Here is a 228,090-nt window from a genome sequence, read left to right on the forward strand (position 1 = left end):
TCTGCGCGACCGCTACGAGGCGCACCACCGCGTGTCCATCACGGACTCCGCGCTGGTCTCCGCGGCCACGCTCGCCGACCGGTACATCAACGACCGGTTCCTTCCGGACAAGGCGATCGACCTGATCGACGAGGCCGGCGCACGGCTCCGCATCCGTCGCATGACGGCGCCGCCGGAGCTGAAGGAGCTCGACGAGAACATCTCCGAGGCGCGCCGCGAGAAGGAGTCGGCGATCGACGAGCAGGACTTCGAGAAGGCCGCCGGCCTGCGTGACAAGGAGAAGCAGCTCACGCAGCTCCGCGCGGACAAGGAGAAGGCCTGGAAGTCGGGTGACCTCGACACGGTCGCAGAGGTCGACGACGAGCTGATCGCCGAGGTGCTGGCGATGTCCACCGGCATCCCGGTCGTCAAGCTCACCGAGGAGGAGTCCAGCCGCCTGCTCCACATGGAGGACGAGCTGCACAAGCGGGTCGTCGGCCAGGAGACCGCCATCAAGGCGCTGTCGCAGGCCATCCGCCGTACGCGGGCCGGCCTCAAGGACCCGAAGCGCCCCGGTGGCTCGTTCATCTTCGCCGGCCCCACGGGTGTCGGTAAGACCGAGCTCGCCAAGGCGCTCGCGGAGTTCCTGTTCGGTGACGAGGACGCGCTCATCCAGCTCGACATGTCCGAGTTCTCGGAGAAGCACACGGTCTCGCGGCTGTTCGGCTCCCCGCCCGGATACGTCGGCTACGACGAGGGTGGCCAGCTCACCGAGAAGGTGCGTCGCAAGCCGTTCTCCGTGGTCCTGTTCGACGAGGTGGAGAAGGCGCACGCCGACATCTTCAACTCGCTGCTGCAGGTGCTCGAGGACGGCCGCCTCACCGACTCGCAGGGTCGAGTGGTCGACTTCAAGAACACGGTGATCATCATGACCACCAACCTCGGCACGCGGGACATCGCCAAGGGCGTCCAGACCGGCTTCAACTCCGGCGGCGACCTGGTGACCTCCTACGAGCGGATGAAGGCGAAGGTCAACGAGGAGCTCAAGCAGCACTTCCGGCCGGAGTTCCTCAACCGTGTCGACGACACGGTCGTGTTCCCGCAGCTCTCGCAGGACGAGATCATCCAGATCGTCGACCTCGAGATCGCGAAGCTCGACCGCCGTATGCGCGACCGGGACATGGGCCTCGAGCTCACGACCGCCGCCAAGCACCTGCTGGCCGAGAAGGGCTACGACCCGGTCCTCGGTGCCCGTCCGCTCAAGCGGGCGATCCAGCGGGAGATCGAGGACTCGCTGTCCGAGAAGATCCTGTTCGGCGAGCTCACCGCAGGCCAGCTGGTGATCATCGACGGCGTCGGCGAGGGCATCCTCGGCGAGTTCACGTTCCGGGGTGTGGAGCGCGACGAGCGTCGTCGTCCGACCACCGCAGAGCCGCAGTCGGTGCCCGCGGGCGCCGGGCTGGTGCCGCGCGACCTGCCGCCGTCGGGCCAGATGGCGGCCGGCGGGGCGTGATCGCCCGGTAGTTCTCCGGATCGAGCCCCAAGGCCCGGTCACCCTGAACAGGGGTGGCCGGGCCTTCGGCATGCCCGCTCGATCCCTCCTGCCCCGCTGAGTGCTGGATATTCGCCCTGTCCGGGCTCTGTAGGGGGCGAATATCCAGCACTCACGGAAGGGTGAGGCTTGCCGGGAGGAGGGGCGGGAGGACGTCGCGGAGGGCCGCGACACGTTCGGCGCGCGCAGCACCGCGCAGCCGTTCCACCGGGGCGGTGATACTGACCGCCGCGACCGCGCGTCCGGCGCGCACCAGCGGGACGGCGATGCAGGCGATGCCCGCCTCGTTCTCCTCGGTCTCGCCGGCGATCCCACTGCTCCGCGTGTCGTCCAGCACGGCACGCAGCCGCGTCGCGCTCGTGTCGTCGCCGGCGTACCGCGTGAGCGCCGCGTCGTCGAGGTCCTGGACCGACAGGAGCGCGCGGCCGAGCGCCGTCGTCGCGGCGGTCCGCCGTCGCCCGACCGCGGACCACACGCGCACCGCGCGCTGCGGCTCGACCTTGTCGAGGTAGACCACCTCACGCCCCGCGAGCACGCCGAGGTGCACCAGCTCGGCGGTCTTCTCGCTCAGCGCCGCCAGGGCGGGGTGCAGCAGGGCGGGCAGGTTCTCCTCGGCCAGGTAGGTGCTCCCGAGGGCCAGCGCGGCCGGGCCCAGGCGATAGGCGCCGTCGGGCGTCTGCTCGGCGTAGCCGCGGTGGCGCAGTGCGGCGAGCGTGCGGTGCAGGGTCGGCTTGCTGACGCCCACCGCCTGGGCCAGTGTCGCGAGCGGTGCGCCCGCGGCGCCGAAGCCGGCGAGCGTGTCGAGCGCGAGCAGCGCCTTGTCGACGCTCCCGAGCGGGCTGGCATCCATGGGGCTCCCTCACGTAGCATGCGTTTCGCAGTGAACAACAGCCGTTCACCATAGCGAAACACTAGTTCATGAAGGAGTTCCATGTCATCCGCGGACAGCACAGTCCTCGAGACCCTCGCCGCCCATCGGCTCGTGCCGGTGGTCGTGGTCGACGGCGCCGACGAGGGCGCCCGCCTGGCCGACGCGCTCGTCGCGGGCGGCCTCCCCGTCGCCGAGATCACGCTGCGCCTCGCGGGCGGCATCGACGCCATCCGCGCGGTCGCGAAGAACCAGCCCGACGTCGTGGTCGGTGCGGGCACCGTGACCACCACCCAGCAGGTCGACGACGTCGTGGACGCCGGCGCCCGCTACATCGTGTCCCCGGGACTGTCCGCCGCCGTCGTGCGGCGGGCCCAGGAGCACGGCATCCCCGTGCTGCCCGGCGTGGCCACTCCGTCCGAGATCATGGCGGCGCTCGACCTCGGGATCGACGTCGTCAAGCTGTTCCCCGCCTCCGTGGTCGGCGGGCCGGCCGCGATCAAGGCGTTCTCCGCGCCGTTCCCCGGTCTGCGCTTCGTGCCGACGGGCGGCGTCAGCGCCGCCAACCTCGCCGAGTACCTGACGCTGAAGCCGGTGCTCGCCGTCGGCGGCTCGTGGATGGTCGACCGGAAGCTCGTCACCGCCGGCGACTGGGACGAGATCACGACCCGCACGCGGGACGCCGTCGCGCTCGCCGCCCAGATCGACTCCGAGGAGAACAACCGATGACCTCGCTCAACGTCCGCCCCGCCGCCGAGAGCGCCTACGACGTCGTCGCCCTCGGCGAGGTGATGCTCCGCCTCGACCCGGGGAGCCGCCGGATCCGCACGGCCCGCAGCTTCGACGTCTGGGAGGGCGGCGGCGAGTACAACGTGGCCCGCGGCCTGCGCCGCTGCTTCGGCCTGCGCGGCGCGATCGTCACGGCCCTCGCCGACAACGAGATCGGTCGGCTCGTCGAGGACTTCATGCTCACCGGCGGCCTCGACACGCAGTACGTGCAGTGGGTGCCGTACGACGGCATCGGGCGCACGGTCCGCAACGGCCTCAACTTCACCGAGCGCGGGTTCGGCGCGCGCGGCGCCGTCGGCGTCAGCGACCGCGGCAACACCGCCATCGCACAGATGCGGCCCGACGACGTGGACTGGGACGCCCTCTTCTCCCGCGGCGTGCGCTGGCTGCACACGGGCGGCATCTTCGCGGCGCTCTCCGAGAGCAGCGCCGACGTCGCCGAGGCCGCGATGGCCGCCGCCCGCCGCCACGGCACGATCGTGTCGTACGACCTGAACTTCCGGCCCTCGCTGTGGAAGGGCATCGGGGGCGAGGAGCGCGCCCGGGAGGTCAACCGGCGCCTGGCCCAGCACGTCGACGTGATGATCGGCAACGAGGAGGACTTCACGGCCTCGCTCGGCTTCGAGGTCGAGGGCGTCGACGAGAACCTCACCGACCTGGACACCGGCGCGTTCCGCGCGATGATCGAGACGGCGTCGGAGGCGTACCCGAACTTCCAGGTGATCGCCACGACGCTGCGCGGGGTGCGGTCGGCGTCGCGCAACGACTGGGGCGCGATCGCGTGGTCGCGCAAGGAGGGCTTCGCCGAGGCCACGCACCGGGCGGACCTGGAGATCTTCGACCGGGTCGGCGGCGGTGACTCCTTCGCGTCCGGTCTGGCCTACGGTCTCATGGAGCTGGGCTCGCTCCAGGAGGCCGTCGAGTACGGTGCCGCGCACGGCGCACTGGCCATGACCACCCCCGGTGACACCACCATGGTGACCCTCGCAGAGGTCGCGAAGCTGGCCGGTGGAGGAAGTGCCCGCGTACAGCGCTGACCTGCCCATTTGGTGCAAGGATTGGCGGCATGTCGTCCAAGAGCATCCTGTTCATCGGTGGAAGCGGAATCATCAGCCACGCCTCGGTGGCCCGGGCCACCCGGCTCGGGCACCGGGTGACGGTGCTCAACAGAGGCAGATCCTCGGCGCGCCAGCTTCCGGCGGGCGTGGAGACCCTCGTCGCCGACGCGAACGATGCGCAGGGAGTGTCCGCGGCGCTGGGTGATCGGGAGTTCGACGTCGTCGCGCAGTTCCGCGCCTTCAGCCCTGAGCACGTGGCGCGCGACGTCGCGCAGTTCGCCGGGCGGACCGGGCAGTACGTGTTCATCTCGTCCGCGTCGGCGTACCAGACGCCGCCGGCGCGGCTGCCGGTCAGGGAGTCCACACCGCTGCGGAACCCGTTCTGGCAGTACTCGCGGGACAAGATCGCGTGCGAGGACGTGCTGGTGCGGGAGTACCGCGAGAACGGGTTCCCGATGACGATCGTGCGACCGTCGCACACGTACGACCGCACGCTGCTGCCGACGTCGGGCGGCTGGACCGACGTGGCCCGGATGCGCGCCGGGAAGCCCGTGGTGGTCCACGGCGACGGCGCCTCGCTGTGGACGCTGACGCACACCGAGGACTTCGCCGTGGGGTTCGTGGGCCTGCTCGGCCATCCGCTCGCCGTGGGGGAGTCCTTCCACATCACGGGCACGCACGCCCCCACGTGGGACCAGATCTACACCTGGCTCGCCGAGGCGGCGGGTGTGCCGAACCCCGACCTGGTGCACGTCGCGTCCGAGACGATCGCCCGCGTGCTCCCGGACCTGGGTCCGGGCCTGGTGGGCGACAAGGCGCACTCGATGGTCTTCGACATCTCGAAGGTGCGGACGCTCGTGCCGGAGTTCGGCACCACCATCACCTACGACGTCGGCGCCACGGAGCAGATGTCCTGGTACGACGCCAACCCCCAGGCGCAGGTGGTGGACGCCGAGCTGGACTCCGCGTTCGACCGGCTCGCGGAGCACGCGCGCTCGATCTGACCCTGGTCAGGCCGGCGGGGCTGTCGACTCCCGCACCACCAGCTCGGTCGAGAGGTTCAGCCGACGCACCTTCGGCGACCTGCCGCGCGCTGTGTCGAGCAGGATCTGGGTGGCGGCCGCTCCCATCTCACGGAGCGGCTGCCGCACGGTCGTGAGCGGCGGGCCGACCCAGGAGGCCAGGGGCAGATCGTCGTAGCCCACCACCGACAGGTCTTCGGGCACACGCAGGCCGAGCTGGTGCGCGGCACGGAGCAGGCCGAGGGCCTGCATGTCGGAGCCGGCGAACACCGCCGTCGGGCGGTCCGGCTGGGACAGCAGCTCCAGGCCGTGGCTGAAGCCGGTCTCGACGTAGAAGTTGCCCTGCCGCACGAGCGCGGGGTCGACGACGGCGCCCACCTCCTCGTGCGCCGAGCGGAACCCGTCCGCCCGGGCCCGGCTGCAGAGCATGTCCCACGGCCCGGTGATCATGGCGATGCGCCGGTGGCCCAGGGCCAGCAGGTGCCGGGTGGCCGCCAGCCCGCCGTTCCAGTTGTCGGAACCCACGGAGGCGACGTCGGCCGGTGGCTCCCCGTCGGTGTCGATGACCACGTAGGGGATGCCGCGCCGGTCGAGCTGCTGGTGCTGCCCCTCGGACAGGTTCGCGGCGACGAGCAGCACGCCCAGGGGCGGGCGGGCGATGGTCGTGTCGAGCCACCGGGCCGGCGGGCGGTGCTCGCCGCCCAGCTCGGACAGGATCACGCTGGTACGGGACTCGGCGGCCGCGTCCTCGACTCCGCGGATGATCTCCATGGACCATCCGGAGCCCAGCCGGTGGAAGACCAGGTCGATCAGGGCGGTGCCCGCCGGTGCGGTCGCGGGGCGCCGGCGCCGGTACTGGTGCTTCTCCAGCGCTGCCTCGACGCGGTCGCGGGTGGCGGGGGCGACGTCGGCCCTGCCGTTGAGCACCTTCGAGACGGTGGGTACCGACAGGCCGAGCTCGCTCGCGATCGACGCGATGGTGGGACCGGGCCGTACGTCCGTCATTGCGCAGGCCTTTCGGTCTGGTCTCAGAAACTTTCGATGCCGACGGTACACCAGCGCCGAGCCATACCGCACGGAAGCTGGGCGTGATCACATCGTGACAGTGCCAGCCGTGGGCTGCTCTTGACGATATGACGGCAACCATCCTAATGTCCCAGCCAGTGACTCTCGGTAAAGCCGCCGATAGTTTCGAAAACGTTCCACGAAGACGTGGCGCCCTCCTGGTGGGGGTCCGGCACGGCGAGGTGACCGGAGGACTTGATGGCACGAGGTACTGGGACGGTCGACGCCGTTCCCCGGACCGGTGACGGGCTGCCGGGCCCCGGGGCGGGTGGCGCCGCCGGTGGTGCGGGGCCCAGGCCGCCGCAGCAGCTCCGCAACAACGAGACCTGGCGCGTGTCCCTGCGCCGGCACTGGCGCCTGTACACGTTCGTGGTCCTGCCGGTCATCTTCCTTCTGGTGTTCCGCTACGTGCCCATGATCGGCAACGTCATCGCGTTCCGTCGGTACCGGCCGGGCGGCTCGATGTTCGGCGACGAGTGGGTGGGCCTCTACTACTTCCAGATGTTCATCGGCAGCAAGCCGTTCTGGGACGTCTTCTGGAACACGGTGATCCTCGGCGGGCTCACCCTGGCGATCTGCTTCCCGCTGCCGATCATCCTGGCGCTCTTGCTGAACGAGCTGCGGTCGAGGCTGTTCAAGCGCGTGGTGCAGACCGTCACCTACCTACCGCACTTCATGTCGATAGTGATCGTGGCCGGCATGGTCTTCCAGCTCACGGCCATCAACGGCACCATCAACCAGATCATCGAGGGGTTCGGCGGCGAGGCGATCCCGTTCATGCAGCGGGCCGACTGGTTCCGCACGATCTACCTGACCTCCGAGGTGTGGCAGACCGTCGGCTGGGGCACGATCCTCTACCTCGCCGCGCTGACCACCATCGACGACCAGCTCTACGAGGCGTCCCGGATCGACGGCGCCAACCGCTGGCAGCAGACCTGGCACATCACACTGCCCGGCATCCGGCCCACGATGATGGTGCTCCTCATCCTGAACATCGGCAGCTTCATGGCCGTCGGGTTCGAGAAGGTCCTGCTGCTGTACAACCCCCTGACGTACGACACGGCCGACGTGCTCTCCACGTACCTGTACCGGGTGGGGATCGGCGAGGGCGGCAACTACTCGTTCGCCGCCGCGATCGGCCTGTTCGAGGCACTGATCGGCGTCGCACTGGTCGTCACGGCCAACCAGATCTCGAAGCGAGCGGTGGGAGCCTCCTTGTGGTGACGACGGACACCGGGGTGACGACGAACACCCCCGACATCACGGCGGTCAGCCGCGCCACGATCACGGTCAAGGACACGCCCGGCTACCGGGCGTTCCGGATGGTCAACGGGCTCGTGCTGGTGGTCATCACGTTCCTCACGCTGTACCCCTTCCTCAACATGGTGGCGAAGGCGTTCAGCTCCCAGGCCTACATCGCCGCCGGCCAGGTCAACCTGTGGCCGCGCGGGTTCAACCTGACCACGTTCGCGAGCGTGATGGGCGACGAGATCTTCTGGGTCAACTACCGCAACACGTTCGTGTACACGCTGCTCGCCACGGCCATCGCGATGGCCCTGACCACCACCTTCGCGTACGCGCTGTCCAAGCCGTACCTGAAGGGCCGGGGCGTCCTGATCGGCCTGGCCATGGTGACCATGCTGTACGCGGGCGGCCTGATCCCGAACTACCTGCTCATCGATGCCCTCGGGTTCAAGAACACGATGTGGGCGATCGTCGTGCCGGGCGCGATCAACGTCTTCAACCTGCTGGTCATGAAGTCGTTCTTCGACAACTTTCCCAAGGACCTCGAGGAAGCCGCCGAGATCGACGGCATGTCGCAGTTCGGCGTGTTCTTCCGCATCGTGCTCCCGCTGTCCAAGGCGGTCATCGCCACGATGACCCTCTTCTACGCGGTCCAGTTCTGGAACTCGTGGTTCCAGGCGTACCTGTACCTGAACGACCGCGACATGTACCCGGTGACGCTCTACCTCCGCAACCTGCTCGCCGCGGCGACGTCCACGACGGACCTCGGCAGCGACACCGTGCAGATCCAGGCGAACGTCCAGTCCGTGGCGATGCTGCTCACGGTCCTGCCGATCGTCTGCGTGTACCCGTTCATCCAGAAGTACTTCGTGTCCGGCGTGATGCTCGGCTCCGTCAAGGGCTGAGCAAACAACCTGAAGGAGAACCATGAGGATCACCCGCAGAAGGGCTGTCGCCAGCCTCGCTGCGTCGGCCCTGGTCGTCACGCTCAGTGCGTGCTCGACCAGTGGCGGCGGCGACGAGGAGTCCGGTGACATCGACATGGAGTCGCAGGTCGGCTACATGGAGGACTTCGAGGTCGGCACCACGTTCAAGGCGACGGAGCCCGTCGACTTCAGCCTGCTGTACCGCGACCACCCCGACTACCCGTTCAAGGAGGACTGGCCGATCGTCCAGCACCTCAAGAACAACCAGAACGTCGAGTTCGAGTACGTCAACGTGCCGCTCGCCGACCTGGCGACACGGCGCTCCGTCCTCATCAGCTCGGGGGACGCACCCGACATCATGCCCTCCATCTACGCGGGCGAGGAGACGCAGTTCCGGAACGCCCTGCTGCCGATCTCGGACTACGTGGAGCACATGCCCAACTTCCTCGACAAGATCGAGAAGTGGGGGCTCGAGGCCGAGGTCGAGCAGCTGCGCCAGGAGGACGGCAAGTACTACATCCTGCCGGGCATCCACGAGATCGCGAAGCCGCAGTACTCCGTCGCGGTCCGCACCGACCTGTGGGAGAAGGCCGGGATCACCGAGGACCCCGAGACCTGGGACGAGTTCAAGGAGCAGCTCGCGGCCGTCAAGGAGGCCAACCCGGACATCGACTACCCGTTCAGCGACAAGTGGTCGATCAACAGCCCGATGGAGCAGACGCTCAACGCCGCCGCCCCCAACTTCGGGACCTCCGCCGGCACCGGCTTCATCAACGGCCTGTGGTGGGACGAGGAGGCCGGCGAGTTCACCTACGCCGGGGCCACCGACGGCTACCGCGACCTGGTGACGTACTTCGCGTCGCTCGTCGAGGAAGGCCTGATGGACCCCGAGTCCGTCACCCAGGAGATGGAGCAGGGCGAGCAGAAGTTCGCGTCCGGCAGCGTCGCCGCCATCAGCTCGAACGACCAGGAGCTGGTCAAGTACCGCGACAACTTCGAGCAGCTCGGCGACGAGGACGCCGAGGTGCGCCAGATCGTGGTGCCCGCCGGCCCCTACGGCAGCTACCTCGCCGCGGGCTCGCGTCGCGAGTCGGGCATCGTGTTCGGCGCCGAGGCGGCGAAGGACGCCGACTTCCTCGCGATGCTGCAGTTCGTCGACTGGCTGTACTACTCGGACGAGGGCCTGGAGTTCTCCAAGTGGGGCGTCGAGGGCGAGACGTTCGAGTGGGACGGCGACAAGCGGGTCCTGGGGGAGGACATCGACGTGAACGGGCTCAACCCCGGCGCGCCCAAGGAGCTCCGCAAGGACTTCGGCTTCCACAACGGCGTCTGGATGCTGGCCCACGGGTCCACCGAGGAGCTGGACAAGTCGATGCTGCGCGACGAGGTCGTCGAGTTCCTCGACGGCATGAACGCGAAGGAGGAGCTGCCCCTGCCGCCGGCCATCACGTACGACGAGATGGAGCAGGAGCAGGCGACGCTCTACCAGACGAACCTGCAGGACACCGTCTACCAGAACACCGCGCAGTTCATCGTCGGCGAGCGACCGCTCAGCGAGTGGGACGACTACGTCGCCGAGCTCGAGGCGGCGAACATGGCCGAGTACGTCGAGCTGGCCAACGGCGCAGTCGCCGGCGGCGAGTGACCGTCACCTGACCCTGACCCAGGCGTGCGGGCCGTCGTCGGCGACCCGCACGCCTGCCCACGCCCGAACCACCGAGGAGACTCGTGCCCCGCACCATCGTGCCGACCGAGGCCGCCGGAACACTGAGCGACGCCTGGCGCACCTGCGTCGGCACGGGCCGGTTCGGTCTCGCGCTGCGCAAGGACTACCAGGACTCCCTGGCCCTGGTGCAGCGCGAGATCGGCTTCCGGTACGTCCGGGGCCATGGCCTCCTGCACGACGACGTCGCCGTCCACCGGCCGTACGACGCCGGTGGGCACCGCGGCACCGCCTACGTGTTCACCTACGTGGACCAGGTGGTCGACGCCTACCTGGAGCTCGGGATCAAGCCGTTCCTCGAGCTCGGGTTCATGCCCAGCGAGCTCGCGTCCGGCGACCAGACGGTGTTCTGGTGGCTGGGCAACGTCACCCCGCCCCGGGACCACGCCGAGTGGGCGAGCCTGGTGCGGGCACTCCTGCGGCACCTCGTCGACCGGTACGGCCTCGACGAGGTACGCACCTGGCCCGTCGAGGTGTGGAACGAACCCAACCTGCCCCAGTTCTGGAAGGACGCCGACCAGGCGGCCTACTTCCAGCTCTACGAGACGTCCGTCCGGGCCGTGCAGGACGTCGACGCGACGCTCCAGGTGGGTGGCCCCGCCCTCTCCCCGGGAGCGGACGACTGGTGGGAGCCCTTCGCGGAGTTCGTCACCGCGCGCGACCTGCCGGCCGACTTCCTCTCCGTGCACGCCTACAGCTCCGGGCCCGCCCAGCACGTGCCGTTCGGCGTCTACCAGACGTTCCAGCGGCCCCAGCACCTGCTCGACCAGTTCGCCAGGCCGCGCAAGGTCCTCGCCGGGACGGCGCTCGCGGACCGGCCGCTGCACGTCACCGAGTTCAACACGAGCTACCGCCCCGACAACCCGGTGCACGACACGGCGTACAGCGCCGCCTACCTCGCCCCGGTGCTCGCGGAGGGCGGCGAGCACGCGGACTCGTTCTCCTACTGGACGTTCAGCGACGTCTTCGAGGAGGCGGGTGTGCCGGCGTCGTTCTTCCACGGCGGGTTCGGGATGCTGGCCCACCGGCAGGTGCGCAAGCCGACCTTCCACCTGTACGCCTTCATGGCGCGGATGGGGCCGGAGATCCTCGCCCGCGGGGTCGACCACCTGGTGACCCGGCACCCCGCGACCGGTCAGGTGACGGTGCTCGCCTGGCAGCCGGTGGGCGGCACGGACGACCCACCGGAACCGGACCGGCACGAGCTACGGCTGAGCATCCCGGTCGCCCCCACCTCTCACCAGGCCTCGACAAGCCCGGCGGCCGGGGGAAGGGTGTTCACCATGCGCTACGACGTCGACGAGACCGCCGGCAACGCGTGGGCGGCCTGGCGCGAGATGGGGCGGCCCGCGTCGCCGTCGGGCAGACAGCTGGACGTGCTGCACGAGGCGAGCGAGCCCGCGCGTCGAGCGCACTCGCTACCGGTCGACGACGGCGGCCGGGTGGATCTCGACCTGACGATCGGGCGGCACGGCGTCACGCTGGTGACCGTCGACGCCGTACGCGACGAGACCCCGTCCTGGCTCGACGACTCCCGGATCCTGGGCCGTGGCTGAGCGCCGGGAGTTCGGCGACGGGCCCTTGGGCCGGGCCGCGAACGCGATCTACTGGTATCTCGTGGTCGAGCTGCTGCTCGTGCTGACCTCCTTGCCGGGCCTGGTCGCGCTGGCCCTGCTGGACCGGTCGCCGGGCAACGTCCCCTTCGTCGTGCTGTGCCTGCTGCCGCTGGGCCCGGCGGCCTCGGCCGGGCTGTTCGCGCTGCGCGACCGGGCCACCTCCGACGCGCTGACCCCGGCATCCTCCTTCTGGCGGGGGTACCGCCTGAACTGGGCCGACATCCTCCGGGTGTGGACTCCTGCGCTCGTGGTGCTCGGCATCCTGGCGTTCTCGCTGGCGAACCTCGGTGCGTCGGGGGTGCCCGCGTGGTATGCGCCAGCCCTTCTCGTCATCGGCGCGGGACTGCTCCTGTGGACGGTGAACGTGCTGGTGATCGTCTCGTTCTTCGGCTTCCGGGCACGAGACTCGGCACGGCTCGCCGCCCACTACCTCGCGGCACGTCCGCTGGTCACGCTGGGAAACCTCTCCTTGCTCGTGCTCGCGGGGGGAGTGGTCGTGCTGACCACCGAGGTGCTGTTCGGCCTGGTCGCGGTGGTGTGGCTCGCCTTCGTGCTGCGCAACGCGGCCCCTCTGCTGGCCGATGTCGAGGAGCGGTTCACCGGCGGGTCCTGACCCGCACGGCACAGGTGCAACATTGTCCGATCTGTGGCACGTGCGCCACAGTGAGCGCATGGCGATCAAGCAGGGGGACCCGGCACGACTGACCTATCGCTATCTGCGGATAGCGATAGTGGCGGGGGTGCTGGTGCTGTTCGTGTCGTTGACGATGCAGATAGCCGCCGACCACGGGAGGCTCGACTCCGGCGAGGAGTGGTGGCACGCGTCGATCAGCGCGTACTTCTACTCGCCTGTGCAGAGCATCTTCGTGGGCACGCTGGTGGGTATCGGCACGTGCCTGATCGCGATCAAGGGCAGGCACGGGGCCGAGGAGGTGCTGCTCAACTTCGCGGGCATGTTCGCGGTCGCCGTCGCGCTGATCCCTACACCGCTCGACGCCGCGATGTGCAGCGACGAGCCGTACTGCCTCGACGTGCCGGAGCGGGTGGGCAACAACGTGGGCACGCTGCTCCTCGTCGGCGGCCTGGTCCTGGTGCTGGCGACCTGGCCGCGGCGACGTGACCTGGGCGGACGCGCGGGCTGGGACCTCTGGCTCACGTGGCTGACCTGGGCCGGGACGGGCGGGTGGCTGCTGGTGTGGCCCGCGAGCTTCCTGGAGTCGGCGCACTACACGGCGGCGGTCCTGCTGTTCGCCTGCCTGGTGGCCGTCGCCTGGATCAACGGCTCGGACCATGCGGTCACGGCCCAGGCGCTCGAGCGGCTGCGTGGCATGTCCGCCCGGGCGTACCGGGTCTGGTACCGCTGGATCGCGGGGGTCATGGCCGTCGTGATGGTGGTGGGCCTGGCCGTCATGGTGGTCCTCGACCGGTTCCTGCCGGACCTGTTCCCGCAGACGCTGTTCGTGGTCGAGACGGCGATGATGCTGATCTTCGCGCTCTTCTGGGCGCTGCAGACGATCGAGTACTGGGACATCGGCCTGCCGGCGGGCGCCGGGGTGGAGGACGCGAAGGCGCCCGGCGATACGCCGCTGTAGGGGCGGGTGCGAGTGGGACGTAGCCGCCGTACGGTCGAGAGGCGGTGGCGTGGTCGTCCCTACGGTCGCGCCGCCGCACCATCCAGCCGGAGGGAGCCCATCATGAGCGAGAACGAGAACTACCGGACCGACGACGCACCCGTGCCGCAGGCCAATCCCGGACCGCGCGTCGACCCGGTCTCCGCTGACGACGTCCAGGGCAGCACCAATCCCGGACCGCGCGACGTGCCGGGGCAGGACGACGACCTCGACCGCACGACCGAGGACCCGGCAGGAGAGAGGGCGATCCCCGGCGAGTATCCGAAGGACGACCCCGACCTGGACGGCGAGGAGCGGTTCGACGCGGGCTGATGTCCGGGGTCGGTCCTTCGAGCTCGCTCGGCGGATACCGTCGTGCCATGGTCATGCGCTCGATCATCCTGTTCATCGCCGCCGCCCTGTTCGAGATCGGTGGCGCCTGGCTGGTGTGGCAGGGCGTGCGCGAGCACCGGGGCTGGCTGTGGATCGGTGCCGGAGTGATCGCGCTGGGCCTGTACGGCTTCTTCGCGACCCTTCAGCCCGACGCCAGCTTCGGCCGCATCCTGGCGGCCTACGGCGGCGTCTTCGTGGCCGGCTCCCTGGTCTGGGGCATGGTCGTCGACGGCTTTCGCCCTGACCGGTGGGACGTCACCGGGGCGCTGATCTGCCTGGTCGGCGTCGCCGTGATCATGTACGGACCGCGCGCGGCGACGGGTGGCTAGACGCAAATGCCACATCGCCCTGAGCAGTGCTGCCCGGACGGCCGGATCAGGTGAGACGGTTCTCGTCCGGTGCGAGCGGCGCACGCCAAGCCGCGAGCATCTGGGCGATCTTCGCGACGTCACGCTGTGATCCGTCTGCTACGGCCATGACCACCTCGTAGGCGTCGTCGAGCGGTGGGTCGAAGTAGAAGCCGTTCACTTCGTAGAAGGTTGCGACGGCGATCAGTCCGAGGCGCTTGTTCCCGTCGATCAGCGCGTGGTTGTTAACTGTGGAATCGAGCAGTGCGGCAGCTTTGAGGTCGATCGTGGGGTACGCCTCGACGCCCATCATTGAAGATGCGGGACGGGTGACAGCGGAATCGAGCAGGCCTGGGTCGCGGACCTCAACGGCGCGACCGAGGAACTGGTCCGCGATCCAGAGCAGCTCGGATGCGGTCAGGTATCGGAAACTCATGCGGACGCTACTTGAGCCGGTCGAGGACCGGACCGAAGCGGTCGACGGCGCGCTGAACGACGTCCTCGAAGTGCGCGCGCTCATCGACGAACACGCGGATGGCCTCGCGCGCGGCCTCTTGCTTCGAAATCCCCAGCCGCTCGGCAGTGGCTGTGAGCGCGCGGTCCTCTTCTTCAGTCAGGCGGAGTGTCATAGCCATTAGTGTGACTCCTCTGGAGTTATTGCGCATCCTGAACTGGGATTATCTGGCTAAGGTATCACCTTGATACCTTAGCCAGATGGGCCAAGGTATCAAGGTGATACCAGGCTCCGCCTCCGGGCCGCCTCACCACGGCTAATAGATCGTGCGCCCCCGCTCGTCCGGGACGCCCGACTTCCGCAGGAAGTAGGTGTTCACCTGGTCGCGCCACTCGGTGGCGGAGCGGAGCTGCTCCGCGAACCGGTCCGCGACGCGCTCGGAGAGCCGCGCGTCCACGAGCTTCGAGACCGCCGACCACGCGCGGATCATCGCCTCGACCCGTTCGACGCCCTCGAAGTGGGTGTCGTAGACGTGCTGGATCACGGTCTTCCCGCTGTGCAGCACGTGCGAGTACGGGACGTGGTGGAAGAACAGCAGCAGCTCGTCCGGACAGGTGGACAGCGACTCGTAGGTCTCCCGCCAGGGCGACGGGTACTGGCTCGCGTAGCCGGTGCCGGTCCGCGCGGTCCGGTCGACGCCGATCCCGTCGCGGTCCGCGAAGTGGTAGGTGCCCCACGGGGTGTACTCGTACCCGTCGACGTCAGGGCCGTAGTGGTGGCCGGGGCGCACCATGAAGCCCACGCCGAGCGGTGCCGTGTACTGCTCGTACGTCTCCCAGGACCGGTCGAGCACCGCGTGCACAGCCTGCCCGAGGGCGTCGGGCGCACCCGGGAAGGTGAGGCCCACCCACTCGTCGAGCACCGTGGCCGGGTCCAGGGTCGGGTCCCAGCACAGCCGTCCGTACGCGTAGAGGTTGGCCTGGGCGAACGGGTGCCCGGTCCAGAACTCGTCGTCGCCGACGTTCGAGACGGCGGCGAAGCCGCCGGCGGGCTTGTGCCACGTGCCGGTGCCCGGGTCCTCGGCGGCCTTGCCGCGGCCGGTCGCGAGGTCCGCGACCGTGGGGGAACCGCCGTCGACTCCGGGCCGGTCCCAGAACCGGAACCGGAGGATCTGGCTCCATTGCGGGCCGAGGTAGACGGCGTGCCGCTGCTGGCCCGTGTACTCCTGGGTGACCTGCAGCTCCAGGGCGATCCGGGTACGGGGCATCGCGGCAAGGACCGGCGAGACCGGCTCCCGTACCTGGAAGTCGAGCGGTCCGTACTTGACCTGCACGATCACGTTGTCCGAGAAGGTGCCGTCGAGCGGCTGGAAGTGGTCGAAGGCGGCGCGGGCCCGGTCGGTGGACCGGTCGCGCCAGTCCTGCCTGTGGTCGTAGACGAACGCCCGCCAGTGGATCAGGCCGTCGTACGGCTCGACGGCCGCGGCCAGCATGTTCGCGCCGTCGGCATGTGTGCGCCCGTAGGCGAACGGGCCGGGCTGGCCCTCGGAGTCGGCCTTGACGACGAACCCGCCGAAGTCCGGGATCGCGTCCCACACCCGTGCCGCCGCGCGGACCCACCAGTGCGCCACGCCCGGGTCCAGCGGGTCCGAGGTGGTGAGCCCGCCGAGCACGATGGGCGAGGCGAACGAGACGGACAGGTGTACCCGGATGCCCCAGCGCCGAAAGACGGCGGCGATCCGGACGACGTCGCCCAGGTCGTCGGTCAGCAGGCGTGCCTCGCGCGTGTGCACGTTGACGTTGTTGATCGCTACCCGGTTGATCCCGACGGCGGCCAGCAGCCGGGCGTACTGCTCGACGCGCGACAGGTCGGCGCGGACGAAACCGTTGTCGTAGAAGATGGAACCGCCGGAGTAGCCACGTTCCACCTGGCCCATGACGGGGTGCGCGTCAACGTTGTCCCAGTGGTCGAGCATCCGCAGGTCGGTCGCGGGGGCGTGCGTCTCGTCGGTGTCCGGCCCGTCGAACGCCGCCTCGCCCAGGCGCACCACGTGGAACAGGCCGTGCAGCAGCCCGGCGTCGGTCTCCGCCTGCACGACGACGGCGCCCGCCTCCCGCGTGAACCGGAAGCTCTCGTCGGTCGAGTGGTCGTGCGACGAGGAGTCGAAGTGCGCGAGCGTCAGCACCAGCTCGGCGTCGGACACGCCGTCGCCCACCTCGAGGCGCGAGAACGCACCGCCGAACCGCGTGGTCGCGGCGGCCACCTCCTCCGCGACCGTTCCCGCGAGGACGCCGTCACCGGCCACCACCACGCGGCGGCTGCCGATCGCGGCGAACGCGTCGTCGGGCAGCCAGGCCGGATGGGGCACGGAGCGCTGAGTATCACCGGTCATGGATCGTCCCGTCCGTCTTGCGGTTGATATGCAGATATGTGGGGGCGTGCTTGAACTGTGCCTCAGCGAACTGGTCCAGGTCCACCCCGGACCGGGGCCCACCCGAGGACGTGGCGGACTCGGCGCCCGGCGAGCGACGCACTTCGAGGTCTAGGTTTCTCCTTTCTGAAACGTTTCAGAAAGGAGAAACCTAGACCTCGAAGAGCGCGGGTCTCGACCTGCGGCGGCAGGGTCAGCGGGGCGCGTAGGCCTGCTTCGGCAGGTGGTAGGCCAGGTCTGCCGCGGTGTCCACCGCCTCGTCCAGGTCGAGGCGGTGCTCCGCCACCAGTCGGGCCAGGTAGCCGGCGTCGACCCTCCGGGCCAGGTCGTGGCGGGCGGGGATCGAGCAGAAGGCGCGGGTGTCGTCGACGAAGCCCGACATGTTGGAGAACCCCGCGGTCTCCGTCGCCGCCTCCCGGAACCGGCGCATCGCGTCGGGGGCGTCCAGGAACCACCAGGGCGCGCCGAGCCGGAGCGCCGGGTACACGCCCGCCAGCGGCGCCAGCTCGCGCGAGTACACGTCCTCGTCGACGGTGAACGCGATCATCCGGAAGTTCGCCGAGTTGCCGAACGCCTCCAGGACCGGCCGCAGGCCGTGCGCGAACTCGGTGACGACGGGGATGTCGTACCCCTTGTCGGGCCCGAACGTGGCGGCGACGGCGGGGTCGTGGTCCCGGAGCACGCCGGGGTGGAACTGCATGACCAGGCCGTCCTCCACGGACATCGCCGCCATCTGGAACAGCATGTGCGCGGAGAACGCCGACTCCTCCGCCGTGCTGATCCCCGACCCGGCGGAGCCGCCCCGCAGCGCCTTCTCGAACAGGCTGCTCGCGACGTCGTCGGGCAGCGGGGTCGTGTCGGCGCCGAGGTGGCCGTGGTCGGTGGCGAGGCCGCCGGCCGCGACGAAGGCGGCGCGGCGCTCACGGAGCGCCGCCAGATAGCCGGCGTAGGTGTCGGTGGCGATGCCCGATGCCGTGGCGAGCCGCTCCAGGTCGCCCTGCCAGGTCGCCCGGGCGGGGTGCAGCAGCGGGTCGGGGCGGAAGGTGGGGAGCACCCGGCCCGGCAGGTCGGCGGAGAGGCGGGCGTGCTCCTCGAGCGTGCTCCAGGCGGGGTCGGTGGTGCCGATGATCTCGATGCCGAACCGGTCGAGGAGGGCACGCGGCCGGAAGGTCGGGTCGGCGAGGGTCTCGGCGATCTGGTCGTAGATCTGGTCGGCGGTCTCGGCGGACGGCCGCACCGTCACACCGAAGATCTCGACGAGCTCGTGCTCCATCCAGTACCGCGTGGGCGTACCGCGGAAGTGCTTCCAGCCCGCGCAGAAGCGCCGGAAGATCTCGCGCGGGTCGGACTCGAAGCCCGGCCCGTCGACCGGCCCCACACCCAGCTCCGGGAGCCGGGCACCCTGCGAGACGAGCATCCGCGTCAGGTAGTGGTCGGGCACCACGAGGAGCTGCGCCGGGTCCGGGAACGGTTCGTCGTCGGCGAAGGCCGTGACGTCGACATGGCCGTGCATCGACACGATCGGGAGGTCCTGCACCGCCTCGTAGATCTCGCGCGCGATCGGTCGCGTCACGGGGTCGGCGGGCAGCGCTCGGTCGGGATGCAGGGTCCATGCGGTCATTCGTGTGCTCCTGGCGTCATTGCCGGGCCGGTCGGGCGGCCGGACGGAGGGTGGTGCGAACGTTTGCACTCTAACCTAGGGTATGGTGCAAACGTTTGCAGTGTCGCAACGGTCACAAGGAGGTGCCATGGTCACGGTGCACGACGTCGCTCGCGCCGCCGGAGTCTCGATCTCCACCGTGTCGCGGGCCCTCTCCAACCCCGAACGGGTGGCCGCGGAGACCCTCGAACGTGTGACACGGGTCGCCGCGGAACTCGGCTACCGGCCCAACCAGGCGGCGAGCGGCCTGCGGATGGGGCGTACGCACGCCGTCGGCCTGCTGGTGCCCGACCTGGAGAACCCCTACTTCGCCACCGTGACCAAAGCCGTGCAGGCACGTGCTCGCGCGGAGGGTTACGAGGTATTCGTCGCCGACTCCGACGAGGACCCGGACGTCGAGGCCGAGCTGATCGGCGCGCTCGCCGCCCGGACGGACGGCCTGCTGGTCGCCTCGCCGCGGTCGGGTGACGCGGAGCTGCGCGCGGCGCTCGTGGGTGTGACGGCGGTCCTGGCCAGCCGGGAGCTGACCGGTGGCTCCGGCTCCGAGTCCCCGGAGATCCCGTGCGTCTCGGTGGACGACGCCGACGGCGTCGCCCAGGTGCTCGGGCACCTGTACGCGCTCGGGCACCGGAAGGTGGGCGTCGCGGCGGGGCCGTCGTCGTCCTGGTCCGGAGGCCGCCGCGTCGCCGGGCTGAAGGCCGCCGCCGAGCAGCGGGACGTCGAGCTGGTGGAGCTCGGTGGCTTCCAGCCGTACTTCGCCGGCGGCACCCAGGCCGCCGACTACGCCCTGGCGAGCGGCGTGACCGCCGTCGTCGCGTTCAACGACCTCATGGCGCTCGGGATCCTGGACCGGCTCCGGCACCGCGGCGTCGACGTACCGGGCGAGATGTCCGTGGTGGGGTTCGACGACGTCCAGCTCGCCACCCTCGTCTCGCCCGCGCTCACGACGGTGCACGCACCGCTCGCCCGCCTGGGCCGCCGCGCCGTCGACCTGCTGCTGGCGCGCCTGCGCGGCGGGACGTCCACCAGCTCACAGCTCCCCGTGGAGCTCACTATTCGCGGGTCCACAGGACCCGTACCTGCCGGGCCGGTCAACTGACGCCCGTCCCGGCGACAAACCCTGGGCGAAGGAGCCCGAGAGAGAGGAAGGCACCATGCGCACCTCGAAGAAGGCTGTGGCGCTCGCCGGCGTCGCGGCACTGACCCTGCTGACCGCCTGCGCCCCGCCCGCGCCCTCCGGCGGCGAGAGCGGCGGAGCCGTCACCGACGCGGCGGACGTCCCCGACACTCCCTCCGAGCCCGTGACGCTGAACATCCTCGACGTCGCGGGCAACCAGCGGCTCACCGAGGGCATGGTCGACGAGTTCGTCGAGAACAACCCCGACGTCATCGAGTCGGTCACCTGGGAGACGGGTGGCGCGCCTGACGTCACGGGCATCGTCAAGCCGCAGGTCGACAGCGGCAACCTGTCCATCGACGTCGTGTTCACCGGCAACGACGGGCTGGCCGCCGGCATCAGCCAGGACCTGTGGCTCCCGGTGGTGGAGGACTACGGCGACCGCGTGTCGAACCAGGAGAACTACCTGGAGCCCGCCGCGAAGATGCAGGAGCTCGCCCAGGGCTTCGGCGTGGTGACGACGTACTACCCGTCGGGGCCGCTGCTCCAGTACGACCCGGACGTCGTCGACGCGCCGCCCGCGTCCCCGGAGGAGCTGCTGGAGTGGGCGGAGGCCAACCCCGGCAAGTTCGGGTACGCCCGCCCCGCGAACTCCGGTCCCGGACGCACCTTCCTCATGGGCCTGCCGTACATCCTGGGGGACTCGGACCCGAGCGACCCCGAGAACGGCTGGGACAAGACCTGGGCGTACCTCAAGGAGCTCGGCGAGTACGTCGACACCTACCCGACGGGCACTGGCCAGGTCATCACCAACCTGGCCGACGGCACCTGGTCCATGGTCCCGACCACCACCGGCTGGGAGATCGCGCCGCGCGCCGAGGGCCAGCTCCCGAACAAGCTGCAGGCCGCCGCGTTCGACGACTTCACCTGGGTGACCGACGCGCACTACGCGGCCATCCCGAAGGGGCAGAGCGCGGACAAGATCAGCGCGATCATGCTCCTGCTGCAGGACATGCTCACGCCCGAGCAGAACGCCAAGGCGTACGACGCCGGCTACTTCTACCCCGGCCCGGCCGTCGAGGGCGCCACGCTGGACCTCGCGCCGCAGGAGTCGCAGGACGTCATCGAGGAGTTCGGCCGGCCCTTGTTCGACGAGCTCATCGAATCGCAGGACGCCGTCGTGCCGCTCGACGCCGAGTCGATGGTCAAGGCGTTCGACATCTGGGACCGCGAGGTCGGCGGCGGCAAGGTGGAGGAGGAGTCCTGAGTGAGTGACTTCGATTCCCTGGAGCTGCGCGGTGTCGGACGGCGGTTCGGCGGGGTGGACGCGCTGTCCGACCTGAACCTGACGATCAGGTCCGGCGAGTTCGTCGCCCTGCTCGGGCCGTCGGGCTGCGGCAAGTCGACGGCGCTGAACTGCCTCGCCGGCCTGCTCCCGCTGACGCACGGCGAGATCCTGCTCGACGGCAAGCGCATCGACACCCTGCCGCCCGAGCGTCGCGGGTTCGGGATGGTCTTCCAGTCCTACGCGCTGTTCCCGCACCTGACCGTGGAGAAGAACGTCGCGTTCGGCCTGCAGATGCAGGGGCGGCCGCGGGCCGAGATCGACTCGCGGGTGCGCGAGGCGATCAAGCTCGTCAAGCTCGGCGAGCACGCGAAGAAGCTGCCGGGCCAGCTCTCGGGCGGGCAGCAGCAGCGCGTCGCGATCGCCCGCGCGGTGGTGCTCGAACCGTCGCTGGTGCTCATGGACGAGCCCCTGTCGAACCTGGACGCGAAGCTGCGCCTCGACATGCGCACGGAGATCCGGCGTCTGCACCAGTCGCTGGGACTCACGACCATCTACGTGACGCACGATCAGGAGGAGGCGCTGTCCCTGGCCGACCGCCTGGTCGTCATGCGGGAGGGGCGCGTGCAGCAGGTGGGCACGCCCGACGAGCTCTACGAGAGCCCGACGAGCTGGTACGTCGCGGACTTCATGGGGTACCGGAACATCCTCACCGCGACGGTCGTCTCGGCGTCCGGCGGCGAGGTGGTGGTCGCCCTTCCCGGGACGGCCGACGGCGGGGTACAGCTCACGGGGCGTGCGGTCGGCGTCCTGAGCGCGGGGGACCAGGTGCGGGTGGCGATCCGGCCGGAGGACTTCGTGGTCTCGGTGGTCGAGCCTGTCGAGGTCTCGACGGACTCGACCAACGGGGGCGCCGTTCCCGGCACCGTCGCCGTGGTCGAGTACCACGGCCGCGAGCACGCCGTCGGGGTGCAGACCGGCGACACGATGCTGCACGCCCGGACGCCGTCGGCCCCGCAGGTCGGCAGCTCCGTCCGGCTGACGGCGCCGGTCGAGCGGGTGCTGGTGTTCCCCGAGTCGCTGGACGCCGTCGCGCCGGTGGAGGTGGCGGCATGAGCTTGGGCGGGGGCGGCGGGCCGCGGGCGGGGCGGGCCACCGCGAGCCTGCGGCACCGCCTGGCCGAGCGGGGCGTCGACCCGACCCTGCTCCTGCTGGTGCCCGGCCTCGTCGTGGCGGTCGCGCTGTTCGTGTACCCGTTCTCGTACGGGATCGGGCTCACCGTCCAGCCCACCGCGGCGATGCAGGAGCAGTGGGGCGGCGGCATCTTCGCGAACTACGTGGCGTTCTTCCGCGACCCGTTCGTGTTCGACTCCGTCGGTATCACCATGCGGTTGGCGCTTCCCGCCGCGCTCTTCAACGTGCTGGCGTCCGTGCCGGTCGCGATGGTGCTGCGGCACCGGTTCCGCGGCAAGCGGCTGCTGACGTCGCTGCTCGTGCTTCCCATCACGCTCGGCACGGTGCTCACCGCGCAGGGGCTGCTGATCTTCGCGGGGCGCCAGGGCTGGATCAACCGGACGCTGCTCGAGATCGGCCTGATCGACGAGCCGCTCAGGCTGGTGAACAACTACCTGGGCGTCATGTTCTCCCTGGTCATCACCGGCTTCCCGTTCGCGTTCCTGCTCATCTCGTCGTACCTGTCGGGCATCGACCCGTCGCTGGAACGCGCGGCCAAGACGCTCGGCGCGGGCTGGTGGCAGCGGTTCCGGCGGATCATCCTGCCGCTGCTGGCGCCGGGCCTCGCGACCACCTTCGTGCTGACTTTCGTGCTCGCGTTCTCCGTGTTCCCGTCCGCGCGGCTCGTCGGTGACGCCATGGGCGAGACCCGGGTCATGTCGCTCATGGCGTTCCGGGCGTTCGGCGAGCAGAACGACTACGCGATGGCGTCCACCATCGCGCTGATGATGGGCGCGGTCGAGCTGATCGTCGTGGTGGCCGTGCTGGGCCTGCGGTCGCTGCTGTACCGAGGGACCACCGGAGGGAAGGGCTGATGGCCACCGCAACGCTCGAGCGGCCGATCGCAGCCAGGCCGTCCACCTGGTTCGTCTGGGCAGGCATGACCGCGTTCGGGGTGTTCCTGCTGGGCATCCTTCTCGCGGTCGTCGTCGACTCGTTCGGGCGGCAGTGGTTCGACACCTGGCTGCCCGAGGGCCTGACCACCGAGCGCTACACCGAGGCCTGGGACCGGTTCGCGCTGGGCGAGGTCGTCGGCGTCACGGTCGGCGTGGCGGCGCTCGTCGTCGTCATCTCCGTCGCCGTGGGCGTGCCCGCCGCGTACGTGCTCGCCCGCCGCGACTTCCCGGGCAAGCGCGCGATCATGCTGCTGTTCCTGCTGCCGGTGCTCATGCCGCCCATCACCTACGGCATCCCGCTCGCGACGGTCATGTACTCCTTCGGGCTCGGGCGCACGCTGACCGCCGTCGTGCTGGTCAACCTCGTCCCGTCCGTGCCGTTCGTGATCCTGACCATGACGCCGTTCATCGAGCAGATCAACCCGGCCATAGAGTCCGCGGCCCGGATGTGCGGAGCGCGGACCAGGCAGGTGTTCACCCGGGTCCTCGCCCCGCTGCTCGTGCCCGGTATCCTCGCCGCGGCGATCCTCGTGCTCGTCCGGACCGTCGGACTGTTCGAGCTGACGTTCCTCGTGTCCGGCCCCGGTTCGGACACACTCGTCGTGGCGATCTACCGTGGCATGACATCCGCCGGCGGTGGTGAGGCGAGACAGCTCATCTCGGCCATGTCGGTGATCTATACAGCGACCATGCTCGTCATGCTCGTGGCCGCCTTGCGGTTCGTGAACCCGACGCAGCTCGTAGCACAGGTTAAGGAGACACGCGATGACTGACGACCGCCTGCACCGGGACAACGTCCCCGTGGGCATCGACGCGCCGGTGATGCCGACGGCGGTGGGTATCGTCCACCTCGGCATCGGGGCGTTCCACCGGGCACACCAGGCCGTCTACACCGAACGCGCGGCGATCGCCACGGGCGACACCTCGTGGGGGATCCTCGGCGTGACCCAGCGGTCGGCGACCGTCCGCGACCAGCTCCGCCCGCAGGGCGGCGTGTACGCGGTGCTGACGGCGGGCGAGCAGGAGTCCTCCGTCGAGCTGATCGGCTCGGTCGTCGACGTCGCCTACCCCGCGGAGGAGACCGAGCGAGTGCTGGCGGCGCTCGCGGCGCCGTCCTCCCACGTCGTCACGCTGACGATCACGGAGAAGGGGTACGCCAGGACGCCGGACGGGGTGCTCGACCTGGATGCGGTGGCCGGCGACCTGGAGGCGCTGCGGGCCGGCGCGCGGGGGGAGTCGCCGGTGCGCCCGGCGACGTCGGCGATCGGCCTCCTGGTCCGCGGCCTCGCGGCACGCGCGGGATCCGGCGTACCGATCACCGTGCTGACCTGCGACAACATGGTGGACAACGGCCGTGTGCTCGAGCGTCTGGTGCGACAGGCCGTGGACGCGGGCCTGCCCGGGGCGGAGGGCGACGTGCTGCGCGGGTTCCTGGACGCGCACGTCACGTTCCCGTGCTCGATGGTCGACCGGATAGTGCCCGCGACGACGCCGGAGCAGCGCGACCACGTCGAGGAGGCGCTGGGTGCGCGGGACGAGGGGCTGGTCGTCGGTGAGCCGTTCGCGCAGTGGGTGATCGAGGACCGGTTCGCCGGCCCGCGCCCCGCCTGGGAGGCTGCCGGCGCGACCCTGACCAAGGACGTCGCGCCGTTCGAGCAGGCCAAGCTGCGGCTGCTGAACGGGACGCACTCCCTGGTCGCGTACTCCGGGTGGCTCGCGGGACACACGACGATCGCGGCGGCGATGGCTGATCCGGCGATCGCCGAGCGCGCCCGGCAGTACCTCTTCGAGGACGCGCTGCCGACGCTCACGCCGCCCGAGGGCCTGGACCTGCGCCAGTACGGCGAGCAGATCCTCGCGCGGTTCGCCAACCCGCACACCGGGCACACGACGGCGCAGGTGGCGATGGACGGCACGCAGAAGATCCCGTACCGGTGGGGCGGCGTCCTTGGCGACGCGCTGGCCGCCGGCCGGGAGCCGCGCGGGGTGGCGTTCGCGCTGGCCGCCTGGGCGGAGTTCGTCCGACGTCGGACGCTCTCCGGCGAGGGCGTCGACGACCCGCGCGCCGAGGAGCTTGCCGCTGTGGTCAACGCCTTCGAGGTGCCGGGCGGCTCCGACGGGCTGGGCGACGTCGAGGGACTGGCCGGTGCCGAGGAGGACGTGCGGGCCCTGCTCGGCCTCCCGGGCCTCCTCCCGGAAACAACCCCGGACACCTTCCTGGACACGGTGGCAGAAGAGATCGAGTCGGTCCGCTGAACCCTCCCCGTTGAGTGCGGGATATTCGCCCTTCCAGCCCGGCTGTAGGGGCGAATATCACGCACTCAACAGGGGCTGGTACGGTCGGGTTTGGGCGGTGAAACGATTCACCTCGTTGAGGACGGAGAGACATGAGAGTCACGATCCTGGGTACGGGTGCCATCGCCGGGACCCATGCGGAAGCGATCGCAGCGCTGTCGCAGCACGGGGTGGACGCCGTCCTGGCGCACGCCCTCGACATCGACCCGGCCCGGGCCGAGGCCTTCGCCCGGAAGTACGGCGTCGCCGGGCACGGCACCGACCTGGACGCCGTCCTCGCCGAGACCGACGTGCTGCACGTGTGCACCCCGCCGGGCGCTCACGTGGACGCGGCGGTCGCCGCGCTCAAGGCCGGCGTGCACGTGGTCGTGGAGAAGCCGGCAACGCTCTCGCTCGCGGAGATCGACCAGATCGCGGAGGCCGAGGCGGCCTCCACCGCGACGTTCACCCAGGTGGTCCAGCACCGGTTCGGGCACGGCCTGCGCCAGCTGCGGCGGCTGCTCGACGACGGTGCGCTGGGTCGCCCGCTCGTCGCGACGTGCGACACCCTGTGGTTCCGCGCGCCCGAGTACTTCGAGGTGCCGTGGCGCGGACGGTGGGACACCGAGGGCGGCGGGCCCACGATGGGCCACGGCATCCACCAGTTCGACCTGCTGCTTGCGGTCCTCGGACCCTGGTCCGAGGTGACGGCGATGGCCGGCCGGCTCGCCCGGCAGGTGGACACCGAGGACGTGTCGATGGCGATCGTGCGCTTCGCCAACGGTGCGATGGCGACGATCACCAACTCCCTGCTGTCCCCGCGGGAGACGTCCGAACTGCGGTTCGACACGGAGGCGGCGACCATCGAGCTGTCGCACCTGTACGGGTACGACGACGCCGACTGGGCGTTCACGCCCGCGAAGGACCGGGCCGACGTCGGGCAGCTGTGGCAGCCGGACCCCGCGGCCCTGCCCTCCGGGCACCTTGCCCAGTTCCTGCCGACCTACCGGGCCTTCGCCGCGGGCGAGGCGCCGCCAGTGACCTTGGCCGACACGCGCGGCACGCTCGAGCTGGTCGCCGCCATCTACCGGTCGGCGTTCACCGGCGTGGTGGTCCGGGCCGGCGAGATCGAGCCGGGCGACCCGTTCCACGCGTCCATGCGCGGTACCGGACCGGCGTGGGCTCCGGTGAAGGACACGGCCTGACGGCCCGGCTCCGCTGTGCCGCCGCGCCACCGTCGACCGTAGGCCCGGTCGCCTCCGGCGCGCGAGCGTAGGTCCGGTCGCTGTACGGCCGCTCACGCGGCGACCCTGCCTGCGCTCATCCGTTCCGGCGACCCGGCCTACGGTCGGGTGCTGATGGGTTGTATCGGTGCACTTCGTTACGAATTCCTGACCTGAAGCCCTGGACAACGCTTCCCGGAGCGGTATTGTATCGATTCAGTCGGCCGTCGAGGACGCAGCCGGCGTGCCAACAGCAGTACGAGCAAGGAGGCTCACGTGGTTCGCACACGCACCACCACCGGTAAGGCCGCCGTCCACGCAACGGCTATCGCGGCGGTCGCCGCGCTCACCCTCTCGGCGTGCGGGGGAGGCGGCAACGCCGCTACCTCGGCCGAGGCCGCGCCCGTCGCCACCGACCGGGACATCGAGCTGTCCCTCGTCTGGTGGGGTGACGACGATCGCGCGAACCGCTACGAGGAAGCGGTGAAGCTGTTCGAGGAGAAGTACCCGAACATCGACGTCCAGCCCCAGTTCCAGGCCTGGGACGACTACTGGACCGCCCGCACCACCGAGGCGGCCGGTCAGACCCTCCCCGACGTCTTCCAGATGGACCTCGCGTACATCCACCAGTACGCGTCGAACAACCAGCTGCTCGACCTGTCGAGCCAGGTCGGCGTCAACCTGGAGACCGCCGGCTACGACGAGACGCTGCTCGGCTCCGGTTCGGTCAACGGCGGCCAGTTCGGCATCCCGACGAGCACCAACACGCTCGGCATGTTCTACCACCAGGACCTCTTGGACGAGCTCGGCATCGAGCCGCCAGCGGAGGGCCTGACCTGGGACGAGTACGACGCCTGGCTCCGCGAGGTCAGCGAGGCCGGGGCCGGCCAGGACCCGCAGATCTACGGCGGCACGGACTACACCGGCGCCCTCTGGCTCTTCATCCAGTGGCTGGTCCAGCAGGGCAAGGCCCCGTTCGCGGAGGACGGCTCGCCGGCCTTCGAGAAGGCGGACCTCGTCGCGTGGGTCGAGCGCTCCCAGCCGCTGCGTGACGACAAGGTGTTCTTCCCGATCGAGCGCGCCAAGCAGGTCGAGCCGCTCGGCGGGATGCAGGTCGGCCAGGCGGCCACCGAGATCACCTGGGACAACATGCTGGCCGGTTACGCGGCAGGCGCGGGCACGGAGAACCTCGGCATCCTGCCGGTGCCCACGGGCGCCGACGGCTCCCAGCAGTTCTGGAAGCCGTCGATGCTGCTGTCGTCGTCGGCCAACACGGACGAGCCGGACGCCGCGGCCGCGCTCATCGACTTCCTGGTGAACGACCCCGAGGTCGGCACGATCTTCGGTACGTCCAAGGGCGTGCCCGCCGTACCGGCCCAGAAGGAAGCGATGGAGCTGGCCGAGGGCTCGATCGACTCGAAGATCGTCACCTACGAGGAAGAGGTGACCGACCGGGTCACGGCCGAGACCCCGCTCCCGGCAGAGGGCTACGGCGTGGTCGAGGCCGAGTTCAAGCGGCTGGGCGAGGAGCTCGCCTACGGCAACATCAACGCGGAGGAGTTCGCCGACCAGTGGTTCCAGAGCGCCGAAGCGAACCTCGGCGGGGAATGACCATGTCGGCTACCACTACCGAGCGCGGCCAGGCGGCCGGGCGCGGCAGCGCGCGGGGGACGACGGCGACGTCGGCCCCCGCGCGGGGCGGCGCCGGCCGGTCGCCGCGCAGGCGGGCCGACATCCGCGCCGGCTACGCGTTCCTGTCCCCGTGGCTCCTGGGGTTCGGGCTGCTGACCGCCGGCCCGATGCTGATGTCGCTGTACCTCGCGTTCACCGACTACAACCTGTTCCAGGCGCCGCAGTTCGTCGGTATCGAGAACTTCACCACGCTGTTCGCCGACCCGCGGTTCCTCAAGTCCGCGCAGGTCACCACCATCTACGTGCTGGTGGGCGTGCCGGTGAAGCTCGCTGCGGCACTCGCGGTGGCGCTGCTGCTGAACGCGAAGCACCGCGGCCAGGGCGCGTACCGCTCGATGTTCTACGCGCCGTCGCTCATCGGGGCCAGCGTCTCCGTGGCGATCGTGTGGCGTGCGATGTTCATCGACGACGGCATCGCCGACCAGGTCCAGCAGTTCTTCGGGCTGCCCGGCGGTGGCTGGGTGGGCGATCCCGACATGACCATGCCGATGATGATCCTGCTGGCGGTGTGGCAGTTCGGCGCCCCCATGGTGATCTTCCTGGCGGGGCTCAAGCAGATCCCGGGCGAGCTGCTCGAGGCGGCAGAGGTCGACGGCGCGGGGCCGATACGGCGGTTCGTCTCGGTGACCATCCCCCTGCTGTCCCCGGTGCTGTTCTTCAACCTGCTGCTCGAGACCATCGGCGCGTTCCAGGTGTTCAGCTCGGCCTTCATCATCTCCGGCGGTACCGGCGGTCCCGCCGACTCGACGCTGTTCTACACGTTCTACCTCTACATCAAGGGTTTCACGGAGTTCCGGATGGGGTACGCCTCGGCGATGGCCTGGGTGCTCGTGCTCGTCGTCGGGATCATCACCGCCGTCCTGTTCCGCACCTCGCGTGCGTGGGTCCACTACACGGGAGACGTGCGATGACCGAGACCAGCTACCCGAACCCGAACCCCACCGCGCTGGGCGGCGGGACCGCTCTGCGCGCGGACCGGGACCACTCGTCGTCGAGCAGGGCACGCCAGCGGCGGCGCATCCGCTCCGTGGTGTTCCACGTGGCCGTGCTCGCGATCGCTGTGGTGATCCTGTACCCCGGCGTGTGGATGTTGATGAGCACGTTCAAGCCGACCGGCGACATCGTCGGCAACGTGAACCTGTGGCCGGAGACATGGACGCTCGACAACTACGTCTCGGCGCTCAGCGGGATCGGCGGGATCTCGTTCTGGACCTTCGTCCTCAACTCGCTGATCCTCGCGGTCGGCTCCGTGGTCGGCGTGGTCCTGTCGGCGACCGTCTCGGCCTACGCGTTCGCCCGGATCAGCTTCCCGGGGCGCGGGGTGTACTTCGCGATCATGATCGGCACGATGCTGCTGCCGTTCCACGTGGTGATCATCCCGCAGTACATCCTGTTCAACTCCATGGGCATGGTGAACACGTTCCTGCCGCTGCTGGCGCCCAAGTTCCTGGCCACCGAGGCGTTCTTCGTGTTCCTCATGGTGCAGTTCCTGCGCGGGCTGCCCCGTGAGCTCGACGAGGCGGCGCGCATCGACGGCTGCGGACACTGGGGCATCTTCCGGCTCGTGCTGCTCCCGCTGATGCGGCCGGCGGTGATCACCAGCTCGATCTTCGCCTTCATCTGGTCGTGGAACGACTTCCTCGGGCCGCTGCTCTACCTCAAGCAGCCCGACACCTACCCGCTGCCCATCGCGCTGCGGATGTACGTGGACCAGACGTCGGTCTCCGACTACGGCGCGCAGATGGCCATGGCCGTGCTCGCGCTCCTGCCGGTGCTGCTGTTCTTCGTGCTGTTCCAGCGGTACCTCGTCGACGGGGTCGCGACGCAGGGCCTCAAGGGCTGAGCCGGGTGGACGCCGACGGACGAGAGGACGAGGCCGCCGCACAGCCGGCAGGCGGGCAGCGCGTGGCCGGCGAGAGCCGGTTCGCGCTGCTCGGGGAGACGCTGCTGACCGGGCTGCTCGTGCTGGTCGGCAGCCTCCCCGTGGTGACGCTCCCGGCGGCGCTCGCGGCCGGCTCCGCGCACCTGCGGCGCCACCTCGGCGGTTACGACACGTCGGTCCGGACGTTCGCGCGGGACTGGCTGGCCGCCGCGCGCAGCCTCTGGGCGCTGGGCGCGCTCCTGCCGCTCGCCGCGGGTGCGGTCGTGGTGAACACCGGGCTGACGGCGTCGGGTGCGCTGCCCGGGGCGTCCGTCGTCCGCTGGGTGACGTGGGGGGTCGCGGCGTGCGCGGCGGTGGTGCTGGTGCGCGCCGCGGCCGCCTGGTCCGACGACGAGCCAGCGCCGGGCTCACCCGGTGCATCACCCGGTACGGGATCTGGGTACCGGCCGGGGCTCGTCGCGGGCCCCGGTGGTGTGTGGGTGCTGGTGTCCCGGGGGGCCGTGCGCGCCCGGGACGACCTGTCGGGGTCCGCCCTGGTGCTCGCGGCCCTGGTGATGTGCGTGGTGCTCGTCTGGATGTTGACGCCGCTCGTCCTGGTGACGGGCGGTCTGCTGAGCCTGGCGGCGGTCGCCGTCGAGACGCGACGTGTGCGGCGTCGCGCGCTCGACTGACGCCGTCCAGCTATCCGTGAGATCGAGAATTCAGAGAGGAATTCGAACATGATCGCGAGACGAATCCAGAGCAGGGCTGTCCTGGCGGTGGCCCTCTGCCTCGGACTGAGCGGGGTGGGCGTCGCTGCGTCCGCCCAGACCGCTCAGACCGCTCAGACCGGCCAGAATGCCGTCCTGACCGGCGACCAGGGTGACCTGGGTGCCGAGCGCGGCCGGCCGGGGCAGGGGTCCGGGACCGAGCGGCTCGACCGCGGCCTCGTCGCGGCGTCCACCAGCGAGGGCGTCTTCCTGAGCTGGCGGCTGCTCGCGCCCGAGGTCACCGGTCATACCTCCGCCGGGCTCAAGAGCCCGGACTTCGCGGTGTACCGCGACGGCAGGCGTGTCGCGAAGGTGTCGGGCTCGACCAACTATGTCGACCCGGCGGGCACCGCCGGCTCCAGGTACCGGGTAGTTCCACTGAGCGGGCAGTATGCGGGCCGGTCGGCGTCGGCCACCGTGTGGGGCGACGGGCACCTCGACATCCCCCTGAACAAGCCGGCCGACGGCGTCACGCCCGCCGGCGAGGCGTACACGTACCGCGCGAACGACGCGTCCGTCGCGGACCTCGACGGCGACGACGAGTACGAGATCGTCGTGAAGTGGGACCCGTCCAACTCCAAGGACGTGTCCCAGGTCGGGTACACGGGCAACGTCTACCTCGACGCCTACGAGCTCGACGGCACACAGCTCTGGCGCATCGACCTCGGCGTCAACATCCGCGCGGGCGCGCACTACACGCAGTTCCCCGTCTACGACTTCGACGGTGACGGCCGCGCCGAGCTGATGGTCAAGACCGCCCCGGGCACGCACATGACCACGTACCGCAACGGCCGGCCGGCCGGGGAGAGGTACATCGGCATCCCCCGGGACGACCGGGCGGACGGCGTGACCCACGCCGACGACTACCGGATGTCGGCCGGCGACTACTACGAGCACCTCGTGGAGATGTTCCGCGGCTGGTCGACGCGGCCTGAGGTGACCAGCGGGGAGTGGCCCGCCACGCTCGAAGAGGCGTGGGGCATCGACGCCCGGTGGTCCTACCCGTTGTCCGACGCCGACGCGCGTGCCGCCGCCGACCACTTCATCGATGTCTTCGCACCCGCCCGTTCGACGCGGAACCAGCTGCGCGGGTTCGAGGGCTTCGTGGTGAGCGGGCCGGAGTACCTCACGGTCTTCGACGGCCGCAGCGGCAAGCCCATGGAGACCGTCGACTACGAGCCGGGGCGCACCGACGACGGTCTGCTCTGGGGCGACTACGCGATGGCCCGCATCGAACCCGGGAACCGGGTCGACCGGTTCCTGTCGGGCGTCGCCTACCTGTCCGAGGGCCGGCCCAGCGCGATCTTCGCGCGCGGCTACTACACGCGCTCCACGATCGCGGCCTACGACTGGAACGGCAGGCACCTGACCAAGCGCTGGCTCGCCGACTCCGGCTGGGCGCCGATGTCGAACCCGTTCAACGACAGCCCGCACGGGGTGCCGGGCACCTCGCCGGAGTGGGGCAGCATCACGACGCAGGGCTTCCACTCCCTGTCCGTGGCCGACGTCGACGCCGACGGCAAGCAGGAGATCATCTACGGTTCGGCGACGCTCGACGACGACGGGTCGCTGCTCTACTCGTCGTTCGACACGCTGCCCGAGGGGTCCGCGAACCCCGGCGCGCGCGCCGGGCTGGGCCACGGTGACGCCATGCACGTGACCGACATCGACCCGGCACGGCCCGGGCTCGAGATCTGGACCGCGCACGAGGGCGGACCCTGGGCGCCGTACGGCTCCGCGCTGCGCGACGCCGCGACCGGTGAGGTGCTGTTCGGCCAGTACTCGGGCCGGGACACCGGCCGGGCGATGATCGGCGACGTCCGCTCGGACGTCCCCGGCGTCGAGGTCTGGGCGTCCATGCCGGACGGCACCCTCGGGTCGGGCACGCTGAGCGCCACGGGTGCGCAGCTGTCGACGACGACCATGGGCACCAACCAGTCGGTGCGCTGGGCCGGAGACGGAACCACGCAGATCATCGGGGGTGCGGAGGCACAGACGCCGACGATCACCGACTGGTCGCGCGGCGTCATGAAGACCCTGGACGGGACGCTGACGAACAACGGCACCAAGGGCACGCCGTCCCTCGTGGCCGACGTGCTCGGCGACTGGCGTGAGGAGGTGCTGGTGCGGACGACCGACTCCAGCGCGCTCCGGCTGTACACGACCACCGAGCCGACGGACATCGCCCTGTACACGCTGATGCAGGACCGGCAGTACCGCGTCGAGGTGGCGCGTCAGCAGACGACGTACAACCAGCCGTCGTACCCGGGCTTCTACCTGGCCTCGGACACCGACTGGTCCACGGTCCCGATCCCGGGCCGCGGCTGACCCCTCGACAGGCTCGACCACACTCGCTGGTCGAGCCTGTCGAGACCCGGTGACGCCGCGTTGGTCGAGTCTGTCGAGACCTGGTGACCATGCGGGGTATCCCGCCCGACCCGAGTGACAGCCCGCGAAGCCGTGGAGTAGCGTCGGTCGTCACGACCTGCCCCGACCCGATTGGACGACCATGTTCGCGCTTTCGCCGTACGACCTGATCTGGTCAGCTGGTGCGCTGGTGGCCGTCGCGCTGACCCTCGCCGCGCTCGTCGTCTGGTTCAGGACGCGCTGGGAGCGGACCGGGGAGGCCGTCCTGACGCTGCTCGTCATCGTCGTCGTGCCGCTCCTCGGGCCCGCGGCGTTCCTCGCGTCCCGGGGCCGGCGCCAGGTTCCGGTGAGGGTCCGCTCGTCGGATCAGTCGAGCTGACCATGCAGTTGCTGCCAAGGTAGGCCGGCCGCTGGCAGCAGGTGCATGGTCGTTCCGCGTCTTGCGGTTACCTCGCCGACGCGGAGCTGGAGCCCCGCACCACCAGCGTGGGCTGGAACATCACGTGCTCTGCCTCCGCACCGGGGCCGTTGAGCAGGAGGTCCGCGGCGCGGGCGCCGAGCTCGTGCGTCGGCTGGCGGATCGAGGTGAGCGGTGTGGACAGCTCGGCGGCGAACGCGACGTCGTCGTAACCCACCACCGCCATGTCGGCGGGGACCGCGATGTTCTCCGTGCGGAGCGTGCGCAGCACGCCCAGCGCGACCAGGTCGTTCACGCAGAAGACGGCGGTTGGTCGCTCGCCCGACTCCAGGAGCCTGCGGATCGCTGCCTCGCCGCCCTCGGCGTTGAGGGTGGTCACGGTGATCTCCTGGAGCGCGGACGCCGGGTCGAGCCCAGCGGCGGCGAGCTCCTTGACCACGCCTTCGTGCCGGTCGGCACACTGCCTGATCGTGTGCGGCCCGTTGAGGAAGACGATCCGGGTGTGGCCCTCGTCCAGGAGGTGGCGCGCTGCGAGCTCGCCCCCGCGGACGTCGTCGACGGCCACCGACGAGATGCTCGGGTCCGATGACGGACGGTCCAGCAGCACGACGCCGGTGCCACGGCGGCGGATCGCGAGCAGGTGCTCGATGTCGTCGGTCGCCGGGACGACCATGACGCCCTGCACGCCGTGCTCCTCGAACAGGCGGAGGTAGCGCTGCTCGCGTTCGGGGTCGTCGTCGGACGACGCCACCATGAGCGTGAAGTCGTCGCGGTCCAGGCGCTCCTCGATGCCCCGTGCGACGTCGGTGAAGAACGGGTTGGCGATGTCCAGGACGATCGCGCCGATGGTCGTGATGGTTCCGGCCCGGAGCTGCCGGGCGGACCCGTTACGGACGAAGCTGAGCTCCTCGATCGCGGCCTCGACCCGTTCGCGGGTACCGGGCAGCACGCGTTCGGGTCGGTTGAGGACGTTCGAGACCGTGCCGACGGATACGCCGGCGACGCGGGCGACGTCGGCGATGGATGCTCGGCGGTGAGCGGCCTGCTGGGTCATGGAGAGCCTCCTTGCTTCGGGCTACATTATGAACCGTTTCACGAAGAACCGGAGGGCCGGACATGTCGAGCAACACCGCTGGTGCACGCGTCTGTTTCACGTCCCGGGTGCGAGCAGACCGTATCCCGGAGTACCGGGCGGCACACGCCGCCGTCTGGCCGGAGATGTTGGAGGCTCTCCGGGACACCGGCTGGCGCGACTATCACCTGTTCCTGCGCAACGACGGCCTGCTCGTCGGGTTCCTGGAGACCGACGACTACGAGGCGGCGCAGCGGGGCATGGCCGCGACCGAGGTCAACGCACGCTGGCAGGCGGCGATGTCGGGGTTCTTCGTCGACGACGGCAACCCCGACGACGGGTTCGTGCTGCTGGACGAGGTCTTCCACCTGGAGGGCCAGCTGGCGGCGCTGGCCGCGGCACCTGACGCACAGGGGGAGTGACCTCGCACGCAGGGTGTGTTCCCGAAGTAGAGCGCCTGTCCGCCCTGCGCCGGGTATCCGGCGTCGGGCGGACAGGCGCGCCACTTCGGCAACACACCCCGGGGTCGGCCTAGTTGGTGCCGCCCTCGCGCTCGCTGAGCGCGTCGGGGTCCGTGATCCTCGTGGGCTCGGGACGGTTGAACGCCCAGGTGACGAACCACAGGACGACGCCGATGAGCAGCAGCCAGCCCGCGATCTGGTACTGGAGCGGATCGCGCCCGGTCCAGGGCCCGACGAAGAACGCGCAGAGCAGCGCCCCGAGGATCGGCAGGAGGGTCGGGGCCACGAAGTGCTTCCGGTCCACGATGTTGCTCCGCAGCTTGAGCACCGCGACATTGACTATGGTGAACACGGCGAGCAGCAGGAGCGACGTCGTGCCGCCGAGCGCTGCGATGACGCCGTTCTCCGCCTGCAGCGTCACGAGCACGATGAGCCCGAGCGCGATGACGGTGGTGAACACGATCGCCGCGGTGGGCGTCTGCCGCCGCGGGGAGACCCGCCCGAGGAACGGTGGCAGCACCCTCTGCTTGGCCATGCCGTACAGGAGACGCGACGCCATCAGCATGTTGATCAGCGCCGAGTTCGCCACGGCGAAGATCGTGATGAACGGGAAGATGGAACCGATGGGGAAGCCGGGCAGGGCCCGCTCGACGACCAGCGTGAGCGGTGTGTCGCTCGCGCCGAGCTCGCCCACCGGAACGATCGCCACGGTGAAGATCGCGACCAGCACGTAGATGACGCCGGTGATGCCGATGCCGGCGATCATCATGCGCGGGAAGTTCTTCACCGGGTCGTGCGTCTCCTCGGCCATGTTGACCGCGTCCTCGAACCCGACCATCGCGAAGAACGCGAGGGCCGTCGCGGCGGTCACGGCGAGGAATGCGCTCTTGTCGCCAGGGCTCTCGAACACCATCACCCGGCTGAAGTCGGCCTTGCCGCCGAACGCCGCGAAGATCCCGACAAGGATGATGAACAGCAGGCCGGAGAGCTCGACGAGCGTGAGCACGATGTTGGCCTTCACGGACTCGCCGACGCCGCGCAGGTTCACGGCGGCGACCAGCGCCATGAAGACGAGGGCGACGGCGACCACTGTCCACGTGCTGGATCCCTCGATGCCGAAGCCCGCGAGCAGGTTGGAGCCCACGGCCCGGGCGGCGGTGGACGCCGAGGTGATGCCCGAGCACATCACCGTGAAGCACACGATGAACGTGAGGAAGTGGACCCCGAACGCCTTGTGCGTGTACAGGGCGGCGCCGGCCGCCTGCGGGTACTTGGTCACCAGCTCCAGGTAGGAGAACGCGGTGATGAGGGCGATGAGGAACGCGACGATGAACGGCGCCCAGGCCGCGCCGCCGACCTCTGCCGCGACCTGCCCGGTGAGTGCGTAGACACCGGTGCCGAGGATGTCGCCGACGATGAAGAGGAGGAGGAGCTTCGGCCCCATGACGCGCTTGAGCTCTGTGGGCTCCTCGCCGGGGGGCGCGTGTTCCTCGGCAGCTGGCTGGGTCATTCCGGTCACCTCCGTCTGAGGCGGTGCAACCTCGGGCCGCCTCCACGTGCTGTGGGCAGCGATCGCCCCTGGTCGGTCAAGAGTTCCGTAAGTGAAAGCGCACGGCAACGGACGCGCCGGAACTTCTTGACGCTCTGACCTGGCGGGTCTATCTTCCGAGTACTTGTTTGAACGATTCAACGCTTCAGCATCAGACCAAGCATCAGACCAGCGGTCATCGTCGACCGCCCGCACAGCTCGACGGAGAGATATGCCGAACGCCGCACCCACGCTGCGTCTGGAAGGGGTCGCCAAGTCCTTCGGGCCGGTGGCAGCGCTCCGCTCCGGCACCCTGGTGGTCCAGCCGGGCAGCATCCACGCCCTCGTCGGAGAGAACGGCGCGGGCAAGTCCACGCTGGTCAAGATCGTGGGCGGGGTGCACCGCCGGGACGCGGGCACCGTCGAGCTCGACGGCGAGCCCGTCGACTTCGCCGGTCCCGCCGAGGCCAAGGCCGCAGGCGTCGCCGTCATCCATCAGGAGCCCGCGAGCTTCCCTGACCTGACCGTCACGGAGAACATCTTCCTGGGCCGCGAGCCGCTCGGCAGGTTCCGCCGGATCGACCGGCGCGCGATGCGCGAGGGTACCCGGAACCTGTTCCGGGACCTCGGCGTCGACCTGGATCCCGACCGTCCCGCCGAGGGGCTCTCCATCGCGGACCAGCAGATCGTCGAGATCGCCAAGGCGATCTCCCTGGACGCCCGCCTCCTCGTCATGGACGAGCCGACGGCGGCGCTGAGCGCGGTCGAGGTGCGCCGCCTGTTCGCGGTCGCCCGTGGGCTGCGCGACGCCGGCCGCGCAGTCGTGTTCATCTCGCACCGCCTCGACGAGGTGGCCGACCTCTGCGACACCGTGACCGTCATGCGCGACGGCGAGCACGTCTCCACGGACGCCGTCGCCGACGTCACGCCCGACGAGCTCGTACGCCGCATGGTGGGCCGCGACGTGGCCGAGCTCTACCCGAAGGTGCCGAGCACCGCCGGCGAGGTGGTGCTGCGGGTGGAAGGCCTGGAGTCGACGGGCACCTTCCACGACGTGTCCTTCGAGGTGCGGGCCGGCGAGATCGTCGGCCTGGCGGGGCTCGTCGGGGCCGGGCGCAGCGAGATCGCGCGCGCGGTGTTCGGCGTCGACCGGTACTCCGTCGGCAGCGTCACCGTGGGCGGCCGACCGCTCCGACCGGGTAACCCGGCGGCAGCCATCGCCGCGGGGCTCGCCCTGGTCCCCGAGGACCGGCGGCTGCAGGGCCTGGTCACGGAGTCGTCGGTCGGGCGCAACGTGTCCTCCGTCATGAGGCGCCGCCTGGCCCGGCTGGGCATCCTGGGGCCCTCCGCCGAGGCCCGGCTCGCGCGCGACTGGTCCGGCCGGCTCGAGGTGAAGGCCGGGGCGCTGGACGCGCTCGCCACCACCATGAGCGGCGGCAACCAGCAGAAGGTGGTCCTGGCGAAGTGGCTGGCCACCGGGCCGAAGGTGCTCATCGTCGACGAGCCCACCCGCGGGATCGACGTCGGTACCAAGGCCGAGGTGCACCGGCTGCTGTCCACCCTGGCCGCCGAGGGGCTGGCCGTCCTGATGATCTCGTCCGAGCTGCCGGAGGTACTGGGCATGGCCGACCGTGTGCTCGTGGTGCGCGAGGGGCGCATCGCCGCCGAGCTCAGCCGTGCGGAGGCGACGCCCGAGGCGGTGATGCGCGCGGCCACGCCGGGCGCCACCCCTAGCGGTGTCGAGACCAGCGGCGTCGAGACCGGTGGCGCCAAGACCGAGGGGGCGGCATGAGGAACGTCCTGCGCCGCCGCGAGGCGGGCATCGCCCTCGCCCTGCTGGTGGTGATCGGCGTGACCACCGCTATCCAGCCGGGCTTCCTGCTCAGCGCGGGCGGCTGGCGCGACCTGCTGCTCACGCCCGCGATCCTCGTGGTGCTCGCCGTCGGACAGGCGGTGGTGGTCATCACGCGCAACGTGGACCTCTCGGTCGGGTCCGTGCTGGGCCTCACGGCGTACCTGACGGGTCGCCTGTTCATCGAGGCGCCTGACCTGCCGATCGTCGTGGTCACGCTCGCCGCCGTCGCGGTCGGTGCGCTGCTCGGTCTGGTCAACGGCTCGATCGTCGCGTTCGCCCGGGTGCCCGCCCTCGTCATCACGCTCGGCACCCTGTACGTCTACCGCGGTGTGACCCTCACCTGGGCCGGCAGCGACCGGATCGACGCGGGCGACATGCCGCGCGCCTTCCTCGGCCTGGGCACGCAGCAGGTGCTGGGCGTCCCGGTGCTGACCATCGTCGCGGCGGTCGTGCTCGCCGGGGTGGGCTACTACATGTACACCTCACGCGGCGGCCGGCAGCTCTACGCCATCGGCTCCGACCCCGACGCCGCGGCTCTCCAGGGCCTGCCCGTCCGACGCCGCCTGCTCGGCGCGTTCGCACTCGGCGGTGCCCTCGCCGGGCTGGCCGGGGTGATGTTCGCCGCCCGGTACGGGACGGTCTCCTCGGGTGCGGGCACCGGTATGGAGCTGCAGGTGGTCGGCGCCGTCGTCGTGGGCGGCGTCGCGATCTTCGGGGGCAGCGGGACCGTGGCGGGCGCCGCCCTCGGCGCGATGCTGCTCCTCACCATCAACCGGGCGCTGCCCGTCGTGGGCATCCCCGACTTCTGGCAGCGCGCGGTGGTGGGCGCGCTCATCATCGGCGCCATCGCGCTGGACAGGGTGCTCGCCAACCGCCGCTCGCGCCGTCTGGCCGCCGAGCGAGATACCGGACCCGACGACCGTATGGACGGTCGCCAGGGCGACAGGGAGGAGGCGGCCGCATGAGAACCCACGCCCGCCCGTGGCTGCAGCGTGCGCTGCTCACCCGGGAGATGCTCACCATCGCGATCCTGGCGGTGGCCTGGATCGTCGCCACCGCGGTGGTGCGGAACTTCGACGGCCCGCTCACCATCACCTACCTGGTGCTCGACCTCGCCCCCGTGCTGCTCATCGCCCTCCCGATGACGCTCATCATCGCCACCGGGGAGATCGACCTGTCGGTCGCGTCGGTGGTCGGCCTCTCCAGCGTCACGTTCGGGCTGCTCTACCAGGCAGGGCTCGGCCTCTGGGTCGCGCTGCTGATCTCGGTGCTGCTCGGCGCGGTGTGCGGCGCGATCAACGGCGCCCTGGTCGCGTACGCGGGCCTGCCGTCGCTGGCCGTCACCATCGGCTCGCTCGCCCTCTACCGCGGCCTGGCCGTCGGCCTGCTCGGCACGACGGCGGTCACCGGCTTCCCCGAGTCCTGGACCGACGGCGCCACGGCGAAGCTGGGGGAGTCGCCCTACCCGGTCATCACCCTCGGGCTGCTCCTCGTGATCGCGATCTTCGCCGTGCTGCTGCACGCGACACCGTTCGGGCGGAACGTGCTGGACATCGGCCGCAGCAGCGAGGCCGCCCGGTTCTCCGGCGTCGACGTCAAGCGGACCCTGCTGATCCTGTTCGTGCTGTCCGGGGCGGTGTCGGCGCTCGCGGGCGTCTACTACACGCTGCGCTACGGCAGCGCGCGCGGCGACAACGCGACGGGCATGGAGCTGCAGGTGGTCGCCGCCGTGCTGCTCGGCGGGGTGTCGATCTTCGGCGGGCGCGGCGCGATCCACGGGGTGGTCGCGGGCGTCCTGCTCATCGGGGTGCTCGGCAGCGCGCTGCGCCTGGAGAGCGTGACGGTCAACGTCATCAACATAGTGATCGGCACGGCGCTGGTTGTTTCCGTGGTCGCTCCGCGCATCGCGGGCGGCCTGAGAGTCCGGCGGCGGAGCGCCGTCGGGCAACGAACGTAGGGAGACGGACGATGAAGTTCACATCTGTGCTCGCGGCCGGCACGACCGCCGTGCTGGCGCTGGGCCTGACCGCATGTGGTTCGAGCGACGGCGGGGGCGGCGGTGGTGACGACTCGGTGACGATCACCGTGCTGCCCAAGAACCTGGGCAACCCGTACTTCGAGGCGTCGACGGCGGGCGCGCAGGAGGCGGCGGAGGAGCTGGGCGCCACGGTCGACGAGGTCGGGCCGGACGCGGCGTCGCCCGACGCCCAGGTGCCGTTCATCAACACCGCGGCACAGCAGGGAGTCAGCGCCCTGGTGGTCTCGGCCAACGATCCGACGGCGATCGGCGACGCGCTGGAGGAGGCGCGGTCGGCGGGCACCAAGGTGGTCACGTTCGACTCGGACACCGAGCCGCAGTTCCGGGACCTGTTCGTCAACCAGGCCTCGCCCGAGGGCATCGCCGACAAGCAGCTCGAGCTGGTCGCGGACCAGATCGGCGGCGAGGGCGAGATCGCGATCCTGTCGGCGTCGGCCAACGCGACCAACCAGAACGCCTGGATCGCGCTCATGGAGGAGAAGCTGGCCTCCGACTACCCGGACATCGAGCTGGTCGAGACCGTCTACGGCGACGACGACGACCAGACCTCGTTCGACAAGACCGCCGCGCTGCTGCAGTCGCACCCCGACCTCAAGGGCATCGTCTCGCCCACCACGGTCGGGATCGCCGCGGCGGCGCGTTACGTGTCGACGTCGGACGCCAAGGGCCGTGTGGCCGTCACCGGTCTCGGCACGCCCGACCAGATGCGCGAGTACGTCGAGGACGGCACCGTCGAGGCGTTCGCGCTGTGGAACCCGACCGACCTCGGCTACCTGGCGACGCAGGCCGCGGCGGCCCTTGCGGCGGGCGACATCACGGGCGAGGAGGGCGACACCTTCACCGCGGGGCGCCTGGGCGAGTTCACCGTCGGGGCGGACGGCGAGGTGCTGCTCGGCGAGCCGTACGTGTTCGACGAGAGCAACATCGCGGACTTCGACTTCTAGGTCGCGGAGGGTTCGCGTGGTCGGTAGGACGTCAGGTGATCGGCAGCTCGGACTGCCGATCACCTGACGTTCTGCCGACCGGGGAGCCACACGGCACCTTGACCGCGCGGCGGCGGCGGTTTAGGGTTCGAGTGAATCGTTTCAAGACGATCGTTTCAAGATGGTGCACGAGGAAGTGCGCGGAGAGGAAGGACGCCATGGCGGCATCCACACGAACCGAGGCGGCCAGGTCCGCGCTCCGGCAGCAGACGATCGAGCTGCCGTCGTGGGCGTTCGGCAACTCGGGGACGAGGTTCAAGGTCTTCGGCCAGCCGGGCGTGCCGCGTGACCCGTTCGAGAAGCTGGCCGACGCCGCGCAGGTGCACCGGTACACCGGCGTCGCCCCGCGGGTCAGCCTGCACATCCCCTGGGACCTCGTCGACGACTTCGGGGTCCTCGCCCGGCACGCCGAGGACCTGGGCGTGCGGATCGGCATGATCAACTCGAACGTCTTCCAGGACGACGACTTCATGCTGGGCTCCCTCGCCCACCCCGACCCCCGGGTGCGGGCCAAGGCGGTGGACCACCACAAGCAGTGCATCGACGTCATGCGGGCGACGGGCTCCAAGGACCTCAAGGTCTGGCTCTCCGACGGCCTCAACTACCCGGGCCAGGACTCGATCCGGGCCCGGCAGGACCGGATCGCCGAGTCCCTCGCCGAGATCTACGCGGCGCTCGACGACGACCAGCACATGGTTCTCGAGTACAAGTTCTTCGAGCCCGCGTTCTACATCTCCGACGTCCCGGACTGGGGCACGTCCCTGCTGCACGTGGTGGCCCTGGGCGACCGCGCGAAGGTGGTGCTCGACACCGGCCACCACGCGCCCGGCACCAACATCGAGTTCATCGTGGCGCAGCTCCTGCGCCAGGGTCGCCTCGGAGCCTTCGACTTCAACAGCCGCTTCTATGCCGACGACGACCTCATGGTCGGCGCCGCTGACCCGTTCCAGCTGTTCCGGATCATGCACGAGATCGTTTTAGCCGGCGCCCACGCGCCGGACAGCGGCGTCAACTTCATGCTCGACCAGTGCCACAACATCGAGCCGAAGATCCCGGCGCAGATCCGCTCGGTCATGAACGTCCAGGAGGCGACGGCGAAGGCCCTGCTCGTCGACGTCGAGGCGCTCACAGCTGCCCAGCTCTCGGGTGACGTGCTCGGCGCGCACGCCGTACTCATGGACGCCTACGACACCGACGTTCGCCCCCTCGTCGCCGAGGTGCGCGAGGAGATGGGCCTCGACCCGAACCCCAGGGCCGCCTTCGCGGCATCCGGGTACGCCGAGAAGGTCGCCGCCGAGCGAGTCGGAGGCGCCCAGGCCGGATGGGGCGCGTGAGCGGCACCGTCGGGGACCGCGTGCTGGACGGCCCGCACGGTGACCTGCGGGTGCGGGTCTACGAGCCGCCGACCGGTACCGACCGGGTGGCCGGTCTGGTGTGGGCGCACGGTGGTGCGTTCATGTACGGCGACCTCGACATGCCCGAGGCCGACTGGGTGGCGCGGATGCTCGCCGACGTCGGCGTGGTGGTCGTGAGCGTCGACTACCGGCTCGCGCCGGATCTCGACTACCGGGATCCGGCCGGTTCCCCGGCACCCGACGGGGTGCGGTTCCCCGTCGCGTCCGAGGAGGTCACGTTCGCCTTCGCCTGGGCGCGGGACGCCGGTCTCGGCGTCGGGTCAGAACAGTGGTCGCTGGGCGGGGCGAGCGCCGGCGGCAACCTGGCTGCCGGTGCGTCGCTCCGCCTGCGCGACGCGGGCGGGCCGCAGCCGCGGTCGGTGGTGCTGGCCTACCCCGTGGCGCACTACGAGCTGCCCGCCCCGAGCCCCGAGCTGGCCGAGAAGATCGCCGCGCTGCCGCCCGACCGGGACTTCCCGCCCGAGGCGATGCGCGCTATGGGCGCCAACTACCTCGGCGACAGCGACCTGCCGATCTCCCCGTACGCCCACCCCGGAGGGCAGGACCTGCGCGGGCTGCCGCCCACGTTCGTCGTCACGTCCGACCACGACGCGCTGCGGTCCTCGGGCGAGGCGTACTGCGCGGAGCTCGCCGCGGCCGGCGTCGACGTGCTGCTCGTCCGGGAGGACAGCACCTATCACGGACACCTCAACGAGCCCGGCACCGCCGGTGCCGCGCGCAGCATCGCGCGCATCGCGGTCTGGCTCACCGCCGACGGGCTCGTCGGCACACCGCACGAAGCACCGCACCACCACGACGTCACGCCCCCGCCGGCCGAGCTCGCCGGGACCTCGGTCTCGGCGACCGCGACCGATGCGGTGCACCCCACCGAGACGGAAGCAGCAGCCCGATGACGAACCAGACTGCCGACGTGACAGGCAACCCGACGGTCACCTCGCTCGTCGCCCGCTCGAACCGGCTGGGCGCCGACCCCCGCAACACCAACTACGCGGGCGGCAACACGTCCGCGAAGGGGACCGCCACCGACCCCGTGACGGGTGAGCCCGTCGAGCTGCTGTGGGTCAAGGGCTCCGGCGGGGACCTCGGCACGCTGCAGCCCCAGGGCCTGGCCGTGCTGCAGCTGGACCGGATGCGCGCGCTCGTCGACGTGTACCCGGGCCTGGACCACGAGGACGAGATGGTCGCCGCGTTCGACTACTGCCTGCACGGCAAGGGCGGCGCGGCGCCGTCGATCGACACCGCGATGCACGGCCTGGTCGACGCCGCCCACGTGGACCACCTGCACCCCGACTCCGGCATCGCGGTGGCCGCGGCTGCCGACGGCGAGGCGCTGACCCGCGAGATCTTCGGCGACGAGGTCGTCTGGGTGCCGTGGCGTCGCCCCGGCTTCCAGCTCGGCCTCGACATCGCGGCGATCAAGGCGGCGAACCCGCAGGCCATCGGCTGCGTCCTGGGCGGGCACGGCATCACCGCCTGGGGCGACACCTCGGACGAGGCGGAGGAGCGGTCGCTCGGGATCATCCGGCGCGCCGAGGCGTTCATCGAGTCGCGGACAGCGGCCCTCGCGGCCGACGGTACGCACGCGTTCGGCGCCGTCCGCCCCGGCTACGAGCCCCTGCCCGACGCCGAGCGGCGCGCCCGGGCGGCGGCCCTCGCCCCGGTGATCCGCGGCATCGCGTCAGCGGACGCGCCGCAGGTGGGCCACTTCACCGACTCCGACGTCGTGCTGGACCTCCTCGCGCGGGAGCGGCTGCTGCCGCTCGCCGGGCTCGGCACCTCGTGCCCCGACCACTTCCTCCGCACCAAGGTGAAGCCGCTGGTGGTGGACGTCCCGACGTCGGCCACCGTGGAGGAGACGGTCACCGCGCTCCGGGCCGCGCACGAGGCGTACCGCGCGGACTACGCGGCGTACTACGAGCGGGGTGCCGCCGCGGCGCGGGCACGCGGCGAGGAGTCGCCCGCGATGCGCGGAGCCGACCCGGCGATCGTGCTGGTGCCGGGCGTGGGCATGTTCTCGTACGGGCGCAACAAGCAGACGGCGCGCGTGGCCGGCGAGTTCTACGTCAACGCGATCAACGTGATGCGCGGCGCCGAGACGATCTCGACCTACGCGCCCATCGCCGAGGACGAGAAGTTCCGCATCGAGTACTGGGCACTTGAGGAGGCGAAGCTGCGGCGCATGCCCGCGCCGAAGCCGCTGGCGACGCGGGTCGCACTGGTGACCGGGGCGGCGTCGGGCATCGGCAAGGCGATCGCGCAGCGGCTCGCCGCCGAGGGCGCGTGCGTGGTCGTCGCGGACCTGGACCTTGCCAAGGCGACCGCCGCGGCGGCAGAGCTGGGCTCGGCGGACGTCGCGATCGGTGTCGCCATGGACGTGTCGTCCGAGGACGCCGTGCAGGCCGGGATCCGGGAGGCGGTGCTCGCGTTCGGCGGCGTCGACCTCGTGGTGAACAACGCGGGCCTGTCCCTGTCGCGGTCCCTGTTCGACACGACGGTGGCCGACTGGGACCTGCAGCACAACGTCATGGCGAAGGGCTCGTTCCTGGTTTCACGTGAAGCGGCGCGCGTGCTCGTGGACCAGGGGCTGGGTGGCGACATCGTCTACATCTCCTCGAAGAACTCCGTTTTCGCTGGGCCGAACAACATCGCGTACTCCGCGACCAAGGCCGACCAGGCGCACCAGGTGCGGCTGCTCGCCGCGGAGCTGGGCGAGCACGGCATCCGCGTGAACGGCGTGAACCCGGACGGTGTGGTGCGCGGGTCGGGCATCTTCGCGTCCGGCTGGGGGGCCAACCGGGCGGCGGTCTACGGGGTGCCGGAGGAGAAGCTCGGCGAGTTCTACGCGCAGCGCACGCTGCTCAAGCGCGAGGTGCTGCCCGAGAACGTGGCGTCCGCCGTGTTCGCGCTGTGCACCTCGGACTTCTCGCACACGACAGGCCTGCACGTACCCGTCGACGCGGGCGTCTCAGCGGCGTTCCTGCGGTGAGTACTTCGCCGGCCGGGGAGGCCTCCGGCTTCGTCGCGATCGACCTCGGCGCGACCAGCGGCCGGGTGATGCTCGGCGTGGTGGACGGCCGACGGGTCGAGCTCGTCGAGTGCGGGCGGTTCCCCAACGGCCCTGTGTCCGACGAGCGCGGCGAGCTCCGCTGGGACGTGCGCGCGCTGTGGCGCGGGATCCTCGACGGGCTGCGGTCCGCGGGCGACGTCGCGCGTGAACGGGGCGTCGAGATCCGCGGGATCGGCGTCGACTCGTGGGCGGTCGACTACGGGCTGCTCGACGGCGCCGGCGAGCTGGTGGCGAACCCGCACTGCTACCGGGACGCGCGCACCGACGGGGTGGCCGACGAGGTGTACCGACAGATCTCGTTCGCGGACCACTACGCCGTCAACGGGTTGCAGCATCTGCCGTTCACCACGGAGTTCCAGCTGGTCGCGGGGGGCTCGGCCAGCGACGACGACTGGGCGCGCGTGGAGAAGCTGCTGCTGATTCCCGATCTGGTCGCCTACTGGCTCACCGGGCGGCAGGTCGCGGAGGTGACCAACGCGTCGACCACCGGGCTGCTCGACGCCCGCACACGCGACTGGTCGGCCGACCTCCTGGACCGGCTCGCCGCAGCACGTCCCGGGCTCGCCGGGCTCCGCGGCCGGCTGCCGGAGCTCGTCGAGCCCGGCGCCGCCGTCGGGCACCTGCTGCCCGCGGTACGGGAGGCGACGGGGCTGGGCGACGTGCTCGTGCTCGCGGTGGCCTCGCACGACACGGCCTCCGCCGTCGCGGCGGCCCCGCTCGGGGCCTCGGCGGCGTACATCTCGTCGGGGACGTGGTCGCTCGTCGGGCTGGAGCTGCCGGCTCCCGTGCTCACCGAGGCGAGCCGCGCCGCGAACTTCACCAACGAGCTCGGGCTCGACGGCACGGTCCGGTACCTGCGCAACGTCATGGGGCTGTGGGTGCTCGACGAGTGCGTCCGGGCCTGGGCGGCAGCTGACGGCGCGCCCGTCGACCTGCCGGGCCTGCTCGCCGCGGCCGAGGCCGAGCCCGGCGGGCGCTGCCTCGTGGACGTCGACGGCGACGAGTTCCTCGCGCCCGGCGACATGCCCCGCCGGGTGTCCGACGCCGTCGCCCGCCTCGGCGTGGAACTCCATCTGGACACGGTCAGTACGCGGCCGGCCCTGGTCCGCGTGATCCTCGACAGTCTCGCCGCCGCGTCGGCGCGGGCGATCTCCGAGGCATCTGCCCTGGCAGGCGTGGTTGTGGACGCCGTGCACGTGGTCGGCGGCGGGTCGCAGAACGAGCTGTTGTGCCGGCTCACCGCCGAGGCGACGGGGCTGCCCGTGATCGCGGGACCGGTCGAGGCGACGGCGCTCGGGAACGTGCTCGTGCAGGCGCGCGCGGTCGGCGTCGTTTCGGGCGATCTGACGGCCCTCCGCGACGTGGTCCGCGCCAGCGCGCGCCTACGCCGCTACGCCCCCGCCCCGCAAAACTAGCCGCCGATCCGGCTCCCTTCCCGACCCGTTGAGTGCTGGGTATTTGTGCGCCGCGCCGCTCCTACGGCGCAAATACCCAGCACTCAACGCCTTACTCGTGGGCTGCGCTCGACGCGCGCACGATCAGGCGCGGGCTCAGCTCTATGCGGTGTACGGGGCGGTCCGCCCCGGTCACCGCGTCGCCGCCGTCGCTGCCCGGCGACGCCGCAGCATCCGCCTGGGCAGCAAGGCGCCGCAACAGGAGCTCCAGCGCGCCCGCGCCGATCGCCGCCTTGGGCGGCCGCACCGCGGTGAGCGGCGGATCGGCCAGGCCTGCGACCTCGTCGTCGTACGCGATCACCGCGAGGTCTGCGGGCACCCGCACGCCGCGCTCCTGTGCCTGCTCGACGAGCGAGATCGCCTCCCGGTCGGAGTGCACGATGAGCGCCGTCGCTCCGGTCTCCGCGCACCTGTCCAGCACGGAGGCGGCCTCGTCGGTCCAGCCGGCGTCGAACATCGGCACGGTCTCCAGGTCGAGCACCACGTCGAGGCCCAGCTCGTCCGCCACCGCGAGAAAACCGCGCCGCACGGCGGCCGAGGTCGGGCTGGTCCGCGACGTCACCAGTCCCACCCGGCGGTGCCCCCGCTCCGCGATGTGCCGCGTGGCCACGCCGGAACCGAGCGCGTGGTCGGTGGCGACCGACTCCAGCGGCTCGCGGTACGGGCCGGTCGCCAGCCGCCGCTCCATCAGCACCACCGGGACGTTCAGGCCGGCCAGCCACTCGCCGAGCTCGGCGGCTTCGGGCCCGTCGACGGGCGGCGCCACGAGGAGGCCGTCCACGCCCGGTCCGCCGTCCTCCCCGACGAGCGCGGCCACCTGGCGCCGCACCTGGTCGACCTCGTACGACGCGCCGCGCAGGATCAGCCGCACCTCTCCGCGCGCAGCGTCCCGCGCGCCGCGGATCACCTCGGGCCAGTAGTACTCGATGGAGGGCACGACCATGCCTATGGTCAGCTGGTCGACGCGACCGTCGGATGCCTGATCGGGCTGGGGGATGCCGGTGCTCGCGCCCGTGCGAGCACCGAGGCCCGCGCTGCGGGCCGGGATCCGGGCGCCGCCGTGCACCTTCTCCAGCGTGCCGTCCGCGACGAGCAGGGCGAGGTCGCGGCGCACGGTCACGGGCGTCACGCCGAGCACGCGCGACAGGTCGCTCACGCGCGCCGAACCGGTCACCCGCACTCGCGCGATGAGGCGCGCCCGACGTTCGCTGGGGAGCGGCGCTTCCTCCGTCATGCAACCTCCTGCGGTACGGACCCGGTGGGTCTCATCGTTACTCGGAACGTGCCGGACGGCGCCTCGGTACGTGCGGTCAGCCGCAACCGGGTCAGACGTTCGCCCCAGACGGCCGACAGCTCGGGATCGTCCAGCTCGCGCACGTCCAGCTCGGCGTCGACGGCATCAGGATCCCAGGTCAGGGAGAGTACGCGTGCCGTCACCAGTCCGCTGTCCGGGGTGAACCGGACCTGTGCGCGGCCGGGCGTGAGCGAGACGTCGCCGGCCAGGAGCCAGTGCCAGGCGGTCGAGCCGGCGGCGGGCGCCGGGGTGTGCGGGGCCGAGAACGTCCAGGAGTCCTCGACGGTCACCGTCTCGGCGTCCGGATCCAGCGTGGTCTCGCGCCACCAGTGCTCCAGCCCGTCCACCGGATAGGCCCCGCCAAGATCCAGCCGGGCGTGCCAGGTCCCCGCGGGCGACTCGTCGACCCCGACCTCGAAGTCGCGCGCGGCGAACTGCTCGCCGGGAGCCTGCTCCACCCCGCGGATCCGCGGGACGTTGTGCCAGTCGCCCCGGACCATCCACAGGTCGTACCGGTCCGGTCCGAAGGTGCCGGCGCGGTACGTGGGCTTGCCGGCGTCGACCACCACGGGTACGCCGTCGAGCGCCACGATGACCGAGCCCACGTCCACGTGGTTGTGGTTCTCGTCGTTGTGCCCGCCCTTGACCGACACCGCGAGGCCCCGTGCGGACCCGGGTGCCGAGCGGGCCACGGCGACCCCTGTCGAGGGGAAGTGCGCCCGCCCGACCAGGGGCGGAGCGGCGGTCGGTGCCTGGGCCCACGCGGCGTCGGAGAGCATCCGGACCGCCCGGGGGAGGGAGGCGCGCTCGTCGAACAGGCCGCCCGGCAGCCCACGACGGGCGGCCGCGTGCCGGGCGGCGTCGTCGTCGCCCACGCGCAGCGCCCAGGCGTGCACGACGTTCCACGGCCAGGTCGCGAGCGGGCGCGCGACGCTGTCGGCCACGTTGACGTACCAGTCGCCGCCGAGATGCATCGCGTGCGGGAAGGCGACGGTCGCGTGGATACGGTCCAGTGCTGCCGGCTCCGGCTCGATCCCGGCGAACCGGAGCAGGTCCTGCGCCTCCAGCGCGCGGGCGGCGCCCTGCCACCAGTAGCTGTAGCCCTCGTCCACCCCGCCGTCGGCGGGCAGCGACGCCCAGTAGGCGGCTATGCCCTCCGCGACGAGCGCGGTGACGGCCCGGCGCCGGTCCGGGTCCTCCTCCAGCGCGAGGTTGGCCGCCAGCACGTTCCCCTGGATCCATGGGCTCCAGTTCATGATCGGGTGGTCGACGCCGAGCCACCACCAGTCGCGGCGCTCGGTGAAGGGCCGCAGCACCCGGGCCTGGGTCTCCTGCCGGATCCGCCACCGCACGCCGGGAGCGCGCTCGTCGAGCACCGGGCCGAGCAGGTGGTCGATCCACGCGAGCTGGGCGGCGACCTCGCCCGCCCCGAGGTCGAGGTACGGCTCGGTGACGGTGGGTGTGACCCGGCCGAACCGGGTGTTCGTGTCGTCGTGGGCCGCCCAGCACCAGGACGACTGCTCGCACAGCAGCAGGACTCCGTCGACGACCTCGTCGACACGGTCCGTGCGTGGGTCGAGCAGCACCGCCAGCGTGGCGCGGGTGAGGCGCGCGTGCCGGGCTGCGACGTTCGCCTCGTAGACCGTGCGGTCGCCGTCGCGGAAGAACCGGGCGTACTGCGAGGCGAGGGTCTGCGGCCAGGGGGTGCCGCGCTCGGCGTCCGCCGTCGCCTCCGTGGGCACGAGGGCCTCGACGACGCGGTCGGACGCCCAGAAGTCCCGGTCGGTGACGTCGGGAGCAGGCAGCAGCGCTGCTGTCATGTGCTGTCCTCCAGTGATCGAAAATGATCGTAGAGGATTTCTCCGCAGAGGGCCAGGGGCTTGCCAAGCCGGTGTGGCGTGGGCTTCAATGAGCCATCGTCCGATCGTAGTTGATCGGAACTGTTCGGCTGGATGATCAGGCGAACGTGAACTCGATGGGGAGGAGAGCGGTGGTGCGGCGACCTGAGGTCCTGCTCGTCATGGACGACCGAGCGCGGAAGATGCAGTTCGGTCCGGAGGAGGAAACCCGGCTGCGCGAGCTCGCACGGCTCGGCGAGCCCGTACGTGTCACCGCCTACGACACGCCAGAGGCCAAGGAACGGCTGGCGGACGTCGAGGTGCTCCTCACGTCGTGGGGTGCTCCCCGGATCACGGCGGAGGTCCTCGACCTCGCGCCGAACCTGCGCGCGGTGCTGCACTGTGCGGGCACGGTCCGGCCGCTGGTGTCCGACGCCGTCTGGGAGCGCGGGCTGCTCGTCACCAACGCCGTCGCGGAGAACGCGCTGCCGGTCGCCGAGTTCACGGTGGCCGCGATCTTCATGGCGGGCAAGAAGGCGCCGTTCCTCGCGAACATCGCCCGTACGCGGCGCGCCGACTGGTCCTACCTGGGCGAGCACGAGGTCCTGTCCAACCGGGACCGGGTGGTCGGGATCGTCGGCTTCTCCCGGACCGGGCGCCAGGTGGTGGCGCGGCTGACCGTGCAGGGCTCCGGCCCCGAGACGCGCGAGCTCCTCGTCGCGGACCCGTTCGCGGACCCCGCCGACGTGGCCGAGGCCGGTGCGCGGCTGGTGTCGCTCGACGAACTGCTGGCCGCGTCCGACATCGTCTCCCTGCACGTCCCCGAGCTGCCCTCGACGCGCAAGCTGATCGGCGCGCGCGAGCTGGCGCTGATGCCGGACGGCGCAACCCTGATCAACACCGCGCGCGGTGCCGTCGTGGACACCGCGGCGCTGGAGCGCGAGTGCGCGACCGGCCGCATCTACGCGATGCTCGACGTCACGGAGCCGGAGCCGCTGCCGGCGGAGTCCGTGCTGTACGACCTGCCCAACGTCATGATCACGCCGCACATCGCCGGGTCGCTCGGCACGGAGACACGGCGGATGACCGCCGCCGCGCTCGACGAGCTCGAGCGGTACGCGCGGGGTGACTCCCCGCGGAGCGCCGTGACCCGCGCCGACATGGAGTTCGTCGCATGAGCCACCACGTCCCCACCATGCAGACCGGGCCCGAGGCCCGCGCCTGGCTCACGGCCTACGCCGACCGGCTCCTGGCCGGGGTCCGGCCGTACGCCTCGCCGAGCGGGTCGCTCATCACGCTGCCCGGCAGGCCCGGCGGATACGGCACCGCCGTCGACGGCCTCGAGGGGTTCGCGCGCACGTTCCTGCTGGCCGGCTTCCGGCTCGCGGGCGAGGACGGGGCGGACCCGACGGGCCTCGCCGAGCGGTACGCGGCAGGGCTGGCGGCCGGCACCGACCCCGCACATCCCGAGCGCTGGACGCGGCCCGAGGAGCACGGCCAGGCCAAGGTCGAGGCGGCATCGCTCGCCCTGATCCTCGACATGACGCGGCCCTGGATCTGGGACCGACTGTCGCCCGACGTGCAGGAACGGACCGTCGAGTACCTCGCGTCCGTCGTCGGCGACCCCGACTACCCGGACAACAACTGGGTGTGGTTCCGGATCGTCGTCGAGACATTCCTGCGGTCGGTCGGCGGCCCGTTCTCGGCCGACGACATGGTGCACGACCTCGCGGCGCACGACCGGTTCCGCCGTCCCGGTGGCTGGTTCGCCGACGGTCCCGAGCGGAGCTTCGACCACTACGCGGGCTGGGCCCTGCACCTGTACCCGGCCCTGTGGGAGCGGATGACGGGTGCGACCGAGGTCGCATCGGCGGCGGGCGACGACCTGACGACCCGGTCGGCAGCCGACCGCGAGCACCTGGCGCGCTACCTCGACGACGCGCTGGCCCTCGTCGGGTCGGACGGCGGTCCGCTCGTCCAGGGCCGCAGCCTCACCTACCGCTTCGCGGCCGCCGCGCCGTTCTGGGCCGGCGCCTTCGCCGGAGTCGGTCGCCCCGGACAGATCAGGGAGGCGGCGACGCGGATCGTGCGGCACTTCGCCGAGCACGACGTGCCGGGACCTGACGGCCTGCTCACCCTCGGCTGGCACGGCCCGTGGCGGCCCATCGCGCAGCGGTACAGCGGTCCTGGATCGCCCTACTGGGCGAGCAAGGGCCTGCTCGGCCTGGCACTCCCGGCGTCCCACGAGGTGTGGACCGCCGCCCCCGAACCGCTCCCCGTGGACGCCGGCGACGTGCTCGCGATCGCCGCCGCGCCCGGCTGGGCGATCAGCGCCACGCGCGACGACGGCATCGTCCGCGTGATCAACCACGGCACCGACCACGCGGTGCCGGGGGCCGACGTCGGCGACTCGCCCCTCTACGCGCGGCTCGGCTACTCGACGGCGACCTCGCCGCTGCTCGACGCCGAGGCGTGGGACTCACCCCTGGACCAGTCGGTGGTGCTGCTCGACGCCGAAGGTCTGGCGACGCACCGCACGGGTTTCGAGACCGGACCGCTGGTCGAGCCCGTCGAGACGGCAGCCGTGCTGTCCTCGACGGCCGTGGCCCACTGGGTCGAAGCCGACCCGACCGTCCCCGACCACGGCTCCGGCCGACCGGGCACCGCGACGTCTGCGGGCCGGATCACCACGGTGTCCCTGGTCCGCGGCGCCTGGGAGGTGCGTCTGGTGCGCGTCTCTGCGCTCTCGCAGGCAGAGGCGATCGAGACCACCAAGGCCACTGCGCTGCGGATCGGCGGCTGGGCCGCCGGTCCGGGGCTCGTCTCCACGGTGGTTCCCCTGCTGGGCGACGTCGCACCGGTGTGCGGCGAGACGACTTCCGACGACTCCACCCCGCTGGCCGGCCCGGCAGTGACCCCCTGGTCGCGGTACGCGCCGGTCCCGGACGGGTGGGTGGCCGTCGGCATCTACCTGGCGCGCACGCCCGCCATCGGGCAGCCGCGCCTCGAGCTCACCGCCGGACAGGCCGCCGTGACCTGGCCGGACGGGGAACAGACCACGGCAACCCTGCCCTGACCACACACGCCGCTCCCGACAACCGCCAGCAAGGCGTCCTGGGAGCGGAATTACTCGAAGGAGAGTAGGAATGAACCGCAAGCTCATGAGCGCGGTCGGCGTTGCCGCCGCCGCGTCGCTGGCCCTGACCGGGTGCGGCGCCGAGTCCGAGCCCGAGGCCGCCGAAGGCCCCGTCACCATCACCCTGGCCGGCTGGGACTTCGCGTCCACGCCGGAGTTCCAGACCCTGGCGGACGCCTACGGCGAGGCGAACCCGGACGTCACCGTGGAGCTCAAGGAGTACCCGGCGGGCGAGGACTACGACACGGCGCTCACCGCCGACCTGTCGGCCGGCGCGGCGCCGGACGTCTTCATCGTGAAGAACCTGAAGAACTACGTGACGTTCCAGGAGGGCGGCACGCTCCTCGACATCTCGGACGTGGCGGCAGAGCTCGACCCGGCGACGGGTGGCCTCGAACCGATGGCCGTCGACGGCGCGACGTTCGCGGTGCCCTACCGCCAGGACACGTGGCTGCTCTACTACAACAAGGCCATGTTCGAGCAGGCCGGCGTCGACCTGCCCGACGGCTCCTGGACCTGGGACGACTACGCCGCCGCGGCGGCAGAGCTGACCGAGGGCCTCGACGAGAAGCAGGTCACCGGTACCTACCTGCACAGCTGGCAGTCCACCGTGCAGGGCTTCGCGCTCGCGCAGACCCAGGGCGCCTCCATCGACGGCGGCGACTTCTCGTACCTCGCGCCGTACTACGAGCGTGAGCTCGCGCTGCAGGACGCCGGCTCGCAGCCGTCCTACGCCACGGTCACCACGAACGAGCTGACCTACCAGGCGCAGTTCGGCACCCAGAAGGCAGCGATGATGCCGATGGGCTCGTGGTACATCGGCACGCTGGTGGCCGAGCAGGCCTCGGGTGCGGCCAACACGTTCGAGTGGGGCATCGCGCCCATCCCGCAGTTCGACGAGTCGACGACCGGCACGGAGAACACGCCGGTCAGCTTCGGTGACCCGACGACGATGGGCATCAACGCCGGGATCGACGAGTCGAAGATCGCTACCGCGAAGGACTTCCTGAAGTTCGCAGCGGGCCCCGAGGGCGCCGCCGCGCTCGCCGAGATCGGCATCACGCCGGCGCTGATCGACGAAGCGGTCGCGGACGCGATCTTCTCGCTGGAGGGTGTGCCCCAGGACGAGCTGTCCCGTTTCGCCTACACCACGCACGAGACCCTGCCGGAGAACCCGGTGGGTCAGAACACGGCAGCCATCCAGACGATCCTGGGTGAGATGCACTCGGCGGTCATGTCCGAGTCCACCCCGGTGGACGAGGCCATCACGGAGGCCGAGGAACGCGTGGCCAACGAGGTCGGCTAACCCCTCCTTGGTTGTGGGCGCGATCGTCGCGCCGGACGCATGGTCGCAACGATCGCGCCCACAACCAAGGGCCGGCCCTGTGTGGGGCCCCGGAACATCGGCACTTCAGAGGAGATATTCCCCATGACGACACCGGTCGTCGGCAACCAGCGAACCCTCGGGTTCTCGCAGCCGGAGCCCTCGCGGCAGCTCAGAGCGCCGCGTACGTCGCTGAAGGTGCGCAACGCGCTGATCGGCTGGACGTTCATCCTGCCGAACTTTCTCGGCTTCGCGGTGCTCACCCTGACGCCGGTGTTCACCCTGTTCTACATGTCCCTGACGGACTGGAACATCTTCGGGACCGCGCAGTGGGTCGGCCTCGACAACTTCACGCGGCTCGTGGGCGACAAGAGCTTCCACATCGCGCTCGGCAACACCTTCTACTACGCCGCGCTGCACATCCCGATCACCATCGTCGTGTCGCTCGCCCTCGCGCTGCTGCTCAACCAGAAGCTGCGTGGCGCCGCGTTCTTCCGCACGGTGGCCTTCTTCCCCTACATCACGTCGATCGTCGCGGTCGCCGTGGTGTGGAACATGCTGTTCAGCCCCGAGTTCGGTCCGATCAACCAGTTCCTGAGCCTGTTCACCGACGGCGACGTGCCCGGCTGGACGGTTTCCAAGGACTGGGCGATGCCCGCCGTGATCATCGTGGGCACCTGGAAGGACATGGGCTACTACATGCTCCTCTTCCTGGCCGGCCTGCAGACCGTGCCGACCGAGCTGCACGAGGCAGCCCGGATCGACGGCGCCGGCGCCTGGCAGCGGTTCTGGAACGTCACCCTGCCCTGCCTGCGACCCACGATGTTCTTCGTGACCGTCATGGTCACCATCCAGAGCCTGAAGGTCTTCGACCTGATCCTCGTCATGACCGACGGCGGGCCGGGCCAGGCGACCCTCGTGCTCAGCCAGTACATCTTCCAGAAGGGCTTCGAGCAGTTCGACTTCGGGTACGCCTCGGCCATCGCCGTCGTCCTGTTCCTCATCTGCATCCTCGTGACCGTGGTGCAGTTCCTCTACAACAAGCGGAGGGATGCCTGATGGCCGCCCGTACGTCCGCGGCCCAGAGGTCCGGCCGCATCCTGCTCTACGTGGTGATGATCATCGCCGCGGCGGGCATCATGCTGCCGTTCGCCTGGATGGTGATCTCGTCACTGAAGCTCAACAACCAGGTGTTCACGGCACCGGTGCAGTGGATCCCGGATCCCGTGCAGTGGCGCAACTACGTCGACATCTGGGTCAAGGCCGACATGGTCACGTGGGTACGCAACACCCTCGTGGTGTCGGTCGCCGTGACGTTCCTGCAGGTGCTGACCGGCAGCTTTGCCGCCTATGGCTTCGCCAAGATGCGCTTCCCCGGCCGGGACGTGCTGTTCCTGCTGTACATCGGGACCATCGCGGTGCCGTGGCAGTCGTACATGATCCCGCAGTTCCAGATGCTCTCGGGCTGGGGCCTCAACAACACCCTGTGGGCGATCATGCTGCTGCAGGCGTTCGGCGCTTTTGGCGTGTTCCTGATGAAGCAGTACTACGAGTCCATCCCCGACTCGCTGTCGGAGGCGGCGCGGATCGACGGGCTCTCCGAGTACGGCATCTGGTGGCGCATCATCATGCCGCTGTCCGTGCCGGCCCTGGCGTCGCTGACGATCATCACGTTCGTCCAGACCTGGAACGACTACCTCGGTCCTCTCATCTACCTGCGCGAGCGCCCGCTGTGGACCATCCAGCTCGGCCTGCAGTCGTTCATCGGGGAGTACAACGCCGAGCACGCGCTGATCATGACGGGCTCGGTGCTGTCGGTGCTGCCGATCGCGCTCATCTTCCTCTTCGGCCAGCGCTACTTCATCCAGGGGATCGCGACGACGGGCGTGAAGGGGTGACCACAATGGACACCGTGGGGGCGGGGGCCGGCGCCGCGGGAACGCGCCGTCGGCAGCTCATCGGGCCGGAGACGTACGAGATGGTGTTCGGCACCGTCTACACGGGGCTGATGACGAACCTGCTCCTGGCGATCGCGTGCCTGCCCCTCGTGGTGCTGGTCGCGGCGACCGACCCCACCGCGACCTGGCCGTACATCGCCCTGGCGGCGCCGCTGCTCGGCCCGGCACTTGCCGCGGCCTTCGCGGTGTTCGGCGCCTTCAGCTCCGACGGGTCGACGGCGGTGGTGCGCACCTTCGCGCGCGCCTGGCGCCGACACCTGCGCCGTGGCCTCGCGATCGGGGCGCTCGCGACGGGCGCCGTCGTCGTGGTCGCCGTCGACGTGGCCTTCTTCTGGGGCCGCACCCTCGGAGCGCTGGTGATCCCCGTGCTGGTCACCCTCGCTGTCGGGGCGGTACTGACCGCGGTCCTCGCCCTGGCCGCCGTGCCCGACACGGTCGGCGCCCGCCTGCGCGACGTACTCCTCGCGGCCCTCGTGCTCGGCAGCCGGCGCTGGTACCTCTCGGCGGGCGTCCTGCTCGTGCTCGGGCTGCTGCTGTCCGTCCTGGCGGTGCGCCCGGTCGTGGGCCTCGGCTTCGCGGCGGCACCGCTCCTGTACGCGGTATGGGGCATCTGCCGCTTCACGCTCCGGCCCCAACCCCCTCGTTGAGTGCTGGGTATTTGTTGGGAGACGGGCGTCTGCTCAACAAATACCCAGCATTCAACAGGCTAGAGGTGCGGAGCCACGTGCTTCTCGTAGCGGGTCAGCACCGTCGCTGCCGTCTGCCACGTCGGGCGGTCCCAGATCTCCTCGTTGAAGATCTCGGTCTCTACGTCACCCTCGTAACCCGCGTCGCGGACCCAGCCCGTGATCGTCGCGAAGTCGATGTACCCGTCGCCGACGTGCCCGCGCGAGTTCAGCGGCTCCGCCGCGAGCGGCAGCACCCAGTCGCACACCTGGTACGACGCGATGCGGTCCTCCCGGCCCGCCCGGGCGATCGACTTCCTGAGCGAGGGGTCCCACCACACGTGGTACGTGTCGACCACGACGCCGACCTCGGACGCCGCGAACGGCGCCGCCAGGTCCAGCGCCTGGGCGAGGGTGGAGATCACCGCCCGGTCGGCCGCGAAGATCGGGTGCAGCGGCTCGAGCACGATCCGCACGCCGTGCTCGGCCGCGAACGGCACCAGGTCGGCGATCCGGTCGGCAACGCGGCCGCGCGTGGCGACGAGGTCGCGGTCCACGCCGGACGTCGGGGCACCGCCCGGCGTCGACCCGACGAGCCCGCCGACGACGAAGACCAGCTCCGAGGTGCCGATCGTCGCGGCCTCCTCGATCGCCAGCTTGTTGTCGTCGAGCGCGGCGCGGATCCCGGCGTCGTCGGCGGCGGTGAGGAACCCGCCGCGGCACAGGGACGACGCGCGCAGCCCGGCGTCGGCGATGATGCGGGCCGCCTGCGGCGCGCCGACGTCCTGCACCAGGTTGCGCCACGGCCCGACCGCTCCGAAGCCCGCGGTGGCCGCCGCCTCGCACGCCTCGGCGAGGGACGCGTGCTTGACGGTCGCGGTGTTCAGCGAGGCGCGGCTCATGCGGTCACCCCGTACGTCGTCAGGAGGGCCCGGAGCCGTGCGGCGGCCAGCGGCGGGTCGAGGAGCATGCCGCAACCGTCGGCCAGGCGGGCCAGCTCGACGAGATGGCGCAGCGACCGGCCGGAGTGCAGCCCGCCCACCAGGGAGAACCCGGGCTGGAACCCGTTGAGCCAGGACAGGAAAGCGATCCCGGTCTTGTAGTAGTACGTGGGCGCGGCGAAGATGTGCCGGCCCAGCGCCTCGGTCGAGGCCAGGATCTTGTGCCCGCCCTCGGTATCACCGGCGTCGAACGCCTGCAGTGCCGTCGAGGCGGCGGGGTAGATCGCGGCGAAGATGCCGAGCAGCGCGTCGGAGTGACCCTGCTCGTCGCCCGCGATGAGCTCGGGGTAGTTGAAGTCGTCACCGGTGTACAGCCGGACGTCGGAGGCGCCCGACGACAGCTCGGCCAGCGAACGGCGCAGGCCCACCTCGTGGTTCGCGTCGAGCAGGGACACCTTGACGCCGTCGATCCGCGGCTGGTGCGCCCGGATCAGGTCGAGGAACGTCGCCGTGGCATCGTCCACGGAGTCCGAGCCCCAGTAGCCGGCCAGCGCCGGGTCGAACATGGTGCCCAGCCAGTGCAGGATCACCGGCTGCTCGGCGTCGGCGAGGACCGCGTCGTACACGAGGGCGTAGTCCTCGGGCCCGCGGGCGACCTTCGCCAGCGCACGTGAGGCCATGACGATGACCTGCGCCCCGGCGTCCTGTACCAGGTGGAGCTGCTCGAGGTACGCGTCGGCCACCGCGGCCAGGCCCGCGTTGCCGGGCTCCAGCCCGGCGACGACGTCGGGCGTGAGCTGGTCGGTGCCGGCACCGCAGGCGACGCGCGCGCCCACGGAGGCGGCCTCGGCCGCCGAACGCCGCACGAGCTCCTGGGTCGCTGCCCAGTCCAGTCCCATGCCGCGCTGCGCGGTGTCCATCGCGTCGGCGACGCCCAGACCGTGCTCCCAGATGCGGTGCCGGTAGGCGAGCGTGGAGTCCCAGTCGACGACGGCGGGCGCGCCCGGGACGTTCTCCGCCCCGACCTGCGGTACCACGTGGGCCGCCGCGAAGGCGATGCGGGACTCGATGGGGCGCGACGGCTTCGTCCAGGGGCCGGGAGCGCTCAGCTCGACGGTCTCCGAACCGGTGACCCGGCCGTCGCCGTCGAACACGGGGAACGCGACTGTCGGGGCGCTCACAGTGTGATCTCCGGGATGTCGAGCCGGCGGCCCTCCGCGGACGACTGCAGGCCGAGCTCGGCGAGCTGCACGCCGCGGGCCGCCGACAGCAGGTCGTAGCGGTGCGGGCGCCCGGCGACGACGTCGCGCAGGAACTCCTCCCACTGCAGCTTGAAGCCGTTGTCGAGGTCGGCGTTCGCGGGCACGTCGAGCCACTGGTCGCGGAACGGCTCGGTGACCGGCAGGTCCGGGTTCCACACGGGCTTGGGCGTGTGCGAGCGGTGCTGGGCGCGGCACTCGCGCAGGCCGGCGACGGCGGAGCCGTGCGTGCCGTCCACCTGGAACTCGACGAGCTCGTCGCGGAACACGCGCACGGCCCAGGACGAGTTGATCTGCGCGACGACGTCGTCCCCGTCCGGGGTGGTGACGTCGAAGATGCCGTACGCGGCGTCGTCGGCGGTGGCGGCGTACTCCTTGCCGGACTCGTCCCAGCGGGTCGGGATGTGCGTGACCGTCTTGGCCGTCACCGTCCTGACCTGCCCGAGGATGCCCTCCAGCACGTAGTTCCAGTGGCAGAACATGTCGGTGGTCATGCCACCGCCGTCCTCCTTGCGGTAGTTCCAGGAGGGCCGCTGGGCGGCCTGCGAGTCGCCCTCGAACACCCAGTAGCCGAACTCGCCGCGCAGCGAGAGGATGCGGCCGAAGAAGCCCTCGTCCACGAGGCGGCGCAGCTTCACGAGGCCCGGCAGGTACAGCTTGTCGTGCACGACGCCGACGGTCACGCCGGTCTCCGCCTGGAGCCGCGCGAGCTCGATCGCCTCGGCGAGAGTCTCCGCCGTCGGCTTCTCGGTGTAGACGTGCTTGCCCTGCCGCATCGCCTTGGACAGCGTCGCGGGGCGCAGGTTCGTCATGGCGGCGTCGAACACGATGTCGGCGTCACCGATCGCCGTGTCCAGGTCGGTGGTCCAGTGCTCCACGTCGTGCAGCGTGGCGAGCTCCTTGAGCTTGTCCGCGTTGCGGCCCACCAGCACGGGCTCGACCTGGACCCGCGAACCGTCGGGGAGCGTGACGCCACCCTGGTCGCGGATCGGCAGGATCGAGCGCACGAGGTGCTGGCGGTAACCCATGCGGCCGGTGACGCCGTTCATGGCGATGCGAAGTGTGGTCACGGGCGGGACTCCATCGTCGTGGCTTGGGAATGCGCTTTCCCGGAAAGCGTAGCGCACGACTCGCGGTGAGTACATGCGCCCTCAGCGTGCGGTTCGGCCGACCGTCCCCGGCGTGGAGTCGCGGAGGACCACCTCGCCGCGCACCGGTGCGGGCGTCTCGTCCTTGCGGCCGAGCGCCAGCGCGGTCGCCGCCTCGCTGATCTCGTCCAGGGGGATGCGCACGGTCGTGAGCCTGGGGGACACGTCGCGCAGGGTGTGGATGTCGTCGTACCCGGCCACGGCGACGTCGTCCGGCACGCGCAGGCCCGCGTCGCGGACGGCGGCCATGGCGCCCACGGCCATGACGTCGTTGACCGCGAACACCACCTCCGGTGTCTCCGCGGCCACAGCCTCGGCGGACGCCGCCCGCCCGAGCAGCGCCGTCATCGCCTCGTGGCCGCCGTCCCTCGTGAAGCTGCCGCGCACGACGTCGCGGTCGGGTACCGGGCAGCCCAGCTCGACGAGCGCGCTCAGGAAACCGCTCGTCCGGTCGGCAGCGGTGCGCAGCCCGGGCGGTCCCGCCAGCACCCCGAACCGGCGATACCCGATCTGGTGCAGCGCCCGCGCGAGATCGCCCGCGCCCCCCGCGTTGTCGATCTCCACCACGGGCAGCCCGCCCACGGCCTGCCCGATCGTCGCTACGCCGCCCCCGGCCTGCTGGAACGTGGTCAGCGCCTGTTCCAGCGCGCCGGCCTCGCGCTGCAGCCGGTCCACGACCTCCGCCGGGTGCGTCCCCGGCAGGGCCTCGGGCGGCACCCTGCGGCTACCGGCGAGGATGATCGCGCGGGACCGCTGCCGCCGGGCGAGCTCGACGAAGGCGAGCTCCCGTTCGGGGTTGTGCTCCGTGGAGGACAGCGTGACGATCAGGCCCTCGCGCTCGGCGGCGCGGGCGACGCCGGCCGCGATGGTCGAGAAGTACGGGTCGGCGATGTCGTGCACGACGAGCCCGAGCGCCGACGTCCGGCCGCGGGCCATGGCCTGCGCGCTCGGGTCCGGCGAGTAGTCGAGCCGGCGTGCCGTCTCCAGGACACGCTCGCGCAGGTCCGCGCGGACGCTGCGGGTGGCGCTCCCGTTGATGGCGCGCGACGCCGTGGCTAGTGAGACGCCGGCCTCTCGGGCGACCTGGCTCAGGGTGACGGGGGCGTCGGACATGAGGTCATCTTGCCGTGTCCGACGCCCCTGTGGTCATCGGGTCAGACGCGGAGCGGCTTCAAGGCTGCTTCGCGGTGGGTGCGTTCGATGATCGTCGAGTAGCCGGCGATCATGCGGATGTGGCTGAAGCGGGGGCGGACGGCGGTCCGGGCCGACTCCAGCTCCTCGCGCCGGGCGGCGGCCTCGATCCAGGTCGCGGCGATCTCGGCGGGGTCGAACGACGTCACGAAACCTATGCGGTCCACTATCGACGGCGCGTCGCCCACAGGGGTCGTGACCGGTACCGCCCCGCACATCGAGCCCTCGATCAGGCACAGGGGCGCGGCCTCACCGAACGTCGAGGTGAGCGCGACGACGTCCGCCGTCGCGTAGATGAGCTCCATGTCGTGCCGCACACCCAGCAGGTCCACATGGGCCAGCAGGTCGGGCCGGTCGCCGAAGATACGGGCGAGGTCGGCCTGCAGTGCCGGGTTGGCCGACGTCATCCCGGCACCACACATCAGCACGTGGCCATCGGGCTCGAGCTCGAGGAACGTGCGGGCCGACCGGAGGAAGAGCTCGGGGTTCTTCATCTCGTCGTACCGCGCGGCGTAGACGACCACCGTCGCGTCGCTCGGCACCCCTGCCGCACCTCGCAGGGCCAGCCGGCGCGCGCCCTGGACCGGGCGGAACCGGGCGAGGTTGATGCCGTTCGGCACCACGCGGAGCAGGTCGGCGGGTACGCCGGCCTCGCGGTACGCGTCCCGCGTCGACTCCGCACAGCAGACGACGGCGGCGAGCCGGCCGCGGTCCGCCGCGGTCAGCAGGTCGTCGAGGGCGTCGCCCTGGTGCTCGGGGTCCGACCGGTGCAGGCACGCGATGACGGGACGGTTCGGGAACGCGTCCTGGTTCACGAGCCGGAGCGGCTGCTCCTTGAGCGACAGCACCACGTGCGAGCTCTCGGCCTGGCGCACGGCGGCCGCCAGCTCCGTCTCCGTGAAGGTACGCGGGTCGTGGCCCGCGTCGGTGCTCCGGCCCAGTGAACCGATCCGGACGCCCGCGGCGCGCAGAGCGCGGTACCGGGGGTCGTCCTCCATGCGCTGGAGGGTGGCCTCACGCCTGACCTCGTGGTGCAGGCTCAGCACAGAATGCTGCTGACGACCGCCCTGATGCAGACCGGCGACCACCGTCGAGTGCAGGACACGAGCCCCGCCACTGAAGAAGCCCTCGTACAGCGAGAGCACACGCAAGCTGTTGCGCTGGATCACAGACACCACCTCCTGCGCCCAGGGTGAGGCCTGAGCATGTGGGGTACGTGGCAATTCGGTTACGCGAGGATTACGTGTTCGAGGACTTTTGCACAAGGAGGTTGCGGATGTCCTTCTCCGCCTGGGCGGGTGAAGTCTCCCGGCAGCCCAGCGCGACCCACCGCTCGATCATCGCAGGCTCGGCACGCAGCAGCGAGGTTCCGCGGCGCAGCAGCGTGCCCAGCGGTTTGCGGGCCTCGGCGACGTCCCGCAGGAACCGGAACCAGAAGGTGACCAGCCGCGGCCGGGACAGGCAGATGGCGTCCGCGAGCAGGCCTTCGGCGCGGCAGACGTCGACCAGCTGCGCCGCGAAGATGCCCTCCGCGAGGACGAGCGGCGAGTCGCCGATGTCGAGCCGGCGGATGCCCGTCCGGCGCGACGTCGGGATGTCGTACACCGGGACGTCGGCGCGGCCCTCGGTCACGAGCTCGTGCAGCGCGGCGAGCGCACCCTTGCCGTCCCAGGTCTCGGGGCTGTCCCAGTCCACGCTGCCGTACCGCTGCGGCAGGCCGGGATGGTCGATGTCCAGGTAGAAGTCGTCGAGCTGCACCACCGGCAGCCCGAGGCGCTGCGTGAGCGACGTCTTGCCCGACCCCGAGGGTCCGGTCAGCAGCACCACGCGTGCCCGGGGACGCCGGGCACCCGGCGGGAGGTCGAAGAGGGTGGGCTCGGGCGCTGGGTCGGTCACGAGAGGCAATTCTCCCGCACACGGCCCGCTGCGCGCGCCGTCGGTCGCGGGCGCGAACACTTTCGTGTGCTCGCGGCGATACAGGGGTGACAGTGGGTGCGGCGAGGCGAAGGAGAAGCGATATGAGACACGTTCGTACCGGGCCGACGGCGGGACGGCCGACGTGAGCGCGGAGACGGTCCCGCGGCTGAGCACATGGGCCGGCGCCACGGTCCCGATCGGCGTGGTGACTGCTCCGCAGATCATGACCGACGCCGCGGTGATCGCCGCCGCCGACCAGGACTCCGAGCGGTTCGCGATGCTCTACGACAGGTACGCGGCCGGTCTGTACCGGTACGCCTACCGGCGCGTCGGGGGCGAGCACGCCGAGGACGTGGTGGCGGAGACCTTCGCCGTGGCGTTCCGACGCCGGAACACGTACGACCGCTCGCGGCCGGACGCCCGGCCCTGGCTCTACGGGATCGCCACCAAGGAGATCGCGCGGTGGCACCGGTCGGAGGAGGCGCGGCTGCGGGCCTGGGCCCGCTCCGACGTCGGACACACCGAGGAATCGCCGGCGGACCGGGTGGCCGAGCGCGTGAGCGCGAGCGCCGCACGACCGGAGCTGGCAGAGGCACTGCGACAGCTCGCCCCGGGCGACCGGGACGTGCTGCTCCTGGAGGCCTGGGGCGACCTCACCCAGGAACAGATAGCGCAGACGCTGGGCATCCGGCCGGGTACCGCCCGGTCGCGGCTGCACCGCGCACGACGACGGGTACGAGCCGCGCTCGGCGCGGGCGCGACGGACGAGCTGGAGGCGGGACGATGACCGACGAGATGACGATGCTGCGAGACGCCGGGACGGAGCTGGACCCGCCGGGCGGGGCGCCCGCGGCGCTGCGCGAGCGAGTGGTTGCCGGGTTCGTGCCCGACGGCGGCGCGGCGGGTGCCCCTGGCGCCACGTCGCGGGCTGCGGTCGGCGACGTGATCCGGATGCGCAGGCCGGGCCGGCGGCTCGCCCTGGTTGGCGGGGTAGCGGCGTCCCTGGCGGCAGCACTGGTGATCGCGCCGAGCCTCGGGCTGGGCGGGTCGGGCGAGGGTGAGGAGGCGGGCCTGCCGATCAGCGCCGCAGCAGCGGCGGTGCTGCAGGAGGCGGCGGCGGTCGAGGCGGAACGCGAGCCGTGGGCTCCGCGGCCGGACCAGTTCGTGTACCGGAACGTCGTCGAGACGCTTGATGTGACGGCGGAGCCCCTGGAGGCCGGGCACGTCGAGAGCTGGCGGTCGGTCGACGGCCAGCACGCTGGGCTGAGCAAGGGCTGGACCGTGCAGGGCGAGGATCCGGTTTCGTCCCCGCTCGAGCCGTGCGCCGAAGGCACCGAGGAGTGGTGCGTGAACGTGCCGGCCATTCCGGCCGACATCCCGGTGGATGGAGACCCCGACGTGATGCTGCGGTACCTCCGGGATACCGCGGGGCCGCCGCCGGAGGACGTTCCGGAGCCGCTGCCCGACAGCGCGACGTTCGTGCGAGCGGCGGACCTCCTGGCGATCGGCAGCCTGCCGCCCCAGGCGCGGAGCGCGCTCTTCGAGGCGGTCGCGCTGATCCCGGAGGTGACGGTCACGGGCGACGCCATCGACGCGGCCGGCCGGCCGGGCGTGGCGGTCGGGCTCACGTACGCCGGCGGCGACCGGGACGAGCTCATCTTCGACCGCGAGACGAACGAGTTCCTGGGCGGCCGCCAGGTCCGGTCGCCGGACGAGCTCGCGGACCGCGCGGGGTGGGCGCTCCTGGAGTCCGGTGTGGTGGACAAGGTGGGCCAGAAGCCCTGAGCCCTCCGCGGGTGATCGGTAGAAGGTCAGGTGATCGGCAGCTCAGACTGCCGATCACCTGACTTCTTGCCGATCACCCGCCCAGTTGCGGCCCGCCGCGCTGATAGCGGCCCGGCGTGGTGCGCAGGAGGCGGCGGAAGTGCCTCGTGAGGTGCGCCTGGTCGTGGAACCCGGTGGCGACGGCGACGTCGGCCGCGGGCTCCCCGGCCAGGAGCCGACGGCGGGCCATGTCGAGCCGCCGTCCGACCAGGTACCGGTGGGGCGGGAGGCCGAGCTCCCGGGTGAACGCGCGCACCAGGTGCGGCACCGTGACGCCGAGCTCGGCGGCGACCTCGGCCAGCCGGACCGGCCGCGTGGGGTCGGCGTCGAGCAGGTCGCGGGCCCTCCTCGCGGTAGTGGTGGTGTCGGGTTCGCGCGGCGGCGTCGGCCGGCCGGAGAGGTGCCAGGCCAGACCCTCCGTGACCAGGGCGAGCAGGCTCTCGGCCGCGAGGTCCTCGCGCACGGTGAGTGCTCGGTCCAGGCCGACGAAGCGGGCGCGGAGCGTGTCGTCGAGCACGAGCGGCGCGTCGACGGCGCGGCCGACCAGGCCGTCGTCGAGCACCCTGGGCTCCAGGTAGAGCACGCGCTTGCGGAAGCCGGCGGCGGTCACCGACCGCCCGTCGTGCACGACTCCGGGCGGGAGCACGGTGACCCCGGTGTGCTCGGCCGCGTGCTCCTGCCCGTCCAGGCCGTAGCCGATCAGGCCGCGATCGACGATCAGCACGGTCCAGGTGTCGTGGGTGTGGGCCGGGTAGGCGTGCTCGTGCCAGGCGGCGTGGAGCACCTCGGCGATGCCGGGGAGCCCCGGCCGCCAGGCGCGCACGACATCCGGACTCATGATCAAGAACGTACAAGATCCGCGGGGCCGGACGACCGCAGTGTGAGCGGTATGACCTTCGAACAAGCCAAGATCGTGATCGTGCTGCGGGACGACCTGCTGGGCTGGCAGGAGAACAACGTGACCGCCTTCCTGTCCAGCGCCGTGACCGCCGCCTACCCGGAGCTCGTGGGGGAGGCGTACCGCGACGCGGACGGCGGCGAGTACCTCGCGATGCTCGGCACCCCGGTCATGGTCATGGTGGCCGACGGCGACCAGCTCGCCACGATCCGTGAGCGCGCCGCCACGCGGGGGCTCCGGATCGGCGTCTACACGGCGGACCTGTTCGCGACGGGGAACGACGTCGACAACCGGGCCGCCGTCGCGAGCGTCGCCACCGAGAAGCTCGACCTGGTCGGGGTCGCGGTGGCGGGTGAGCGGCGCGTCGTGGACAAGGTGGTCAAGGGCGCAAAGCTGCACCCCTGACGCCCGTCAGGACACCAGCACCACGTGGAGGGTGCGGGGGCCGTGGACGCCCTCCACGCGTTCCAGCTCGATGTCGCTCGTCGCGCTCGGGCCGCTGATCCAGGTCAGCGGGCGGCCGGGCGCGGCGCCGAGCAGCCGCACCGCCTCGGGGACGGTCTGCACCACCTGGTCGGTCCGGACCACGCACACGTGCACGTCGGGGACCAGGGAGATCGCGCGCCGGCCCTGGTCGGGCTCGCCGTCCAGCACTATGGTGCCGGTCTCGGCGACGGCGACCCGGGCGGCGGTGATCACGGCGTCCACCCCGTCCAGCTCGGCCGCCGACAGGGGCGCGTCCCGCGAGTCGCTCCGCACGTCGGCGTCGTCGATGGCGGACAGCCAGGCACTGTCCAGCCCGTGGGGCACGACGACGCCGCGCCGCTCGGCGGGCCGGGGCGCGGCCAGCCGAGCCAGCAGCGGCGGGAGCTCCGCGGGCGTCGCCCGGTGCACCTCGGCCTTGTAGTCCACCAGCCGGTCGATCAGCAGCTCCAGCACGACGTCGGACCCCGGGGCGTGCTCGCCGGCGGACCGGTACTCGCGGGGTACCACCGTGGGGGCCGCCGTCGTCTCGTCCGAGCCCAGCGCAGCCCGGATGCGCGACAGGATCTCGCCCTTGGCGTCGGTCATCGCCCGTCCTCTCGTGCGTCCCACCAGTCGTGGAACGTCTGCTTCGGCGGTTCCGGGAGGTCCCGCGACCGGGTCCACAGCGAGCCGGGGAACGGCAGCCGCCGGATCACGCCGTTGCGGGAGATCGCGCGCAGCAGCCGGGGGACCCGGGCCGCGCGGCGGAACCGTCCGCCGTCCGCCATCGCGAAGGACGCCGCCTTCATCGCGGCCTTCCAGACCCGGTCAGCGGTCTCGGGCGCCGCCCCCGACAGGGCCACCTCGCGGGCGCGCAGCTCCACGAGGATCGACGGGATGTCGATCTTGACGGGGCACACCTCGTAGCAGGCGCCGCACAGCGTGGACGCGTACGGCAGGTCCGACTTCTCACCAGTGAGCTGCGGCGTGAGGATCGCGCCGATCGGGCCCGGGTAGACCGAGCCGTAGGCGTGGCCGCCCACCCGCTCGTACACGGGGCAGACGTTGAGGCACGCCGAGCAGCGGATGCAGTGCAGCGCCGAGCGCCCCGCCTCGTCGGCGAGCACCTTGGTACGGCCGTTGTCGAGCAGCACCAGGTGGAACTCCTGCGGTCCGTCGCCCGGGGTGACGCCTGTCCACATCGACGTGTACGGGTTCATCCGCTCGCCCGTCGAGGATCGCGGCAGCAGCTGCAGGAACACCTCGAGATCGTCGAACGTGGGGATCAGCTTCTCGATCCCCATCACGGTGATCAGGGTCTCGGGCATCGTCAGGCACATGCGGCCGTTGCCCTCGGACTCCACGACGGCGAGCGTCCCGGTGTCCGCGACGGCGAAGTTGGCGCCGCTGATCGCCACCTTCGCGGAGAGGAACTTGCGCCGCAGGTGCGCACGGGCCGCCATGGCGAGTTCGCGGGGCACGTCGGTCAGGTCGGGCGGGGCGTCCGCCATCCGCTCCAGGAAGATGTCGCGGATCTCCGTGCGGTTGCGGTGGATGGCCGGCACCAGGATGTGCGAAGGCATGTCGTCGGCGAGCTGCACGATCAGTTCCGCGAGGTCGGTCTCGACCGCCGCGATGCCCTCCTCGGCGAGCGCCTCGTTGAGCCCGATCTCCTGGGTGGCCATGGACTTGACCTTGACCACCTCGTCGGTGTCCTTGGCGCGCACCAGGTCAGCGACTATCCGGTTGGCCTCCGCGGCGTCCCGCGCCCAGTGCACCACCCCGCCGCGCGCGGTCACGTTGCGTTCGAGCTCCTCGAGCAGCTCCGGCAGCCGTGCCATGACGTCGGTCTTCACCGCTGACCCGGCGTCCCGCAGCGCCTCCCAGTCGGGCACCTCGCCGACCACGCGGGCCCGCTTGGTCCGGATGGTCGACGTCGCCTTGCCCAGGTTGCGCCGCAGCTGGCCGTTGTCGAGCGCTGCCTTCGCGGCGTCGGGGAACGAGGCGCCCCAGTGCAGCGGGTCCTCCGGACGCCCGACGCCGGACAGGGTCCCGGGCGCGGCGTCCGGGCTCGGACCGCGGCTGTCGCGCGCGGAGGGCATACCGAGGAACGTGCTCATCGGGCCACCTCCTGCTGGGGGCGGCCCGCGTCCGGCTGCCCCGGGACCACGGGCGACTCCCGCGTGGAGGCGAGGATCTCCGCCAGGTGCATGGGCCGCACGCCCGTGCCGCCGCGCGAGAGGCCGCCGCCGATATGCATCAGGCACGACCAGTCGCCCGCGGTGAGCACCTCGGCGCCCGTGTCGACCACCGTGGCGACCTTGTCCTGGAGCATCGCCGCGGACGTGTCCGCGTTCTTCAGCGAGAACGTCCCGCCGAACCCGCAGCAGCCCTCGGCCTCCGCGAGCGGGGCGAGCTCCAGCCCCTCGACCGCCCGCAGGAGCCGCTCGGGCTTGTCGCCCACGCCGAGCATCCGCAGCGAGTGGCACGTGGGGTGGTAGGTGACCCGGTGGGGGAAGTAGGCCCCGACGTCGGTCACGCCGAGCACGTCGACCAGCAGTTCGGACAGCTCGTACGTACGCTCGGCGACGGCGCTCGCGGCCCGCGCCTCCGAGTGCAGCCCGGCGCGCTCCAGGACCATCGACTGCTGGTGCCGGATCGACCCCGTGCACGACCCGGACGGCACGACGACGGCGTCCCACTCGCCGTCGGCCACGGGGGCGAACGTGCGCACGTGGTTCTGGACCACCGGGACGGCCTCGGCGAGGTAGCCGGTGTTGACGTGCATCTGGCCGCAGCATGCCTGACCTGCCGGGAACACCACCTCGTGGCCCAGCCGCTCCAGCAGCGTGACGACGGCCCTCGGGGCCTGCGGGAACATGGCGTCGGCGATGCAGGTGGCAGCCAGGGCGATGCGCATGGGCACTCTCCTTCGAGGTCTTACCTCACCATAGCCCACTGTGGACAGACCACAGAAGTACAATCGCCCGGTGAGAACCCACGAGCGCGTCCTGGCCCAGATCGAGACAGGCCTGGCCGCCGGCAAGTGGTCGATCGGTGAACGGCTCCCGGCGGAGCGGGCGCTCGCGGAGGAGCTGGGGGTGTCCCGCCCGTCCGTGCGCGAGGCGATCCGCATCCTCGAGGCGATGGGGATCGTGCGCACCGCCGTCGGCTCGGGCCCCAGCGCGGGGGCCACCCTGATCGACCGTCCCGCGGCGGGCCTCGGCGCGGCGGTCCGGCTGCACGTGGCGTCGGGCACGCTGCCCGTGTCCGACGTCGTCCGCACGCGCGTGCTGCTGGAGGCCGGCGCCGTGCGCGACGCGGCCGAGCGAGCGAGCGACGACGCCGCGCTGGCGCGGGCGCGTGAGCACGTCGAGGCGATGGCGGACCCCGCTCTCGACGCCACCGCCTTCCTGGAGCACGACCAGGACTTCCACATCGAGCTGGCCCGCCTGGGCGGGAACCAGCTCGTCGAGGCCATCCTGAGCGGTATGCGGGCCGCCGTCGCCTCGTATGTGGCGGCGGGCGCGGAGGCCGTCGAGGAATGGCCCAGGACGGCCGCACGCCTCTGCGCGGAGCACCGCGCGATCCTGGACGCCGTCACGCGGCACGAGGCCGCCGAAGCCGAACGCCTCATGCGCTCCCACATCGAGACCTACTACCGCGAGACGGGCCTGGGCGAGCGCTGACCTGTCAGACGCCCGACGACGTGTCAGATGCACAGGTCACCCGGGTGACCTATGCGTCTGACACGTCAGCGAGCGTCTGACACGTGCTCGGGCGTGGTCGCCTGCACCACGGTGCGGCACGGGTCGTCGTCCGGGCCCGTACCCGTGGCGGCGCGCTCCAGGAGATGGCGGAGCAGCAGGCGCTGCTCCGGCTCGAGCCCGGAGAGGAGCTCCTCCTCCGCGGCGGCGACGCGGGCCTGCATCGCGGCGAGCACCTCGAGGCCCTTGTCCGTGGCGACGATGCGCCGCGCGCGCCGGTCGGCCGGGTCTAGCTGCCGCTCGACGAGCCCGCAGCCCTCGAACGCGTCCAGCAGGTAGGTCATCACTGTGCGGTCGATGCCCAGGGTGGCGGCGAGCGCCGCCTGGCTCGGCAGGTTGCCGTGCACCACTGCCGTGAGCAGCTGGTAGCCGCGCGTGCCCTGCGGCAGGTCGTCGGCCGCGGCGTCGACCCGGGCGCTCCAGTCGCGCAGGAGCGCGGCGAGCGACCAGCCGAACAGGGAGTGCTGGTCCGTGCGGGTCTCGGTGGGCGTGGTGCTCATGCCCCCCATCCTACGGGAAATGTGCGGTCTCTCAGAAGAGTTGTTGCTAATATCATCTTTTGAACAGACGATCGGCCGCGAGATGCGGCGGACGAGGCGACACGAGGGACATCGCACGCATGACCGACTACGGGCACGAGCTGCTCTTCGGCACGTTCATCACCCCTACCAACAGCGACCCGCAGGCGCCCGTCCGGCTGGCGCAGCTCTCCGAGCAGCTGGGCCTCGACCTGGTCACCTTCCAGGACCACCCGTACCAGCCGTCGTTCCTCGACACGTGGACCCTGATGTCCTGGGTCGCCGCGCAGACCGAGCGCATCCACATCTCCGGGAACGTGCTCAACCTGGGTATGCGCCAGCCGGCCCTCGTGGCCCGCTCGGCCGCGAGCCTCGACCTGCTCAGCGGCGGCCGGTTCGACATGGGCGTGGGCGCGGGCGGCTTCTGGGACGCGATGGCGGCGATGGGCGCGACGCGCCGCACGCCCGCCGAGTCCGTGGACGCCCTCGAAGAGGGCATCGAGATCATGCGCGGTATCTGGGACGCGACCAACCGCACCCCGCTGCGCGTGCCCGGGCAGTTCCACCGGGTCGACGGCGCCAAGCGCGGCCCCGCTCCCGCGCACGACATCCCGATCTGGCTCGGCGCGTACAAGAAGCGGATGCTCCGCCTCACCGGTGCGAAGGCCGACGGCTGGCTGCCCTCCCTGCCCTACTTCAAGGAGGGTGACCTCGCCCGGGGCAACGCGACCATCGACGAGGCCGCCCAGGAGGCCGGGCGCTCGCCGAGCGAGATCCGCCGCCTGCTGAACCTGGGTGGGGCTATCACCGACCGCTCGTCGGGCCCGCTGCAGGGTCCGGCCGACCAGTGGGTCGAGGAGCTCACGCTCCTGGCGCTGGAGGACGGCGTCAGCGGGTTCATCGTCATGGGTGACGACCCGGACCAGATCCGGGCGTTCGCGCAGGACGTGGTCCCGGCGGTGCGGGAGGCCGTGGCGGCGGAGCGCCGGTCGGCCGGCACGGTACCGGCGTCCGCCCGCCGCGGCGCGGTGGCGCTGACCGCGCGACGGCAGGGGATCGACTACGACTCGCTCCCGCCGGAGCTGGCGGCGCGGGCGGTGGAGCCGGGCGACCGCGAGTACGAGGCGGTGCGGCACAACTACCTGCGCTCCGGCGCTCCGGGCCTCGTGCTGCGGCCGCAGGGGGTGGACGAGGTCGCCGCGGGCCTGGCCTGGGTGCAGAAGCAGGGCGTCGAGTTCGCCGTCCGCTCGGCCGGGCACGGGATCTCCGGCCGGTCCACGAACGACGGTGGCGTGGTGCTCAGCATGCGGGGCATGCGGACGGTAGAGGTGGTCGACGAGGCCACGCGCCGCGTGCGGATCGGCGCGGGGGCCACCTGGGGCGAGGTGGCGGCGGCGCTCGCGCCGCGCGGCTGGGCCATCACGTCGGGCGACTACGGCGGCGTGGGCGTCGGCGGGCTCGGCACCACCGGCGGCATCGGGTTCCTGGGCCGGCTGCAGGGCCTGACGATCGACCACGTGGTCGCGGCCGAGGTGGTCACTGCCGACGGCCGCGTGCTGCACGCCTCCCGCGACGAGCACCCCGACCTGTTCTGGGCGCTGCGTGGCGCCGGCGGGAACATGGGCGTCGTGACCTGGCTGGAGATCGAGGCCGGCGCCGTCGGAGACGTCGTCTTCTCCCAGATGACGCTCGACGCGACCGACACCGCGGGGCTCCTCGAGAAGTGGGGCGCCGCCGTCGAGGCGGCCCCGCGCGGGCTGACGTCGAACATCATCATCGCTCCCGGGCGCGGCGGTCAGTCGCCGATGGCGCAGCTCATGACCGTGTTCGCGGCAGAGGGAGCCGACGCCGACCCGGACGAGGCGATAGCCCAGCTGGAGCTGCTCGCCGAGGCCGGGCCGCTGCTCGGGCATCAGGCGCAGCTCGTGCCCTACTCGGGCGTGGTGCGCCAGGAAGATGCCCACCACTCGGGCGGCGGTGACCCGTCGGCCCGGTCGGGTCTGCTCACGCATCTCGACCAGTCCACGAGCCGGGCGATCGAGCGTCTGCTGGGTTCGCGGGAGTCGTATTTCATGGCGGTCCGGGCCACGGGCGGCGCGACGAACGACGTCGCACCCGACGCCACGGCCTACGCGCACCGGCACCAGAACTTCAACCTCTCGGCGCTCGGATCGAGCCAGGACCGGCTCAACCAGGCGTGGGACACCGAGATCGGGCCCGTGATGGAGGGCTCGTACCTCTCCTTCGACACCGACAGCCGGCCCGAACGGCTGCTGGAGGCGTTCCCGGAGCCCACGTTCTCCCGGCTGCGCACGGTCAAGGCCACGTACGACCCGTCGAACGTGTTCCGGACCAACTTCCCGATCCCGCCGACGGAGTAGCCCCCTTGGCACGGCGGCTGTGGATAACCTCGCGTGGGTGTCAGTGGAGCCCCGTAGGTTCGACAGCGTCCGGAACGGCCGGACACAGACACCACGATCACCGCAGGGGTACGCATGAACCTTGTCGCCGCCTCGCGCCTGGCGCGCGAGCTGATGGACCAGCACGGCCTGAAGGCCTGGACCTTCGAGTTCGACGACGCCGTCCGGCGCGCCGGGATGTGCAGCTACGGCAAGAGGCGCATCAGCCTCTCCGCGCCGCTCACCCGCATCCATGACGAGCGGGAGGTGCGGGACACGATCCTGCACGAGGTGGCGCACGCGCTCGCGGGTCCGAAGGCGAAGCACGGGCCGGCCTGGCGCGAGGTGGCGGTGCGGATCGGGTGCTCGGGCCGGCGGTGCGTCGACCCGTCAGCGCCGTCCATCGACGGTCCATGGGTCGGGGCGTGCCCGGCCGGCCACCGGACGACGCGGTTCCGCCGCCCGCCGGGCATCATGTCCTGTCGGTCGTGCCGTCCGCGGTTCGACCTGGCCAACCTGGTCGCGTGGACGTACAAGGGCCGCAACGCGGCGATGGGTGAGCGGTACGACGCCCAGCTGCGCGGCGCGCTCCGCGAGGTGGGCGAGACGGTGGAGACAGGGCCGGGGGCCGAGGAGCGCGTGGTGCGGGCTGCCCGGGAGCGGGTCCCGGGCCTGGCCGTGGAGCCGTTCGACCTGAGCGCGTTACGTTGATCCCATGGCTACGTCGCCCGTCATCGCACTCCCGCCCGGCGCTGCCGGCTCCCGCATCATCGGTCTCGGTCACCACCAGCCACCGAGGACGCTCACGAACGATGACATCGCCGGCCTGGTGGAGACCAACGACGAGTGGATCCGGTCGCGTACCGGCATCGTCACCCGCCACGTAGCGGCCGACGACGTCACCGTCGCGGACATGGCCACCGCCGCCGCCGAGCACGCGCTCGCCGACGCAGGTGTGACGGCGGACGAGGTCGACCTGGTGATCGTCGCGACGGCGACCAACGACGACCGCTCGCCCAACACCGCCGGGCGGGTCGCGTACGCGTTGCACACCGGGGTCCAGCCGGGGGCCTCGACGCCGGAGGGCGAGGAGGCGCCGGACCTGCGGAACGTCGTGGGTCCGGCGGCCATCGACATCAACGTGGCGTGCTCGGGTTTCGCGCACGGGATCGGCCTGGCCGACCAGGCGATCCGCACGGGGTCGGCGCGCACGGCCCTGGTGATCGGCTCCGAGAAGCTGACCGCGTACACCGACTGGACCGACCGTTCGACGTGCATCCTCACGGCCGACGGCGCGGGCGCCGCGGTGCTGCGGGCCGCTGACGTACCCGCCGTCGGACCGGTGGTGTGGGGCTCGGAGCCGGAGCTCACGCCCGCGGTGCGCATCGAGGCGCCGGAGGTCAAGTTCCAGCAGGACGGCCGGGCGGTCTTCAAGTGGGCGATCACACGCGCCGCCGACCGGGCACGAGAGGTCGTGGCCCGGGCCGGGCTGAGCCTCGACGACATCGAGGTGCTGGTCGCGCACCAGGCCAACCTGCGGATCATCGAGCCGCTGGCCAAGGCGCTCGGGATGGAGGGCAAGGTCGTGGTCACGGACATCACGGAGTCGGGCAACACGTCGGCGGCGTCGATCCCGCTGGGCCTGTCCAAGTGGTGGCATGCGGGCAGGATCCCGGCGGGTGTGCCCGCTCTGCTGTTCGGGTTCGGTGGCGGGTTCGCGTGGGCCGGCCAGGTGGTGCTGACGCCCGAACGGTGAGTCCGGACGGCGGGCCGGAGGGCATGGACAGCGCTTTCCCAGCGCCGTATCGTTTCAGTCCCATCCCTCCCACCCGACGTCGACGACGACCGAAGGAGCTCTTCACCGATGCCCGAGCCGACCACTGAGCCCACCATCGAGCCGACCACCGAGCCCATCACCGGTCCGACACAGGAGCCCGTGCCGCCGGCGGGCCCGCTGCCCGAGGGGCGCCGCCGCTACGCCGTGGTCGGAACGGGGCACCGCGCGTCCATGTACATCAACGCACTGATCGGCACGCACGCGCCGGACGGAGAGATCGTCGCCTGGGTCGAGCCCAACCCGGTGCGCGCAGCGGTGTACGAGGCGCGTGTGGCGGCCGCGCTCGGGGGCATCCGGCCCGTGTACGCGCCGGACGACCTCGAGAAGGCGATCGCCGAGCAGTCGGTCGACCGCGTGATCGTCACCTCGATCGACCGCACGCACGGTGATCTGGTGGCGCGCGCGCTGCGGGCCGGCGCCGACGTCGTCGTGGAGAAGCCCCTCGCGGCCCACCCCGACCAGGCTCGCCAGATCGTGGATGCCGTCGCCGAGACGGGGCGCGACCTCGTCACGACGTTCAACTACCGCTACTCGCCCCGCAACAGCGCGCTGCGCCAGGTCATCGCGAGCGGCGAGATCGGTCGCGTGCTGTCGGTGCACTTCGACTGGGCCCTCGACACGGTGCACGGCGCCGACTACTTCCGGCGCTGGCACCGCGAGAAGATCAACAACGGTGGCCTGCTGGTGCACAAGTCGAGCCACCACTTCGACCTGGTCAACTGGTGGATCGACGGTGTGCCGCAGCGCGTGTTCGCCACCGGCGGCCGGCGCTTCTACGGCGACGACGGTGCGCACGAGGCCGGCTACGAGCCCACCGACGCCGAGCGCGCGCTGAACGAGCGCGGCATCGACCCGTGGCAGCTCTCCGTGGAGAAGAACGAATGGCTGTCCGCGCTGTACGGGTCCGAGGCTCAGGCGGTCGACGGTTACGTGCGCAACCGGTCGGTGTTCGACGAGGGGATCACCACCGAGGACACGCTGGGGCTCGTCGTCGAGTACGAGGGCGGCGCCCTGCTGACCTACTCGCTCACCGCGCACGCGCCCTGGGAGGGCTACCGCGTGGTGGTCAACGGCACGCGCGGCCGGGCGGAGCTCGAGGTCGTCGAGCGTGGTTCGGTGGAGTTCGGCGAGAACGACGCGGCGATCCTCGACCCGAGCGCGACGGAGGTGTTCGCCACGGACCCGGTACGGCCGATCGGCGAGCGGCTCGTCGTGCAGCGGCACTGGGAGCGCGCCGAGGAGCGTCCCATCGTGCGCGGGGGCGGCGGGCACGGCGGGGGCGACGCCCTGCTCCTGGCCAGCGTGTTCGCGCCGCCGGCGGAGCCGGACCCGCTGGGCCGGGTCGCGGGGTACGTCGACGGCGTGCGCGCGTCGTCGGTGGGGTACGCGGGCAACCGCTCGCTGGAGACGGGTGACCCGGTCCGCACAGCGGACCTCGATCTGGGCGTCTGACCCAAGCTCCGCGAAGTAGAGCGCGTGTCCGGACACACGCTCTACTTCGCGGAGCTGGCGGGGTTACCTCGGCAGGTCGGAGTCCAGGACGCCCGCGCCCGCGAACGTCGTGACCACCCACGGGACCGCCGCCGCAGGCAGCGGCCGGTACCGGTACGCGTCGGACGGCGCCCAGCGGGCCTCCTCGGCGAGCGGGGTCGCCGCCGTCGCGTTGTACGCCGCCAGCAGGTCCGCCCGCCGCCCGTTCAGCAGGGTGCCCGACTCGCTGATCATCGTGCCGCCCCACCCGGCGATCACCTTCGCCGGGCTCGACCCGCGCGCCAGCGAGACCGCGTTGTTCTCGACGACGAGGCTCGACTCCTTGCCCGCGCCCCAGTAGTACTGGAACACGTCAGCGTCCTGTCGTCGGGTCTGCCGGTAGTAGTTGTTGTAGACGTGCACGTCGCCGAACCGGACACGCGGCGCGCGCTGCCCGATGTCCTGCCAGTAGTTGTGGTGCAGCGTCACGCGGTGCTGCCCGCGGTCCTGGAGGCGCGAGTCGGACGAGCCGATCAGCATCGTCTTGTCGTGGTTCAGGAACCTGTTGTACGACACCGTCACCAGGTCGGAGCCGTGCGTGATGTCGAGCAGGCCGTCGTGCACCTCGAACGGCCGCCCGAAGACCACGGGAAGCGACTCGACGGGGTGCGCGCCGTCGTCGAACGTGGAGTGGTCCACCCACACGCTGGTCGACGTCCACAGCGACACGTTGTCGTAGGCCGAGTTCCAGTTGCCGGCGTCGCCGTCGTCCGGGCTCCACTGCGGGAAGCAGTCGTAGCCGTCGGAGAACCGCATGTTCCGGAGGATGACGTTGTGCGCGTCCCGGACCCGGACGTTCGCCCCGGAGATCTGGGCGTCGTCACCCACGCCGACTATCGTCACGTTCGAGCCGACGTGCTGCTGCGTCTGGGCCGCCTGCACGCTCGCGGCCCTGACTCGCGCCTCCTCCAGCGGGCCGGACGGGTCGGTCCAGCCCCACGGCCCGGACGGGTCGTAGTGCGCGATGTAGTCGTCCATCGAGAACGGCTCGCCGGTGTCCCCGACAGTCACCTGCGCGGCGAAGTCCTCGCAGGCCAGCCGGGTTCCGTCCGCCGCGGTGAAGGCATCCACCTCGCCCGTGACGTACACGATCCGCGGGACCTGGTTGGTGCGGGCGTCGGTCTGGCTGCCGCCCGCCCGGCCGGCGAGCGCGTCCCGCAGCTCCTGCCAGGTGTCCACCTCGTAGACCTCGGTCGGTGCGGCCGCCGCGCCGCCCGTTGTGGGCGTGGCCTGCCGCTCCACGCCCTCGGGGAACGTGGGGCCGGACCAGGCGGCCCACCCGTCGTCGGCCCCGATGGTCTCGCGTCCCAGGTCAGCGTGGTGTCCGCGCCCCGGGTGTCCGCCCGAGGCATGGCCGACGGCGGTCGCCGTCCCTACGGTGGGGCTCGCCGCGGCCGGCTGCCCGACGGCGACCAGCGCGCCGGCCATGCCGACGGTGAGCGCCAGGGGCAGCACGAACGAACGGGTGAGAGGGCTGCCGGCCGGCAGCGCGAGGGCGTTCCCCGATGTCGGGCCGACGGCGCGGCGCGGGTGCGGGGATGGTCGTGTTCGCATGTGACTCCTTCGTCCATGACACCGGCCGCCCGCCATGGGAAACCGGTTTCTCACACGATGTCAGCCAGCCCGCTCCACCACAAGACCCGAAGATCAGGACGTGCGGGATTCACCCGGCAGCACGGCCCCCGTGGCGGCCGCGGTCACCCGGTGAGCGCGCCGACGGTCACCAGGACGGGTACGCACAGCGCCGTCGTCCAGACCGTCGCGCGGGCCGCGACGCCGTCGAACACCCCGTACCGGGTGGCGTACGTCGTGACGTTCACCGCGGTGGGCAGCGCGGCCATGGTGACGACGAGCGCAAGGGCCGCCGGGTCGAGCCCCACGGCGTTACCGACGACCCATGCCACGAGCGGGTGCAGGACGTTGCGTACCAGGACGGCGAGAGCGACCACCGCTTGCACGAGCAGCCGGTCGCGGCCCGTCCACCAGGGGGTCGACACCGGAGCCGTCGGTGCCGCGTCCGTGCCTGCCGCGTCCGTGCCTGCCGCGTCCGTGCCTGCCGCGTCAGTGCCTGCCGCCGGCGTGAGCGGCGGCATCGGCACCGCGAGCGTCATGCCGAACGTGAGCAGGCCGAGGGGTGGTGCCGCCGCGCCGATCAGGTCGAAGGGGATCAGGGCGACCTCGGGCAGCCGCGCCCCGGTCAGCTCGCTCACCACCGCGACCAGCAGCCCGGCGAGCGTGCCCACCGTTATGGGGTTCCGGACGGCCGCGAGCAGCACGCGGACCACCGACGTCCAGCCGGACCGCGCTGTGGTCCGGCGCGCACCGGCTCCCGCGTTCCCCGGCGCACCGGCCCCCGAGCGATCGAGCACCGCGAGCGTCAGCGGCGCCAGCACGAGCAGCTGGAAGAGCAGGGTGGGCACCACGGCGAGCGCGTCGTCGAACAGGTAGACCGCGAGCGGGATGCCGATGTTGCCGCCGTTGACGTAGACGGCGGCGAGCGTCGTCACGGCGGTCGGGCCTGCCGGGAGCCGCAGCACCCACCGGGCCACCGCCGCCGTGAACAGGGCGAGCGCCGCGGTGGTGGCCCAGGTGACGGCGGCCCCGCGCGAGACGACGTGCGCGAGGTCGGTGCCGGCCAGCGTGCTGAACATCAGCGCCGGGGCGCAGATCGTGAACGACAGCGTCGCCAGGATCGCGCGCGCTCCCGCGCCGTCTGAAGCCCCGTCGCCGGGGACGTCCCGGCTGGTGCTGCGGGTGATCCGATGGCCGGCGAGCAGGCCCCGCCGCTGGATCACCCAGCCGAGCGCGACCACGCAGCCCATGGAGACGATGGCAGTCAGGACGGACAACACACGAGCACCCTCCCATGTTCGGGCGGGTCAGCTCCCGGCTGTCCAGGGGGCGCCGAGCTCCGTGAACGTGCGCTGCTCGCGTGCGGCCCGGTCGCACCACTCGGCGATGTCGTGCACCACCGGATGCCGGGCGTCGCCCTCCGGGTTGCCCTGCGTGCCGCTGATGCCGGGAGCTGCGGCGAGCCCGTCCACCCAGTCCACGTACGCGTCGCCGATGGGCGCCGGGTCGGGGGCGGTCCGCACCGACTCGAGCACCCGCATGAAAGCGCCGGTGTCCCGCACGTCGCACAGGAGCCGTTCCCCGGTGCGGGCCCGGAGGAGGTTCTCCAGCAGGTCCGTCCGGCCGTACTGCTTCTCCGCGACGACGCGCCCGGTGCGCAGCCGCACCACGTCGTGCTCGTACTCGAGCTCGATCTCGCCCTCGGTCCCCAGCACCAGGACACGGGCGGGGGTGCGCTCCGCCGCGCAGAGCGTGAGGCCGAACCCGTACCGCGTCCCGTCCGTGCCGACGGCCCGCAGGGACGACGTGTCGTCGGCCTCGATCGGGTTGGCTCGCCAGAGGTCGGTGTTCACGTAGGCGATGTCCGTGCTGTTCCGGGCGCCGCCGACCCACAGGGCGGTCGCCACGGCGTGCGCGAGCGGGTTGGTCACCACGCCGTCGACCACCTCGCGACCACCCATGCGGCGCCGCCCCGCCCAGGGCGCGCGCGCCCAGTACGCGGCGGTCCGGACCCAGGTCCCGATCGCGCCGATCCCGGTCACCTGACCCACCTCGCCGCGCGCGATCATGTCGACGACGGCGGGCAGCGCGTGCGACCCGAAGGTCTGGAACCCGACCTGGCAGAGCCGTCCGGTCCGCTCCGCGACGGCCACGAGCTCGGCGTGCTCGGCGAGCGACGCGGTGGTCGGCTTCTCGAGCAGAACGTCGATGCCCGCCTCCATCGCCGCGCGCGCGAGCGGCAGGTGCGTGTGGATGGGCGTGGAGAGCACCACTATGTCGGGCAGCGCGTCGGCGTCCGCCGACAGCAGGTCACCCAGGTTCGCGAACCACGACGCCGGGGCGTTGTCGGGCTCCCGCGGGTCGACGACGGCGCTCAGCCGCGCCAGCCCCCTGGCCTCGAGGTCCGCGACCCTCCGGAGGTGGGAGCTGCCGTGGCCGTGGATGCCGACGACCGCGATCTTCGGCAGGCTCACCGTTCGCCTCCGTCGGTCAGGTGGGCCGCGAGCGCGGCGGCGGCCGAGCTCGTGAGCTCCGTGTCGAGCAGGACGGCGACCAGGTCGAGCTGCACGGAGCCCCCCGCGGGGACGAGCAGCGGCGAGTCCCAGGCGAGCGCAGGGCAGGCGCCGGGGTACTCGGCACTGCGCAGGAACCACGGCCGGACCTGACCTGGCTGCACCAGCAGGAGCGTCGTGGACCGGCCGCCGTGCCGCTGCACGAACGACACCCACGGCGACGAGCTGCCGTGCGCGCGGTTCTCACCGGCGCCGCCCGCGGACATGACGGACGTGCTCTCGGCGAGGGGCAGGCGCCAGAACAGGCCGCCGTAGCCCGCACCCGGCCTGCCGTTGGTCGCGGGCGAACGGATCTCCAGGGGGCCGTGGTCTGCGTGCAGCGTGGAGCGCCAGTCGAGCACCCAGCCCGGCGCGGCGGGGGACCCGGGGATCTGGGGGAGCAGACGCGCGGTGATGCGGCGCTCCTCGCGCAGCTGCGGTTCGCCGTGCTCGTCGGACCACAGCACGTCCTCGACCAGGACCTCGCCGGCCTCGGCGCCCGTACCGGCCGGGCGGGCGGTGGGCGAGGGCTCGAGGCGGATGCCCTCCGACGTCTGGCTGCCGTGGTTCTTGAGCAGCGTCGGGCCGACGTCCTCGATGAAGGTGCGGCCGCCCCAGTGGCTGGTCCCGTTCACGTCGGGCACCGCGATGCCGACGCCGTAGTGGTGCCGGTGGTCGACGGGGCTCACCTCGGTGAGCGGCACGCCCGCCAGGGTGTGCACGGGGTGCAGGTAGGGACGCCGGGCATGCACCTTCGGCATCCGGTCGCCCGCGTCGCGCCGGACCAGCTCCAGTCCGTCTCCGCAGGTCAGCATGACCGCGTCGGTGTCGGGATCGGCGGGTACGGACCAGGTGGGGGCGGCCGTGGGTGGCACGGTGGGGATCTCCTCCCGCTGCGCGCGGGCGACGTCGTCGTCCGTGATGTGCACGCGTTCCGGGCCCTGCGGGACGGGCCCGGTGCTCCCGCGCACCTCCAGGCTGGGCGTGAATCGAGCAGAGCTTGCGGGGTGGGCATCGTCGTCGATCACGGCGTGCAGCTCCCTCCAGGCGTGTCGGCCGAGCTCGGCCTGCGGCACCGCGACCGTCGTCAGCGCGGGTGTGGCGTAGCGGGACAGTTCTATGTCGTCGAAGCCGGCCACCGAGATGTCGGCGGGTACGGCCACTCCTGCCTCGTTCAGGCCTGCGAGCAGGCCGAACGCGACGAGGTCGTTGAAGGCCACCGCTGCGGTGGCGCGGGTGGCGAGGACAGCGGGAGCCGCGGCGTGGCCTGCCTGGATGTCCGGTCCTGCGGGCAGGTCGAGGATCTCGAGGTCCGCGTGCTGGTTCCGGGCGCGGGCGAGACCGGCGCGGCGCAGCTCGTCGGAGGCGCTGCGCACCGGGCCGCCGAGGTAGACGATGCGGCGGTGGCCCAGTGCCACCAGGTGCTCGACCACCTGGAGGGCGGCGTCCTCGTAGTCCACGACCAGGCTGGGCGCCGCCCCGCCGGTCTCCCGGTTGACGAGGACAACCGGTTCGACGTCGGCGATGAGCGCGCTCAGCTCGGCGTCCCCGATGCGTGGCGACACGAGCACCAGGGCGTCGCAGCGCATGCGAGCCTCCAGCGCGATGGCGCCTTCCTGCTGGTCGTCCTCGACCGTGTCCGCGACGAGCACGCGGTAGCCGTCCTCGGCCGCCCCGTCCATGACGCCGCGCAGGATCTGCTGGAACACCGGATTACCGAGGTCGGGCACCACGAGGGCCACGGTCTGGGTGCGGCCGAGCGCGAGGCTCCGCGCCGCGTTGCTGGGCCGGTAGCTCAGCCCCGCCGCTGCCACCCGCACGCGTTCCGCGATGGTCGCGTCGACGGTGCTCCGCCCGTTCATCACGCGCGAGACGGTCGCCCGTGACACGCCGGCCGCCGTCGCGACATCCCCGATCGTGGCCGTGACACGGCGCTGACCTGTGCGCTGACCGGCGCCGCGTGCGCTGCCGCTGACCATCTGCTCTCCGTCCGTAACCCTCGTCCGACCGATGCGGTGGGGCGTCCTGAGCCTTCTTCGGCGCGGCGCTCCTGCTACCGGTTTCCCGATGTGACGGTACACCATGGGAAACCGGTTCCTCGTGTGGTACGTTCCTCCACCAGAGACCGGTTTCTCACCGAAGAGGCCGGGGATCGACGATGATCCGGGAGGACAATCCGATGCACCACCCGAACCGCGAGCCCGGACCCTGGCGGTCCGAGCCCCCGTCCAGCTGCGCGGGGGTGAGCACGTGTCAGTGATCCAGGAGCTCTCGCAGAGCAAGAAGACCGTGAGCCCGCGCAGGAAGGGCGACGGCCGCTGGGCGCTGTTCTTCCTCGCGCCCTGGTTCGTGGGGCTCGCGCTCATCACGGCCGGACCCATGGGCGCGTCCCTGTACCTGTCTTTCACGGACTACGACCTGCTCTCGGCGCCCGAGTGGGTGGGCTTCGAGAACTACACCCGGATGTTCGAGGACCCGCGCTTCGTCAACTCCCTCGGCGTGACGTTCACCTACGTGTTCGTCTCGGTGCCGCTGCAGCTCGCCGCGGCCCTGGGCCTGGCACTGCTGCTCGACAAGGGCATGCGCGGACTCGCCCTCTACCGCTCCGTCTACTACCTGCCCTCCTTGCTCGGCGGGTCGGTGGCCATCGCCATCCTGTGGCGTCAGATCTTCGGCGCGGACGGCCTGGTCAACCAGGTGCTGGCGCTCTTCGGCGTACAGGGCCAGGGCTGGGTCTCGCACCCGGACTACGCGCTCGGCACCCTCATGGCGCTCAACGTCTGGACGTTCGGCGCTCCCATGGTGATCTTCCTGGCCGGCCTGCGGCAGATCCCGGCGATGTACTACGAGGCGGCCTCGATCGACGGTGCCTCGAAGTGGAGGCAGTTCCGGTCGGTCACGCTCCCGCTGCTGACGCCGATCATCTTCTTCAACCTCGTGCTGCAGCTCATCGAGGCGTTCCAGTCCTTCACCAGGGCGTTCGTGGTGAGCGGCGGCAACGGCGGCCCGTCCGACTCGACGCTGCTCTACACGCTGTACCTCTACCTCAAGGGGTTCGGGTCGCTCGACATGGGCTACGCGTCAGCGATGGCCTGGTTCCTGCTGCTGATCATCGGCGGCATGACGGTAGTCAACTTCCTCGCCTCCAAGTACTGGGTCTTCTACGATGACTGACGCCTCGACGTCCATAAAGACCGTGCCGACGGCCGCGCTACCGCCGTCCGACAGCGACGTGCCTCCCGGTACCGAGGACCGCCGTCCACCCACCCGCCCTCGCGGCCGGCAGGTACGAGCCCAGGTGGGCAGCGTGCTGAAGCACGTGGGCCTGATCGCCTTCGGCTTCGTGATGCTGTACCCGCTGCTCTGGATGGTGGCCAGCTCGTTCAAGCCGAACGCGCTGATCTTCCGCGAGCCGGGACTCATCCCCACCGACATCGACCTGTCCAACTACACGGACGGGTGGAACGCGCTGCTGCACCCGTTCAGCCACTACCTGATCAACTCGGCGATCGTGGTCCTCGGGTCGGTGCTCGGCAACCTGCTCGCCTGCTCGCTGGCGGCCTACGCGTTCGCGCGGCTGGAGTTCCGGGGCAAGAAGCTCTGGTTCGCCGTCATGCTCATGTCGATCATGCTGCCGATCCACGTGGTGATCGTCCCGCAGTACGTGCTGTTCTCCCAGCTGGAATGGATCAACACGTTCCTGCCGCTGATCGTGCCGAAGCTGCTGGCCACCGACGCGTTCTTCATCTTCCTGATGGTCCAGTTCTTCCGCGGGATCCCGCGCGAGCTGGACGAGGCGGCGACGCTCGACGGCGCCAATCACCTGCGCATCTACCTGCAGCTCATGCTGCCGCTGTCGATGCCGGCCCTCGCCACCACGGCCATCTTCACGTTCATCTGGACCTGGAACGACTTCTTCAGCCAGCTGATCTTCCTGACCCGGCCCGAGATGTACACGGTGCCGATCGCCCTGCGCACCTTCGTCGACTCCACGGGCAACAGCTCGTGGGGATCGCTCTTCGCGATGTCGATCGTGTCGCTCATACCCGTCTTCATCGCCTTCCTTTTCGGACAGAAATACCTGGTCAAGGGCATAGCGACCACAGGCATCAAGTAGCAGTCCAGCAGCTCTGCCCACGATCCGACAACGACGTCAACGTCACCGAAGGAGAAATTCATGAGCACCACCGGCAACGGACTACGAACGAGGCGCGGCAGGCGTCTCGCAGGCTCGGCCGCAGGTATCGCGGCCGTGGCCCTGACCCTCGCGGCATGCGGGGGCGGCGACTCGGGCATCGGCGGGGGAGGCGACGACGACCCGCCGGCCGCCGCCGAGGAGTGCCCCTGCGAGATCCGGTTCGCGTGGTGGGGTTCCGACACCCGCCACGAGTCCACGCAGCAGATCATCGACGCCTTCGAGGCGGAGAACCCCGACATCACGGTGGTCCCCGACTTCACCGACTGGGACGGCTACTGGGACAAGCTGGCCACCACGGTGGCCGCGGGCGACACCCCGGACGTCATCACGCAGGAGGAGCGCTACATCTCCGACTACTCCACCAAGAACGTGCTCGCGGACATGAGTGCGCTGGACATCGATACGTCCAAGGTGGACGACAGCGTCCTGGCCGGCGGTCAGATCGAGGGTGCGCAGTACGGCATCCCGACCGGCATCAACGCGTACGCCTTCGTCGCCGACCCAGAGATCTTCGCCGACGCAGGCGTCGAGGTGCCGGACGACACCACCTGGACCTGGGAGGACTACGTCACCACGGCGAACGCGGTCTCGGAGGGCGCGGGCGACGGCGTCTGGGGCACGCAGGACTACGGCTTCAACGAGGCGGGCCTCAACGTGATGGCGCGTCAGCGCGGCGAGACGCTGTTCACCCCGGAGGGTGAGCTCGGCGTCTCCGAGCAGACCATCGCGGACTTCTTCCAGGTGTCGCTCGACCTGATGGAGGGTGGCGGTCAGCCCGACGCCGCCCGCACCGTCGAGTACCAGGCGGCCGGCCCCGAGGGCGGTCTGCTCGGTACCAACCAGGGCGCCATGGGCGTCTGGTGGACCAACCAGCTGGGCGCGCTGTCGGACTCGTCCGGTCACGAGCTCGAGCTGCTGCGGCTGCCAGGCGAGTCCGAGGGCGAGCGCACCGGCATGTACTACAAGCCGGCGATGTTCTACTCGATCTCCGCTGACACCGAGTACCCGGAGTCCTCGGCGAAGTTCGTCGACTTCCTCCTGAACTCCGAGGAAGCCGCGAAGATCATGCTGACCGACCGTGGTCTGCCGGCGAACACCGAGGTGCGCGAGTCGATCCTCGGCGACCTGTCGCCCACCGACCAGAAGGTCGCCGACTTCATGGCGGAGATCGAGGGCGAGATCGTCGACACCCCGCCCGTGCCGCCGCACGGTTCCGCGGAGCTCGCGGACATCATGGAGCGCGTCAACACCGAGGTGCTCTTCGAGCGCATCACCCCGGACGAGGCCGCGACGCAGCTGATCGAAGAGGTCAACGCGGCCATAGCCGACTGACCCTGTTCCGTTGAGTGCGGGATATTCGCCCCTTCCGAGCCTCGGAAGGGGCGAATATCCCGCACTCAACGTGTCGGGTGGGTGGGTCGGTAGGATGAAACGGTTCAACATGGAGGGTGGCAACGGTGTCCGAGGTCGATCTGCTCGTTCTTCGCGAGGGTGATGACGTCGCCGTCGCCACTCGTGACCTTAGGCCGGGTGACCAGGCCAACGCCCCGGGGACGGGCCCGGTCGCCGTCGGGCAGCTGGTGCCGCGGGGCCACAAGATCGCGCTGCGTGCGGTGCCCGCAGGCACTGAGGTGCACAAGTACGGGCAGGTCATCGGGGTTGCGACCGCCGACATCGCCCCGGGCGACCACGTGCACTCGCACAACCTCGGCTTCGAGGAGGGCACGCGCGAGGCGCCTCTGGGCGGCACCCGTACGGACCTTCCCGTGCCCGACGGCGCCCGCCCCACCTTCCGCGGTTTCCGGCGGGCGAACGGGCGGGTCGGTACCCGTAACTTCGTCGCGATCCTGACCAGCGTGAACTGCTCCGCCTCGACGGCGAAGATGATCGCCGACCAGTTCAGCGGCGCGGTGCTCGACGAGTTCGAGAACGTCGACGGCGTCATCGCGCTGACCCACACCTCGGGCTGCGGCCTGGTGCCGGACTCGGAGGGCGGGCAGATCCTGCTGCGCACCCTGCGCGGGTACGCGGCCCACCCGAACGTCGCGGGCCTGCTGGTGCTGGGCCTGGGCTGCGAGATGGTGCCGGGGGCCGCGCTGTCGGCTCGCTCGGGCCAGGTCGCCGACCTGGGGATGCCCACCGTCGGTCCGCCCGACGACGCGAAGCAGGGGCTGCTCGCGGCCATCCCGGACGACACCGTCGTGCGTTCGCTGACCATCCAGGAGGCGGGGGGCGTGCGGGCCTCTGTCCGCGCGGGCGTTGCTGCCGTCCGCGAGATGCTGCCGCTGGTCAACGCGCGCGAGCGGGTCGAGTGCGACGTCTCGGAGCTGGTGCTCGCCCTCAACTGCGGCGGGTCCGACGGCTACTCCGGCATCACGGCGAACCCCGCGCTGGGCTGGGCCTCGGACCGGCTGGTCGCCTACGGGGCGACGTCGGTCCTCGCGGAGACCCCCGAGGTGTACGGCGCCGAGCACCTGCTGACCGCCCGGGCGGTGAAGCCCGAGGTGGCGCAGCGCCTGCTGGACCGCATCGACTGGTGGCGGGGCTATGTCGCGGCGGGCGGCGGCACGCTGGACAACAACCCGTCTCCGGGCAACAAGGCCGGCGGGCTCACGACGATCCTGGAGAAGTCGCTCGGCGCGGTCGCCAAGGGCGGCCAGGCCGACCTCGGAGCCGTCTACGAGTACGCCGAGCCGATCACCGAACGCGGGTTCGGCTTCATGGACACCCCCGGCTACGACCCCGTGTCGGTGACGGGCCTGGTCGCGGGCGGCGCCAACGTCGTCGTCTTCACCACGGGCCGTGGTTCGGTCTTCGGGTGCCGTCCGGCGCCGTCCATCAAGGTGGCGACCAACACCCCCATGTACTCGGTGATGTCCGAGGACATGGACATCAATGCGGGGGTGGTCGTGGACGGCACCGCGACCGTCGCCGACGTCGGCCGGCAGATCTTCGACCGGATCCTGGCCGTGGCGTCGGGGGAGCAGACCGTCAGCGAGGAGCTGGAGATCGGCGCAGAGGAGTTCATCCCGTGGCACATGGGCGCCGTCACGTGAGCGACTGACCTCGCCGACTCTGCCGGCCGGCCGCCGGGGGCGCGCGACTACGCTCGTGGTCATGGACATATTGGTGATGCTGGTGGTCGTCCTGCTGGTCCTGAACTGGATCTCGGCGAGCGGGCACCGGAGGACGCAGCAGCGCGCGCTGGACAAGCTCCAGACCAAGCTCGACCTCGTCATGGCGCAGCTGGGCGTCGTCGTGCCGGAGCCGGAGGGGATCGCCGACGTCGACGCGCTGATCCGTGCCGACCGCAAGGTCGAGGCGGTCAAGCGCTACCGGGAGATCACGGGCGACGGCCTGGTCGAGGCCAAGACCGCGGTCGACCGCCGCGAGCAGAGCCTGGGCTGAGCCGGCCAGAGATGACCATGCACTTGCTGCCAGGATCCAACTCCACCTGGCAGCAAGTGCATGGTCGTTTCGGCCACTCGGTTCGACCTCTCGGCTAGGGGTAGCTCACCACCTTGGCCGGGATCGTCTCCGTTCCCGCCGCGCGGGGGCCGACGCCGTTGATGACGTGCTCGTACGTGCCCACCCCGCCGAGCGACACGGTGAGCAGCGAGTGCATCCGCACGCCCGGCGTCCGCGGCACCTCGAAGCCGTTGTCCGAGGTGATGGAGGCGTCCGACGTGAACACGCAGTAGGAGCCCAGGCCCCAGGCCTCGTGCTGGGTCACGCCGTCGGCGACCTTGTACGCCGCCCAGCCCCTGATGCCGTCGTGGTTCCAGGCCGCCTGGTTCGGCGGGTCGTACGGCAGCTCGTTCTGGTAGAAGATCGTGCGGCCGCGCTCCCCGTTCCACAGGGTGTTGTACTCCTGGTAGTGCTCGACGAAGAGGCCGTACCCGTCCACGTCGTCGCCGTTGACCACCAGGCCGTTGTCGGCCGTGTTGATGTTCCAGCCGATGCCTTCGCCGTGGTCACCGCGCCAGGACCAGATGTGGTCGATGACCGTGTCGTCCGCGTTCACGACGATCGCCTGGTCCACCCGCCCGACGTGCGCCCCGCCGACCCGGACGAACACGTCGTGCAGCGAGATCGGGTCGTCCGCGTGGTCCGCCGTTGACCCCTCCGTGCCGACCGTGAGCATCGACGGCGACTCGGTGGCGCCGGCGTCGAACAGCACGCTCGCGATCCGGACGCCGTCCACGTCGGCCACCCGCATCGCCGTCTGCCCGGCCGTCGGCACGATCGTGGCGTACCCGAGCCCGAGCACGACGGTGTCGGCACGGTCCACCTCGATCGTCCCGGTGGTCTCGTAGATCCCGGGCGTGAGCAGCAGGTTCAGGCCCTGGTCGAGTGCCTGGTTGATCCGCGCCGCCGAGTCGCCCGGGCGGGCCACGTAGAACTCGTCGAGCGGGATCGAGGTGCCCGCCGTCGTCCCGCCGTCCCACGTCGCGCCGCGCGTCCCCGACCGGGCCGACGGCACGAACACCGCGTAGTCCTCGCCGTCGAGGTAGAGGTACGGCTTCTCGCGGATGGTCCCGGTGGTGTCCAGGGTGGTCACGGCGGGCTCGGGGAACGACGTCGGCGGCGCGTTCTCCACACCGGAGAACACCATGTTCCACAGCGTGCCCGCCCAGCCGCCCGTGAGCGTCGAGTCGCGGGTGTACCACTGCTGCTGGGTCCAGGCGCGGACCTCGCCGTCGACCACGGAGTCGGCGATGAAGCCGCCCGACGCCCACCCGTACCGGGACGAGTGCAGCATCAGGTTGCCCTTGACGTGCACGCGGCGCATCGGCGCCGCCTGCGACACGGCCCACCGCATGTCGCCGCCGGTCGGCGTGACGGCGAGGTTCTCGACGGAACGCCAGAAGTTCTGCGTGGCGTTGCCCTCGAACCACTCGGCGTCGGCCCAGACGCCGCCCGTGATGTTCACGTCGTCCGGATCGGTCCCCAGGCCGGAGATCGAGGTGTGGAAACCGGCGTTGACGTGCACCGGATAGGTGCCGGGCTCGAACAGGAACTGATGCCGCCCGTCGCCGAACTGGTCGGACTCCTGCTGGTCGTACACCGCGTCCACCGCGGCCTGGACCTGGCTCGTCGGAGTGTCCGGGCCGAAGACGTGCACGTTCGGCCCGAGGTCACCGCCGCCGGGGATCGGGTCGCCGGGTGCGCTGCCGCCGTCGTCCGTGAGCACCTTGAGCTCCCACAGCGAGTAGCCGTAGCCGGTGCCCCGTTCCGTACCGGTGACCCGCACGTACCGGCCGGTCCCCGTGACGTCGAAGCCCTGCGAGCCGCCGGTGCCGTCGGTGACGGTCCGGAGCGTCCGCCACGTCGTGCCGTCGTCGGAGGCCTCGATCCGGAAGTCCCTGCCGTACGCCGTCTCCCAGGAGAGCTCGACGCGGCACAGGTCCTGGACCGTGCCGAGGTCGACCCGGATCCACTGCGGGTCGGCGGCCGCGCTGCTCCACCGGGTGCCCGGGTCGCCGTCGACGGCCATGGCCGGGCCGAAGGGCCCTTCGGTGGACGACGCCGTGGCCGGCCTCCCGAGCGCGGCGTTCGTGGTGCACGCCGCCGCGGCGTCCGCCCGCGCCTCCTCCGCCCGCACCGGAGCGGGAGCCGACACCGGGGCCGCGACCGCCGTCAGCGGCGCGGCGACGCAGGCCGCCGCGACCGCGACCGCGAGCCAGGTCCGTCGTCCGCGCTGGTGTGCCTGGGTCATGAGCGCACCTCCTCGCGCGCGGCGGGCTCGGGCACGAGCTCGTAGTTCTCGTCGAGCACGGTGCCGCGGTGCGGCTTGTAGAGGTCGTAGCCGCGCGGGTTGCACTGGAGACCACCGTTGATGCACTGCTCCACGAGGCGGCGGAGCACCTCGGGGTCCCAGGCGTTGACGAAGTCGTAGTGCCAGGACTGGTCGGACCCGCTCACCAGCGCGACGTCGGACATGTCACCGCTGACCGGCCAGGCGATCTTGAACTCGAGCATCGGTACCGCCACGGGATGGCTGAGCGGGCACTGGCCCGAGACCGGGTACGCCATGTGCGTGCCGTGGCCCATGTGGGCGGACTCCTCCGGGGTCAGGTGGATCCCGTCCCAGCAGCTCGGGGCCTGGTACCGGATGTTCAGCTGGGTGCCCGCGGGGCAGTTCGCCGGGATCTCCCAGCTCTTGGAGATGTCGCCGCACTCCCAGCCCTCGACGGCGCCCGGTGCGGTCCGGAACTCGTCGACCGTCGCCATCATGTCGCCCGTCACGAACTGGAGGCCCTCCGGGAACGGCACGACGTCGGTGTAGTCGTCGATACCCGACTTGTAGTAGACGGTCATGGGGATGTTCGGCTCGACGGGGACGCCGCCCTCCGTCAGGGCCGGGAACCAGTAGGCCGACTTGTCCTGCGGCACCGTGCACGTGCTCGCCGGGTTCGCGAGCAGGCTCGCCGGCGTGGTGAAGGCGTCCGTCGACCGGTTGCCGATGAACGTGTGCAGGTGCGACCGGCCGGGCTGGTTGGGGTAGACGATCGAGTCGTCCGGCCGGAAGTGCGAGAACGTGCAGTTCGCCTGGAACTCGTGGTGCGTCACCTCGTCGCCGGGGAAGGGAGGCGGGTCCTCGGGGCCGCCCGCGTCGCCGTCGCCGAACACCTGGAACTCGATCAGGGAGTAGCCGTACCCGGTACCGCGGGCCGTGCCGACGAGCTGGACGTAGCGACCCGTGGCCGTGACGTCGTACACCTCGGTGCCGCCCGTCCCGGAGGACTCGGTGACGACGGTGCTCCACGCGTCGCCGTCGGCGGAGACCTGGAGCCGGAACGCCGCGCCGTACGCGGCCTCCCACTCCAGGGCGATGTGGTCGAGGGCGTACGAGCGGCCCAGGTCGATCCGGATCCACTCGTCGTCCGTCTGGGCGCTGGCCCAGCGGGTGCCGCGGTCGCCGTCGACCGCGAACCGCGGGCCGAGGCCCCCGGACTCCGAGCTCGAGGCCGCCGTGAGCGCGCCCTGCGAGAGGAGCGTGTTCGGCTCGGCGACGGCGGTGACGGCGCCGACGGTCCCGGCCGCGCTCAGGGTCGAGGCGAGCAGTACCGTGGCGAGAGCGCCGGCCAGGACGCGAGGTCCGAGGCGGCTGGGTGTGCGGAGTGCTGTGCGCATGGTTCCTCCTTCACTGCTGGTTTGGCTGTTGACGTCTTCGCTGTGTCACCGCTGGTAGATGCCGACCTCGTACAGGGAGTAGCCCCATTCGGTGCCGCGCTCGGTGAGGTTGAGGCGCACGTACCGGCCGGTCCCGGAGACGTCGATGCTGTCGACGCCGCCGTTGCCGCCCGTGACCGTCCGGATCGTGTTCCAGGTGCTGCCGTCGTTCGAGGTCTGGATCTCGTACGACTTGCCGTAGGCCGTCTCCCAGACGAGCTGCAGGTGGTCGAACGACTGCACCGACCCCAGGTCCACCCGGTACCAGGCGGACGGCCCCCACTCGCTGGCCCAGCGCGTGGCCGGGTCCCCGTCGACCGCGCGGCCGGGCGTCCAGTCGCCGTTCCACGGGTCGAAGCTCGACGCCGTCGCCGTCTTGCCCCGGGCGATGTTCGTCCCGTCGACCTGCGGTGCGACGACGCGGAACGACCTGGTCTCCACACCCACGTTGCCCTCGCCGTCCTCGGCGAACACGTAGACCTTCCAGACGCCGAGCATCTCCGGCGCCGTGACCCGGAATGTGCCGGGTGCCGTCTGCGTGAACTGCGCCTGCGCGATGCCGCCCGCGTCGTTGATGTACTTGCTGTTCAGCATCACGTTCGGCGTGATCGGGTCGCCGTCGGGGTCCGTCACGTCGACGGAGACCGTGAACTGCTCGCCGGCCTCCACCGCGGTCGAGCCGGGGACGCTCATGCCGGAGATGCGGGGCGGCGTGTTCATCGCGGAGGTGTCGACACCCCAGGCCCGCGCGATCGAGTAGTAGCCGAGACGCTTGTTGTCGCCGGGCAGGATGTTGAACCACACGCCCCCGAAGTCGCCCTCGATGCCGTAGTGGAAGAACGTCGCGCCCAGCGAGACGCCCTCGTGCTCCCGCAGGCACCGCCACGAGTCCACGTACGCAGCGCCCTTCTCGAGGTCGGTCGGCTCCTCCGGGACGCCGTTCGCGTCGTCCGGCACCTCCCACTCGCCGGCCGCACCACCCTCGGTCAGCAGGTAGGGACGGTCGTAGCCGCCCGTCTCCCAGGCCTCGCGGATGTTGCACACGTCGCCGTAGGCGTTGATCGACAGCAGGTCGAGGTCCGGGGCGTTGCGCTCGATGTACGGCCAGGCGCCCGCCCACGCGTCGGTGTTCGTGGTCGGGTGGTTCGGGTCCGCCTGGTGCACGGCGACGCTCACCTCGTTGACGAAGGCCGCGTAGGCGTTGCGGATCTGCTCCAGCTCCGTGCCGGAGTAGCAGTTCTGCAGGCCCAGGATCGCCTCGTTGCCGATGTTCCACATGAGCACGCCGGGATGGTTCTTGTACGTCTCGACCCAGTTGAGGATGTCGGCCTTGGTCTCGGACTTGTACGCGCTGTCGCTGCGGTAGTCGATGCAGCCGCCGGAGCCGGGGCCACCGCCGGGCAGGAGCCAGAACCCCATCACCACGCGCACATCGTGCGCCGCGGCGGAGTCGAGCAGCTGGCGGGTGTCCGCCCCGGTGCCCCAGGTGCGGATCGTGTTGGCGCCCATCTCGACGAGCGGCGGCATGTAGTGGTCGGCCGCGCTGAACGACGGGCCCCACGTGAAGCCGCGCACGGTGTAGGGCCGGTCGTCGACCTGCAGGTCCCAGGCGCCGTTTCCGCCCACCACCTCGACCTTGCTCGGCCCGGAGTCGCGCACGGGCACGTTCGGGTGGCCCGGGTCCACGTAGTTCGGGTCACCGGGGTCACCTGGATCGCCCGGGTCGGACCCGCCGGCCTCGCCGAACACGCGCAGCTCCCACAGCGAGTTGCCGTAACCGCCCGACCGGGCAGTGGACAGCAGCCGCACGTGGCGGGCCGTCCCGTCGACGTCGAACGTGTCGGTACCGCCGTCGCCCGAGCTGGTCGAGTACACGGTGGACCAGGACGAGCCGTCGGTGGAGGTCTGGAACTGGTACGTCGTCGAGTACGCCGACTCCCAGACCAGCTCGACGTGATCGAGGTCGGCGGACCTACCCAGGTCGACCCGGATCCACTGCGGGTCGCTGAACTCGCTCGCCCAGCGGGTGGTCAGGTCGCCGTCGACGGCGGCGCTCGCAGGTGTGTAGTCCGAGTTCTCCTCGGAGGACGCGGTAGCGGTCTTGCCCTGCGACAGCAGGACCGGTTCGGCGTGTGCCGAGGTCGCGGGCACGACGAGCGCCGTCGCCGCGAGCAGGCCGGTCGTCAGGGCGGCGGCCCCGGCGCGTAGGCCGCGCCTGAGGCGGGCCGCCGGTGCGCCGGGGGATCCGGTGGTGATCATGGGTCTTCCTCTCCGTCCGCTCGTCGGCCAGGTGCGGGGCCGGGGCGGGGTCGTCGTTGAGCCTGCCTTCGCGTCGCTCCGGTGCGATGCGAGTTGGGAGAGCGCTCTTACAACGCCCATCCTTGACCCGGTCTTGGCGAGGCGTCAAGGGTCGGGAGGTTGTGCTTCCGACCATCTTTCACAACTTTTTCGGGGTTAATCAGGCCTTTGGCACTGATTGTCGACGACGTCGGCACGACCTGAGCTGTCGCCACGTCACCCGCCCAACCTCCGTCGGAGAGCGCTCTTACTCTGTTAACGTCAGCCTGTGAGCAAGGATCTGCGGCGTCCGGCGCCGACTCTGGAGGACGTGGCGAAGGTCGCCGGCGTCTCCCGCGCGACCGTGTCCCGTGTGATCAACGGCAAGCGCAAGGTCGCCCCCGCTGTGCAGGAGGTGGTCCTGGAGGCCGTGGCCGAGACCGGCTACGTGCCCAATCGCGCGGCGCGTTCCCTGGTCACGCGTCGCACAGGCACTGTCGCCGTCGTCATCTCGGGTGCCGACGCCGACCCGGACACCGAGCTCGACCTCTCAGGTGTCTTCTCCGACCCGTTCTTCGGACGGGTGGTCGGATCTCTCGTCCGGACTCTCCGGCCGCACGACGTGCACCCCGTCCTCATGTTCGCCGACAACGACCAGACGCGTGCCCAGGTGGTCTCCTACCTGCGGTTCGGCAACGCCGACGGGGCGCTGCTCGTGTCGACGCACGCCGACGACCCGCTGCCCGAGGAACTGCTGGGTACCGGCAGCCCGATAGTGCTCTTCGCGCGGCCGGGCCACGCGATCCCGGCGAGCTACGTGGACCTGGCCAACGCGGACGGCGCCCGCCTCGCGGCGAACCACCTGCTCGACCGGGGCTGCCGCAGGCTCGGGGTGATCTCGGGGCCGGTCGATGTCCCGTCCGCCCGGGACCGGCTCGACGGCTTCCGTGATGCCGCGGCCCGGCGGGGCCACGCGTTCGTCCCCAGCATCGAGGGATCGTTCACGTTCGAGAGCGGTGAGGTCGCGATGGCTGCGTTGCTGGCGACCACGCCGGACCTCGACGGGGTCTTCGTCTCGAACGACCTCATGGCCCAGGGCGCGATTCACGTGCTGCAGACCAACGGCCGGCGGGTGCCCGAGGACGTGGCGATAGTCGGGTTCGACGACAGCCCCGTGGCGGTGCAGACCCGGCCCCGGCTCACGACCGTGCGCCAGCCGGTGGAGAAGATGGCGGAGGAGATGGCGCGCATGCTGCTCGAGCAGATCGACGCCGACGAGCCGATGGTGCGTTCGGCGATCTTCGAGCCGGTCCTGGTGGTCCGCGACTCGGCGTGAGCGCGCTTCGCGATATGTGCGACGACTTAACACGTCCAGCGGAAGTGTTAAAAATCAAGCCGAAACTTAACGTGTCGACTAGATTGTCGATATGGCCTGGAACCCGGAAGTGCCATATGACGCGCTTCCTCTACTCCCCCCAGTTGGCGACCTCGAGACCAAGCGCGTCCTGAAGAAGGCGATCGAGGCTCGCGAGGTCCTGGCACGCTTCGATGCCTTGGCGTCGGCACTGCCCAATCCAGCGGTATTGATCAACGCGATCCCGCTGCTGGAGGCGCAGGCCAGCAGTGAGATCGAGAATATCGTCACCACGACCGACGAGCTCTTCGAGGCCACTGCGCACCAGTCCGGTGCGACGCCCGCCGCGCGTGAAGCGCTCCGCTACCGCTCGGCGCTCCGGATGGGTTTCGACGAGATCGGTAGGCGGCCGATCACCGAGCGAACCACGGCGCGCCTCTGCTCGGCGATTCGCGGCCACGAGGTCTCGTTCCGTCGAGGCGAGGTGTACATCGGCGATTCCGTGGCGGGCAGGCGGATCTACACACCGCCGGCTACGCCTCAGGCGATCGAGGGCCTGCTCGACAACTGGGCGGCCTTCGTCAACGAACCGTCTGACCTGGACCCGCTCGTCACGATGGCGGTCGCGCACTACCAGTTCGAGGCCATTCACCCGTTCGACGACGGAAATGGCCGCACGGGCAGGATCGTCAACGTGCTGATGCTCTGCGACGCAGGCCTGCTCCACCTTCCGCTGCTGTACCTCTCGCGCTACATCATCGAGAGCAAGGACGACTACTACCGACTGCTTCGAGGGGTCACGTCGGCGGACGGCTGGGAGGACTGGATTCTGTACATGCTCGAGGGCGTCCGTGTGACTGCTGTGCGCAGCATCGAACTGGTAGAGCAGGTGCAGGCGGTGCGGGGCGAGATCGTCGACGCGGTCCGGCATGCACTCCGCTCGGCCAACTCGGACGTCGTCGAGGTGCTCATGGAGCAGCCGTACTGTCGCGTCCGGGACGTGGTCGAACGATGCGGGGTCACTCGCCAGACTGCGGCCCGCTGGCTGCGTGATCTGGTCGACGCGGGGGCCCTGGTAGAGGTCAAGGCCGGGCGAGAGGCGATGTTCATCAACCGGCAACTCATGGACGTGCTCCGTCCGTGAGGCACCGACGGCGTGGGATTCACTGTCCGCCGTCCACCACGTACGAGTCGTTCGTGTGGAAATCCCTCACTCTCCCGCGACCACGACCTTGCTAGGTTCCTGAACAAATCGGTCGTCGAAGCCCGACGGCCCCGAACCGGAAGCGAGGTGGTTCCCCGTGAGATCTCGTCGCGCACCGCTGTTGATCGCTGCTCTCCTCGCGGCGCTCCTGGCTCCAGGAGCAGCAGCCGCGGCCCCCGCCCCGGCAGCCCAGGCCGCTGTGGCCAGCTGCAGCGCGGCTGCCTGGAGCAGTGGCGCCGTCTATGTCGGCGGCAACCAGGTCACGCACGCCGGCGCCGCATGGCGGGCCAAGTGGTGGACGCAGGGCGAGACGCCCGGCACCACCGGTGAGTGGGGCGTGTGGGAGCGCACCGGCACCTGCGACGGCGGCGGTGAGCCGCCGGTCGACCCGCCCGGCACCGAGGACTTCCCGGTCAGCCAGGCCCAGTTCAACCAGTTCTTCCCCAACCGGAACTCGTTCTACACGTACTCCGGGCTCGTCGCCGCGCTCAGCGCCTACCCGGGCTTCGCCAACAGCGGCAGCGAGACCATCCAGAAGCGTGAGGCCGCCGCGTTCCTCGCCAACGTCTCGCACGAGACCGGTGGCCTGGTGCACATCGTCGAGCAGAACACGGCGAACTACCCGCACTACTGCGACCTGTCCCAGCCCTACGGCTGCCCGGCGGGCCACGACCAGTACTACGGCAAGGGCCCGATCCAGCTGAGCTGGAACTTCAACTACAAGGCGGCGGGCGACGCGCTCGGCATCGACCTGCTGAACAACCCGCGCCTGGTGCAGACCGACTCGGCGATCGCCTGGAAGACCGGCCTCTGGTACTGGAACACCCAGAACGGTCCGGGCACCATGACGCCGCACGCGGCGATCGTGAACAACCGTGGCTTCGGCGAGACCATCCGCAGCATCAACGGCAGCATCGAGTGCAACGGCGGCAACCCCGCCCAGGTGCAGAGCCGCATCGACACGTACCTGCGCTTCACGAGCGCACTGGGCGTGGACCCGGGCGGCAACCTCTACTGCTGACCCGCCTGCCCCTGTCGGGCTGATCGTCGTTCAGCACAGCACCTGCTGCCAGGAGCACGACTCGACTGGCAGCAGGCGCTGTGCTGAACCGAAGAAGGAGGACGAGGAGAGCGTGGTGACTAGGTTATCCAGAGAGGGAGAAGGAAGCCGCCACATGGCCTCGTCCGGGGCACACCCTAGACGTCAGGCCGGTACCAGGTCGAGCAGGTTCTGCGGTGTCACCACCCGGGAGCCCGTCGGAAGCTCCTCCGGGGCCCCGAACCCGAGGTAGGTCACCGGGCCGGTGCCCTGCGGCATCTCGTGGTGCACCTTCACGCCGTCGGCCCGGAGCAGCTCCACCAGGTAACGCACGGTGAGGTACCGGCGTGCCGCGATGGCGCGGACCAGCGTCGTCGTGGTGACCCGGTGCTCCTCGACCGTGTTGTAGCCGGGCGAGCCGTTCAGGTCGAGGTGCAGCCAGAGCGCCTCCCACCCGTCCTCGCCGCGCAGGAAGGCGGCCGGGATCACGACCCGCCCCGCGCCCGTGAGGTCGGACTTCAGGCGCACCGTCGCCGGCTCGAACGGCAGACCGGCCTGCGCGGTGTCCCGCGACATGAACCCGAAGAACCCGTCGGCCAGCTGGTCGAACCGCTCGCCCGAGTACAGGTGCACCTCCGGCACGACGACGGGCCGCCGGATCCGGCGGGTGCTCACGTCCACGAACTCCGTGGCTCCGCCGGGGGCCTCGGTGAGGTCGCCGGAGTGCACGAAGCCCTCACCGCGCAGCCGCGTCCACGAGACGTGCTCGGCATCGGTGAAGTCCCGGTCCAGCAGCAGGCAGGAGAGGTCGAGGTCCGTCGTCTGCCGCGTTTCCCGCCAGTGCACGAAGAACCGCAGCAGCTCGCCCGTCACGCGCGTCCGCGAACCGCGGGGGAGCACGCCGGCGCCGTCGGGCCGGGCACGTGCGGACAGCGGGAGCGCCACGTCGAGGAGGTCGGGGTCGACCACCAGGTCCTGCGGCCTCGGTACCCGGCGGAGCACCTCGGCGTCACAGGCCCGGGCCAGCGTGGTCAGCGCGTCCGGGGGAAGGGGCGACCGCTCGTCGGCCGAGGCCCACGCGCCGCCGCGCCGGTTGACGAAGACCCGCCGGCCAGGATCCGGGCGCCCCACGCCCGGTCGTCCGCTCGCGCTCGGCTGCCGATTCGTAGCCGCGCGACGGTTCTCCAGGTGTTCGCGCAGCCCGAGCACGACCCGGCCGGACACGTCCGGCAGCGCCCGCTCGAGCGCGTCGACCACGGCGGCCGCCTCGGCGTCGTCGGCCGCGGACCGCAGCAGGTGGTCGGCACGCCGGACGAGCGCGCCCGGCGCCGCCGCGAGCAGCCGCAGCGCCTCCGCCCGCGCGCCCGAGGCGAACGCCCGCTCCACGCGGGCGGGCAAGGACGGCACGTCGTCCTCACCGCGGGCGACGGCGAAGACCCGCGCCCCCGGTCCGGCGTGCTCGTGCGGGTGCAGCCGCTCACCGAGCCGCTTCCACGCCTCGCGATGTGTCCCGACGTCGCCGACCTTGGCGGGCGACGCGCCGACGACCGCGTCGAGGGCGGCGAGCAGCGTGCGCCGGACCGGACGCGGCAGCGAGCGGAACCGCGTCGCGGTCTCCAGGGTCACGTCGCCGCCCGAGAGCGCACAGGCCAGCCGCAGCACGTCGGTGACGGTGTCGATCTCGGGCTCCCTGCCGTACAGGACGTGCGTCGCGTTGACGATCGCACGCGCCGACCGCTGCGGGACGGTCGCGGGCTGCTCCATGCCGGCGCAGTACGGGGCCAGCAGCGCGAGTGCCGCGAGGTCGGCGTCGGACAGCGGTGTGGTGCTCCCCGCCAGGTGGCGGTAGAGGCCGTGCGCCTCCTCGTCGAGCGTGCCGCCCACGTCGAGCACCGTGCGGCGGTCACCGAGCGCAGGCAGGAACGCGTCGTGCGCCGCCACCATCTCCTCGTAGGTGTGCTGGTAGCTGCCGTAGCGCGGCAGGGCGAGCAGGTCGAACTCGCGTCGCGCGAAGATCGCCCCGGCGTCGGCGGCTCCGGGCGCATCCTTCAGGGCGTCCTGGAGGCAGGACACCCAGAAGTCGAGCGTGTCGGGCACGTTGCGCGGGAAGTCCCGGAAGTAGGGGTTGTGCTGCGCATGGGCGCCGACAGCCTCCTGCACGACGGCCAGCACCTGCACCGACACCAGGCGCGCGTCCTGTGGCGTCAGGGTGCCCAGGTAGCTCAGCAGGCGGCCCGACGCCTTGTAGCCGATGGTGAGGAGGACGCCGTCGAACCGCCGGGCGACCGAGGCGGCGTCGCCGGAGGAGACCGCCGTGAGAGGAACTCGCCAGGTCCGCCGGACGACCAGGTCGAAGATCTGCTGGGACATGACGCGCATCGTGGCACGGAACGGTGGTCCGGGCGGACAGGTTTCCCGCCATCCGTGCCACGATGACGGCATGCCTCTCGAACCCCGGTACCTCGCAGCAGAGGACCGTTACGACACCATGACCTACCGCCGGACCGGCCGCTCCGGCCTGGACCTGCCCGCGCTGTCCCTGGGGCTCTGGCACAACTTCGGTGACACCAGCCCGTTCGACACCCAGCGCGCCATCCTGCGCCGCGCGCTCGACCTGGGCGTCACGCACCTCGACCTCGCGAACAACTACGGCCCGCCGTACGGGTCGGCCGAGCAGAACTTCGGCCGGCACCTCGCCGCGGACCTCAAGCCGTACCGCGACGAGCTGGTCCTCTCCACCAAGGCCGGCTACGACATGTGGCCCGGCCCCTACGGTGACCACGGCTCCCGCAAGTACCTGCTGGCCAGCCTCGACCAGTCGCTGACCCGGATGGGCGTCGACTACGTCGACGTCTTCTACCACCACCGGCCCGACCCCTCGACGCCGCTCGAGGAGACCATGGGCGCGCTCGCCGCGGCGGTCCAGCAGGGCAAGGCGCTCTACGTCGGCGTCTCCAACTACTCCCCGGAGCGGACGCGCGAGGCGGCGCGGATCCTCGACGGCCTGGGCGTCCCGCTGCTCATCCACCAGCCGTCCTACTCGATGCTCAACCGGCACATCGAGAACCCCGCCCACGAGGACCCGTACGACGGCAGGCAGAGCGAGTCGCTGCTCGACGTCGTCGGTGAGCTGGGGGTCGGGACCATCGTGTTCTCCCCGCTGCAGCAGGGCCTGCTGACCAACAAGTACCTCGGGGGTGCGGCGCCGGAGGGATCCCGTGCGGCCCGCCCGGACTCGCCGTTCCTCTCGTCCGGCGCACTCACCGAGGACTACCTGGGCCGGGCCAAGGCGCTCAACGAGATCGCGGAGGGCCGCGGCCAGACGCTCGCGCAGCTCGCGCTCGCCTGGGTGCTGCGCGACACGCGTGTGACCTCGGCGCTCATCGGCGCGTCGTCGGTGGCGCAGCTCGAGGACAACGTGGCGGCGCTCTCGGCAGGCCCCCTCACCGAGGACGAGATCGCGGCGATCGAGCCCCTGGCGCAGCCCCTCGCCTGACGCCCCACCCGCCGCCGGGTCGTGAATCCACACCACACGTTCCACCGCACTTCACCGAGCTGTCGCGCCGAATCGATCCTGTGGCGGGACGATAGGAGGGTTCACCGCTCGACGGGGAGGGGTACCACGGCCCTGGAGAGATGGAGTACGAGCATGTCCGAGATGAAGACCGCGACAGTCGTGGGAGCCGGCATGGTCGGCCTCGCGACCGCCTGGCACCTGCAGGAACGTGGCGTGGAGGTGACGGTCCTCGACCGGCACGGCGTCGCGGCGGGGGCGTCCTGGGGCAATGCGGGCTGGCTCACGCCCGGCCTGGTGATGCCGCTGGCGGACCCGTCGCTCTGGGCCTACGGGCCCAAGGCGATGCTGGACCCCAGCGCGTCCCTCAGCGTCCCGTTCCGGTTCGACGGCGCGCTGTGGGCATTCCTCGCGCGCTTCATGGCGAACGCGACGCACGGTGCGTGGCAGCGCGCCATGGCAGCCCTGACCCCGATCGACCGGCTCGCGCTCGAGGCGTACGACGAGCTCGAGGCCGGCGGCGTGCACGCGACGTCGCACCCGAGCCGTTGGGTGGTCGGGTTCGAGCGGGAGCGGGAGTCACGCCCGTTCGTGCACGAGCTGCGCGCCGTGGCCAAGGCAGGCCAGGAGGTCCGCCTCTCGAGGATGCCCGACGGCGTCCGCGTGCCGCACCTCTCCCGGGCGGTGCAGTCGACCTGGACGCTCGAGGGTCAGCGGTACATCGATCCGGGGGCCTACGTGCAGGCCCTCGCGACGTCGGTCAGCGCCCGCGGCGCGAAGGTGCTCTCGGACGCCCGGGTCGAGGGTGTCCGCGTGGTTCCGGGCGGCGTCGAGACAGCGGTCCACGGACACGACGCAGTGACGTCCGACGCCGTGGTGCTCGCCACGGGCGCGTGGCTCCCGGAGCTGGCGCAGCGGTTCGGGGTGCGGACCCGGTTGCAGGCGGGACGGGGCTACTCGTTCAGCGTGCCCGTGGCGAGCCCGCCGATCGACCACCCGGTCTACTTCCCGGCCAGGCGCGTGGCCTGCACCCCGTACCAGGGGCGGCTGCGGATCGCCGGGACCATGGAGTTCCGCGGGCCCGACGAGCCGTTCCAGCCCGCCCGCGTCGACGCGATAGTGAGCTCCGTCCGAGGCCTGTTCGAGGGTGTGGACCTGGACTCCCGCGAGGACGAGTGGGTCGGCTCCCGGCCGGTGACGCCGGACGGGCTGCCGCTCGTGGGCCGGACGGCCGCACCCGGCGTCTACGTGGCCGGCGGTCACGGCATGTGGGGCATGGTGCTCGGCCCGGCGACGGGCCGGGCGCTGGCGACGCTGATCACCACCGGTCAGGTGCCGGAGGAGATCCGACCGTTCGACCCCCTGCGCTGACCCGGGTCAGTGCCTCTCGCGCTCGGCCAGCCGGTCGAGCCCGTCGAGGATGATGTCCAGGCCGAACTCGAACTCGGTCTGGCCGTCGCACCAGCCGAGGGTGGGGTCCGCGCCGTCGTGGCTGACGGCGGCGAGCATCTCGACCATGTGCGGCACCTGGTCGGCCATCTGCATGAGCAGCGCGGTGGCGGCGTCGTCGGCGCCCTCCTTGGCGCCGCCGCCGGCCGCCGAGCCCGCCGTGGCGCCGTCGGGCTCGAAGAGCTCCTGGGAGAAACCGAGCGCGCGGCTGCCCAGCGCGTGCATGGCATGGTGGACCAGGTCGTACGAGAAGCCGCCACGCCGCATCAGCCCGATCAGCGAGTCGTAGTACCGGACGACGTGCAGGCTGAAGGACTTCCTGGTCTCCAGGACGGTCGACGCCCACGGGTGGCGGAGCAGCACCGCCCGGGCCGTGAGGATCTGCCGGCGCATCGCCGGCTTCCACGAGGACCGGGGGGCGTCGTCGGCCAGGGGCTCCAGCCGGCCGACGGCGTCCTGGATCTCCGCCGCGACGACGTCGACCACGCCGTCCAGCAGGTCTTCCTTGTTGGCGACGTGGTGATAGAGCGACATCGCCTCGATCCCGAGCTCGCGGGCCAGGCTGCGCATGGTGAGCGCCCCGAGGCCGTCGCGGTCGGTCAGGGCGACCGCCGAATCGAGCACGCGGGCGCGCGTCAGGGCGCTCCGTGGTGCCGTGCCCGTCGTCCTGGGTGAAGTCATGGTCTCGCGATCCTACGTCGGCGGAACTCTTGACGGGCTCGGCGCACCGGCCTACCTTACGTCGTAAGGCTTACACCGTAAGCCTCTTCGAGAAGGTGGACGTCATGTGGACCGGGATCCTCTGGGCGGTCGTAGGGCTGCTGGTGGTGGCACTCGCTGGGTTCCTCGCCCTCGTGGTGTCGATGCGCACCAAGAACCGCCGTGGGCTGGGCGTCATCCGCAGGTTCGGCAAGCGGTTCGGCCGGTCCATCGAGCTGCGGACAGCAGGGGAGCCCGGCGCGTCCGCCGCGGTGATCCGGCACGTCGGCCGACGGTCGGGTGCGCCGTACGCGACACCGATCGGCGTGTACCCGATGGGCGACGACTTCCTCGTCTACCTCCCGTACGGGCCGGACGTGGACTGGCTGCGCAACATCCGTGCGGCAGGTTCCGCCGAGCTGCGCGTCGAGGGCCGCACGCACCAGGTGGTGCCGCAGGTCATCGAACCGGCCGAGGCCCTGCCCTATCTGTCCCAGCGGGACCGGCGGATCGCGAGCCTCTTCGGCGTCACCGACTTCCTCGCGCTCCGGCACGCGCCGGTCGTCTCGGGCGGTACCACGTGAGGGCCGTGCGCCGGGACGGGTACGGCCCCGTGGACATCCTCCGGGTGTCCACGGTCGAGGACCCGGTCCCCGGCTCCGGCGAGGTGGTGGTCCGGGTCGCCGCCGCCTCCCTGAACATGGCGGACCTCGATCACCTGCTCGGCGTCCCGCGCCTCGCCCGCCTCGGCACCGGCCTCACCCGGCCGACCAACCGCGGGGTGGGTGTCGACGTCGCCGGGACGGTCGAGGCGGTCGGGCCGGACGTGACCGGTCTCCTCCAGGGCGACCGGGTCTGGGCAGACCTGTTCGACCTCGGGCACGGCGCGCTGGCCGACCGGGTGCGCGTCCCGGCGTCGGCCCTGTCACCGCTGCCTGACGCCCTGCCGTTCGACGTCGCCGCCACCGTGCCGCACTCGGGGACGCTCGCCCTGCAGAGCCTGCGCGCCATCGGGCCGATCCGGCCGGGTGAGCGAGCGCTGGTCAACGGGGCGGGCGGCTGCGTGGGACCGTTCGCCGTGCAGATGGCGAAGGCGTGCGGAGCGGTGGTGACCGCCGTCGATCACGGCGACAAGCTCGACTTCCTCCGGGAGCTGGGTGCGGACGAGGTGATCGACTACACCCGCGAGGACTTCGTGCGCGGTGCCCGGCGGTTCGACGTCGTCCTCGACATCGCCGACACCCGGTTCCTGGCGGCGCTCCGGCGGTCTCTGGCGCCAGGCGGGCGGTACGTGCTGATCGCGCGACGGATCAGCTCGTTCGCGGAGAAGGCGTTGCTCGGCCCGGTGGTCGGCAGGCTGACGGGGACCCGGATGTCCACGTTCTTCTGGCGTCCCAACCAGCGGGCGGACCTGGACGAGCTGGCCCGGCTCCTCGTCGCCGGCGACGTGCTGCCCCGGGTCGACCGGCGCTACGGGCTCGACGACACCGTCGAGGCGTTCCGGCGCCTCGAGTCGGGCCGAGCACGGGGCAAGGTGCTCGTAGTCCCGTAGGCCACGAACGTCGTGGCAGGATCGCATCGTGACGACGAAGCGCATCCTCATCCTCGCCGGCCGCGGACGCTACGAGGACCCCTGGCACGACCATGCGGCGACGTCGCACGTGGTCGCCGGCATCATCGGCGACCTGGGCGCCGTCGAGGTCCGGGGGCTCTTCCGGGACGCGCTGGACGACCTCGACTCCGTCGACCTGCTGGTCGTGAACGGCGGTTCGGGCCGCCGGGGCCCCGAGTTCGACGGGTCCGACGACGACTGGCTCGCCTTCCACGCCCGGCTGGCGGGCTGGGCGCGGGCCGGGGGAGCGGTGCTCGGTCTGCACCAGGCGGCTAACACGTTCTACGACGCGCCCGACTGGTCCGCGGTGCTCGGCGGTCGCTGGGTTCCGGGCGAGTCGATGCACCCGCCCATCGGTCAGGCGCGGTTCGAGCTGGCGCAGGGACACCCGGTCACGGAGGGTCTCGACACCGTCGAGGCCTTCGACGAGCGCTACTGCCGCCTGCAGGTGGCCCCGGCGACGCGGATCCTCGGCACCACCCCGGACGACGACGGCGCCGAGCAGCCGATCCTGTGGGTCAACGACGCGCACGGCGGACGCAGCGTGTACTCGGCCCTGGGTCACGACGCGCGCTCGTACGCCTCGGCGGGGCACCAGCAGCTGCTGCGCCGGTCGGCGTCCTGGCTGCTCTCGTAGCGGGGTTGACCTCAACCAAAGTTCAGGTTGTTGGCTGGGTGCATGCAGATCATGAGCGTCGACACCGTGACCCGATCGACCGCGGAGACCGCCGCGTACTACGAGACGGTCCTCGGACTGCCGGTGCGGAAGGAGATCGGCGCGGTGGAGGTCACCGTCGGCCGATCGGTGATCCGGTTCCGGGAGGACGCCGACGCCGAGGGCGACCAGCACTACGCCTTTCTCATCGATGACGCGCGGTTCGACGCTGCCCGAGCCTTCCTCGCGGCGGGTCCAGGGCTGCTGAGCGACGGCGCCCGCACGGAGTTCGAGGCACAGCCGGCCTGGAACGCCCGGTCGCTCTACTTCCCAGGTCCGGACCGGTCGGTCCTGGAGGTCATCGCACGCCGTGATCTGCCTTCGAACCTGGGTGCCGGGCACGTGTCGGGGGCGAAGGCCTCAAGCCCGCACGTGCCCGGCACCCAGCCTGCCCCTTTCGGCCCCGGCGACCTGCTCTCCGTGAGCGAGGTGGGCATCGCGGTGCCCGACGTCGCAGGCACCGCCGACCGGCTCACCGACGCCGGTATCGGCCGCTACCCGGACGGCTCGGCGACGTTCAGCCCGGCCGGGCACATCGACGGCATGCTCATCCTGGTGAGCCCGGGCCGCACGTGGTTCCCGACGTCGGACCGGGTGGTGGCCGAGCCGCCGGTCACGGTGGTCGCGCAGGCCGGGGCGGCGAGCCCCGGTGTGGTGCCGGGGCGGTACGAGCTCGCGCCGGGCCGCGTGCTCGTCGTCCGGCCCTAGCATCACTTTTGCGATCATCTCGGTATCACTTTTGCGAGGATCTCAGTATCACTTTTGCGATCGCTCGCCCCGTCACGCCCCCTTGGTGAAACCCAGCTGCCGCCACACCTCGTACACCGCTATCGACGCCGCGTTCGTCAGGTTGAGCGACCGGCGGCCGGGCAGCATCGGGATCCGCAGCTCGTCGGTGATCCGCGGGTGGGCGAGTGCCTCGGGCGGTAGCCCGGTGGGCTCGGGCCCGAACACCAGGACGTCGCCCGGCCGGTACTCGACGTCGGTGAACCGCGTAGTCGCCCGGGTCGTGAACGCGAAGACGCGTGCCTCCGGGAGAGCGTCGAGCGCCGCGTCCAGCGAGGGGTGCACGTCCATGACGGCGAGGTCGTGGTAGTCGAGGCCCGCGCGCTTCAGCTTGGTCTCCGAGAGGTCGAAGCCCAGCGGCTCCACCAGGTGCAGCCGGGCCCCGGTGACCGCTGCGAGCCGGATCGCGGACCCGGTGTTCCCGGGGATGCGGGGTTCGAAGTAGACCACGTGGGCGAGTGGGGTCTCTGGCAGCGCGGGGGCATCGGCGGAGTGCGGCACGTACCCATTCTCGCTGCCCGACGGCGGCGCGCCGTCCTGCCCGTGGGCATTGCTCCGTTCCGGACCTCCGCATAACCTGGGCACATGACGCACGGGCTCAACTGGTGGCGGCTGCACTCGCAGCCGTGACCTGACGCGCCCACCGCACACAAGTCCCGAGCTGCTCACCGCAGCCCGGGACTTCTCTGTGCCCGACGCCGTACGTGGGCAGCTCCTTGACCGAAGGAGACCCACATGTCCGTCACCACGACGCCCGAGGCGACCACCCCGCCGTCGGGCACAGCCTCCGCCCATGCGGCTCGCGAACGCAGCGCCGTCCTGGAGAGCCGGATCGCCCGGAACCCGGGGGAGTATCGCGTCCTGACCGGGGACCGCCCCACGGGCGCGCTGCACCTCGGCCACCTGCTCGGCACCGTCGCCAACCGCGTACGCCTGCAGAACCTGGGCGTCGAGGTGTTCCTGATCGTCGCCGACTACCAGGTCATCACCGACCGGGACGACGCCGGGGACCTGCCCGCAACCGTCCGCGAGGTGCTGCTCGACTACCTCGCCGCAGGGCTCGACCCAGAGCGCAGCACCGTCTTCACGCATTCGGCGGTGCCTGCGCTGAACCAGCTGCTGCTGCCGTTCCTGTCGCTGGTCACGGTCGCCGAGCTGGAGCGGAACCCCACCGTGAAGGCCGAGGCGGTAGCCGCGGCCGAGCGGGGCAGGCGAGGGATGAGCGGCCTGCTGTTCACCTACCCGGTGCACCAGGCCGCCGACATCCTGTTCTGCCACGGCAACCTCGTGCCGGTCGGCGAGGACCAGCTGCCGCACCTCGAGACCACCCGGACGGTGGCCCGGCGCTTCAACCAGCGGTACTCGGCGGCGCAGCCGTACTTCCCCGAGCCGGACGCGCTCATCGCGCAGTCCCTCACGATCCTGGGCAACGACGGAGCCAAGATGTCGAAGTCACGCGGGAACGCGCTGGAGCTGCGCGCCTCGGAGGACGAGACCGTGGCGTACTTCAAGCGGGCCAGGACCGACGCCGACCGCACTATCACCTACGAGCCGGACCGACGGCCCGAGATCGCGAACCTCCTCCAGATCGGCGCCCACTTCACCGGGACGTCGCCGGAGGCGCTCGCCGACGAGGTGGGCTCGGCCGGCGCGGGACGGCTCAAGGAGATGGTCATCGAGGCGGTGGTCGAAGGCCTGCGCCCGCTCCGTGCCCGACGTCGAGAGCTCGCCGCAGCGGGACCACGGCACCTCGCGGAGGTGCTCGCCAGGGGCAACGCCCGGGCGAACGCCATAGCCGACCGCACCCTCGACGAGGTCCGCGACCTGATGGGGATGCGGTACTGAACCGCTCAACGGGCCGTGGGCAGAAGAGATCCCCGGCCGGGATGCCTCAATAACCCGGCCGGGGAACTTGGTTCGGACGGTCGACGGCGCTACGGGTAGCCACCCATGAGAGTCGCGCCGTCGGCCGCCCGAAGTCAGCGGGCCAGACGCTCCTTCAGGGCGTCCAGCTGGGCACGCAGCGCGGCAGGGGTGTGGCCGCCGAACTGCGCGAAGAACTCCTCGGTCAGCTGGGCCTCGGCCAGCCACGGCTCCGTCGGGACGTCGAAGAGGGCGGCCAGGTCGGCGTCCGGCACGTCGATACCGTCCAGGTTCAGCGTGCCCGGGGCGGGCAGGCTGCCCACGGGGGAGGCCACCGAGGTGTCCGGCCGCAGGCCGCGCCCTGCCTCGACCTGGCCCACGATCCACTCGACAACGCGCGAGTTCTCGCCGAACCCGGGCCACAGGAAGCGGCCGTCGTCACCCTTGCGGAACCAGTTCACCTGGAAGATCCGCGGGCGCTTCGACTCCTCGATGCCCGCACCGACCTCGAGCCAGTGCGCCCAGTGGTCGGCCATGTTGTAGCCGCAGAACGGAAGCATCGCGAAGGGGTCGCGGCGCAGCTCGCCGAGCGCGCCCTCGGCGGCCGCCGTGCGCTCCGACGAGATGGTGGCGCCCATGAACACGCCGTGCTCCCAGCCGAACGACTGCGCGACCAGCGGCACGTTGGTGGCGCGGCGGCCGCCGAACACGATCGCGTCGACCGGCACGCCCGCCGGGTCCTCCCAGGTGTCCGCGATGGTGGGGCACTGGGCGGCGGCCACGGTGAAGCGGGAGTTCGGGTGGGCCGCCGGCTTGTCGGAGGCGGGCGTCCAGTCGTTGCCCTGCCAGTCGACGAGGTGCTCGGGTGCCTCTGCCGTCAGGCCCTCCCACCAGACGTCGCCGTCGTCGGTCAGGGCGACGTTCGTGAAGATGGTGTCGCGGTCGAAGGTCGCGACGGCGGTCGGGTTCGTGTCGATGCCGGTGCCCGGCGCGACGCCGAAGAAGCCGGCCTCGGGGTTGATGGCGCGCAGCGTGCCGTCGGGGCCGGGCCGCATCCAGACGATGTCGTCGCCGAGGGTCTCGACCTTCCAGCCCGGGATGGTGGGCTGCAGCATCGCCAGGTTGGTCTTGCCGCACGCGCTCGGGAAGGCGGCTGCCAGGTGGTACTGGCGCTGCTCGGGTGACGTGATGCGGATGAGCAGCATGTGCTCGGCGAGCCAGCCTTCGTCGCGCGCCATCGCCGAGGCGATCCGCAGCGCGAAGCACTTCTTGCCCAGCAGGGCGTTGCCACCGTAGCCGGAGCCGTACGACCAGATCTCCCGGGTCTCCGGGAACTGCACGATGTACTTGGTGTCGCTGCACGGCCACGGGACGTCGGCCTCGCCGTCGGCCAGGGGTGCGCCCACCGAGTGCACCGCGGGGACCCACTGCTGCCCGGCGTCGATGAGGTCCAGGATCTCGGCGGACACGCGAGTCATGACGTGCATCGAGACGACGACGTACGGCGAGTCGGTGATCTCGATGCCCACCTGCGAGATCGGGCCGCCGACCGGGCCCATGGAGAACGGCACCACGTACATGGTGCGGCCCTTCATCGAGCCCTCGAACACGCCCTTCAGCTCGGTGCGCATCTCGTCAGGAGCCACCCAGTTGTTGGTGGGGCCGGCGTCCTCCTCGTCCTGCGAGCAGATGAACGTGCGGGACTCGACCCGGGCGACGTCGGCCGGGTTGGAGCGGGCGAGGTACGACCCAGGACGCTTCTCCTGGTTGAGTTCGAGGAGCGTGCCCGCTGCCAGCATCTGGTCGATGAGGCGCTGCTTCTCGGCGGCGGAGCCGTCGCACCAGACGATCTCGTCCGGCTGGGTGAGCCCGGCGACGCTTGCCACCCAGGCGCGCACGTCCTGCTCTCCGACCGGCGGCACGGCGCGCAGCCGGGTCTCCGAGGACGTGCTGGAGCCCTGGCCGGTGGTCATGTCGGCGACGAGCTCGGCGACGAGCCGGGTTCGGCGGGGGTTCGCGAGGACGGACATGTGCGCTCCGATCGTCGTACGGCTGGCCACGGTGGCGGGCTTGTTTCCACTCTTGTGTGTTGATCCGCCCGAATTCCAGTCCTCGGGCTGTCAAGAATCGCCGATCTTCACGTACTGTGAAGGAGTAGGTTCCTGTTGGCCTGTCCCGGACGTCTCCGGGTGACGGCCATCACACGAACGGACGGAGGCGACGTGCCGGGCACGAACGAGACGTCAGCGCGCGGTGAGACCGACCTGATCACCCTGGGGCGCCGCATCCGGCACCTGCGCACCGCGCACGGGCTCACCCTCGACGCGCTCGGCGAGAAGGTCGGCTCTGCGCCCAGCCTGCTGTCGCTCGTGGAGAACGGGCGGCGCGAACCACGCCTCGGGCTGCTGCGGTCGATCGCGGAAGCCTTCGGCGTGCCGATGAGCGAGCTGCTCAGCGCGGAGCCACCGTCGCGCCGCGCGGCCCTGGAGATCGCGCTCGACCGGGCCCAGCGCGGCCCGCTGTTCACCACCCTCGGCGTGCCCGCCGTCAAGCCCAGCCAGAAGCTGCCGATGCCCGTGCTGGAGCAGCTCGTGGGCCTGCACGAGGAGCTGGCGCGGCGCGAGCAGCTGGCCATCGCGACGCCGGAGGAGGCGCGCCGAGCCAACACCGAGCTGCGGTTGGAGCGCGAGGCGCGCGACAACCACTACCCGCAGTTCGAGGCCGTGGCGGAAGAGCTGGTCAAGGCGGCCGGGTACACGGGCGGCGCGCTGACGCACCGCACGGTCGCGCGGATGGCGGAGCAGATGGGCTTCACCCTGCTGCACGTGGACGACCTGCCGCGGTCCGCCCGCTCCGTGACCGACCTGCAGAACGGACGCATCTACCTGCCCCCGGCGTCGACCCCGGGAGGGCACGGGCTGCGGTCCCTCGCGCTGCAGGCGCTCGCCCACCGGGTGCTGGAGCACGACCGGCCGCGCTCCTACGGCGAGTTCCTGCGCCAGCGCGTCGAGATCACGTACTTCGCCGCCGCGTGCCTCGCGCCGCAGTTCGTGGCGGTCCCGTTCCTGGAGGCGCGCAAGCGGGACCGCGACCTGGCGGTGGAGGACTTCCGGGACGCGTTCGGCGTCACGCACGAGGCCGCCGCGATGCGGCTCACCAACCTCGCGACCCACCACCTCGGCATCCCGCTGCACTTCCTGCGGGTCGGGGCCGACGGCGCGCTGTTCCGGGGCTACGCGAACGACGGCCTCCCCTTCCCGCAGGACGTCACGGGCGCCATCGAGGGGCAGCTGATCTGCCGGCGGTGGGCGGCACGCGAGGCGTTCGAGCGGCGTGACCGGGCCACCGAGTTCTACCAGTACACCGACACCCCGTCCGGCACCTTCTGGTGCTCCACCCAGACCGGGTCGATGTCGCCGTCGGGCGGGCCGGACGGCGGGTCCGGCGCCTTCTCGATCACCGTCGGGGTGCCGTACGCGCACGCCAAGTGGTTCCGCGGGCGGGCCACCCAGGTGCGGCGGGTCTCCACGTGCCCGGACCCGGCGTGCTGCCAGCGTCCGGCGCCGGAGCTCACCGAACGCTGGTCCGGCGAGGCCTGGCCGTCCGGGCGCATGCACCAGCAGATCCTCGCCGCGCTGCCGCGCGGCGCGTTCCCCGGGGTGGACGACGCAGAGGTGTATGCCTTCCTGGACAAGCACGCTCCGGAATGACTTGTCAGGCGTAGCCCCACGTGTCAGACGTACAGGTCACCCGAGTGACCTGTGCATCTGACACGTCCGCCGGGTTCTGACAAGTCCGGAGTTTTCGCCGCGTCCTTCGCGCGCTGCCGGGTTAGCGTAGGCAACCGTGGCATCGAACCTGGCTTGCATCGGACTGGACGTCTGGCGACGTAGCGACTTTCGCGACCTGGTGGCATCCGCCCGCGCCGAGGCGGAGACCATCGCCAAGGACGGCGAGGTCGGCGTGCACATCTGGACCGACGCGTCCGGTGCCCGCCTGATCATCACCACCGAGGGCGACCTGGTGCGGGTGGTCACGCCGACGTTCTACGCGGCGCCCGGCGCCATCATCTCCGAGCCGCAGGCCGTCGACGGCGGGCTCGTGCTCGCCGAGCTCGTGAACGGCGACGACGAGGTCATCACCGAGATCGCCTGCCAGCTCGAGGAGCTCGCCCTGCTCGGCTCGGCGTCGTCGCTGGTCGAGGGTCCCGTGTCCGTCGTCGTCCTGGGCAACTCCGTCCAGGTGCTCGGCCGGGCCGACGACGTCGTGCCCGACCTGAGCTTCGAGCCGACCGGCGCGTACGCGTTGTCGACCGACGCCACCGCACACCTGACCGGCGTCGTGCTCGCGATCGAGCAGCGCGCCGTCGGCCGCACCGGCCAGGCCTTCACCGCCGCTCGGGTGCAGACGGCCGGCTTCCAGGTGACGCTCTGCGTCCCGGCGGGCAAGCCGGAGCTCGGAGCGGGCGACGTCGTCGAGGTGGACGGCTACGTGGTCGCCTCGGTGCCGGCCCTGCGCGGCTGAGCGCACCGGCGGCGGCGGGGCCGTCGTCGGCGGATCGTTGGGGGAACTACTGATGACACCGCAGGCGTGCGCCTGGTGTGATTCACCCGACCGATGCCCGCCCTGATCGGTCCTCGAGCCGTGCAGTCCCGAGGAAGGGTCCCCGCCTGATGAGAACCTCCCGAACGCTGTTCGCTGTCGCCGGGGCACTGGCGGCCGTCGCGGTCGCCTCCGCCGGCGCGCTCCCCACGCAGGCGGCCTCGGCCGCTGCCCCGCCCGGCGGGGTCTACTACGTGCAGAGCGCCGTCACCGGGCTCAACGCCTCGGCCGCCGCTGGCGCCGTCGAGCAGCACCGGCCCAAGGGCAACGAGGACCACCAGCAGTGGACCCTCCGCGAGGCCGGTTCCGCCTACGTCCTGGAGGACGCCGCCGCGGCGGGCGCCTGCCTGGGCCGGTCCGGTGGCGCGGCCCGGACCATGGGCTGCGCGGTGTCGGACGCCGCCTGGGAGGTCGTCGACATCGGCGACGACCGCTACCAGCTCAAGGCGCCCGGCGCCGAGAGCTACCTCACCGTCGGTGCCAGGCCGAGCGGCCAGAACTATCCGGCGCAGCTCGGGGTCGGCGGCAGCGGGACGCTCGCGGAGTGGTACCTGACCCCGGTCGGCCCGGTGACCGACCCGATGCCGCCCGCCGACCAGCGCACCCTTGACGAGATGTCGTTCCTCACGGCGCACAACGCCTACGCGAACGGGGTGGACGGTGGGTTCGCACCGCCGTTCATCAACCTCGCGCCCAACCAGAACCGCGGTATCGACCAGCAGCTCGCCGACGGCGTGCGTGGTTTCCAGCTCGACATCCACCAGACCACCGACGGTGCGATCCTCTGCCACAACAGCTGCACCCTGGTCAGCAGGCCGGTCGCTCTGTGGGTCGACCTCCAGCGGATGGTCGACTTCCTGGCGGCGAACCCGGACCAGTTCGTCACGGTGTTCCTCGAGGACTACGTGGACCCGGCTGTGCTGCGGAGCGAGATCCAGCGCGTCGCGGGACTGTCGGACGTGCTCTACCGCCCGAACCTCACCGGTGTACGGGAGAACGGGTGGCCCACGATGGCCCGCCTGGTCGCGGACAACGACCGCCTGCTGATCTTCAGCGACCACAGCCGGTCCGCCGACGAGGCCGCCGGTCTCACGCGGGAGAGCTTCGGCGTGCTCTATCAGCGTGAGTGGACCGTCGAGAACTACTGGTCGATGGGCCCGGGCATCGGTACCTCCGACTGGTCCTGCTACAGCCGCTGGTACGACGCCGGGACCAACATCCCGCTCACGCGGACCGGGTCGCCGTTCCGGCCGCTCTACGTGATGAACCACTTCCGGGACGTGCCCGTCGAAGGGACCGCTCGCACCGACAACGAACGGCTGCTCAACCGTGCCCAGCGGTTCTGCCAGCCGGCCGCCCGCAAGAAGCCGAACTTCGTGGCGGTCGACCGGTATGACGTCGGCAACCCGGGCGGGGCGGTGGGCACCCTGAACACCTACACGTACTGATCGTTCCGGCGGTTCGTTCCGGTGGCCCGTTCCGGTTCAGTCGCGGAGCGGGCCACCCCGGGCATCCAGACGGCCCAGCAGCCGGGACAGGACGTCGCCGAGGCGCAGGCCGTCGTGCTCGAACTCGTTGGTGACCCACGGCTCGACGTTCCCGACGTGCGCCGCCGTCTCGAGCGAGAGCGCCGAGTCGACGAACATGTCGTCGAAGTACACGGCGGCCTCCACGGGCACCTCGTTCTCGGCGAGGCGGTGCAGGTCGTACAGGTCGCGCCAGTGCTGCCGCTCGGCGAGGGCGTGTGCGGCCGCCTCGAACGGACGCAGGGCGCTGATCTCGGCGAACATCCAGGGGTAGATCATCTCGCCGGTCAGCAGCAGCGGCCGGGCGTCCTCGGCGAAGGCCGGGTCGGCGTCGCGCACCGACTGGGCGGCCCACGCCGTCGGGCCGGTGTGGGACTGGGCGTAGATCGACTCGTGCAGCACCGCGTACAGCGGGTTGGTCGCGAACGACGTCTCGGCCGCGACGGTGGCCAGGAACGTGTCGGTCAGGGGACCGCCGTGCGGGGAGTCGAACGCCTCGTCGAGGATCCAGTGCACCCGCTCGAAACCGGGCTGCATGCCGAAGTCCATGCCGAGCATCTGGAACCGGCGGGCCGTCAGGACGTCCCCGCCCGGTGCCGTCACGCTGCTGGCGGAGAGCCGGTCGGCGATGCGACCAAGGGCCTTCACCGCATGCGGGTAGCGCGCGCGGAACCGCTCGTTCTTGGCGACCCCGCGTGGCTGGGTGCGTTCGTAGACCTCGCGGGCTGACGCGGTGAGGCCCGGCAGCCCGCCGGTGACCAGGCTCGCGTTCAGGCCCTCGGGCGCCAACGACAGGTAGGTCATGGTGATGAACCCGCCGTAGGACTGGCCCAGCGACGTCCAGCGGCGGCCGCCGAACAGCGTCTTCCGGACGTGCTCGGCGTCACGCACTATGTTGTCGGCCCGGAAGTGGCTGAGGTACTCCGCCTGGTGCTCGGTAGTGCCGAGGTCGTCGAGCGTGGCCGCCCGGACCGCGCTGGAGCGTCCGGTGCCGCGCTGGTCCAGCAGCACCACGCGGAACCGCTTCAGCGCGGTGCCGACCCAGCCGTCCGGGCCGGTGGGACGCGGGCCTTTGCCGCCGGGTCCGCCCTGCAGGAACACCAGGAGGGGCAGGTCCTCGGTGCGGCGCGTGGGATCCACGAGCTCACGGGCGAGCACGGAGATCGTCGGTGAGCCGTCGGGCTGGGACCAGTCGAGCGGGACGTCGACGGAGTGGTCGGTGATGTGGACACCGGGAAGGGTGTAGCTGATGGGCACGGGGTCACGCTATCGGTGCGGACCGATCCTTCAACAGGAGCGCGCTGGTCGATCCCGAGCAGGACCGGTTGCATTAATGGAGTGCATGCTCCAATAATTGGATCATGACGACCACAGAGGTGCGCCAGCACCCCGCACTACCCGCACTGCTCGGCCTGGGCGTGCTCGCGATCGGCCTCGTGCTCGGCTGGTTCGCCTCCGCTCTGGCCGGCGGCCTCGCCGGCCTGATCGAGGCGACGCCGCTGCCGGTGCCCAAGCTGGTCCACCTCGTCGAGTCGATGCCGCCGGCCTGGACCCTCGGCATCCTGGGCGGGCTCGGCCTGCTCGGCGGCGCGTTCGTCGCCTTCATGACAGTGGGTGAGGCACCCGCCCTGAACGTCGCGGACGACCACCTGGAACACCGGCAGGAGGAGCGCGAGGTGTGGATCGAGCGGTCTGACGTCGGCTCCGCGTTCCGCGACACGAGCTACCTCGTGCTCCTGCGGCCCGACGGCGGGCTCCGCGCCCGGCTCGACGCCGACACCCTGTCCTGGGCCAAGGTCCAGGCCGCCCTGGAGCAGCACCGCTGGCCGTGGCGCGACGCGGACCCGTACGAGGAGCGGTTCGAGCGCTGGCTCGACGGCCGCCCCGGGTTCACCGCCGCGGAGAACGAGGCGCTCCGCCGTCGGCTCGAGGACCGCAAGGACGCTGCCGGCCTCCGCAAGGCGGACGAGGACCTGGCCGCGCTCGGACTGGTGGCGCGTGTCCGCGACGACCGGATCCAGGTGCGCCGGGCGGCGTCGGCCGGCGAAGGTGCGCGTGGCACGGACCGTTGACCCGGCGCGCCACGAGGCGCGCAGACTCGTCATCATCGACGCCGCCCTGACGGTGTTCGCCGAGCGTGGGTACGACGGCGCCACGACCGCCGAGATCTGCCGACGGGCGGGCATCGGGTCGGGCACGTTCTTCCACTACTTCCCGACCAAGCTGGAGCTGCTGCTCGCGATCCTGACCCTCGGCATCGCAGAGGCACGAGAGCAGACAGAGCTCTACGCGGACCGCACCGACCCGCTCGGGGTGCTGCTCGACATCGTCGAGCGCGGCGCCGACGACGCGGCGGACCCCCGGATGCCGGGCTTCGTCCGCGCGGTAGGCGGCGTCATGCAGCAGCCGGACGTCGCCGCCAAGCTGGCGGAGGACGCCCAGGCCCAGCGCGATCTGCTCCTGCCCTGGGTCGAGAAGGCCCAGCGGGCGGGCGAGATCCGGACGGACCTGACCCCGGCCCGCGTCACCTCGTGGCTCTACCTGCTCACCGACGGCTTCCTCGGCCGCACGGCCGACGAGGAACACTTCACCGCGCAGGCGGAGAAGGCAACCCTCGTCGACACGGCCCGCCGCTTCCTGGCCCCCTGACCCAAGCCGATCCCGCCCCCGCGAACCCCACCCGAACGACTGGTGGACGCACCTCAGGGAGAAAGCGACGCAACAGACGAGCAGAGGGCAAGGAAGGCCCTGTCCGACAGTATTCATTCCCGAAGTGGAGCGCCCCCTGGGGCGCGTGAACGCTGTCGGACAGGGCCTTCCTTGCCCTGTGCGGACGCAACCGAAGCGCCCGAGAGCAAAGATCTACGACACGTCAGAGTCCACCCAGTCGAACGTCTTCGTCACGGCCTTCTTCCAGCTCCGGTACTGACGCTCCCGCTCTTCCTCCTCCATGGAGGGCTCCCACCGCCGGTCCTCGGCCCAGTTCGCGGTCACGTCCGCCTCACCGTTCCAGAAACCGACCGCGATGCCCGCCGCGTACGCCGCACCGAGCGCCGTCGTCTCCGCGACGACGGGCCGGATGACGGGCACGCCGAGCTGGTCCGCCTGGAACTGCATGAGCAGCTCGTTGGCGACCATGCCGCCGTCGACCTTGAGCTCGGTGAGGTCCACGCCGGAGTCGGCGTTCATGGCGTCCATCACCTCGCGGGTCTGGAACGCCGTCGCCTCCAGTGCGGCACGCGCGATGTGGTTCCGGTTGACGTACCGGGTCAGGCCGACGAGCGCGCCGCGGGCGTCGGGCCGCCAGTACGGCGCGAACAGGCCGGAGAACGCCGGCACGAAGTAGGCGCCACCGTTGTCCTCGACCTTGCGGGCGTACCACTCGACGTCGGGCGCGTCGTGGAACAGGCCCAGGTTGTCGCGGAGCCACTGGACCAGCGATCCCGTGACGGCGATGGATCCCTCGAGGGCGTAGATCGGAGCCGCGTCACCGATCTTGTAGCAGACGGTGGTGAGGAGGCCGTTCTCGGACGGGACCTTCTCGGTGCCGGTGTTGAGCAGCATGAAGTTGCCGGTGCCGTACGTGTTCTTGGCGGTACCGACGTCGAAGCACGCCTGCCCGAACGTCGCGGCCTGCTGGTCGCCGAGGATGCCGGAGATCGGCACGCCGGGCACCATCCCCCGCGGGCGGCCCTTGCCGTACACCTCGGAGGAGGAGCGGATCTCGGGCAGCATCGAGAGCGGGATGCCCATGTCCGCTGCGATGTCCTCACGCCAGGACAGCGTGTCGAGGTCCATGAGCATCGTGCGCGACGCGTTCGTGACGTCGGTGACGTGCACGCCGCCGTCGGGCCCGCCGGTCATGTTCCACAGGACCCACGCGTCGGTGTTGCCGAACAGAAGGTCACCACGCTCGGCGGCCTCGCGGGCGCCCTCGACGTTGTCGAGGATCCACTTCACCTTGGGGCCGGAGAAGTAGGTGGCCAGCGGCAGGCCGACGATCGCCTTGTACTTGTCCGCGCCCTCGGACCCGGCCAGCTCGTCGACGATGGCCTGCGTGCGCGTGTCCTGCCACACGATGGCGTTGTAGACCGGCTTGCCGGTCGTCCTGTCCCAGACCACGGTGGTCTCGCGCTGGTTGGTGATGCCCACGGCGGCGAGGTCGGTGTGGTTCAGGTTCGCCCTGGTGAGCGCGAGCCCGACGACCTGGCGGGTGTTGTCCCAGATCTGGTCGGGCTTGTGCTCGACCCAGCCGGCCTTGGGGAAGATCTGGTCGTGCTCGAGCTGGCCGGTGGACACGATGGTCCCGGCGTGGTTGAACACGATCGCCCTGGTGCTCGTGGTGCCCTGGTCGATCGCGAGTACGTAGTCAGCCATCGGTGTTGACTCCCTTGTCTGTTTCAGTCTGCTTGTGTGCCGCCCGAGTCTGCGGCTCCCCGTCGCGTCACATCAAGCGACGGCCGCCGCGACCAGGCCGCCGAGCGCGCCGCCTACCAGCGGCCCGACCACCGGCACCCACGAGTAGGCCCAGTCGCTGGAGCCCTTGCCCGGGATGGGCAGGACGAAGTGTGCGATGCGCGGGCCGAAGTCACGCGCCGGGTTGATGGCGTACCCGGTGGGGCCACCGAGGCTTGCGCCGATACCGACGACGAGGAGGGCGGCCGCGAGCGGGCCCAGGTCGACGGGCGAGTTGCCGAACGACAGGATCACGAAGACCAGCATGAACGTGGCGATCACCTCGGTGACGAAGTTCCACGTGTACGAGCGGATCTCCGGGCCGGTGGAGAAGACGCCGAGCTTGACGGCCGGATCGGCGTCCAGGTCGAAGTGCTGCTTGTGCGCCAGGTACGCGAGGACGGCGCCGACGAAGGCGCCGACGAGCTGTGCGACCCAGTAGAAGATCATGTTGAGGAAGTTGGCGGGGACACCCTCGGCGAACTCGTCGGCGCCGCTGGAGAGGATGCCGAGCGTCACCGCGGGGTTGATGTGCGCCCCGGACTTCATCGCGACGAACACACCGGCGAAGACCGCGAGGCCCCAGCCGAAGTTGATCAGCAACCAGCCGCCGTTGAACCCCTTGGTCTTCGGGAGGATGACGTTGGCCACCACGCCGGCGCCGCCGAGGATCAGGATCATCGTGCCCAGGAACTCCGGCACCATGATGTCCGTGAATGCGTTCATCACTGACTCGCTCTCTGCCGACAGCTCTGTCGGCGTACGGGGGTGAACCCGGCGGTGCCTCTGCGGTAGCCCGTCGGCAATCTCGTAGTGGTGTTCAGGGATCCTTAGTTTCGGAGCGGCTGCATGGCAGCCACGTCAGGGGTGGCCAGGCGTGCCCGTTCGGCAGCCTCGTCGTCGGGTGCTTCCTCGGCATGGCGTTCTGCCTCGATCCGCTCCAGCCACGCGCGGACCTCTCGTTCCTCGTCGGACGCGTCCCAGCCGAGCAGCGGCGCGACGACGGACGCGACCTCCGCGGCCGCCTCCGTGCCCCGGTCCACGATCTCGTAGACGAGTCGCGTGCGGTGCGCCAGCACGTCCTCCAGGTGGAGGGCGCCCTCGTGGCTGACGGCGTAGTGGGCCTCGGCTCGGAGGTAGGCCGGGGCGTGCTCGAGCGGGGCGGCGAGCGTGGGGTCGGCGTCGCACAGCTCGACGATCTCGGCGAGGTTCGCGCCGTACCGGTGCAGCAGGTGGTCGAGCAGCGGGGGGTTCCAGCCGAACCGCTTGCCCCAGGTGCGCGCCTGCCGCTGCACGGCCCGCAGGCCGACGGCGCCCGTGAGCGGGATCTGGTGCGTGATCGAGGGGAGCGCGGTGGAGCGCTGCCCGATCGCGAAGTCGACGGCGTCCTTGGCCATGATCCGGTAGGTCGTCAGCTTGCCGCCGGCGATCACGGTGAGGCCCGGCGTCGGCGAGGCGACCGTGTGCTCGCGGCTGACCTTCGCGCTGCTCGTGCCGGCCTTGGTGCCCGGCTGGAGCAGCGGGCGCAGACCCGCATAGGTGCCGATGATGTCTTCTCTGGTCAGGGGATGGGCCAGCACGGCGTTGGCGTGGTCGAGCACGTAGTCGATGTCGGCGCTCGTCGCCACGGGATGGGTCGGGTCGAGGCTCCACGGGGTATCGGTGGTCCCGATGATCCAGTACCGGCTCCACGGGATGACGAACAGCACGGACTTCTCCGTCTGCAGGATCAGCCCGGCGTTGCCACGGATGCGCTCCCGCGGGACGACGATGTGCACGCCCTTGCTGGCGAGCACCCGGAGTCCGCCCTCGGAACCCGCGAGGGCCTCGGTCTCCTCGGTCCAGACGCCCGTCGCGTTGATGACCGACCGGGCCCGGACGGTGATCTCCTTGCCCGTCTCCAGGTCCACGACCACCGCGCCGTTCACCGCGCCGGTCGCGCCCTGCGTCAGGCTCACCACCTGGGTGCGGCTCGCGGCGTGCGCGCCGTAGCTCGCCGCGGTGCGGATCAGGGTCGCGACCAGGCGGGCGTCGTCGACCGAGGCGTCCCAGTACTGGACGGCGCCGACGGCGGCGTCGTGCGCCAGGTCCGGGAACTTGGCCTCCATCTGGTTCTTGCTCAGGTGCCGGTGGAACGGCATCGGGCGGCGGCCCGGAGTGAGCGTCGCGAGCACGTCGTACATCAGGATGCCGGCGCCCACGTAGGCGCGCTCCCAGACGCGGTGCTCCAGGGGATACAGGAACGGGACCGGTCGCACCAGGTGCGGTGCGAGGTCCCGGAGCAGGAGGTCTCGTTCGGTGAGGGCCTCGTGGACCAGCTCGAAGTCGAGCATCTGCAGGTAGCGCAGCCCGCCGTGGACCAGCTTGCTGCTGCGGCTGGAGGTGCCCTGCGCCCAGTCCTGTGCCTCGACCACGGCGGTGGACAACCCGCGCGTGACAGCGTCCAGTGCGATCCCGGCGCCGGTGACGCCGCCTCCGATCACCAGGACGTCGAGCTCGGCCGAGGGACTCACGCTGGCTTCCAGTGCGGCCAGCGCCTGTGTTCTCGCGTCTGCGGTCAGCCGTGTGGATGCCATGCGCCAAACTCACCATGCATTCCGTCACTTGGCAACACCTTTGCCCTGTGAGGTGGGGTGTGTTGGGAGGTTCTCTTGCTCACATTCCGATTCGCCCTTCGATTCGTCTGATCTGACTGCCTGGGGTCGTGGCCCGGTGTGCCCGCCTGGCGAGGGCTCCGGGCGCGGCCCGCGGCTCCAGCCGTAGTGTGTCGGCGTGACGACATCCGAGTCGCGGACCGTGCCCGTGATCCGACCCGCCCTTCCCGCCGACGTGCGCACCATCCGCGATCTCGTCGAGCCGCTCAGCCAGGAGCGGATCCTCCGGCCGTACGAGATGGTGGGGTACTACGAGGCGGTCCAGGAGTTCCTGGTGGCGACCGATCCGGCCGGCGCGGTGGGCGACGCCGCTGTCGGCTGCGGGGCGCTGCACGTGATGTGGGACGACCTCGCCGAGGTGCGCACGCTGGCCGTGCACCGCGACTGGCGGGGCCGCCGGGTGGGGCACGCGCTGCTCGAGGCACTGATCGAGCGGGCGCGAGCGCTGGGCCTGCGCCGCGTGTTCTGTCTGACGTTCGAGGTCGACTTCTTCGCCGCGCACGGGTTCCGGGAGATCGACGGCACGCCCGTGACGCCGGAGGTGTACGCCGAGCTGCTGCGCTCGTACGACGAGGGCGTGGCCGAGTTCCTCGACCTGGCCCGCGTGAAGCCCAACACCCTGGGCAACTCCCGCATGCTCCTGGAGCTCTGACCCTCGCCGAGGTAGAGCGTGCGTCCGGACGCAGGCTCTACCTCGGCAGGTGGAGGCGGGTCGCCTCGTCCTGTTCCGCCAGGCCGTCCTCGATCAGGCCGGCGATCGCGCGGTCGAGCTGCCCCGGGTCGTGCCACAGGGAGGCGAGAACGGCCCGGTCCACGGGCTCGGCCGCCTGCCGGAGCTCGGCCATGACCCGGCCGCGCGCCTGCCGGTCGGTGCCCGCCCAGGCCTGGGTGCGACGCCGGTCGGCGTGCGCGTCCGGCGGTGAGCCCGCGCGTCGCCACGCGCACAGCCCCGCGACCGGGCAGGCACCGCACTTCGGCGCCTTCGCGGTGCAGACCAGCGCACCCAGCTCCATCGACGCGGCCGCCCAGCGGGCAGCCTCCGTGTCGCCGGACGGTGCGAGCGCGGTCGCCAGGGCGCGTTCGGCCGCCGTGTACGACGGCGCGGGCAGGGCCGTCCCGCCGACCGCCCGCGCGAGCACCCGGCGCACGTTCGTGTCCACCACGACGGAGCGCTTCCCGTACGCGAACGCCAGGACCGCGGCGGCCGTGTACTCGCCGACGCCGGGCAGCGCGCGCAGCTCCTCCTCGGTCCGCGGTACGACGCCGTCGTGTCGTTCGACCAGCGCCTTGGCGCACTCCTGCAACCGCAGTGCGCGGCGCGGGTAGCCGAGCCGGCCCCAGGCGCGCAGCACGTCGGAGGTCGGCGCCTCCGCCAGGTCCGCGGGCGTGGGCCACTGCTCCAGCCACGCGCGCCAGGCGGGTTCCACGCGCACGACGGGGGTCTGCTGGAGCATCACCTCGCTGACGAGCACACCCCACGGCGTCCGGTCGGGTGCGCGCCAGGGCAGCTCGCGTGCGGCGCCGTCGAACCACTGCACGACACCCGAGCGCACCTCGGTACGCCGCGTCGCTTCCCGTGCTGTCACGGTGTCCCATCCTGCCGCACCGGCGCGCCCTGCCGAAGCCGGGAGCGTCCGGCGCGGTGCTCCCGCCTGACCGCACAAAGCCCGTCAACCAGGACACGTGACCAACTCGACGGCGCGGCTGCCACGGAGGCGGTGCACGACGTCGTACTTTGTGGCTGCGGGGTGTCACCGCACGTCAGACCGTTTCTACATGACTCAGTGAGAGGTCCAGCAGGTGGTCAGTGCGCCGGAGCGAGCCGAGCGGAACCAGGGGCACGGGGAACAGACGCCCGCCACGAGACGCCCGCGGTCCGGGCACGTGATCGCGGTGCTGGCCGTCCTGGTGGTCGGCGGTGTCGGTGCGGCAGTGACGTGGCCCCGGACCGAAGCGCCGATCGTCTCGGCCAAGGAGAACCCGCCGGTCCCCGTGGACCCGAACGCCGCGGCGGCGCCGTGCGCACCCGAGGATCTCGACATGGGCCTCGCCGCGGACCGCGCCACCGTCACCCCCGGCGTACGCGTCGGGTTCACGGTCTCGCTGCGGAACGAGGGCGAGGTGCAGTGCCTGGTCGACGCCTCCCGGCACAACCTCGCCGTCACCGTCCACGAGGGTGAGGTGGGTGAGCCGACGGCGGAGCGCGCATGGTCGTCGGCCGACTGCGCCAACGAGGAGGAGCGGCTGCTCCTCCTCGGCCCCGGCGACGTCGACGTCACCGACGTGAGCTGGTCGGACTCCCGGTCGGTGCCCGGCTGCGAGCCGGGTCAGCCCAAGCTGTCCGCCGGTCAGTACACGGCACAGGTCACGCTCGCGGGCGCCGAGGGCGCGTCCAGCGATGTCGTCCAGCTGACGTACACGGTGCCGGAGCCGAGCAGGTCGCCGTCGCCGTCGGGCAGCCCGTCCGCCAGCTCTTCCGGGAAGGCCTCGCCCGATCCGAGTGCGTCGCCGGACCAGAGTGCGTCGCCGGACCCGAGCGGCGACGCCGACAAGAAGCCCTGACGCCGCCCCGGGCCAGTACCTGCCCCGCGAGTGCAGACTTGGTCGCGGACGCAGCTGTCAGCTGCAGACTTCGTCGCGGTTGCGGACTCTCAGACCGCAGCCAAGTCTGCAGTCGCTGGCGAGGGCAGCGTCCAAGTCTGCAGTCGCCGGTTGGGCAAGGGTAGACAGGGCTCAGGCGGAGCCGGTGGAGCAGGTGCGGTGGATCAGACGTAGCGCTCGAGGATGCTCGACTCGGCGAGCCGGGACAGGCCCTCGCGGATGGTCCGGGCACGCTGCTCGCCGACGCCGTCGACCGACATGAGGTCGTCCACGCTCGCGGCGAGGAGCTTCTGCAGGCTGCTGAAGTGGCCGACGAGCCGCTCGATGGTGGTGTTCGGCAGGCGCGGCACCTTGGACAGGAGCCGGTAACCGTGCGGCGCGACTGCCGCGTCGAGCGCGTCCCCGCCACCGGGCAGGTCCAGGATGCGGCCGATCTGCCCCATGTCGAGCAGCTGCTGCGACGTGAGCGCGGAGAGCTCGGCCTGCACGTCGGCGAGCGTGCGGTCCTTGCGGCCCAGCACGTAGTCGCGGATCACGAACTCGCGGTCCGAGCCGACGTCGCCGATCAGCTCGTCGAGCTGCAGTGCCAGGAGGCGACCGTCCACCCCGAGCTCGATGACGTAGCCCGCGATCTCGTCGGAGATCCGGCCGACCATCTCGAGGCGCTGCACGACCGAGCACACGTCGCGCACGGTGACCAGGTCCTCGATCTCCAGCGCGGACAGCGTGCCCGACACCTCGTCGAGGCGGGCGCGGTACCGCTCGAGCGTCGCGAGGGCCTGGTTGGCGCGGCCGAGGATCGTGTCCGAGTCCTCCAGCACGTGCCGCTGTCCGCCCACGTAGAGGGCGACGATCCGCATGGACTGGCTCACGGAGATGATGGGGAAGCCGGTCTGCTTGGCGACTCGTTCGGCCGTGCGGTGCCGGGTGCCGGACTCCGTGGTCTCGATGGTCGGGTCGGGCAGCAGCTGCACCGCGGCCTTCCGGATGCGGGTGGCGGCCCGGTCAAGCACCACCGCGCCGTCCATCTTGGACAGCTCACGCAGGCGCGTGGCGGAGAAGTCGACGTCGAGCGCGAAGCCGCCCGAGCAGATCTGTTCGACAGTCGGATCGAGGCCCAGAACGATGAGCGCGCCGGTCCGGCCGCGCAGGATGCGCTCGAGCCCGTCGCGGAGTTCGGTCCCGGGCGCGACAGCGGCCAAGGTCTCCCGGAGCAGCTCGTCAGGGTGCGAGGAGGTCATGGCCACGAAGAAATCCTACGCTGTGCGCTGGGTCACAAGCAGTTCGTTTCACGAAGCGGTCAATCATCGTCCACGGCGCGGAGCGATCTGCCGCCCGGCGACCCGCCCGACGGCTTGCCCGGCGACCCGCCCGCCGACTTGGCCCACTCCACGGCGTCGCGGATGTGCGAGGCCTCGACCAGCTGGAGCCCTTCGGGCGCCTTGACCCCGGTCCCGTGCGGCACGACGGCGTGCGCGAAGCCCAGGCGCGCGGCCTCGCCCAGGCGGCGATCCAGCCCCGCGACCGGGCGCAGGTCGCCCGCCAGGCCGACCTCGCCGATGGCCACCGTGGCACCCGGCAGCGGCCTGCCCTCGCGCGCGGACACGAGCGCCAGCGCGGCCGCGAGGTCCGACGCAGGCTCGGTGATCCGGGCACCGCCCACCGTCGAGGCATAGACGTCCTGGTCCGCGAGGCGGAGGCCGCCGTGGCGCTGGAGGACTGCGAGGATCATGGCGAGCCTGCTGGAGTCGACGCCGCTCGTCGCGCGGCGCGGGTTGCTCAGGGGGCTCGGCGCCACGAGCCCCTGCACCTCGACGGCGAGCGGGCGACGCCCCTCCAGCGTGACCGTGATGCAGGATCCGGCGACCCCCGCGCCCGCGTGTGACAGGAACAGACCGGACGGGTCGGGCAGCCCGACGATCCCGTTCTCCGAGAGGTCGAAGCAGCCGACCTCGTCGGTCGGGCCGTACCGGTTCTTCACAGCGCGGATCATGCGCAGGCGCGAGTGCCGGTCGCCCTCGAACTGGCACACCACGTCGACCAGGTGCTCGAGCGTGCGCGGACCGGCGACGGAGCCGTCCTTGGTCACGTGGCCGACGAGGATCGTGGGCATCTGCCGTTCCTTCGCCACGGCGATCAGCGCGGCGGCGACCTCCCGCACCTGCGATACGCCGCCTGGGGCGCCGTCCACCTGCCCGGACGCGATGGTCTGCACCGAGTCGACGATGAGCATGTCCGGCTGGTTCACCTCGAGGTGGCCGAGCACCGTCCCGAGGTCGGTCTCCGCGGCGAGCAGCAGCGTGGGTGACAGCGCACCGATGCGCTCGGCCCGCAGCCTGACCTGGCCGGCGGACTCCTCACCCGTCACGTACAGCACGGTGCGGGGCGACTCGAACCCGTTGGGTCCGAGGGCGCCGTCGGCCACGTTGCTCGCCACGTCGAGCAGCAGGGTCGACTTGCCCACGCCCGGTTCACCCGCGAGCAGGATCACCGCGCCCGGGACCAGCCCGCCGCCGAGCACCCGGTCGAACTCCCCGATGCCGGTCGGGTTGGCGCGTGCCGACTCCACGTCGATCTCCGCGATGGGCCGGGCGGGCTCGCGGGCGGGCGACACGGCGACGGTCCGCGGGCCGGACGGTGCGGGCCCGTCCTCGCTCACGGTGCCCCACGCCTGGCACTCCCCGCAGCGGCCGACCCACTTGACGGTGGTCCAGCCGCACTCGGTGCAGCGGTACGCGGGCCGTGCCCGCTTGGAGGTCGATGAGGTCACGTGCGCCACCGTACGTGCCGACACTGACAGTCGTGCCGGCAGGGACTCGAGGGCGATTCCGGAGGCGATACCGCCAGCGGCGATACTGGCAGTGATGACGTCCGGATTCAGGTACTTTTCGACCATGCCGACCTCCGAAGGGCGCTTGGCGCGCCACGACGGATCGCGTACCGGCCCCCGCGACTCCGCGTCCTCGTCCGGCCCGGGCCGTCCGCCGGCGCGAACGGTCGGCCTGACGGTGGCCCTCGCGGCCGCACTGGGCACCTGGCTCGTCTGGTGGGCGATGGTCACCACGTGGCCCGGCCAGCGTGTCGAGGAGCGGGTCTTCGTGACGGCCGACCGGTTCCAGGACGTCGTCAACCACCTGGTGGAGCCGGTGCTGCTCCTCGGTTCACCGCCCTGGCTCGTGACCGGGTTCCTGGTGGCGTGCGGGATCGGCCTGCTGCGCCGGCGACCGACAGCCGCGGCCCTGGCCGCCGTCGTGATCCTGGGATCGAACCTGACCACGCAGGTGATCAAGGACGGGGTGTTCCACCGCACGGGCCTCGTCGGCGAGTGGAACCGGGACATCAACACCCTGCCGAGCGGCCACGTCACGGTGGTGGCGGCGGCCTGGGCGGCGCTCCTGCTGGTCGTCCCGCGCAGCTGGCGACCGGCGACCGCGCTCGCCGGTGCCGCCGTGACCTGCGCCATGAGCCTCGCGACGGTCGCCGACCGCTGGCACCGCCCGTCCGACGTGGTCGCGGCCGTGCTCGTGGTGGTGGCGTGGACCTCGCTGGTGTGCGCGTTCGCACCGGCCGGTCGGGCAGGCCCGGACGACGTCGGTCCGGCCGGGGGCGACGACGGCGCGGCGCTGCCGGTGATCGCGCTCCTCGGGACCGTCGCCGTGCCGATGGCAGTGCTCTCCGTCCTGGCGGCCGCGGTGACCGAGGGCCGCGTCCGGGCGGCGGCTCCGTGGGACGACGGCCTGACCGCCTACCTCGGGGGACTCCTTGCGGTGTGCGCCATCTCGACCTTCGGGTTCGCCGTGCTGCTCTGGGTGTGCCGGACGGCGGCAGCGAGCCGTCGGGCCTGACCGGACGGTCGTCCAGCACCGGGCGTGCCTCCGCCCGAATGTCAGTGCCCCGACATAAGGTTTCGGCTGAGCCACCGTGACGCACCCGGTGGACAGAGCACGGGGGAGCAAGGACATGACCGACCAGCGCGTGAACTCACCGCGCACCGGCGCGACCGCGTCGGTGGCCGCGAGGAAGGCGTCGCCCGCCGTGTACCGCAGGCGACGGCTCGTCGTGGTCGTGGGGCTGCTCGTCATCGTGCTCTTCCTGGTGCTCGTGGCCGGCTTCGTGTGGCCGGGCTTCTGGCGCGGCGGGGCGACGCCGCAGCCGGTACCCACGGTGACGGTCACCGCCGCCGTACCGACGCCCACGGTCAAGGCGATGGAACGCAGCGGCGAGGAGACCGCCTTCCAGAAGGCGCTGCCGTCCGCGGTGCTCCAGTTCGCGCTCGGCGCGCTCACCGAGGCGAAGGAGCCCAAGGGCGAGGGTGCGCTCGAGGCGTGGAACGCCGAGTACGCCGACGGCGACACGGTTGAGGTCGCGCTCCTGGCGGGCCAGTGGGCGACGGAGGACGAGGCGGCCACCGCAGCCGCCGCCTGGACCAGGTCGGCCGGCGAGGCAGAGAGCGAGGGCGACGTGAAGGTCGGCAAGAAGGTGGTCGGGCAGTACGCGATAGCGCCGGCCAAGGGTGGCAAGGCCGTCGTCGTCTGGCAGAACGGGACCGCGGTCATGCGGGCGTCCGGTCCGGCCGACGTGATGGAGGACTTCTACGCGGCGTTCCCCCTGTGAGCGCGCGGGGGAGAATGGCCTCGTGAATCAGCGACTTGCAGTGCTCGGGGCGGGGAACATGGGTGAGGCGGTGCTCGCGGGTGCGTTGTCGGCCGGCTGGGCGCCGGCCGACGTCGTGGCCACCGTGCGCACCGAGGCCAAGGCCCAGCACCTGCGCGAGACCTACCAGGTCGCCACGACCAGCGACAACGTGGCGGCGGTCCGGGGTGCGGGTCTCGTGCTCGTGGGTGTGAAGCCGAAGGACGTCGGCGCCCTGCTCGACGAGATAGCGCAAGGGATCGAGCCCGGCGCCGTGGTGGTCACGGTCGCGGCCGGCCACCCGTCGGCGTTCTACGAGCAGCGGCTGCCGGTAGGCACCGCCGTCGTGCGGACCGTGCCCAACACGCCCGCGGCGATCGGTGCGGGCATCACGGCGATCGCGCCCGGCGCCGCCGCGACGGAGGCCCATCTGCAGGCGGTGGAGCACCTGTTCGCCGGCACGGGCGCCGTGGTGCGTGCGGCGGAGAAGGACCTCGACGCCGTCTCGGCCATCTCGGGATCCGGCCCTGCTTACGTCTTCTACGTCGCCGACGCCCTCGCCGAGGCGGGTGTCCTGCTGGGCCTGACGCGTGACGTCGCGCGTCGACTCGCGGTCCAGACCCTGCTCGGCGCGTCCCGCCTCATGGACGAGTCGGGCGAGCATCCGGTGCTCCTGCGGGAGAAGGTCACCTCGCCGGGCGGCACCACGGCGGCGGCCCTGCGCGCCCTGGACGACGGCGGTGTGCGCGCCTCGTTCCTGACCGCGGCGACCGCCGCGCGTGACCGCGCCCGCGAGCTGGGTGGATGATCCTCCCGTGACCATCTCTCGACCCGCGATGGTGCGGCCGCCGGCAATGGCCGACGTCGCAGCCCTCGCCGGCGTGTCCCACCAGACCGTCTCCCGCGTGCTCAACGGGCACCGGAGTGTGCGCCCTGCGACACGGGAAAAGGTGCTGGCGGCTATCGCCGAGCTCGGATACCGCCGTAACAGCGCGGCGCGGGCCCTGGTCACCGCGCGCTCGGACACCGTCGGCGTGGTGACCACCGGGTCCCCGCTGTTCGGCCCGTCGAGCACCCTGATCGCGGTCGAGGAGGCCGCGCGCGAGCAGGGCTGGTACGTCAGTGTCGCGACGCTGCGCCGGTACGACGCCGCGACCATGCACAACGCCATGGAGCACTTCATGGACCAGGCGGTCGAGGGCATCGTCGTCATCGCGCCGCACACCGACGTGGCCGACGCGGTGGAGTCGTTCCGGGCGCCCGTGCCCGTGGTCCTCATCGCTGCCCGAGAGCTGGATCCGGACGTGCCGACGATCCCGCTGTCGGTGGACCAGCGGGCCGGGGCCAGGCTCGCCGTCGAGCACCTGATCGAGCTGGGGCACAAGCGCATCCTGCACGTCGCGGGTCCGCCGGACTGGCTGGACGCCGTCGAACGCGAGGAGGCCTGGCGGGCCGTCCTGACCGAGCACGGCCTCCCGGTGCCCGAGCCCGTGATCGCGGGCTGGAGCGCGGACCGCGGTTACATGGTGGGCCTGGACCTGGCGCAGCGGGTCAAAGCAGGAACCGGCCCGACGGCGGTCTTCGCCGCCAACGACCAGCTTGCCCTCGGCCTGCTGCGGGCGTTCTGGGAGTGCGGCGTCTCCGTGCCCGACGACGTCTCGGTGGTGGGCTTCGACGACGTCGACGGCTCCGGCCACTTCATCCCGCCGCTGACCACCGTGCGCCAGCCGTTCGTCGACCTGGGCCGGCGGAGCGTCGCACTGCTCCTCGCGGCGATGGACGGCGCCAAGCCCGCGGCAGAACTGATCGCACCCGAGCTCGTCGTGCGCAGGAGCGCGGCGGCGCCACGACACTGAGTCGAAGGAGCCCTATCCGGATGAGCGCGAGTCCACCGCAGAGTGTCACCGCCGTCCGGGTAGGCCCTGTCGACACGTGGCGCTGGCTCGGGCCGGTCCTCCTGGTGCTGGCCGCTGCCACGGTCTTGGTGGGCGTCGTCGCCGGTCCGGTGGCTGTTCTGCGCTCCGGCGTGATCGGCCTGGCGGACACCGCGATCACGGTCGCCGTCGTCGGGCCGCTCCTGGCGGTCGCACTGTGGCGCCGACCGGGCGCCCTGCGAGTCGTTGCGGTTCTGGCTGTCCTGATCGCGTGCAGCCGGTGGGCGCACGGCCTGCCTGAGTCCTTCGGCACCGGGCTGGAGTGGAACTGGCAGGGCAAGACGGTCGAGCTGCTCTGGCTGGTCGCCCTCTTCCTGGCCCTCGGGCCGTGGGCGCGAGAGGAGGCGGGCCTCGGCCTCGGGTTGCGGGCCGGCTGGAGGCCGGCGGGCTGGGTGGTGGCGGGGCTGTTCGGTGGGTTCGCGCTCCTCACACTGTGGAGCCTGGCCGATGCGGGTACGGCTCCCGCCCCGATGGATACCGAGCGCTTCCTGTTCGACGTCGGCCACCCCAATCTCGTCGAAGAGCTGCTCGTGCGGGGCGCGATGCTGGCCGTACTCGACCGGGCCTGTGGAACTCCCTGGCGGTTCCTCGGGGCGGACGTCGGCTGGGGGCTCGTTCTGACGTCGCTCTGGTTCGGGCTGTGGCACGGCCTGGTGCTCACCGCCGACGGGTTTGTCGTCGATCTCGTGGCCGTACTGAGCACCGGGTTGGTCGGCTTGCTGCTGGGCTGGGTGCGCGCCCGGAGCGGGTCGGTCTGGCTCGCGTACGCGGCGCACTGCGCGGTCGAGGTCGGGCAGGACGCCGGAGTGATGGTCTGGGCGGTGCTGGGCGGGAACGCACCGCTGGGCTGAGCGATCGGGAGGCACAGGCGCTTCCCGGCGACCCTGTGCGCGTGACTCGACCCAGGTAGGTATCGGTACGGTAAAGGTGCGTTGACACGTCTGCGAGGCGATGGCAGAGTCGCCGCGCAACGGCGATGTTCACGTTCTCACATCTTTCTCGGTAAGCGTTGTCCGCCCATCGGGAAGCGTTGTCAGCCGGATGCCAGGACATTGAGGTCCAGATGAGTCCGGACGGCGTCGTCCGGGGAAAGGGGTGCCGCCCGTGTCAGGCCGCCGCCTACTGAGCCGCCGCGTATCCGCGGCCGGCTGGAGTTTCGTGACACCCTTCCTGGTGGTGTTCGCGCTGATGATCGTGGCACCGCTGGTCTACTCGATGTACCTGAGCCTGTTCCGCAACCAGCTCATGGGCGGGACGACGTTTGCCGGGTTCGCCAACTACGTGACCGCCTTCAGTGACCCCAAGCTCTGGGACGGCGCAGGCCGCGTCGGGCTGTTCCTGCTGGTGCAGGTCCCGATCATGCTGAGCCTGTCGCTGATCGCGGCACTCGCCATCGACAGCGGTCGCCTGCACGGCAAGAACTTCTTCCGCGTCGCGCTGTTCCTGCCGTATGCCGTACCCGGCGTCGTGGCCGTCCTGATGTGGGGCTTCATGTACGACGACCGGCTAGGGCTCACCGGGAGCCTGAACGACCTGGTCGGCTTCGCACTCGTCGACCCGTACACGAAGCAGTGGATCCTCACCGCGATCGGCAACATCGTCACGTGGGAGTTCGTGGGCTACAACATGCTGATCCTGTACTCCGCGCTCAAGACGGTGCCGAACGAGATCTACGAGGCCGCGGCGATCGATGGCGCCAATCAGTTCCGCATAGTGCGAGCCATCAAGCTGCCCGCCGTCCGGGGAGCGCTGGTGATAGCGACGATCTTCTCGATCCTGGGCAGCTTCCAGCTCTTCAACGAGCCGAACATCCTCAAGGAGATCCAGCCGGCCCTGATCTCGTCGTACTACACACCGAACATCTACGCGTACAACCTGACTTTCGTGGGCAATCAGGTGAGCTACGCGGCCACTGTCGCGATCGTGATGGGCGTCGTCACGGCCATCATCGCGTACGTCGTGCAGCTTCGTGGAACCAGGAGGGAAGCGTGATGGCGGGCTACTCCTATCACCGGCCGCGCAAGTCGATAACGCTGACCGTCCTGGTCGGTGCGCTGATCGTCTACTCGATCCTGCCGCTGGTCTGGATGCTCTTCAGTATCACGAAGACGCAGGGCGAGCTGCTCAGCTCGTTCGGCCTGTGGTTCTCCGGCCCGTTCGCGCTGTTCGCGAACCTGCAGGAGGTCGTGACGCACGACGACGGCATCTTCGTGCGCTGGTTCGCCAACACGCTCGTCTATGTGCTGGTCGGCGCCGGTGGCGCCACGATCCTTGCGACCGCGGCCGGGTACGGGCTGGCCAAGTACCGGTTCCGTGGCCGCAACGCCGTGTTCGCGACGATCCTCGGGGCGATCGCGGTGCCCGGTACCGCGCTGGCCGTGCCGACGTTCCTGCTGTTCAGCCAGGTGGGGCTGACGAACACCATGTGGGCGATCATCCTGCCGTCGCTGGTGTCGCCGTTCGGCCTGTACCTCATGTGGGTGTTCGCGGCGGAGGCGGTGCCTACCGAGCTCTTGGAGGCGGCACGGGTCGACGGCGCCGGGGAGTGGCGCACCTTCTTCACGATCTCGCTGCGCCTGCTGGCGCCGGGCATCGTGACCGTGGCGCTGTTCGCCATCGTCGCCACGTGGAACAACTACTTCCTGCCACTGATCATGCTCAACGACCCGAACCTGTACCCCCTGACGCTAGGTCTGTACCAGTGGCTGGCGGACGCGTCCGGTATCGGTGCCAAACCGGTGTTCAACCTGGTCATCACGGGTTCATTCCTGACGATCGTGCCGATCGTCGTCGCGTTCCTGTTCCTCCAGCGGTACTGGCAGTCCGGCCTGAGCGCGGGCGGCGTGAAGGCATAGCCCTGGTGTTCGAGATATCTGGACTACACAACGACGTGGAAGAAGGAAAGACCATGACAATCACCCGTAACCGGCGAGTCGCAATCGGGGCCGTGACCACCCTGCTGGCCGTCTCGCTCACCGCCTGCACCGGCAGCGAACCGGGAGGAGGGGGCGGCGGTGGAGGCGAAGGCGCGACCGCCGAGGAGATCGAGGCCGCCCTCGAGGAGGGCGGCAGCATGACCTACTGGACCTGGACCCCGCAGGCAGAGAAGCAGATCGAAGCCTTCGAGGCGGCGTACCCGAACGTCGACGTCACCCTCGTGGACACCGTGGGTGCCGGCGAAGGCAACACCAAGCTGCAGAACGCCATCGCCGCGAACAAGGGCGTGCCCGACGTGGTGCAGATCGAGTACCAGTCCATCCTGCAGTTTCAGCTCCCGGGCCAGCTGGCCGACCTCACCGAGTACGGGTTCGCCGAGCTGGAGAGCCTGTACACGCCGTCCACCTGGGGCGCGGTCTCGCAGAACGACGGCATCTGGGGCCTTCCGCAGGACTCCGGTCCGATGGCGTTCTTCTACAACCAGGAGGTGTTCGACGAGGTCGGCGTCGAGGTGCCGACGACGTGGGACGAGTACATCGAGGTGGCGCGGGCGATCAAGGAGGACGACCCCGACAGGTGCCTCGCCAACGACACGGGTGACCCAGGCTTCGCCACCAGCATGATCTGGCAGGCCGGCGGTACGCCGTTCCAGACCGACGGCGACCAGGTCACCATCGACCTGACCGACGAGGGCACCACGAGGTGGGCCGAGATGTACCAGCCTCTGATCGACGACGACCTGCTCTGCCAGGTCCCCGGCTGGAGCGACGAGTGGTACCAGTTCCTGGGCGACGGCACCATCGCCTCGGTCGCGCTCGGCGCCTGGATGCCCGGCGTCCTCGAGGACGGTGTGCCGGACGGCAAGGGCAAGTGGCGCGTCGCCCCGATGCCGACGTACGACGGCACCCCGACGAACGCCGAGAACGGCGGAAGCACCGAGTCCATCCCGGAGGCGGCGGAGAACAAGCTGCTCGCGGCCGGGTTCCTCAAGTGGCTCAACTCGAGCGACGAGTCCATCCAGGTGTTCATGGAGACCGGCGGCTTCCCGGCCACCGTCGAGCACCTCGAGTCCGAGGAGTTCCTGGGCCACGAGTCCGAGTACTTCGGCGGGCAGAAGATCAACGAGGTGCTCGGCGGGGGAGCCGCCGACGTCAACGAGGGCTGGCAGTACCTGCCGTGGCAGTCGTACGCGAACAGCACCTTCGCGGACACGGTGGGCCAGGCGTACCTCGACAAGTCCCCGCTCCTGGACGGTCTCGCGGACTGGCAGGAGGAGAACGTCACCTACGGCACCGGCCAGGGCTTCACGGTGAACGGCGGCTGACGTTCGGCGTCGGTCCCCGCTGAAGCACTCGGGGAGCTCCTCGGTTCCCACCAGGTCCCGGGGGCTCCCCGGCTCGTGCAAGTTCCCACTGAAATCAGCACTGCGATGAAGGAGTGTGGTCCCGTGAGGCGTCTTTATGCTTCCCTCGCTGCCCTGGCCTGTGTCCTGACGGCCGCCGTCGGCGGCGCCGTCTCGGCCCAGGCGTCGCCCGAGACGGTGGAGAACGCCACCCAGTTCACCGACACGTCGGGCAACCCGCTGCACGCCCACGGCGGCGGTGTGGTCAAGGTGGGCCAGTACTACTACTGGTTCGGCGAGAACCGGAACACGGACAACACGTTCCGGTACGTCTCCGCCTACCGGTCGACGGACCTCGTCCACTGGGAGTTCCGCAACCACGTGCTCACCGAGGCGAGCCACCCGGAGCTCGGCATGGCCAACATCGAGCGGCCCAAGGTGATGTACAACCAGGCCACGGGCAAGTTCGTGATGTGGATGCACAAGGAGAACGGCACCGACTACTCGGAGGCCCGGGCAGCGGTCGCCGTGAGCGACACCGTGGACGGCGACTACACCTATCAGCGCAGCTTCCGGCCGCTCGGGCACATGTCCAGGGACATCGGCGTCTTCGTCGACACGGACGGCACCGGCTACATGTACTCGTCCGCGAGGGAGAACTACGACCTGCACATCTACCGCCTCACCAGCGACTACACGGACGTGGCCAGCCTGGTCGCCAACCCGTGGCCGGGCGGTCACCGCGAGGCGCCGGCACTGTTCAAGCGGGGCAGCACCTACTTCATGCTGACCTCCGGCGCCACGGGCTGGAACCCGAACCAGCAGAAGTACGCGACGACCAGCAACCTGGCGTCCGGCTGGTCGGCGATGCAGAACGCCGGTGACGCCACCGCGTACGGCTCGCAGACCACCTTCGTGCTGCCGGTCCAGGGCACGTCCGGCACGTCGTACCTGTACATGGGTGACCGCTGGGGCAACTCGATCGGCACCAACGTCAACGGCTCCCGGTACGTGTGGGCGCCGATCACGTTCCCGACGTCGACCTCCATGTCGTTCAACTACTTCCCGGAGCTCTCGATAGACGCGGCGGCGGGCACGATCACCGGGCAGGGCGGGCCGTTCGAGTCGCTCACCGCACGACATTCGGGCAAGTGCGCCGACGTGACGAGCCAGTCGTACGCCGCGGGTGCCGAGGTCAAGCAGTACGACTGCAACAGCGGCGGCAACCAGCGCTTCTGGTTCCGGAGTGCGGGCAGCGGCTACTACAACCTCGTGGCCCGGCACAGTGCGCTGTGCGTGCAGGAGAACGCCACGACGGTGACCCAGCAGAGCTGCGGCACGGGAACGAGCCAGCAGTGGTCGGTGGTCGCGGCGTCGGGCAGCTATGTGACGATCCGGTCGCGTGCGACCGGCGAGTGCCTGGACGTCAACGGCGGTTCGACAGCGAACGGCGCGGCGCTGATCACGTACACCTGCAACGGGGGGAACAACCAGCAGTGGACCCGCGGCTGACGGCACACCGACGCTGAAGTCCGCTCCGGGACGATCTCGGGCGCCGAACCGGGCACGGTTCGGCGCCCGTAGTCGTTCTCATGGCGGACCTGTTCCTACCCGGTTGTCGTAACGTATCGTGTGAGCGCTAACATCGCCGTGGGCGGTCAGGCCACGGCTTACCGTGACGGTCGACCGACGGTTACACGAACGACGCCACGCGACGATGCGGGCAGGACGGAGCGGCCCACGATGGTGGAGCGGCAGGATGAAGGAGTGGAACGGCTCGCCGGCCTCCGGGAGGCGATCGAGCAGGGGCGGACCGCTCTCGGCATCGAGCTCGGCTCCACCAGGATCAAGGCGTGCCTCGTCGGCCCGGCGGGCGTGCCGCTCGCGAGCGGCAGCCACGACTGGGAGAACCAGCTCGTCGACGGCGTGTGGACCTACTCGCTGGACGCCGTCTGGTCGGGCCTGCAGGAGTCGATGACAGCGCTGTTGTCCGACGTCGAGCGGCAGTACGGCGTGCGGCTCACCACCGTCGGCGCACTGGGTGTCTCGGCGATGATGCACGGCTACCTCGCGTTCGACGAGACCGACGAGCTGCTCGTGCCGTTCCGGACCTGGCGCAACACCAGCACCGAACGCGCCGCGACCGAGCTGACCGGCCTGTTCGGCCACAACATCCCCCTGCGCTGGTCGGTCGCCCACCTGTACCAGGCGATCCTCGACGACGAGCCGCACGTGGCGCACGTGCGGCACTTCACCACGCTGGCCGGCTACGTGCACTGGCGGCTGACCGGGCAGCAGGTGCTCGGCGTCGGCGACGCCTCCGGCATGTTCCCGATCGACCCGGCGACGAAGGGCTACGACCAGCGGATGCTGGCTCAGCTCGACGAGCTGGTGGGCGACCGCGGCCCGGGCCCGGGCATCACCGACCTGCTGCCGCGCGTCCTGCCCGCCGGCGCCGACGCCGGCGCGCTGACCGCGGAGGGCGCCGCTCTGCTGGACCCGACCGGCACGCTCCAGCCGGGAATCCCGCTCTGCCCGCCCGAGGGTGACGCCGGGACCGGCATGGTCGCCACCAACTCCGTGGCGCCCCGCACCGGCAACGTCAGCGCCGGGACGAGCATCTTCGCGATGGTCGTCCTGGAGAAGCCGCTGGACAGCGTGCACGAGGAGCTGGACCTGGTCACCACCCCGGCCGGCGACCTCGTCGCGATGGTGCACTGCAACAACGGGGCCAGCGAGCTCGGCGCCTGGGCCGAGCTGTTCGGCCAGTTCGCCACGGCTCTCGGGCAGCCGGCCGCCCCGGACGCCGTGTTCGGCGCGCTGCTGCGGTCCGCCCTGGACGGCGATGCCGATGGCGGCGGCCTGCTCGCCTACAACTACCTGTCCGGCGAGCCCATCACCGGCCTCGAGGCCGGTCGGCCGCTGTTCACGCGCACGCCTGACAGCCGGCTCACCCTCGGCAACTTCGCGCGCACGCAGGTCTACAGCGTGTTCGGCACCCTGAGTCTTGGCATGCGGGTGCTGGCCGAGGAGCAGGTGGGGCTGGACTCCATGTTCGCGCACGGCGGCCTGTTCCGGACCGAGGGCGTGGCCCAGCGCCTCCTGGCCGCCGCGCTCGGCGCACCGGTGGCCGTCGGCCGGACGGCGGGCGAGGGCGGCGCCTGGGGCATCGCGCTTCTCGCCGCGTACCGGGCGTCCGCGCACGGCGCGGCCGCTCCCGAGCAGGGCCTGGGCGCGTACCTCGCCGCCGAGGTCTTCGCGGACGCCGCGCTCGACGTCGTCGAGCCGGACGCCGCTGACGTGGCGGGCTTCTCCGCCTACCTGGAGCGTTACAGCGCGGGCCTCGCGATCGAGCGCGCCGCCGTCGAGACGCTCCGGACCCGAGACACGACGCAGGAGAGCGACAGATGAGCAAGGCACTGACCGACTACTCGCAGGCAGTCCAGGACGAGGTGGCGCGCGTCCGCGTGGCCGTCTCCGACCTGCACGCCGAGCTGCCGCGCTGGGACCTCGTGGTCTGGACGGCGGGCAACGTCTCGCAGCGCGTGCCGAACCCCGACGTGCCGGACGGCAGCGCCGACCTGTTCGTCATCAAGCCCTCGGGCGTCTCCTACGACGACCTCACCCCCGCCGGGATGGTCGTGTGCGACCTCGACGGCAACCTCGTGGACGGGACGCGGTCGCCGTCGTCGGACACCGCGGCACACGCCTACGTGTACCAGCACATGGCCGAGGTGGGCGGCGTCGTGCACACGCACTCCACGTACGCGACGGCCTGGGCCGCGCGCGGCGAGGAGGTGCCCTGCGTGCTCACGATGATGGCCGACGAGTTCGGCGGCCCCGTACCGATCGGCCCGTTCGCGATCATCGGCGACGACTCGATCGGCCGGGGCATCGTGGAGACGCTCAGCGGCCACCGCAGCCCGGCCGTCCTGATGCGCAACCATGGGCCGTTCACCATCGGCAAGGACGCCCGCGCCGCCGTGAAGGCGGCCGTGATGGTCGAGGAGGTCGCCCGCACTGTGCACATCTCCCGCCAGCTCGGCGAGCCCGTCCCGATGGAACAGCAGCACATCGACTCTCTCTACGACCGCTACCAGAACGTCTACGGCCAGCCCGCGACAACGCCGTCGGGCACCACTGCGGCCGACACCCAGAACACGGAAGGACAGGCATGAGCACCAAGCCCTACGCGGACCGTGAGGTCTGGTTCCTCACCGGGAGCCAGGACCTCTACGGCGAGGAGACCCTCGCCCAGGTCGCCGAGCAGTCCCAGGAGGTGGCCCGGGCGCTGGACGCGTCGTCGGACGTGCCGGTCAAGGTGGTGTGGAAGCCGGTCCTCAAGGACTCGGTGTCGATCCGCCGCGCCATGCTGGACGCCAACGGCGACGACAACGTTATCGGTGTCGTCACCTGGATGCACACGTTCAGCCCCGCGAAGATGTGGATCGCGGGCCTGGACGCGCTGCGCAAGCCGCTGCTGCACCTGCACACGCAGGCCAATGTCGAGCTCCCCTGGGACGACATCGACATGGACTTCATGAACCTCAACCAGGCGGCGCACGGCGACCGCGAGTACGCGTACATCGCCACGCGGCTCGGCGTCGCACGCACCACGGTGGTGGGGCACGTCTCCAACCCGGCAGTCACGCGCCGGGTGGGCACCTGGGTGCGTGGCGCGGCCGGCTGGGCCGCGACGCACGAGCTCAAGCTGGTCCGGTTCGGCGACAACATGCGCAACGTCGCCGTCACCGAGGGCGACAAGACCGAGGCCGAGCTGCGGTTCGGCGTCTCGGTGAACACGCACGGCGTGAACGAGCTGGTCGCGGCGGTGGACGCCGTCGAGGAGACCGCCATCGACAAGGTGGTGGCCGAGTACGAGGAGAAGTACGACGTCGCCCCCGAGCTCCGGGCCGGCGCCGAGCGGCACGACTCGCTGCGCTACGCCGCCCGCCAGGAGCTCGCGCTGGAGTCCTTCCTGGAGGCGGCCGGCGCCAAGGCGTTCACCACCAACTTCGAGGACCTGGGCGCGCTGCGCCAGCTCCCCGGGCTCGCGGTGCAGCGCCTCATGGAGAAGGGCTACGGCTTCGGCGCCGAGGGCGACTGGAAGACGGCGGTGCTCGTCCGGGCCGCCAAGGTGATGGGGCTCGGCCTCCCCGGGGGCGCGAGCCTCATGGAGGACTACACCTACGACCTCACCCCCGGCTCCGAGCTCATCCTCGGTGCGCACATGCTGGAGGTCTGCCCCTCGCTCACCACCGCGACGCCGCGCATCGAGGTCCACCCGCTCGGCATCGGCGGCAAGGAGGACCCGGTCCGGATGGTCTTCTCGGCCGACGCCGTCGAGGGTGCCGTCGTCGTCTCGCTCGCGGACATGCGGGACCGGTTCCGGCTGACGGCCAACGTGGTCGACGTCGTCACCCCGCCGCACGACCTGCCGAAGCTCCCGGTCGCCCGCGCGATGTGGAAGCCCCGGCCGTCGTTCGACGTCTCGGCCGAGTCGTGGCTGACGGCGGGCGGCGCGCACCACACGGTCATGTCGACCGCCGCGGGCATCGAGGCGTTCGAGGTCTTCGCGAACATCGCCCGCACGGAGCTGCTGGTGATCGACGAGGACACGACGCGCCGCGGTTTCGCCGACCAGGTCCGCTGGAACCAGGTCTACTACCGCGTAGCCCTGGCCCTCTGACCGTCGCCCTTTCGCGGAAGTCCGCCTCCATCAAGCGGTTGGGCCTGGAAATCACGAGAGTTCCAGGCCCAACCGCTTGATGGAGGCGGACTTTCTGGTCTCCATGACCGTCGCGGGTCCGTCGTGCGGGGGTGGAGCGTCATCCCTGGGGCGGATCACACGGCGAGACCTGCCGTGGTGTGCTGGACCTGACATACCAGCCGACATGTCAAGGAGACCGCGATGGATCTCAGTCTCGCCGAGGAGTACCTGCTGCTCGCGCTCGACGACACCTCCGGCAGGCCGCTGCTCAGCGGGCAGCACCTGCAGTTCGCCCTGGCCGGGGCATCGGTCGCAGACCTCACCCTGCGCGGTGCGCTCGAGGTGTCCGACGGCGCGGACGGCGGTCGGGCCGGCCGGTTCCGGGCGACCGGCCGGGCGGCGCCGTCGGACCCGATGCAGCGCGAGGTGCTGGACCTGATGCACGACCGCCGGCCCAAGGACGCGGTCCGGAAGGCGGGGCAGGGCAGCTTCGCTCGGCGACTGCGCGACGTGCTGCAGCAGGGGCTCGCCGCGCGGGGCGTGCTGCGCGAGGAGGAGGTCAAGATCCTGGGGCTGTTCCCCAGCTCCACCTGGACCCCGCACGACCCCGCCCCGGAGACCGCCGTCCGCGAGCGGGTGCTGGCCGCCCTGACCGGGCGCGCGGACGCGGACGAGCGGACGGCGGCCCTGGTCTCGCTGCTGCTCGCGACCGACCTGATCCGAAAGATCTTCCCCGATCAGGACCGCCGCTCGCTGAAGCGCCGCGCGAAGGAGATCGCCGAGTCGGAGTGGGCCGGAGCCGCGGTCAAGCGGGCGATCGACGAGCTCAACGCGGTGATGGTCGCGTCGACCGTGGCGGCGACGGGCGCCGCCACGGCAGGCAGCTGACCTGACTCTCGTCAGGCCGACCTCACGATCCGTTGAGGCTCAGCACCGGCCAGCCGGCCTTCCACGCCAGGCGGTGCAGGCCCAGGGTGGGGAAGTACGGGATCTCCTCGTTGGCGGCGTCGTAGTAGTGGTACGCGAGGACGCCGTCGTGCACCGACTGGCCGCCCGGGCCGACCACCGGACCGTGCGACTCCAGGAGCACCGTGCCCCCGCCGCCGACCATGTCGCGGCCCTCCTTGTCGAGGTACGGGCCGGTCACGTCGCGGGACCGCCCGACGACCACCTTGTAGGTGCTGTCCGCCCCGGCGCAGCAGGCGTCGAACGACACGTACAGGTAGTACCAGCCGCCCCGCTTCTCGATGTACGGAGCCTCCACCCGGTTGCCCGGCGCGAACCGGTCGACCAGGTGGACGGCGTTCTCCAGGGCGCCGGCCACGGGCTTGCCGCTGGGCCAGGAGATCTCGACCAGGAAGATGCCGTACCAGTGCGAGCCGATCGCCATGTACGGCGTACCGTCCTTGCCGGTGACGATGCCGGCGTCTATCGCGTTGAACTCCTTGCCGTCCTCGATCGGGGCCGGGGAGGTGATGACGGGCCCCTGGTCCACCCACTCGTAGTCGGGGTCGTCCGGGTCGAGGGTGGTGTTCGTGGCGAGTGCCGTGACCGAGTTGTTGGTGCCGAAACGGGACGCCGAGTAGTACAGGTAGTACGTGCCGTCGTGCTGGTAGACCTCGGGGGCCCAGAGGTTGTCGGGCAGGGCGCCGTCCGAGAAGTGCTCGTCGATCCAGGCCGGGATCTCGTCCCAGACGGTGCCCTCGTAGGCCCAGGTGGTGCCGCGGTCGTGCGACGACCACATCTGCACGGTGCCGCCGTTCTCGCGGTTCACCAGGCCGGTCGAGTAGACCCACCAGGTGCCGTCGTCGTCGACGGTGAGAGCGGGGTCGTGGATCGGCGCGGTGTCGCCGACGACGGCGATCTCGCCGGGCTTGCCCCCGTGCGCGCCTCCCGGTGGCCCGGCCACCGCACCGGACGCCGGGGCGCCTATCGCGATGGCCGCCGTGAACGCGAGCGCGCCGAGCGCCGCGAGTGGTCTGCGTGGTGACATCTTTGTCCTCCGGGTTGGTCGGATCCTGCTGCTGCCCACTTCTACAACGATGTAGAGTGTAGTGGAACACTCGCTCCGAGCACCATCGTCGAAAGGCCGCGCACCGATGCCGGTGAGGATGCAGGACGTCGCGCAGCGCGCCGGCGTCTCCGTCAAGACCGTCTCGAACGTGGTGAACGGATACCCGCACATCCGCGACTCCACGCGCCGGCGCGTCGAGGAGGCGATCGACCAGCTCGGCTACCGGATGAACACCTCGGCCCGCGACCTGCGCACCCGGCGGACCGGCATGATCACGCTCAACGTGCCGGAGCTGTCGCTGCCGTACTTCGCGGAGCTCGCCGACTCGGTGATCCGCGCCGCCGACGAGCGCGGCTGGTCGGTGCTCATCGAGCAGACCGGCGCCGAGCGCGAACGGGAGCTCGAGGTGCTCACGGGCAGCCGCCGCCACCGAGGCGACGGCGTGCTCTTCTCGCCGCTCGCGCTCGGCCCCGACGACCTCGACCACTTCGACGTCGACTTCCCGCTCGTCGTGCTCGGCGAACGGGTCTTCGGGGCACGGGCCGACCACGTGACCATGAACAACGTGGAGGGCGCCCGGGCCGCCACCGCACACCTCATCGCGTCGGGCCGACGGCGCATCGCCGTCGTCGGCGCGCACGCGGGCGAGGTCATCGGCTCGGCGGCGCTGCGGCTGGCCGGCTACGAGCGGGCGCTCGCCGAAGCAGGTATCCCGCTCGATCCGGCGCTGGTGGGCGAGGCGGGTCTCTGGCACCGCTCGACCGGCGCGGAGACGATGGCCCGGCTGCTCGACTCCGGCACCCCCGTCGACGCCGTGTTCGCCCTGAACGACGCGATGGCGCTCGGTGCCCTGCACGCGCTGCACGAGCGGCGGATCGACATCCCTGGCGACATCGCGCTCATCGGGTTCGACGACGTCGACGACGTCCGCTACTCCGTGCCCACCATCTCGTCCGTGGACCCGGGCCGCGACGAGATGGCGCGCACCGCCGTCGGCCTGCTGGTCGAGCGGATCACCGGCACCACCGCGCCGTTCCGGCGGGTCGTGCCCCCGATGCGGATCGTGGGGCGGGAGTCGACCGGCGACACACAGGGCGACGGCGGGACGGTGGTCGCAGCGCTGCCGGGCTGGCTGGAGGACATTCCCTGACCTGTCGAGGTCGCCGGCTAGGCCTGCTCGTCGATGCGGTTCAGGCGCTCGTCGACCATCAGCCCGCTGAGCCACAGCGGTACCGCGACCCCGGCGAGCAGCCCGAGCAGGGGGATCACGTAAGCCACGAGGCCGCACACGCCGAGCACCACGACCGTTCCCAGAGCGGTACCGGGGCCGAGCGCGGGGCTCAGCAGCAGGAAGCGCCACGTGTCGAGAGCGGACCGGTCGTAACGCAGCACCACGCGCGGCCAGCAGGCCAGCACCACCGCGCCCCATGCACCCACCAGGAAGAGCCCCACCTGCAGCGCGGCCCGCCCAGGGCCGTCCAGCTGCAGGAGGACGAAGTGGTCGAGCAGCAGAGCCGTGGCCCCGATCGTCAGCGGAGCGCCGAGCACGTTGGCGCGTCGCCAGCCCGCCAGCCACTCCCGCCAGAAGGGCCGCCAGGGGGACTCGGCAGGATCGCCGTCGAGCAGCACCGCGCTCGCCGCCCGGACCGCGGGCCACAGCCCGAGCACGACGCCGCCCGCGACCGCCCCCAGCAGGACCAGGACGTTGATCTCGACCAGGCGGGTGACCCGCCGGAGCACCCGCATGACTCCACCGGTCCAGCCGACCTCGTCCACGGCGGACGTGTCGCGCCCCGGCTTGTCCCGCCTGAGCTCGCTCACCTGTCACCCGCCCTCGTGCCGGTCACGTCAGCCCTTGGTGCCGGTGAGGGCGACCGACTCGATGATCTGCCGCTGGAAGATCAGGAAGATCGCGAGGATCGGCAGCAGCGCCACGAACGAGGCGGCCATGATCAGCGGGTAGTCCCGCTGGGTCGCGTACTGCACGTTCATGTTGGCGATGACCACCTGGAGCGTCTGCCGCTCCGGCGTGTTCAGGTACAGGATCGGCGCCAGGTAGTCGTTCCAGACCATCATGAACCAGAGGATGAACTGGGCGGCCACCGCCGGCCGGATGATGGGGAAGATCAGCCGCCAGAAGATCTGCCAGAAGTTCGCACCGTCGATCTTGGCCGCCTCGATGATCGAGTTCGGCACGTTCTCCAGGTACTGCCGCAGGAAGAAGATCACGAGGATGTTCCCGAAGATCGCCGGGACGATCAGCGGCAGGAGCGTGTCGACCCAGCCGATCCGCGAGAACATCACGAACTGCGGGATCATCAGGGTCGGGTACGGGATCATGATCCCGGTCAGCATGCCGATGAAGATGAGGTTGCGGAACGGCAGGCGCATCTTCGCGATGGCGAACGCCGCCATCGAGCAGGTGATCATGCCCAGCACCGTGACGGACGCCGCCACGACGAAGCTGTTCTGGAACCCGGTCAGGATGCTGGAGTCCTGCCACATCCGCACGTAGGTGTCCCACTGGGGCACCTCGGGGATCCACACGGGCGGCAGGGCGAAGACCTCGTTCTTGGTCTTCAGGGACGTCGAGACCATCCAGGCCAGCGGGGCGATCATCACCACCGCTCCGGCCGAGAGCAGGGCGAAGACCAGCCAGTCGCCGATCCGGGTGCTCGTGGTCCGGCTCATCGGGGCGCGGCGGGTGGCCTTGCGGGCGGGGGGCGTGAAGCCGAGGGTGCTGCGGCGCTGGGCCGTCGTCTGACTCATGATTCGTCCGCCTCAGTCGATGTCGAAGCTGTTGCGCCGGTTCAGGCGGAACTGGATCAGGGTGACGACGAGGATGAGCAGGCCCAGCACGATCGCCATCGCCGTCGCGTAGCCCATCTGCTGGTACTTGAACGCCTGCCGCCAGATGTGCCAGACGGCGGACGCGGTGCTGTACTCCGGTCCGCCCGTCGGCGTCATGATGTTGACCTCGGTGAAGAGCTGCGCGCCGCCGATCACGTTGGTCACGACGAGGAAGAACGTCACCGGCCGGACCATGGGCAGCGTGATGGTGCGGAACCGCTGCCAGCCGTTCGCGCCGTCGAGCTGCGCGGCCTCGTAGAGCGAGCGCGGCACCGACTGGATGGCGGCCAGGTACAGGATCATCGAGAACCCCAGGCCCTTCCAGATCGCCATCAGGATGATCGCCGGCTTGGCCCAGAACGTGCTCGCCAGCCAGTTGGGGCCGTCGATGCCGACCAGCGCGAGGGCCTGGTTGACCAGGCCGAAGTCACCGTTGTACGCCCACTGCCACAGGATGGCGATCGCCGCGAGCGACGAGATGACCGGCACGTAGTAGATGGTGCGGAACGCCGTCAGGCCCACGATCCTGCGGTTCATCGCGACGGCCAGAGCGAGCGACACGGCGAGGCCGATCGGGATGCCGATCATGTAGAAGAACGTGTTGTAGATCGACTCGAGGAAGTTCGCGTCACCGAAGAGCCGGACGTAGTTGTCGAGCCCGACGAACCGCATGACCCCGAGGCCGTTCCAGTTCGTCAGCGACGCGTACACCGCGAAGCCCACGGGGTACAGCGTGAACAGCAGGTAGCCGATCACCGGAGCCGCGACGAAGGCGAGCGCCCAGCGGTTCTCGGACCGGTGCAGGCGCGAGACCGAGCCGGCCATCAGCTGCCGGCGCTCGCGGCCGCGGCCTGCTCGGCCTGGTCGTTGGCCTCGTCGAGCAGGGTCTGCATGCGAGGCTCCACCTCGGCGAGGTACTCCTCGGCGGTCTGCTCGCCGTCCAGGACGGGCTGGATGTTGGTCCACATCTCGTCGTACCAGGCGGCGCCGTACGTCATCGCCGCGGGCATCGGGCGGCCGTAGTCCTCGACGATGTCGAGGAACTCCTGGCGGTTGGCCGGGCTGGTGTCCTCCTCGGCGGCCCACTCGGCCGCCATGTCCTTGAGGTTCGGCACCTGGATGCCGGCGTCGACGAGGGTCTGCTGCGCGGTCTCGTCGGCGGACAGGTAGGTCACCAGCTCGACGGCCTCCTCGGGCATGGCGGTCGTCGCCGAGACACCGATGCCGAGCGAGCCGATCCACGTGGCGGACTCACCGGTGGAGCCGGCGGGGAAGGGGATGAGGTCGTAGTCGAAGCCGAGCTCGTTGTAGGTGCTCACGTCCCACGGGCCCACGGGGAAGAAGGCGATCTGGCCCTCCATCCAGCGCTGGTAGGTGTCCAGCGTGGCCGCCTGCTCGGCGTTCGGGGTGACCTCGTCCACCGTGGTCAGGTCGGCGATGTACTGCAGCGCCTCGGCCATCTCGGGGGTGTCCACGGTGACTTCCGTGCGGTCCTCGTTGGTCCAGTCGGCGTCGTTGCTCCAGGCGAAGCCCTGCATGTTCCACTGGACGTTGAGGCCGGTGCCCCACTGGTCGACCTTCTGGTCGCCGTCGGTGTCCTTGGTGACCTGCTTCAGCACGTCGAGCCACTCGTCCCAGGTGTAGGGCTCGTCCGCGCTCGGCAGCTCGATGCCCTCGGCCTCGAGCATCGTCCTGTTGTAGCCCATGGCGAACGGGCCGACGTCCTTCGGCAGGCCGTAGAGCGCGCCGTCGGGCGTGCCCTGGAGCTTGCCGTCGTAGCGGTAGGAGTCGACGCCGTAGTCCCACAGGTTGTCCAGGTCGACGCCGGACGCCTCGACGTGGTCGGTGATGTCGAGGAGCACTCCCGAGGTGACGTAGGACTGCAGGTTCGCCTGCTCGATGTAGAAGACGTCGGGCACGTTGTTGCCCGAGATCGCCGCCTGGAGCTTGGTGGCGTACTGGTCGGCGTCGGTGACGATGACCTCCACCTCGACGCCGGTCTCCTCGGAGAACCTGTCGATGGCCTCCTGGTAGGCGGCCTTCTCGTCCTCGCCGCCGCGGAACATGAAGGTGAGCTTGCCGTCGTCGTCAGTTCCCGAACCAGCGCCGCAGGCGGCGGTGGAGGCCAGGACCAGTCCGGCGACGATGCCGGTGGTCAGGCGTGACTTCTTCATCACGGTTCCTCTCGTGAGCCGGGCCGCTGGGCGCGGGTGGTGCCGCCGGAGGTGGCGGGCACAACGTGTCGCGGAGCGTGCCGGTTGTCTCTTCGACCTTGAAGTTACATCGATGGAGAATCGATGCGGCACACGCTAGCATCCCTTCTACAACGATGTATACCCGCGGCATCGCTGCCGTCACGAGAGGACCCCCATGCACTCCGCCACCATCTCGCTCGACCCCGCATTCGTGGTCGGCCCCGTGCGTCGCCGCACCTTCGGCTCGTTCGTCGAGCATCTCGGGCGCTGCGTGTACACGGGTATCCACGACCCCGGCCACCCCACCGCCGACGCCGACGGCTTCCGCGGGGACGTCATCGAGCTCACGCGGGAGCTCGGCGTCTCGACGGTCCGCTACCCGGGCGGGAACTTCGTCTCCGGCTACCGGTGGGAGGACGCGGTGGGGCCGGTCGAGCAGCGCACGCCCCGGCTGGACCTGGCCTGGCACTCGACCGAGCCGAACCTCGTCGGCGTGGACGAGTTCATGCGGTGGTGCGCCCGGTCTGGCGTCGAGCCGATGATGGCGATCAACCTCGGCACCCGCGGCGTGCAGGAGGCGCTCGACCTGCTGGAGTACTGCAACGTGCCCGGCGGCTCCTACTGGGCGGACCGGCGCCGGGCCAACGGCGCGGAGGACCCGTACCGGATCAAGATGTGGTGCCTGGGCAACGAGATGGACGGCCCCTGGCAGATCGGCAGCAAGACGCCGCAGGAGTACGGGCGCCTGGCCGCCGAGACCGCCCGCGCCATGCGGATGATCGACCCGGGCCTCGAGCTCGTGGTCTGCGGGTCGTCGGGTTCCCAGATGCCGACGTTCGGCGAGTGGGAGCGGGTGGTCCTGACCGAGGCGTACGAGCACGTCGACCACATCTCGGCGCACGCCTACTACTGGGAGGAGGACGGCGACCTCGCGTCGTTCCTGGCCTCCGTGGTGGACATGGACCACTTCGTGGAGTCCGTGGCGGCCACCGCCGACGCCGTCCGCGCCGCCCGCAAGCAGAGCAAGCGGGTGCACATCTCGTTCGACGAGTGGAACGTCTGGTACCAGAAGCGGGCCGAGTCGCGGCCGCCGTCGGGCGACGACTGGCCGGTGGCGCCGGTGCTGCTCGAGGACCGTTACAACGTGGCCGACGCCGTGGTGGTCGGCAACATGCTCATCTCCCTGCTCCGGAACACGGACCGCGTGCACTCGGCATCCATGGCCCAGCTCGTCAACGTGATCGCGCCGATCATGACCGAGCCCGGCGGGCGCATCTGGAAGCAGACGATCTTCCACCCCTTCGCCCTCACCGCCCGGCACGCCGCCGGCGAGGTGCTGCGCCTCGCGATCGACTCGCCGGTGCACGAGACCGCCCGGTTCGGCGAGGTGGCGGTGCTCGACGCCGTCGCGACGCACGACGCCGGGTCCGGTGACGTGGTGGTGTTCGCCGTGAACAGGTCGCTGACCGGACCCGTGGTGCTCGACGTCGACCTGCGCGGCTTCCCGGGTATGCGCATCGCGGAGGCCGTCACGCTGTCGAACCCCGACCACACCTGGTCCGCGACGGCGGACGACGACACCAGCGTGCTGCCGCAGCCCAACACCTCGGCGAAGGTCGCGGACGACCGGGTGCGCGCGGAGCTGCCCCCGGTCTCCTGGTCGATGCTGCGCCTGGTCCGGGAGTGAGGCGGGTGTCCGGATCCGGCGGTTCGGCGCTGGGCGAAACACTGCAGACTCGTTACTGGAACGTGACGTCGGACACTATGAATCCTCCCCATGTGAGCGCTAACATTCGAGGCGGGCAAATAGCCGCTAGTCCTTGCACGCAGCCGTGCAGGATCTCAAGGAGGAGACATGGCACGCACGACCCTGACCCGCACCGTTCTGGCTGCGGTGTCCGTAGCCTCGCTGTTCGCGCTGAGCGCCTGCGCATCCGACGCAGGTGGTGAGCCCGCAGGTGGGGGCGAGCCCGCCGGTGGCGCCGACGACGGCGTCATCACCCTCGGCTTCTCGCAGGTGGGCGCCGAGTCCGGGTGGCGGGCCGCGAACACCAAGTCCATCCAGGACACGCTCACCGAGGAGAACGGCTTCGAGCTGAAGTTCTCCGACGCGCAGCAGAAGCAGGAGAACCAGATCCAGGCGATCCGCTCCTACATCACCCAGGGTGTGGACGTCATCGCGTTCTCCCCGGTGGTCGAGACGGGCTGGGACCCGGTGCTCCAGGAGGCCAAGGCCGCAGGGATCCCCGTGATCCTGACGGACCGCGCCGTCGACTCGAGCGACGAGACCCTCTACGAGTCGTTCATCGGCTCCGACTTCGTCAAGGAGGGTGAGATGGCCGGCGAGTGGGTCGCCGAGCAGTACGACGGCGAGGGCTTCAAGGCCGTCGAGCTGCAGGGCACCACGGGCGCCGCCCCGGCGATCGACCGCAAGGAAGGCTTCGAGGCCGCCATCGAGGGTACCGACCTCGAGATCATCGACAGCCAGACCGGTAACTTCACGCGGGCCGAGGGCAAGACGGTCATGGAGGGCTTCCTCAACAAGCACGACGACATCGACCTCGTGTTCGCGCACAACGACGACATGGGGCTCGGCGCGATCGAGGCCATCGAGGCGGCCGGCATGGTGCCGGGCGAGGACATCAAGATCGTCACCATCGACGCCGTCAAGGACGGCATGCAGGCGCTCGCCGACGGCAAGATCAACTACATCGTCGAGTGCAACCCGCTGCTCGGGCCGGACCTGGCGGAGATCGCCAAGGCCGTCATCGCCGGTGAAGAGGTCGAGAAGCGCATCGTCGTCGAGGACCTGGCGTTCGACCAGGAGTCCGCGAAGGAAGCGCTCCCCACGCGCGAGTACTGACGTCCCTACCGCCGGCCCCGTCCGGCTGTGAGCGCACTCGCTGGTCGAGCTTGCCGAGACCCCGGTCTCGGCAAGCTCGACCAGCGAGCGGTCTCATGGCCGAGGGGCCACGCACGTTAGAAGGTCGAGGATGACCCAGCAGACAGCACCAGCCGTCGTCGAGATGACCGGCATCAGTGTCGAGTTTCCCCCGGTGAAGGCCCTCGACGGGGTCGATTTTCGCCTGCGGCCCGGCGAGATCCATGCCCTCATGGGCGAGAACGGCGCCGGCAAGTCCACCCTGATCAAGGCCCTCACCGGTATCCACTCGCCGACGGCGGGGACGATAGTGGTCGACGGTGTCGAGCGCCGGTTCACCGGCCCCGCCGACGCGCGGGCGCACGGCGTGAGCACCGTGTACCAGGAGGTGAACCTCTGCGAGAACCTCACGGTCGCGGAGAACATCATGCTCGGCGCCGAGCCCCGGCTGCTGGGCGGCCTGCACTGGTCGGCGATGCGCCGTCAGGCCGCGTCGCACCTGGAGCGGATGGGCCTGAACATCGACCCGGCGTCGTCGCTCGGGTCGCACTCGCTCGCGGTACAGCAGCTCGTCGCGATCTGCCGTGCCACGGTGGGCGACTGCAAGGTGCTCATCCTCGACGAACCCACCTCCAGCCTCGACACCGACGAGGTGGCGCACCTGTTCACCGTCATGCGCACGCTGCGTGACGAAGGCGTCGCGATCCTGTTCGTGAGCCACTTCCTCGACCAGATCTACGAGGTCTCCGACCGGATGACGGTGCTGCGCAACGGAGGCCTGGTGGGGGAGTACGTCACCGCCGACCTGCCGGCCGCCGAGCTGGTCCAGCACATGATCGGACGCTCCATGGAGGTCCTCGAGGCCGCGGAGGAGGTGCTCGAGCACACCGAGCGACCCACCGACGCGACCCCGCTGCTCCAGGTGGTCGGCCTCGGCCGCAAGGGCTCGGTACAGCCCTTCGACCTCGAGCTCTACGACGGCGAGGTGGTCGGCCTCGCCGGTCTGCTCGGCTCGGGCCGCACGGAGCTGGCGCGTCTGCTCACGGGCGCCGACCGGGCCGACGTCGGCGAGACCCGCGTGGCCGGAGCGCCGGCCCGCCTGCGCACGCCGCGCGCGGCCATGGGCCACGGCATCGCCTACACGTCGGAGGACCGCAAGGGCGAGGGCGTCGTCGACGGCCTCACCGTGCGGGAGAACATCGTGCTCGCCCTGCAGGCGCGGCGCGGCTGGATCCGGCCGCTGCCCCGCAAGCAGGTCGACGACCTGGTCGCGTCGTACATCAAGCAGCTCGGGATCCGGCCGGCCAACCCCGAGGCGCTGCTGCGCAACCTGTCGGGCGGCAACCAGCAGAAGGTGCTGCTCGCGCGGTGGCTCGCCACGGCGCCCCAGCTGCTCGTCCTGGACGAGCCCACCCGCGGCATCGACGTCGGTGCCAAGGCAGAGATCCAGAAGCTCGTCGCCGACCTGGCGGCCGAGGGCATGTCCGTCGTCTTCATCTCGGCGGAGCTCGAAGAAGTGCTGCGAATATCCCACCGCATCGCCGTGATGCGGGACCGTCGCAAGGTGGCGGAGATCGATGGAGGAGGAGCCACTATGGACCAGGTGGTCGACCTCATCGCCGGAGGTGGGACGAAGTGACGAACATCCTGCGCCACCACCTCTTCTGGCCGGTCGCGGCCCTGGTCGCCCTGCTGGTGGCCAACACCATCGCCCGGCCGAGCTTCCTGGCGATCACCATCCGGGACGGGCACCTGTTCGGCGCCCCGATCGACATCCTGCGGACCACCGCACCGCTCCTGCTCGTCGCCCTCGGCATGACGCTGGTCATCGCCACGCGCGGCATCGACCTCTCGGTCGGCGCCGTGGTGGCGGTCTCGGGTGCTGTCGCGCTCTCGCACATCGCGTCGTCGCCGAACCCCGAGTCGCCCGTGACGGTGCTCACCGCCATCGGCCTGGCCCTCTCGCTGTGCCTGGTGCTCGGCGTGTGGAACGGGTTCCTGGTCTCGGTGCTCGGCATCCAGCCGATCATCGCCACGCTCATCCTGATGACCGCGGGTCGCGGCGTCGCCATGCTCATCACGGGCGGCATGATCACCACGATCAACAGCGCGCCGTTCAAGGTGCTCGGCTCGGGGTTCTGGCTCGGGCTGCCCGTCGCGGCGGTCATCGCGTTCGGCGTGTTCGCCGTGGTCGCGTTCGTGGTCCGGCGCACCGCGCTCGGCATGCTCCTGGAGGCGACCGGCATCAACCCGGCCGCGAGCCGCCTCTCCGGCGTCCGCTCCAGGACGCTGACCTGGACCGTGTACACGGCGTCGGGCCTGTTCGCCGGCCTGGCCGGCCTGCTCATCAGCGCCGACACGATGGCCGCCGACGCGAACAACGCCGGCGTGTTCATCGAGCTCGACGCCATCCTGGCGGTCGTGATCGGCGGGACCGCGCTCTCGGGCGGCAAGTTCAACCTGTCGGGCACCCTGGTGGGCGCGCTCGTCATCGCCACCCTTGAGCGGACGGTGACCGTCCTCGGCATCTCGCCGCTGGTCACCCCTCTGTTCATGGCGCTCGTCGTCATCGCGGTGACCCTGCTCCAGTCGCCCCGGATGCGGGAGCGGCTGACGGCCGCCACGCGTCGTCCGGCCGCCACGACACCGCCCGAGCCGCAGCCCGCTGCGCGCCCTGACTCGACCCCCGACCCGACGGAGGTGAAGGCCTGATGGCTACGTCGGCCCCCGCGCGCGCCTCGCGCACGCTGAAGATCCCGACCCGGCTGGACCGGCGCTACCTCCCGGTGGTGGGCACGTTCGTCGTGCTGGCGCTCATGCTGATCGTGGGCGGCACCCGGTACGAGAACTTCCTGACGCCCGCAGTGGTGTCCAACCTGTTCATCAACAACGCGCACCTCATCGTGCTCGCGGTGGGCATGACCTTCGTGATCCTGACCGGCGGGATCGACCTGTCCGTCGGGTCGGTGCTGGCCCTGTCCACGGTGGTCACCGCGGCTCTGCTCCAGGCGGGTCTGCCGCCCGCGGTGGTGATCCCGCTCGCCGTCGGTGCCGGGACCGTGATCGGCCTGGCGCACGGCGTGATGGTGCAGTACTTCCAGGTGCAGCCGTTCGTGGCGACGCTCGCGGGCATGTTCCTCGCCCGCGGCCTGTGCTTCCTCATCGCGCCGGAGTCCATCGCCATCAACAACGCGTCGTTCGGCGAGCTCGCGAGCTGGGTGCAGATCTTCGGCGGCTGGCGGATGTCGTCGGGCGTGCTCATCGCGCTCGTCGTCGTGGGCCTCGGCTTCCTCGTGCTGCACTTCACGCGGTTCGGCCGCACGGTGTACGCGATCGGCGGCGGCGAGCAGTCCGCGCTGCTCATGGGCCTGCCCGTGGCCCGCACCAAGGTGCTCGCCTACGTGGTGAGCGGCACGTGCGCGGGGCTCGGCGGCCTGCTGTTCGCGATGTACTCCCGGTCGGGCTACTCCCTGACCGGTGTCGCGATGGAGCTCGACGCCATCGCAGCGGTGGTCATCGGCGGAACGCTGCTGACGGGCGGCACCGGCTTCGTGCTCGGCTCCGTGCTGGGTGTGCTGGTGCTCGGTCTGATCCAGACCATCATCACGTTCGAGGGCACCCTCAGCTCCTGGTGGACCAAGATCGTGATCGGCGTGCTGCTGCTGGTCTTCGTGGCCCTCCAGCGCATCCTGACGCTCCGCCGCACGTAACAGAACCCCCGGCCCTGACTCGGCGTACCCGGTACGCCGAGTCAGGGCCGCAGTACCGCCGACCCACTCCACAGTGACGTGACGAAGGGATCGACACGATATGCATCTACAACGATATAGAAGAGGTGCGCTCGCGATCGGCGCCGCGCTCGCGGTGAGCCTGGCGGGAGCGGTGGCGCCTTCCGCCGCCGCACCGGACGCTGCACCGGACGCCGCTCCGGCGTCGTCCACGGCGGCCGAGGGCGACTACGCCGCCTACTTCTTCCCCTACTTCACCGGCGAGTCCACCGCCGACGGCGAGACCATCTCGTTCGCCGTCTCGGACGGGCCGGACCCGCTGGAGTGGACCACGCTCAACGGCGGCGAGCCGGTGCTCAGCTCGACGCTCGGCACCAAGGGCCTGCGCGACCCGTTCCTGATCCGCGGCGGCGACGGCACGTACTACCTGCTCGCGACCGACCTGCAGATCTACGGCGGCGGCAACTTCGGCGACGCCCAGGAGACGGGCAGCCGCTCGCTCATGGTCTGGGAGTCGACCGACCTGGTGAGCTGGGGCGAGCAGCGCGAGATCGAGCTCGCGCCCGAGAACGCGGGCAACCTGTGGGCGCCGGAGGCGTACTGGGACGAGGCGGCCGGCGAGTTCGTCGTCTACTGGGCCTCCGCCCTGTACCCGGCAGACGTCCCGCCCGCGGAGCGCGACATCCGGACCTCGTACCAGCGCATGCTCTACGCGACCACCACGGACTTCGAGACGTTCTCGGAGCCTCGGCCGTGGATCGACGAGCCGCAGGGCGACGGCCTCGGCATGATCGACTCGACGGTCCAGGAGGAGGACGGCGTCTACTACCGCCTCACCAAGGACGAGTCGTACATGGGGATGCGCCAGGAGTCGTCGACGGACCTGCGCCGTACGCAGGGCGTGTCCGACGGGGACGGCTGGGACCTCATCGAGGAGCGTGTCGGGTTCGGGCAGCCGAACCCGTGGGGCGGCACGTTCACCGGGGGTGAGGGGCCCACGCTGTTCCCGTCGCTCACCGACGACCGCTGGTTCCTCCTGCAGGACCAGCCGAGCTACCACGGCGGCCAGGGCTACATGCTGTTCGAGTCCGATGACCTGAGCAGCGGCGAGTGGACCGCCAACCTCGACGCGATCCTGCCGGCCAGCCCCCGGCACGGGACGGTCCTGCCGATCACGGCCGAGGAACGGGAGCGCCTCGTGGCCGCGTACCCGCCGGCCGAGACCCCGGTGCAGGAGCACACGCTCGACGTCGACGCCGCGGCAGCCGGCACGGAGATGAGCGACGACCTGTACGGCGTCTTCTACGAGGACATCAACTACGCGGCCGACGGCGGCCTGTACGCCGAGCTGGTCCGTAACCGGTCGTTCGAGTTCGCGGCGACGGACAACGCGAGCTTCACCGGCATGACCGGATGGGACGTGGTGCAGCGGCGCGGGTCCACCGGTACCGCGCAGGTGCAGTCCGAGCGGGCCGAGTGGCTCAACGACGCCAACCGCGCCTACCTGACCGTCGAGGCAGACGGTCCCGGCGTCGGCGTGCGCAACGCCAGCTACAACGAGGGGTTCGCGATCGAGAAGCGCAAGAAGTACGACTTCTCGGTGTTCGCGCGTGCGGAGCGCAAGCAGCGCCTCACGGTGAGCCTCGAGTCGCCGGACGGCGCCAAGACCTACGGCTCCACCACGATCAACGTCAACGGCAAGAACCGCTGGAAGAAGCACACGGCCAAGCTCACCGCGACCGGCACCGCCAACGACGCCCGGCTCGTCGTGACGGGCGGAGCGGCCGGCACGCTGCGCCTGGACATGGTCTCCCTGTTCCCGCGCGACACGTGGGACGGCCCGGTCAACGGGCGCTCGCCGCTCCGTGCGGACCTCGCGCAGAAGGTCGCCGACCTGGAGCCGTCCTTCCTGCGGTTCCCCGGTGGCTGCGTCACCAACGTCGGCACGTTCGACACCTACCTGGAGTCGGACGGCGCGGACCGCCGTCGGACGTACCAGTGGAAGGAGACCATCGGACCGGTCGAGGAGCGCCCGACCAACTGGAACTTCTGGGGCTACAACCAGACCTACGGCCTCGGCTACCTCGAGTACTTCGAGTTCGCCGAGGACCTGGGGGCGTCGCCGCTGCCCGTGTTGTCGGTCGGCGCCAACGGGTGCGGCAGCAACATCCCCGAGATGACCGACGACGTCCGTATCGACCGCTGGGTGCAGGACACCGTCGACCTGATCGAGTTCGCCAACGGATCGGTGGACACCGAGTGGGGCGCCAAGCGCGCCGCGCTGGGCCACCCCGACCCGTTCGGACTGAAGTACATCGGCCTGGGCAACGAGGAGAACACCCGCACGTTCGAGGCCAACTTCCCGCGGTTCCGGGACGCCGTCGAGGCGGCGCACCCCGAGGTCACCGTGATCTCGAACTCGGGTCCGGACGACGCCGGCGCCCGGTTCGACGAGCTCTGGGACTTCAACCGCGAGCAGGACGTCGCGATGGTCGACGAGCACTACTACAACGACCCGTCGTGGTTCCTGTCGAACACGGAGCGGTACGACTCGTACGACCGCGAGGGCCCGCACGTGTTCCTCGGCGAGTACGCCTCGCGCGGCAACGCCTGGTCCAACTCGCTGTCGGAGGCCGCGTACATGACGGGGATCGAACGCAACGCCGACCTGGTGGAGCTGGCCTCCTACGCGCCGATGTTCGCCAACGAGGACTACGTCCAGTGGTCCCCGGACCTGATGTGGTTCGACAACGACGAGTCGTGGGGTTCGACGTCGTACTACACGCAGCAGATGTTCATGACGAACACCGGCGACCAGGTGGTCCCCTCCACGCACGACGGCCCGGAGGAGACCCCCGCGGACATCTCGGGCGGCGTCTTCCTGTCGACCTGGGAGACGCAGGCGGCCTACGACGACGTGCAGGTCACCAGCAACGAGTCCGGCGAGGTGCTCTTCTCGGACACGTTCGACGACGCGTCGCAGTGGGACCCGCAGGCCGGGTCCTGGGCCGTCTCCGACGGCGAGTACGTGCAGTCGGGGAACGTCGCCGACGCTCGCTCGCTCATCACCGACGCCTACGCGAAGGGCTGGGACAACTACACCCTGGAGCTCGACGCCCGGAAGCTGAGCGGCAACGAGGGCTTCCTGGTCGGGTTCGCCGCTGGTGCGGCGGACGACTTCTACTGGTGGAACCTGGGCGGCTGGGGCAACTCACGACAGGCGCTCGAGCGGGCCGATGGCGGCAGGCAGGGCGAGGTCGCGGCGCGCGAGGGGCACTCGCTGGAGACGGGACGGGACTACCACGTCAAGGTGGTGGTGTCGGGCCGGACGATCAAGATGTACCTCGACGGTGAGCTGCAGATGACGTACACCGAACCGACCACCGAGTCGCTGTACCAGGTGGTCACGCGGGACGCGGAGACCGGCGAGCTGGTGCTCAAGGTCGTCAACCCGTACGAGTCGGTGGCGCGTACGGCGGTGAACGTCGACGGGTACGCGGTGGACGGTGACGCCGAGGTCATCGAGATGAGCGGGGCGCCGTCGGCCATGAACACCAAGACGCAACCGGAGCGAATCGTGCCGGTGGAGGGCAGCGCGACGCTCGACGTGTCCCGGCCGGGCGACGACACGGAGTTCAGCTACGACTTCGCACCGCACTCGATCACGTTCCTCCGGCTCGCGGAAGCCACCGGCAGCTGACTCGGAGTGCTCCCTGGCGGAGGTCCGCCCGCCGTCGACGGGCGGACCTCCGCTTGAGCCCCACAGCAGCACCCTCAACCCGTACGGTGGTCTCCGTGAGCACGCTGCCCGAGGACCTCCGGGAACACCCGACACCTGATCCAGCCGAGCTCCGGAAGCTGGTCGCAGAGCTGCGCCGCCTGGTGCTGACCTACAAGTTCGGGATCGACGAGGTGATGACCAAGGTCTCGATCCTGCGCGACGAGTTCCGGCACATGCAGAACTACAACCCCGTCGAGCACGTGGGTTCGCGGCTCAAGTCGTTCGAGTCGATAGTCGCCAAGTGCCGCCGCAAGGGCATCCCGCTGACGCCGGACGGCGTCCGGGCGAAGATGTTCGACATCGCCGGCGTCCGGATCACCTGCAGCTTCGTCAACGACATCTACCTGGTGCGCGACATGCTGCTCAAGCAGGCGGACCTGACGCTGCTGGAGGAGCGCGACTACATCAAGCACCCGAAGGCGACCGGGTACAAGTCGCTGCACCTCATCGTGCAGATCCCGGTCTACCTGTCCGACCGGGTCGAGGACGTCATCGTCGAGATCCAGCTGCGCACGATCGCGATGGACTTCTGGGCCAGCCTGGAGCACAAGATCTACTACAAGTACGACGGCGACGTGCCCCGCCACCTCACGGACTCGCTCAAGCTCGCGGCGGACGTCGCCTGGTCGCTCGACACCTCGATGGAGCGCATCCACGACGAGGTCAAGGCCATCTCGGGCGACGAGGAACCGGTGGCGAGCCGGCACAACCTCCACACCCCGGAGGAGATGCTGCGCGACTTCTGGCGGGCCGCGGAGGCGGACGGCGGCTTCGGCTTCGGGACCGACAAGTGACCTGCCGCATCTGACCCGCCCGCCGAAGTAGAGCGCCTGTCCGGACGCGCGCTCTACTCCGGCGGATCTCAGACCGAGGTGAGGGTGCCCGACAGGGCGGTCCAGGACTCCGGGGGCAGCGTCACCTTCGTCGTCGCGCCGTCGCCCGTGGCGATGCGACCGGCGACGTCGAACGCGCCCCAGTGCTCCGTGGCGACCTTCTCCGCGTGCTCCGGCCCGGCGACGGCGGGCCCGTGGTCGGCCGTCATGGTCCAGCCCTCGGTGACCTCGAGTGCCGCACCCAGGTGGGCGAGCTCCACCTCGACCGGCTCGGCGGAGCGGTTGGTCAGGAACAGCGCGACGGCGCCGTCGGCCAGGGTGGCCGCCGCCGTGACGGCAGGCACCTCGCCGTGGGCCTTGGTGGTGATGGTGGACGTGGAGACACGCAGGTCGAGCGCCTCGCCCTGCGCCAGGCGCGCCGTCGTCGCGAAGGGGTGGAAGGTCGGCTGCCGCCAGGCCTCGCCGCCCGGCTCGGTCATGATCGGCGCGATCACGTTGACGAGCTGCGCGAGGCACGCGACCGGCACCCGGTCGGCGTGGTTCAGCAGCGTGACCAGGAGGTCACCCACGACGACGGCGTCGAGCCCGGAGTAGACGTCCTCGATGATGCGGGGCGCGTCCTTCTGGATCGGCAGGTTCGCCTCGCCTGGGAAGCGGGTCTCCAGGTACCAGACGTTCCACTCGTCGAACGAGATGGTGATGCGCTTGTCGGAGCGGCGCTGGGCGCCGACGGCGTCCGCCGAGGCCACCACCCGCTCGATGAAGCGGTCCATCGCGGTACCCGACCCGAGGAACGACGCGCGGTCGCCGTCGACCTCCTCGTAGTAGGCGTGCATCGAGATGTGGTCCACGAGGTCGTACGTGTACTCCAGGACCGTGCGCTCCCACTCGCCGAACGTGGGCATCCCCATGGACGACGAACCGCAGGCGACGAGCTCGATGGACGGGTCCACGAGCTTCATCGCGGCGCCGGCGTTGCGGGCGAGCTTCCCGTACTCGTGCGCGTCCTTGTGCCCGATCTGCCACGGGCCGTCCATCTCGTTGCCCAGGCACCAGAGCTTGACGCCGTAGGGCTTCTCGCGGCCGTTCGCGATGCGCAGGTCGGCCCAGCGGGTGCCCGCCTCGCCGTTGCAGTACTCGAGGAGGGCCACTGCCTCCTCGACGCCACGGGTGCCGAGGTTGACGGCCATCATGGGCTCGATGCCCTCGCGCTCGGCCCACTGCAGGAACTCGTCGGTACCCACGGTGTTGGGCTCGACGGTGCGCCACGCGAGATCGAGGAACGGCTTGCGCTGCTCGACGGGCCCGACGGCGTCCTCCCACCGGTAGTTCGAGACGAAGTTGCCGCCCGGGTACCGGACGGTGGTGACGCCGAGCTCGCGCGTCAGGTCGGCGACGTCGCGGCGGAAACCGTGGCTGTCGGACGTCGGGTGGCCCGGCTCGTGGATGCCCGTGTAGACCGCACGCCCGAGATGCTCCACGAAGGAGCCGAACAGGCGGCGGTCGACGGTGCCGACCGTGAAGTCGGGGTGCAGTAGCACGCGGGTGCGGGAGGTCGTCATTGTTCCTCGCTGGATCGATCGGTCGTTCTACAACGTTGCACACTATCCGATCGGCGACGCGTGAGCGACGGCCGTCCTCTACCCTGTGGGGAAACTCGGAAGCGGAGGCTGGCAGCGTGGCTGTGACGATGCACGACGTGGCGCAGCGCGCAGGCGTGTCGATCAAGACGGTGTCGAACGTGGTGAACGGCTACCCGTACATCCGCGCCGCGACCCGGGAGCGGGTCCAGGCCGCCATCGAGGACCTGGGCTACCGCGTCAACATGTCCGCCCGGAACCTCCGCACGCGCCGCACGGGGCTGATCACGCTGGCGGTTCCCGAGCTCTCGCTCCCGTACTTCGCGGAGCTTGCCGACTCCGTCATCTCCGCCGCTGACTCCGCCGGGTGGACCGTGCTGATCGAGCAGACGAGCGCCAGCCGCGAGCGGGAGACCGACGTGCTCTCGGGCCGGCGCAGGCACCTCACGGACGGCCTGATCTTCTCGCCCCTGGCGCTCGGCCCCGACGACATCGGCCTGTTCACCGTCGACTTCCCGATAGTGATCCTGGGCGAGCGCGTCTTCGGCGCGCCCGCCGACCACGTGACGATGAACAACGTGGCGGCCGCCAAGGCGGCGACCCTGCACCTGGCGTCGCTCGGCCGCCGTCGGATCGCGCTGATCGGGGGGCACGAGGGGGAGCAGGTCGGGTCCGCGGCGCTGCGCACCACCGGCTACCTGGAAGGGCTGGCGGAGGCCGGCCTGCCGCACGACCCGGCGCTGATCGGGGAGGCGGGCCTCTGGCACCGTTCCACCGGCGCGGAGGCGATGCGCCGCATGCTCGACGCGGGCGTAGAGATCGACGCGGTCTTCGCGCTCAACGACGCGCTCGCGCTCGGCGCCCTGCACGCCCTGCACGCCCACGGGATCGACGTCCCGGGTCAGGTGGCGCTCATCGGGTTCGACGACGTCGACGACGCGAAGTACGCGGTTCCCGCGCTGTCCTCGGTGGACCCGGGCCGGGACCAGATCGCGCGCACCGCCGTCGAGCTGCTGCTGGAGCGCATCGGCGCGACCGGCGATCCGGCGCCGTTCCGGAGGGTGGTGCCGGACTCGCGGATCATCGGACGGGAGTCGACGGGCGACGTCGTGCCGGGCCAGGACAGCCGCGTGGTGGGCGTCCAGCCGGGTGGCACGGAGCTCGTGCGGGTGGTCGGCGAGGGGTCGGGCAGCCGGCAGCTGGAACAGCCGATCTCCTGACAGCGGGTGAGATCCGGCTCCGCTTCCGGGTGATCTCCCGGGTGATCTTGGGAGCGTTCGGTGAGGCGGACTACCCAGGACGTCGGTTCCCGGATTCAAGAGTTGACTGTATCGATGCCGTAACCATCCAGTAAGTTCCCCTTACCAGCCCCCTACCACGGCTACGGTGGGCACGGTCACCGGTCGGTTCTGGCTAAGTTCAGCCGACCCGGTTTTGACCAACAGACGTGTGAGCGTTCACAATCTGTTGCGTTCACAATGTGAAGTCGGCCGGGTTGCAGAGACGTTGCCCGGGCAAACTCGAAGAGGAGATGTCATGGCAAGGAAGCTGTGGGCCAAGCGCGGTCTGGCTGCGCTGGCGACGGGCACGATGGCTGTTTCGCTCGCTGCATGTGGCGGCGGCGGTGCCGGCGCTGGTGGCGGTGGCGGTGCCGGTGACGGCGAAGAGGGTGGCCTCGTCGGCGTGGCGATGCCCACCCAGACGTACGAGCGCTGGATCGCGGACGGCGGTGCTGTCGAGGAGGGTCTCAAGGCGGCCGGGTACGACGTCGACCTGCAGTTCGCGGGTGACGACATCCCGACCCAGCAGGCGCAGATCGACGCGATGATCAACAAGGGCGCCGAGGCGCTCATCATCGCCTCCATCGACGGCACCACGCTGGGTACGCAGCTTGACGCCGCCGCTGCCGCGAACATCCCGGTGATCTCGTACGACCGCCTCATCCGCGACTCGGAGAACGTGGACTTCTACGTCACCTTCGACAACTACGAGGTCGGCGTGCAGCAGGGCACCTCGCTGCTGACCGGGCTCGGCATCCTGGGCGAGGACGGCGAGCCCGCCGCGGACGCCCCCGAGGGCCCGTTCAACGTCGAGCTCTTCGCCGGTTCGCCCGACGACAACAACGCCGGGTTCTTCTTCGACGGCGCGATGTCGGTGCTCCAGCCGTACATCGACGACAAGACGCTCGTCGTGCCCTCGGAGCAGACCGAGTTCGGCACCGTCGCGATCCAGCGCTGGGAGCAGGAGGGTGCGCAGGAGCGTATGGAGAACCTGCTGACGTCGACCTACACCAAGGGCGACCAGACCATCGACGGCGTGCTGGCCCCGGCCGACGTGCTGTCGCGCGGCATCATCACCGCCCTGAAGAACTCGGGCTACGGCAAGGGTGACCTGGAGATGCCGATCATCACCGGCCAGGACGCCGAGGCGGCCTCCGCCAAGCTGATCGTGGACGGCGAGCAGTACTCGACCATCTTCAAGGACACCCGGCTCCTCGCCGAGCAGGCCGTCACCGCGGCTACGGCGTTCCTCGAGGGCAACGAGCCGGAGGCGAACGACACCGAGACGTACGACAACGGCGTGAAGGTCGTGCCGTCGTTCCTGCTCCCCACGGTGATCGTCACCGAGGACAACCTCGAGGCCGAGCTGGTCGAGTCCGGCTACCTCACCGAGGAAGAGGTCGCGTCCGGCCAGGTCGACGAGTAGGACTGACCTCCTGGCAGTAACGGTTCGACGCCGCTGACTTCTTGCGGTCGTCCGGTGGTCGAGCTTGTCGGGACCCAGGTCCCGACAAGCTCGACCACCGGCGTCGGGCACTCCGCAACATCACTATTGGCGACAAGTACGCGACAAGGACTGGCATGGCCGATTCGGCGCCGACCGACATCCTCGAGATGCGCGGCATCACCAAGACATTTCCTGGGGTCAAAGCGCTCCAGGACGTCAACCTCACTGTCCGCCGGGGCGAGATCCACGCCATCTGCGGCGAGAACGGGGCGGGCAAGTCCACCCTGATGAAGGTGCTGTCGGGGGTGTATCCGTTCGGCACCTACGACGGTGACATCGTGCTCGACGGCAAGAACGCCCAGTTCGGCAACATCAACGACTCCGAGGCCCGCGGCGTCGTGATCATCCACCAGGAGCTCGCGCTCGTCCCGTACCTGTCGATCGCCGAGAACATCTTCCTCGGCAACGAGCGTCGTCGCACCGGTGGTGCCATCGACTGGAACAGGGCCAACTCCGAGGCAGCAGTGCTGCTGGAGCGGGTGGGCCTGAGCGAGTCGCCCACGGTTCCGATCTCCGCGCTCGGTGTCGGCAAGCAGCAGCTCGTGGAGATCGCCAAGGCCATCTCCAAGGACGTGCGCCTGCTCATCCTCGACGAGCCGACGGCGGCGCTGAACGACAACGACTCCGAGCACCTGCTCGAGCTGCTCCGGCAGTTCAAGAGCGAGGGCATCACGTCGATCATGATCTCTCACAAGCTCGCCGAGATCGCCGAGATCGCCGACCGCACCACGATCATCCGCGACGGCCAGTCGATCGAGACCTTCGACATGGCCGAGGCGGGTGGCTCGTCCGAGGCGATCCAGAACCGCATCATCCGCGGCATGGTGGGGCGCGATCTCGACAACCGGTATCCCAGCCGCGAGTCGCATCCGGGCGAGGAGGTGCTGCGCGTCGAGGACTGGACGGTGTACCACCCGACCCAGCCCGGGCGCGTCATCGTCAAGGGCGCGAACCTGAACGTTCGGGCCGGCGAGGTCGTCGGCATCGCCGGCCTCATGGGCGCCGGGCGTACGGAGCTCGCGATGTCGCTGTTCGGCCGCTCCTACGGCCGGGACATCTCCGGCACTGCGTACGTGCACGGCAAGAAGATCGACGCCCGCACCGTGCCGGACGCGATCAAGGCCGGTATCGCCTACGTGTCGGAGGACCGCAAGCAGTACGGGCTCAACCTCATCGAGGACATCCGGCGCAACATCTCGGCGGCGGGCCTCGGCAAGCTGTCGAAGAACGGCTTCGTGGACGAGAACGAGGAGCTCAAGGTCGCGGAGGAGTACCGCGATTCCATGAGCATCCGCACCCCCAACGTGCTGGTGGAGGTGGGCAAGCTCTCGGGTGGCAACCAGCAGAAGGTCGTGCTGTCCAAGTGGCTGTACACCGCCCCTGAGGTACTGATCCTCGACGAGCCCACACGCGGCATCGACGTCGGCGCCAAGTACGAGATCTACACCATCATCAACAAGCTGGTCGCGGACGGGAAGGCCGTGCTGGTCATCTCCTCGGAGCTCCCCGAGCTCCTCGGGATCTGCGACCGCATCTACACCCTGGCCTTCGGCCGCATCACCGGCGAGGTCGACGTGGCCTCAGCCACCCAGGAAGGACTCATGGCTCTCATGACCCAGGAGAACACACAGGAGACGAAGGCATGACCGGCATCACGAACCTCCGGGACCTGTTCACCCGGAACATCCGCACCAGTGGTATCTACATCGCGTTCGTGCTGATCATCGTGCTGTTCTCGGTGCTGACCGACGGCCTGCTGCTCAGCTCGCGGAACCTGACCAGCCTCGTGCTGCAGTTCTCGTACATCCTCATCCTCGCCATCGGCATGGTGATCATCATCATCGGCGGGCACATCGACCTGTCGGTGGGCTCGGTGGTCGCACTCACCGGAGCCGTGGCCGCCATGATCGTCATCCGTGGCGGTCAGCCCTGGTGGGTGGGCGTGCTCGCTGCTCTCGGTACGGGACTGCTGGTCGGGGCGTGGCAAGGGTTCTGGGTGGCCTATGTGGGCATCCCAGCGTTCATCGTGACGTTGGCAGGCATGCTCCTGTTCCGTGGTCTCACGCTCGAGGTGCTCAACAACGTCTCGCTCTCGCCGTTCCCGGCGGAGTACAACGCGATCGCCAACGGATTCCTCAACGGTCTGCTCGGGGGCTACGGGTACGACACCTTCACGCTCGTCATCTTCGCCATCGGTGTGCTCGGCTTCGCGTACAACTCGTGGCGGCAGCGCCGCGCGCGCATCGCGTACAAGCAGACGGTCGAGGCGGCCGTGTTCTTCGTGCTGAAGCTCGTGGTCGTCGCGGCGGTCGTCATGTGGTTCGCGTACAACCTCGCCACGTACCGGGGCCTGCCCGCGGTGCTGATCATCCTGGCCGTGCTGGTCATGGTCTACACGGCGGTGACCAAGCACAGCGTGTTCGGCCGCCACGTCTACGCCATCGGTGGCAACCTTGCCGCGGCGCAGCTCTCCGGCGTCCGGGTGAAGCGCGTGAACTTCTGGATGTTCGTGAACATGGGCTTCCTCGCCTCGATCGCGGGCATCGTGTTCTCAGCCCGGTCGAACGCCGCACAGCCGGCGGCGGGCAACATGTTCGAGCTCGACGCGATCGCGGCGTGCTTCATCGGTGGTGCCGCCGTGACCGGCGGTATCGGCACCGTGACGGGCGCGATGGTCGGCGGTCTGATCATGGCCGTCATGTCGAACGGCATGCAGCTCATGGGCGTGGACCAGTCGGTGCAGCAGGTCGTCAAGGGCGTCGTCCTGCTCCTGGCTGTCGCCTTCGACGTCTGGAACAAGCGGCGGGCCGCAGCCGCGCGCTGACGGCTGACTGCCGGCCAGAGAACCGCGAGGGTCTCGACAGGCTCGACCACCGGTGGTCGAGCCTGTCGAGACCCTCGCGTCGTCGTGCCTGGGCGAGAATGGCGGGATGGCCGATCTCGCTCCCACCTCGCGCCGCGGACGGCGTCCCGCCGGGCAGGACGCACGCGCCGAGATCCTGACCGCCGCCCGGGCGGAGTTCCTGGAGCGCGGGTACGAGGCGGCGTCCCTGCGGTCGGTCGCCCGGCGGGCCGGCGTCGACCCGGGCACCGTGCGGCACTGGTTCGCCGACAAGGCGCGGCTGCTGACCGCCACGCTCGGCGTCACGGAGATCGAGCCCGACAAGCTGATGGAGCGGGTCGTGGACGGCCCGCTGGAGACGCTGGGAGAACGGCTCGTCGAGACCGTCCTGAGCGCCTGGGGCTTCGACGGCGGCGCCATGGTCCGCATGGCCGTGCCCGCCGTCATGGCCGACCCCGGGCTGCGCGGGCTGCTGCCCCAGTTCATCGGCGCGGCGATCCTCGGCCCGGTGATGCGCACGCTCGACGCGCCGGACGCGCCGCTGCGCACCGCCCTCGTCGCCTCCCAGATGGCGGGGCTGATGATGACGCGGTTCCTCGTTCCCGTGGAGCCCATCGCCTCGATGACACCCGCCGAGGTCGCGGCGCTCGCCGGGCCCACCATCCAGCGCTACCTCACGGGAGACCTTGCGCGGTAGCCGGACACGAGAGCACAATTCCTCACATGAGGAATAACGTGGTGGTCATCAGTGACCTGCGGGTGGTTCGCGGCGGCCGGCCGATCATCGCTGGGCTGGACGTCGCGGTGCCGGCCGGATCCGTCGTCGGGCTGATGGGGCCGTCCGGCTCCGGCAAGACGACGCTCATGCGCTCCGTCGTGGGTGTGCAGGACCACGTGACCGGCACCGTGGAGGTGCTCGGCAGCGCGGCGGGCACCCCGGCGCTGCGGCGCCGGGTCGGCTACATGACGCAGGACGCCAGCGTCTACACCGACCTCACCGTCGCGCAGAACCTCAGGTACTTCGCGGCTCTCGCGGGGGTCCCCTCGCCAGCCGAGGCGGTGGCGACCGCCGTGGGAACCGTCGATCTCGGTGGGCACGAGAAGCAGCGGGTGAGCACGCTCTCGGGCGGCGAGCGCTCCCGGGTCTCCCTGGCTGCTGCGCTGGTCGGCGGGCCCGAGCTGCTCGTGCTGGACGAGCCGACGGTGGGCCTCGACCCGGTCCTCCGCCGCGACCTGTGGGCCGTGTTCCGGAGGCTCGCGGCCGCGGGGTGCACGCTCCTGGTGTCCAGCCACGTGATGGACGAGGCGGTGCAGTGCGACCGCCTGCTCCTCATGCGGTCCGGTGCCCTCGTCGCCGACACCACTCCCGACGACCTGCTGGCCACCACCGGGGCACCCGACGCCGAACGCGCGTTCCTCGCCCTGATCGACGCCGCTGGTGAGCCGGCCGCCGGCGTCGGCGAGAGTACCGAGGAGACGGCGCGATGAACCTGACCTTCGCCACCGCGAGCCGCGTGCTGTCCCAGCTGCGCGGCGACCACCGCACGGTAGCCCTCATCATCCTGCTGCCCTGCCTGCTGATCGGCCTGATCGCCTGGATGTTCGACGACCAGCCCCAGGTGCTCGACAGGTTCGGCCCGATGCTGGTCGGCCTGTTCCCGCTCATCGTGATGTTCCTGGTCACGAGCGTGGCAACCTTGCGCGAACGGCAGTCGGGCACGCTGGAGCGGCTCATGACCACGCCTATCCGCAAGGGCGACTTCGTGGCGGGCTACGGCCTCGCATTCGCGGCGCTGGCGCTGGTCCAGGCGTTCGTGGTGGTCGGGTTCGCGCTCCTCGTGGGGATGGACGTGGCGGGCCCGCTCTGGCTCGTCGTCGTGGTCGCGCTGCTCGACGCGATCCTCGGCTGCACCCTCGGCCTGGCCGCGTCGGCGCTCGCGCGCAGCGAGTTCCAGGCGGTCCAGATGATGCCCGCGATCATCTTTCCGCAGCTCATCACCTGCGGCCTGCTCATGCCGCGCGACCAGATGCCGCAGGTGCTGGAGTGGCTGTCCCGCGTGTTCCCGCTCACCTATGCGATAGAGGCGATGACGTCGCTGGCGGCGGGGGACGAGTGGGCGGACATCCGCGGCGCCGTCGGCGTGATCGTCCTGTTCATAGTGGGTGCGGTGCTGCTGGGCGTGCTCACCCTCCGCCGTCGTACCGCCTGAGCTGGCTCGGGTCAGTGGAGGCGGAGCGCCTTGGCCACGTCGCCCCAGTGGACGTACGAGAAGCCCGTGGCGTCCTCCTCGCGGCCCGGGTCGACGTCGGGGCCCGTCTCCGGCTCGTCGTGGGTGACCAGCAGCCCGGACCGGTACTCGCCCACCGGCGCGTTGGAGACCGCGAGGCCGTCCGACCCGTCGACGTCGTCCACGCCGTCGCCCGCGACCCGGAAGGTACCGAGGGCGCGGTTGCGGCCGCGCAGGTCGTAGACACCGTAGGTGTCGTCACCCTGGCTGGACACGATCACGTAGCCCTTGCGGCCGGGGCCGTACCAGATGTCCACACCCTCGGCGTCGGCCGTCAGGTTCTTGCCCCCGTACGACGGCACCTCCGGGTCCACCGGGGCGCACTCCTCGGTCTCGGGGTCGTAGGCGTCGTGCACGCCGAAGTCCGTCACCCGGTCCACCAGCCGCGGCTCGCCCGAGCCGAGGGGGAGCGGAACCCGCCACAGGCCGACGTCCTCCTGCGCGGCGTACAGCGTGCCGGTGCGGCGGTCGACGGCCAGCCCCTCCAGCTGCGGTTCCACGCCCGGCTCCTCGCACGGCACCCAGGTGGTGCCGTCGGGCAGGGCGAACTCGCCGGGCATCGCCAGGTGCTCCACGTCGGTGTAGCCGACGCCGTCCGGGCCGGTGGTGATCCGCGCCGTGGCGATGTTGGTGCTGCCCTCCTGCGTCACTACCGCGTACGTCCGGCCGCGGCGCTGATAGACCGCCAGGCCGTACGCCGTCTGGTCCTCGGCGACCGTCTCGCGGTCGGGGCTGAACAGGAACTCCAGCTCGGGGGCCGTGACCTCGGTGAGCGGCTGCGCGGCGTCGGACCCGGCCGGGTCGATGGCGAAGAAGCGGACCTGGTCGTTGTACCGGTCCGAGACGACGGCGACATCGGTCTTCCTGCCTGCGACGTCCAGGCCGTAGGCGATGTCCACGTTGTTGTACCGGCCGGGCACGCCGTCCGCGCGCGGGGCGGCCGTTGCCGCGACCGACTGCAGCTCGGTCGCGGCGACGGAGTAGACGCGCAGGCCGCCCTCCTTGGCCGTCGTGACGACGAGCGACCGGTCCGAGTGCTTCGGGTGGACCCAGATCGCGGGGTCGTCGCCCGACGCGTTGCCGCCGGCCTCGTCGTCGTACAGCGGCGGCGTCTCCACCGAGGTGGTGACGGTGACGGTGGGGCGGTGCCCGCCGCCGTCGCCCGCTACGGCCGTGGCCGGTGCGAGCAGGGACAGGAGCAGCAGGGCGGCCGGCAGGGCGGCGAAGCGACGTCGCATGGGCCGGATGTTCCCGGACCCGGATGAACAAAGCATGTACTCCGCCGCGCGGTCGGCAATACGTCAGGTGATCGGCATTCCGAGCTGCCGACCACCTGACGAACTGCCGACCAGCCCGGGCCGGGGCGGCCCTCAGTCCAGGAGGGGGTCCAGGCCATGGAGGGGGAACACCGCGCGGCGGGTGGCCTGGACCGCGCGGTCCACGTCGTCGGCCGGGTCGTAGCCGTCGCGCCAGCTCCGGAACGGCACATCGGCCGTGCCCAGCGTGCGCGCGGCCTCGAAGCCCATGGCCTCGACGGCGTCGCGCCACACGGCTGGCAGCTCGGCGCCGCGTTCCAGGGGTACGTGCGCCACCTCGGCGACGAGGGCCGCCCAGGCGAGCGGGACGACGTCGGACACCGCGTAGCCGCCACCGCCGAGGGCCAGCCAGCGGCCGTCGGCGTGCTCGTGCGCCAGCGCGTGCGTCCACTGCTGTGCGGTCCACTGCGCGTCCACCGAGACGTTCAGGTTGGAGAGCGGGTCCCGCCCGTGGGCGTCGCAGCCGTGCTGGGAGACGATCACCTGCGGCCGGTGCTCCCGGACCAGGGCGGGCACGACGGCGTCGATCGCCCGCAGCCAGGCCGGGCCGGTCGTGCGGGCCGGGACCGGGATGTTGACGACGCTGCCCTCGGCGGAGCCCTGCCCGACGTCGGCGGAGGCGCCGGTCCCCGGGAACAGGGTGCGACCGTCCTCGTGGACCGAGACGGTGAGCACGCGGGGGTCGTCCCAGAAGATCGCCTCCACCCCGTCGCCGTGGTGCGCATCGAAGTCCAGGTAGGCGACCCGCTCCGCGCCCCGGTCCAGCAGCCGGCGGATGGCGGCCGCGGCGTCGTTGTAGACGCAGAAGCCCGAGGCCGCGCCGGGCATCGCATGGTGCATGCCGCCGGCGATGTTCACGCCGTGCGCGATCTCGCCGGTCCAGAGCGCGTCGGCGAGGTCGACGGACCCGCCCAGCTGGCGTGCGGCGGCCTCGTGCATCCCGGCGAACAGCGGGTCGTCGTCGGTGCCCAGCCCGCGCGCCACGTTCGGCTCCAGCGTCGTCCCCGCATGCCGGACGGCGGCCACGTAGCCGGCGTCGTGCACCGTCTCGATCACGGCGTCGGACGCCGGCTCGGCGTACGCCAGCTCGAGCGCGGGCTGGTCCAGCAGGCCGAGCGCCTCGATGAGCCGCATCGTGAGGTCGAGGCGGGTGGGCGACATGGGGTGCCCGGGTCCGAAGTCGTACTCGAGCAGTCGCGGACTCCAGACCAGCCGGGCGAGGTGCACCCGCCCACGGTAACGGACCTGCGGCCTGCTGCGGGTTTCTGCTCAGCACGGCTCCTGTGGCGTGGCAGAGTAGGGCGTCGATCGACAGCACATGGTGGAGGGAGCGGAGCGGATGGCGGGGAGCCTGCGGGACCGGCTGTTCGGGCTGCGGGAGCTCGTCGACGAGCTCGCCTTCCGGGCGCCGGCACGACTGGCGGTCACCGTCTTCGCGTGCGTGGTCATGCTGTTCGCGGGGCTCCTGATGGTGCCGTTCGCGACCGCCGACGGCGAGGGTGCCCGTCTGGTCGACGCTCTGTTCACCGCTGTCTCCGCCGTGTGCGTGACAGGCCTCGTGGTCCAGGACACGGCGACCTACTGGTCCCTGTACGGGCAGATCGTCATCCTCGCGGGCATCAAGGTCGGTGGCTTCGGGATCATGACCGTCGCCTCGCTGCTCGGCATGATCGTGTCGCGCAAGATCGGGCTGACGCAGAAGCTGCTCACGGCGTCCGAGACCAAGACGAGCCGGCTGGGCGACGTCGGCTCGCTGATCCGGGTCATCATCATCACCGCGACCACGCTCGAGCTGTCGATCGCCCTGCTGATCTTCCCCCGGCTGGTCGTCATCGAGGAGAACGTCGGCACCGCCGCCTGGCACGCGCTCTTCTACGGGATCTCCGCGTTCAACAACGCGGGCTTCGTGCCCACCACCGAGGGCCTGATGCCGCACGTCGGCGACTGGGCGCTCGTGCTGCCGATCGCCCTCGGGGTGTTCATCGGTGCGCTCGGCTTTCCCGTGATCCTCAACCTCCAGCGGGCGCTGCCCCGGCCGGGCCAGCGCTGGCGCAACTGGACCAAGCGACTCTCCCTGCACAGCAAGCTCACGCTCGTGACGAGCGGCACGCTGCTCGTCGTCGGCGCGCTGCTGCTGCTGGTGCTGGAGTGGGCCAACCCGGACACGTTCGGGCCCCTGACCCTCGGGGAGAAGCTGCTGGCCGCCCTCTTCGCGGGGATCATGCCGCGTTCGGGCGGGTTCAGCACCGTCGACGTCGGCGCCATGACGCAGTCGAGCTGGCTGATCCAGGACGCGCTGATGTTCGTGGGCGGCGGGTCGGCGTCGACCGCCGGAGGCATCAAGGTGACCACGCTCGCCGTCATGCTGCTGGCGATCGTCGCCGAGGCGCGCGGCGACCGCGACATCGAGGCATTCGGCCGCCGCATCCCGCGGGACGTCCTGCGGCTGTCCATCGCGGTGGTGTTCACGGGGGCGAGCATCGTGCTCGTCTCGTGCATCGCCCTGCTGGAGGTCACTGATCTTCAGCTGTCACAGGTGCTGTTCGAGGTGCTGTCGGCGTTCGCGACCGTCGGCCTGTCCACAGGCATCACGCACGAGCTGCCCGACGCCGGAAAATACGTGCTGGCTCTCCTCATGTTCGTGGGGCGCACCGGCGCGGTCACGGTGGTCGCGGTGCTTGCGCTCCGCGACCGGCGGCGCATCGTACGCTTCCCCGAGGAACGCCCGATTATCGGGTAACCGACGAGAGTGTCAGGCGCACGGGTCACTAGGGTGACCTGTACGTCTGACAAACGGCTAGAGAGGAATACCGTGCCGGAGAAGAAGCCCGAGCGGGATGCGGGTGTGCTGGTGATCGGACTAGGGCGGTTCGGGTCGTCGCTCGGCTCGACCCTGGACCGGCTCGGCCAGGACGTGCTCGCCGTCGAGCAGGACCCGGTCCTGGTGGCCCAGTGGTCCGGGCGGCTGCCGCTGGTGGAGGCCGACGCGTCCAACCCGGAGGCGCTGGAGCAGCTCGGCGCCAAGGACTTCGGCGTGGCAGTGGTCGGCGTCGGCTCGTCGCTCGAGGCGTCCGTGCTGATCACGGGCAATCTCGTGGACCTCGGCACGCCCCAGATCTGGGCCAAGGCGATCTCCGCGGAGCACGGCCGCATCCTGACGCGCATCGGCGCCCACCACGTCGTCTTCCCGGAGGCCGACGCCGGTTCGCGCGTCGCCCACCTCGTGAGCGGCAAGCTGCTCGACTACATCGAGGTCGAGGACGGCTTCACCATCGTCAAGATGCGCCCGCCCAAGGAGGCGCAGGGCTTCACGCTCGCGCAGTCCAACATCCGCAAGCGGTACGGCATCACGGTGATCGGCGTGAAGTCGCCGGGTGTCGACTTTGTCTACGCGACGCCGGAGACGCGGATCTCCGCCAACGACCTGCTCGTCTGCTCCGGCCACGCGGATCTCCTCGAACGGTTCGCCGCGAGGCCGTAGACCGGCTTCGGGACAGGTTCGGGACGGCTTCGGTACCGGTTCGGCGCACCTCACACCGCCGCCGATTACGGGGCGCGCCTCAGACCAGGTAGCCTAGTGAGCGGACTCCCTTTCGTGTTGGTCGGCCATCGTCACTCCCTGGCGTCACTGTCCCGGACCAACCGTGGACCATTTCGCTGAGCGGCCCGTCGTCGGGCTGCCGCCGACCGATCGAACATTGCGAGGACCTATGGGCTCCGTCATCAAGAAGCGCCGCAAGCGTATGGCGAAGAAGAAGCACCGCAAGCTGCTTCGTAAGACGCGCCACCAGCGCCGCAACAAGAAGTGACGCTCGCGCCCTCGGGCGCGTGACGAGCAGGCCCGGCCCCTTGTGGGCCGGGCCTTCTTCGTGTCGGGTGTGGTCTTGCCCCGCTACTGCCCGCGCAGCCGACGGCGAGCCGCCCGCAGCACCAGACCCAGCACCCATGCGGCGCCGGCCCAGGAAGCCGTCCGCACGCCACGGCCCGCCGCGCGCTGCGACCGGCCGCGGAACTCCCGGATGGGCCAGCCCACCTCCTGCGCGTGCCGGCGCAGCCGCAGGTCGGGGTTGATCGGGCAGGGGTGGCCCACGGCGCCCATCATCGGCAGGTCGTTCAGCGAGTCCCCGTACGCGTAGCTCTCGTCGAGGTCGATCTCGTTGATCTTCGCGAGGTCGACGATGGCCGCGGCCTTGGCCTGGCCGTGCATCAGGTCGCCGTTGAGCCGGCCGGTGTAGAACCCGTCCTTGTGCTCCGCGATGGTGCCGAGCGCACCCGTCGCGCCCAGCCGGCGCGCGATGAGCTGTGCGATCTCCACGGGCGTGGCGGTGATGAGCCAGACCTGGTGGCCCGCTGCGATGTGCTCGTCGAGCAGGCGGCGCGTGCCCGGATAGATCCGCAGCGACAGGACGGCGTCCCACACCTCTTCGCCGAGGGTGGCGATCTCCGCGACGCTGCGGCCCGCGATCAGCGACAGGGCACGGTTGCGCACCTCGTCGATCTCTTCCTTGTTCTCGCCCCGCACCAGGTAGCGCGCCTGGATCATGGCGAACCTGAGGATGTCCCGCGTGCCGAAGAACTTGCGTTGGTACGCGGACTTGGCCAGGTGAAAAGCGCTCGCACCGCGGATGATCGTGTTGTCGACGTCGAAGAACGCCGCGGTGGCGGACGAGGGGTGCGTCGACGGCATGGAGGCCACTCTATCCGCGCGCCACGTAGTGCAGGTCACACCGGGCAGGCAGGGACCGCCGGTGATAGAACCGGGGCGTGAGCCAAGAGATCAGCGGGTCGGGCCGGGCCACCCTCGCGCGCATCCTCCACCTGCTGGTGGCCGTGCTCGCCCTCGGTGGCTTCACGATCGAGCTCGTCACCGCCATCGTCGGTGGCCCGGGTATCGCGCCCACGCACGCGGAGCGCATCGTCCGGCTCTTCAGCTACTTCACCATCGAGTCGAACCTGCTGATCGGCGGCGTCTCGCTGGCGCTGGCGCTGGACCCCCGGCGCGACGGCCCGGTCTTCCGGGTACTGCGGCTCGACGGGCTGCTCTGCATCGCCGTCACCGGGATCGTCTACAACACGGTGCTGCGCGGCCTGGTGACGCTGACGCCGTCCGGCGCCGTGGCGAACACGATGCTGCACGTGCTTGCCCCGCTCCTCGCCGTCATCGTCTGGCTGTGGGTCGGACCCCGGCCCCGGGTGAGCATGCGGACCGTGTGGTGGTCGGTCGTCTACCCGATCGCGTGGCTCGTCCACACCTTCGTCCGGGGAGCGGCTACGGGCTGGTACCCGTACCCCTTCCTCGACGTCACCGTGCTCGGCTACGGCCCCGCGCTGACCAACGCGACCCTCGTCGCCGTGGTCTTCCTGGTCCTGGCCTGGGGCGTGCGGTGGGCGGACGCACGGTTGCCGGGCACGGACCGTCCGGTCCCGCGCGTGACGTAACCTCGGGTCGTGACAAGTCCTGCCGATGCCCGGGTAGTCCTGTACACACGCGAGGCGTGCCATCTGTGCGAAGACGCACGCGCCGTGGTGGTGCGGGTGTGCGAGGGCGCAGGAGCCCGATGGCGCGAGGTCGACATCGACAGCGCGCCCGCACTGCGGGAGAAGTACGGGGACTATGTCCCCGTGGTCGAGGTGGACGGGGTCCAGCAAGGTTTCTGGCGCGTGGACGGTGCGCGTCTGGCCCGCCTCCTGGCATGATCATCCCGGCAGTGTGTGCGTACGCCCGCGACACAGTGGTCGCGGGGAGGGGAGCAGCACGTGGTCGAACTCAGTGACGGGACAGTTCCGGCAGCAACCGTAGGGAGGCTGCCTTACTACCTGCGCGCCCTGCGGGACCTCGCGGCCGAGGGGGTGGCCCTCACCTCGTCGACCGAGCTCGCCGAGCGTTCGGGCGTCAGCTCGGCGCAGCTGCGCAAGGACCTGTCCTACCTGGGTTCGTTCGGCACGCGCGGTGTCGGGTACGACGTCGAGTCGCTCGCGTCCTACATCACGGTCGCCCTGGGGCTCGAGACGGAGCACCGGCTGGCGATCGTCGGCATCGGTAACCTCGGGCACGCCCTCGCGAACTACTCCGGCTACACGACGCGCGGCTTCCAGGTGGTGGCGTTGCTCGACGCGTCGCCCGACGTCGTGGGCACCCGGGTGGCCGGCGTGACCGTGGAGCACGTGCGCTCCGTCGCCGACGTCATCCAGCGCGAGCGGGTCAGCATGGTCGTGCTCGCGCTGCCCGGTCACGTGGCCCAGGACGTGGCCGACGCCGTGGTGGCCACGGGCGTCCGCGAGATCCTCAGCTTCGCGCCCGTCGCGCTCCAGGTGCCGGACGACGTGGTGGTGCGCTCGGTCGACGTCGGCGGCGAGCTGCAGATCCTGGCGTTCCACGCGGCGACGCGGGCCGCTGCGCTCTGACGCTGCGTGGGTGGCGGATGCACGCGGGGCCGACGTCGGCACGTTGCTGGCCGCCTGCGCCGAAGTCGACAGTTGGCATCGAGATCGGTCCAGCGCTGGACCGATCTCGATGCAGAGTGCCGACCTGAGGGATGAGCTGTCGCGACGAGGGTCTCGGTGGCCGACGATGATGATCGCGTCATCACCGCCTACCCGTCAGGAGCCCAGTGTTGATCTCCGAGGCCACCCGCGACCTCGCCCGTGACCTGATCTCTCGCGGCGGCGATGTTCCAGACCACATCGAGGTCGACGTGCAGGAAGCTCACGCTCTCGTGCGGGTACCGCCCGAAGGAACTCCTGTGGAGTTTGTGGTCGACCTGGAAGGCTTGCAGCGATTCATCGAGTCCGCCAAGGAAGACGCACGGGATGTTTTCCCCGATGTCGATCCGATCGAAGGTGCGCTCCGACTCATCTCCGAGCACCTGCGGGAGGAGATCTGCTCCGCAGAAGCGAGGGTGGTAGCAGTCGGTGTCGATCGTCGAGGTGAGACCTGGCGCCGCACAGGGCCTGTGCAGCCGGGAACCACGCCGCCCCCGGGTGACTACCGTTGGACGGCCGACCGCGAGGCGTCCCAGGGGTCAGATCCTCGAACCACTCCCCGGTAGCCGGGGCGGGGGTGCGTACTCGTCGCGCTTGCTCGTTCCTACGTTCATCCGGACCATGCCCGACACCAGGCCGACGGCGGCCGCCACGCCGTCGATCACCGGAACCCCGACACGCTTCGTGAGGTCCGCGCAGAGGTCTGTCATGCCGGCGCAGCCGAGTACCACGGTGTCGGCGCCGTCGTCGCGGACCGCGCGCTCGCAGAGCTCGGCGATCTTCTCCCGGGCGGTCGAGCCGGCGTCCTCCAGCTCGAGGACCGGGACGTCAGCCGCGTACATGGCGACGCACGCGTCCTCGAAGCCGTAGCGCCGCACCAGCTCGTGCGCGCGGCCCAGCGTGCGCGACAGCGTGGTGACCACCGCGAACGTGCGGCCCGACAGGGTCGCGACGTGCATCGCGGCCTCGGCGATCCCGACCACCGGGCCGTCCGTCAGCTCGCGGGCGGCGTCCAGGCCCGGGTCACCGAAGCAGCCGACGACGTAGCCGTCCGCGGGGCCGTCACCGGCCGCCTCCGCCGCCGCGACCTGCTGCGCCACCACGAGCGCCGCCCACGCCTCGTCTGTGTGGCTCTCGACGGCGGCGGGGCCGGCGCCGGGCGCTGGGCAGGTGGCGACGACGGTGACGTCCGGCCCGGCGACCTCCCGGGCGGTGACCGCGATCTTGGCGGTCATCGCCCGGGAGGTGTTGGGGTTGATGAGGTGGAGCCGCACGGTCAGGCCTTGGTGCCCGCTGCGCCGTCGGCCACACCCTCGGTGACGCCGTCGAACGACGGGATCTGCGGGCTGAGCCGCTCCAGCCACCAGAAGGCGACGAAGCCGAGGCCGCACCCGATGAACCAGGTGTAGTTGCCGATCCAGGAGATGTCGAAGTACCCGAGGTCGGCGATCAGCTTGGGCAGCACGCCCAGGAGGACGGTCGGCACGCCGGCCAGGAAGATCGCGAGCACGCCGTTGCGGTTGTAGCCGTTCGTGTACCAGTAGGCGCCTGAAGGCGACATGGTGAACATCTCGTCGACGAGCACCCGCTGCTTCGCCGCGAAGTAGTAGCCGGCGATGAGGATGCCGAACAGCGGGCCGATCAGGGCGCCGAGCACGCCGAGCGTGTAGTGGATCGCGTCGGCGTTGTTGTACCAGTTCCAGGGCAGCAGGGCCACGGACCCGACCGCGGCGATCATGCCGCCCATGCGCCAGCTGATCTTCTGCGGGGCCACGTTGGAGAAGTCGAACGCGGGGGAGATGAAGTTCGCGACGATGTTGATGCCGACCGTCGCGGTGACGAAGGTCAGGCCGCCCAGCAGGATCGCGAACGGGGTGTCGATGCGCTCGACGGTGTGGATGGGGTCGGTGATGAGCTCGCCGAACACGGGCACCGTGGCCGACGCCGTGATGACCGTCAGGAGCGAGAAGAACAGGAAGTTGACCGGCAGGCCCAGCAGGTTGCCGCGCTTCACGGCCTTGAACGAGCGCCCGTACCGCGCGAAGTCGCCGAAGTTCAGCATCGGGCCGGAGAAGTAGGACACGACGATCGCGACCGCCGTGCAGAAGACCCCTACCGAGGCCCAGCCGGTCAGCGGCTCGCCCTCGGCGAGGTTCAGGCTGATGTTGGACCAGCCCGCCTCCGAGACGAGGTAGACCGCCAGCACGATCATCACGACGTAGACGGCGGGCCCTGCCCAGTCGATGAACCGACGGATGGTCTCCATGCCGTTCCAGAACAGCGCGGCCTGCGCGAACCAGAGCACGGCGTACGAGATCCAGCCCAGCGCGTTCAGCCCGAGGAACGCCGGCTCGAGGAGTGCGGCGCTGGCGGGGATGAACTTGAGGAACACGATGTTCAGCGCCTGCGCCGCGAGGAACGTCTGCACGCCGTACCAGGCGACGGCGATGAGGCCGCGGATGATCGCCGGGATGTTCGCGCCCTTGACGCCGAAGACCGCGCGGTTGATCACCGGGTACGGCACCCCGGTGTTCTGGCTCGGCTTCGCGACCAGGTTGGTGAACACCTGCACGATGACGATGCCGACCAGCAGGGCGAGGAGCACCTGCCAGCTCGCGATGCCGAGCGCGAAGAGGCTGCCGGCCGTCACGTAGCCGCCGACGCTGTGCACGTCGGACATCCAGAAGGCGAAGATGTTGTACGACGACCACTTCTGCTCCCGCAGGGGCGCGAGGTCCTCGTTGGCGAGTCGGGGGTCGTAGGAAGGCTTGACGTTGCCGGACCCGACCGGGTGCCCGGCGGCCTCGACCAGGTCGTGCTCGCCGCCGGAGACGTCGCCGGGCGGGTTCTGGGGTGCGGCCCCCGAGGAGGCTGTCACCTCCGTGTTCTCGGTCATGAGCACTGCCTTCCGAAGGGTGGTCGCTGGGTCAGCATGAAGTTATGGGTTAACTGGTGGCGGCTGGTTTCCCCGCGGTAACCACGTCGTAAGGCTCATGTTCAGTGACTGCTTCACGCGTGTTTCGGCGCGTGTCGGGTACGTGAATCGAGGCGTGTCGCCCGGTGAGTCGTGCGGGCGAGGGCCGCACGAGGCCCGGTGCACTCGTACGATGCGGCGGTGTCCTCCGAACCGTCCCTCGGTGCCCGGCTGCGCGGCCTCCGCGTGGCGCGTGGTGTGTCCGCACGCAGCCTCGCCGCGACGCTCGGGATATCGGCCAGCGCCGTGTCGCAGATCGAACGTGACGTCATGCGCCCCTCGGTGGTGCGCCTGCTCGCGATCACCGATGCGCTGGGGGTCTCGCTGTCCGACGTGTTCGAGCCGCCGGACGCCGTCGCCGCGCCCCGTGGCGGCACGACGGAGCTCGACCACGCGGGGATCGCGGTCACGCGCGGCTGGGAGGCGTCTCCGGTGACCCTCGACGGCGGAGTCACGTTCCGCCGGCTCTCGCCCAACCCGACCCGCGGCCTCGACTTCTTCGAGTCGATCTACCCGCCGGGTGCCACAGCCACCCTCGGTGACGTCGAGCTGTTCAAGCACGAGGGCTACGAGATAGGCAACGTCGTCGCGGGCGAGCTCACCATCGAGCTGGCCGACGACGAGGTGGTGCTGGCGGCCGGCGACTCCATCAGCTATCCGTGCTCGGTGCCGCACCGGATCCGGAACGCGGGCGTGCGGCCGGCGGTCGCGACGTGGCTGATCGTGCACCCCTAGGGTCGCGTCGTGGGATTCCTCGAACAGAACGGCCCGGTCCTGGTCACGGACGGCGGCCTGGCGACCGAGCTCGAAGCGCGCGGGCAGGACCTGTCGGACGACCTGTGGTCGGCGCGGCTGCTGACGGACGCCCCCGACGAGATCAAGGCCGCCCACCTGGCGTTCTTCCGCGCCGGCGCCGTGATCGCGACGACAGCGAGCTACCAGGCCTCGTTCGACGGCTTCGAGGCGCGCGGGATCGATCGGGACGACGCCGTCCGGCTGCTCCGGCGCAGCGTCGAGCTGGGCCGCGACGCCCGCGACGAGCTGGCCGACGACGGGCGGGAGCGCTGGGTCGCCGCGTCGGTGGGTCCCTACGGCGCGACGCTGGCCGACGGGTCGGAGTACCGGGGCCGGTACGGGCTGAGCGTGGCTGAGCTGGCGGCCTGGCACCGGCCTCGGCTGGAGGTGCTGGCCGACGCCGGACCGGACGTGCTGGCGCTCGAGACGATCCCGGACCTGGACGAGGCCGAAGCGCTGATGACGGTGATCTCCGGGATCGGCATCCCCGTGTGGCTGACGTACAGCACCGACGGTGATCGCACACGCGCCGGCCAGCCGCTGGCCGAGGCCTTCGCCGTCGCCCGGGACGTGCCGGAGGTCGTGGCGGTGGGGGTCAACTGCTGTGCGCCGTCGGACGTGTCGGCGGCGGTCGTCACCGCCCGAGGCGTGACCGGGAAGCCGGTGATCGCCTACCCGAACAGCGGCGAGAGCTGGGACGCCGGGCGGCGCAGCTGGGCGGGGTCGCCGAAGCGGTCCGCGCAGCCGGGGCAGCAGGCGCGACAGTGGGTCGCCGACGGTGCGCGGATCGTGGGCGGTTGCTGCCGGGTGCGCCCCGCCGACATCAAGGACATAGCCCGTGCCGTGGCCGGCACGGGCTATGTCTGAGCGAGATGTCTGACGAGGTCAGGCCTTGGCGATCGCGCTGACGTCCAGGGTGATCTTCACCTTGTCGCCCACCAGGAAGCCGCCGGTCTCCAGCGAGGCGTTCCAGGTCAGGCCGAACTCCTTGCGGTTGATCTCGAGGGCGGCCTCGAAGCCTGCGCGGTTGTTGCCGAACGGGTCCTTGGCGGTGCCGGTGAACTCGGTCTCCAGCTCGACGCCCTTGGTGACACCGTTGATGGTCAGGTCGCCCGAGATGACGTAGGCGTCGCCCTCGGGGCGGATGGCGGTGGACGAGAAGGTCCAGGCGGGGTTCTCGTCGGCGTGCCAGAAGTCGGCACTCTTCAGGTGGCCGTCGCGACCGGCGTCGCCCGTGTTGACCGACTGCGCGTCCAGCTCGGCGGTGACGCTCGACGACTCGAGGTCCTCGCCGACCGTGATGGTGCCCGAGGAGACGGCGATGGTGCCGCGCACCTTCGCGATGCCAGCGTGGCGAACCGAGAAGGCAGCGGAGGTGTGGGACGAGTCGATGTCGTAGGTGCCGGTGGTGAGTCCGGCAGGGAGCGGGGTGGCCATGAGTGAGGACTCCTTGGTGATGCGGCGATTTGGGTGGATAGTTTAGAGATCAACTACCCGGGATGGTCCAACATAGCGGGTCCCGTAACGTATTCCCAGGTGCCCGAGCAGGGTGTCCGAGTCAGCACGAAGGCGGTGGCGAGATGGCGGTGCAGACGGTCGAGCAGCAGGATCTGTGGCTGTCCGAGGAGCAGCAAGGCTCCTGGCGGCACTATCTCGAAGGCACCGCACGCTTCGTCGAGGCGCTCGGCGCGGTCCACGACCGCACCCTCGATCTCTCCCTCGGCGAGTACAGCCTGCTGGTGCAGCTCTCGGAGGCACCGGAGCTCACCATGCGGATGTCGACGCTCGCCGACGGCCTCGTGCTGTCGCGCAGCCGGCTCACGCACACGGTGGCGCGCATGGAGTCGCGCGGGCTGGTCGAGCGCCGCGCCGCCGAGGGTGACCGGCGCGGCGTGAACTGCACGATGACGGACGCCGGCCGCGCGGCCCTGGAGGCGGCAGCGCCCGGCCACGTCGCCGCGGTGCGCCGCATCATGGTCGACGCGCTGGAGCCCGAGGAGTTCGCGATGCTCGGCCGCGTCATGGCCAAGGTGGCCGAGTCCTCGAAGCTCTCGGGCGGTACCGAGGAGGGCCTGACGGCGCACTGCGACTGACCCGGCCGGTCGCTGGATCGGACAGGATGACGTAATCCACACTCCCGAGGTCACCGGCACCCAGGGTCGGGTGCGAGACTGGGCGCCATGGTTTCCACGACGGTTCACCTGCTGCGTCACGGCGAGGTGTACAACCCCGACGGTGTCCTGTACGGGCGGCTGCCCGGCTACCGACTCTCCGACCGTGGTCAGGCGATGGCGAAGATCGTCGCCGACCACCTGACCAGCACAGGCCGGGACGTGACCCGGGTGGTGGCCTCTCCGCTGCAGCGCGCGCAGGAGACCGCCGCCCCGGTGGCGCAGGCCTTCGGGCTGGAGCTCGCTACCGACGACCGCATCATCGAGGCCGGCAACCGGTTCGAGGGCCTGCCCGTCGGCAACGGTGGCGGGGCCCTCAAGAGCCCGCGCAACTGGCCGTACATGTGGAACCCGTTCCGCCCGTCCTGGGGTGAGCCCTACACCCAGCAGGTCGAGCGCATGCGCGGCGCCGTCGAGGACGCGCGTCTGGCCGCAGCGGGCCACGAGATCGTGCTGGTCAGCCACCAGCTCCCGGTATGGCTCACGCGCCGGTCGTTCGAGGGCGGCCAGCTCTGGCACGACCCCCGCAACCGCCAGTGCAACCTCGCCTCCCTGACGTCCCTGCACTTCGAGGACGACCGGTTCGTCGGCCTGCACTACACGGAGCCCGCCGCGGAGCTCTACGACGGCGCGAGCAAGGTCGCCGGAGCGTGATGCGGGGAAAGACCTTCAGGGTCGTGCAGTGGATAGTGGCCGTCGGCATCGTCATCGGCCTGGTGGCCGCCCTCGCCGGGTGCACGCCCGAGGAGTCCGGCGCCGGTGACGTCGTCGGACAGGGATACGTCTCCGGGGACGGGTCGGTGCAGACGTACGACGTCGGGGACCGCAAGGGGCCCGTCGCCATCGAGGGCACCGACTTCGAGGGCAACGACGTCGACACCGCCGACTGGGCGGGCTCCGTTGTGGTCGTGAACACCTGGTACGCCTCGTGCGCCCCGTGCCGCGCCGAGGCCCCCGACCTCGTGGACCTCGCCGGGTCCAAGGACGGCGTGCAGTTCCTCGGCATCAACACCGAGGACGACGCCGGCGCCGCCCAGGCGTTCCAGCGCACCTTCGAGGTGCCCTACCCGAGCGTCGAGGACCGCACCGGCGTCGTGATCGCCGGGCTGGCCGGCGTCGTGCCGCTGCAGGCCGTACCGACCACCGTGATCCTGGACCAGGAGGGCAACGTGGCAGCGCGGGTCGTCGGCCAGGTCGAGGGATCGACGCTCGAGGCGCTGATCGACGACGTCCTGGCCGAGGCGGCCTGATGCTTGCGGGCAGTGCTGTTCCTGGCAGTGTTGTGGGCACCGTCGCGACCGCCGTCGGCGACGGGCTCGCGGTCACCGCGTTCAGCGGGTCGTTGCTGCTGGCGGTGCCCGTGGCGATGCTGGCGGGCCTCGTGTCGTTCGCCTCGCCGTGCGTGCTCCCGCTCGTGCCCGGGTACCTCGGCTACGTGAGCGGCATGGCCGCCGCCTCGATGAACGCGACCGCAGAGGCCGGCGGAACCGGCGGAACCGTGACGACGCGCGTCAAGCCCGCTCGCACCCGCGTCGTCGCCGGCGTGGCGCTGTTCGTGCTCGGCTTCACCGTCGTCTTCGTCTCGTTCGGCGCGGCGTTCGGCGGCCTCGGCAGCTACCTCGTGCGCTGGGAGGACGTCATCACCCGCGTGCTCGGCGCGGTCGTCATCCTGCTCGGCCTCGGCTTCCTCGGCGCGGTCCCGTTCCTGCAGCGCGAAGCACGGTTCCACGTGACACCACGCGCGGGCCTCTGGGGCGCGCCGCTGCTCGGCATCGTGTTCGGCCTGGGCTGGACGCCCTGCATCGGCCCCACCCTCGGCGCCGTGCAGGTGCTCGCGATCGACGAGGCGTCAGCGGGCCGCGGCGCGCTGCTCGGCGTCGCCTACTGCATAGGCCTGGGCGTGCCGTTCCTGCTGGTCGCCCTCGGGCTGGGGAGCTCGGAGCGCATGATGGACTTCCTGCGCCGGCACCGCCTCGCGGCGCTGCGGCTCGGCGGCGGGCTGCTGGTGCTGGTCGGGCTGCTGCTGGTCACGGGGCTGTGGACGCGCCTCACCGGTGCCATGCAGCTCTGGATCGGTGGATTCGAGACGGTGATCTGATGGCCAGGCGTGCGGGTGGGGACGGCACCTACGTCCCCGAGGGGATCGCGGACGAGTTCACGCAGGGTGAGCCGACGTCCGGCGAGTCGACGTCGGGCGAGCAGAAGCCCAACCGGCCCAACGCGCCCGCGCTGGGCCTGGTGGGCACGCTGCGCTGGATGTGGCGCCAGCTCACGTCGATGCGCGTGGCTCTCATGCTGCTCATGCTGCTCGCCGTCGCGGCGGTGCCGGGGTCGGTGCTCCCGCAGCGCAACCAGGACGCGGCAGGCGTCATCGAGTACCTCGCCGACCATCCGACGGCGGGGGAGTGGCTCGACAAGGCCGGGTTCTTCGACGTCTACTCGTCGGTCTGGTTCTCCGCGATCTACATCCTGCTGTTCGTCTCGCTGGTGGGCTGCATCCTGCCGCGGTCGATGGCGCACTACCGCGCCCTGCGCGACCGCCCGCCGCGCGTGCCGTCCCGGTTCAACCGGTTCCCGGCCAAGGCCTCCGGGACCACCACCGCCTCCCCCGAGGAGGCCGCCGACGCCGTCGCCGCCCGCCTGCGCGGCAAGATCTCCTGGCTGCCCACGTTCCGCGTGGACCGTGGTGAGGAGGCCTCCCGCGGCGCTGCGCGACCGGCGTCGGCCACCGTGAGCGCCGAGCGCGGCTACCTGCGCGAGACCGGGAACCTGGTGTTCCACCTGGCCCTGGTCGGGCTGCTCGTGTCGGTGGCGACGGGCCAACTGCTGCACTACCGCGGCCAGGCCATCGTCACCGAGGGGCGCGGGTTCGCGAACGCCGTCGTCGACTACGACACCTTCGAGAAGGGCGCCTGGTTCCGGCCGGAGTCGCTGGTGCCGTTCTCCATGACGCTCGACCGGTTCGTGTCGGAGTTCGCGAGCGACACCGTGGCGTTCGCGCAGGCGCGCGACTTCACGGCGCACGTGACGGTGACCGAGCCCTCGGGCGAGCAGCGGCCGGAGATCGTCAAGGTCAACCACCCGCTGGTCGTCGACGGGGCCAAGATCTACCTGCAGGGCAACGGGTTCGCGCCCGACATCACGGTGCGCGACGCCGAGGGCGAGGTCGCCTTCGCGGGCCGCGTGACGTTCATCCCGCAGGACACGATGTACACGTCCCGCGGCGTGGTGAAGGTGCCGGACGTCGCCCCCGGGCTCGACCAGATCGGACTGGTCGGCTACTTCCTGCCGACCGCCGAGGTCGAGCCGGACGGGTCCGCCCGCTCGGCGTTCCCGCAGCCCGTCGACCCGCTGCTGGTGCTCGAGGTGTACACGGGCGACCTGGGGCTGGACGAGGGCGCCCCGCAGAACGTGTACGAGCTCGACACGGCGTCACTCACGCCCGCCGTCGACGAGAACGGCGAGCGGGTCAAGGTGCTGGCTCGTCCCGGCGAGACCGTGGACCTGCCGGACGGGCTCGGCACCCTGACGCTCGGCGACGAGCTGCCCCGTTATGTGGCGCTCGACCTGCGGCACGACCCGTCGCTCGGGTTCGTCCTCGTGTTCTCCCTGCTCGCGCTCGGCGGGCTCACCGTCTCGCTCTTCACGCCGCGACGGCGGGTCTGGGCGCGGGCGTACGCCGCCCAGGATGGGGCTACCGTGGTCGAGGTCGCGGGGCTTGCCCGCGGGGACGACGCAGGCCTGCAGGCCGAGGTCGACCGCGCGCTCGCCGCGGTGCCCGGGGTGGCGGAGATCGGGTCGGGGGCCGCCCGTGAACAGGCTCAGCAACCGCGTGTCGAGACCGGATCGGAAAAGGACTGAACATGGAGCTGGCAAACCTCAGTGTGCTGCTCGTCTGGGGCGCGGCGACGGCCCTCGCCGTCGCGCTCGTCGCGTTCGCCGTGGACCTCTCACGCCTGTCGGGCGCCAAGGTCGACGCGCGGGACGCGGCCAGGAGCCGGGAGAAGGTGGCCGTCGCGGTCGCCGACGCCGGTTCCGAGGTGGCCTCGCCCTACGGCCCGGACGCCACCGCCGAGGCCCCCGGGCCGGTAAACCGTAGGTTCGCCGGAGTCGGCATGTCGGTGACCTGGCTCGCGGCGGCGATGCTGCTCGCCGCGATCGTCCTGCGCGGGATCGCCGCGGGTCGTGCGCCGTGGGCCAACATGTACGAGTTCGCGCTGGTCGGCACCTTCGTGGCCGTCGCGGTGTTCGGGGGGGTCAACGTCCGGCGCGACGTGCGGTTCCTCGGCGCCTTCGTGAGCGGCCTCGGCGTGCTGTTCCTCGTGCTGGCGCAGGAGCAGTTCTTCGTGGCGGCCATGGGCGTGCAGCCCGCGCTGCAGAAGTACTGGCTCGTGATCCACGTCGGCGTCGCCATCTGCGCGACGGGCATCTTCACCGTCGCCTTCGTGACGTCGGCGCTGCAGCTCCTGCGGGACGGCCGGGACAGCGGCTCGGTGCTGCTCGGCAGCCGGCACTGGGGCTGGCTCGACCACACGCCGGCGCCGTCGGCCCTGGAGTCGCTCTCGTTCCGGCTCAACTCGGTCGCGTTCGTGCTCTGGACCTTCACGCTCATCGGCGGCGCCATCTGGGCCGAGGACGCCTGGGGCCGCTACTGGGGCTGGGACCCCAAGGAGGTCTGGAGCTTCATCGTGTGGGTCGTCTACGCGGCCTACCTGCACGCGCGCACGACCCGCGGCTGGTCGGGAACCCGCGCGGCGTGGTTCGTCGTGGCCGGCTACGCGTGCGTGCTGTTCAACTTCACCGGGGTGAACCTGATCTTCAACGGCAAGCACTCGTACTCGGGCCTGTAACGGCCGCCCGGCGCGCCCGGGAGATGACCATGCACCTGCTGCCAAGATGCTCAGATCCTGGCAGCAGGTGCATGGTCATCTCTGCTGGTTGGCCGGCCAGCTGGCCGGTCAGCTCTCGACGTCGTCGTCCTTCGCGTCCTGGTGGCCGCGCGCTTCCCGCTCCCGCTTGCGCTTCTCCTGCTCGAGGCGCCAGAGGAACTCGGGGTCGTCGTCAGGGGCGACGGGACCGGCGGGACGGCGCGGGCCGGGGCGGGGCGACCGCGGGGGCGGCTTCGGCCGGTTGCCGCCTCCACCCGGACCGCTGTTGGGAGCCGACGGGCCTGCGCCCGACCGGCGGGCCGCGACGCGCACGACTATCCACGAGATCGCGCCCAGCAGTGGCAGGAGCACGATCAGGAGCACCCAGAGCCACCGGGGCAGCCCGCCGCGTTCGTCCTCGTCAGAGCCCCAGACGTCGGCCAGGGCATACGCCGCGAGTCCGACGACGACCAGGATCAGGAGTATGCGTGGCATACCCCCAGCCTACGGCGGGACGGCGGCGATGGGTCAGCCCTCGACGTGACCTTCGCCGCGTTGCCGCCCGTCGGCGTCCGCGTCCGTGGGCGCGTCCGTGGGCGCGGTGTCCTCGGTGCGACCGGCTCCCTCACGGGCCTCACGCTCGCGCTTGCGCCTGGCCTGTTCCATCAGCCAGATGAACTCGGGGTCGTCCTCGGGCGCGAGGGGTGCGGCGTCCTGCTCCCAGGAGCGCGTCCGGCGCTCGTACCGGGCGGGCGCCGGCTGGCCGGCCGGGAACCCGGTGACCTGCTGACCGGAGCTCCTCCGGCGGCGTCGGGCGGTGTTGCTCACGACCAGCCACGCGATGGAACCCGCGAGCGGAAGGAACACGATGGCGACTATCCAGAAGCCCTTCTGGATGCCGCCGAGGTCTTCCTCCTCCGCCTGGATCACGTCGACCAGCGCGTAGACGACGAGCGCGAGATACAGGAGGAAGAAGAGGAGCTTCGGCATGGGCGGGAGCCTAGCGGGACGTGTGCCGGGGGCACCGGGCTGAACGGGTGATTTCGTGGCCCGGTGTGACCGGGGCCCGGCTTACGATGGGAGGGTGCCCCTCCTGACCTACACTCTGCTTCGCCTCGCGCTGTTCGGCGCGTCACTCGGCCTGCTCTACCTGGTCGGTCTGCGGGGCTGGCTGCTCCCGACGGTGGCGGTAGTGGTGGCGCTGGCCCTGTCGTACCTGACGTTGACGAAGCCCCGGGACGCCGCGACGCGGTGGATCGCCGCGCGGACGGACCGCCACGCGGCTGAGCGCGCGGTCTTCCCGAAGGCCGACGCCGACGCGGCCCACGAGGACGCCGAGGTCGACAAGAAGCTCCGGACCGACTGACCTGGCCCGCAGCCATCAGATCGACAGGCCGAACCAGAGCAGCAGGCCGTAGCCCAGCTCGTACAGGCCCGTCCCGGCCAGCACCGGGATCAGCAGCTTGCCGCGCGCCCCGGCGAGCACCGGGATGGTCAGCAGGATGGCCGGCCCGAACAGCAGCAGCACGACGAGCGACCACGGTGCCCAGAACGCGCACACCAGCCCGAGCAGCACCGGGATCCACAGCATCGCCACGTACGCCCGGCGGGCCCGGTGGTCGCCGAGCCGCACGGCCAGGGTCCGCTTGCCGGCCAGCACGTCCGTCGGGATGTCGCGCAGGTTGTTGACCATGAGCAGCGCGCACGCGATGAGGCCCACCCCGACGGCGCCGAGCACCGCCGGCCAGGTGATCCGGTCGGCCTGCGTGTACGTGGTGCCGAGCACCGCGACCAGGCCGAAGAACACGAACACGGCGATCTCGCCGAACCCCCGGTACCCGTACGGCTTCTTGCCGCCCGTGTAGTACCAGGCCGCGGCAACGCACACCGCGCCGACCGCGAGCAGCCACCAGTGGCCCGAGACCGCGCTCAGGGCCAGGCCGAGCAGGCCGGCGACGCCGAACGCGGCGAAGGCGGCGCGCTTCACGGTGCCGGGGGCTGCGGCGCCGGAGGCGGTGAGCCGCATGGGCCCCACCCTGTCGAGGTCGGTCCCGCGGACGCCGTCGGAGTAGTCGTTGGCGTAGTTGACGCCGACCTGCAGGGCCAGGGCGACCCCCAGCGCGAGCAGTGCGGGCAGCCACGCGGAGGCGTCCACCTGCGCGGCCGCGCCGGTACCCACCATCACCGGGGCCGCTGCCGCCGGCAGCGTGCGGGGCCGGGCCCCGGAGATCCACTCGGCGGCAGTCGCCATCAGCGTGTCCTTCGTTCGTGAGGTGTGACCAGCATCCGTGGACGACAGGGTTCGCGCCCAGCAGGTTCGACGTTCCAGGTCCGGGCCTGTTCGAGGTCCTGGCGGAGGAACGAAGTCATGGTCGCACGGGTTCCCGGGCCGCCTGCCGCTCGGCCCGCACGACGGCGTCCCGCACCGCCCGGCGGTCCGTCTTGCCGGGGCCGCGGGTCGGCAGGGCGTCCGTGACGTAGACCCGGCGCGGCGCGGCGGGGGCACCGAGCCGCTGCCCGACGGCGGAGCGCAGCCTGGTGAGCAGCTCGCCTTCGCCGTCGGCCAGGACGGGCCCCCGGTCCGGGCTCGGGCCGGCCGGTGCCCCCTGGGCAGGCGTCCGTCCGGCTGGTCCGGTCGCGACGACGGCGACGACCGCCTGGCCCCACTCGGCGTCGGGCACACCGACGACGCAGGCCTCCCCGGGGGTGCCGAGCTCCGCGAGGTGCTCGGCGATGGCGTCCTCGACGGCCGCCGGGGCGACGTTGACGCCTCCGGTGAGGATGACGTCGTCCGCCCGGCCGAGGATGGTGAGCCGGCCGTCGTCCAGACGGCCCAGGTCGGAGGTGCGGAACCAGCGGGTGCCGTCCGGATCGGTACGGAACGCGGCGGCGGTGGCGTCGGGATCGCCCACGTAGCCCTCGGCGAGCATCGGACCCGACAGCTCGACGACGCCGGTTCCCGGGGCGGACCCGGGCGCGAGGCCGGACCCCGGCTCGGCGTCGGCCTCGGCCAGGCGGACCCGTACGCCGGCGAGCGGGACGCCGTCGTACACGCAGCCGCCGCTCGTCTCGGACATGCCGTAGGTGGTGACGACGCGGACGCCGGCGGCCCGGGCACTCGCCAGCAGGGGGGCCGAGGCGGCCGCCCCGCCGACGAGCACCGCGTCGAACCGGGCGAGGGCGTCGAGGCCTGCGCTGTCGCCGTCGTCGGCCGCGGTGACCAGGCGGTGCAGCTGGGTGGGGACCAGCGAGACGTACGCGCGCCGGCCGGGCGCCAGGTGGTCGGCGAAGTCGGTGGCGACTGCCGCGAACTTCGCAGCGGTGAACCGGTCGAGCGTGTCCGGGTACAGCGCGCCGTCCGGCATGAGGGACCTGGTGATGACCTGGACCCCCGCGACGTGAGTGGGCGGGAGCACGAGCAGCCAGCTTCCGGGGCCGCCGAGCCGCCGGTGCGTGGCGTCCGCCGAGGCACGCAGGGCGGCGGCGCTCAGCGCGACCTCGCGCGGGTCACCCGTGGAACCGGAGGTCCGCAGCACGAGCGCGGTGCCGGGCGGTGCGTCGACGTCGGACAGGCGGGGCTGCGGTGCGTACGCGGGGCCGCCGTCGAGGGCGTCCCGGACGGCGCGGACGACGCTGCCCACAGGGTCGGGCACAAGGTCGGGCACAGCGTCGGGGGAGGGGACTGTCGGGGCCACCTCACGAGCGTAAGCGTGCGCCGGGGGTGCCGGAGCATGATGCGGCGGGCGCCCCGATGAGAGACCTGTCATCCGGGTCTCATGACCGGTTCATACCGGCCTAGTTGAGTGACGGTGTTGCACCTCAGCGTCCCTCGACCAGAAAGCGTGGCCGTCATGAGCATCCTCGACACGTCCCCTGACCTGCGCGGCTACGCCTCGCGCCCCGTCGTCGCCCCGCTGCTGGCGGACGCCGCCGGCGCACGGACGCCCGACCCGCTCGTGCGCCGTCTGCTGCGGGCCAAGAAGGCCTACTCCACCCGGTTCGTCGCGGCGGCCATCGAGGAGGATCCCGGCGCCTTCGACCTGATCACCGACCAGGCCCGGGCGCCGCGGGCCGGCGACGTCGTCCTGGCCCGGGTGGTGACGATCGGCCAGCACAAGCGGCTCGAGTCTCCGGTGTCGCGCCGCCAGATCCTGTTCGAGGGTGACGAGATCGTCGTGGCCTACGGGTCGCGCTACGCCGCCGACCAGTTCCTCGCCGTCATCCCCGAGGACCTCGGCGAGTGCCATCTCGCGGCCGCCGGCGGGCTCGCCTCCCGCGTCGTCGACCAGCACGCGGCGATCGACGACGCCACGGTGATCGAGCCGATCGGGCTGCTCTCCCGCGCGAACCAGGTGGTCAATCTGGCGAGGTTCGCGCCACACACGGTGCGCGCGGCGGCGCTCGCCGGCGGCTCCGCGACGCGGGTTCCCGTCGTCGCGGTGGTCGGTACGTCGATGAACTCCGGCAAGTCCACGACGCTGGCCTGCCTCGCCCGCGGTCTCACCGCGGCCGGCCTCACCGTCCACGCGGGCAAGGCGACCGGAACGGGCGCGGGCAACGATGCGCACCTCTACACCGACGCGGGCGCGGCTCGCGTGGTCGACTTCACCGACTTCGGTTTCCCCAGCACGTTCGGCCTGTCCTTCGAGGAGGTCCGGGACGTGTTCGCGACCATGACGGGCGTGCTGGCGTCCCCGACCGGGCACGGCACCCCTGACGTCGTCCTGATCGAGATCGCCGACGGCATCTTCCAGGGCGACACGAGCCGCCTCCTCACCGACGACGCCTTCCGTTCGGTGGTCGACCGCGTGGTGTTCGCCGCAGGGGACGCGCTCGGCGCGAGCGGCGGGATAGCGGCGCTCCGGGCGCTGGGCTGCGAGCCGTCGGTGGTGTCCGGGGTGCTCACCGCCTCGCCGCTCGCCACCGCGGAGGCCCGCGCCGCGCTGGACGTCGGCGTCGTGCCGACGTACGACCTGTGCCTGCCGTCCGTGGCGCTCGCCGCTGCGGGCCTGGCTCCCGCTGGTCCTGCCGCGCAGACCAGGGGCGGGCATGCCGTCGCCTGAGCCGGAGCCCGGCCAGCTTCCGAAGATCTACACCGGCGGACGACGCGGCTGGGTGGTCGGCCTGGTCGCCCTGGGCCTCGGCCAGGCCGCGCTCGGTGTGCTCAGCGCCTGGACCCTCACGCAGCTCCGTGCGGGCAGCCCGTGGCCGATGGCGGTCGTGATCGTCAGCATCGTCGCGGCCGCCGTCGCGCTCGGTGGGCTGCGCGTGGAGGAGCGGATCGCCGCCGAACGGCTGGGCCAGGACTACGTGCGGGACGTACGCCGTGACCTGGTCCAGGCCGAGCTCACCCCGGGCAGCCGCACGCACCTGGGTATCACGGTCGCCCGGACCACCAACGATCTCTCCAGCGTGCGCAACTGGGTGTCGCAGGGCGTCGGACCGCTCGCCGCGGGAATCCCGCTGATCCTCGGCTCCGTCGTGGGCCTCACGATCATCGACCCGTTCCTCGGCCTCGGGTTCCTGTTCCCGCTCGGCGTGCTCGCCGCGGTCATGGTGCCCTGGGCGCGGACGGCGTACCTGAGGTCGCGCAGCCTGCGGCGGGCCCGCGGGCGCATGGCCACGCGGATCGCCGACACGGTGGGCGCCGCGCAGGGGATCATCGCGGCGCGCGGCGCGGGCCGCGAGCTCGGCCACATCGACTCCGCCTCGGACGTCGTCGTCGACCGGGCGGTCGACCGGTCCGCGATCGTCGGCCTGATCCGGGCCGGCGGCACCGTGGCGGCGATGCTGGCCACGCTGGCCGTCGCGGCCGTCGGCGTCGTCCGCGGCATCGACCCCGCCGTCACGATGGCCGCCATGGCGATCGCGGGTATCGCGTCGACGCCGATCATCGACCTCGGCCGGATCGTCGAGTACCGCCAGACCTACCTGGCCGCTCGCGCCGTCCTGGGCCCGGCGCTCGCCGACGCCGCGCGCCGGCGCGCCGGGTACGAGCAGGCGCGCGACGCCGCGACGTCGGCCCCCGTGCCGGACGGCGCGGACGTGCCCGGCCTGGTGCACGTCGCCGTCCCCGGGCTCACCGGCGAGCCGTTGCGGGGGAGCGGCGGCGCCCGGATCCGGCTGACCAGTGACGACCCGGGGGCGCCGCTGCGTCTGATGCGCCGGGTCGTCGGGCTCGACGCGACCCCGCCCGGCGTCGCCGACGAGATCTGGGTGGGCGGCGAGAACCTGCGGGCCGTCGCTCCGGCGCGCGGTCGCGCGCTCGTCGGGCTCGCCACGAGGGGCACGGTGTTCGAGCGCGGATCGCTGCGGCGTGCGGTGCGCTACCGGCGTCCGGATCTGGACGAGGAGACCGCGGTAGCGGTTCTGGAGGTCGTCGGCCTCTCCGCCGACCGGTTCCCCGACGGGCTGCGCACCGTGCTGCGCTCCGGCGGGGAACCTCTGACGACCGACGAGCGGGCGCGGCTCGCGCTCGCCCGCGCGATCTACGGCAAGCCGCCGCTGCTCCTGGTCGCCGACCTCGACCGGGACCTGGACCAGGAGGGGCGTGTTCGGCTGGAGCGCATCCTGGCGGGCTACCCGGGTGTCGTCGTGCTCACCGGGTCCGACGAGCTGGCGCGGGCGCTGGGTGCCGAGGAGTTCCGGGTCGAGGCGACGCCGGTCCTGGTCACTCCGGACGGGCGCGCGCAGGACGACGACTGAGCCTGACACGCCCCCGAGTCTGGTGCGGTCTCGTGGTGAGGTGCGGCCGCCCGTCGAACCGTAGGTTGCGTGTCTGCCGCCACTCACGGGGCCGCCACCGAACCGCAGGAAACAGGTCACGTTCTTCGCTGAACCGAAAGGTGCACGTCGATCCGGTGTCAGATGGACGTGCACCTTTCGGTTCAGCGACGGCTACGACGAGGAACTTTCGGTTCGGCGCCGGCCGAAACGCGCACCGTCAGTAGTAGTACGGGAACGCCGACCAGTCCGGGTCGCGGCGCTCCAGGAACGCCTCCTTGCCCTCGACCGCCTCGTCGGTCATGTACGCGAGCCGTGTCGCCTCGCCCGCGAACACCTGCTGGCCGGCGATGCCGTCGTCGGCGGCGTTGAACGCGAACTTCAGCATCCGGATGGCCTGCGGCGACTTGCCCGCGATGATCTTCGCGTACTCGAGCGCCAGCCCTTCTAGGTCCTCGTGGGCCGCGACCTCGTTGACGGAGCCCCAGCGCTCGGCGTCGTCGGCGGAGTACTCCCGGGCGAGGAAGAAGACCTCGCGGGCCCGCTTCTGGCCGATCTGGCGGGCGAAGTAGGCGGAGCCGTACCCGGCGTCGAACGAGCCGACGTCGGCGTCGGTCTGCTTGAACTTGCCGTGCTCGCGGCAGGCGACCGTGAGGTCGGCGACGACGTGCAGGGAGTGCCCGCCGCCCGCGGCCCAGCCGTCCACCACCGCGATGACCACCTTGGGCATGGTCCGCATCAGGCGCTGCACCTCGAGGATGTGCAGGCGGCCGGCCTTGGCCGGGTCGATCGAGTCGGCGTTATCGCCCTCCGCGTAGCGGTAGCCGTCACGGCCGCGGATGCGCTGGTCGCCGCCGCTGCAGAACGCCCAGCCGCCGTCCTTGGGGGAGGGGCCGTTGCCGGTCAGGAGCACCGTGCCGACGTCGGACGTCATGCGCGCGTGGTCCATGACCCGGTACAGCTCGTCCACGCTGTGCGGGCGGAAGGCGTTGCGGACCTCGGGGCGGTCGAACGCGATGCGGACCACGGGCAGGTCGCGCGGCTCGGGGCCGGTGCGGTCGACGCCGCGGTGGTACGTGAGGTCGGTCAGGTCCTCGAAGCCCGACACCGCGCGCCAGCGCTGCGGGTCGAACGTCTCGGAGACCTGCTGGGGGAGTTCGGTGCTCGTGCTCACGCGGGCAAGCCTAGTTGGGGCGCTGCGGCCGTCTTTTCATAGACCGGTCGCTACCGTCCGTTTTATGAAAAGACGAGGCGACGTCGTGTGGGTGTCGGCCTCTATGGTGGCGGCGACGAGAGGACGGACCCCCACATGCTCATCCGCCATCGCGGTCTCGAACCGACCATCGACCCGTCGGCATACGTCGCCCCGTCGGCGACCCTCGTTGGTGACGTCCGCGTCGGGCCAGGCGCGCGGATTCTGCACGGCGCGGTGCTCACCGCCGAGGACGGCGTCGTGATCGTCGGGCCGGACACCGTCGTCATGGAGAACGCGCTCGTGCGTGGGCGCCAGGCGCACCCCGCACAGATCGGGGACGCCGTGCTGATCGGCCCGCACGCCCATGTCAACGGCAGCACCGTCGAGGACGAGGCGTTCATCGCGACCGGCGCCGCGCTGTTCCCGGGCAGCGTCATCGGTGCGGGCGCCGAGGTGCGCATCCACGGTGTGGTGCAGGTCAACACGGTGGTGGCCCCGGGCGCGGTGGTGCCGATCGGCTGGATCGCGGTGGGTGCCCCGGCAACCATCCTGCCGCCGGAGAAGCACGAGGAGATCTGGGCGATCCAGCGCAAGCTCGACTTCCCCGGCACCGTGTACGGGGTCGACAGGGACACCTCGATGCGCGAGCTCATGCGCCGCCAGTCGGACTACTACGGCGCCCACCGCGACGACGTGCCTGTGGACGGGACCGTGTAGCGACTCAGGCACTCAGGTCCGGCGGTCCAGGTCCTGGGTCGCTGCGAGATCCTCCGGCCGGATCTCGGGGCGCGAGCCGCGCGTGGCGCCCACCGAGGCGATGACCACGCACAGCACCGCGATCCACTGCGACCAGTGCAGCAGCTCCTGGAGCACGACGAGGCCGATGAGCGCCGCCATGGCTGGTTCGAGGCTCATCAGGATGCCGAAGACGCGCGGCGGCATCTTGCGCAGCGCCTCCAGGTCCAGCGAGTACGGGAGCACCGACGACAACAGAGCCAGACCGAGCCCGGCGACCAGGACCCACGGCTGAACCAGCGCCGCTCCGCTGTCGACCACGCCGATGGGGGCCGCCACCAGCGCCGCGACGATCATGCCCAGGGCCAGGCCGTTGCCCTCCGTGGTGTGGCGGCCCAGCGCCGCGCTGACCACGATGTACAGGCCCCAGCACGCCCCCGCGGCGAGGGCGAACAACAGGCCGATGAGGTCTACCTCGCCGCCTCCGCCCATGAGCAGGACGACGCCGGCTGCCGCCAGCGCCGCCCAGAGAGCGTCCAGCCAGCGCCTCGACCCGATGAGGGCCACCGTCAGCGGCCCGAGGAACTCGATGGTGACCGCGATTCCCAGCGGGAGGCGGTCCAGCGCCAGGTAGAAGCACAGGTTCATCAGGCCGAGGATCAGGCCGTAGGCGACCACCACGGTCCACGCCTGACGGCTCATGCGCGGGGAAGGCCGCCACAGGAGCATCAGGATCGCCGCGGCGAAGAACAAGCGCAGTGCCACGGCCCCGAAGCTGCCCACCTCGCTGAACAGCTGCTTGGCCAGCGCGGAGCCGAGCTGGACGCTGACGATGCCGAGCAGGACCAGGGCCGTCGGCGGGACGCCACCGAGACCGCGTCCGACCAGACCCGTCAGGGAGGGCCGGGGCGTCGGGCCGTGTCGTGCGCTGTCATCGTTCATAGGGGCCACACCTGGAGTATCGACGGCCATCGGGTCGCGTAACACGTCATTTCGCTGCAGCCCTGTGGATAACTCTCCAAGGGTGTCTGTGACCCGACGTAGGTTCGTTCTCGGGTGCTCACCCGACAATCAGATGCAGGAGGAACGATGGCGCTTGTGCTTGACAGTTCAGAACGTATTCTGAACTATGGGGCGATGGACGTTCGACCGATTGCTCAGACGGTGCGGTTCTCCGATCTCTCACGCGACTCCAAGAAGGTCGCGGCTGCGGCTGACCGAGGCCCTGTCATGATCACGCGCCGGGACGGGGAACCACTGGTACTGCAGCGCCAGAGCGTCTACGAGCAGAATCGGGCTGGGCTCGCGCTCGCTTCCCAGGTGATCGCGGCCGCTGTAGGCGAAGGCCCGGAGGGCTTTGCGGAGCGGCTCGAACGATTCTTCCCGTGGATGAGCTTTCTCCCGCTGGCCGGACGCGCTCAGTGCGCGAACGAGCTGGCCCAGGTGGCCCGGGCCTGTGCGTCCGTGTCGGTCTTCGAGCCGCTCGAGGTCGAGGTCGCCGCGTGGCAGTCGACCGCTGAGGCGTATGCGTCGGGCCATGGGCCTGATAAGGACTATGACTGGCTGGACGAGTCGATCACCGTTGAGCGGCCGTGATGGTCCGAGAAGCTGCGGTACCTCGTCCCATCAAGAAGAACGAGTACACGATCGTCTTCGCGAGCAAGCAGGCTCAGAAGGGCTGGCTCGATGTCGCGGCGACAAAGCGGAACGCGCTGGCCGACGCGTGGGACTTCCTCACGCGGACTCCGCATGCGTCATCGCCAACCTGCCATCAGCTCAAGTTCGAGCTGGCGACCGTCGAGCGTGCCGGACAGGTCCACGACAGGTGGCAGTACGAGCTGCCCGGCGGGGCGCGGATCTGGTTCTACGTGACGAAGGATGAGCCGGCAGCGGGTGTCGTGCACATCCTCGACGTCCACACGCACCACCCGAACGAGACCAAGTAGTCGTGCAGATCGTTAGCCTGGGCCTGTGCTGCTGATCGGTGAGCCCGTCGTCTGGTCCACGCCCCTCCGGACCCGCTTTCGCGGGATCGACGTGCGCGACGGCATCCTCCTGCGCGGGCCTGCCGGCTGGGGCGAGCTGTCGCCGTTCTGGGACTACGACGACGCCGAGTCCGCGACCTGGCTGCGCGCCGCGCACGAGGCGGCCTTCGTCGGCTGGCCCGAACCCGTCCGGCAGAGCGTCCCGGTCAACGTGACGGTCCCCGCCGTCGGGCCGGAGCGGGCCCGGGAGATCGTGCTGGCGTCCGGCGGCTGCCGCACCGCCAAGGTCAAGGTCGCCCAGCGCGGGCCCGACGGGTCGCTCGAGCCCGTGTCCGCCGAGGTCGAACGGGTTGCGGCGGTCCGGGAGGCCCTCGGGCCCGACGGCGCCGTCCGGATCGACGCCAACGCCGCCTGGACCCCCGACGAGGCCATCGCTCACCTGGCCGAGATCGATCACGCGGCCGGCGGGCTGGAGTACGTGGAACAGCCCTGCGCCACCGTGGAGGAGCTCGCTCTCGTGCGCCGCAAGCAGGACGTGCCCGTCGCGGCCGACGAGTCCATCCGCCGCGCGTCCGACCCCATGCGGGTGGTGCGCGAGGAGGCCGCCGACATCGTCGTCCTCAAGGTCCAGCCGCTCGGGGGCGTGCGCGCCTGCCTGGAGCTCGCCGAACAGGTCGGGCTGCCGGTCGTCGTCTCGTCGGCGCTGGAGAGCTCGGTGGGGCTCGCCGCCGGCGTCGCCCTCGCCGCCGCCCTCCCCGAGCTGCCCTACGCCTGCGGGCTCGCGACGTCCCAGCTCCTGGTGCACGACGTCGTCACCGACCCGCTGCTGCCCGTCGACGGTGCACTCCCCGTCCGCCGCCCCGAACCCTCGCCCCGGGCGCTCGCGGCCGCGGCGGCCGACCACCCGACCGCCGAGCGCTGGCTCGCGCGGTACCACCGACTGACCCGGATCCTGGAGGACGCATGACGATCCCGCCCGCCGTCACCGCCGCCCGCGCACTGGTTGCCGACCTGGTCAGCCGGGGTGTGGCCGACTTCGTGCTCGCGCCCGGCTCGCGCAGCGCGCCCCTCGCCTACGCGGTGGCGGAGGCCGCCGACGCCGGCCGCGTCACGCTGCACGTCCGGATCGACGAGCGGGCCGCGGGATTCTTGGCGCTCGGCCTGTCGAAGGGTGCGGAGGGCGCCCCGGTCGCCGTCGTCACGACGTCGGGGACCGCCGTCGCGAACCTGCACCCGGCGGTGCTGGAGGCGAGCCACACCGGGCTGCCGCTGATCCTGCTCACTGCCGACCGGCCGCACGAGCTGCGCGGCACCGGGGCGTCGCAGACGACCGACCAGGTGGGCATCTTCGGTTCGGCGGTGCGGTTCGCCGTGGACGTGCCGGCGCCGTCGGGCAGCCAGGGAGCGGCAGGGGGGCCGGATGCCGAGCCAGGTGCCCCGAGCGCGGAGGAGCTCCGCGACCTGCGGAGCGTCACGGGACGTGCGGCCAGCGCGGCCCTCGGGTTCCGGTCGGGACATCCCGGCCCGGTGCACCTCAACCTGGCGTTCCGGGACCCGCTGACGCCGTCGGCCCCGCTGCCCGGGCTGCCCGCGGACACCGCGCTGGAGGGCTACCCCAGGCCCGACCCGCCGCTCGTCGTGCCCGCCATGCTGCAGCACGTCGCGTCCCCTGCGCTGCCCGGTGACCCGGCGCGCACCGTCGTCGTGGCGGGTGACGGCGCGGGCACCGATGCCCGGCAGCTCGCGGAGGTGCAGGGCTGGCCCTTGTTCGCGGAGCCGTCGTCGGGCGCGACCGGCGGGCCCAACTCCATCGCGGCCTACCGGGCGCTGCTCGGGTCCGAGGATCTCGCCGGGAGCATCGAGCAGGTGGTGGTCCTCGGCCGGCCGACGCTCTCCCGACCCGTGCAGCGGCTCCTCGGCCGCCCGGACGTCACGGTCTCCGTCGTCGCGCCGGGCGCTGGTCCGTGGCCCGACGCCGCCCGTAACGCCGCCGTGGTGCTGCCGGGCGTGGCGCCCGCCTGGTTCGAGACGTCCACCCCGCCGCCGTCCGCCTTCCTGGAGCGCTGGCGTGCCGCCGGGGCACAGGCCTCCAGGGTGCTCGACGACGTGACCTGCGACGAGGCGGTCCTCGGCGGGCCGACCGCACTCTCCGTGGCCCGTGCGGTCGCCGCCGTCCTCGGGCCGGACGACCTGCTGGTGGTCGGCTCGTCCAACCCGGTACGGGACCTCGAGCTGGTGCTCGGCCTCGACGGCCCCGGCCCGGCGGTCCTCGCGAACCGTGGGCTCGCGGGCATCGACGGCACGGTGTCGACGGCGGTCGGCGTCGCGCTCGCCGCCGCCCGCCGTGGTCTGCGGACCCGCGCCCTCCTGGGCGACCTCACGTTCCTGCACGACGTCGGCGGCCTGCTCCGCGGACCGGACGAGACCCCGGTGGACCTGGAGATAGTGGTGGTGAACGACGACGGCGGCTCGATCTTCGCCACGCTGGAGCACGGCGCGCTCGCCGCCACCAGCAGCACGGCGAACGCCACGTTCGAGCGGGTCTTCGGGACGCCCCACGGGTCGAACCTGGCGCAGCTCTGTGCGGGGTACGGCGTGGACCACCAGCTCGTGAAGGACGTGCCGACCCTGCGCCACGCGCTGCAGGCACCGAGTCACGGGATCCAGGTGATCGAGGTGCGGGTGCCTCGTGCGGACCGCCAGACGGAGTCCACCGAGCTGGCGCGCCGCATAGTGGCCGCCGTCCAGGAGTGAGGGCTCGCAGCCAACTCACAGACTCGTCCAAGGTTGAAGCAAGGATCGGGGTGTCAACTGGTTCTGACTTCAAGGAGGGTCACGATGACCGACGAGAACAGCACCACTCCGCAGCCGGAACAGCAGCCGCACGTGCCGCAGCCCACAGAGCAGCTGCCGCCCGCGACGCCGCCGACTCAGCAGCTGCCGGCCTCCGCGCCGGTGCCTGCGCCCGCACCGGTGCCTGCGCCCGCACCGGCCCAGAACGCGGCGACTGAGCAGTCCTCGAACGCCGCGCAGCCCTCGCACCCCGCACAGCCGTCGAGCGTCGCTCCGTCCTCGGCGCCCGCATCCGTGCCCGTGGGTGGGGCCGTCCAGCACCCGGCGCCCGCGCCGTCCACCACCGGCCCGGCGTCCGGGTACGTCAACCCGTACGCGGTGCCGGCGACGGTGACGGCGTCGGACGAGACGAGGACGAAGAACCGCGCCTGGGTTCCCGTGGTCAGCGCAGCAGCGGCCGCCGCGCTGCTGGCGAGCCTGGGGACCGCGGGTGCCATCTCGCTCACCGACGGCTCGGGCGGCGCGGCCTCCCTGGCCGACGTGGGGCAGACGACCAGCCAGAACGTGCCCGTGAAGAGCTCGACCGTCGACAACCCGGACTGGACGGCCGTCACCTCCGCGGTGCAGGAGTCGGTGGTCGCGATCCAGGTGGAGAGCCAGGGCGGCGGCGCGGAGGGCTCCGGCGTCGTGCTGGACTCCGAGGGTCATGTCCTGACCAACAACCATGTGGTCGCCGGGGCGCAGACCGTGCAGGTCACGCTCAGCGACGGCCGCGTGTACGAGGCCGACATCGTCGGGACCGACCCGACCACAGACCTCGCCGTCGTGCAGCTGACCGACCCGCCGTCGGACCTCAAGCCCGCCAAGTTCGCGGACTCGTCGGACGTCGTGGTGGGGGAGCCCGTGATGGCGCTCGGCAACCCGCTCGGTCTGGCGAACACCGCCACGACGGGCATCGTGTCCGCCCTGGACCGCCCGGTCACGGCCAGCGCCGAGGACGGGTCGGACCAGGTGGTCACCAACGCCATCCAGATCGACGCCGCGGTGAACCCCGGTAACTCGGGCGGGCCGCTGTTCAACGCGTCGGGCGAGGTCATCGGCATCACGTCCTCCATCGCCACGCTGTCGAGCGGGATGTCGTCGGGCAGCTCCGGCTCGATCGGCCTCGGGTTCGCGATCCCGTCGAACCAGGCGACGCAGATCGGCGACCAGCTCAAGGCCGACGGCACCGCCGAGCACGCCTTCCTCGGTGTCTCGCTCCAGGACGCCACGGCCACCGCCGACGACGTCACCCGGCGCGGCGCGGGCGTCGTCGAGGTCACCGCGGACTCGCCGGCCGGTGAGGCCGGCATCCAGCAGGGCGACGTGATCGTCGCGATCGACGGTGCCCCGGTGAACGGCTCGGCGTCCCTCACGGCGTTCGTCCGGGAGAAGGTCGCAGGGGACGAGTCGGTGCTGACCGTCGTGCGTGACGGCAAGACCCAGGAGATCACCGTGACGCTCGCGGTCAAGGAGGAGTCGGCGACCCAGGACCAGGGTCAGCAGGGCCAGCAGAACCAGGGCCAGCAGGGTCAGCAGGCGCCGGACTCCGGCTCGGGTTCGGACCAGAGCGCACCGAACAACATCCCCGACTGGATGCAGGAGTGGTTCGGCAACCAGGGCTGACCCTTTCGCCGAGACGGACCCCGAAACAGAGCCCTGGCCCCCTCGCCAGGGCTCTGTTTCGGGTATTCGCGTTCAGCGGGTGAACTCGGCTGGTCCGGTCTAAATTAGGCCGCGTGTCTGGGACGTTTACCGTGGTCAGGACCCTCGGCCGATCGGATGCCGCACATGACATCCTCGGAGAGCTGCCCGAATGGTTTGGTATTGACCGGTTCACGCACGAATACGTAGAGGCGGCGGCAAAGTTCCCCAACTATGTGGCGGTCGCAACGCCTGAGTCCCCGGCACCCGCGATCGCGGCCGACGGCGGCAAGATCCCGTCCGAGGACGTGCTCGGCGTGCTGCTCGTCGACCAGCGATACCCGACGTCGGCGGAGGTGCACCTGCTCGCCGTCCGGCGCAAGCACCACCGTGGGGGCATCGGGCGCAGCCTCATGCGACGCGTGGAGGAAGACCTCCGGGCCCAGGGTGTGCGCCTGCTGAGCGTGAAGACGTTCGGACCGTCGGCGTCCGACCCGGACTTCGACCGGACCCGCGCCTTCTACGCCGCCTGCGGCTTCCACCCGGTCGAGGAGTTTCCCGACCTCTGGGCCGACAACCCCTGCATGCTCATGGTCAAGGCGCTCTGACGGGAGCGGTCAGCGCGCCGACGGGACCCCGAACAGCGCCTCCGAGGCGCCCGGCACGACGGCGGCGACGACGCCCCCGAGGCTGCGCTCGAGATAACCGACGAGCTCCTCGTCGGTGAGGTCGGAGTTGATGCCGCCGTCGACCAGCGCCTGCTCGGCGAGGGCCACCCAGGAGCGGACCGCCACGCGCAGGAGCTCCGACTCGGGCACTCCCAGCTCCAGGAGGACGGCGAGGGCCCGCTCCGTCTGCTCCCGCCGCGCGTCCTCGATGACGGCGCGCACCTCCTCGTCACCGCTGGCCGCGCCACGGACCAGCGAGTAGAAGGTCGGGCCGTGCTCTCGTACATAGGTGACGAGCCGGGTCAGCGTGCTGACCAGGCGCTCGGCCGGCGGAAGCTCCGCAAGGGGTTCGGAGGCGTGCAGCATCGAGTCGCGCGCGCGCCGCACGATCTCGTGGTGCAGGCCGTTCTTGGAGCCGAAGTAGTAGTAGACGAGACCCGTCGAGACACCGGCTTCGGCGGCGATCTCCTCGACGGTCACGTCGGCCAGCGGCCGGTCCGCGAGAGTGGCCACTCCCAGTGCCACGAGCTGGTTACGGCGTTCCTCCGGGCGAAGTCGGGTGCGACGGGCTGTTGCCATGGTTCGAGCATATCCGGCATGCTTTGCGGCGCTCCCAGCAGACAATTGACGCTTAGTCAGTAATCGCGCTAACGTCGCGATGGGACGACGGCGTAGTCGTTCACATTGGCATCGAGGGGAACACCAATGAAGCTCAGCAAGCTCACGGGGTCGCGCAAGGGGCGCGTGGCTCTGGCAGTCATCCCGGTCGCGATCGCCGCCAGCTTTCTGCTGGGTGGGGTTGCCCAGGGTGCAGTGCCCGTCTCGTTCGCGATCTCCGGCAGCCAGTTCAAGATCGGCGCCGACCAGCTCGTGGGCACCGGCTTCTCGCAGTACGCGGGCGTGGCGACCGCCTCCGACGGTACGGAGCACCCCGCGGCCATCGCGAACATCAAGGACGCGAAGCTCTACAACCTGTGCCAGTCGGTCGTCCAGGACACCCCGCTCGGCAAGGTCGGCCTCCTCATCTCGGCGGGTACCGCCAAGGACAAGCCCGCGCTCGCGACCGATCTGCAGATCGGCATGAACGACCTTTCGGGTACCGCGGTCTTCAAGAACATCCGTATCGGCGTCGACGCCTCGACCGTCAACACGACCAAGAAGGGTGACGCCGGCGACTTCGCCATGGACTCCGACTCGATCGACATCAACGGTCTCCAGCAGGTGTCGTGGAGCACGCAGGCCGCCGTCTTCCAGCTGACGGACCTCAGCCTCAAGATCACGGACGGCACCGAGTGCTTCTAGGTCCGGGTGACGGCCAGGCCGACGCCGGCCGCCCCGGACTTCGCGCGAAGCTCGCTGACTGGCGCCGGGACTTCCGTCCCTGGCGCAAGCAGCGGCCGTTCGTCGGGGGTGTGCTGGTAGCGCTCGCTGGTCTCGAGATGCTTCTGTCCGGCCCGATCAAGCTGGACCAGCTCGGGATGAACGTCGTGCTGCAGTTCGGGGTCGAGGGCTCCCAGGCGACGATCCTCCCGCTCGCGCTGGTACTGCTGGGGATCCTGTCGATCGCGCAGCCCGTGCACCGGATCTTCTACGGCGTGATCGCGCTGATGATCTCCGTCTACTCGATCGCCGGAGTGAACCTCGGCGGCTGGGTCGTCGGGTTCCTGCTCGGGGTGGTCGGCGGCATCGTCGTCGTGTCCTGGGCGCCGCCGGAGGCGGACGCCGAGACGGAGGCGGAGAGCGACGGCACGGCAGACCCCGCCGAGCCGCGTGCCGCGGACGACGCTCCGGACGCGGACGTCACGGAGGCGGATGTCGCGAAGAAGGAAGGTGACGCACCGGCAGCCGAGGCTGCCCCGGACACGGAGGCCATCCCTCGCGCGGACTCGCTCAGTACAGCGCTGCGCGCGCTGTCCCAGAAGTCCGCCGCGGTGGTGGTCGCGGGCGCGCTGGCGATCGGCGGCACGAGCATGCCCGCGTCGACGTCGGACGCCCAGACCAAGCAGGACGACTCGTTCTGGTGCGTGGTCCTCGGTGTCTGTGACGAAGACGCGGCGGACCCGTCCGCCACGCCCACCCCGTCGCCGGGCGGCTCCGACCCGGGCACTTCCGACCCGGGCGACGGCGGGACCGACGACCCGGTCGGCGACGCGGTGGACGACGTCACGGGCGGCGGCACAGGCCCGGGTGACGGTGACACCGGCTCGGGTGATCCGGCCGACGGCGACGCCGGCACGGGCGAGGGCGACGATCCGCCCGAGTGCGAGGAGCCGACGCAGGACGGCTCCGTGCCGCCCGAGGCGGGGGACAGTGCGCCGTCCGATCCCTGCGGTGAGATCGACCCGCAGGAGACCATCGAGGAGGCGCTGCAGACGGAGCTCGGCACGTGCGTCAAGGTGAGCTTCGGCGGCAAGTACGACCTGAACGTCGACCTGCCGGGCCAGTGCGGGGCCAAGGAGGACGGTTCGGTCTTCTCCCTCCCCGCCGACCTGGAGAGCCGGGACCTGACCATCCCGCTCACCGGCATCAACGGCATCGGCCTGGCGAACGTGCCGGTCAAGGGTGCCGGCGAGCGCCGGGACGCCATCAAGATCTCGGCCGACAAGGTCGTCGTCGACGGCTTCTGGCTCAAGTCGTACGCCTACGACCACGGCACGACGGCGGGCACGGACACCCGGGCGAACTTCGTCTCGCTCGAGGGTGACGCGCACATGTACGTGTCGTCGATCCACGCGAACCTGCCGGACGGGCAGGACCTCCTCGAGGTGGCGACCAAGGTGCTCGAGGGCGCCTCGCTCATCGAGATCCTGCTGACCGCCACGGACGCGCGGATGGGTTTCCTCGGCGCGACGTCGAACGTCCAGGTGTGGGACGGCTTCCGCGAGCAGGTCTGGGGCGACGAGACCGACCCGATAGGCAAGGGCCCGACAGCCGGCACCCCCTGATTAGTTGAGTGCTGGACATTTGTCCTCTCGTACCGTTTCGAGAGGACAAATATCCAGCACTCAACGGGCTACGAGGTGGCGCCTAGCGCGTAGCGCATCGGTTCCAGCTTGGCTTCCGACTCCGCCAGTTCTGCCTGGGGGTCAGATGCCGCTACTATGCCGCAGCCCGCGAAGAGGCGGATGTGATGCTGGTCGGTCGGTGAGATCTCGGCGGACCGCAGGGCGATGCCCCACTCGCCGTCGCCGTCGGCGCCCACCCAGCCGACCGGCCCGGCGTACCGGGCCCGGTCCAGGCCCTCGATCTCCCGGATGAGGCTGCGCGCGGCGGTGGTCGGCGTACCGCAGACGGCGGCGCTCGGGTGCAGCGCGGCCGCCAGCGAGAGCGACGACGGCCGCAGGCCCGACGCCGGGCTCTGGTCGGTCAGCACGCCCGTCACGTCGGTCGCCAGGTGCATGACGTTCGGCAGGTGCAGCACGAACGGCGCCTCGGGCACGTTCATCGACGAGCAGAACGGTTCCAGCGCGGCGGCCACGGAGCGCACCGCGAACTCGTGCTCCTCGAGGTCCTTCGACGAACGGGCGAGCTTGGCGGCGTGCAGGAGGTCGGCGTCGGCGGGGACCGCCGGCGAGCCGGGTCCGTGCTCGCGGCTGATGGTGCCCGCCAGCACGCGCGACGCCACCAGGCCCTTCTCGCTGCGGACCAGGAGCTCCGGCGTCGCGCCGACCATGCCGTCCACGCTGAACGCCCAGCAGGCGTCGTACGCGGACGCGAGCCGGCCGAGCAGGTGGCGCGTGTCTACCGGGTGCTCGGCCGTGGCGACGACGTCGCGCGCGAGCACCACCTTCTCCAGCTCGCCGGTCTGGATCCGGGCCACCCCCTCGGCGACCACCGCCGGCCAGTCCGCCGCGCCCACGGCGCCGTCGGCCAGGACGACCTTGCCCGGATCGGTCACGGGCTGGTGCGGGTAGGCGGACAGCAGTTCCTCTCCCACGGGGGCGGAGCGGTCGCCCACGAGGGAGATCGTGGTCGTCCAGGCCCGGCCACCCTTCCGGCCGACGACGACGCGCGGCACGATCAGCACTCCGCTCGCACGCGCGGGGTCCTCGGACTCGTCGCCCGGGGTGACGTCGTCGAACGCGAAGCTGCCGAACGCGACCAGCCCGCTCCCGGGCAGGCGTACGTCGTCGTGCACGACGGCGCGGTCGAGCACTCGGCGCCAGGCGTCGTCGGCGTCGGCGAAGCGGCCGGGGCCGAACGTCTCGAACCGCAGCGCCTCGCCCCAGCCCACGAGCCCGTCGCCGTGCCGCACCCAGGCGAGCGCGTTGGTGTCGGGAAGCCGGTCGACGAGCGCGGTCGGCGTATCGGGCAGGTCGTCGACCGCGACGGTGCGGACCACGAGCTGGGGGCCGCCGGGCGCGCCCGGGGGCAGGTCGTCGGACGGGGGCGGCGCATCGGTGACCCAGGTGCCGGACACGGAGAAGCCGGTGGGTGCACCGGGGGTGCGTCCGGCAGGCGAGACGATCATCCGGATCAGGATATGACCGTGTCCTGGTCAGTCCCACATCGGGTGGGGGACGTCACACGGGGAGAGCGGCGTCCGGTAGGGGAGTCAGGCCAGGCGTTCCGCGCGTCGCCGGAGGTAGGCGTCGAAACCTGGTGCCGTGTAGTAGTACCGACCCTTGCCTTGCCGGTACAGCACGTTGGCTCGCACGAGCCGGCCGAGGAGGACGTTCACGTTGCTCGACTTCTTGGGGGAGAGATCGCCTAGCTCGCCTGCTAGGAGCGGCGGGTACGACGCGCCGGCGGCCGTTCCCAGCAGATCCTGCTCGGCGGGCCGAAGCGCATCAACCCGAGGTGAGTAGAAGTCCAGGTCCAGCCGCCGATAGATCTCGCTGTCCGTCGCGTCGAGGAGATCGACGGAGAACGTTGCGACGCCGGCAAAGGTCGCGGCGTCCCAGAGTTCAGCACCCCAGAGCTGGATGAAGTAGGGGTAGCCCTCGACGTCCGCGAGTACTCGCTCGACCAGCCCGTCATCAGCGGCCCGACCGGTCCCGTCCAACGGGATCAGGAACGCTTGCCGGGCCTCGGATGCGCCCAGCGATGCCACCTCGTCCCCGCGGAACATGCGCTCCGAGTAGGTCCGGGCCTCGAGAAGGTTCACGGTCAGGTTGGGCAGTCCGCAAAGGACCAGGCAGACGGCGACTCCTTGCCGCTGCAGCGCCGAGACCGCCGCGAGAAGCATCGACAGCGGATGGGACCCGTCCCGGGTCTTGTCGTCGACGAGCACCTGGGCCTCGTCGAAGAGCAGGACGATCCCCTCCTGGCCGGATCGTTGTACGACCTCGACGGCGTGTGCCATGGCCTCGGCAACCGCGCGGGTGCGTGTCGCGATCTCGCCGCCCAGAGACCACTCGAAATCGTCGAAGGTGACCTTGGCGGTCTGCCGTGCCGCATCGATGGCACCACCGAGTACCTGGCGGATGCGGCCGCTCGCAGAGCGGCGAGCCACCACTTCGTGGAGCATCCCGTCGAGAAGACGGGTCAGGCGGTCCTCGTCGTTGTGCCGAGGCTCCAGCTCGACGAAGACGGTCGCCCACTCTGCCTCGTCCGCTATTTCCTCGAACCGGCGAAGGAGGACGGTCTTGCCGACACCGCGCAACCCCGTGAGCCTCAGGTTCGCGGGGATCTCGGGAGCGCCCGAGAGCATGGCCTGGAAGCGTCGCATCTGCGGATCACGACCTGCCAGGTGAGCGGGAGGCAGGCCCACGCCGGGGCGGTAGGGGTTCTTGAGGACTGGCTTCTTGGCGCGCGGCACATAACAAACATAACAAGAATCGTGTTAGGTCTGCTAGACCGGGAAGGGGGTGGACGAGCCGACTGGGATCCAAGCCCTCAGATCCTGATGAGGACTTCATGAAACGATGGCGGCATGTCCCGCGCAAGCCTGGAAAAGAAGCCGGCCGAGGTCGCGTCGATGTTCGACGGGATCGCCGCCCGCTACGACCTGACGAACGACCTGATCTCCATGGGCCAGGACCGGCGCTGGCGGCGTCTCACGGTCGACGCCGTTGCCGCGATGCCCGGCGAGCGGGTGCTCGACCTCGCCGCGGGCACCGGAACCAGCAGCGAGCCCTTCGCCGCCGACGGCGCGTTCGTGGTCCCGTCCGACTTCTCGATCGGCATGCTGCAGGTCGGCAAGGAGCGCAGGCCGGACCTGCCGTTCGTCGCCGGGGACGCGATGCGGCTGCCGTTCGCCGACGCGTCCTTCGACGCGGTGACGATCAGCTTCGGCCTGCGGAACGTGGCGGACACGAGTGTGGCGCTGCGCGAGATGCTGCGCGTCGTCCGGCCCGGTGGCCGCGTGGCGATCTGCGAGTTCTCGACCCCCACGTGGAAGCCGTTCCGAGTGGTCTACCAGGAGTACCTGATGCGTGCGCTGCCGGTGGTGGCGAACCTCGTGACCCGTGAGAAGGGCTCCTACGACTACCTCGCCGAGTCCATCCGCACCTGGCACACCCAGGTCGAGCTGGCCCACCTGCTGCTCGAGGCCGGCTGGGAGCACGCGGCCTACCGCAACGTGTCCGCCGGCATCGTCGCGCTGCACCGGGCGGTCCGCCCGGCCTGACGGGCCGACGGCGACGGCGGGTGGCCGTCTGGGGCCACCCGCCGTCGCTCGTCACCGCGCCGCGGACCGGGCGACCCGGTCCGCCCGCTCCTTCTGCTTCCGGGCTTTCGCCTCCTGCTCGCCCCTGAGCGTCGCGGACTCGAACCAGTCGAGCGCGCCCGCGGCGCTGGTCTCGCGGAACACCTGGCCGTACCGGATGCGGCTGAACAGGTCCGGCAGCCGATCGGTCAGGTAGCCGATCGCTATCCGGCCGAGCAGCCACGCGGCGCCGAATCCGTTGACCAGGCCGACAGCGACCAAGAGAGCCGCCAGCCACGCGGACGGCGACGTCGCGTAGGCGACGATCATCCCGGCGGTCGGTGCGACACCGACCGAGATCAGCAACATCACTATCCACACGTGGAACGTGATGTTCCCGACCGCGTCGTTGGGCCCGACCCGCTGCCGTGGGTCGACTCCGGGCGACACCCCCACGGCGGCCACGACCACTGCGGCTCCGGAGGCTGCCCCGAACAGGGCGGGGGTCGCCGCGAGCAGGATCGGTACCGCCCACCAGGCCTGGCTGAGCACCACAAAGACCGCCGTCACGACCAGCACCTTGGGCAGGAACGTGAGCACGGCGCCCCACTGGCGACCGTGGACGTCCGCCCGGACCGACGTCTCGTCCTGCCCGACGACGTCGAGCCACACCGCGCTGCCGTCCTGGCCGTACATCGTGCAGGCCGAGATACCGAGCATGAACGCGACGATCAGGCCGGAGAACGCCGCGATGCCCCGCAGGTCGTCGCTGGTCAGCGCGAGAGCGCCGATGAGGATGCCGGTCCAGACACCGGACTGCACCTCCAGCAGACGCCAGCCGTCGCGGCTCCACTGACGCACCTCCTTGGCGATCACCGCACCCGTCTGCGTGCGGGGCAGGAACCCGCCGCCGGCGACCAGGCGGGCGGACCGGCGTCGGCCCCGCCGCTGCTGCACGCGTGGGCTGGTGGACGGAACCAGGAGCGGGACGGTGGCCGCCACGACCGCACCAGCGCACAGCGCGAGGGCGCCGAGCAGGACGAACGCACCGGCCCAGTCGCCACCCGCCGCACGCTCGACGGCGAGCACCGACCAGGACGTAGGACTCATGTCCAGGCCCCGGGTCACTGCGCTGTCCGTGATGCCGGTGGCCAGCAGGTCGGGCGTGCGCTCGATGGCGATGCTGACCGGGATCCAGCCGGCGAACATACCCGCGAACATCAGACCGAACTGGATCCCCGCGATCTCGATCCCGACGCGTGAGCCCATCGCCGCGCCGAGCAGCCCGTAGACCAGCCGGGACAGCGCGATCACGAGCACCCAGGTCAGCACGGCCCCGGGGACGGCGACGGCGAGCGTCGCAGGGTCCAGCAGGACGGCGTGCACGGCGACGGCGAGGTGCGCCGCGAGCACGATGGCGGCGGCGACGCTCACGTAGACGCTGACGAGGAGCCCGCGGCCGAGAGCTCGGCGGGGGACCGGGAGCAGCGCGAACCAGGCCGGACGCAGCGTGCCGGCCCCGCTCATCATCACCGGGCCGATGGCCGCGCCGACGCCCCAGAGCAGCAGGGTGAGCGTGAGCATCGTGTGCCGGGCGTCTTCGCCGCCGGCGAGCGCGGCGGCCGCCCAGGTCGCGGCCACGAGAGCCCCGCCGATCGCCCAGCCCGCCGGGCGCATGCCGACGGCCGTGTGGCGCAGCGTGGTCAGCTTGAGCGAGATCAGCTCCCGATCCACGTCAGGTCCTCCTTCGCGAGGTCGGTGGTGCCGACGAGCTCGACGAACCGGTCTTCGAGGGTCCCCGTGCCGCGAACCTCGTCCAGGGTGCCGTCGGCCAGGACCTGGCCCCGCGCGATGATCGCCACGCGGTCACAGAGCTGCTCGACGAGGCTCATCACGTGGCTCGAGATGATGACGGAGCCGCCGGAGTCGGTGAACCGGCGCAGGATGGCGGTGAGCACCCGCGCGGAGACCGGGTCCACCGCCTCGTACGGCTCGTCCAGCACCAGGAGGCGCGGCGAGTGCAGCAGCGCGGTCGCCAGGCCGATCTTCTTGCGCATGCCCGTCGAGTACTCGCCCACGAGCGTGCCGAGCGCCTCCGCCTCCTCCAGCTCCAGGATGCGCAGCAGCTCGGCGGTACGGTCTGCGACCGTCTGCGCGGGGAGCCTGCGGAACCGCCCCCAGTACGTGAGCAGCTCGCCACCGGTCAGCCGTTCGGGCAGTGCGAGACCGTCGGGGAGCACACCGAGCAGACGTTTGGCCTCGATCGGGTCGGCCCACACGTCGACCCCGTGCACGACGGCCCGGCCGCCGCTCGGTCGCAGCAGGCCGACCGCCATCGACAAGGCGGTGGTCTTCCCCGCGCCGTTGGGGCCGACGAGGCCGAAGAACGACCCGGGCGGTACCCGGAGATCGATGCTGTCCACTGCCACCTTGTCGGCGAACTCGCGGCGGAGTCCGTCCAGCTCGAGCGCGGGAACCGCGCCGGACGGTGGCGCGCTGTCCAGGCCTGAGGGTTCTGGGGTCATGTCTGCAGCCTGCCGCCCGGGGGCGGCGCGCGCATCGGCCGATCGGCCATTTCTCGGTGCGGCAGGTCTGGCCGATCGGCCAGACCTGCCGTGATCCGTGGCCGCGCCGGGCAGCGGGTAACTATTCTCGACGCATGGTCAGCGCGGCACCCCCGATCGAGGGACGGCGACGGTCCGTGCTCGCCGGGCTGAGCCCGCTGCGCGTCCGGCGGAACCGGGTCCAGTGGCTCGTGGACTGCCTGCTGTTCGCCTTCGCACTGCTTGTCTGGGCGTCGTACTGGGACCCGGTGCGGGAGGGGACCGCGGGGGTACCTGACTGGTTCCTGCCTTGGGACTTCGCCATGGGCATCGCGACCTGCTGCGCGCTCTGGTGGAGCCGCAGCCACCCGTTGGCCGTCGGCCTGGTGGTGTTCGTGCCCGCGGCGCTGTCGGCGAGCGCGGCGTTCGCGGTGGTCGTCGTCATCTACCGGATGGCGGCCTACCTGCGTCCGAGACTGTCGGTGCCGCTGGTCGGCGGCTACCTCGCGGCCGCCATCCCGTACCACGCGCTGTTCCCGGTCCCCGGGGTCGACTGGGCGTCGTGGCTGATCGTGATCTCGCTCCTGCACCTGCTGGCGCTCAGCTTCGGGTTGCTCACCCGCTCGCGGCGCCTCGTGCTGGAAGGGCTGCGTGCCGACGCGGCCCGCGAGCGCCGGGAGTCGGCGACCCGGCTGGAGGGCGTGCGCCGGGCCGAGCGCGAGCGCATCGCCCGTGAGATGCACGACGTGCTGGCGCACCGGGTCTCCTTGCTCTCCGTGCACGCCGGGGCGCTGGAGTACCGCACGACGGGCGACGTGCCACCCACGCTGGACGAGGTCCGCGCCGCCGCGGCTGTGATCCGGCAGAACGCGCACCTGGCCGTGGAGGAGCTGCGGCAGGTGCTGGTCGTGCTACGAGACCCTGTGGCGACCGGCACGTCGAACGGCCCGGCGTCGGAGGCCGTGCCCGCGGCCCCGCCCGAGCGCCCGCAGCCGCTGCTCCGGGACGTCTCCCGGCTGGTGGACGAGGCGCAGGGCGCCGGACAGCGGGTCACAGCAAGACTGGATCTCGAGCCGCTCGCGGACCTTCCCGAGATTGTCCAGCGCACGGTCTACCGGACCGTGCAGGAGGGGCTGACGAATGCCCGCAAGCACGCCGTCGGCGCCGTCGTGACCGTGGACGTGGGCCTGGCGGACGGGCAGGTGTACGTCGCGGTGGCCAACCCGCTGCCCCTGGGGGTGACCGCGAGCGAGGTGCCCGGCGTGGGTGCCGGGCTGATCGGCCTGGCCGAACGGGTACGGCTGGACGGCGGCAGCTTCGAGCACGGCGTCCACGACGGGAAGTTCCGCCTGACCGCTCACCTGCCGAGGGAGCGGACATGACGCCGGTCCGCCTGGTTCTGGTGGACGACGACCCGCTGGTCCTCGAGGGTCTGCGGCTGATGCTCACCGGAGCGCCAGGCATCGACGTGGTCGGGGACGCGGACGACGGCGACCGGCTGGTCGACGTGGTGCGGGAGACGACGCCCGACGTGGTGCTGCTGGACATCCGGATGCCGCGGCTCGACGGCGTCGCCGCGCTGCGTGCCCTGCGGGCGACGCGGGACGTCCCGCAGCCCGTGGTCGTCGTCCTGACCACGTTCGACACGGAACCTGTGGTCCTCGACGCGTTGCGCGCGGGGGCGTCGGGCTTTCTGCTCAAGCACACACCGCCGGTGGACATCGTCCGGGCGATCCGTGCGGCGACCGCAGGAGAGCCGACGGTCTCGCCCACCGTGCTGCGGCGGCTGATCGACCACGTGGCCGACGCGCCAGAGGGCGCCGGACCCGGCCGTCCAGGGTCCGGCGCGGCAGAGAGCCGCATGACGGCGGACGGCGGCCTCGCCGCGCTCACCGACCGTGAGCGGCAGGTCGCGGGCGCCGTCGCCGCCGGTCTCGGCAATGCCGAGATCGCCCGCCGGCTGTACCTGTCGCACGGTTCGGTCAAGGCGCACATCTCGAGCGCACTGACCAAGCTCGGCCTGGAGAACCGCACGCAGCTCGCGATCGCCGCGCACACGGCGGGAATCGACGGTCCGCGGCCTCCGGCACCGCCCAGGTCCTGAGGGAGACCGGTCATTCAGCGGCGGTCGCGGCGGTCGCCCGGAATCGTCCGGGCGGCTGCCCCGTCCAGCGCCGGAACGTCCGTGAGAAGGCGGCGGCGTCGGAGAAGCCCACGAGGTAGGCGACCTCGCCCACGGACGTCCGGCCCGCCCGCAGGTAGGCGGTCGCGAGGTCGCGCCGCACGTCGTCGACGACCTGCCGAAAGCCGGTGCCCTCGGCACGCAGGCGACGGGACAGCGTCGAGCGGCTGCAGTGGAGCCGGGCCGCGACGGCGTCCGCGCTGACCTCGCCCTCGTGCACCACGGTGCGCACGTGGTCCTCCACCCGCTCACGGAAGGTCTCCGGTGGCGGACGCCGGGCGAGCAGCGCGTCCCCCTTCTCCCGCAGGACCCCGAAGACGTAGCGGGGATGGCGCGCCACGGGCCAGGAACCCACCTCGGGGTGGAGCTCGATCTCGGTGCGCGAGGCGCCGAACCGGACCGGGCAGCCCAGCACGCGCTCGTACTCGTCCGGACGTGCCGGCGCCGTACGCGTGAGGTGCACGCGCAGCACGTGCGAACGGTCCAGGAACCGCCGCGGACCACAGACCAGACGCGTGACAGCCTCCTCGGACAGCTCCGGTCCCGGATCCACCGGGCGGCGTTCGACCAGCAGCAGCCGGTCCCCGGAACACTCGAGCTCGAACTGCGGACCGTCGTCGCCGTCGTCGATCGCCAGCGCGAGCCGTCCGTACCGCTGGAGCTGCCGGAGGGCGGTGGCCATGTCGGGGGCCGCCTCCATGATCAGACCGACTATCGACACGTCGGCCATCGCGACCTCGGCCCCGTGGTGCAGTGCCAGCGCCTCGTCGTCCAGAGCCACGCGGACGACGCGTACGAGCTCCAGGTAGCGCGCCAGCGGAACGCGCTCGTCCGGGTCGCGCAGTCGTTCCCGAGACAGGCCAGAGGCCGTGGCGAGGGCATCCGCGTCCGCGCCGTGCCGCTCGGCGTAGGTGAGCAGCCCGGCGACGAGACCGGCCGCTGTCGTCGCTCGTCGCACCGTGCTCCTCCTCGGGCCGGGGCCGCGGAGACCCCTGACGCGCAGGGTCAGGGACACTGACACACCGGATCATTCCGGTGCCGGGACGCCGGGACAAGACTGACCGCATGGACACTTTGACCAGGTCGGCGACGACCGACACGATCACACCCCTGCGACGCAACCTGATGCGTGCCTGCTACCTGCTCATGGTGGTCGGGCTCGCCCTCGTCGCCTGGCCCCGGCTGCTGGCCTCCGGCTCCGACCGGCCGCTCATCGAGGGCACCTTCGACGCCGTGCTGTGCGCCCTGCAGCTTCTCTCGATCATCGGGTTCTTCGCCCCGGTGCGCATGGCCGCCGTGCTCGTCCTCGAGGTGCTGTGGAAGGGGATCTGGGTGCTCGTGGTCGCGGTGCCGTCGCTGTGGGGCGGCGGCATCACCCCTGAGGTCTCCGAGACCCTGTTCGCCTTCTCCTTCGCGGTGCCGTTCGTCTTCATCATCCCCTGGCGGGCACTGGTCCATGACCTGGTCCGGGCACGTGAGCCCTGGCGCGCGGCACCGACCGCAAAGTAAGGGGACCGTCCCGGCGGGCGGTTCGCCTGCGCGGCCAATCCTCGTGCACGCCGTTCATGGAGCGCGTAGAACCCGGCTACGGCGCGTACGACGTCGGGGTCTCCGCTCATGCCTGAACCGTCGCTGCGCGCGGCGAGCCGTTGCGCGGCTGCGTGCAGCTGCTCGGCGTGCCGGCCAGCCTGCCGCAGTGTCTTGTCGGCCAGGTCGGGGGCGATTCGGTATCCGGTCATGGTGTGCCGCTCCTCTTCAAAGAACCGCATCCATCCAGATGCTCGAGTGCCAGATGCCAATCGGGACGGAGATGGCTACGGCGAGCAGGCCGAATCCCGGTCCTTTCAGCGATGACCAGGTACCCCATCGCCGCGCGGTCTGTATCAGTGAGGCGACGATGACCACGGCGAGCAGGGGAAGCATCCAGATCCAGACCAGCCCAAACATGCTCACGAACCCCCATGCGAGACAGGCGACGAGCAGTGCAACATTCGCGAGTACGGACCAGCCTGCGATCGTGGGATCGACGGGCGGCCTCAGTTTGTGCTGATTCGCGTTCTCAGGTGTCGTGTTCATGAGTCGGCGGCGGTTCGGTCCGTGGAGGGGCTCACGACCGTGATGCTGACGTTCTGCGGGGCGGGAGGTTCCCTCAGCGTGAATCCGATTTCCACGTACCAGTCGCGTTCTTCCTTCTGGTCGTCGGAAAGGTCGTACGCATACTCGCCGCCCAACTCACGCAGATCGGGTTCGCGGGCGGTCCATCCTTCGTCCTCCAGCACGGCGGCAATGCGGTCGGCGGCTTGTTCGGGGGTGATGGTCGCGTCGGGGGCGATTTCGACGGACCCGTTCCAGTGCCAGTACTGCCAGGGGTGGTCCTGCCGGTCGTGACCGACGTCCTCCACGAACTGGCTCTGGCTGGCGATGATGTCGTCCTGGTAGCGGTCCACGCCCTCGATGGTGGCCATCAACCGGTCGGCGATCTGTTCGGACTGGATCTCGTACTCTTCGATCGTCACGTCGCTCCTCGTGCCGCACGCGGTGGTCATCGTCAGGATCACCGCGACGCACGAGGCCAGCAGGGCGGGTCGCCGGACTGCTTTCAAGCGTGTCATCGGGTTCCCCGGGGCTGTCGGTGAGTTCTCACGATTTCTCCTCTGTAGACAGGTCGAGCATGTTGGGCTGGTAATCGGGTGCTTGATGCCGTCGACCCGGGTAACGCCCCCGTACCGGCCCCACGGGTTATCGATGATCCGGTCTGGGGAGAAGAGCTCGATCTGGGTTCCGGTGAAGAAGCCGACATGGCCGTTGAACGCCGTCGATCCGACGTCGTACACGCTCGAGTGCTGCTTGAACAGGCCAGTTTCCTCGATGGTGCCGCTGGACGGGTCACCGTCCGTTTGGAACCCGGTCTCCGCGCGTATGACGCTCCCGACGTACGGCGGCGCGTCACCGTGGATACCGACGGGGTCCTGCTGGACCAGGCCGACCACGCCATCCCCGCGGCCGATCATCGTGTAGTGCGGCACGTCGCCGGTGTTCGGGAACTCGGTCACCGACTGCACCCCTTCGCCCAGACCCGCCGAAGAGGTGTACATCACCCGGTCGGCTCCCAGTCCCGCAGCCTCGCCCCGGGCCACCACGAGGCCCCCGTAGGAGTGCCCGTTGACCGCCAACACCGAGGAATCGGGACGCGTGTCGACCGCGGCGACGAAGTCGCGCAGCTTGGGGCCCAGGTCCAGGGCGTACTTCCCGTTGATCGCGTCCGGGATGCTGTTCGGGAACTGGCCACCTGCCCACGCGATCATCCCCGTCCGCCCGGGCCCGAACTTCTCAGCATTGGACCCAACGTAGAGGTCGTACGCGCGGGTGTCGGCGCCGTTGAAGTGGTCGATCCGGGTAAAGGTCCCCGGCACGTACACCCCGAGGTTCTCGACGTCGGCCGCGATGTCGCCGTTCTCGTCGTACCGACCGTGGTAGGTCGCAATAGCGTGCGCGCTTGGATCGAACGCCACAACCTCCACGTTCGTGCGCGTGGTCCTACGACCATTCGCGTCGTACTCGTTCTGCGGCGTATCCAGGTGCAGACAGTGCGCGTGCTCGCGGATCGGTCCGTCCAGCCGGTCCCGCTCGTTCTTGAGCCGGTTGAGTTCTGCGGTGATCTGCGCGTAGTTGCCGCGGCCGAACCGTTGGGCCCGGACCGCGTCCATCTGCTGGTTGATGCGTGCCTGTTGGGCACGCAGGCTAGCGACCTCACCGGTCAGGTTGATCTTGTTCGCGTCGGCGCGGTACTTCAGCGGGACGCCGTTCAGGTTCCCCATCACCAGGCCAGGCCTCGGGGCTCAGGACGGCGTCCATCAGAGGGCTCGACAGCCCGAGGGCTATGTCCTGGGCGGTCACCACAACACCGCTCCTGACCCGCGAACGGAACTCCGCGGCGTCGGCCTCCAGCACCGCCAGCTTCTGCCGCACGGGCATCAGCTCTTCCACGTAGGTGTCCATGAGCCCGCCGGCCTGGTCAAGCGCTTCCCACTCTTGATCGCCCGAGATCTTGAGTGGGTCCATCGTGCGGTAGAGGTCCTCGCCCTCGGGTGCCTGGTAGTGCTCTCGCAGGCCGGCCCACGTCGTATGCACGTCTCTGGAAGCCTGCCCGACGGACTGGCCGGTCTGGCGGCAGAAGCGTGCGTTCTCCGCTACGTCGTCCAGACTTGTCCACAACGCACCGGACCGGAACGGGAACACGTCCGGATCGATCAGTCCTGACGGGTCGGTCACCGCACTGTCCACAAGACCTCACACCTCCACTCGACACGTCCACTCGGATGTCCTGCGGGATCGTCCGGTCACCGTCTACTGCGTGATGACGTGGGCCTCGCCGACGACGATCTGGGTCTCGTTGGTGAGGTCGAGGGTGAAGGTGCCGGACTGGCCGGCGCCGTGCCAGTTGACGACCCAGTGGGACGTGGCCGTCACGGTGTACGGGTCGCCCTGCTTGGTATAGCGGTGGCCGCAGTCCGGGGAGTCCTTCACGCCGAAGCTGTCCTGGTAGACAGTGCCGGCGCCCTGGCAGGTGATGGTGGTTCCGTCGCCCATGTCCCAGTCGATGTCCGCCACTCGTCCGGTCGAGGTCACGGTCGCGCTACCCGCGTCCGCGGTCGCGGTCAGGGGGCCGATGGTGCGTTCTCCGGGGTCCTGCACCCACATCCAGACGGGCATCCCGACCAGGCCGACGCGACCGGGTTCGTTCTCGGGCACGATTCCGATGGGGATCTCGGTCGGGTTGGCGCGGGCGAAGGCGTCGCGGGCGACCTGCTCGACGTTGATGCTGCCCTCGGGGACGGGCGCCCACCACCGCAGGACGCAGTCCTCGGGTGGTAGGTGGATCCCGGCGGACTGGTCGCACGCCGGGATCCGCAGGATGCAGGTCATGATGACGCCGTCGTCGTGCCCCCTCCAGAGGGGATTCGTCTTCGCCGGTGGTGGATCCAGCACGGTCGCGTAGCAGCGTCCGTTCCACACGCCGCCGTCCCGGTCCATGCAGGGCACCTCCCTGACGCCTTCCCTGCAGACCAGCTCGCTGCCATTGGCGGGAGTCGTGTCACCGGGCGAGGAACCTCCGGGAGACTCGCCCTCTTGCCCCTCGCAGATCCACTCGCCATTTCCGTCAGGAACGCAGTTTCCGGTGTCCTGTCCAGGTGTATCAGCTGCGACGCCAGCATCGGCTGGTGGGCCGACTGCGACGGCAAGTGCCGTCAGGACACAGACCGTCAGCAGGATGGGCAGCCGGACTGTCCTCGCGAAGTGCATGCGACTCATGTCAGCACGCAGTCTTCTTCGAGTTGTTCTCCACGATCGTCCACTTCTCGCTGGGCTGCCCTTGCATCTCGATCTTCTTGACGAATCTGTCTGGGTAGGGATCGGCTATGGGAAGGGGCTTCCCGTCGGAATCGACTATCTCTGTTCCGGAGCCGTCGACACACAAGTCGAGATAGACCCGGTGGCCGCTGATGGTGGCCGCGAGCGGGTCGCCTTCATACCGGGTGTCGAGCACGTCGACGATCGGCTTCCTGTGCCCGACCATCTTGTAGCCCTGCTCGGCGAGGAACTCCCACTTCATGTACTCGTTGTTGAGGATGTCCGGATGGCCGAGGTAGAGCGCCAGTTCCTCGTAGCCGTTGGTGCCCGCCTTCTGGTGCTTCTCGTCGATCTCGAGGTACTCCTCGTACCGGCGCAGCGCGTCGTCGATACGTTCCTGCTGGGCGGCGACGAGCGGGTCGGCTGGCGTCGGCGACGCTGTGGGCGACGCGGACGCTGATGCGGGCTCCGAAGGAAGGCTGGACGCAGGATCCTCGCCACCCGTGCAGCCCGCCAGGACGACCACCAGGGCAGCGATGGCACTGAAGGCAACTGTCGGGCGGTTCGTGCTGACCATGTGTTCGGGTGGTCCTCTCAGGGCAGGCGGCGGGATAGCACGCCATCGCAGAGTATTGGGGCCTGACCGGCCTGTCATCGATTCACCCGCTTGGTGCGGCCCGCTTCAGTACCTCTCCTCGTGGCGCCGGCCTCGCTCCGGCGCCCCGGGACACCCCCGGCAAAGTAAGGGGAACCTTCCTACACAATCCCCCCTAAGTGTGGCTAGGGTGTCGGTGTTGTGACAGGGTTCACAAGGGCTTGTCACGAAGCCCGGTAGAACCCCGCACGGCGCGGTCAGCACCGACCAGCTGCGGGTTCCCAACGGGGGTGAACGTGCGAAGAGAAAGACGCGACGACGCGGACGTCATCGTGGTGGGCGCCGGTCCGGCCGGCTCGTCCACGGCGCACTGGTGCGCGGCCGCGGGTCTTGACGTCCTGCTCCTGGAGAAGGGCGAGTTTCCGCGGGACAAGATCTGCGGCGACGGCCTGACTCCGCGTGCCGTGGCCGAGCTGGTCCGCATGGGTGTCCCCACCCGCGAGGAGGACGGCTGGATCCGCAACCGCGGCCTGCGCGTCCACGGCGGTGGCCGCTCCTACGAGCTCGACTGGCCCACCCTCACGACCTACCCGGGCTACGGCATGGCCAAGTCCCGCATGACGCTGGATCACACCCTCGCCCAGCACGCCCAGGCCAGCGGCGCCAAGCTGCTGCAACGCACCAAGGTCACCGGCCCGCTCCGCGACGACGACGGCGGCCGCGTGGTCGGCGTGACCGCCCAGCCGCTCGACGCCCGCGGCCGCGCGGAGGGCCCTGTCAAGGAGCTGCGCGCCCCCGTGGTCGTGGCGGCCGACGGTGTCAGCTCGCGCTTCTCGCTCGCGATCGGTCGCGAGCGCCGAGACGACCGGCCCATGGGGACCGCCGTCCGCGCCTACTACCGCACCCCGCGCCACGACGACCCGTTCATGGAGTCGCACCTCGAGCTGTGGGACGGCGAGCCGGGCAAGAGCGACCTGCTGCCGGGTTACGGCTGGATCTTCCCGCTCGGTGACGGCACGGTGAACGTCGGCCTCGGCAGCGTGCACTCCACGCCCGCGCGCCAGTCGAAGGCGGGCATCGACTACCGGCGCCTCATGGAGACCTGGCTGGACAAGAGCGCACCCGAGGGCTGGGACCTGGTGCACGAGCCGGAGCGCGGGCCCATCCGCGGCGCGGCGCTGCCCATGGGCTACAACCGCGGCCCGCTGTACGCGGACGGTGTGCTCCTGGCCGGCGACTCCGCCGGCATGGTGAGCCCGTTCAACGGCGAGGGCATCGCCTACGGGCTGCAGGCGGGCCGGGTCGCCGCGGAGGCGATCAGCCAGGCGCGGCACAAGAACACCGACGCGGCCCGCGAGGCCACGCTCGGCACGTACGCGGACCGCATGCGCGACGACCTCGGCGGCTACTACACGCTGGGCCGCTGGTTCGTGCGGCTCATCGAGCACCCGGAGATCATGCGGCTCTGCGTCCGGTACGGGCTGCCCCGCAAGGTGGTCATGCAGTTCACGCTCAAGCTCCTGTCCGACTGCTACGAACCGCAGGGCGGCGACTGGGTGGACCGCGTCATCGCGGGTCTGACCAGGGTGGTCCCCCGCTCATGAGCAGTCGTACGCAGAGCGGTCGCACGCAGCGCATCACGCATCCGAAGGGCACGTCGTCCACGAAGGGCACAGCATGAACCCCTACGTACCGATCCTGATCCTCATGGCGATCGGCGCCGTCCTGGCGCTCGGTGGTGTCGCCGCGAGCGCGATCATCGGTCCCAAGCGTTACAACCGAGCCAAGCTCGACTCGTACGAGTGCGGCATCGAGCCGACGCCGCACGCTGTGGGCGGCGGACGGCTGCCGATCAAGTACTACCTGGTGGCGATGACATTCATCGTCTTCGACATCGAGGTCGTCTTCCTCTACCCGTGGGCCGTGGACTTCACGACGCTCGCGACGTTCGGGCTGGTGGCGATGCTGGCGTTCCTGGCGTTGATCACCGTGCCGTTCGTCTACGAGTGGCGCCGTGGCGGTTTCGACTGGGTCTGAGGCAGCAAAGGACTTCATGCACGGTGCCTGACGGCGTCGTGCGGCTACGCCGGGCGGGTCCCGGCAGCAAGGAGGAGACATGGGTGTCGAGGAAGCGCCGTCAGGTTTCCTGCTGACGACGATCGAGGATCTCGCCGGGTACCTGCGCAAGGCTTCGCTGTGGCCGGTCACGTTCGGCCTGGCGTGCTGCGCCATCGAGATGATGGCGGCGGGCGCGTCGCGCTACGACCTGTCGCGGTTCGGCATGGAGGTCTTCCGTGCGTCGCCGCGGCAGGCGGACCTGATGATCGTGGCGGGCCGGGTGAGCCAGAAGATGGCCCCGGTCGTGCGCCAGGTGTACGACCAGATGAGCGAGCCCAAGTGGGTGCTCTCGATGGGTGTGTGCGCGTCGTCGGGCGGGATGTTCAACAACTACGCCATCGTGCAGGGCGTCGACCACGTGGTCCCTGTCGACATCTACCTGCCCGGCTGTCCGCCGCGGCCGGAGATGCTGATCAACGCGATCCTCGGCCTGCACGACCAGATCCAGAAGGCGCCGCTCGGCGTGAACCGCATCGAGGCCGCACGGGCTGCCGAGGCGGCCGCCATGGAGGCCACGCCGACCTTCGAGATGAAGGGTCTGCTGCGATGAGCGACGTCACGCCCGGCGGCGACCAGAAGGCGGTGGCCGAGACGGTCCAGCCGCCCGAGGGCGCCGCCACGCTCGAGATCGTCGAGGTCAAGCGCGGCATGTTCGGCGCGGGCGGCTCGGGCGACACGTCCGGCTACGGCGGTCTGATCACGCCGATCGCCATGCCGGCGGCGTCGGCCCGCCCGTACGGGAGCTGGTTCGACCAGGTGGTCGACGTCCTGACCGAGGTGCTGGACGACGCCGCGAGAACCGGCGGACCCACCTTCGACCAGGCCGTCGAGAAGGTCGTCGTGGACCTGCACGGCGCGGCGAACGCCGACGCCCAGCAGGCGGAGCTGACGATCGACGTCGCCCGCGAGCACCTGGTCGCCGTCTGCCAGGCGCTCCGCGACGACCAGGACCTCCGGTTCGAGCTGTCGCTCGGCGTCAGCGGGGTGCACTACCCGCACGACGCCGGCCGGGAGCTGCACGCCGTCTACCACCTGGCCTCGATCACGCACTCGCGCCGCCTGCGGCTCGAGGTCGCGGCCCCGGACGACGACCCGCACATCCCGTCGACCACGTCCGTGTACCCGTCGAACGACTGGCACGAGCGCGAGACGTTCGACTTCTTCGGGATCGTCTTCGACGGTCACCCCGCCCTGACCCGCATCGAGATGCCGGACGACTGGGTGGGCCACCCGCAGCGCAAGGACTACCCCCTCGGCGGCATCCCCGTCGAGTACAAGGGGGCCACCGTGCCCCCGCCGGACACGAGGAGGAGCTACTCATGAACGCTCCCACAGCTGCTCCGCACGCGACCAGGCCCGCCGGGAACGAGGACATGTCGTCCACCGTTCGCGCCTTCGAGGCCTACGGCGACGGCGACTGGGACGACATCGCGCGCGAGGCGATCGGCGAAGAGCGGATCGTCGTCAACATGGGCCCCCAGCACCCGTCCACGCACGGGGTGCTGCGCCTGATGCTCGAGATCGACGGCGAGACCGTCACCGAGGCGCGCGCCGGCATCGGCTACCTGCACACGGGCATCGAGAAGAACATGGAGTACCGGACGTGGACGCAGGGCACCACGTTCTGCACCCGCATGGACTACGTGGCACCCCTGTTCCAGGAGGCCGCCTACTGCCTCGCCGTCGAGAAGCTCCTCGGCATCACCGACGACGTGCCCGAGCGCGCCTCCGTGATCCGCGTGCTGATGATGGAGCTCAACCGGATCTCCTCCCACCTGGTCTGCCTCGGCACCGGCGGCAACGAGATGGGCGCCACCACCGTGATGACCGTCGGGTTCACCGCCCGCGAGGAGATCCTGCGCCTGTTCGAGGCCGTGACCGGCCTGCGCATGAACCACGCGTACATCCGCCCCGGCGGGGTCGCGGTGGACACGCCGGAGGGGTTCACCACGCAGGCCCGCGAGGCCCTGAAGAAGGTGCGCGGGTACCTCAAGCAGCTGACCGACCTCATGCTCGCCAACCCGATCTTCAAGGCGCGCCTGACCGACGTCGGCGTCCTGAACCTGACCGGGTGCATGGCGCTCGCGATCACCGGCCCCGTGCTGCGCTCCACCGGACTGCCGTACGACGTCCGCAAGGACAACCCGTACTGCGGCTACGAGACGTACGACTTCGACGTCCCGACGGCGAAGGGTGCCGACTGCTACGACCGTGTAGTGCTCCGCATCGAGGAGTGCTACCAGTCCCTCAAGATCGTCGAGCAGGCCATGGAGCGGCTCGACCGCACCGAGGGCGAGCCGGTCATGGTGGCCGACAAGAAGATCGCCTGGCCCGCCCAGCTCGCGGTCGGCGGCGACGGCCAGGGCAACTCCCTGGAGCACATCAAGAAGATCATGGGCACCTCCATGGAGGCCCTGATCCACCACTTCAAGCTGGTCACCGAGGGCTTCCGCGTCCCCGTCGGCCAGGCCTGGCAGACCGTGGAGCACCCGCGCGGGGAGCTCGGCGTGCACGTCGTGTCCGACGGCGGCACCCGGCCCTACCGCGCGCACTTCCGCGACCCCTCGTTCAACAACCTCCAGGGCGTGTCCGTGATGTGCGAGGGCGGCCAGGTGGCCGACGTCGTCGTCGCCGTCGCCTCCCTGGACCCCGTGCTGGGAGGTGTGGACCGATGACCGCAGAGCCGGTAGAGAAGCCCACGACGAAGACCCGCTACCCCGCCGACGTCCTGGCCACGCTGACCACCGACGCCACGGCGATCATGGCGCGCTACCCGGACCCCCGCTCGGGTCTGCTGCCGATGCTGCACCTCGTGCAGTCGATCGACGGCTACGTGAGCCGGGACGGCATCCTGTTCTGCGCCGAGATGCTCGGCATCACGGCCGCCGAGGTCTCCGCCGTCGCGACCTTCTACACCCAGTACAAGCGCCACCCCAACGGCACCTACACCGTGGGCGTGTGCACCAACACGCTGTGCGCGGTGATGGGCGGCGACGCCATCTTCGACGAGTTGAGCGACCACCTCGGCGTCGGCCACGACGAGACCACCGACGACGGCGCGATCACGCTCGAACGCGTCGAGTGCAACGCGGCCTGCGACTACGCGCCCGTCGTGATGGTCAACTGGGAGTTCTTCGACAACCAGACGCCGGAGTCGGCGACGGCGCTCGCGGACAGGCTGCGCCTCGGCGAGGATGTCGCGCCCACCCGTGGTGCCGCGTCGGTGTGCTCGTTCAAGCAGATGAGCCGGGTCCTGGCGGGGTTCGACGACGGCCGCGCCGACGAGGGTGCCGGCGCGGGCGCGCCGACCCTCGCCGGGCTGCGGATCGCCCGCGAGAACGACTGGAGGGCGCCGGAGTCGCAGGTTGAGACCGGGGGCTCGACAGGCTCGACCAGCGGTGGTTCGGCCGCCGGCCCGGTCGGCAGGCCCGGCTCGTCCGCCGAGCGGCCGGCCGCTACGTCGTCCGACACAGAGGTCGGCAAGGACAAGAAGCCAGGGGAGGACGCGAAGTGACTGCCATCGCGACGCTGACACCGGTACTCACCGACACGTGGGACAAGGACCGGTCCTGGCGCCTGGCCACCTATGAGCGCGCCGGGGGCTACGCGGGCCTGAAGAAGGCCCTGAGGACCGCACCCGCCGACCTGGTGCAGGCGGTCAAGGACTCCGGCCTGCGCGGCCGTGGCGGTGCGGGCTTTCCCACCGGTATGAAGTGGGGCTTCCTGCCTCCGCCCGACGGCGGTCCGCGCTACCTCGTCGTCAACGCCGACGAGTCCGAGCCGGGCACCTGCAAGGACATCCCGCTCATGCTCGCCAGCCCCCAGCACCTCATCGAGGGCGTGGCGATCACCAGCTATGCGATCGGCTGCGACCACGCGTTCATCTACGTGCGCGGCGAGGTGCTGCACGTCTACCGGCGACTGCTGAACGCCGTCGAGGAGGCGTACAAGGCGGGCTACCTGGGCAAGAACATCCAGGGCTCGGGCTTCAACCTCGACGTCACGGTGCACGCGGGAGCCGGCGCCTACATCTGCGGCGAGGAGACGGCGCTGCTCGACTCGCTCGAGGGCCTGCGCGGCCAGCCGCGGCTCAAGCCGCCGTTCCCCGCCGTCGCCGGCCTGTACGCGCGGCCCACGGTGGTGAACAACGTGGAGTCCATCGCGTCGGTCCCCGCGATCATCGCGAAGGGCGCCGACTGGTTCTCCTCCATGGGTACCGAGAAGTCCCAGGGGCACGGCCTGTTCTCCCTGTCGGGGCACGTCACCACGCCCGGCCAGTACGAGGCGCCGCTCGGCATCACGCTGCGCGAGCTGCTCGACCTGGCGGGCGGTGTCCGCGCGGGGCACGAGCTGAAGTTCTGGACCCCCGGCGGGTCGTCGACCCCGATCTTCACCACCGACCATCTCGACGTCCCGCTCGACTACGAGTCGGTGGGCGCCGCGGGGTCGATGCTGGGCACGCGTGCGCTGCAGATCTTCGACGA

Annotated in this window: 204 protein-coding genes (2 of these 204 running past the window's edge); 135 read left to right on the plus strand and 69 right to left on the minus strand. The window is 70.9% G+C overall.

Annotated features, from left to right (window positions below):
• Positions 1-1,492, plus strand: partial view of an ATP-dependent Clp protease ATP-binding subunit gene (locus ACQEVI_RS13635; RefSeq protein ID WP_432899563.1) — the 3' portion only. 1,070 nt of this gene lie to the left of the window's left edge; 1,492 of the gene's 2,562 nt are visible here — the last part of the coding sequence; the start codon falls outside the window, past its left edge; it ends in the stop codon at positions 1,490-1,492.
• Positions 1,493-1,643: 151 nt separating this feature from the next.
• On the opposite strand, the gene ACQEVI_RS13640 is transcribed toward ACQEVI_RS13635, so the two are convergent.
• Positions 1,644-2,381: an IclR family transcriptional regulator gene (locus ACQEVI_RS13640; RefSeq protein ID WP_432899566.1), complete on the minus strand. Its 738-nt coding sequence runs from the start codon at positions 2,379-2,381 to the stop codon at positions 1,644-1,646.
• Positions 2,382-2,462: 81 nt separating this feature from the next.
• Between ACQEVI_RS13640 and eda the strand changes: the two genes are divergently transcribed.
• The 3 genes from eda to ACQEVI_RS13655 are packed head-to-tail and all read left to right on the plus strand — an operon-like array spanning position 2,463 to position 5,250.
• Positions 2,463-3,128: a bifunctional 4-hydroxy-2-oxoglutarate aldolase/2-dehydro-3-deoxy-phosphogluconate aldolase gene (eda, locus tag ACQEVI_RS13645; protein WP_432899569.1), complete on the plus strand. Its 666-nt coding sequence runs from the start codon at positions 2,463-2,465 to the stop codon at positions 3,126-3,128.
• Positions 3,125-4,225 (plus strand): sugar kinase, encoded by a 1,101-nt coding sequence (locus tag ACQEVI_RS13650; protein ID WP_432899572.1) that lies wholly within the window; start codon positions 3,125-3,127, stop codon positions 4,223-4,225. The genes eda and ACQEVI_RS13650 overlap by 4 nt, the downstream gene beginning before the upstream one ends.
• Before the next feature lie 29 nt (positions 4,226-4,254).
• Positions 4,255-5,250, plus strand: coding sequence for an SDR family oxidoreductase (locus ACQEVI_RS13655; RefSeq protein ID WP_432899574.1), 996 nt, complete (start codon positions 4,255-4,257; stop codon positions 5,248-5,250).
• 6 nt (positions 5,251-5,256) lie between these two features.
• Here ACQEVI_RS13655 and ACQEVI_RS13660 read toward each other — a convergent pair whose 3' ends face one another.
• On the minus strand, positions 5,257-6,273 hold the full coding sequence (locus ACQEVI_RS13660) for a LacI family DNA-binding transcriptional regulator (protein ID WP_432899577.1): 1,017 nt from the start codon (positions 6,271-6,273) through the stop codon (positions 5,257-5,259).
• A 258-nt stretch (positions 6,274-6,531) separates the two neighbouring features.
• Between ACQEVI_RS13660 and ACQEVI_RS13665 the strand changes: the two genes are divergently transcribed.
• From ACQEVI_RS13665 to ACQEVI_RS13700, 8 genes are all read left to right on the plus strand, one after another.
• Positions 6,532-7,557: an ABC transporter permease gene (locus ACQEVI_RS13665; protein WP_432899580.1), complete on the plus strand. Its 1,026-nt coding sequence runs from the start codon at positions 6,532-6,534 to the stop codon at positions 7,555-7,557.
• Positions 7,554-8,483: a carbohydrate ABC transporter permease gene (locus ACQEVI_RS13670; RefSeq protein ID WP_432899583.1), complete on the plus strand. Its 930-nt coding sequence runs from the start codon at positions 7,554-7,556 to the stop codon at positions 8,481-8,483. Before ACQEVI_RS13665 ends, ACQEVI_RS13670 begins: the two co-directional genes overlap by 4 nt.
• 22 nt (positions 8,484-8,505) lie before the next feature.
• A complete protein-coding gene (locus ACQEVI_RS13675; protein WP_432899586.1) occupies positions 8,506-10,149 on the plus strand; it encodes an ABC transporter substrate-binding protein in 1,644 nt (547 codons plus the stop codon).
• 83 nt (positions 10,150-10,232) lie between these two features.
• Positions 10,233-11,783, plus strand: a complete 1,551-nt coding sequence (locus ACQEVI_RS13680; RefSeq protein WP_432899589.1) for a GH39 family glycosyl hydrolase — start codon at positions 10,233-10,235, stop codon at positions 11,781-11,783.
• Positions 11,776-12,456: a DUF624 domain-containing protein gene (locus ACQEVI_RS13685; protein ID WP_432899592.1), complete on the plus strand. Its 681-nt coding sequence runs from the start codon at positions 11,776-11,778 to the stop codon at positions 12,454-12,456. The genes ACQEVI_RS13680 and ACQEVI_RS13685 overlap by 8 nt, the downstream gene beginning before the upstream one ends.
• Positions 12,457-12,514: 58 nt before the next feature.
• Positions 12,515-13,435, plus strand: a complete 921-nt coding sequence (locus tag ACQEVI_RS13690) for a hypothetical protein (RefSeq protein ID WP_432899595.1) — start codon at positions 12,515-12,517, stop codon at positions 13,433-13,435.
• A gap of 102 nt (positions 13,436-13,537) precedes the next feature.
• Entirely contained in the window at positions 13,538-13,786 is a 249-nt protein-coding gene (locus ACQEVI_RS13695) for a hypothetical protein (RefSeq protein WP_432899598.1), read from the plus strand.
• Positions 13,787-13,833: 47 nt separating this feature from the next.
• Positions 13,834-14,175, plus strand: a complete 342-nt coding sequence (locus ACQEVI_RS13700; RefSeq protein WP_432899600.1) for a YnfA family protein — start codon at positions 13,834-13,836, stop codon at positions 14,173-14,175.
• Between the two features lie 46 nt (positions 14,176-14,221).
• On the opposite strand, the gene ACQEVI_RS13705 is transcribed toward ACQEVI_RS13700, so the two are convergent.
• The 4 genes from ACQEVI_RS13705 to uxaC form a co-directional block, all read right to left on the minus strand.
• Positions 14,222-14,629, minus strand: coding sequence for a type II toxin-antitoxin system death-on-curing family toxin (locus ACQEVI_RS13705; protein ID WP_432899603.1), 408 nt, complete (start codon positions 14,627-14,629; stop codon positions 14,222-14,224).
• Positions 14,630-14,636: 7 nt separating this feature from the next.
• Positions 14,637-14,822, minus strand: a complete 186-nt coding sequence (locus ACQEVI_RS13710) for a ribbon-helix-helix protein, CopG family (protein WP_253873565.1) — start codon at positions 14,820-14,822, stop codon at positions 14,637-14,639.
• 141 nt (positions 14,823-14,963) lie between these two features.
• Positions 14,964-17,039, minus strand: a complete 2,076-nt coding sequence (locus ACQEVI_RS13715) for an alpha-glucuronidase (RefSeq protein ID WP_432899607.1) — start codon at positions 17,037-17,039, stop codon at positions 14,964-14,966.
• Positions 17,040-17,271: 232 nt separating this feature from the next.
• Positions 17,272-18,699: a glucuronate isomerase gene (uxaC, locus tag ACQEVI_RS13720; RefSeq protein WP_432899610.1), complete on the minus strand. Its 1,428-nt coding sequence runs from the start codon at positions 18,697-18,699 to the stop codon at positions 17,272-17,274.
• A gap of 127 nt (positions 18,700-18,826) precedes the next feature.
• On the opposite strand from uxaC, the gene ACQEVI_RS13725 reads away from it, so the two are divergent.
• From ACQEVI_RS13725 to ACQEVI_RS13785, 13 genes are all read left to right on the plus strand, one after another.
• A complete protein-coding gene (locus ACQEVI_RS13725) occupies positions 18,827-19,837 on the plus strand; it encodes a LacI family DNA-binding transcriptional regulator (RefSeq protein WP_432899613.1) in 1,011 nt (336 codons plus the stop codon).
• 55 nt (positions 19,838-19,892) lie between these two features.
• Complete coding sequence (locus ACQEVI_RS13730) at positions 19,893-21,122, plus strand: extracellular solute-binding protein (RefSeq protein WP_432899616.1); 1,230 nt, start codon at positions 19,893-19,895, stop codon at positions 21,120-21,122.
• Entirely contained in the window at positions 21,123-22,256 is a 1,134-nt protein-coding gene (locus ACQEVI_RS13735; RefSeq protein WP_432899619.1) for an ABC transporter ATP-binding protein, read from the plus strand. It abuts the gene before it with no gap.
• The gene (locus ACQEVI_RS13740; protein WP_432899622.1) at positions 22,253-23,188 is read left to right on the plus strand and encodes an ABC transporter permease; all 936 of its coding nucleotides are present in this window, start codon (positions 22,253-22,255) and stop codon (positions 23,186-23,188) included. The genes ACQEVI_RS13735 and ACQEVI_RS13740 overlap by 4 nt, the downstream gene beginning before the upstream one ends.
• Positions 23,188-24,042: an ABC transporter permease gene (locus tag ACQEVI_RS13745; RefSeq protein WP_432899625.1), complete on the plus strand. Its 855-nt coding sequence runs from the start codon at positions 23,188-23,190 to the stop codon at positions 24,040-24,042. The genes ACQEVI_RS13740 and ACQEVI_RS13745 overlap by 1 nt, the downstream gene beginning before the upstream one ends.
• The gene (locus ACQEVI_RS13750) at positions 24,035-25,525 is read left to right on the plus strand and encodes a mannitol dehydrogenase family protein (protein WP_432899628.1); all 1,491 of its coding nucleotides are present in this window, start codon (positions 24,035-24,037) and stop codon (positions 25,523-25,525) included. The genes ACQEVI_RS13745 and ACQEVI_RS13750 overlap by 8 nt, the downstream gene beginning before the upstream one ends.
• Positions 25,526-25,656: 131 nt before the next feature.
• Positions 25,657-26,748, plus strand: a complete 1,092-nt coding sequence (locus ACQEVI_RS13755; RefSeq protein ID WP_432899631.1) for a Gfo/Idh/MocA family protein — start codon at positions 25,657-25,659, stop codon at positions 26,746-26,748.
• Positions 26,749-27,042: 294 nt separating this feature from the next.
• Positions 27,043-28,377 carry an ABC transporter substrate-binding protein gene (locus ACQEVI_RS13760; protein ID WP_432899634.1) on the plus strand — a complete coding sequence of 445 codons (1,335 nt, stop codon included), beginning with the start codon at positions 27,043-27,045 and terminating at the stop codon, positions 28,375-28,377.
• 2 nt (positions 28,378-28,379) lie between these two features.
• A complete protein-coding gene (locus ACQEVI_RS13765) occupies positions 28,380-29,369 on the plus strand; it encodes a carbohydrate ABC transporter permease (RefSeq protein WP_432899637.1) in 990 nt (329 codons plus the stop codon).
• Positions 29,366-30,301: a carbohydrate ABC transporter permease gene (locus tag ACQEVI_RS13770; RefSeq protein WP_432899640.1), complete on the plus strand. Its 936-nt coding sequence runs from the start codon at positions 29,366-29,368 to the stop codon at positions 30,299-30,301. The genes ACQEVI_RS13765 and ACQEVI_RS13770 overlap by 4 nt, the downstream gene beginning before the upstream one ends.
• 5 nt (positions 30,302-30,306) lie before the next feature.
• A complete protein-coding gene (locus ACQEVI_RS13775) occupies positions 30,307-31,011 on the plus strand; it encodes a Poxvirus protein I5 (protein WP_432899643.1) in 705 nt (234 codons plus the stop codon).
• A 48-nt stretch (positions 31,012-31,059) separates the two neighbouring features.
• A complete protein-coding gene (locus ACQEVI_RS13780; protein ID WP_432899646.1) occupies positions 31,060-33,417 on the plus strand; it encodes a rhamnogalacturonan lyase in 2,358 nt (785 codons plus the stop codon).
• A 181-nt stretch (positions 33,418-33,598) separates the two neighbouring features.
• The gene (locus tag ACQEVI_RS13785) at positions 33,599-33,835 is read left to right on the plus strand and encodes a hypothetical protein (RefSeq protein ID WP_432899649.1); all 237 of its coding nucleotides are present in this window, start codon (positions 33,599-33,601) and stop codon (positions 33,833-33,835) included.
• Between the two features lie 67 nt (positions 33,836-33,902).
• Here ACQEVI_RS13785 and ACQEVI_RS13790 read toward each other — a convergent pair whose 3' ends face one another.
• A complete protein-coding gene (locus tag ACQEVI_RS13790) occupies positions 33,903-34,928 on the minus strand; it encodes a LacI family DNA-binding transcriptional regulator (protein WP_432899651.1) in 1,026 nt (341 codons plus the stop codon).
• A 62-nt stretch (positions 34,929-34,990) separates the two neighbouring features.
• Here ACQEVI_RS13790 and ACQEVI_RS13795 point away from each other — a divergent pair, with 62 nt between their 5' ends.
• Entirely contained in the window at positions 34,991-35,368 is a 378-nt protein-coding gene (locus tag ACQEVI_RS13795; protein WP_432899654.1) for an L-rhamnose mutarotase, read from the plus strand.
• A 109-nt stretch (positions 35,369-35,477) separates the two neighbouring features.
• Here the strand turns inward: ACQEVI_RS13795 and ACQEVI_RS13800 are convergent, their stop codons facing one another.
• Positions 35,478-36,917 (minus strand): APC family permease, encoded by a 1,440-nt coding sequence (locus tag ACQEVI_RS13800; protein ID WP_432899657.1) that lies wholly within the window; start codon positions 36,915-36,917, stop codon positions 35,478-35,480.
• Between the two features lie 250 nt (positions 36,918-37,167).
• Between ACQEVI_RS13800 and ACQEVI_RS13805 the strand changes: the two genes are divergently transcribed.
• The 8 genes from ACQEVI_RS13805 to ACQEVI_RS13840 all read left to right on the plus strand — a co-directional run bounded on the left by ACQEVI_RS13805 (position 37,168) and on the right by ACQEVI_RS13840 (position 47,708).
• Positions 37,168-38,727 (plus strand): sugar ABC transporter ATP-binding protein, encoded by a 1,560-nt coding sequence (locus ACQEVI_RS13805; RefSeq protein WP_432899660.1) that lies wholly within the window; start codon positions 37,168-37,170, stop codon positions 38,725-38,727.
• The gene (locus ACQEVI_RS13810) at positions 38,724-39,755 is read left to right on the plus strand and encodes an ABC transporter permease (RefSeq protein ID WP_432899663.1); all 1,032 of its coding nucleotides are present in this window, start codon (positions 38,724-38,726) and stop codon (positions 39,753-39,755) included. The genes ACQEVI_RS13805 and ACQEVI_RS13810 overlap by 4 nt, the downstream gene beginning before the upstream one ends.
• A complete protein-coding gene (locus ACQEVI_RS13815; RefSeq protein WP_432899666.1) occupies positions 39,752-40,747 on the plus strand; it encodes an ABC transporter permease in 996 nt (331 codons plus the stop codon). The genes ACQEVI_RS13810 and ACQEVI_RS13815 overlap by 4 nt, the downstream gene beginning before the upstream one ends.
• An 11-nt stretch (positions 40,748-40,758) precedes the next feature.
• Positions 40,759-41,772 (plus strand): rhamnose ABC transporter substrate-binding protein, encoded by a 1,014-nt coding sequence (rhaS, locus tag ACQEVI_RS13820; protein ID WP_432899669.1) that lies wholly within the window; start codon positions 40,759-40,761, stop codon positions 41,770-41,772.
• Positions 41,773-41,969: 197 nt separating this feature from the next.
• The gene (gene rhaI, locus ACQEVI_RS13825; RefSeq protein WP_432899671.1) at positions 41,970-43,145 is read left to right on the plus strand and encodes an L-rhamnose isomerase; all 1,176 of its coding nucleotides are present in this window, start codon (positions 41,970-41,972) and stop codon (positions 43,143-43,145) included.
• Entirely contained in the window at positions 43,142-44,119 is a 978-nt protein-coding gene (locus ACQEVI_RS13830; protein ID WP_432899674.1) for an alpha/beta hydrolase fold domain-containing protein, read from the plus strand. The genes rhaI and ACQEVI_RS13830 overlap by 4 nt, the downstream gene beginning before the upstream one ends.
• Positions 44,116-46,212: a bifunctional aldolase/short-chain dehydrogenase gene (locus ACQEVI_RS13835; protein WP_432899677.1), complete on the plus strand. Its 2,097-nt coding sequence runs from the start codon at positions 44,116-44,118 to the stop codon at positions 46,210-46,212. The genes ACQEVI_RS13830 and ACQEVI_RS13835 overlap by 4 nt, the downstream gene beginning before the upstream one ends.
• Positions 46,209-47,708, plus strand: a complete 1,500-nt coding sequence (locus ACQEVI_RS13840; RefSeq protein WP_432899680.1) for a rhamnulokinase — start codon at positions 46,209-46,211, stop codon at positions 47,706-47,708. Before ACQEVI_RS13835 ends, ACQEVI_RS13840 begins: the two co-directional genes overlap by 4 nt.
• A gap of 91 nt (positions 47,709-47,799) precedes the next feature.
• Here ACQEVI_RS13840 and ACQEVI_RS13845 read toward each other — a convergent pair whose 3' ends face one another.
• Positions 47,800-48,981, minus strand: coding sequence for a substrate-binding domain-containing protein (locus tag ACQEVI_RS13845; protein WP_432899683.1), 1,182 nt, complete (start codon positions 48,979-48,981; stop codon positions 47,800-47,802).
• Positions 48,978-50,861 (minus strand): heparinase II/III domain-containing protein, encoded by a 1,884-nt coding sequence (locus tag ACQEVI_RS13850; protein WP_432899686.1) that lies wholly within the window; start codon positions 50,859-50,861, stop codon positions 48,978-48,980. The genes ACQEVI_RS13845 and ACQEVI_RS13850 overlap by 4 nt, the downstream gene beginning before the upstream one ends.
• Positions 50,862-51,034: 173 nt before the next feature.
• Between ACQEVI_RS13850 and ACQEVI_RS13855 the strand changes: the two genes are divergently transcribed.
• The 6 genes from ACQEVI_RS13855 to ACQEVI_RS13880 all read left to right on the plus strand — a co-directional run bounded on the left by ACQEVI_RS13855 (position 51,035) and on the right by ACQEVI_RS13880 (position 57,944).
• Positions 51,035-52,057, plus strand: coding sequence for a hydroxyacid dehydrogenase (locus tag ACQEVI_RS13855; RefSeq protein WP_432899689.1), 1,023 nt, complete (start codon positions 51,035-51,037; stop codon positions 52,055-52,057).
• A complete protein-coding gene (locus ACQEVI_RS13860; protein WP_432899692.1) occupies positions 52,054-53,955 on the plus strand; it encodes a DUF2264 domain-containing protein in 1,902 nt (633 codons plus the stop codon). Before ACQEVI_RS13855 ends, ACQEVI_RS13860 begins: the two co-directional genes overlap by 4 nt.
• A gap of 70 nt (positions 53,956-54,025) precedes the next feature.
• A complete protein-coding gene (locus ACQEVI_RS13865; RefSeq protein ID WP_432899694.1) occupies positions 54,026-55,321 on the plus strand; it encodes an extracellular solute-binding protein in 1,296 nt (431 codons plus the stop codon).
• 123 nt (positions 55,322-55,444) lie between these two features.
• On the plus strand, positions 55,445-56,398 hold the full coding sequence (locus ACQEVI_RS13870) for a carbohydrate ABC transporter permease (RefSeq protein WP_432899697.1): 954 nt from the start codon (positions 55,445-55,447) through the stop codon (positions 56,396-56,398).
• On the plus strand, positions 56,398-57,237 hold the full coding sequence (locus ACQEVI_RS13875) for a carbohydrate ABC transporter permease (protein WP_432899700.1): 840 nt from the start codon (positions 56,398-56,400) through the stop codon (positions 57,235-57,237). The genes ACQEVI_RS13870 and ACQEVI_RS13875 overlap by 1 nt, the downstream gene beginning before the upstream one ends.
• 5 nt (positions 57,238-57,242) lie before the next feature.
• Positions 57,243-57,944: a DUF624 domain-containing protein gene (locus ACQEVI_RS13880; RefSeq protein ID WP_432899702.1), complete on the plus strand. Its 702-nt coding sequence runs from the start codon at positions 57,243-57,245 to the stop codon at positions 57,942-57,944.
• A gap of 59 nt (positions 57,945-58,003) precedes the next feature.
• Here the strand turns inward: ACQEVI_RS13880 and ACQEVI_RS13885 are convergent, their stop codons facing one another.
• From ACQEVI_RS13885 to ACQEVI_RS13910, 6 genes are all read right to left on the minus strand, one after another.
• Positions 58,004-58,864: a sugar phosphate isomerase/epimerase family protein gene (locus tag ACQEVI_RS13885; protein ID WP_432899705.1), complete on the minus strand. Its 861-nt coding sequence runs from the start codon at positions 58,862-58,864 to the stop codon at positions 58,004-58,006.
• The gene (locus tag ACQEVI_RS13890; RefSeq protein ID WP_432899708.1) at positions 58,861-60,084 is read right to left on the minus strand and encodes a dihydrodipicolinate synthase family protein; all 1,224 of its coding nucleotides are present in this window, start codon (positions 60,082-60,084) and stop codon (positions 58,861-58,863) included. Before ACQEVI_RS13890 ends, ACQEVI_RS13885 begins: the two co-directional genes overlap by 4 nt.
• A complete protein-coding gene (locus tag ACQEVI_RS13895) occupies positions 60,081-61,211 on the minus strand; it encodes a Gfo/Idh/MocA family protein (protein WP_432905934.1) in 1,131 nt (376 codons plus the stop codon). The genes ACQEVI_RS13890 and ACQEVI_RS13895 overlap by 4 nt, the downstream gene beginning before the upstream one ends.
• Positions 61,212-61,313: 102 nt before the next feature.
• On the minus strand, positions 61,314-62,423 hold the full coding sequence (locus ACQEVI_RS13900; protein ID WP_432899710.1) for a LacI family DNA-binding transcriptional regulator: 1,110 nt from the start codon (positions 62,421-62,423) through the stop codon (positions 61,314-61,316).
• A gap of 41 nt (positions 62,424-62,464) precedes the next feature.
• Positions 62,465-63,670 (minus strand): glycosyltransferase, encoded by a 1,206-nt coding sequence (locus ACQEVI_RS13905; protein WP_432899713.1) that lies wholly within the window; start codon positions 63,668-63,670, stop codon positions 62,465-62,467.
• Between the two features lie 70 nt (positions 63,671-63,740).
• Positions 63,741-64,397: a uridine kinase family protein gene (locus ACQEVI_RS13910; RefSeq protein ID WP_432899715.1), complete on the minus strand. Its 657-nt coding sequence runs from the start codon at positions 64,395-64,397 to the stop codon at positions 63,741-63,743.
• A 163-nt stretch (positions 64,398-64,560) separates the two neighbouring features.
• On the opposite strand from ACQEVI_RS13910, the gene ACQEVI_RS13915 reads away from it, so the two are divergent.
• Positions 64,561-65,205, plus strand: coding sequence for an RNA polymerase sigma factor (locus ACQEVI_RS13915; RefSeq protein ID WP_432899718.1), 645 nt, complete (start codon positions 64,561-64,563; stop codon positions 65,203-65,205).
• Entirely contained in the window at positions 65,202-66,203 is a 1,002-nt protein-coding gene (locus tag ACQEVI_RS13920) for a CU044_5270 family protein (RefSeq protein ID WP_432899721.1), read from the plus strand. Before ACQEVI_RS13915 ends, ACQEVI_RS13920 begins: the two co-directional genes overlap by 4 nt.
• A gap of 73 nt (positions 66,204-66,276) precedes the next feature.
• On the opposite strand, the gene ACQEVI_RS13925 is transcribed toward ACQEVI_RS13920, so the two are convergent.
• On the minus strand, positions 66,277-67,080 hold the full coding sequence (locus ACQEVI_RS13925) for an AraC family transcriptional regulator (RefSeq protein ID WP_432899724.1): 804 nt from the start codon (positions 67,078-67,080) through the stop codon (positions 66,277-66,279).
• 51 nt (positions 67,081-67,131) lie between these two features.
• Between ACQEVI_RS13925 and ACQEVI_RS13930 the strand changes: the two genes are divergently transcribed.
• On the plus strand, positions 67,132-67,545 hold the full coding sequence (locus tag ACQEVI_RS13930) for a DUF2000 family protein (RefSeq protein WP_432899727.1): 414 nt from the start codon (positions 67,132-67,134) through the stop codon (positions 67,543-67,545).
• A gap of 6 nt (positions 67,546-67,551) precedes the next feature.
• Here the strand turns inward: ACQEVI_RS13930 and ACQEVI_RS13935 are convergent, their stop codons facing one another.
• From ACQEVI_RS13935 to ACQEVI_RS13945, 3 genes are read right to left on the minus strand one after another with little or no spacing between them, the layout of a single operon-like run.
• Positions 67,552-68,211 carry a LutC/YkgG family protein gene (locus tag ACQEVI_RS13935; protein ID WP_432899730.1) on the minus strand — a complete coding sequence of 220 codons (660 nt, stop codon included), beginning with the start codon at positions 68,209-68,211 and terminating at the stop codon, positions 67,552-67,554.
• On the minus strand, positions 68,208-69,725 hold the full coding sequence (locus ACQEVI_RS13940; protein WP_432899733.1) for a LutB/LldF family L-lactate oxidation iron-sulfur protein: 1,518 nt from the start codon (positions 69,723-69,725) through the stop codon (positions 68,208-68,210). The genes ACQEVI_RS13935 and ACQEVI_RS13940 overlap by 4 nt, the downstream gene beginning before the upstream one ends.
• Complete coding sequence (locus ACQEVI_RS13945) at positions 69,722-70,525, minus strand: (Fe-S)-binding protein (RefSeq protein WP_432899736.1); 804 nt, start codon at positions 70,523-70,525, stop codon at positions 69,722-69,724. The genes ACQEVI_RS13940 and ACQEVI_RS13945 overlap by 4 nt, the downstream gene beginning before the upstream one ends.
• A gap of 70 nt (positions 70,526-70,595) precedes the next feature.
• On the opposite strand from ACQEVI_RS13945, the gene ACQEVI_RS13950 reads away from it, so the two are divergent.
• A complete protein-coding gene (locus tag ACQEVI_RS13950) occupies positions 70,596-71,294 on the plus strand; it encodes a FadR/GntR family transcriptional regulator (protein ID WP_432899738.1) in 699 nt (232 codons plus the stop codon).
• Between the two features lie 65 nt (positions 71,295-71,359).
• On the opposite strand, the gene ACQEVI_RS13955 is transcribed toward ACQEVI_RS13950, so the two are convergent.
• Positions 71,360-71,872, minus strand: a complete 513-nt coding sequence (locus ACQEVI_RS13955; RefSeq protein ID WP_432899741.1) for a MarR family winged helix-turn-helix transcriptional regulator — start codon at positions 71,870-71,872, stop codon at positions 71,360-71,362.
• 119 nt (positions 71,873-71,991) lie between these two features.
• Here ACQEVI_RS13955 and ACQEVI_RS13960 point away from each other — a divergent pair, with 119 nt between their 5' ends.
• From ACQEVI_RS13960 to ACQEVI_RS13975, 4 genes are all read left to right on the plus strand, one after another.
• Positions 71,992-74,271, plus strand: a complete 2,280-nt coding sequence (locus ACQEVI_RS13960) for an LLM class flavin-dependent oxidoreductase (RefSeq protein WP_432899743.1) — start codon at positions 71,992-71,994, stop codon at positions 74,269-74,271.
• Between the two features lie 114 nt (positions 74,272-74,385).
• Entirely contained in the window at positions 74,386-75,000 is a 615-nt protein-coding gene (locus tag ACQEVI_RS13965; RefSeq protein WP_432899746.1) for a SprT-like domain-containing protein, read from the plus strand.
• Between the two features lie 4 nt (positions 75,001-75,004).
• A complete protein-coding gene (locus ACQEVI_RS13970) occupies positions 75,005-76,045 on the plus strand; it encodes a 3-oxoacyl-[acyl-carrier-protein] synthase III C-terminal domain-containing protein (RefSeq protein ID WP_432899749.1) in 1,041 nt (346 codons plus the stop codon).
• Positions 76,046-76,153: 108 nt separating this feature from the next.
• Complete coding sequence (locus ACQEVI_RS13975; RefSeq protein ID WP_432899751.1) at positions 76,154-77,578, plus strand: Gfo/Idh/MocA family protein; 1,425 nt, start codon at positions 76,154-76,156, stop codon at positions 77,576-77,578.
• 63 nt (positions 77,579-77,641) lie between these two features.
• Here the strand turns inward: ACQEVI_RS13975 and ACQEVI_RS13980 are convergent, their stop codons facing one another.
• The 4 genes from ACQEVI_RS13980 to ACQEVI_RS13995 all read right to left on the minus strand — a co-directional run bounded on the left by ACQEVI_RS13980 (position 77,642) and on the right by ACQEVI_RS13995 (position 83,759).
• On the minus strand, positions 77,642-79,210 hold the full coding sequence (locus ACQEVI_RS13980; protein WP_432899754.1) for a pectate lyase family protein: 1,569 nt from the start codon (positions 79,208-79,210) through the stop codon (positions 77,642-77,644).
• Between the two features lie 143 nt (positions 79,211-79,353).
• Positions 79,354-80,505 (minus strand): AEC family transporter, encoded by a 1,152-nt coding sequence (locus tag ACQEVI_RS13985; RefSeq protein WP_432899757.1) that lies wholly within the window; start codon positions 80,503-80,505, stop codon positions 79,354-79,356.
• A gap of 30 nt (positions 80,506-80,535) precedes the next feature.
• Positions 80,536-81,702, minus strand: coding sequence for a Gfo/Idh/MocA family protein (locus ACQEVI_RS13990; RefSeq protein ID WP_432899760.1), 1,167 nt, complete (start codon positions 81,700-81,702; stop codon positions 80,536-80,538).
• On the minus strand, positions 81,699-83,759 hold the full coding sequence (locus ACQEVI_RS13995; RefSeq protein WP_432899763.1) for a DUF6807 family protein: 2,061 nt from the start codon (positions 83,757-83,759) through the stop codon (positions 81,699-81,701). Before ACQEVI_RS13995 ends, ACQEVI_RS13990 begins: the two co-directional genes overlap by 4 nt.
• 310 nt (positions 83,760-84,069) lie before the next feature.
• Here ACQEVI_RS13995 and ACQEVI_RS14000 point away from each other — a divergent pair, with 310 nt between their 5' ends.
• From ACQEVI_RS14000 to ACQEVI_RS14020, 5 genes are all read left to right on the plus strand, one after another.
• The gene (locus ACQEVI_RS14000; RefSeq protein WP_432905937.1) at positions 84,070-84,954 is read left to right on the plus strand and encodes a carbohydrate ABC transporter permease; all 885 of its coding nucleotides are present in this window, start codon (positions 84,070-84,072) and stop codon (positions 84,952-84,954) included.
• Positions 84,947-85,897, plus strand: a complete 951-nt coding sequence (locus ACQEVI_RS14005) for a carbohydrate ABC transporter permease (protein WP_432899766.1) — start codon at positions 84,947-84,949, stop codon at positions 85,895-85,897. The genes ACQEVI_RS14000 and ACQEVI_RS14005 overlap by 8 nt, the downstream gene beginning before the upstream one ends.
• A gap of 60 nt (positions 85,898-85,957) precedes the next feature.
• Positions 85,958-87,310, plus strand: a complete 1,353-nt coding sequence (locus ACQEVI_RS14010) for an ABC transporter substrate-binding protein (RefSeq protein ID WP_432899769.1) — start codon at positions 85,958-85,960, stop codon at positions 87,308-87,310.
• A gap of 125 nt (positions 87,311-87,435) precedes the next feature.
• Complete coding sequence (locus ACQEVI_RS14015) at positions 87,436-89,034, plus strand: UxaA family hydrolase (protein ID WP_432899772.1); 1,599 nt, start codon at positions 87,436-87,438, stop codon at positions 89,032-89,034.
• Positions 89,035-89,095: 61 nt separating this feature from the next.
• Complete coding sequence (locus ACQEVI_RS14020; protein ID WP_432899775.1) at positions 89,096-89,386, plus strand: hypothetical protein; 291 nt, start codon at positions 89,096-89,098, stop codon at positions 89,384-89,386.
• A gap of 94 nt (positions 89,387-89,480) precedes the next feature.
• On the opposite strand, the gene ACQEVI_RS14025 is transcribed toward ACQEVI_RS14020, so the two are convergent.
• The 3 genes from ACQEVI_RS14025 to ACQEVI_RS14035 are packed head-to-tail and all read right to left on the minus strand — an operon-like array spanning position 89,481 to position 95,413.
• Positions 89,481-91,697 (minus strand): discoidin domain-containing protein, encoded by a 2,217-nt coding sequence (locus tag ACQEVI_RS14025; protein WP_432899777.1) that lies wholly within the window; start codon positions 91,695-91,697, stop codon positions 89,481-89,483.
• On the minus strand, positions 91,694-93,115 hold the full coding sequence (locus ACQEVI_RS14030; protein WP_432899779.1) for a DUF1996 domain-containing protein: 1,422 nt from the start codon (positions 93,113-93,115) through the stop codon (positions 91,694-91,696). Before ACQEVI_RS14030 ends, ACQEVI_RS14025 begins: the two co-directional genes overlap by 4 nt.
• A 45-nt stretch (positions 93,116-93,160) precedes the next feature.
• Entirely contained in the window at positions 93,161-95,413 is a 2,253-nt protein-coding gene (locus ACQEVI_RS14035) for a discoidin domain-containing protein (protein ID WP_432899782.1), read from the minus strand.
• 307 nt (positions 95,414-95,720) lie between these two features.
• Between ACQEVI_RS14035 and ACQEVI_RS14040 the strand changes: the two genes are divergently transcribed.
• The 3 genes from ACQEVI_RS14040 to ACQEVI_RS14050 all read left to right on the plus strand — a co-directional run bounded on the left by ACQEVI_RS14040 (position 95,721) and on the right by ACQEVI_RS14050 (position 99,010).
• Complete coding sequence (locus ACQEVI_RS14040) at positions 95,721-96,767, plus strand: LacI family DNA-binding transcriptional regulator (RefSeq protein WP_432899785.1); 1,047 nt, start codon at positions 95,721-95,723, stop codon at positions 96,765-96,767.
• A 91-nt stretch (positions 96,768-96,858) separates the two neighbouring features.
• Entirely contained in the window at positions 96,859-97,929 is a 1,071-nt protein-coding gene (locus tag ACQEVI_RS14045) for a Fic family protein (protein WP_432899788.1), read from the plus strand.
• 157 nt (positions 97,930-98,086) lie between these two features.
• On the plus strand, positions 98,087-99,010 hold the full coding sequence (locus ACQEVI_RS14050; RefSeq protein ID WP_432899791.1) for a glycoside hydrolase family 19 protein: 924 nt from the start codon (positions 98,087-98,089) through the stop codon (positions 99,008-99,010).
• A gap of 183 nt (positions 99,011-99,193) precedes the next feature.
• On the opposite strand, the gene ACQEVI_RS14055 is transcribed toward ACQEVI_RS14050, so the two are convergent.
• A complete protein-coding gene (locus ACQEVI_RS14055; protein WP_432899793.1) occupies positions 99,194-101,398 on the minus strand; it encodes a hypothetical protein in 2,205 nt (734 codons plus the stop codon).
• Positions 101,399-101,468: 70 nt separating this feature from the next.
• Here ACQEVI_RS14055 and ACQEVI_RS14060 point away from each other — a divergent pair, with 70 nt between their 5' ends.
• Positions 101,469-102,524, plus strand: a complete 1,056-nt coding sequence (locus tag ACQEVI_RS14060; RefSeq protein WP_432899796.1) for an aldo/keto reductase — start codon at positions 101,469-101,471, stop codon at positions 102,522-102,524.
• A gap of 153 nt (positions 102,525-102,677) precedes the next feature.
• Positions 102,678-103,913, plus strand: a complete 1,236-nt coding sequence (locus ACQEVI_RS14065; protein ID WP_432899799.1) for an NAD(P)/FAD-dependent oxidoreductase — start codon at positions 102,678-102,680, stop codon at positions 103,911-103,913.
• A gap of 6 nt (positions 103,914-103,919) precedes the next feature.
• Here the strand turns inward: ACQEVI_RS14065 and ACQEVI_RS14070 are convergent, their stop codons facing one another.
• Complete coding sequence (locus ACQEVI_RS14070; RefSeq protein WP_432899802.1) at positions 103,920-104,672, minus strand: TetR/AcrR family transcriptional regulator; 753 nt, start codon at positions 104,670-104,672, stop codon at positions 103,920-103,922.
• A gap of 104 nt (positions 104,673-104,776) precedes the next feature.
• Between ACQEVI_RS14070 and ACQEVI_RS14075 the strand changes: the two genes are divergently transcribed.
• The 4 genes from ACQEVI_RS14075 to ACQEVI_RS14090 are packed head-to-tail and all read left to right on the plus strand — an operon-like array spanning position 104,777 to position 107,725.
• Positions 104,777-105,274, plus strand: coding sequence for a nitroreductase family deazaflavin-dependent oxidoreductase (locus tag ACQEVI_RS14075; RefSeq protein WP_432899805.1), 498 nt, complete (start codon positions 104,777-104,779; stop codon positions 105,272-105,274).
• Positions 105,271-106,242, plus strand: coding sequence for an NAD(P)-dependent alcohol dehydrogenase (locus tag ACQEVI_RS14080; protein ID WP_432899808.1), 972 nt, complete (start codon positions 105,271-105,273; stop codon positions 106,240-106,242). Before ACQEVI_RS14075 ends, ACQEVI_RS14080 begins: the two co-directional genes overlap by 4 nt.
• Positions 106,243-106,270: 28 nt before the next feature.
• A complete protein-coding gene (locus ACQEVI_RS14085) occupies positions 106,271-106,939 on the plus strand; it encodes a ThuA domain-containing protein (protein ID WP_432899811.1) in 669 nt (222 codons plus the stop codon).
• Between the two features lie 42 nt (positions 106,940-106,981).
• A complete protein-coding gene (locus ACQEVI_RS14090) occupies positions 106,982-107,725 on the plus strand; it encodes a hypothetical protein (protein WP_432899814.1) in 744 nt (247 codons plus the stop codon).
• A 72-nt stretch (positions 107,726-107,797) separates the two neighbouring features.
• Here the strand turns inward: ACQEVI_RS14090 and ACQEVI_RS14095 are convergent, their stop codons facing one another.
• On the minus strand, positions 107,798-108,304 hold the full coding sequence (locus ACQEVI_RS14095; RefSeq protein WP_432899816.1) for a tRNA (cytidine(34)-2'-O)-methyltransferase: 507 nt from the start codon (positions 108,302-108,304) through the stop codon (positions 107,798-107,800).
• Between the two features lie 234 nt (positions 108,305-108,538).
• Between ACQEVI_RS14095 and trpS the strand changes: the two genes are divergently transcribed.
• A complete protein-coding gene (gene trpS, locus ACQEVI_RS14100; RefSeq protein WP_432899819.1) occupies positions 108,539-109,648 on the plus strand; it encodes a tryptophan--tRNA ligase in 1,110 nt (369 codons plus the stop codon).
• 134 nt (positions 109,649-109,782) lie between these two features.
• On the opposite strand, the gene ACQEVI_RS14105 is transcribed toward trpS, so the two are convergent.
• Positions 109,783-111,696: a phosphoenolpyruvate carboxykinase (GTP) gene (locus tag ACQEVI_RS14105; RefSeq protein ID WP_432899821.1), complete on the minus strand. Its 1,914-nt coding sequence runs from the start codon at positions 111,694-111,696 to the stop codon at positions 109,783-109,785.
• Between the two features lie 192 nt (positions 111,697-111,888).
• Here ACQEVI_RS14105 and ACQEVI_RS14110 point away from each other — a divergent pair, with 192 nt between their 5' ends.
• The 3 genes from ACQEVI_RS14110 (at position 111,889) to ACQEVI_RS14120 (ending at position 115,716) form a co-directional block, all read left to right on the plus strand.
• Positions 111,889-113,376, plus strand: a complete 1,488-nt coding sequence (locus ACQEVI_RS14110) for a helix-turn-helix domain-containing protein (RefSeq protein WP_432899824.1) — start codon at positions 111,889-111,891, stop codon at positions 113,374-113,376.
• 136 nt (positions 113,377-113,512) lie between these two features.
• Positions 113,513-114,190, plus strand: a complete 678-nt coding sequence (locus ACQEVI_RS14115; RefSeq protein WP_432899827.1) for a hypothetical protein — start codon at positions 113,513-113,515, stop codon at positions 114,188-114,190.
• Positions 114,191-114,339: 149 nt separating this feature from the next.
• The gene (locus ACQEVI_RS14120; protein WP_432899829.1) at positions 114,340-115,716 is read left to right on the plus strand and encodes a hypothetical protein; all 1,377 of its coding nucleotides are present in this window, start codon (positions 114,340-114,342) and stop codon (positions 115,714-115,716) included.
• Positions 115,717-115,752: 36 nt separating this feature from the next.
• Here ACQEVI_RS14120 and ACQEVI_RS14125 read toward each other — a convergent pair whose 3' ends face one another.
• Complete coding sequence (locus tag ACQEVI_RS14125) at positions 115,753-117,051, minus strand: alpha/beta fold hydrolase (protein WP_432899831.1); 1,299 nt, start codon at positions 117,049-117,051, stop codon at positions 115,753-115,755.
• Positions 117,052-117,155: 104 nt separating this feature from the next.
• Here ACQEVI_RS14125 and ACQEVI_RS14130 point away from each other — a divergent pair, with 104 nt between their 5' ends.
• Entirely contained in the window at positions 117,156-117,866 is a 711-nt protein-coding gene (locus ACQEVI_RS14130) for a YqeB family protein (protein WP_432899834.1), read from the plus strand.
• Positions 117,850-118,443: a TetR/AcrR family transcriptional regulator gene (locus ACQEVI_RS14135; RefSeq protein ID WP_432899837.1), complete on the plus strand. Its 594-nt coding sequence runs from the start codon at positions 117,850-117,852 to the stop codon at positions 118,441-118,443. Before ACQEVI_RS14130 ends, ACQEVI_RS14135 begins: the two co-directional genes overlap by 17 nt.
• A 213-nt stretch (positions 118,444-118,656) precedes the next feature.
• Here ACQEVI_RS14135 and glpK read toward each other — a convergent pair whose 3' ends face one another.
• The 3 genes from glpK to ACQEVI_RS14150 all read right to left on the minus strand — a co-directional run bounded on the left by glpK (position 118,657) and on the right by ACQEVI_RS14150 (position 122,825).
• Complete coding sequence (gene glpK / locus ACQEVI_RS14140; protein WP_432899840.1) at positions 118,657-120,171, minus strand: glycerol kinase GlpK; 1,515 nt, start codon at positions 120,169-120,171, stop codon at positions 118,657-118,659.
• 72 nt (positions 120,172-120,243) lie between these two features.
• Complete coding sequence (locus ACQEVI_RS14145) at positions 120,244-120,975, minus strand: MIP/aquaporin family protein (RefSeq protein ID WP_432899843.1); 732 nt, start codon at positions 120,973-120,975, stop codon at positions 120,244-120,246.
• 104 nt (positions 120,976-121,079) lie between these two features.
• Positions 121,080-122,825 carry an FAD-dependent oxidoreductase gene (locus tag ACQEVI_RS14150; RefSeq protein WP_432899845.1) on the minus strand — a complete coding sequence of 582 codons (1,746 nt, stop codon included), beginning with the start codon at positions 122,823-122,825 and terminating at the stop codon, positions 121,080-121,082.
• Positions 122,826-123,021: 196 nt separating this feature from the next.
• On the opposite strand from ACQEVI_RS14150, the gene ACQEVI_RS14155 reads away from it, so the two are divergent.
• Entirely contained in the window at positions 123,022-123,555 is a 534-nt protein-coding gene (locus tag ACQEVI_RS14155) for an amino-acid N-acetyltransferase (RefSeq protein ID WP_432899848.1), read from the plus strand.
• Positions 123,556-123,592: 37 nt separating this feature from the next.
• Here the strand turns inward: ACQEVI_RS14155 and ACQEVI_RS14160 are convergent, their stop codons facing one another.
• Positions 123,593-124,489: an A/G-specific adenine glycosylase gene (locus tag ACQEVI_RS14160; RefSeq protein ID WP_432899850.1), complete on the minus strand. Its 897-nt coding sequence runs from the start codon at positions 124,487-124,489 to the stop codon at positions 123,593-123,595.
• A 214-nt stretch (positions 124,490-124,703) separates the two neighbouring features.
• On the opposite strand from ACQEVI_RS14160, the gene ACQEVI_RS14165 reads away from it, so the two are divergent.
• Positions 124,704-125,465, plus strand: a complete 762-nt coding sequence (locus tag ACQEVI_RS14165; RefSeq protein ID WP_432899853.1) for a hypothetical protein — start codon at positions 124,704-124,706, stop codon at positions 125,463-125,465.
• Between the two features lie 203 nt (positions 125,466-125,668).
• Here ACQEVI_RS14165 and disA read toward each other — a convergent pair whose 3' ends face one another.
• Both disA and radA read right to left on the minus strand, forming a co-directional pair.
• Positions 125,669-126,745 (minus strand): DNA integrity scanning diadenylate cyclase DisA, encoded by a 1,077-nt coding sequence (gene disA, locus ACQEVI_RS14170; protein ID WP_432905940.1) that lies wholly within the window; start codon positions 126,743-126,745, stop codon positions 125,669-125,671.
• 59 nt (positions 126,746-126,804) lie between these two features.
• Positions 126,805-128,274: a DNA repair protein RadA gene (radA, locus tag ACQEVI_RS14175; RefSeq protein WP_432899856.1), complete on the minus strand. Its 1,470-nt coding sequence runs from the start codon at positions 128,272-128,274 to the stop codon at positions 126,805-126,807.
• A gap of 124 nt (positions 128,275-128,398) precedes the next feature.
• On the opposite strand from radA, the gene ACQEVI_RS14180 reads away from it, so the two are divergent.
• The 13 genes from ACQEVI_RS14180 to ACQEVI_RS14240 all read left to right on the plus strand — a co-directional run bounded on the left by ACQEVI_RS14180 (position 128,399) and on the right by ACQEVI_RS14240 (position 142,947).
• The gene (locus ACQEVI_RS14180; protein WP_432899858.1) at positions 128,399-129,349 is read left to right on the plus strand and encodes a phosphatase PAP2 family protein; all 951 of its coding nucleotides are present in this window, start codon (positions 128,399-128,401) and stop codon (positions 129,347-129,349) included.
• A 115-nt stretch (positions 129,350-129,464) separates the two neighbouring features.
• Complete coding sequence (locus ACQEVI_RS14185) at positions 129,465-130,118, plus strand: hypothetical protein (RefSeq protein ID WP_432899861.1); 654 nt, start codon at positions 129,465-129,467, stop codon at positions 130,116-130,118.
• Positions 130,119-130,140: 22 nt separating this feature from the next.
• On the plus strand, positions 130,141-130,944 hold the full coding sequence (gene proC, locus ACQEVI_RS14190; RefSeq protein ID WP_432899864.1) for a pyrroline-5-carboxylate reductase: 804 nt from the start codon (positions 130,141-130,143) through the stop codon (positions 130,942-130,944).
• 46 nt (positions 130,945-130,990) lie between these two features.
• The gene (locus tag ACQEVI_RS14195) at positions 130,991-131,992 is read left to right on the plus strand and encodes a LacI family DNA-binding transcriptional regulator (RefSeq protein ID WP_432905942.1); all 1,002 of its coding nucleotides are present in this window, start codon (positions 130,991-130,993) and stop codon (positions 131,990-131,992) included.
• Positions 131,993-132,012: 20 nt separating this feature from the next.
• Positions 132,013-132,921 (plus strand): lysostaphin resistance A-like protein, encoded by a 909-nt coding sequence (locus ACQEVI_RS14200; protein ID WP_432899867.1) that lies wholly within the window; start codon positions 132,013-132,015, stop codon positions 132,919-132,921.
• Positions 132,922-133,228: 307 nt separating this feature from the next.
• Entirely contained in the window at positions 133,229-134,062 is an 834-nt protein-coding gene (locus ACQEVI_RS14205) for a carbohydrate ABC transporter permease (protein WP_432899870.1), read from the plus strand.
• A complete protein-coding gene (locus ACQEVI_RS14210; protein ID WP_432899872.1) occupies positions 134,062-134,925 on the plus strand; it encodes a carbohydrate ABC transporter permease in 864 nt (287 codons plus the stop codon). The genes ACQEVI_RS14205 and ACQEVI_RS14210 overlap by 1 nt, the downstream gene beginning before the upstream one ends.
• A 53-nt stretch (positions 134,926-134,978) precedes the next feature.
• Positions 134,979-136,331 (plus strand): ABC transporter substrate-binding protein, encoded by a 1,353-nt coding sequence (locus ACQEVI_RS14215; protein WP_432899875.1) that lies wholly within the window; start codon positions 134,979-134,981, stop codon positions 136,329-136,331.
• Positions 136,332-136,454: 123 nt separating this feature from the next.
• Positions 136,455-137,861 (plus strand): RICIN domain-containing protein, encoded by a 1,407-nt coding sequence (locus ACQEVI_RS14220; protein ID WP_432899878.1) that lies wholly within the window; start codon positions 136,455-136,457, stop codon positions 137,859-137,861.
• A 231-nt stretch (positions 137,862-138,092) separates the two neighbouring features.
• Complete coding sequence (locus ACQEVI_RS14225) at positions 138,093-139,760, plus strand: xylulokinase (RefSeq protein ID WP_432899881.1); 1,668 nt, start codon at positions 138,093-138,095, stop codon at positions 139,758-139,760.
• The gene (locus tag ACQEVI_RS14230; protein ID WP_432899884.1) at positions 139,757-140,527 is read left to right on the plus strand and encodes an L-ribulose-5-phosphate 4-epimerase; all 771 of its coding nucleotides are present in this window, start codon (positions 139,757-139,759) and stop codon (positions 140,525-140,527) included. The genes ACQEVI_RS14225 and ACQEVI_RS14230 overlap by 4 nt, the downstream gene beginning before the upstream one ends.
• Positions 140,524-142,038 (plus strand): L-arabinose isomerase, encoded by a 1,515-nt coding sequence (gene araA / locus ACQEVI_RS14235; RefSeq protein WP_432899887.1) that lies wholly within the window; start codon positions 140,524-140,526, stop codon positions 142,036-142,038. The genes ACQEVI_RS14230 and araA overlap by 4 nt, the downstream gene beginning before the upstream one ends.
• 222 nt (positions 142,039-142,260) lie before the next feature.
• Complete coding sequence (locus ACQEVI_RS14240; protein WP_432899890.1) at positions 142,261-142,947, plus strand: GOLPH3/VPS74 family protein; 687 nt, start codon at positions 142,261-142,263, stop codon at positions 142,945-142,947.
• 22 nt (positions 142,948-142,969) lie between these two features.
• Here ACQEVI_RS14240 and ACQEVI_RS14245 read toward each other — a convergent pair whose 3' ends face one another.
• Positions 142,970-144,052, minus strand: coding sequence for an arabinan endo-1,5-alpha-L-arabinosidase (locus ACQEVI_RS14245; RefSeq protein WP_432899893.1), 1,083 nt, complete (start codon positions 144,050-144,052; stop codon positions 142,970-142,972).
• A 106-nt stretch (positions 144,053-144,158) separates the two neighbouring features.
• On the opposite strand from ACQEVI_RS14245, the gene ACQEVI_RS14250 reads away from it, so the two are divergent.
• A complete protein-coding gene (locus ACQEVI_RS14250) occupies positions 144,159-145,223 on the plus strand; it encodes a LacI family DNA-binding transcriptional regulator (RefSeq protein ID WP_432899895.1) in 1,065 nt (354 codons plus the stop codon).
• Between the two features lie 17 nt (positions 145,224-145,240).
• On the opposite strand, the gene ACQEVI_RS14255 is transcribed toward ACQEVI_RS14250, so the two are convergent.
• From ACQEVI_RS14255 to ACQEVI_RS14270, 4 genes are read right to left on the minus strand one after another with little or no spacing between them, the layout of a single operon-like run.
• Entirely contained in the window at positions 145,241-145,894 is a 654-nt protein-coding gene (locus tag ACQEVI_RS14255) for a YesL family protein (protein ID WP_432899898.1), read from the minus strand.
• Between the two features lie 27 nt (positions 145,895-145,921).
• Positions 145,922-146,842, minus strand: coding sequence for a carbohydrate ABC transporter permease (locus tag ACQEVI_RS14260; protein WP_432899901.1), 921 nt, complete (start codon positions 146,840-146,842; stop codon positions 145,922-145,924).
• Positions 146,843-146,854: 12 nt separating this feature from the next.
• Positions 146,855-147,748, minus strand: a complete 894-nt coding sequence (locus ACQEVI_RS14265; protein ID WP_432899904.1) for a carbohydrate ABC transporter permease — start codon at positions 147,746-147,748, stop codon at positions 146,855-146,857.
• Positions 147,748-149,097 carry an ABC transporter substrate-binding protein gene (locus ACQEVI_RS14270; RefSeq protein WP_432899907.1) on the minus strand — a complete coding sequence of 450 codons (1,350 nt, stop codon included), beginning with the start codon at positions 149,095-149,097 and terminating at the stop codon, positions 147,748-147,750. Before ACQEVI_RS14270 ends, ACQEVI_RS14265 begins: the two co-directional genes overlap by 1 nt.
• A gap of 196 nt (positions 149,098-149,293) precedes the next feature.
• On the opposite strand from ACQEVI_RS14270, the gene ACQEVI_RS14275 reads away from it, so the two are divergent.
• The 7 genes from ACQEVI_RS14275 to ACQEVI_RS14305 all read left to right on the plus strand — a co-directional run bounded on the left by ACQEVI_RS14275 (position 149,294) and on the right by ACQEVI_RS14305 (position 160,302).
• On the plus strand, positions 149,294-150,805 hold the full coding sequence (locus ACQEVI_RS14275; RefSeq protein ID WP_432899910.1) for an alpha-N-arabinofuranosidase: 1,512 nt from the start codon (positions 149,294-149,296) through the stop codon (positions 150,803-150,805).
• A 168-nt stretch (positions 150,806-150,973) separates the two neighbouring features.
• Complete coding sequence (locus tag ACQEVI_RS14280; protein ID WP_432899913.1) at positions 150,974-151,981, plus strand: ABC transporter substrate-binding protein; 1,008 nt, start codon at positions 150,974-150,976, stop codon at positions 151,979-151,981.
• 130 nt (positions 151,982-152,111) lie between these two features.
• On the plus strand, positions 152,112-153,638 hold the full coding sequence (locus tag ACQEVI_RS14285; RefSeq protein ID WP_432899915.1) for a sugar ABC transporter ATP-binding protein: 1,527 nt from the start codon (positions 152,112-152,114) through the stop codon (positions 153,636-153,638).
• Entirely contained in the window at positions 153,635-154,711 is a 1,077-nt protein-coding gene (locus tag ACQEVI_RS14290) for an ABC transporter permease (protein WP_432899918.1), read from the plus strand. The genes ACQEVI_RS14285 and ACQEVI_RS14290 overlap by 4 nt, the downstream gene beginning before the upstream one ends.
• Positions 154,711-155,709, plus strand: a complete 999-nt coding sequence (gene yjfF / locus ACQEVI_RS14295; protein ID WP_432899920.1) for a galactofuranose ABC transporter, permease protein YjfF — start codon at positions 154,711-154,713, stop codon at positions 155,707-155,709. The genes ACQEVI_RS14290 and yjfF overlap by 1 nt, the downstream gene beginning before the upstream one ends.
• Before the next feature lie 100 nt (positions 155,710-155,809).
• Complete coding sequence (locus ACQEVI_RS14300) at positions 155,810-159,427, plus strand: alpha-L-arabinofuranosidase C-terminal domain-containing protein (protein ID WP_432899923.1); 3,618 nt, start codon at positions 155,810-155,812, stop codon at positions 159,425-159,427.
• A 95-nt stretch (positions 159,428-159,522) separates the two neighbouring features.
• Positions 159,523-160,302 (plus strand): GTP pyrophosphokinase, encoded by a 780-nt coding sequence (locus ACQEVI_RS14305; protein ID WP_432899926.1) that lies wholly within the window; start codon positions 159,523-159,525, stop codon positions 160,300-160,302.
• A 68-nt stretch (positions 160,303-160,370) separates the two neighbouring features.
• On the opposite strand, the gene ACQEVI_RS14310 is transcribed toward ACQEVI_RS14305, so the two are convergent.
• On the minus strand, positions 160,371-161,903 hold the full coding sequence (locus ACQEVI_RS14310) for an alpha-N-arabinofuranosidase (RefSeq protein ID WP_432899929.1): 1,533 nt from the start codon (positions 161,901-161,903) through the stop codon (positions 160,371-160,373).
• Positions 161,904-162,019: 116 nt separating this feature from the next.
• Between ACQEVI_RS14310 and ACQEVI_RS14315 the strand changes: the two genes are divergently transcribed.
• The 7 genes from ACQEVI_RS14315 to ACQEVI_RS14345 all read left to right on the plus strand — a co-directional run bounded on the left by ACQEVI_RS14315 (position 162,020) and on the right by ACQEVI_RS14345 (position 169,760).
• Positions 162,020-163,141 carry a LacI family DNA-binding transcriptional regulator gene (locus ACQEVI_RS14315; protein ID WP_432899932.1) on the plus strand — a complete coding sequence of 374 codons (1,122 nt, stop codon included), beginning with the start codon at positions 162,020-162,022 and terminating at the stop codon, positions 163,139-163,141.
• Between the two features lie 316 nt (positions 163,142-163,457).
• Positions 163,458-164,627, plus strand: a complete 1,170-nt coding sequence (gene chvE, locus ACQEVI_RS14320) for a multiple monosaccharide ABC transporter substrate-binding protein (RefSeq protein ID WP_432899934.1) — start codon at positions 163,458-163,460, stop codon at positions 164,625-164,627.
• A 155-nt stretch (positions 164,628-164,782) separates the two neighbouring features.
• Positions 164,783-166,354 carry a multiple monosaccharide ABC transporter ATP-binding protein gene (gene mmsA, locus ACQEVI_RS14325; protein ID WP_432899937.1) on the plus strand — a complete coding sequence of 524 codons (1,572 nt, stop codon included), beginning with the start codon at positions 164,783-164,785 and terminating at the stop codon, positions 166,352-166,354.
• On the plus strand, positions 166,351-167,532 hold the full coding sequence (gene mmsB / locus ACQEVI_RS14330) for a multiple monosaccharide ABC transporter permease (RefSeq protein WP_432899940.1): 1,182 nt from the start codon (positions 166,351-166,353) through the stop codon (positions 167,530-167,532). Before mmsA ends, mmsB begins: the two co-directional genes overlap by 4 nt.
• A 106-nt stretch (positions 167,533-167,638) precedes the next feature.
• Positions 167,639-168,247 (plus strand): TetR family transcriptional regulator, encoded by a 609-nt coding sequence (locus ACQEVI_RS14335; RefSeq protein WP_432899943.1) that lies wholly within the window; start codon positions 167,639-167,641, stop codon positions 168,245-168,247.
• A 26-nt stretch (positions 168,248-168,273) separates the two neighbouring features.
• Positions 168,274-169,038, plus strand: a complete 765-nt coding sequence (locus tag ACQEVI_RS14340) for an ABC transporter ATP-binding protein (RefSeq protein ID WP_432899946.1) — start codon at positions 168,274-168,276, stop codon at positions 169,036-169,038.
• Entirely contained in the window at positions 169,035-169,760 is a 726-nt protein-coding gene (locus ACQEVI_RS14345) for an ABC transporter permease (protein ID WP_432899949.1), read from the plus strand. Before ACQEVI_RS14340 ends, ACQEVI_RS14345 begins: the two co-directional genes overlap by 4 nt.
• A gap of 11 nt (positions 169,761-169,771) precedes the next feature.
• On the opposite strand, the gene ACQEVI_RS14350 is transcribed toward ACQEVI_RS14345, so the two are convergent.
• Together ACQEVI_RS14350 and ACQEVI_RS14355 are read right to left on the minus strand one after the other, a co-directional pair.
• Positions 169,772-171,076, minus strand: a complete 1,305-nt coding sequence (locus ACQEVI_RS14350; protein ID WP_432899952.1) for a phytase — start codon at positions 171,074-171,076, stop codon at positions 169,772-169,774.
• Positions 171,077-171,208: 132 nt separating this feature from the next.
• Positions 171,209-172,381, minus strand: a complete 1,173-nt coding sequence (locus tag ACQEVI_RS14355; protein WP_432899955.1) for an acetoin utilization protein AcuC — start codon at positions 172,379-172,381, stop codon at positions 171,209-171,211.
• A gap of 112 nt (positions 172,382-172,493) precedes the next feature.
• Here ACQEVI_RS14355 and ACQEVI_RS14360 point away from each other — a divergent pair, with 112 nt between their 5' ends.
• From ACQEVI_RS14360 to ACQEVI_RS14370, 3 genes are all read left to right on the plus strand, one after another.
• Positions 172,494-173,894, plus strand: coding sequence for a TrkH family potassium uptake protein (locus ACQEVI_RS14360; protein WP_432899958.1), 1,401 nt, complete (start codon positions 172,494-172,496; stop codon positions 173,892-173,894).
• 72 nt (positions 173,895-173,966) lie between these two features.
• Positions 173,967-174,635: a potassium channel family protein gene (locus tag ACQEVI_RS14365; RefSeq protein WP_432899961.1), complete on the plus strand. Its 669-nt coding sequence runs from the start codon at positions 173,967-173,969 to the stop codon at positions 174,633-174,635.
• A gap of 229 nt (positions 174,636-174,864) precedes the next feature.
• Positions 174,865-174,963: a 30S ribosomal protein bS22 gene (locus ACQEVI_RS14370; RefSeq protein ID WP_003792170.1), complete on the plus strand. Its 99-nt coding sequence runs from the start codon at positions 174,865-174,867 to the stop codon at positions 174,961-174,963.
• An 83-nt stretch (positions 174,964-175,046) separates the two neighbouring features.
• Here the strand turns inward: ACQEVI_RS14370 and ACQEVI_RS14375 are convergent, their stop codons facing one another.
• Positions 175,047-175,841: an HAD family hydrolase gene (locus tag ACQEVI_RS14375; RefSeq protein ID WP_432899964.1), complete on the minus strand. Its 795-nt coding sequence runs from the start codon at positions 175,839-175,841 to the stop codon at positions 175,047-175,049.
• 77 nt (positions 175,842-175,918) lie between these two features.
• Here ACQEVI_RS14375 and ACQEVI_RS14380 point away from each other — a divergent pair, with 77 nt between their 5' ends.
• Genes ACQEVI_RS14380 through ACQEVI_RS14390 form a run of 3 tightly spaced genes read left to right on the plus strand, consistent with a single transcriptional unit; the run spans position 175,919 to position 177,559 of the window.
• Positions 175,919-176,593 carry a Pr6Pr family membrane protein gene (locus ACQEVI_RS14380; RefSeq protein WP_432899967.1) on the plus strand — a complete coding sequence of 225 codons (675 nt, stop codon included), beginning with the start codon at positions 175,919-175,921 and terminating at the stop codon, positions 176,591-176,593.
• A 9-nt stretch (positions 176,594-176,602) separates the two neighbouring features.
• Positions 176,603-176,851 carry a glutaredoxin family protein gene (locus tag ACQEVI_RS14385; protein WP_357456393.1) on the plus strand — a complete coding sequence of 83 codons (249 nt, stop codon included), beginning with the start codon at positions 176,603-176,605 and terminating at the stop codon, positions 176,849-176,851.
• Positions 176,852-176,911: 60 nt separating this feature from the next.
• Entirely contained in the window at positions 176,912-177,559 is a 648-nt protein-coding gene (locus ACQEVI_RS14390) for a redox-sensing transcriptional repressor Rex (protein ID WP_432899970.1), read from the plus strand.
• Between the two features lie 188 nt (positions 177,560-177,747).
• Here ACQEVI_RS14390 and ACQEVI_RS14395 read toward each other — a convergent pair whose 3' ends face one another.
• From ACQEVI_RS14395 to ACQEVI_RS14405, 3 genes are all read right to left on the minus strand, one after another.
• Positions 177,748-178,020: a hypothetical protein gene (locus tag ACQEVI_RS14395; protein ID WP_432899973.1), complete on the minus strand. Its 273-nt coding sequence runs from the start codon at positions 178,018-178,020 to the stop codon at positions 177,748-177,750.
• Between the two features lie 156 nt (positions 178,021-178,176).
• The gene (locus tag ACQEVI_RS14400) at positions 178,177-178,911 is read right to left on the minus strand and encodes an aspartate/glutamate racemase family protein (RefSeq protein WP_432899976.1); all 735 of its coding nucleotides are present in this window, start codon (positions 178,909-178,911) and stop codon (positions 178,177-178,179) included.
• 2 nt (positions 178,912-178,913) lie between these two features.
• Positions 178,914-180,533 carry an NCS1 family nucleobase:cation symporter-1 gene (locus tag ACQEVI_RS14405; RefSeq protein WP_432899978.1) on the minus strand — a complete coding sequence of 540 codons (1,620 nt, stop codon included), beginning with the start codon at positions 180,531-180,533 and terminating at the stop codon, positions 178,914-178,916.
• A 219-nt stretch (positions 180,534-180,752) separates the two neighbouring features.
• On the opposite strand from ACQEVI_RS14405, the gene ACQEVI_RS14410 reads away from it, so the two are divergent.
• Positions 180,753-181,346 (plus strand): cupin domain-containing protein, encoded by a 594-nt coding sequence (locus ACQEVI_RS14410; protein WP_432899981.1) that lies wholly within the window; start codon positions 180,753-180,755, stop codon positions 181,344-181,346.
• Between the two features lie 9 nt (positions 181,347-181,355).
• Complete coding sequence (gene mmuM / locus ACQEVI_RS14415) at positions 181,356-182,273, plus strand: homocysteine S-methyltransferase (RefSeq protein ID WP_432899984.1); 918 nt, start codon at positions 181,356-181,358, stop codon at positions 182,271-182,273.
• 18 nt (positions 182,274-182,291) lie between these two features.
• On the opposite strand, the gene ACQEVI_RS14420 is transcribed toward mmuM, so the two are convergent.
• Complete coding sequence (locus tag ACQEVI_RS14420; protein ID WP_432899986.1) at positions 182,292-182,843, minus strand: YceI family protein; 552 nt, start codon at positions 182,841-182,843, stop codon at positions 182,292-182,294.
• A 143-nt stretch (positions 182,844-182,986) separates the two neighbouring features.
• On the opposite strand from ACQEVI_RS14420, the gene ACQEVI_RS14425 reads away from it, so the two are divergent.
• The 6 genes from ACQEVI_RS14425 to ccsB all read left to right on the plus strand — a co-directional run bounded on the left by ACQEVI_RS14425 (position 182,987) and on the right by ccsB (position 188,427).
• Positions 182,987-183,499, plus strand: coding sequence for a MarR family winged helix-turn-helix transcriptional regulator (locus ACQEVI_RS14425; protein WP_432899989.1), 513 nt, complete (start codon positions 182,987-182,989; stop codon positions 183,497-183,499).
• A gap of 87 nt (positions 183,500-183,586) precedes the next feature.
• A complete protein-coding gene (locus ACQEVI_RS14430) occupies positions 183,587-184,231 on the plus strand; it encodes a histidine phosphatase family protein (RefSeq protein WP_432899991.1) in 645 nt (214 codons plus the stop codon).
• Complete coding sequence (locus ACQEVI_RS14435; RefSeq protein ID WP_432899994.1) at positions 184,231-184,827, plus strand: TlpA family protein disulfide reductase; 597 nt, start codon at positions 184,231-184,233, stop codon at positions 184,825-184,827. Before ACQEVI_RS14430 ends, ACQEVI_RS14435 begins: the two co-directional genes overlap by 1 nt.
• Positions 184,827-185,675 carry a cytochrome c biogenesis CcdA family protein gene (locus ACQEVI_RS14440; protein WP_432899997.1) on the plus strand — a complete coding sequence of 283 codons (849 nt, stop codon included), beginning with the start codon at positions 184,827-184,829 and terminating at the stop codon, positions 185,673-185,675. The genes ACQEVI_RS14435 and ACQEVI_RS14440 overlap by 1 nt, the downstream gene beginning before the upstream one ends.
• Entirely contained in the window at positions 185,675-187,438 is a 1,764-nt protein-coding gene (gene resB / locus ACQEVI_RS14445) for a cytochrome c biogenesis protein ResB (protein ID WP_432900000.1), read from the plus strand. The genes ACQEVI_RS14440 and resB overlap by 1 nt, the downstream gene beginning before the upstream one ends.
• Positions 187,439-187,440: 2 nt before the next feature.
• Complete coding sequence (gene ccsB, locus ACQEVI_RS14450) at positions 187,441-188,427, plus strand: c-type cytochrome biogenesis protein CcsB (protein WP_432900003.1); 987 nt, start codon at positions 187,441-187,443, stop codon at positions 188,425-188,427.
• A 108-nt stretch (positions 188,428-188,535) separates the two neighbouring features.
• On the opposite strand, the gene ACQEVI_RS14455 is transcribed toward ccsB, so the two are convergent.
• Positions 188,536-188,940, minus strand: coding sequence for a PLDc N-terminal domain-containing protein (locus ACQEVI_RS14455; RefSeq protein ID WP_432900006.1), 405 nt, complete (start codon positions 188,938-188,940; stop codon positions 188,536-188,538).
• A gap of 33 nt (positions 188,941-188,973) precedes the next feature.
• Positions 188,974-189,435: a PLD nuclease N-terminal domain-containing protein gene (locus ACQEVI_RS14460; RefSeq protein ID WP_432900008.1), complete on the minus strand. Its 462-nt coding sequence runs from the start codon at positions 189,433-189,435 to the stop codon at positions 188,974-188,976.
• A 94-nt stretch (positions 189,436-189,529) separates the two neighbouring features.
• Here ACQEVI_RS14460 and ACQEVI_RS14465 point away from each other — a divergent pair, with 94 nt between their 5' ends.
• Entirely contained in the window at positions 189,530-189,811 is a 282-nt protein-coding gene (locus tag ACQEVI_RS14465; protein WP_432900011.1) for a DUF4229 domain-containing protein, read from the plus strand.
• Positions 189,812-189,826: 15 nt separating this feature from the next.
• On the opposite strand, the gene ACQEVI_RS14470 is transcribed toward ACQEVI_RS14465, so the two are convergent.
• Together ACQEVI_RS14470 and ACQEVI_RS14475 are read right to left on the minus strand one after the other, a co-directional pair.
• Positions 189,827-190,696: a 1,4-dihydroxy-2-naphthoate polyprenyltransferase gene (locus ACQEVI_RS14470; protein WP_432900014.1), complete on the minus strand. Its 870-nt coding sequence runs from the start codon at positions 190,694-190,696 to the stop codon at positions 189,827-189,829.
• Between the two features lie 115 nt (positions 190,697-190,811).
• Positions 190,812-192,140 carry an AMP-binding protein gene (locus ACQEVI_RS14475; RefSeq protein ID WP_432900016.1) on the minus strand — a complete coding sequence of 443 codons (1,329 nt, stop codon included), beginning with the start codon at positions 192,138-192,140 and terminating at the stop codon, positions 190,812-190,814.
• 156 nt (positions 192,141-192,296) lie between these two features.
• On the opposite strand from ACQEVI_RS14475, the gene ACQEVI_RS14480 reads away from it, so the two are divergent.
• Positions 192,297-193,508 (plus strand): DUF1611 domain-containing protein, encoded by a 1,212-nt coding sequence (locus ACQEVI_RS14480; RefSeq protein ID WP_432900019.1) that lies wholly within the window; start codon positions 192,297-192,299, stop codon positions 193,506-193,508.
• Positions 193,495-195,150: an ABC transporter transmembrane domain-containing protein gene (locus tag ACQEVI_RS14485; RefSeq protein ID WP_432900022.1), complete on the plus strand. Its 1,656-nt coding sequence runs from the start codon at positions 193,495-193,497 to the stop codon at positions 195,148-195,150. Before ACQEVI_RS14480 ends, ACQEVI_RS14485 begins: the two co-directional genes overlap by 14 nt.
• Before the next feature lie 238 nt (positions 195,151-195,388).
• Here the strand turns inward: ACQEVI_RS14485 and ACQEVI_RS14490 are convergent, their stop codons facing one another.
• Positions 195,389-196,342 carry a 1,4-dihydroxy-2-naphthoyl-CoA synthase gene (locus ACQEVI_RS14490; RefSeq protein ID WP_432900025.1) on the minus strand — a complete coding sequence of 318 codons (954 nt, stop codon included), beginning with the start codon at positions 196,340-196,342 and terminating at the stop codon, positions 195,389-195,391.
• A gap of 135 nt (positions 196,343-196,477) precedes the next feature.
• Between ACQEVI_RS14490 and ACQEVI_RS14495 the strand changes: the two genes are divergently transcribed.
• Complete coding sequence (locus tag ACQEVI_RS14495) at positions 196,478-197,080, plus strand: gamma carbonic anhydrase family protein (protein ID WP_432900028.1); 603 nt, start codon at positions 196,478-196,480, stop codon at positions 197,078-197,080.
• Between the two features lie 12 nt (positions 197,081-197,092).
• Here the strand turns inward: ACQEVI_RS14495 and ACQEVI_RS14500 are convergent, their stop codons facing one another.
• Positions 197,093-198,040 (minus strand): EamA family transporter, encoded by a 948-nt coding sequence (locus ACQEVI_RS14500; RefSeq protein WP_432900031.1) that lies wholly within the window; start codon positions 198,038-198,040, stop codon positions 197,093-197,095.
• A 147-nt stretch (positions 198,041-198,187) separates the two neighbouring features.
• On the opposite strand from ACQEVI_RS14500, the gene ACQEVI_RS14505 reads away from it, so the two are divergent.
• The 6 genes from ACQEVI_RS14505 (at position 198,188) to ACQEVI_RS14530 (ending at position 204,167) form a co-directional block, all read left to right on the plus strand.
• On the plus strand, positions 198,188-198,694 hold the full coding sequence (locus ACQEVI_RS14505) for a type II toxin-antitoxin system Phd/YefM family antitoxin (RefSeq protein WP_432900034.1): 507 nt from the start codon (positions 198,188-198,190) through the stop codon (positions 198,692-198,694).
• Positions 198,694-199,044, plus strand: a complete 351-nt coding sequence (locus ACQEVI_RS14510) for a hypothetical protein (RefSeq protein WP_432900037.1) — start codon at positions 198,694-198,696, stop codon at positions 199,042-199,044. The genes ACQEVI_RS14505 and ACQEVI_RS14510 overlap by 1 nt, the downstream gene beginning before the upstream one ends.
• 25 nt (positions 199,045-199,069) lie before the next feature.
• Positions 199,070-200,050 carry an o-succinylbenzoate synthase gene (locus ACQEVI_RS14515; RefSeq protein ID WP_432900040.1) on the plus strand — a complete coding sequence of 327 codons (981 nt, stop codon included), beginning with the start codon at positions 199,070-199,072 and terminating at the stop codon, positions 200,048-200,050.
• Positions 200,047-201,837: a 2-succinyl-5-enolpyruvyl-6-hydroxy-3-cyclohexene-1-carboxylic-acid synthase gene (menD, locus tag ACQEVI_RS14520; protein ID WP_432900043.1), complete on the plus strand. Its 1,791-nt coding sequence runs from the start codon at positions 200,047-200,049 to the stop codon at positions 201,835-201,837. The genes ACQEVI_RS14515 and menD overlap by 4 nt, the downstream gene beginning before the upstream one ends.
• A gap of 84 nt (positions 201,838-201,921) precedes the next feature.
• A complete protein-coding gene (locus ACQEVI_RS14525; RefSeq protein ID WP_432900046.1) occupies positions 201,922-203,541 on the plus strand; it encodes a trypsin-like peptidase domain-containing protein in 1,620 nt (539 codons plus the stop codon).
• A gap of 254 nt (positions 203,542-203,795) precedes the next feature.
• Positions 203,796-204,167, plus strand: coding sequence for a GNAT family N-acetyltransferase (locus ACQEVI_RS14530; protein ID WP_432900049.1), 372 nt, complete (start codon positions 203,796-203,798; stop codon positions 204,165-204,167).
• Positions 204,168-204,176: 9 nt separating this feature from the next.
• Here the strand turns inward: ACQEVI_RS14530 and ACQEVI_RS14535 are convergent, their stop codons facing one another.
• A complete protein-coding gene (locus ACQEVI_RS14535; RefSeq protein ID WP_432900052.1) occupies positions 204,177-204,806 on the minus strand; it encodes a TetR/AcrR family transcriptional regulator in 630 nt (209 codons plus the stop codon).
• A 126-nt stretch (positions 204,807-204,932) separates the two neighbouring features.
• Here ACQEVI_RS14535 and ACQEVI_RS14540 point away from each other — a divergent pair, with 126 nt between their 5' ends.
• A complete protein-coding gene (locus ACQEVI_RS14540; RefSeq protein ID WP_357507047.1) occupies positions 204,933-205,529 on the plus strand; it encodes a DUF6230 family protein in 597 nt (198 codons plus the stop codon).
• Positions 205,520-207,172 carry a DUF6114 domain-containing protein gene (locus ACQEVI_RS14545; RefSeq protein WP_432900056.1) on the plus strand — a complete coding sequence of 551 codons (1,653 nt, stop codon included), beginning with the start codon at positions 205,520-205,522 and terminating at the stop codon, positions 207,170-207,172. The genes ACQEVI_RS14540 and ACQEVI_RS14545 overlap by 10 nt, the downstream gene beginning before the upstream one ends.
• Positions 207,173-207,240: 68 nt before the next feature.
• On the opposite strand, the gene ACQEVI_RS14550 is transcribed toward ACQEVI_RS14545, so the two are convergent.
• Together ACQEVI_RS14550 and ACQEVI_RS14555 are read right to left on the minus strand one after the other, a co-directional pair.
• Positions 207,241-208,698 (minus strand): isochorismate synthase, encoded by a 1,458-nt coding sequence (locus ACQEVI_RS14550; protein WP_432900059.1) that lies wholly within the window; start codon positions 208,696-208,698, stop codon positions 207,241-207,243.
• Between the two features lie 84 nt (positions 208,699-208,782).
• Entirely contained in the window at positions 208,783-209,988 is a 1,206-nt protein-coding gene (locus tag ACQEVI_RS14555) for an ATP-binding protein (protein WP_432900062.1), read from the minus strand.
• 114 nt (positions 209,989-210,102) lie between these two features.
• Between ACQEVI_RS14555 and ACQEVI_RS14560 the strand changes: the two genes are divergently transcribed.
• A complete protein-coding gene (locus ACQEVI_RS14560) occupies positions 210,103-210,798 on the plus strand; it encodes a demethylmenaquinone methyltransferase (protein ID WP_432900065.1) in 696 nt (231 codons plus the stop codon).
• Positions 210,799-210,849: 51 nt separating this feature from the next.
• On the opposite strand, the gene ACQEVI_RS14565 is transcribed toward ACQEVI_RS14560, so the two are convergent.
• Positions 210,850-212,550 carry a hypothetical protein gene (locus ACQEVI_RS14565; protein WP_432900067.1) on the minus strand — a complete coding sequence of 567 codons (1,701 nt, stop codon included), beginning with the start codon at positions 212,548-212,550 and terminating at the stop codon, positions 210,850-210,852.
• Positions 212,535-213,341, minus strand: coding sequence for an ABC transporter ATP-binding protein (locus ACQEVI_RS14570; protein ID WP_432900070.1), 807 nt, complete (start codon positions 213,339-213,341; stop codon positions 212,535-212,537). The genes ACQEVI_RS14565 and ACQEVI_RS14570 overlap by 16 nt, the downstream gene beginning before the upstream one ends.
• Before the next feature lie 134 nt (positions 213,342-213,475).
• On the opposite strand from ACQEVI_RS14570, the gene ACQEVI_RS14575 reads away from it, so the two are divergent.
• Positions 213,476-214,741 (plus strand): sensor histidine kinase, encoded by a 1,266-nt coding sequence (locus ACQEVI_RS14575; protein WP_432900073.1) that lies wholly within the window; start codon positions 213,476-213,478, stop codon positions 214,739-214,741.
• Positions 214,738-215,463, plus strand: coding sequence for a response regulator (locus ACQEVI_RS14580; RefSeq protein ID WP_432900076.1), 726 nt, complete (start codon positions 214,738-214,740; stop codon positions 215,461-215,463). Before ACQEVI_RS14575 ends, ACQEVI_RS14580 begins: the two co-directional genes overlap by 4 nt.
• Positions 215,464-215,473: 10 nt before the next feature.
• Here the strand turns inward: ACQEVI_RS14580 and ACQEVI_RS14585 are convergent, their stop codons facing one another.
• Positions 215,474-216,499, minus strand: a complete 1,026-nt coding sequence (locus ACQEVI_RS14585; RefSeq protein ID WP_432900079.1) for an AraC family transcriptional regulator ligand-binding domain-containing protein — start codon at positions 216,497-216,499, stop codon at positions 215,474-215,476.
• A 107-nt stretch (positions 216,500-216,606) separates the two neighbouring features.
• On the opposite strand from ACQEVI_RS14585, the gene ACQEVI_RS14590 reads away from it, so the two are divergent.
• Positions 216,607-217,050: a hypothetical protein gene (locus ACQEVI_RS14590; protein ID WP_432900082.1), complete on the plus strand. Its 444-nt coding sequence runs from the start codon at positions 216,607-216,609 to the stop codon at positions 217,048-217,050.
• 246 nt (positions 217,051-217,296) lie between these two features.
• Here ACQEVI_RS14590 and ACQEVI_RS14595 read toward each other — a convergent pair whose 3' ends face one another.
• The 5 genes from ACQEVI_RS14595 to ACQEVI_RS14615 form a co-directional block, all read right to left on the minus strand.
• Positions 217,297-217,617 (minus strand): hypothetical protein, encoded by a 321-nt coding sequence (locus ACQEVI_RS14595; protein ID WP_432900085.1) that lies wholly within the window; start codon positions 217,615-217,617, stop codon positions 217,297-217,299.
• Positions 217,614-219,359, minus strand: coding sequence for an alpha/beta hydrolase (locus ACQEVI_RS14600; RefSeq protein ID WP_432905945.1), 1,746 nt, complete (start codon positions 219,357-219,359; stop codon positions 217,614-217,616). The genes ACQEVI_RS14595 and ACQEVI_RS14600 overlap by 4 nt, the downstream gene beginning before the upstream one ends.
• Positions 219,292-219,813, minus strand: a complete 522-nt coding sequence (locus ACQEVI_RS14605; protein ID WP_432900088.1) for a hypothetical protein — start codon at positions 219,811-219,813, stop codon at positions 219,292-219,294. The genes ACQEVI_RS14600 and ACQEVI_RS14605 overlap by 68 nt, the downstream gene beginning before the upstream one ends.
• 75 nt (positions 219,814-219,888) lie before the next feature.
• Positions 219,889-220,575, minus strand: a complete 687-nt coding sequence (locus ACQEVI_RS14610; RefSeq protein ID WP_432900091.1) for a hypothetical protein — start codon at positions 220,573-220,575, stop codon at positions 219,889-219,891.
• A 280-nt stretch (positions 220,576-220,855) separates the two neighbouring features.
• Positions 220,856-221,470 (minus strand): hypothetical protein, encoded by a 615-nt coding sequence (locus tag ACQEVI_RS14615; RefSeq protein ID WP_432900094.1) that lies wholly within the window; start codon positions 221,468-221,470, stop codon positions 220,856-220,858.
• A gap of 314 nt (positions 221,471-221,784) precedes the next feature.
• Between ACQEVI_RS14615 and ACQEVI_RS14620 the strand changes: the two genes are divergently transcribed.
• The 7 genes from ACQEVI_RS14620 to nuoF all read left to right on the plus strand — a co-directional run.
• Positions 221,785-223,092: a geranylgeranyl reductase family protein gene (locus tag ACQEVI_RS14620; RefSeq protein ID WP_432900096.1), complete on the plus strand. Its 1,308-nt coding sequence runs from the start codon at positions 221,785-221,787 to the stop codon at positions 223,090-223,092.
• Between the two features lie 73 nt (positions 223,093-223,165).
• Complete coding sequence (locus ACQEVI_RS14625) at positions 223,166-223,525, plus strand: NADH-quinone oxidoreductase subunit A (RefSeq protein ID WP_020016036.1); 360 nt, start codon at positions 223,166-223,168, stop codon at positions 223,523-223,525.
• A 79-nt stretch (positions 223,526-223,604) separates the two neighbouring features.
• Entirely contained in the window at positions 223,605-224,156 is a 552-nt protein-coding gene (locus ACQEVI_RS14630) for a NuoB/complex I 20 kDa subunit family protein (protein ID WP_419704328.1), read from the plus strand.
• On the plus strand, positions 224,153-224,929 hold the full coding sequence (locus tag ACQEVI_RS14635) for an NADH-quinone oxidoreductase subunit C (protein WP_432900101.1): 777 nt from the start codon (positions 224,153-224,155) through the stop codon (positions 224,927-224,929). Before ACQEVI_RS14630 ends, ACQEVI_RS14635 begins: the two co-directional genes overlap by 4 nt.
• Complete coding sequence (locus tag ACQEVI_RS14640; protein WP_432900103.1) at positions 224,926-226,281, plus strand: NADH-quinone oxidoreductase subunit D; 1,356 nt, start codon at positions 224,926-224,928, stop codon at positions 226,279-226,281. The genes ACQEVI_RS14635 and ACQEVI_RS14640 overlap by 4 nt, the downstream gene beginning before the upstream one ends.
• A complete protein-coding gene (gene nuoE / locus ACQEVI_RS14645) occupies positions 226,278-227,120 on the plus strand; it encodes an NADH-quinone oxidoreductase subunit NuoE (protein WP_432900106.1) in 843 nt (280 codons plus the stop codon). Before ACQEVI_RS14640 ends, nuoE begins: the two co-directional genes overlap by 4 nt.
• 5 nt (positions 227,121-227,125) lie before the next feature.
• A protein-coding gene (gene nuoF, locus ACQEVI_RS14650) for an NADH-quinone oxidoreductase subunit NuoF (RefSeq protein WP_432905948.1) crosses the window boundary here: on the plus strand, positions 227,126-228,090 show its 5' portion. 385 nt of this gene lie beyond the right edge of the window; the window shows 965 of its 1,350 coding nt (coding positions 1-965); its start codon is at positions 227,126-227,128; its stop codon lies beyond the right edge, outside the window.

Origin of the sequence: Promicromonospora sp. CA-289599 (assembly GCF_050936155.1) — a bacterium.
Taxonomy (GTDB): domain Bacteria; phylum Actinomycetota; class Actinomycetes; order Actinomycetales; family Cellulomonadaceae; genus Promicromonospora.

Bases quoted from the DNA above. Each gene is read 5' to 3' on its own strand.
- ACQEVI_RS14010 (WP_432899769.1), top strand. From the start codon at position 85,958: ATGAGCACCACCGGCAACGGACTACGAACGAGGCGCGGCAGGCGTCTC.
- ACQEVI_RS14005 (WP_432899766.1), top strand. From the start codon at position 84,947: ATGACTGACGCCTCGACGTCCATAAAGACCGTGCCGACGGCCGCGCTA.
- ACQEVI_RS14245 (WP_432899893.1), bottom strand. From the start codon at position 144,052: ATGTCACCACGCAGACCACTCGCGGCGCTCGGCGCGCTCGCGTTCACG.
- ACQEVI_RS13895 (WP_432905934.1), bottom strand. From the start codon at position 61,211: ATGAACGGCGTCACCGGCCGCATGGGTTACCGCCAGCACCTCGTGCGC.
- ACQEVI_RS13790 (WP_432899651.1), bottom strand. From the start codon at position 34,928: ATGACCCAGCAGGCCGCTCACCGCCGAGCATCCATCGCCGACGTCGCC.
- ACQEVI_RS14340 (WP_432899946.1), top strand. From the start codon at position 168,274: ATGAGGAATAACGTGGTGGTCATCAGTGACCTGCGGGTGGTTCGCGGC.
- ACQEVI_RS14460 (WP_432900008.1), bottom strand. From the start codon at position 189,435: ATGCCGAAGCTCCTCTTCTTCCTCCTGTATCTCGCGCTCGTCGTCTAC.
- ACQEVI_RS14615 (WP_432900094.1), bottom strand. From the start codon at position 221,470: ATGGTCAGCACGAACCGCCCGACAGTTGCCTTCAGTGCCATCGCTGCC.
- ACQEVI_RS14090 (WP_432899814.1), top strand. From the start codon at position 106,982: ATGCAGATCATGAGCGTCGACACCGTGACCCGATCGACCGCGGAGACC.
- ACQEVI_RS13955 (WP_432899741.1), bottom strand. From the start codon at position 71,872: ATGAGCACCACGCCCACCGAGACCCGCACGGACCAGCACTCCCTGTTC.
- ACQEVI_RS14195 (WP_432905942.1), top strand. From the start codon at position 130,991: ATGGCCGACGTCGCAGCCCTCGCCGGCGTGTCCCACCAGACCGTCTCC.
- ACQEVI_RS13665 (WP_432899580.1), top strand. From the start codon at position 6,532: ATGGCACGAGGTACTGGGACGGTCGACGCCGTTCCCCGGACCGGTGAC.
- ACQEVI_RS14360 (WP_432899958.1), top strand. From the start codon at position 172,494: ATGGCGGGGAGCCTGCGGGACCGGCTGTTCGGGCTGCGGGAGCTCGTC.
- ACQEVI_RS14370 (WP_003792170.1), top strand. From the start codon at position 174,865: ATGGGCTCCGTCATCAAGAAGCGCCGCAAGCGTATGGCGAAGAAGAAG.
- ACQEVI_RS14060 (WP_432899796.1), top strand. From the start codon at position 101,469: ATGCCTCTCGAACCCCGGTACCTCGCAGCAGAGGACCGTTACGACACC.
- ACQEVI_RS14120 (WP_432899829.1), top strand. From the start codon at position 114,340: ATGAGAACCTCCCGAACGCTGTTCGCTGTCGCCGGGGCACTGGCGGCC.
- ACQEVI_RS14630 (WP_419704328.1), top strand. From the start codon at position 223,605: ATGGGTGTCGAGGAAGCGCCGTCAGGTTTCCTGCTGACGACGATCGAG.
- ACQEVI_RS14640 (WP_432900103.1), top strand. From the start codon at position 224,926: ATGAACGCTCCCACAGCTGCTCCGCACGCGACCAGGCCCGCCGGGAAC.
- ACQEVI_RS14075 (WP_432899805.1), top strand. From the start codon at position 104,777: ATGTGGACCGGGATCCTCTGGGCGGTCGTAGGGCTGCTGGTGGTGGCA.
- ACQEVI_RS13705 (WP_432899603.1), bottom strand. From the start codon at position 14,629: ATGAGTTTCCGATACCTGACCGCATCCGAGCTGCTCTGGATCGCGGAC.
- ACQEVI_RS13930 (WP_432899727.1), top strand. From the start codon at position 67,132: ATGACCTTCGAACAAGCCAAGATCGTGATCGTGCTGCGGGACGACCTG.
- ACQEVI_RS14045 (WP_432899788.1), top strand. From the start codon at position 96,859: ATGGCCTGGAACCCGGAAGTGCCATATGACGCGCTTCCTCTACTCCCC.
- ACQEVI_RS13920 (WP_432899721.1), top strand. From the start codon at position 65,202: ATGACCGACGAGATGACGATGCTGCGAGACGCCGGGACGGAGCTGGAC.
- ACQEVI_RS13810 (WP_432899663.1), top strand. From the start codon at position 38,724: ATGAGGAACGTCCTGCGCCGCCGCGAGGCGGGCATCGCCCTCGCCCTG.
- ACQEVI_RS14105 (WP_432899821.1), bottom strand. From the start codon at position 111,696: ATGTCCGTCCTCGCGAACCCCCGCCGAACCCGGCTCGTCGCCGAGCTC.
- ACQEVI_RS14510 (WP_432900037.1), top strand. From the start codon at position 198,694: ATGGTCCGAGAAGCTGCGGTACCTCGTCCCATCAAGAAGAACGAGTAC.
- ACQEVI_RS14335 (WP_432899943.1), top strand. From the start codon at position 167,639: ATGGCCGATCTCGCTCCCACCTCGCGCCGCGGACGGCGTCCCGCCGGG.
- ACQEVI_RS14480 (WP_432900019.1), top strand. From the start codon at position 192,297: ATGAGCATCCTCGACACGTCCCCTGACCTGCGCGGCTACGCCTCGCGC.
- ACQEVI_RS13885 (WP_432899705.1), bottom strand. From the start codon at position 58,864: ATGAGCCGCGCCTCGCTGAACACCGCGACCGTCAAGCACGCGTCCCTC.
- ACQEVI_RS14375 (WP_432899964.1), bottom strand. From the start codon at position 175,841: ATGCCGTCGACGCACCCCTCGTCCGCCACCGCGGCGTTCTTCGACGTC.
- ACQEVI_RS14025 (WP_432899777.1), bottom strand. From the start codon at position 91,697: ATGACCCAGGCACACCAGCGCGGACGACGGACCTGGCTCGCGGTCGCG.
- ACQEVI_RS14265 (WP_432899904.1), bottom strand. From the start codon at position 147,748: ATGGCCGGCTCGGTCTCGCGCCTGCACCGGTCCGAGAACCGCTGGGCG.
- ACQEVI_RS14215 (WP_432899875.1), top strand. From the start codon at position 134,979: ATGACAATCACCCGTAACCGGCGAGTCGCAATCGGGGCCGTGACCACC.
- ACQEVI_RS13875 (WP_432899700.1), top strand. From the start codon at position 56,398: ATGGCCGCCCGTACGTCCGCGGCCCAGAGGTCCGGCCGCATCCTGCTC.
- ACQEVI_RS14535 (WP_432900052.1), bottom strand. From the start codon at position 204,806: ATGGCAACAGCCCGTCGCACCCGACTTCGCCCGGAGGAACGCCGTAAC.
- araA (WP_432899887.1), top strand. From the start codon at position 140,524: ATGAGCACCAAGCCCTACGCGGACCGTGAGGTCTGGTTCCTCACCGGG.
- ACQEVI_RS14285 (WP_432899915.1), top strand. From the start codon at position 152,112: ATGACCCAGCAGACAGCACCAGCCGTCGTCGAGATGACCGGCATCAGT.
- ACQEVI_RS13740 (WP_432899622.1), top strand. From the start codon at position 22,253: ATGAGCTTGGGCGGGGGCGGCGGGCCGCGGGCGGGGCGGGCCACCGCG.
- ACQEVI_RS14180 (WP_432899858.1), top strand. From the start codon at position 128,399: ATGCCGACCTCCGAAGGGCGCTTGGCGCGCCACGACGGATCGCGTACC.
- eda (WP_432899569.1), top strand. From the start codon at position 2,463: ATGTCATCCGCGGACAGCACAGTCCTCGAGACCCTCGCCGCCCATCGG.
- uxaC (WP_432899610.1), bottom strand. From the start codon at position 18,699: ATGACCGCATGGACCCTGCATCCCGACCGAGCGCTGCCCGCCGACCCC.
- ACQEVI_RS13730 (WP_432899616.1), top strand. From the start codon at position 19,893: ATGCGCACCTCGAAGAAGGCTGTGGCGCTCGCCGGCGTCGCGGCACTG.
- ACQEVI_RS14610 (WP_432900091.1), bottom strand. From the start codon at position 220,575: ATGGACCGGGACGGCGGCGTGTGGAACGGACGCTGCTACGCGACCGTG.
- ACQEVI_RS13695 (WP_432899598.1), top strand. From the start codon at position 13,538: ATGAGCGAGAACGAGAACTACCGGACCGACGACGCACCCGTGCCGCAG.
- ccsB (WP_432900003.1), top strand. From the start codon at position 187,441: ATGGAGCTGGCAAACCTCAGTGTGCTGCTCGTCTGGGGCGCGGCGACG.
- ACQEVI_RS14310 (WP_432899929.1), bottom strand. From the start codon at position 161,903: ATGACGACCTCCCGCACCCGCGTGCTACTGCACCCCGACTTCACGGTC.
- ACQEVI_RS14525 (WP_432900046.1), top strand. From the start codon at position 201,922: ATGACCGACGAGAACAGCACCACTCCGCAGCCGGAACAGCAGCCGCAC.
- ACQEVI_RS13880 (WP_432899702.1), top strand. From the start codon at position 57,243: ATGGACACCGTGGGGGCGGGGGCCGGCGCCGCGGGAACGCGCCGTCGG.
- resB (WP_432900000.1), top strand. From the start codon at position 185,675: ATGGCCAGGCGTGCGGGTGGGGACGGCACCTACGTCCCCGAGGGGATC.
- ACQEVI_RS14560 (WP_432900065.1), top strand. From the start codon at position 210,103: ATGTCCCGCGCAAGCCTGGAAAAGAAGCCGGCCGAGGTCGCGTCGATG.
- ACQEVI_RS14270 (WP_432899907.1), bottom strand. From the start codon at position 149,097: ATGAAGAAGTCACGCCTGACCACCGGCATCGTCGCCGGACTGGTCCTG.
- ACQEVI_RS14435 (WP_432899994.1), top strand. From the start codon at position 184,231: ATGCGGGGAAAGACCTTCAGGGTCGTGCAGTGGATAGTGGCCGTCGGC.
- ACQEVI_RS14570 (WP_432900070.1), bottom strand. From the start codon at position 213,341: ATGACCCCAGAACCCTCAGGCCTGGACAGCGCGCCACCGTCCGGCGCG.
- ACQEVI_RS14455 (WP_432900006.1), bottom strand. From the start codon at position 188,940: ATGCCACGCATACTCCTGATCCTGGTCGTCGTCGGACTCGCGGCGTAT.
- ACQEVI_RS13800 (WP_432899657.1), bottom strand. From the start codon at position 36,917: ATGACCCAGCCAGCTGCCGAGGAACACGCGCCCCCCGGCGAGGAGCCC.
- ACQEVI_RS14035 (WP_432899782.1), bottom strand. From the start codon at position 95,413: ATGATCACCACCGGATCCCCCGGCGCACCGGCGGCCCGCCTCAGGCGC.
- ACQEVI_RS13975 (WP_432899751.1), top strand. From the start codon at position 76,154: ATGCCCGAGCCGACCACTGAGCCCACCATCGAGCCGACCACCGAGCCC.
- ACQEVI_RS14405 (WP_432899978.1), bottom strand. From the start codon at position 180,533: ATGACCGAGAACACGGAGGTGACAGCCTCCTCGGGGGCCGCACCCCAG.
- ACQEVI_RS13690 (WP_432899595.1), top strand. From the start codon at position 12,515: ATGGCGATCAAGCAGGGGGACCCGGCACGACTGACCTATCGCTATCTG.
- chvE (WP_432899934.1), top strand. From the start codon at position 163,458: ATGGCAAGGAAGCTGTGGGCCAAGCGCGGTCTGGCTGCGCTGGCGACG.
- ACQEVI_RS13865 (WP_432899694.1), top strand. From the start codon at position 54,026: ATGAACCGCAAGCTCATGAGCGCGGTCGGCGTTGCCGCCGCCGCGTCG.
- ACQEVI_RS14275 (WP_432899910.1), top strand. From the start codon at position 149,294: ATGCACTCCGCCACCATCTCGCTCGACCCCGCATTCGTGGTCGGCCCC.
- ACQEVI_RS13750 (WP_432899628.1), top strand. From the start codon at position 24,035: ATGACTGACGACCGCCTGCACCGGGACAACGTCCCCGTGGGCATCGAC.
- ACQEVI_RS13850 (WP_432899686.1), bottom strand. From the start codon at position 50,861: ATGACAGCAGCGCTGCTGCCTGCTCCCGACGTCACCGACCGGGACTTC.
- ACQEVI_RS13745 (WP_432899625.1), top strand. From the start codon at position 23,188: ATGGCCACCGCAACGCTCGAGCGGCCGATCGCAGCCAGGCCGTCCACC.
- ACQEVI_RS13845 (WP_432899683.1), bottom strand. From the start codon at position 48,981: ATGACGGAGGAAGCGCCGCTCCCCAGCGAACGTCGGGCGCGCCTCATC.
- ACQEVI_RS14280 (WP_432899913.1), top strand. From the start codon at position 150,974: ATGGCACGCACGACCCTGACCCGCACCGTTCTGGCTGCGGTGTCCGTA.
- ACQEVI_RS14590 (WP_432900082.1), top strand. From the start codon at position 216,607: ATGGACACTTTGACCAGGTCGGCGACGACCGACACGATCACACCCCTG.
- ACQEVI_RS14130 (WP_432899834.1), top strand. From the start codon at position 117,156: ATGACGACCACAGAGGTGCGCCAGCACCCCGCACTACCCGCACTGCTC.
- ACQEVI_RS14425 (WP_432899989.1), top strand. From the start codon at position 182,987: ATGGCGGTGCAGACGGTCGAGCAGCAGGATCTGTGGCTGTCCGAGGAG.
- ACQEVI_RS14240 (WP_432899890.1), top strand. From the start codon at position 142,261: ATGGATCTCAGTCTCGCCGAGGAGTACCTGCTGCTCGCGCTCGACGAC.
- ACQEVI_RS14430 (WP_432899991.1), top strand. From the start codon at position 183,587: ATGGTTTCCACGACGGTTCACCTGCTGCGTCACGGCGAGGTGTACAAC.
- ACQEVI_RS13940 (WP_432899733.1), bottom strand. From the start codon at position 69,725: ATGAGCACGTTCCTCGGTATGCCCTCCGCGCGCGACAGCCGCGGTCCG.
- ACQEVI_RS13655 (WP_432899574.1), top strand. From the start codon at position 4,255: ATGTCGTCCAAGAGCATCCTGTTCATCGGTGGAAGCGGAATCATCAGC.
- ACQEVI_RS14150 (WP_432899845.1), bottom strand. From the start codon at position 122,825: ATGGCATCCACACGGCTGACCGCAGACGCGAGAACACAGGCGCTGGCC.
- ACQEVI_RS13900 (WP_432899710.1), bottom strand. From the start codon at position 62,423: ATGTCCGACGCCCCCGTCACCCTGAGCCAGGTCGCCCGAGAGGCCGGC.
- ACQEVI_RS13835 (WP_432899677.1), top strand. From the start codon at position 44,116: ATGACGAACCAGACTGCCGACGTGACAGGCAACCCGACGGTCACCTCG.
- ACQEVI_RS14505 (WP_432900034.1), top strand. From the start codon at position 198,188: ATGGCGCTTGTGCTTGACAGTTCAGAACGTATTCTGAACTATGGGGCG.
- ACQEVI_RS14470 (WP_432900014.1), bottom strand. From the start codon at position 190,696: ATGGCGACTGCCGCCGAGTGGATCTCCGGGGCCCGGCCCCGCACGCTG.
- ACQEVI_RS14210 (WP_432899872.1), top strand. From the start codon at position 134,062: ATGGCGGGCTACTCCTATCACCGGCCGCGCAAGTCGATAACGCTGACC.
- rhaS (WP_432899669.1), top strand. From the start codon at position 40,759: ATGAAGTTCACATCTGTGCTCGCGGCCGGCACGACCGCCGTGCTGGCG.
- ACQEVI_RS13980 (WP_432899754.1), bottom strand. From the start codon at position 79,210: ATGCGAACACGACCATCCCCGCACCCGCGCCGCGCCGTCGGCCCGACA.
- ACQEVI_RS14495 (WP_432900028.1), top strand. From the start codon at position 196,478: ATGCTCATCCGCCATCGCGGTCTCGAACCGACCATCGACCCGTCGGCA.
- ACQEVI_RS14065 (WP_432899799.1), top strand. From the start codon at position 102,678: ATGTCCGAGATGAAGACCGCGACAGTCGTGGGAGCCGGCATGGTCGGC.
- ACQEVI_RS14020 (WP_432899775.1), top strand. From the start codon at position 89,096: ATGGACATATTGGTGATGCTGGTGGTCGTCCTGCTGGTCCTGAACTGG.
- ACQEVI_RS14575 (WP_432900073.1), top strand. From the start codon at position 213,476: ATGGTCAGCGCGGCACCCCCGATCGAGGGACGGCGACGGTCCGTGCTC.
- ACQEVI_RS13805 (WP_432899660.1), top strand. From the start codon at position 37,168: ATGCCGAACGCCGCACCCACGCTGCGTCTGGAAGGGGTCGCCAAGTCC.
- ACQEVI_RS13870 (WP_432899697.1), top strand. From the start codon at position 55,445: ATGACGACACCGGTCGTCGGCAACCAGCGAACCCTCGGGTTCTCGCAG.
- ACQEVI_RS14300 (WP_432899923.1), top strand. From the start codon at position 155,810: ATGCATCTACAACGATATAGAAGAGGTGCGCTCGCGATCGGCGCCGCG.
- ACQEVI_RS14225 (WP_432899881.1), top strand. From the start codon at position 138,093: ATGGTGGAGCGGCAGGATGAAGGAGTGGAACGGCTCGCCGGCCTCCGG.
- ACQEVI_RS14200 (WP_432899867.1), top strand. From the start codon at position 132,013: ATGAGCGCGAGTCCACCGCAGAGTGTCACCGCCGTCCGGGTAGGCCCT.
- nuoE (WP_432900106.1), top strand. From the start codon at position 226,278: ATGACCGCAGAGCCGGTAGAGAAGCCCACGACGAAGACCCGCTACCCC.
- mmsB (WP_432899940.1), top strand. From the start codon at position 166,351: ATGACCGGCATCACGAACCTCCGGGACCTGTTCACCCGGAACATCCGC.
- rhaI (WP_432899671.1), top strand. From the start codon at position 41,970: ATGGCGGCATCCACACGAACCGAGGCGGCCAGGTCCGCGCTCCGGCAG.
- ACQEVI_RS13860 (WP_432899692.1), top strand. From the start codon at position 52,054: ATGAGCCACCACGTCCCCACCATGCAGACCGGGCCCGAGGCCCGCGCC.
- ACQEVI_RS14070 (WP_432899802.1), bottom strand. From the start codon at position 104,672: ATGACTTCACCCAGGACGACGGGCACGGCACCACGGAGCGCCCTGACG.
- ACQEVI_RS14145 (WP_432899843.1), bottom strand. From the start codon at position 120,975: ATGAACGCATTCACGGACATCATGGTGCCGGAGTTCCTGGGCACGATG.
- ACQEVI_RS14485 (WP_432900022.1), top strand. From the start codon at position 193,495: ATGCCGTCGCCTGAGCCGGAGCCCGGCCAGCTTCCGAAGATCTACACC.
- ACQEVI_RS14055 (WP_432899793.1), bottom strand. From the start codon at position 101,398: ATGTCCCAGCAGATCTTCGACCTGGTCGTCCGGCGGACCTGGCGAGTT.
- ACQEVI_RS13660 (WP_432899577.1), bottom strand. From the start codon at position 6,273: ATGACGGACGTACGGCCCGGTCCCACCATCGCGTCGATCGCGAGCGAG.
- ACQEVI_RS14635 (WP_432900101.1), top strand. From the start codon at position 224,153: ATGAGCGACGTCACGCCCGGCGGCGACCAGAAGGCGGTGGCCGAGACG.
- ACQEVI_RS13945 (WP_432899736.1), bottom strand. From the start codon at position 70,525: ATGCGCATCGCCCTGGCTGCCACCTGCATCGCCGACGCCATGTTCCCG.
- ACQEVI_RS14550 (WP_432900059.1), bottom strand. From the start codon at position 208,698: ATGATCGTCTCGCCTGCCGGACGCACCCCCGGTGCACCCACCGGCTTC.
- trpS (WP_432899819.1), top strand. From the start codon at position 108,539: ATGTCCGTCACCACGACGCCCGAGGCGACCACCCCGCCGTCGGGCACA.
- ACQEVI_RS14230 (WP_432899884.1), top strand. From the start codon at position 139,757: ATGAGCAAGGCACTGACCGACTACTCGCAGGCAGTCCAGGACGAGGTG.
- ACQEVI_RS14440 (WP_432899997.1), top strand. From the start codon at position 184,827: ATGCTTGCGGGCAGTGCTGTTCCTGGCAGTGTTGTGGGCACCGTCGCG.
- ACQEVI_RS13970 (WP_432899749.1), top strand. From the start codon at position 75,005: ATGGCTACGTCGCCCGTCATCGCACTCCCGCCCGGCGCTGCCGGCTCC.
- ACQEVI_RS13935 (WP_432899730.1), bottom strand. From the start codon at position 68,211: ATGACCGACGCCAAGGGCGAGATCCTGTCGCGCATCCGGGCTGCGCTG.
- yjfF (WP_432899920.1), top strand. From the start codon at position 154,711: ATGGCTACGTCGGCCCCCGCGCGCGCCTCGCGCACGCTGAAGATCCCG.
- ACQEVI_RS13795 (WP_432899654.1), top strand. From the start codon at position 34,991: ATGTCGAGCAACACCGCTGGTGCACGCGTCTGTTTCACGTCCCGGGTG.
- ACQEVI_RS14030 (WP_432899779.1), bottom strand. From the start codon at position 93,115: ATGCGCACAGCACTCCGCACACCCAGCCGCCTCGGACCTCGCGTCCTG.
- ACQEVI_RS13995 (WP_432899763.1), bottom strand. From the start codon at position 83,759: ATGGTCAGCGGCAGCGCACGCGGCGCCGGTCAGCGCACAGGTCAGCGC.
- ACQEVI_RS13765 (WP_432899637.1), top strand. From the start codon at position 28,380: ATGTCGGCTACCACTACCGAGCGCGGCCAGGCGGCCGGGCGCGGCAGC.
- menD (WP_432900043.1), top strand. From the start codon at position 200,047: ATGACGATCCCGCCCGCCGTCACCGCCGCCCGCGCACTGGTTGCCGAC.
- ACQEVI_RS14580 (WP_432900076.1), top strand. From the start codon at position 214,738: ATGACGCCGGTCCGCCTGGTTCTGGTGGACGACGACCCGCTGGTCCTC.
- ACQEVI_RS13640 (WP_432899566.1), bottom strand. From the start codon at position 2,381: ATGGATGCCAGCCCGCTCGGGAGCGTCGACAAGGCGCTGCTCGCGCTC.
- ACQEVI_RS13715 (WP_432899607.1), bottom strand. From the start codon at position 17,039: ATGACCGGTGATACTCAGCGCTCCGTGCCCCATCCGGCCTGGCTGCCC.
- ACQEVI_RS13700 (WP_432899600.1), top strand. From the start codon at position 13,834: ATGGTCATGCGCTCGATCATCCTGTTCATCGCCGCCGCCCTGTTCGAG.
- ACQEVI_RS14600 (WP_432905945.1), bottom strand. From the start codon at position 219,359: ATGGGGAACCTGAACGGCGTCCCGCTGAAGTACCGCGCCGACGCGAAC.
- ACQEVI_RS14250 (WP_432899895.1), top strand. From the start codon at position 144,159: ATGCCGGTGAGGATGCAGGACGTCGCGCAGCGCGCCGGCGTCTCCGTC.
- ACQEVI_RS13925 (WP_432899724.1), bottom strand. From the start codon at position 67,080: ATGAGTCCGGATGTCGTGCGCGCCTGGCGGCCGGGGCTCCCCGGCATC.
- ACQEVI_RS13770 (WP_432899640.1), top strand. From the start codon at position 29,366: ATGACCGAGACCAGCTACCCGAACCCGAACCCCACCGCGCTGGGCGGC.
- ACQEVI_RS13780 (WP_432899646.1), top strand. From the start codon at position 31,060: ATGATCGCGAGACGAATCCAGAGCAGGGCTGTCCTGGCGGTGGCCCTC.
- mmsA (WP_432899937.1), top strand. From the start codon at position 164,783: ATGGCCGATTCGGCGCCGACCGACATCCTCGAGATGCGCGGCATCACC.
- ACQEVI_RS14350 (WP_432899952.1), bottom strand. From the start codon at position 171,076: ATGCGACGTCGCTTCGCCGCCCTGCCGGCCGCCCTGCTGCTCCTGTCC.
- ACQEVI_RS14345 (WP_432899949.1), top strand. From the start codon at position 169,035: ATGAACCTGACCTTCGCCACCGCGAGCCGCGTGCTGTCCCAGCTGCGC.
- ACQEVI_RS13650 (WP_432899572.1), top strand. From the start codon at position 3,125: ATGACCTCGCTCAACGTCCGCCCCGCCGCCGAGAGCGCCTACGACGTC.
- ACQEVI_RS13965 (WP_432899746.1), top strand. From the start codon at position 74,386: ATGAACCTTGTCGCCGCCTCGCGCCTGGCGCGCGAGCTGATGGACCAG.
- ACQEVI_RS14540 (WP_357507047.1), top strand. From the start codon at position 204,933: ATGAAGCTCAGCAAGCTCACGGGGTCGCGCAAGGGGCGCGTGGCTCTG.
- ACQEVI_RS13675 (WP_432899586.1), top strand. From the start codon at position 8,506: ATGAGGATCACCCGCAGAAGGGCTGTCGCCAGCCTCGCTGCGTCGGCC.
- ACQEVI_RS14420 (WP_432899986.1), bottom strand. From the start codon at position 182,843: ATGGCCACCCCGCTCCCTGCCGGACTCACCACCGGCACCTACGACATC.
- glpK (WP_432899840.1), bottom strand. From the start codon at position 120,171: ATGGCTGACTACGTACTCGCGATCGACCAGGGCACCACGAGCACCAGG.
- ACQEVI_RS14185 (WP_432899861.1), top strand. From the start codon at position 129,465: ATGACCGACCAGCGCGTGAACTCACCGCGCACCGGCGCGACCGCGTCG.
- ACQEVI_RS13725 (WP_432899613.1), top strand. From the start codon at position 18,827: ATGGTCACGGTGCACGACGTCGCTCGCGCCGCCGGAGTCTCGATCTCC.
- ACQEVI_RS13785 (WP_432899649.1), top strand. From the start codon at position 33,599: ATGTTCGCGCTTTCGCCGTACGACCTGATCTGGTCAGCTGGTGCGCTG.
- disA (WP_432905940.1), bottom strand. From the start codon at position 126,745: ATGACCTCCTCGCACCCTGACGAGCTGCTCCGGGAGACCTTGGCCGCT.
- ACQEVI_RS14595 (WP_432900085.1), bottom strand. From the start codon at position 217,617: ATGAACACGACACCTGAGAACGCGAATCAGCACAAACTGAGGCCGCCC.
- ACQEVI_RS14260 (WP_432899901.1), bottom strand. From the start codon at position 146,842: ATGAGTCAGACGACGGCCCAGCGCCGCAGCACCCTCGGCTTCACGCCC.
- ACQEVI_RS14625 (WP_020016036.1), top strand. From the start codon at position 223,166: ATGAACCCCTACGTACCGATCCTGATCCTCATGGCGATCGGCGCCGTC.
- ACQEVI_RS13960 (WP_432899743.1), top strand. From the start codon at position 71,992: ATGACCGACTACGGGCACGAGCTGCTCTTCGGCACGTTCATCACCCCT.
- ACQEVI_RS13815 (WP_432899666.1), top strand. From the start codon at position 39,752: ATGAGAACCCACGCCCGCCCGTGGCTGCAGCGTGCGCTGCTCACCCGG.
- ACQEVI_RS13755 (WP_432899631.1), top strand. From the start codon at position 25,657: ATGAGAGTCACGATCCTGGGTACGGGTGCCATCGCCGGGACCCATGCG.
- ACQEVI_RS13710 (WP_253873565.1), bottom strand. From the start codon at position 14,822: ATGACACTCCGCCTGACTGAAGAAGAGGACCGCGCGCTCACAGCCACT.
- ACQEVI_RS14500 (WP_432900031.1), bottom strand. From the start codon at position 198,040: ATGAACGATGACAGCGCACGACACGGCCCGACGCCCCGGCCCTCCCTG.